This window comes from Bradyrhizobium sp. LB13.1 (assembly GCF_054056815.1).
In genome coordinates, this window is sequence record NZ_JBSRYQ010000001.1 from 5121107 (window position 1) to 5343755 (window position 222649).

Here is a 222649-nt window from a genome sequence, read left to right on the forward strand (position 1 = left end):
TTCTATTAGACGCCTTGAAGGTGGGGCAGCAAAGCGCTATGTTAGACAAAACTCATTTTTGTCTAACATACGGGCGAAATTCCATGGCAAAGGCATCAGCGAACAAGCCCACACTGCTCCGGGCGAAACGGAGGAGAGCTGCATCCAAGGGCAGCTCGGTACTGATAAAGACCTTTAAGCGTGAGCTTGCGACCAGCGGGCTTGTCGTGAGCAAGGCACGATTTGAAGCGGTCATGCTGGCGGCGGAACAATCTGGCCTTCTGAGCGAAAAAGGCAGCCGTATCGGTGGCCGGGTGAGTCCGGCCTTGGTCAGGCAGGCCAAGCGCCAGACGGGCATCGAGACGGATACGGACTTGATCGAGTTTGCGTTGGCGACGGTTGCACTTGAGGACAATTTCGCAGGCGCGTTCAAGGAGTCTCGATGCACGGTCGATCCAACGTTGAAGCTCGGTTTCTAAGGTGGCGGAATTCGACTTTGACGCGGCGCGACGTTGGGCGCGGTTCGATCCAGAAAACACGCTGGCACGGCGCAGCGACGATGAACTTCCATTCGTCAGCGCCAGCCTGATCGCCGGACAGGGACTACTGCTCGATACCTGCGTCTATATCGATCAAATGCAAGATCGTTCGCCTCAAGTCCTGGACGACCTGATCGCGCAGCGACAAGTCAACCATTCGACTGTCGCGATCCAGGAGTTGATGCACACGGTCGGCGTGCTAAATCCGTCCGACGTGCGAACCGCATCTGTCGTCGATGTGATCGGGAAGCAGATCAAAGCGATGCCGCCACACCGGATCTTTGCGCCGGACATAGAGGTGCTGGGACGAGCCGCGCTGCTATCAGGGATCCTCTGCCGCCTCCAGGGATATGAAAAGGACAGCAAGTTGCGCGCGCTTCAGGACTGCGTGCTCTTCCTGCAGGCACAAAAGCTCGGCGTCGTTGTCCTGACTGCAAATGTCGGCGACTATGATATTCTATGCCAGCTCATACCAACCGGACGCGTGCTATTCTATCGTTCAAAATGAACCCCATTAATGCTTAAAAAAATTTGACGACATTTCTCTTGCCGACCTCCAAGCCCTGGTTGAGGCCAGAATCCCAAAGGCCGTCGCTTAGAGTTCAAGTCAGGCTTTGGTGAATGAAAGTACGAACCCGCCTATCTCTACGATGGGCTACGCTACTGTCCTTTCGTAAGCAGATGGTGGTTTTCCTTCGCAAGATTTTGGCTCAAACAGAGCTGACCCCACAAAAGCGAACGCCGGAAGCACGTCGGAGAGACGCTGATGGAAAAGTTCAAAGAATAGATTCATTGCGAGTAACAACGCGGGAGTAGAAATCGCGAAAATAGTTTTTATATCAATGACTTATGATTTTGGTGCGCTCGGAGGGACTCGAACCCCCACGATTTTACTCACTGCCACCTCAAGGCAGCGCGTCTACCAATTCCGCCACGAGCGCTTTTGGGGATGCCGGCTTGAGGCTTGAAGGCCAACCGGATCAACGGCGCCGATCTAACAAATCCATCAGAGGGGTACAAGCCTCCAAAGGCCCTGAATTCCACAAGCTTTGCAGGAAAGTTCCGGTCGCTTGACCCCGGGAGAGCCCTTTACCGCGTGCCCGGCCCGCGACAGTGTGCCCGGGCCGCTACGGCGTGCCCCGGCCGCTACCGCGTGCCCGGCGTACGCGGCAGCATCTGCTTGACCTCGACCGCGATCCGATTGCGATCGACCAGCACGACGCCGGAGGCGACCGGCAAATTATTGGCCAAAACCTTGACCTCGTCGGCCTCGGTTGCGTCCAGCTCGATGATGGCACCGCGGGAAAGACGTAATACTTGATGGATCGGCATGGTGGTCGTCCCGAGGACGACCATAAGATCCACGGTGACTTTGTCGAGAGTAGGCACTTCAGCACCACCGCAACTTGGGACTTGGACTAAGGACTCGGCATTTGCGCCTGGGATCATCACCCGGTTATGGTTAGCCAATGGTTAATTCACCCAAAAACCCCCGCCAAGATCAACGCCAAGACCTCGATTTGGCGTCGTTTTCCGCCGTAGACGGTGAACCCGTGGAGTGGCGGATTTCGGACGCGCCCGTGCCCTATCCGGAGGCCGTGGCCGAAATGGAGGCGCGCGTCGCGGCGATCGCGGCCGGTGACGCCCCGGAGCTGGTCTGGCTACTCGAACATCCCCCGCTCTACACCTCCGGCACCTCGGGCAAGGCCACCGACCTGCTCGATCCGCGATTCCCGACCTTTGCCACCGGGCGCGGCGGGCAGCTCACCTATCACGGGCCCGGCCAGCGGGTGGCGTATGTCATGCTCGACCTCAAGCGCCGCCGGCCGGACGTGCGGGCCTATGTCGCGAGCCTGGAGGAGCTGATTCTGCGGACGCTCGGCGCCTTCAACGTCCGCGGCGAGCGGCGCGAGGACCGGGTCGGCGTCTGGGTGAAGCGGCCCGACAAGGGACCCGAGCACGAGGACAAGATCGCGGCGATCGGCGTCCGGCTGAAGCGCTGGTGTCTCGTTCCACGGCATCGCCATCAATGTCGAGCCGGAGCTGGAGCATTTCGCCGGCATCGTGCCCTGCGGCGTCGCCGATCCCCGCTACGGCGTTACCTCGCTGGTCGATCTCGGCCAGCTCGTGACGATGGCCGATATCGACGTCGCACTCCGGCAGGCCTTTGAGGAGCTGTTCGGGCCGACCCGGGCGCTGCTGCCGGAAGTCGTCTGACGTTTTCTGGAGAGCGCCCCGCCTCTCTCGTTCTCCGCCGACACGGAATCGGCTACGCTTGACCCCGGTGTCGCCCACGCCTCCCCCCTCCGCCGGGAAAGTAGAAACCATGCCGGGCGAATTGATCATCGGACCGACTGTTCGAGCGCCAGGCATAAGGAGGGGTTGCGATCATGCTCGTAATGTGAGGTTCTCACGATGGAGCTGTCTGCACCGATCTATCATCTGAAGCGGCAAGCGAAGCGCATGTCGCGCGAGGAAGGCATTCCGTTGCACGATGCGCTCGACCGCATGGCCGCGACGGAAGGATTTTCCGCATGGAGCATGCTCGCGGCGAAAGCTGCCGCGGCGACGCCGGCCAACAAGCTTTTCCCGCAATTTCAACCGGGCGATCTGGTGCTGGTCGGGGCGCGCCCCGGCCAGGGCAAGACCCTGATGAGCCTCGAACTTGCCGTGGAAGCGATGCGCTCGGGCCACCGCGCCGCGTTCTTCTCGCTCGAATACACCGAGAAAGACGTTCAGGATCGCTTTCGGGTGATCGGCGTGGACCCGGCGGAATTCGAAAAACTCTTCGAGGTCGATTGCTCCGATGCCATCAGCGCCGATTACATCGTCAAGCAGATGGCTGCAGCACCGCGCGGCACAGTCGTGGTGATCGACTATCTGCAACTGCTCGACCAGCGGCGGGAAAACCCCGACCTCACCGTTCAGGTGCGCGCGTTGAAATCATTCGCGCGCGACAAGGGATTGATCGTCGTCTTCGTCTCGCAGATCGATCGTTCCTATGATCCCTCGGTCAAGCCCTGCCCTGACCTTAGCGATGTCAGGCTGCCGAACCCGCTGGACCTCAAGCTGTTCGACAAGACCTGTTTCCTAAACAATTCCGAAGTCCAGTTTCGAATAGCGAGCTGACGATCCCTCGCAACCGGTTCAGGCCGCGGGTGAGATTGCGCACCCGCGACTTGCCGCCTCACGCCGCCTTCAGCGAAACCTCGAGCTTGCCGGCGATGTAGCGCCGCTCCTGGGTCAGGCCGCCAAAGCCGTAGGCGTCGGCCTTGACCTCGTCGACGTGCAGGTACGTCTCGGGATGCAGCGGCCCCAAAATCCCGGCCATGCGCTTGAACATCGCGGCGAGATAGGCGGCCTTCTCGTCCTTGGTATTGGTGCCTTCGCTGACGTGGATGTCAATCCAGTAGCTCGCAAGCTTTTGCTCCGCGAGCGACTTGCCGCCCGCAAACCAGTCGCTCGCATCGACCGATTTCACGATGATGGCAGTGACTTCAGGATCCTTGTGCAGGATTGTTGCGGTGAGTTCGGACACGGCGCTTGCGATGTCGGCCTTCAGCGAGGGCGACTGGCGCGAGGTGGTGTAGGACACGGTGATCAGCGGCATGGTTGTTCTCCTCAAGATGTCGCGCGGTTCGCGCGGCGTCGATGAAAGAAATAGACCTCCCGCCGCCATTTTGGTATGTTATCGCCATTGATAGCAGTGATAACCAATCATAATGACAGCAACACTTGACATCGCCACGGTCCGGGCCTTCCTGCTGGTCGCCGACCTCCAGAGCTTTACCCGCACCGCCGAGGCGCTCGGCACGACACAGGCGGCGGTCAGCCTGAAGCTGCAACGGCTGGAAACATTGCTCGGAAAGCGCCTCGTCGAGCGCTCGCCGCGCGCGGTCCGGCTCACGGCAGACGGCGCGACGTTCCTCGATCGCGCCCGCGCGCTGATCGCGGCGCATGACAGCGCGCTGTCGGGCGAGGCCCCAGTGGCGCAGTCGCTCTCGGCTCGGCATCTCCGATCATGCTGCAGGCCCGGAGCTGGTGCCGCTGCTCGAGCGGCTGCATGCGATGTCCTCAAACCTTACGCTCGCCGTCACCATTGGCTTCTCGCGCGAGATGCAGGACGCCTATGACGCGGGCGAGCTCGATGCGGTGATCGTCCGCCAGGAAGGCAGCCGCCGCGGCGGCGAAAAGCTGGCCGAGGACGAATTCGGTTGGTTCGCGTCAAGGCGCTTCACCTTGCCCAAGGGCGAAGCGCTGCCGCTCGCAACGCTCGCCCCGCCCTGCGGCGTCCGCGCCATCGCGGTGCGCGCGCTCGACAAGGCCGGGCTCGCCTGGCGTGAGCGTTTTGTCGGCGGCGGCGTCACGGCGGTGGTTGCAGCTGCCCTTGCCGGGCTTGCAATCGCACCACTGGCGCGGCGGATCGCGCCTCCCGGATTGGTCGATGTCGGATCCGGCTACAAGCTGCCGAAACTCGGCAGTTCGAAGGTAATGCTGCATTCGAAGGTCAGCGATCCAGCGAAACTGGCGGCGCTGCGTGCGGTGGCAGCGACGTTCCGGAGTGCGGCAGCGGTCTGACGCCGCACGGCTTTACGCCTCGAGTGCGCCGCGAGCGCCTGCCAGCTTGCGTCCTGCATACCGGCCCGCGATATTGCTTAAAAATGTTCCAAGCTCGGGGAACCATCCGCCATCTGTGGCGTTTGCTCCCGTCGAGTCGGGGTCCGGAATGATCGAAAAGTTAAATCAGCAGAGAGACTTGTTCGAGAGCGAACGCAGTTTCCGCCTGTTGGTTGAGGGAGTTGCGGACTACGCCCTCTACATGCTGGATCCCACCGGGATCATCACCAGCTGGAACATCGGCGGCGAGCGCATCAAGGGCTATTCTCCCGGGGAGATCCTCGGCCAGCACTTCTCCCGTTTCTACACCGAGAGCGACCGCGCCAACGGCAAGCCCGCCCGTGCCCTCGGCACTGCACGGGAAAAGGGCCGCTACGAGGAGGAAGGCTGGCGCGTCCGCAAGGACGGGACCTTCTTCTGGGCGAGCATCGTGATCGATCCGATCTACGAGGACGGCGACCTGGTCGGCTTCGCCAAGATCACGCGCGACATCACCGAGCGGCGCAATACCCAGATCAAGCTCGAGGCCATGCAGAAGCAGCTCGCCGAGTCCCAGAAGTTCGATGCGCTCGGCCAGCTCACCGGCGGGGTCGCTCACGACTTCAACAACCTCCTGATGATCATCAGCGGCAGCCTCCACATGCTGAAGCGAGGGGCCGACGACGAGGCCAAGATTCAGCGCGCGATCTCGGCCATCGAGACTGCCACCAAGCGCGGCGCGGCGCTGACCAACCAGCTCCTCACCTTCGCACGGCGGCAGAGCGTCAATCCGCAGGCGATCGACTTCGTCGACCGCATCACGGCGATCCGCGAGGTGCTCGATGCCGGCGTCGGCAGCTCCGTGCGCCTGGCCTTCGACGTCAGCGGCGACGTCTGGCCGATCAAGACCGACGTCTCCGAGCTCGAGACCGCGCTGCTCAACCTCGTCATCAATGCCCGCGACGCGATGCCCGACGGGGGCACGGTGACGATCGCTGCGCGCAATGCGGTTCTCGACGAGGCGCCCCTCGCCGGCGAATTCGTCGCGATCGACGTCACCGATACCGGGCTCGGCATTCCCTCCGACGTTCTCGACAAGATCTTCGAGCCGTTCTTCACGACCAAGCCGATCGGCAAGGGCACCGGCCTCGGCCTCTCCCAGGTGCACGGCTTTGCCCATCAGGCCGGCGGCACGGTGCGCGTCGCGAGCACGCTCTGCAAGGGCACGACCTTCACCATCCTCTTGCCGCGCGGAGAAGAAGCGCCATCGCGCGAGGCGGCGGGAGAACCTGCGTTCTACGGCAGCGGCACGGTGCTGCTGGTCGAGGACAATCCGGACGTCGCCACCGTCAGCATCGGACTTCTGGAGCAGCTCGGCTATCAGGTGCACCGGGTTGCGGACGCCGAATCCGCCGCACTTCGCGAGATCGAGAAGAACGGCGTCGATTTCGTGTTCTCGGACATCGTCATGCCCGGCAAGATGGACGGGCTCAGCCTCGCCCATCACCTTCGCCAGATCCGTCCCGGCCTGCCGATCCTGCTTGCCACCGGCTACAGCGACGTCGCCGCCGGGGTGCGCGGCGATTTCCCGATCCTGCGCAAGCCCTACGAGATCCACGAATTGAGCGAAGCGATCGCCAAGCTGCCGCGGTGAGGTTGCTTCTTCGTCTTCCCGCGTGCGGGAAGAGGGAGTACCGGCCTACACCGTCGGCAACACCGAAAACGCCTCGCCTGCCCGGCGCAGGTTCAGCTCGTCGACATCGGCCGTCTCGCTGGTGACGCTGTCCACGCGCGAGGACGGCGGGCCGTGGCGGCACAGCGCGACCATGTCGGCGACGTGCTTTGGCGATCCCACGAACAGCGCCTCGACGCTGCCGTCGCGGCGATTGCGGACCCAGCCTTCGAGACCGCACGCCGTCGCCTGGTACTCGACCCAGGCCCGATAACCGACGCCCTGCACGCGGCCGCGGATCATGACCTGGAGGATTGCCCGGCTCACTTTTTCGGTCCGAGAAAGTCTGCGCTGCGCGCTTTCGCATCGGCTTCGCGCATGACGCGGCTGGTCAAGTCCGACGCTGGCAGGCCTTTGAGATTCTTCGGCGCGGTGCCGTCGCGCAGCGCCTTCTGCGTCTCGTACACCGCCTGGGTCGCCGCTGCGATCGGCGCGTGGCCCTGAAGCGCGATGCGCACGCGCTGGCTCTTGAGATAATCGATCGCGTTCAGTTCGTCCGGCGCACCGCCGAGGACGATCGGCAAGTGCGTGGCGGACGCGACCGCCTCGAGCTCGGCGCGCGACTTGATGCCGGTGAAAAACAGCGCATCGACGCCGGCGGCTTCATAGGCCCTGGCGCGGCGGATCGCATCCTCGATCGAGCTGACCGAGGCAGCCCCCGTGCGACCCATGATGACGAGTGAAGGATCGCTGCGGGCGTCAAGCGCGGCCTTCATCTTACCGACGCCCTCCTCCAGCGAGATCAGCTGGGTCTTTGCCTCGCGGAAGCCGGCCGGCAGCAGCGTGTCCTCGATGGTGAGGCCGGCGGCGCCCGCCGTCTCCAGCTCCTGCACCGTCCGGCGCACGTTGAGCGCATTGCCATAGCCGTGATCGGCATCGACCAGTACCGGAAGAGTTGCCGCGCGCGACATCCGCCGCATCTGTTCGGCAAGCTCGGTGAGCGTGATCAGCGTAATGTCGGGGTCGCCGAGCACAGCGAGCGAAGCCACCGAGCCGCCGAACATGCCGAGCAGGAAACCGAGATCCTCGGCGATGCGGATCGAGATGGCGTCGTAGACCGAGCCGGGATGGACGCAAGTCCCGCCCGACAGGATCGATCGCAGTTTTTCGCGCCGGGAACGAAAGGCCATGATGCCCTCTCAACTGTGCTGCGCTCGCAATGACGACGCTTGGGGCGCCGCCCAGTAATCTTCCAACGCCTACGCAAATTCCAAAATCAGCGCGTCCACCGCGAGCGTCGCGCCGGCGCTGGCGTGGATCTTCTTCACGGTGCCGTCCTGCTCGGCGCGGAGCACGTTCTGCATCTTCATGGCTTCGACCACCGCGAGCGTCTCGCCGGCCTTGATCTCCTGCCCTTCGGTCACCGCGATCGAGACCACGAGGCCAGGCATCGGACAGAGCAGCTTCTTGCCGGTGTCGGCAGCCGTGGTCACCGGCATCAGCCGCGCCGAGGCTGCTTCCGCTTCGGTCCAGACATAGACCGGCACCTCGACGCCCTGATGCGCGAGGCGGATGCCGTTCGCGATCGGGCGCACCTGCACCGCGACGAAGTGCCCGTCGATGGTGCCCTGCCAGACCGGATCGCCCGGCTTCCACGGCGACTGCAACAGATGCGCATTGCCGGCCTTGCCGTCGGCATCGACGAGACGCACCGCGATCGCCTCGCTCGCGCGCGCGACCTCCAGCTGAATCTCCTGACGGTCGAGCCAGACCGCACGGCGACGCTCGCGCTGCACGATGCGGCCGCCCATCTGACCCGAGATCTGGCGCTTGCGCTCGCCGAGCACGTGATCGATGGCGGCGCCGACCGCGGCAATGCGACGCGCGACCTCGCCTTCCGGCATGCGCACAGCAAAGCCCTTGGGGAACTCCTCGGCGATGAAGCCGGTCGAGAGCCGGCCCTCGCGCCAGCGCGGATGATGCATCAGAGCCGACAGGAACGGGATGTTGTGACGGATACCGTCGACATAGAACGAATCCAGCGCGGTAGCCTGCGCCTCGATCGCGGCCGCGCGCGACGGCGCGTGGGTGACGAGCTTGGCGATCATCGGATCGTAGTGAATCGAGATCTCGCCGCCCTCCTGCACGCCGGTGTCGTTGCGCACGGTGATGCCGTCCTGGCTCACTTCTGCCGGCGGACGGTATTTCACCAGGCGCCCTATCGAGGGCAAGAAGTTGCGGAACGGGTCTTCGGCGTAAAGACGTGACTCCACGGCCCAACCGGTGAGCGTGACGTCCTTCTGCGTGATGGCGAGCTTCTCGCCGGCGGCGACGCGGAGCATCTGCTCGACGAGATCGACGCCGGTGACGAGCTCGGTGACGGGATGCTCGACCTGGAGGCGTGTGTTCATCTCAAGGAAGTAGAAGCTCTTGTCCTGGCCCGCGACGAATTCGACGGTGCCGGCAGAGTCGTAGTTCACGGCCTTGGCGAGTGCGACCGCCTGCTCGCCCATCTTGCGGCGGGTGGCTTCGTCGAGCAGCGGCGACGGCGCTTCCTCGATGACTTTCTGGTTGCGGCGCTGGATCGAGCATTCGCGCTCGCCGAGATAAATCACGTTGCCGTGCTTGTCACCCAGCAGCTGGATCTCGATGTGGCGGGGGTCGACGATGAACTTCTCGATGAAGACGCGGTCGTCGCCGAACGAGGCCTTGGCCTCGGCCTTGGCGAGGTTGTAACCCTCTGCGACCTCGGACGTCGAATGCGCGATGCGCATGCCCTTGCCGCCGCCGCCGGCGGAGGCCTTGATCATCACGGGATAACCGATCTCGTCGGCGATCTTGACCGCGTGCTTGTCGTCCTTGATGATGCCGAGATAGCCGGGCACGGTCGAGACATTTGCCTTCGCGGCCGCCTTCTTGGATTCGATCTTGTCGCCCATCGCCGCGATCGCGCCCGGGTTGGGGCCGATGAAGACGATGCCGGCCGCCTCCAGCGCGCGCGGAAACGCCTCGCGCTCGGACAGAAAGCCGTAACCGGGATGCACGGCCTCGGCGCCCGTCTTGCGGCAGGCCTCCACGATCTTCTCGATCACCAGATAGCTCTCGGCGGCTGCGGGCGGGCCGATCAGCACGGCCTCGTCGGCCATCTCGACATGGAGGGCGTCGCGGTCGGCCTCGGAATAGACCGCGACCGTCTGAATTCCCATGCGGCGAGCGGTCTTGATGACCCGGCAGGCGATTTCGCCGCGATTGGCGATCAGAATGCGTTTGAACATGCTTTTCTTGAATCTCGACCTTGGGCGGGACCCTTCCCTGGCCGTTGGGGCCTATGGGAGGGGCCGTGTGGCTCCCGTGGTACATCAAAATCGGCCGGAGGCAACGGTCTAAATCCGGCCCCTCTGGCGTACCAGCGCAAGACCGAAACAGACCTGGCAAGCCCCGGACGGCCTACGGCTTTCCGGCCTTGGCTTTGTCCTTGGCCACGTTCCGGACCAGGCTGTGGATGAAGCCGAGTTTGGCGACCACCGCAGGCGAGAGGATGAAGGGATAGAGGTCGCGCACGCCCATGGCGCGGTTGACGCTGTTCATGGCGAAGGTGAAGGGCAGCCATGCGTTGACGATCGCCTCGACGTCCCTCGCCTCATAGGGGTTGAAACGGATGCGCGTCGTCAACTCCCCGTCGCGATCGACCTTGGGACGCACCTCCATACCGAACTCGCCAGCCATCTCCAGGCTGTCGACGATGTGCAGATAGTGCGCCCAGGTCTCGGCGAAATCCTCCCAGGGATGCGTGGTCGCATAGGCCGAGACGTAGGTCTGCTGCCAGTCCGATGGGGCGCCCTCGGCATAGTGGCGCTGCAAGGCCTGGCCGTAATCGACGGAATCGTCGCCGAACACGGCGCGGCATTCGTCGAGCTTGCCGCCGTCGCGCACCAGCACGTCCCAGAAATAGTGCCCGACCTCGTGGCGGAAATGCCCAAGCAGCGTCCGGTAGGGCTCGCCCATCTCGAGCCTGCGCCGCTCGCGCTCGATGTCGTCAGTCTCGGTCAGCGCGATCGTGATCAGGCCGTTGTCATGGCCGGTCAGGATCTTCTCCCCGCTGTTTGGATCGTCGGCGAGGAAGTTGAAGATCAGGCCGTGCTCGGGATTGTCCTGCCGGGTCTGGAGCGGCAGCTTCCAGCGGATCAGGGAATAGAACAGCCGGTGTTTCGCCACCTCCAGCTCGCGCCAGCCTGCGAGTTGCACCTGATCCGACAGGTCCGGCACGATACCGTTGTGGCGGCAGGCGCGGCAATAGCCGGTGGTATCACCTGAATCCGTCAGCCAGTTACAGGAATCGTACTCGGCATTGCTGCACAGCATGCGGCTTTCGCCCTTGTTGGCCAGCGAACTCCAAGTCCCACCTTGAGAAGTCCCACCTTGAGAAGTCCCACCTTGAGAAGTCCCACCTTGAGCCTCCCCGTCGGGTTCGATCGCCGACATCGTCTCCTTCTCCGGCAGGAACGCGACGCGATGGCCGCAGCGTTCGCAGGCGCGGTTCTCGAAATAGAGGACGTTGTCGCAGGCCTGGCAGACAAAGAGCTTCAAGCTTTAGCCTCTTCGGAAAGGGAGTTTTGGGAATGACAGTTGTAGCGCCTCGCAGATACGCGCCCGCAGGCTCATCGTTCCAATGTTCGGAACAAATAGCCAGACGTGGCGTTCATTCATACCCGCTGCACTGCATTCGGTGGCGCCTTTCCTTTCATATTCCCTTTTGAGCAATGGCCATCACGCTTCGTCTGTGTGAATATCGGTCCGGCACGTGCGCTCACGCATCACAACGGCCAACGCCTTGAACGATCCTTTGCCCGAGACCATTGCCGCCGAAAGGCTGCGCCAGCACCTGGAAGATGTCGCGCGCGAGCGCGACAATGCCTATCGCGCGCTCCAGGAGCGCGAGGCGGAGCTCGCGCGCATCCAGCGCATCGGCAAGGTCGGCGGTCTCGAGGTCGACTTCCGCGAAGGCTTCAAGAACCGCCGTTCGCCGGAATATCTGCTGCTCCACGGCCTGCCGGCGGAAGCCGCCGACGAGTCACACGAGGAATGGGTCAATCGTATTCATCCCGACGACCGGGACGCCGCGGTGAAGCACTTTCTCGATACGCTGGCCGGCACCAGCGAGGACTACACCGCCGAATACCGCATCATCCGTCCCAGCGACCGCGCGACCCGTTGGATCCGCGTCGTCGCCAAGTTCGAGCGCGACCGGGACGGTCGCGCGATCCGCCTCGTAGGCGCCCATATCGACGTCACCGCCCAGGCGCTCGCGCGTGAGACGCTGCGCGAGAGCGAGGAGCGTTTCCGGCTGATCGCCGACAGCGCGCCGGTGCCGATCTGGGTCACTAAGCTCGACCGCACACGATCGTTCGCCAACCAGGCCTATGTCGATTTCGTCGGCCTGCCCTACGACCAGGCGATTGCCTTCGACTGGCGCAAGGTGCTGCATCCCGACGACCTGCCGCACGTGCTGCAGCAATCGGTCCAGGGCGAAACCTCGCTAAAACCATTCGTGCTGGAAGCGCGCTACAAGGATTCATCGGGTGAATGGCGCTGGCTGCGCTCGGAGTCGCAACCGCGCTGGGACCCGACCGGCAAGCATATCGGCTTCATCGGCGTTGCCCACGACATCACCGCCGCCAAGCGAGCCGAGATCGAGCTGCGGCAGCTCAACGAGACGCTGGAAGAGCGCATCGCCGAGCGGACCGCCGAGCTCGAATCCAACGAGGCGCGGCTGCGCGCGATCCTGGAGACCAGCAACCAGTATCAGGGGCTGGTCAATCTCAAAGGCGAATTGCTCTATGCCAACAACACCGTCCTCGATGGCATCAAGGCGCGCTCCGCGGACGTGATCGGCAAGCCGTTGTGGGAGACGCCCTGGTTTACCGGCACCCACGGCATGAGCGCGATTGTGCGCGAGGCCTTCGATACCGTGCTCAAAGGCGAAGCTGTGCGGCTGGAGATGCGCCTGCGCCTTCCCATCGGCGAGCGCGATTTCGAATTCGGCATGCGCCCGGTGCTCGACCGCCACGGCAACATCACGGGCGCGGTGCCCGAGGCTGTCGACATCACCGAGCGCCGCCGCGGCGAGGAAGCGCTGCGGCAATCGCAGAAGATGGAGGCGATCGGCCAGCTCACCGGCGGCGTCGCCCACGACTTCAACAATCTGCTCACGATCATCCGCTCGGCCACCGATTTCCTGCGCCGCCGCGAACTGCCGGAGGAGCGCCGCCGCCGCTATGTCGACGCCATCTCCGACACCGTCGAGCGTGCCTCCAAGCTGACCGCACAGCTGCTGGCGTTTGCGCGCCGGCAACCGCTCAAACCGCAGATCTTCAACGTCGGAAGCCAGGTCGAGGGCGTCGCGCAACTGGTCCGGCCGCTGGTCGGTGGCCGCATCGAGATCGTGGTGGAGGTTCATGATGCCGACTGCTTCACAGTCGCCGACATCGCGCAATTCGAGACCGTGCTGATCAACCTCGCCATCAACGCCCGCGACGCCATGGACGGCGAGGGCCGCCTCACCATTGCCGTGCGCAAGGTTCGGGGCATCCCTCAGCTGCGCGCCCAATCAGCGCGCGGCGGCGACTATGTCGCGATCTCGGTCGCAGACACTGGCAGCGGCATCGCGCCGGAAAATATCGAGGCCATCTTCGAGCCGTTCTTCACCACCAAGGAAGTCGGCAAGGGCACCGGCCTCGGCCTGAGCCAGGCCTTCGGCTTCGCAAAGCAGTCCGAGGGCGACATCGCCGTCGCGAGCACGCATGGCAAGGGCACGACCTTCACCATCTATCTGCCGCAGGCGCAAAGCCCCGCGACAGACAAGGAAGCCGCGGCGCTGACCAATGAGACCGCGGCCACCGGGCGCGGTTATCGCGTGCTTGTGGTGGAAGACGATGACGAGGTCGGCCGCTTCTCCACCGAGCTACTGGAAGACCTCGGCTATGCCGTCCGCCGCGCCGCCAACGCCAATGCGGCGCTCGCCATCCTCGGCGAGAACGAGTTCGCCGTCGACCTCGTCTTCTCCGACGTCATCATGCCCGGCATGAACGGCGTCGAGCTCGCCGGCATGATCCGCGAGCGTTATCCGGGCCTGCCCGTCGTGCTCACCTCTGGCTACAGCAACGTGCTCGCCGAGAACGCCCATCGCGGTTTCGAGCTGATCCGGAAACCGTATTCGGTGGAATCGCTATCGCGCATTCTGCGCAAGGCGATCTCGGAGAAGCTGTCGGTGACGCGGTGAATAGCTTTGCACCGGCAGCGATGCTGGCGGCGAAGTTTTGAGGCTGGCGGATCTGTCCGAGGCGCGGTAGTCAGGGACGGATTTTGGAGATCGACTTGCCAACCGTGCCGACTGACGCCATCTGGGCCTGGAGCATCATCGCAGCCGCGACCGCAGGCGTCATCATCCGACCCTTTCGCCTGCCCGAGGCGATCTGGGCAGCGATCGGCGCTGGCACCCTGGTGCTGCTCGGCCTCCTGCCGTGGCGGGATGCGCTCACAGGAATCGAGAAAGGCATCGACGTCTACCTCTTCCTGATCGGCATGATGCTGATCGCCGAGCTCGCCCGGCTCGAAGGACTGTTCGACTATCTGGCCGCTTTCGCGGTTGAACATGCACGCGGCTCGCCGCAGCGGCTGTTCTTGCTGATCTATCTCGTCGGCACATTCGTGACGGTGCTCCTGTCGAACGACGCCACCGCGATTGTGCTGACGCCGGCCGTCTACGCCGCGACGCGTGCGGCCGGCGCAAAGCCGCTGCCTTATCTCTTCGTCTGCGCCTTCATCGCCAACGCCGCGAGCTTTGTCCTGCCGATCTCCAACCCCGCCAATCTCGTGGTGTTCGGCGCGCGCATGCCGCATCTGACCGAGTGGCTGCGCCTGTTCGCCCTGCCCTCGGCGGCTTCGATCCTGCTGACCTATGTCGTGTTGCGTCTCACCCAGCACCGCGCACTGAAGGAAGAGACCATAGCGCGCAACGTGCCGCATCCAACGCTCGGCCGCGGCGGCAAATTGACCGCCGTCGGCATCGTCGCGATCGGCGTCGTGCTGGTCACGGCATCGGCGCTGGACAAGCAACTGGGCCTGCCGACCTTCGTCTGCGGCGTGGTGACAGCCGCGATCGTGCTGCTGGTCAGCCGGCAATCGCCGCTGCCCGTGCTGCGCGGCGTCTCCTGGAGCGTGCTGCCGCTGGTCGGCGGGCTCTTCGTGATGGTGGAAACGCTGATCAAGACCGGCGTGATCGGGCAGCTCAGCGCACTGCTGCATGAAGCTGTCGGGCAATCCGTGACGAAGGCCGCATGGAGCGTCGGCATTGCCACCGCGATCGCCGACAACATCGCCAACAACCTTCCCGTCGGCCTCGTTGCAGGCTCGGTCGCCGCCAGCGATCATTTGCCCGCGCCGGTCGTCAGCGCCATCCTGATCGGCGTCGATCTGGGACCTAATTTATCGGTGACCGGTTCGCTCGCCACGATCCTTTGGCTGGTCGCACTTAGGCGTGAGAAGATCGAGGTCGGCGCCTGGCCGTTCCTCAAGCTCGGCATGCTGGTGACGCCGCCGGCCCTGATCGCGGCCTTGGCCGCCGCGATCAGGTAACGAGCATGATCTGGAAAAGTGGGCAGCGGTTTTCCGACAAGATCATGCTTAAAGCAAAAGGCTGAAGCGCGATGAAATCATCGCGCTTTGCCGTCAGTCGTTCTCGTAGCCGTAGACTTCCGGCAGGATGAAAATTGCGGCGAGCAACCCGATCAGCGGGAAGATCGCGACGAACAGCGTGGCGCCGGCCTGCCCAATCGCCGCGAACAACGACGGGAACAGGAAGATCGCGAGGAACGACGGCAGCTTCACGAACATGTAGGCGAAGCCGCTGGCGGTGCCTCGATATTTCGGTTTCGCGACCATGGTCGGGATCGTCATGCAGTTCGACGCGTCCCAATAATGGCCCCACAACATGGCGGCGGCCGCGAACGGCAGCAGGATCGTGTTGTTGGTGTAGAGCGCGAAAGCGGCGACCAGCAGCGAGGCCAGTACGATCGAGAAGCCCGCGATCGCGATGCCGCGATGGCCGATCCTCGGCGTCAGTAGCGGCCCGACCCAGCCCGACACCGCGGCAAAGCAGAACAGCCCCATCGTCACGAGGTTGTTGCCGAGCACGCTCGACACGCCCACCATCACGAACAGCACCGGCAAATAGAAAGCGAAGGTCGAGAACTCGCTACCCTGGGCGAAACAGGCGATCCAGCCGTAGATCGTCGCGCGCCAGCGGATCGGATCCTTCTTGAGGTCCGCGATGAAGGCGCTGGTGCTGACCTTCGGCATCACCACGTCCTGGTCCGGCAGCATGGCAAGATCGTCATTGAACATCTCGCGCGCCACCTTCTTGGCCTCGCGGAAGCGCCCCTTCTGCACCAGCCACACCGCGGTCTCCGGCACGTCATGGCGCATGATCAGGATGATCAGAGCCGGCACCGCTCCGAGGCCCAGCGTCACGCGCCACAGCATCTCGTGCTGGATGTCGAGCAGCAGGAAGATCACGATGACGCCGATGGTGAGGACTTCGCCGACGGCGAACATGAACTGCCAGCGATTGCCCATCACCTCGCGCTCACCCTTGGCCATGGATTCCATGATGTAGGTGTAGCCGGTCGAGATGTCGGAGCCGAGCGGAACGCCGAGCAGGAAGCGGATCACCACGAGCCAGCCGACGCTGGGCACGACGGCCTGCGCCAGCGCCAGCACGATGAACATCACCATCGTGATCAGGAACATCACGCGGCGTCCGATCTTGTCGGACAGCCAGCCGCCGAGCAGCGCACCGAGCAGGGCGCCGCCCTGCGTGCCGGCCGCAGCCAAGCCCAGCATCAGCGGATCGGGATTGTACTGCTCCTTGATGAAGATCAGCACGAAGGCGATCGAATAGAGATCCCACGCCTCGACCAGGATCGAGGCCATCATCAGCCAACCGACCTTGTTGCCCTTGGGACTGTAGTTCGTGATGAGGTAACGGACCGCGGCTTCGCTCGCCATCGGTTGTGGCATCGCCATCGTCGACATGCTTGGTCCTCCTGAACTTTTACGTGCCGAGCAGCGGCTCGATGCTGCAATCGAGCAGCCGCGGGTCGATCCCTGCTTCCATGCCCGTGAACATCTCGCCCATGTAGTCGATCAGCGCATCGCTCGCCTTCACGGCGTCCTCGACACGACGATTGGCAACCGCATTGAGAATAGCCAGATGATGATCGATTGTTCCTGACAGCTCCGCCTGCCCCGGCATGAAGCGGTGGTGGATGTAGCCGATGCGCCGATACAGCGTGTGCAACGGCCGCAGCGTATGCACCAGAAACGGCTCGCCGGCCGCGTCCAGGACCAGCGCGTCGATGCGGCGGTCGATGCTGTTGAACTCGTCAAGGGTCAGGCTGGCGCGGCGCTCGCGCAGCAGCCTATCGATGTGCAGCGCCTGATTGCGGTGCGAGAGGCTGGCGCGATCGGCCGCAAGCCGGATCACGAAACGCTCCATGTCGCGGCGCAAGGCCAGCAGCATGCGCTCGCGCGCCAGATCGATCGGCGCAATGTGCAGACCGTGGCGCGGGCGGATGATGATCAACGTATCGGCGGAGAGACGATTGACGGCGTGATGCACCGGTGTGCGGCCGAAGCCGGTGATGTGCTGCAATTCCAGCATCGTCATGAACTGGCCGGGCTTGAGCTCGCAATGGACGAGGAGCTCCTCGATCTTCTGATAGGCCAGCTCGAAGAAATTGAGGCGGTTGCGGCGGGAGGGCTTGCCCTCGCCGTCGTCGTTCCTCACCACCTTGAGCGTGCGCTTGCGCGTTGCCATGTCGTCCCTCCCCTCGGCCCGCGCAGTCGTTGAAGAGCGGCGCCTTGCTTGTGATATCCTTAAAACATGTTGTGATATATTACAAGCAGACGTAAGATTCCGTCCGTGCCCGCACCATGCTGCGGTGCAGAATGGCAACAAGACGGCGCTGCGCGCGCCCCGCAATGGGAGGAGTATTGCCGTGCAGATCACGTCGATCGAGACGCTGCGCACCGAGGAATTCTCCAACGTCATCTGGGTGCGCGTCCACACCGATACGGGCATGATCGGTCTCGGCGAAACCTTCTACGGCGCCGGCGCGGTCGAAGCGCAGATTCACGACACCTTTGCCGGCCGCCTGCTCGGCCGCAATCCGCTGCACATCGAGGCGATCCATCGCGACATGCTGAACCTGCCGATGGCACAGTCCTCGACCGGCGTCGAATATCGCGCGGCCTCGGCGATCGACATCGCGCTGTGGGATCTGTTCGGCAAAGTCTGCAATCAGCCGGTGCACCAGATGCTCGGCGGCCTCTGCCGCGACAAGCAGCGCATCTACAACACCTGCGCCGGCACCCAATACGTCCGCTCGACCAATATCAGCCCAGTCGCCAACTGGAATCTCGGTGCCTCCAAGAGTCCTTACGAGGATCTCGACGGCTTCATGCACCGCGCCGATGCGCTCGCGGAAAACCTGCTGGAGAGCGGCATCTCCGCCATGAAGATCTGGCCGTTCGATCCGGCGGCGCAAGAGAACAAGGGTCTCTACATCACCGCCGCGCAGATGAAGCAGGCGATCGAGCCGTTCGAGAAGATCCGAAAAGCGGTCGGCGACAAGATGGAGATCATGGTCGAGCTCCATTCGCTCTGGAACCTGCCCACCGCCAAACAGATCGCGCGCGCTCTCGAGCCCTACAAGCCGACCTGGTACGAAGACCCGATCCGGATGAACTCGCCGCAGGCGCTGGCCGAATATGCCCGCTGCACCGACGTCTGGGTCTGCGCCAGCGAAACGCTGGGCTCGCGCTTCCCTTACAAGGACATGCTCGACCGCGACGCCATGCATGTGGTGATGGCGGATCTGTGCTGGACCGGCGGCCTCACCGAGGGCCGCAAGATCGCGGCGATGGCCGAAACCTATCACCGGCCCTTCGCACCGCACGACTGCATCGGCCCGATCGGCTTCATCGCCGCCATCCACATGTCGTTCAGCCAGCCCAACACGCTGATCCAGGAATCGGTGCGCGCCTTCTACAAGGGCTGGTACAATGAGCTCGTCACCACCATGCCCACGATCAAGGACGGTTTTGTCTATCCGATGGAAGGGCCCGGCCTCGGCGTCGACCTTCTGCCCGCCGTATTCGACCGCTCCGATCTGACCGTAGCGCCGTTCCAACGCCTAGGGATATTTGAGATGAGTACCGCCCTCTTCGACCTTTCCGGCCGCACCGCGCTCGTGACCGGCTCCTCCCGCGGCCTCGGCCGCGCCATCGCAGAGGGCATGGCCAAGGCCGGTGCCAGGATCATCGTCAACGGCGTCGATCCCAAGCGCGTGGAGCAGGCCGTCGCCGAATTTCGCGCCGCCGGCCACCAGGCCGAAGGCGCCGCTTTCAATGTCACCGACGAGCCCGCAATCGTCGCAGCCTTCGACGGCTTCGACAGACAAGGCATTGCGGTCGACATCGTCGTCAACAATGCCGGGATCCAGCACCGCAAGCCGCTCGTGGAGTTCACCACCGACGAGTGGCGCAAGGTGATCGAGACCAACCTCACCAGCGCCTTCGTGATCGGCCGCGAGGCGGCCAAGCGCATGATCCCGCGCAAGCACGGCAAGATCATCAATATCGGCTCGCTCGGCAGCGAGCTCGCGCGTCCGACGATCGCGCCCTACACCGCCGCCAAGGGCGGCATCAAGAATCTGACCCGATCGATGGCGGTGGAATGGGCCCAGCACGGCATCCAGGCCAATGCGATCGGCCCCGGCTACATGCTCACCGACATGAACGAGGCGCTGGTCAACAACACCGGCTTCAATAGCTGGCTGATGGGCCGCGTCCCCTCGAAGCGCTGGGGCAGACCGGACGAGCTGGTGGGCGCCGCGATCTTCCTGGCGTCCGACGCCTCCACCTATGTCAACGGCCAGATCATCTATGTCGATGGCGGCATGATCGCCGCGATGTGATCGCGAAGAACCAAGGAACGAACCCATGCGCGCCGTCGTCATTCACGCACCGAAAGATTTGCGGATCGACCTCTATCCAGATGCAGCGCCTGGTCCGGGTGAAGTCCGCGTCAAGATCGCGAACGGCGGCATCTGCGGGTCCGATCTGCACTACTATCATCACGGCGGCTTCGGCGTCGTGCGCATCCAGCAACCGATGGCACTGGGGCACGAGATCGCCGGCGTGGTCGCCGATGTCGGTGACGGCGTCACCAACGTGAAGTCGGGCACCCGTGTCGCGGTCAATCCGAGCAAGCCGTGCGGGCGGTGCCTGCGTTGCCAGGAAGGCATGCGCAACCAGTGCCTCGACATGCGCTTCCTCGGCAGCGCGATGCGCTTTCCCCATGTGCAAGGCGGCTTTCGCCAGTTCGTCACGGTCGATGCGACGCAGGCCGTGCCCATCGCGGACAAGCTGTCGCTGGCGGAAGCCGCGGTCGCCGAGCCGCTCGCGGTGTGCCTGCATGCCGGCAAGCAGGCCGGCCCCCTGCTCGGCAAGCGCGTGCTGATCACGGGCTGCGGCCCGATCGGCGCGCTGATGATCCTGGTCTCGCGCTTCGGTGGCGCGGCCGAGATCGTGGTCACCGATGTCGCGGAGGCGCCGCTTGCGGTCGCCAGAAAGCTCGGTGCCAGTCACGCCATCAATGTCGCGGCTGATGCCACGGCGCTTGATCCCTGGCGCACCGGCAAGGGTGTGTTCGACACGCTGTTCGAAGCCTCGGGCAACCAGGCCGCGCTGCGCACCGCGCTCGACGTGCTCAGGCCCGGCGCCACATTGGTGCAGCTCGGCCTCGGCGGCGAGATGACGCTGCCGATCAACTCCATCGTCGCCAAGGAATTGCAGTTGCGCGGCACCTTCCGCTTCGATCCCGAGTTCGAGCTTGCGGTGCGGCTGATGGGCGAAGGCCTGATCGACGTGAAACCGCTGATCACGGCGACGATGCCGTTCGAGAACGCGGTCGCGGCATTCGAGCTCGCCAGCGACCGCTCGCAGTCGATGAAGGTGCAGCTGACCTTCTGAAGTCGCCTGAAGCCTATTGCCGCGGCTGGTTCTCGATCATGCGATCGCTGACCAGCCGCACGGCGCCCCTTTTCCACGAATAGTCCGCGCCCAAGCGCAGGCCGCTGTCGCCGCGTGCGAGCACGGCGCCCGTCTTTGCATCGCGCACCTGGAATCCGAGCGTGTATTCGGTGCGGCTGACCCGCCGCACCACCCCGATCAGCGACTGATCCGCGCCGAGCCTTTGCGCAATCGCCGCCTCGCAGCCGCCGCAGTCGCGTAGCGCGCGCGCCTTCACCGCCTCCTCGTTTGCACTGCCGACATCGACGAGACGGTAGCGGCCGGATTGGCCGAGGGCGTCGCGGACGCTGCCGGTCACTTCGGCCAGATAGGATGCATCTGCGGCCGCGAGGCCGGCGGCCGGTGCCGCGGTGTTGTCGTCGAGCTCGAATTCGAACACCCCCAGTGCGATCGGCGCCGGCGTGCCTAGCGCGGCCATCACCTCGCGGGACACGAAGGTCTCGGCGCGCTCCCATGATTCATCATTGTCGCCGCGGAAGGTGTAGAGCTTGTCCATCACGACCTTCCTGGCGCCAACGTCGATGACCGCGACTTTGGCCCATTGCACCAACGTGCTCGTCTTCTGGATGCCGCCGATGACCTTGAACGCCGCGCCGTCCTGGGCCGACGGCACGAGCCGGTAGCGCCGGTCTCCGCCGATGTCTCGCCGCAGCGCGGCCATGAAGGCCGACAGCCGTCGCTCGTGGGCGGCGGTCTGGTTGGCCGGTTCAGCCGACGTATCGGTATAGCTGAAGTCGTCCATGGCGACGCCGAGGGCGGTCTCGGCGCCGGCCAGCGCATAAGACGCCGGGAGGACGACAAGGAAACAAGCAGAGAGGATCAACCGGCGCAGGTGCATGAAAGGGCCTCGTGGGACCGAGCGGCGCGCCAATCTGGACGGCGGAATCAGGCCATGCAGCAGCGCCGGTCCCGGCGATCGCCGGGAAAATTTCACGACGGTGCACCGTAGTCACGCCTGGCGGCTTTCCGCCGGTTGCGTTCTGCCGTTTAATGCGGGCGCGACAAACCCGTTCGCACCAGGTGCCCGCCGATGTGGAACCGCCCGAGGTTCGATCTCAAAGTCCGTCTGACGTTGCGCGTGGCCGCGATATCGGCCGCCTGCTTCGCCGCGATCTCCGCCTATTTCCTGATTACGGCCGACCGCGCCGCGCATGCGCGCCTCGACGATATCGCCGCCATTGTGGCGAAGACGCTGGAGCTGCAACAGGGCAAGATCCAGTGGGTCGCCAGTCCGCGCTCGGACTTTCCCAACCTCGACCCCGTTTCGGCCTATGTGATGACGCCCGGCCTGTGCCTGGCGTTCCGCGGCACGAGCGGCGACATCCTCCAGCGCTTCTGCAGCGGCGCGCCGGTCCCGGCGAGCCCGCCGCCGCAAGTTTTCGCGGCCTTCTATCGCGGCCTGTTCGACCCCGGCCGCGAAGCGGCACGGCCTGTGATCGTGCGCGGAGCGAAGCTCGGCGAGGCCGTGGTCTCGGTCGAGCCGGCCGTACAGACGGCGGAGGCCTGGCACGAGGCCGGCCGCTTGATGCTGGCGCTGGCGATCGCGCTGCCGCTGCTCTGCGCGCTGGTCTACGCCGCGCTGGCACGCGCGCTGCGCCCCACCCGCATGATCCGCACCGGCCTCGAGCGGATTGCCGCCAACGACCTCACCACGCGGCTGCCGCCGTTCGACCTTGCCGAGCTCTCCGCGATCGGCGTCGGATTCAACCATCTTGCCGAAAGCCTCGACAATGCGCTTGCCGAACGCAGCGAGCTGACGCGGAAGCTGATCGCGCTCCAGGACGAGGAGCGCCGCCACCTCGCGCGCGAGCTGCATGACGAGTTCGGCCAGTCGCTCGCCGCGATCCGCGCGCTCGCCTCCTCCGCCCGCCAGACCGCCGCGCAGGACTGCCCTTCCCTGCTTGGCGAATGCGACGGCATCGCGCGGACCGCAACCGGCATGATGGAGACGCTGCGTGGCACGCTGTTCCGGCTGCGGCCACCCGATGTCGAGGAGCTCGGGCTGGTCGCCAGCCTCGAAGGCCTGGTCGCGGGCTGGAACGGACGCAGCCGCGGCGAGACGCGCTTCTCGATCCGGTTCGACGGGGCGTTCGAGACGCTGCCGGCCACGATCAGCGCCAGCCTTTACCGCATCGTGCAGGAGGCGCTCACCAACGCCGCCAAGCATGCCGTCGCCACGCGGGTCAGCCTGGAATTGACGATGGGAGCCAGCGAGATCGCGCTTGCGATCGACGATGACGGACGCGCGACCGATCCCGTCGCGAAATCCGGAATGGGCCTGCTGGGCATGCGTGAGCGCGTCGCAGCCTTGCGCGGCCAATTGAGCTTCGAGGCCGCGCCGAACGGAGGCTCCGCACTGCGCGTGGTCATTCCGCTCGCAGCCGCTGATCGGCAGCCGCTGGAGCACGCCGCATGAGCGCGGCCGACGCGACCATTTTGCTGGTCGACGACCATTCGGTCGTCCGCGAGGGCTATCGCTCCGTGCTCGAGAAGCAGCCGGGATTGCGCGTCATCGCCGAAGCCGCCGACGGCGCGGAGGCCTATCGTCTGTTCAAATCCGAGGCGCCCGATCTCGTCATCATGGATCTGAGCATGCCGGGCATCGGCGGTATCGAGGCAGTCAGGCGCATCAGGCAGTGGGACAAGAGCGCGAGGATTCTCGTCTTCACCATGCATGAGAATGCCGGCTTTGCCGTGCAAGCGATCCGCGCCGGCGCCAGGGGGTACGTCACCAAGACCAGTCCGCCGGAGACGCTGGTGCGCGCGGTGATGGACGTGCTGGCCGGCAAGATCGCCATCAGCCCCGACATCGACCATGAACTCGCACTGAGCCGGCTCGCCGGGGAAAGCTCGGCCGCCGACGTCCTCACACCGCGCGAGTTCGAGGTGCTGCGGCTGCTGCTCGCCGAGAACACGACGGACGAGATCGCCGAGACGCTCCATGTCAGCCCAAAGACGGTGGCGAACCTGCATTCCCTGATCAAGGACAAGCTCGGCGTCGGCTCCGACATCGAGCTGGTCCGGCTGGCGCTACGCCAGGGAATATTGACGGAAGTCGATCTCGGCGAGGCCTGATCGCTCCCTGCGCTATGGCGCCAGCTTCGCTCCGTCAGGTGCAAACGCCTCGACCGTGTCGCCGATCCTGAACGACATCATGTCTCGCCCGACGAGGAGCGGTCCCTTGTATTCCGTCCGCGTGCGCAGGATCAGCGGCTCCTCCGGAATGTCGGGCGCCGGCTTTACCGTGCCGAACACGATGTGGGAGTACACGGCGAGTTTGGGCCTGGCGGAAGCAAAAATGCGGCCGGCTTCCTCGGGCGAGGTGTGGTGTGCCTGAATGTCCTTGTAGACGGGATTCCTGACCAACAGCTCCGGCTCGATCACCGCGACCTCATGTATCAGCAAATCGGCGCCTTCAGCCGCCGTCGCGATGCGCTCATCGGACCTGGTGTCGCCCGAGAGCACGACCTTGTGACCGCCATACGCGACGACGTAGCCGAAAGACGGCTTGATCTTGTCGCCGTGATCGACCTCGATGGCGGTGACCTTGACGCCGTTGTTCTCATAGACCAGCCCAGGCCCGATGTCCTTTGCCGTGAAAGTGGCCGCAACCGGATCGGGATGCTCGTCGTCGATACGAATGCGGATGTCATCCGTGAACGCCTTGGTCAGGTTCTCCGTCATGGCGACGGTGCCCTTCGGGCCATAAAGCTTCATCGGCCCCTTGCGCGATGCCCAGGGCGTGGCGAGCCAGCCGGTCAGCCACATATCGGGAAGGCCGACGATATGGTCTGAATGCAGATGGGTGATGAAGTTGGCGGTGATCGCGCCAAGAGGAATCTTCAACTTGTAGAGCTGCATCGTCGAACCGCGGCCGAGATCGAACAGCAGTTTTTCGCTGCCCGCCTCCACCAGCGTCGAGGCACTGAAGCTGGTCGGCCGCGGCGTCGGCACGCCGGTGCCCAGCAGTGTGACCTTGATCGGGTCGGCCGAGGCAGCTGAGGCGAATGCGAGCAGCACGAAGCATGCCCTCGAGAGGGTCCCAAACATATTGTCCTTTCTTGGATGTCACATCATTGCCGCGAGGCTGCGGATCATTCGCGCGCGACCACTGAATCCAGCCACGCGCAGTTCAGCGGCGGCACGCGGGGGTCGGCCACACGAACGCCACGCGACGCTGCATCCAGTCTCATGTCGCGCAGGCGCTTGCGCTGCTCCTCGGGCATGTAGAGCCGCTCGTGGCCCCACAGCGACGGACCGTCAAAGGTCTCGTGCGGCTGCCAGGTCGCAGGCTCGATCACGCGCCCGCCCCAGCCATATTCGATGAAGAAGCCAGACGGCGTGTTCACGTAGAATGACGTCATGTGGTCGTTGGTGTGCCGTCCGAGCGTGTAGGCGACGCGGCCGTCGTCCAGTTGCGCGAGGTCGTAGCCCTGCCCGACATCATCGAGGCTGCCGAGCTCGACCATGAAATGGTGCAGCGCCTTCCGCCCCGAGCCAACCATTGCGAAGGAGTGGTGGCGGCCGTTGACGTGGAAGAAATAAAGTCCGTAGGGCTTGAGGCCGAAATCGGAGACATGGAAGCCGAGCACGTCACGATAGAACGGCACCAGCGGCTCGACGTCCTCGACATTGAGCACGACGTGCCCCATGCCGAGCACACCGGTGCGGAAACCCGAGATCGGCCGTCCCGGCTTGAACGGCTCGGTCGCAAGCTCCGGTTTGGAGAAGGCCTCGAGCCGGTTTCCGGCGGGATCGCCGAACACAATCAGCTCGGCGACATGCCGCTCGTCGGCCAGCGCGCGCGATCCCCGCGTCACCCTGACCCCATGGCTTTCCAGCCGGCCGGCCAAATGGTTCAATTCGGCGGTCGACACAACCTCCCATCCCATCACCGCAAGGCCGGCATCGCCGCTGCCATCGACGATCAGCCGCTGCTTGCGATCGTCCATGCGGAAGGCGCGCATGTTGCCGCCGCGATCGACCTGCTGCATGCCGAGCAGCCCGGTCGCCATCCGGTCCCACTGGTCGAGCTGCGACGAGTTGATCCCGATATAGCCGAGCGCGGTGATTTCCATCGAATTCCTCCCGAGGGCATCGCGTCCGCCGCACTGCGGCGAACTTGATACCGGCCTCGCGCGCTCCTACGGTGGCGCCCCGTAATCGCTTCGTGTTCGCGAAAACGATAATCGCAAGGCTGCGGGCCACAAGAGAGGAAATACCAAGTGTCCAAGGAGCGGACGCGGAACGGTCAGCCGCGGCAGTCTGAGGGCGTCCGCGCCTTCGAGCGCGGGCTGGACGTGCTGCATGAAGTCAACCGCTCCGGCGGCATCCGCGCTGGCGACGTGGCGCGCGCGCTCGACCTGCCTCGCCCGACCGTCTACCGCCTGCTCGCGACACTAGAGGAACTGGGCTATGTCGCCCGCAGCGCCAGCGACGACCGTTTTCGCGTAACCCGGCGGGCGCTCAGCCTTGGTGACGGCTACGATCCCGGCGTGGTGATCTGCCAGGCGGCGGCACCTTTCCTCGCCGAGTTGAGCAAGACTCTGGTCTGGCCGGCCGATCTCTCGACTTACGAGAACGCCGCGATGGTGGTGCAGGAGACCACGCATTCGCGCAGCCCGCTCTCGATCGACCGCGGCATGATCGGCAAGCGCCTGCCGATGCTGCGAACCTCGGCGGGCCGCGCCTATCTCGCCGCATGCCCCGCGCGCGAGTGCGAGCTAATCGTCAATCATTTGCGCCGGATCGACGAGGCCGAAGATCGCCCCTTCCTCGACGAAGTCCGCCTCGACCGAATGATCGCCGAGACGCAAGCGCGGGGCTACGCGATCCGCAGCGAGGGCGAATACAATCCCAAGACCGCCTCGATCGCCGTCCCTATCGTGCGCAATGGCGCCGTGTTCGGCTGCATCTCGATCATCTGGATCCGCTCGGCGCTGGGGATTGAGGAGGCGGTCGCACAGTTTGCGGCGCAACTTCGGGAGGCGGCGTCCACCATTCCGCTCGAGATCTAGGCAAGGCCGTCCGCTGGGCGGACACTTGGCACGGCGACGTTGATGCGGCGGCATCGCTGGGGGAAGAGATACCCCCATGCAAGATAAATCCGCCCCCGAAGAGTTTGACGTGGTGATCGTCGGCCGCGGCCCGGTCGGAGCCACGCTCGCCAACTTGCTTGGCTTGTGCGGCGTACGGACGCTGGTGCTGGAGCGCGAGGCGCGGACCTATCATCTGCCGCGCGCAGTACATTTCGACGACGAATGCATGCGGGTGTTCCAGACCATCGGCCTCGCCGAGGCGATCCTTCCGCATGTCATCCTCAGCCCCGGCATGCTCTTTCTCGACGCCGACGGCCGGATGCTGCTGGACTGGTCGCGGCCACAGACATTGACGCCGATGGGATGGAATCTCAGCTATCGCTTCCACCAGCCCGACCTGGAAGACGAGCTGATCGCTGGTCTCGCGCGCTGGCCGCACGTCGCCTTGCGCAGCCGCTGCGAGGTGTTGGCGCTGGATCAGGACGAGACCGGCGTGCGCGTCCGTTACGAGGACCTTTCCAACGGGAAGCTAAGCGAAGTCCGCGCCGGCTACGTCATCGGTTGCGACGGTGCCCGATCTCTGGTGCGCCGCTTCATCGGCTCAGCCATGGACGATCTCGGCTTCCACGAGCGCTGGCTCGTGATCGACGTGCTGCTCAAGCACGACCGCGACGATCTCGGCGACTACAGTATCCAGCATTGCGATCCGCGCCGGCCGGCGACCTATGTTCGCGGCACAGGCACGCGGCGGCGCTGGGAGATCACGGTTCTCCCGGACGAGGACTCCCACGAGGTGGCGCAGCCGGCACATGTATGGGAGCTGCTGTCGCGCTGGATCACGCCCGAGGATGCCGAACTCGAGCGCGCCGCGGTCTACACCTTTCATTCCGTCATCGCGCAGCAATGGCGGAGCGGTCGTCTGCTGCTCGCCGGCGACTCCGCACATCAGACCCCGCCCTTCCTCGGTCAGGGCATGTGCGCAGGCATTCGAGATGCCGCTAACCTTGCCTGGAAGCTCGCCGCGGTCCTGCACGGACGGGCGGAGGCAAATCTGCTCAACACTTATCAGCGCGAGCGCCAGCCGCACGTGCGCGAGTTCATCGAGCTCGCTATCCGGCTCGGCGGCGTCATCAACACCAAGGCGATCGAAGCGGGCCTTGCTGCCGGCGAAGCCCGCGAGAATGCACCGGTCAAGCTGCACGTCAAAAAGCCCCTGCTCGGCCCCGGCCTTGCGCTCGGCGATCTGGCTCTTGCCGGACATCTGGCGCCGCAGTTCGAGCTGAAAGACGGCCGCCGCGGCGACGACCGGATCGGCTACAGCCACGTGCTGCTCGTCGAGAGCGCGGCCACGCTCTCGTCACGTCTGGCTCTGTCGCAGGCAGGAATCGACATCCTGATCAGCGACGACGCCGAAGGCGTCGGGCCATGGCTGCGCGAGCACGGCATCATTGCCGCACTCGTTCGCCCCGACCGCTACGTCCGTGGCACCGCCCGGAACGACACCGAGCTCGACCGGCTCATTGCCGCCATCACGCCAACCCACGTGCCGTCCGCGGCCTGACCGACTTCTCTCAAGGATATCTCATGAAGCTGCTCTCATTCATCGCCAACGGACATCCCTCCTTCGGAGCCGTCAGGGATAATTGCGTCGTCAATCTCGGCGCACGCATGGCAGGCTGCACCAATCTGCGGCAGTTGCTCGAAACCAATCGCGTTGCCGAGGCGGCAAAGCTCGCCGTGTCCGCGCCGCCCGATCATCCACTGGACAAGATCACCTTCGCCCCCGTCATTCCCGATCCCGGAAAGATCATCTGTGTCGGCCTCAACTATCGCGACCACGTTGTCGAAACGGGGCGCACCGTTACCGAGAAGCCAGCGCTGTTCGTGCGTTTTCCCTGCAGCCAGGTCGGACACCTCCAGCCCATCGTGAAGCCGAAAGTCAGCGACGATTTCGACTACGAAGGCGAACTCGCCCTCGTCATCGGCAAGGAAGGCCGTCACATCCCCGCGAGCCGCGCGCTCGACCACATCGCCGGCTATTCCTGCTACAACGAAGGCAGCGTCCGCGACTGGCAGCGGCACACGAGCCAGTTCCTCTCCGGCAAGACCTTTGCGGAGAGCGGCAGTTTCGGCCCCTGGCTGGTGACGACGGACGAGATCCCCGATCCGTCGAAGCTGAACTTGCAGACGCGCCTGAACGGCGCCGTTGTGCAGGACACCACCACGGATCTCCTGATCACCGCGATACCCGAGCTGATCGCCTACATCTCGGCGATCTGCCCGCTCGTCCCCGGCGACGTCATTGTCACGGGCACCCCCGGCGGCGTCGGCGCCAAGCGCACGCCGCCACTGTGGATGCGTCCCGGCGACACCGTCGAGGTCGAGATCTCCGGCATCGGAAGTTTGCGCAACAAGGTCATCGCCGAACCGGCCTGACCGCAGGCACCAATCAATCAAAACGACAACAGGATCGGGAAACGCCATGAGCACGCTTCGTACGACATCGACTGCTATCCTGCTGATCGCGCTGGCGCTCGCAGGCGCCACCGCGCACGCGGAAATCAAAGGCGATGTCGTCCGCATCGGCGTCCTCACCGACATGAACGGGATATTCGCGACCGCGATGGGCCCGGGCTCGGCCGAGGCGGCGCGGATGGCGGCGGAGGAATTCGGCTTCAAGATCAACGGCAAACCGATCGAGATCTTGCAGGCCGACCATCAGAACAAGCCGGACCTCGCGGCATCGCTCGCCCGCAAATGGTTCAGCGACGGCGTGCAGGCGATCGCGGATGGCGGCAGCTCCGGTGCCGCGCTCGCGGTGCAGGAACTGGTGCGCGGCAACGGGAAAATCTTCCTCGTCTCCGGCGCCGGCGCCAACCAGCTCACCGATGAAGCCTGTGCACCGAGCAGCGTGCAATGGACCCAGGACGCCTATTCGACCGCGACCGCCGTGGTCTCCGGCGTCATGCAGACCAGTAAGGAGCCGTGGTTCTTCATCACCGGCGACTATGCCTTCGGCCACTCGATCGAGGCAACCGCCCGCGAGCGCATCATTGCGCTTGGCGGCAAGGTCGCCGGCAGCGTGAAGGCGCAGCTCGGCACGCCCGACTATAGTTCATTCCTGCTCCAGGCGCAGTCCTCGGGCGCAAAAATCCTGGCAATCAACGTCGCCGGCGACAACGCCACCGCGATCAAGCAGGCCGAAGAATTCGGCCTTGCCGACCAGGGCATGAAAATCGTGCCGATGTCGTTCCAAAACGTCGATATCCAGGCCGTCGGGTTGAAGGCGACGCGCGGCGATCTCATCGTCACCTCGTTCTTCGAGGACGTCTCGCCGGCAGCCCGAATATTCTCCGATGCCTTCTTCGCCCGCCGCAAGGCAATGCCGTCGCAAATCCAGGCCGGCGTCTATTCCGCCGTGCGCCACTATCTCCAGGCCGTGAAGGATGCCGATTCGGACGACAGCGCGACGGTGATGGCTAAGATGAAGGCGACGCCCGTTTCGGACGCTTACACGCCCAATGGGCGCATCCGCGAGGACCAGCGCATGATACACGATCTCTACTTGGTGCAGGTCAAGACGCCGGAGGAATCAAAAGGGCCGTGGGACTTCGTCAAGCTGGTCGCGACCATCCCGCCCGACCAGGCCTTCCGCCCGCTTGAACGCAGCAAGTGCGGCCTGGTCGGCAAATAAGCCGTCAAGCGAGATAGCGCGTGAGATAGCCTTCCATCGCGTAGAGCGCACAGAGCGCGAGGCTCGACCACACGGCGGCGGTGAAATACAGGAACATCCAGGTCAGCTCGCCCTTCCAGTGCGCGATGTCGTGGGTCACGACCCACCGCGTCGAGACGTCATGCAGGCCTTCGAGGAAGCCGAGCAATCGGTTGCCCTCTTCATGCCCGGCCCGCCAGCGGCTGAGATACATCGGCACGTCGATGGTGACGAGGAAGGCCAGGAAGCAGGCGATGCCGACGATGCCGGCAATTAGCGCCCAACGCACCGGCCCCTGGAATTCCGGCATCAGTCGGCACAGCGCGATGCCCGCGAGGAAGAATGTCACCGCCCACAATGAATTCTCGATCGCATTGAAGAGAAAGTTGGTCGTCACCACCGCGTACCAGGAGAAGCACTCCGCGATGATGATGATGGGCACGATCACCCACGCGATGTTCACGACCGTCTCGGCGCCCGTCATGATCCCGAGCTGATGCAGGATGATCGCCCATTGCGCGACGAAGCACAGTTCGGCCACGGTCGCGACCGTGCGGCCGACGAAGATGCTGGAGAGCCAGGTGTCGAACAGACAGATGCGCTGCACGTCGGCGCGCGGCAGGAACGAGCGGAAGGCGCAGCCGAAGACATAACCCGCGCAGAGCAGGAACATCAGCCCGATGTCGGAGCCGCCACTGATGCTGCCGGCAGGCGTCGGGTAGAACTCGCGGTACAGCATGAACCAGACGAGAATGTTGGCAGCACTGACCAGCGTCAGGGACCCCCACCACCACGCGAGGGGATTTGACCTTGCCTGCCACTGCAACATGAAGCGCTCCGCCGTAATCGATATGACGTCTGATCGTAATAATCCTGTCACGACAAGCCACGGAATCACGACAAAAATCTGTGTTGCTGCAGTGATCGTCGCGTCCTTTTTGTCCCGGCCGGAGCAATAGCCGATCGTCCGTATAGTGGACACAAGTAGGCATTCTATGAATCTATTGGACAACAGCCATAACCAGGTTCATTAAACCTGCATGGCTCGAACCGCGTCCAAACCGATCCGCGCTTCCTCGTCCGCCGCCGCCGTGCTGGCTTCGAGCGCCGATGACGCCGCGTTTGCGACGACGCTGGCAAAAGGCCTCGTGGTGCTCGAAGCGTTCAAGGCGGGGGCGACGCAGCTCGGCAACATGGAGCTGTCGACGCTGACCGGGATTCCGCGGCCGACGGTGGCGCGGCTGACACATACGCTCGCCGAGCTCGGCTATCTCCGCTACGATTCCGAACGCGCCAAATATCGCGTCGGCGCGCGAGCGCTTCGCATGGCGCATCCGCTGCTCGCCGACATGCAGTTCCGTCAGGTCGCGCGCCCCATGATGCAGGAGCTGGCGCAGAGCGTGCGCGGCACGGTCTCGATCGGCCTGCTCGATGCGACCTCCATGATCTATGTCGAGACCGCGCGGTCCGGCGACGTCGGCCCGCACGTCCCCGACATCGGCATGCCCATTTCCGTGGTGATGACGGCGATGGGCCGTGCCGCGGCGGCGACCTTGCCGCAGGCCGATGCCGCGCTGCTCGAAGAGCGCATCGCGAGCGAAGACACCGAGCTGTGGTCAGCCTTCCGCGGGACATACCGCGCTGGCCTCGCACAATGCGCCAGCCGCGGCTTCTGCACTTGCTTCGGCGAGTACATGGCCTCGATTCATGCCGTCGCCGCGCCGCTGTTTCATGCGAGCGAGGCGAGGCAGGCCTTTTCGATCAATTGCGGCATTCCCGCGTTCCGGCTCCAGCTCGGCCAGCTGGAGAGCGAGATCGGCCCGCGCATTGCCGCCCTTGCCGACAGCATCCGCGCCATCGTGGGCGCCGCGGGACCGATCGAGACACAAAAGCAAAACAAGAGCGCCAGGCGATGAACACGACAATTGGCGCTCCACCGGGAGGCCATCATGACCGTCACACGGCGAACATTCCTGGGCACCCTCGCCCTTTCGCTATCCGCACTTCCATTCTCCACGCACGCTGAGGACGCCTGGCCGTCGCGCATGGTGCGGCTGATCTCGCCTTACGGGCCCGGCGGCTCCAACGACATTTCGCTGCGGCTGCTGGCCGAAGAGTTCGGCCGCAACCTGCACCAGCAATTCATCGTCGAAAACAAGCCGGGCGCCGGCACGCGCATCGCCAACGATACGGTCGCGCATGCGCCGGGCGACGGCTACACCCTTCTCTACGTCGCGGCGCCCTACGCCACCGCCGAAGCGCTGTTCGGCAAGCTGACCTACGACCGCAAGGATCTGCAGCCGGTCGCGATGGCGGTGATCGCGCCGCTGTTCCTGATCATCAGCGCGGACGCGCCGTTCAAGACGCTTCCCGAATTGATCGCCTACGGCAAATCGAAACCGGACGGACTGACCTTCGCCTCACCCGGCGCCGGCTCGCAGCCGCATCTTGCCGGCGAACTCCTGTTCAGGGATGCCGGCGTCAAGGGTCTCAACATTCCCTTCCGTGGCGATGCGGCGTCCTACACCGAGTTGCTCGCCGGCCGCGTCGACGCCACGCTGACGGCGCTGCCGACCGCCCTGCCCTACATCCAGAGCGGCAAGTTCACCGTGCTCGGCGTCGCCTCGGCCGAACGCAGCGCGCTCTATCCGCAAGCGCCGACCCTGCGTGAGCAGGGTTTTCCCAACGTGGCTGCGGCCGGCTGGTACGGCTTCATGGCGCCATCGACGACGCCGCGCGCCATCGTCGACAAACTGCAGGCCGAAGTTTTGCGCGCGCTCGCCGAGCCGGCGATCAAGAACAAGCTGACCGCACAGGGCCTCGAAGTGCGCGCCGGCACCGCGGCCGAGTTCGGCCAGTTCATCGACAACGAGACGCAGAAATGGACCGGGCTGATCCGCGAGGCGGGCCTCAAGGGCGAGTGACGGTCACGAACAGGGAATGGAAATGAAAAACGCACTTATCAAACGCGCCGCGGCATCCGCGCTCGTTCTCGCGCTGTCGATCCCGACCGCACAGGCGCAAAAGAAATACGATTCCGGCGCCTCCGACACGGAGATCAAGGTCGGCCAGACCGTCCCGCTCAGCGGTCCGGCCTCGGCCTATGCCGTGATCGGCAAGACCCAGGCCGCCTACATGAAAATGATCAACGATCTGGGCGGCGTGAACGGCCGCAAGGTGAACTTGATTCAGTATGACGACGCCTATTCGCCTCCGAAGACGGTTGAGCAGACCCGCAAGCTGGTCGAAAGCGACGAGGTGCTGCTGACCTTCCAGATCATCGGCACGGCGCCGAATGTCGCAGTGCAAAAATATCTCAACGCCAAGAAGGTCCCGCAGCTGTTCGCGGCAACGGGCGCGGCGCGTTTCACCGATCCGAAGAACTTCCCCTGGACCATGGGCTTCAACCCTTCCTACCTCGTCGAGGGCCGCATCTACGCGCAATATCTTCTGAAGAACTATCCGAACGCCAGGATCGGTGTGCTCTATCAGAACGACGATCTCGGCAAGGATTACCTCGCCGGCTTCAAAGCAGGTCTCGGTGACAAGGCGAAGATGATCGTGGCCGAGACGTCCTACGAGATCACCGAGCCCACCATCGACTCGCAGATCCTGCGGTTGAAGGATGCAGGTGCCGACGTGCTGTTCAGCGCGACGACGCCCAAACAGGCCGCGCAGGCGATCAAGAAGGTCGCCGAAATCGGCTGGAAGCCGCTGCACATCATCGACATCAACGCCTCCTCGGTCAGCGCGGTGCTGAAACCCGCCGGACTCGACAACGCCAAGGACGTCGTCAGCGTCGGCTACGTCAAGGATTCCGCCGATCCCGAGTGGAAAGGACGATCCCGGCATGAAGCGCTATCTCGCCTTCATGGCCAAGTACTATCCGGACGGCGACAAGGAATCGAACCTGAACGTCTACGGCTACATCACGTCCCAGCTCCTGGTGCAGGTGCTGCAGCAATGCCGCGACGATCTCACCCGCGAGAACGTGATGCGTCAGGCCGCCAATCTCCGGAACATCGAGCTCGACCTGACCCTGCCAGGGATTTCCGTGACGACAAGCCCGACCGACTATCGCGTCAACAAGCAGTTCCAGATGGTGCAATTCGACGGCCAGCGCTGGCAGAAGCTCGGCGGCATCGTGACGGATGAGGCGAAGGAGTAACGCTGTTCGGTAAGGGGTGGCCCAATTCTGTCATCTCCCTCATGGCCGGGTTTAGCCCCGGCCATGAGGAGTGAGCGCGCGGCAGGCGGCCGCGCGATCTCCTTCAGCTCTTCAGTCCACCGACATACGCGGCGAGCTTGTCCAGCGTCTGGTAGCCGTATTCGACCGCACCGAAGTTGATCATGCCGTCGCGCTGCGCCGTGCTCGATGCCAGCTGCCGCATCATCAGAACCGTCTTGCCGTTGCTCTGCTCGGCAAAGGTGACGGTGAAACGGAACAGGCCGGGATCCTCGTCCTGGTCGGTGCCGTGGTCCATCTCCATCAAAGACGGCCGCTCGATGCGGCGAAAGCGCATGCGGTTCGGATAGACGGTGCCGTCGGGGCCGATCATGTTGAAGCGCCAGACGCCGCCGACGCGCACGTCGATCTCGAAGGTCTCGAGCTTGAAACCCTTCGGCCCGAACCATTGCGGCAGATGCTTCGGGTCGGACCACGCCTCGAACACCAGATCGCGCGGCGCGTCGATCACACGCGACATCACGATCTCGCGGTCGAGCGACCACTGCGACAGGGCGGGATTGGCAGAATTCGTCATCGCTCGGAACCTTTCCGTTTGGTTGTCTTGCCGGTTGTCCTGTTGGTTTTGTTGGACGGCCGTTTGGCGCCCGCCCTCTCCTTGTCTTTCTTCAGCTTCATCACGTAGGCCTCGAAGCGGTCGAGCCGCGCCTCCCAGATCGCGCGCTGCTGCTGGAACCAGTCCTCCGCTCCGACGAGCGTGTCCGGGCTGAGACGGCAGGTGCGCACGCGGCCGGACTTCTCCGACAGAACGAGCCCGCTCGTCTCCAGCACGTGGATGTGTTTCATGAAGCTCGGCAGCGCCATCTCGAAGGGATCGGCGAGTTCACCGACCGACGCTTCGCCGGCGCAGAGCCGCATCACGATCGCCCGCCGGGTGGGATCGGCGAGTGCGGAAAAGACCTGGTCGAGCCGGGACAATTGGTTAGCCATGGAGCTAATTATAGGGCTGCCACCATCCGGCGTCAACAATTGTTAGCTCATAAGCTAAGTAATCTTTTCGGAGGCTCCACAGGCGGAACCCACCACGCGCAATCGTGAATAGGGAGGCACGGCCCTTCCCGTTAAAAGAGACTCGGGGGCCATCGCATCCTGCGTCAGGGCCGTGCCGTCTGTTGTCACCTCATCGCACCTCACCCGGCGGGCGTTCGCCCGGGCGGCGCTTGTTCCGGTCGCGCTGGCGTGGCCGCACCGCGCCGCGGCAGATTCCGACATGATCGCGCAGATGCGCGACATCGTCGCGAACGAGCTGGCGCCGACCGCGACGCCGGACCAGCCGGGCGGCCTTGCCGCCGCGCTTTATGCCGGCAGCCATGTCGAGTTCTTCAATTACGGCTTTGCGGACGACGCCACGCAAAGGCCGGTCACGCCGGACACGCTGTTCAATCTCGGCTCCCTGCGCAAGCCGTTCGAGGCGACGCTGGTCGCGCTCGGCACCCTCCGCGGCGAGCTGCGGCTCGGCGATCATCTGCCGAAACATCTCCCTGAACTCACCGGCGAGTATATCCGCCGCGTCACGGTCGGCGAACTCGTCACGCACACCTCAGGCATGCTGCTGCCGACCGACCATCCGCCCTGGCCGGACGGGACTTTTACGCGCGCGCAGTTCATCGACATGTTCAACAATTGGAGACCGCAGGCCGGCGAGATGCCCGGCAAGCAGCGCGTCTACAGCCACGCCGGCTACGTGCTGCTTCAGCTCGTGCTCGAGCGCTGTTACGGCACGCCGATCGCGGCCCTGTTCGAACAGCGCATCCTCAAGCCGATCGGCATGAACGCGACCTCCGTGCCCGAACGCGGGGAAGATAGCCGTGCCGTCATGGACGAGGTCTGGATGCACCGCGCGGTCCAGGGCTATTCGGATCAAGGCATGGCGATCGGCCCGATCGGCGACCAGCAAAGCTATTTCGATTTTCCCGGCACGGGCCAGATGTTTTCTTCGCCGCGGGATCTCGCGACGTTCGTTGCGACCTGCGTCGACGGGCGGTCGATCGACCCTCACTTGCGCGAGGCATTGCGGATGACACAGCACGAGATCTTCCGCGTCGACGAGAAGTTTGGCCAGGGAATGGCCTGGGAGACGGTGCGTCTTCCAGGCGTCACCGTCGTCGACAAGCCGGGCGGCCTCAACAACGCCTCTGGCTATATCGGCCTCGTGCCGGCGCGGCGGATCGGCATCGTCCTGCTCGCCAACAGGGGCGAATATCCGCACGAGATCGCGCGCTACAAGATCCTGCCCGCGCTGGCGCGCCTCGTGGCTTCGCACGCAGGCTGAGCCCCAAAACAGAAAGCCCCGGCCAGGCCGGGGCTTTCTGCGCCAGGATCGGAACGGGAAGCTCAGTACCTGGCTACGACCGGTCCGCCGAACTTGTAGTTCACGCCGACGCGCACGATGTTCGATTTGAGATCGACCGAGTGGGTGAAGACGTTGGTCGGAAATGCGCCGCCAAGCAGATTGGTGCTGGTCACGGTGCTGCGTCCGAGATCGACATAGAGATATTCCGCCTTGAGCGACCAGCCGCCGCCGACGGCATATTCGGTGCCCACACCTGCGGTCCAACCGAGGCGTGTGTCGCGGAACGCGGCCGACTCCGTCGCCGCAGCGAACGTGTCGGTGAAGTTGAAATTACCCTTCACCTCGGCGATCGCCGCGCCGCCGGTGGCGTAGAGCAGCCAGGTCGGCGCCGCGAGGAAGCCGATACGGCCGCGGATCGTGGCGAGCCAGTCGGCCGAGACCTGCGAGGACACGGTGAAGCCGGTTGGGGCGCAGCAGGGATAGACCGCGGAACCCGTCGCACTGCCCTTGACGCCGAAATAGTTGATGTCGCCTTCGAGGCCGAGCACGGCGTGGTTGACCTGCCAGTTGTAGCCTGCGGTGAGGCCACCGGTCACGCTGGAGCTGTTGACGCCCTGGGCGCCGACCGCGTTGATGGCAGGGACGCTGCTGGCCGCGAAATAGCCGGGCGGATCGAAAACGGTCGAGGTGGTCGGATCGGCGCTGCCCCACTGCCCGCCGACATTGCCGCCGACGTAAAAGCCCGTCCAGTTGTAGGCCGGCGCCATCATGGGCGCCTTGGTGTATTGCGCCGCGAGATCGGCCGCCTGCACGGATGCGGGGCCCAAGATAACCGAGCCGACCGAAGCAACCGCCAGCAAAAACTTTTTCATTCCAGTCTCCTTGCCTCACGCGATTGATCTCGCGTTTCGAATGCGCGCGGGCGGAAGGCGTCCGGCGCAGATCGGACATACGCCGCCGGTCCCGTGCCGTCTTGGGCTGCGGCGAAGTTCATAGGGACTGTGACGTAATGTGAGCCGTGCGGCGCGCGAACGCGCGACGGGTGTGACCCAAGGGCCACGCGTGATCCCTGATCCGCGGCGCACGACGCACGCCCGTGTCGCATTACGACAAGAGCGCGAAACGCGATTCGATTCTCCGCGTCTCAGACCGAACGCGTCAGTCCGCCGTCGACGCGGATGTTCTGGCCGGTGATGTAGGCCGCGCCATCGGACGCCAGGAACGAGATCGTCGCGGCGATCTCCTCGACCTTGCCGTAGCGCTGCATCGGCACGCTGTCGCGGCGTGCATCGGTCTGCGGCAGGCTGTCGATCCAGCCCGGCAGCACATTGTTCATGCGGATGTTGTCGGCGGCATGGGTGTCGGTGAAGATCTTCGTGAAGGCGGCAAGGCCGGCGCGGAACACGGCGGACGTCGGAAACATCGCGCTGGGCTCGAACGCCCAGGCAGTCGAGATGTTGATGATGGCGCCGGCCTTCTGCGCCTGCATGATTGGCGTCACCAGCCGCGTCGGACGGATCACGTTGAGCAGATAAGTGTCGAGGCCGGTATGCCACTGCTCGTCGGTGATCTCCGTGATCGGCGCACGGGGCCCATGGCCCGCGCTATTGACGAGCACGTCGATGCGTCCCCATTGCGCAAGCGCCCCGTCGACAAGCCGCTTCAGATCGTCGTTCGCCTTGTTGGAACCGGTAACCCCTAACCCGCCGAGCTCGGCTGCAAGCGCCTCGCCCTTGCCGGAGGAGGACAGGATGGCGACGCGAAAGCCGTCGGCTGCGAGCCGACGCGCAGCCCCTGCCCCCATGCCGCTGCCGCCGGCGGTAACGAGTGCGACCTTCTCTGCTGCCATGACCGATCATCCTCTGTGATATCGTTGAGGCGAGCCGCAGGCCCGGCCTTTCATGAGGCCTTCTACCGCCGGACCTGCCGGCAGGTCCACCGTCGCGAGCAATTTGAAAGATGAGCGATTTGCAGATCCGCAATTTGCGCCCGGAGGAGATATCCATCGCCGCCGACTGGGCCGCGGCCGAAGGCTGGAATCCGGGCCTCTCCGATGCCGCCTGTTTCGCGATCCCGGACGCGAAAGGCTTTTTCGTCGGCGAGATCGACGGCGAGCCGGTCGCGACCGTCTCCTGCGTCAACTACGATGATCGCTTCGCCTTCCTCGGCTTCTACATCGTGCGATCGGGCTTTCGCGACAGAGACCACGGGCTGCGCATCTGGAACGCCGCGATCGCGCATGCGGGCACGCGCGTGATCGGGCTCGACGGCGTCGTGGCGCAGCAGGATAATTACAAAAAATCCGGTTTCCAGCTCGCCTACGCCAATATCCGCTATGGCGGCATCGTCGCCGCGCCACCGAGCCCGCCCGCTGATGTCATTGCGCTCGACACGATACCGTTCGCGCGTGTTGAAGCCGACGATGCAACGGTCTTCCCGGCCCCGCGCGCTGGCTTCCTGCGTGCCTGGATCGACACGTCGGGACATATCGGTCGCGCGCTTCTGCGCGACGGCAAGCTCGCGGCATGGGGTGTGATCCGGCCGTGCCGGACGGGCCGCAAGATCGGCCCGCTCGTTGCCGACGACCGCGCGGCGGCGGAAGCGATCGCGCAGGCCTTGCTGGCAAGTGCGGGTGACAGCGAAGTCTTCCTCGACGTTCCCGCCGTCAATCGCGAGGCGATTGCGCTCGCGGAATCGCTCGGCCTCACGCCGGTGTTCGAGACGGCGCGGATGTACACAGGACCGATCCCGCCGCTGAGGATCGACCGCGTCTTCGGCGTGACGAGTTTTGAGCTGGGCTAGCTGAGGGAAATGCGCCGCTCAGTAGCAGCGCATGATGTTGACGGTATGCTCGCCGCCGCCGCGACCCGGCACAGTCACCTGCTCGGTCGGACAGCTCGGCACATAGGGCCGGTCGGACGGCACCACGTTCGGCGGGAAGCGATGCGTCCAGTCCCAGGGAACGTCGTACGTATAGGTGTAGCGCACGTCGCTGGAGACGGGTTGGCCGGAATCGGCGAAAGGCTGGCCGTATCCTGCGTTGTCATAGAAGAACCCGCCACCGCCCGGCCAATAGACCCAGGGTGTGTTACGGCCGCGGAAACGGGCGCCTGGCGCAATCGGCGGACGCGCCACCGGGCCGGACGGCGCGGCGGCGTGCGCGACGGCGCCGCCGGGTCTGGCAAAACTGTCGCTGGGGGCAAGGAGCAGCGCGGCTGCGCTGAGCGAGGCAAGCAAGGCCCCGTGTTGTGATCTGGACATCATGATACGCACCAACTCGTTTGGCTTCGCGAAAACGGCTCCCCACCGCACGCTAGGCCGGGCTGTCGCCCACCCGCAAACGTATAATTAATTGTTGGTTAAGGCACGGGATTAACGGGGAACAAGCTGCGGCAAGACGCGCGGGATTCCCGGCTGATGTCGCACTTGTTCCGCGGAAGGCGGACTTCATAACCAGTTGATCGGAGTTGATCGCTTCCGCCGATTACGTCCGGAACGCTCCCGCACTGCGGCCGTTGTCTCGCGACACAAGCAAGGAGCATCTCGAATGCGGAACAACTCAAAACTCCTCTGCCTGATCACGGCTTCGCTCGTCGCGGGCACGACGGCCGCCTCGGCCCAGGGCTATGATTGGAACGGACCGCGCGTGGGATGGGACCGCACCGCCCCCGGCTACCAACCGGTTCAGCCACGCGCGTACTATCCGGCCGGACCGTACGGCGCGCTCAACGGCACCAACCATCCGGCGCCGAGCTCGACGCAGGGCGATGTCGGCCCGGAGGGCAACAACAACGGGCACCCTGACCGGTGTCTATCGCAACTGGTAACGCCCGCTCACGATGTGGCCCATCGCCCATGACGGACGATGGGCCATCGTGCGTCAATGGTCCTGCTGCTTGTGCAGCCAGTCCGGATTTCCAGTGCCCTGTGTCACGATGGCACTGTTTCCACCGCGGCGGCGATAAACCGTCGGATTGATTGCCGGCCACAATCCCTTGCGTCGCGTCGGGCGAAACATCCCAAGCGCGGAGTCAACGGAACGACGACAAAATATTTCGCTTTATTAGAATTCGGAATTATCGTATCTTCCGCTCACTCCGGCCCAAGGAAGAGGGGCGTATCGCGATCGTCACGAACGCGGGCGGGCGGCGGTGGACGTCGATAACATCGGCGCGAATGGCTTCGCAGGGCGGACAACCGTGAGCGAAGGCGTCGCGCGCACGACCGGTGTGATCGGCGTACGGCCAAATCGTGTCGTCCTGGCGCCCGGGGTCTGTGCGCCAAGTCTTGCGGTGATGTGTGCAGCCCAACCGGGCACACGCATCAGCCATCCGCAGGGCGACGGGGGCAATAGTGCATCGCTCCCCGGGGAGAACACGACATAAGCCGTTCCAACCATTGCGCAGGGAAGGCCGGGATGCTCCGGTTGCCCTGTTTCCCGCTGTGCAATGTAGCGCAATCTGCTCCTGGCATAGCGGATCAATAGGAGCCAGCCGGCTCCCGGTCTTCCCTGCGCTCTCTTTCAATCGAGGGTGAGGCGACGAAGCAAAGCTCGGGCGAAACACGCCGCGAGGATGCGAGCCCATGTCAGGCATTCAACAACGATCTCGTGCCCCGGACGCAGCGCAGCGCCTCTTGGCGGTGCGCTGCAGAGCCGGGGCCCATGCAACAGCGAACGGCGTGGCTTCCTGGATCCCGGCTCTGCGCAGCAACGCGAAGAGGCGTTGCAGCGCGTCCGGGACACGCGGACGGTCCCTGCCCTTCTTTGCATGCCGCTCCGCTCTTGTAACAAGACCGTCATACAGCGAAACTAAACGAAGCCGAGGCCGCGGTTGGCGGCCAAGCTGCCTCGCAGGGAGAGATTTTATGCGCCGTTCACTGGTGTTGCTGTCAGCCGGACTGACACTGCTGTCCACCGGGCTTTCGACGGGGCGTGCCTCCGCCGAGAACAACACCCCTCGTAATTTGATCCTGTTCATTCCGGACGGTCTGCGGGCACTGAAGGTCACACCGGAGACCGCCCCCGCCATGGCCGAAATCCGCGACAAGGGCGTCAACTTCAAGAACTCGCATTCGCTGTTCCCGACCTTCACCATGGCCAATGGCTCGGCGATGTCGACCGGGCACTATCTCGGCGATACCGGTGTGTTCTCCAACACGATCTGGACCAACTACACGTCGGTCCCCGCCGGCGACACCGTCGTCCCCTTCATCGAGAACGACGCCGTGCTCGGCGACATCGACGAGCATTTCAAGGGCGACTATCTCAATGAAGACACGATCCTGAAGCTGGCCCGCGACAAGGGCTACAGCACGGCGGCCCTTGGCAAGCATGGCCCGACCTATCAGTTCGATCACACTGACAAACCCGAAAAGGCCGGCCTGCATTCGATCGTATTCGACGATGCCACCGGTGCCAAGAACGGCGTGGCGCTGTCCGACGAGGTCAAGGCCGCGCTGACCAAGGCCGGCCTCCCCATCGCCACGCCGCCACGCGGCGACAACAGCAAGGCCGGCGACGCCAAGACGCCGGGCACCACGGTCGCCAATGTCGCCCAGCAGGCCTATTTCGCCGACGTCGCTGCCAAGGTCGTGCTGCCGATGTTCAAGGCGCGCAACAAGCCATTCGTGCTGGTGTTCTGGTCGCGCGACCCCGACGGCAGTCAGCACGACACCGGCGACAGCCTCAACCAGATCATGCCCGGCATCAACGGGCCGACCTCGATGGCCGGCATCAAGAATGCCGACAACAACCTCGCCCAGCTCCGCAAGGCGCTGGACGAGCTCGGCCTTGCCGCCAACACCAACATCATGGTCCAGGCCGACCACGGCTTCTCGACCATCTCGAAGGAAAGCAAGACCAGCCCCTCGACCAAGGTCAGCTATGACGACACGCCGAAGGACTTCCTTCCGATGGGCTTTTTGGCGCTCGACCTCGCCAAGGCGCTCGACCTGCCGCTGTTCGACCCCAACAACAAGAATGCCAAGGTCGAGGGCAACAAGCATCCCAAGGCCGGCAACGGCGTGCTCGGCAAGGATCCGGAAAAGCCCGATCTCGTCGTCGCCACCAATGGCGGCTCCGACCTGATCTATTTGCCGAACAAGGACAAGAAGCTGGCGGCTAAAACCGTCAAGGTGCTGCTCGAGCAGGACTACGTCTCCGGCCTGTTCGTCGACGACTCCCTCGGCCGCTTCCCCGGCACGCTGCCACTGTCGAGCGTCAGTCTGCGCGGCAAGGCGGCAACGCCGACGCCGGCAATCGTCGTCAACTTCCGCTCCTACGCCAGCGATTGCGGCGAGGCGCCGACCAACTGCTCGGTGCACGTCGCCGACACCGTGCTGCGCCAGGGCCAGGGCATGCATGGCAGCTTCAGCCGCGGCGACACCATGAACTTCATGGCCGCCATCGGACCGGACTTCAAGGCCGGCTACGTCAGCAAGATTCCGGTCAGCAATGCCGACGTCGGCATGACGGCCGCCCGACTGATGGGCCTGCGCGGCACGCAGAACGGCGGCTTGGTCGGCCGGGTGATGTCGGAGGCCCTGCTCAACGGCATCATTCCGAAGGCATACAAGGCGGTTGAGAAGTCGAAGAAGTCAGAGAACGGCCTGCAGACCGTGCTCAACTTCCAGCGCGTCGGCAGCCAGCGCTATTTCGACACTGCCGGTTTCCCGGGCCGCACGCTCGGCCTCGAGCCGGACACCGGCAAACAAAAAACGGCGGGGAAATAACCCCACCGTTGCCTCTCGCGCCTCGCAAGGGGCGCGACAATCTCATCTCACTCTTGCATGCCCGGATCTTACATGCCCGGACTTTACATGCCGATGTCGAACACGTTCGGCAATTGGCCCGCCAGAGGCAGCGCGGTGGCGCCCAGGAACGTCGCCACCATCGCCATCAGGCGACGGTTGTTCTGGCGCTTGCCACGCATCTGGCCGGCAATCCACTCCAGCATTTCGCTGTTAACCTTGGAGGCATAGGACGGCGCCCAGCCTTCGATATCGGACTCGGCAGACAGCGCGACGCTGCGCGGCGGCACCTTCAGGCCCGAGGCGCTCGCGGCATAATGGGCAACCGCCTTGGCGAGCAGGTCGTCGAACCGGCCGCCATCGGTGCGTTCGGTTGCGGCTTCGTTGATCTCGAACAGCGCTTCGGCTTCCGCGCGGCTGATCGGTTGGTCGTTGACGGCTGTGGCGGTCAGGATGCGGGCGCACCAGGCGGTGTCATCGGCATCGAGCGCGCGGGAGAAGTGCACCCTCCCCTTGGTGGTCGGGCCTTCGCCGGTGATCACGCCGTCGCGCACGATGGTCAGTGCGTGGGCCGAAGTATCGCGGCAGGACGGTTCGAGGGACGGCGACTCAACAGACGTATGCGCAGCGGCAGACATAGTTCACTTCCAGATTTCTTCTGATCGGCCAGCATTTTCACGCCGGCGTAAAGGGGTGGTTAATGATTCGATACGGGGATCACGACTTTTCTAGATGGTTGCCAATTGGTCGCTGTCAGGACCGTTGAGGTTCTAGGAAGCGCCGGGCGAGCGTGATGGAAGTCATAAAAGGCTTTATCGGGGCAATCGGGCCCCGTGTGGCCCCGGTGGGGATGTTTCGCCGCAGGCGCCGCTGTAACAAAAAGGTGCTAGGACATCAGGCCTTCAAAGAAGGAATTCACATTTTACTTGAAGCGGTTCAGTTGGCGTTCACTTGAGGTCGCGAAGACCCTATACTGATGGTGACGGCCAAAGATGAATTCTCAAGTAAATTCAATTCGATGAGGTAGAACCATGACACTTCCGATCGGCGCCACCGCACCCGACTTCGAAGCCGAAACCACCGAAGGGAAGATCAAGTTCCACGACTGGATCGGCAATAGCTGGGCGCTGCTGTTCTCGCATCCGAAGGACTTCACGCCGGTTTGTACGACCGAGCTCGGCGCGCTCGCCAAGCTGAAGCCGGAATTCGACAAGCGCGGCGTCAAGCTGATGGGCCTCTCGGTCGATCCGGTCGACCGTCACTCCAAATGGTCCGAGGACATCAAGGAGACGCAAGGCACGGCTCCGAACTACCCGATGATCGGCGACACCGATTACAACGTCTCCAAGCTGTACGGCATGCTGCCGGCCGCGATCTCGGGCGATCCCCTCATCCGTACGGCCGCCGACAACCAGACCGTCCGCAACGTCTTCGTCATCGGCCCGGACAAAAAGATCAAGCTGGTGCTGGTCTATCCGATGACGACGGGCAGGAACTTCCAGGAAATCCTGCGCGTCATCGACTCGCTCCAGCTCACCGCCAAGCATCGCGTCGCAACCCCGGCCGACTGGTCGCAGGGTGACGACGTCATCATCGCGGGCTCAGTCTCCAACGACGAGGCCAAGACGATCTACCCGCAGGGCTGGAAGGAACCGAAGCCCTACATCCGGATCGTGCCGCAGCCGAAATAACCCAAGCGTCGTTCCGGGCGATGCGTCAGCATCGACCCGGAATGACGACGTTAGAGCCCTTACGCCGCGTGGACGCGGTCGAGGAAGCCGTCGACCTCGGCCTTCAGATGCAGGCTCTCGCCCGACAGCGCCTGGGCGGAAGCAAACATCCGGCTGGACGTCTCGCCCGTTTCGTTCGCCCCCTCGGCGGCGTGACGGACGTTGACGGCGACATCGGCCGTGCCTGATACGGCCGCGCGAACGCTGGACACGATGTTGTGGGTCGCGCTTTTCTGCTGCTCGACCGCAGCCGGGATCGAGCCGGCGATACCGCTGCTGCGCTTGATGGTCTGGCTGATCGCCTTGATGGCGACAACCGATTCCTCAGTCGCAAGCTGCATGCTGGCGATCTGGTTCGATATCTCGTCGGTCGCCTTGGCGGTCTGGCCGGCGAGCGTCTTGACCTCCTGGGCCACCGCCAGGAGGTTGGTCTGACCGAGCTTGGCTGGCGCGAGTTCTGCCGGCACCTGCTCCACGACCATCCCAATCTCGCCACCGAAAACCTCCAAGCGAATTTCGATGGCGGTTGAGCGTTGCTTTGACACAACTATGAAACTCGCTATCGTCCCCGCTCCATGCAAACCGTGGGGGACGATATGGACGACGACAAGCCGATCACCGAACAGGCGATGGACACGATCACCGCCGCCGTGGAAGCGACCAAGGACGCCGCTGTCACTGCGGTGAAGAAGGTCAGGAAAGTCGCCAAGAAGGTCACGAAGAAAGTAGCGCCGAAGAAGGCTTCCAAGAAGAAAGCCAAGAAGGCTGCGAAGAAAACTTCGAAGAAGGCCGCGAAGAAGGCTGCAAAGAAGTCGTCGAAGAAGGCGGCCAAGAAAACTGCAAAGAAGGCGACGAAGAAAGCCGCCAAGTCGAAAAAGAAGGCCAGGAAGGCCAAGCGCTGATCGTAACGCTCACGTCTCCGGGTGCGGACGCGCCCGGAGACAGCTCCAGCGATATCCTACCCTCGCCTCTTGGCTGCGCGCCGGCCGGGGTGATGCTCGCCTTGCGGATCGCGAAATTCGCTGCGATGGCCGCGCCGGTCCTCCTTGGCGAAGCTCCGCCGTTTCTCAGGCGAGCCGAACGCCTTGATCACCTTCCGGCCGTTGACCCGCTTGATGACGTAGCCGCCCTCGGTCATCGAGAACGGCTCGGTCAGCGTCCCCTTGTGGTCGAACTTGGTGCCTCGGGGATGCTTGAACGGTTCGAACCAGGACGGATAGACGAAGTTCGACATCTCAAAGCCGGCGACGAAGAAGGAATCCTCCTCCACCGCGTCACAGACCTCATAGGCATATTGGGTGTTCGGATTTTTGTCGGCCCAGAGATTGGCCATGGGATCGAGCACCATCTCGAACAGCTCGTGCGAGGCCGCCACGCTGACCGGCTCGCTGCCCAGCGCCTTGACGAAGATCTTTGAGATCGGCTGGCGGCGATACGTCAGCTCATGGCGGCCGAGCATGTTCTTGTGGGAGGCCTCGTCAAAGTAGACCAGCTGCCAATCGCTTGGCCTCGGCCTTTCGGTGACATAAAGGTCGACCGGATAGCCCCACACCGGCAGGAAATGCTTGTCGTAGCATTTCTGGAGCGCCGCAGTGAGCTTGGCCATTTTGCGGCCGCTGATCGTCGGCTCCGCGTAGTTGATGCAGGCAATCCGGACCGGCTTCAGGGACCTGCCGAGCAGTGCGCGTCTCGCCTTCTTCATGGAAAACCACCTGTGAAAGGGACACTGAAATACGCCGACCCTAGCACGAACATGCCGCGCACGTCAGGGATGTATTCCAGACGGACCGGCCTGCCGGCGCTAGAAGCGTCGGTTGACCACGAACACCGCTGCCGCGCACATCGTCATGCCGGCGATCGCCAGCGCATCGAGCTTTTCTCCGAACAGGAGATAGGCCATCAGCGCAGTGACGGCGGGCACCAGGTAGAACAGGCTCGCAACCGACGTGGCGGCGGCGTTGCGGATCAGCCAGTACAGCAGCCTGATCGACCCGATCGAGAGCGCCACGGCGAGCCAGGCCAGCGCGAGCATGAACTCCCGCGTCCAATGCACCACGCGGTCCTCGAACAGGAAGGCACCGGCCGCGAAGAAGATCGTCACGGCTACATATTGCACGAGATTGCCGGCGCGCCAGTCGATGTGGTTGCAGTAGCGGCGCTGATAGAGCGTGCCGAGCGTGATGCTGATCAGCGAGACCACCGAGGCGAGCCAGCCGAGCCCGGCTTCGCCGGTCATGGGACGGCCGTGCAGGATCAGCACCACGCCGCCGAGGCCAAGCATCAGGCCTGCCCATTGCACCGGCGTCACCTTCTCGCCGAGCCAGCGGTTAGCGATGGTCGAGGTCAGGATCGGCTGAAGGCCCGGAATCAGCGCAGAGAGCCCGGCCGGAATTGAGTGCGCGATCGCGATCGCAGTGCCGCCGAGATAGAAGCCATGGACGAGAATGCCGGCAACCGCGCTGTGCGCGATGCCGATACGGTCCGGCCATTTCGGTCGCGCGATTGCGGCGATGATCGCCATCAGGCCGACCACGATCGCCATGCGGATGGCGAGGTAGGTCAAGGGATCGGCGTTGTTGATGACGTATTTGGTGCCGATGAAGCCGGTGCTCCAGAGCAGGACGAACAGGATCGGCGCGGCGCGGGCGGTCAGGGCTTCTTGATTATTATTCATTGCCGCCCTCATTGCCCCACCGGCGGCCCATGCGGCAATGCGAATTTAGGCCAATTTCGTACGGACGATGCTGCGCTGCGACGGACAGTGACGGCTCAGCCGCTCACCATTCTTCGGGACAGGGATCGATGATCTTCCAGAGCTCGACACCGTTCTTGATCTTTTTCATGTCGGTTGTGAGCCCGCCATTGCGGCGAATCCAGTCCTTCACCGTGTCGGGATAATAGGCCATCAGATCGGACGTCCCCTCCGCGCTGGTGACCTTGATCCCGAAGGTGAAGGCCTTGTCGTAATAGGCCTGGTGGAAGCCGAGGCTGGCGCGGGGCGTCACGCAGATCTTGTTCATCGGCACGATACCGAGCACCAGGGTGCAGGCCGAGTTGCAGATGCCGTCGATGATGACGCGCTCGCCCTTCTCGCGGACGCGCTTGTACTTGGCCTTGTACTCCTCGACATAGCCGCCGTGGTCGCGGGTGATGTGCAGCTCGGCGCGCGCCGGCGTGGCGGCGACAACCGAGAGCAACAGCAGGCTCAGAAGCGTGATGCGCATGGCGAGGTGACGGCGAAAACCTTCAGGAATGGGACCGGCCTCGTGGGATCCCAAAGATGATGATCCTTCGAGCCGGCGGCAAGATTCTTAACCGAATTCTCTTTGGTCATACTTGTGTGGGAAATTCGTTAAGCATCTCGAAAAGGCCAAAAATGGGCAGGCTTCGACCCCATGTCCGGCAATTGTGTCACACCCACCCGGGAATTTGTGGGGTTGGCCTTGATTTCCGGGTGCCTGACGGGTGTTCCGGCGGCCCGAAATGGCTATAAACGGCTGACCTATTCGTGCGGGTTCCGGAGATTCGAGATGAGCAAGTTGAAGCTTGTAGCCGCGGTTGCTGCCCTGTCGGCCGCAATCCTTGCCCCTGGCCTCGCAGAGGCGCGGGGACATCACCGGTACCACCGCTACCACGCGAACCCGCTGCCCTACTCGATCAGCTACCTGCACAATTACGGGCCCGGCATCACCCCCGGTACCTTCGCCTTTTACGACGGCCCGTCGACCAACCATTGCTACCGCAGCGCGGCCGCCTATGTCGGCCAGGATCGCCGCCGGCATCCCTGCTTCTGAGGGGCCCCAGCAGGTGCTCTGCGGGTGCCGCTATTTGGCGGCGCTCGACAGCAGCAATTGCTTCTCGATTTCGTAGACCGGCAGCTTGACGAGGTCGCGGCGGCGCCGATGCAAGCCCAACATTTAGGGGGCTCGAGGCTCGTATAGCCTTGGCGGAGCTAACGGTCTGGCCTGCGGTGGACTGGCTGAAGACTTGTTCATCAGCATTGCATTTTGGTTCCGCCACAATTTGATCAGAAACAAACTTCGATATCCTGTACTGCGTAAGCGGAGGAAGACACATCATGAATCTTAGAATTGGCCTCGTCGCCGCGTCCTTGTTGGGTGCCTTGGCAGCATCACCGGCGGCGTCTGCCATGCCCATCGCGCCTGCTCCGGCGACGCCGCAGGTCTCGGACGTCGAGCAGGTCCGCATGGTCTGCGACGCCTGGGGACGCTGTTTCTGGCGCCCGAACTACTATGGGTACTACGGCGCGCCGGCCCCCTATTACGGTCGCCGATATGCGCCACGCTATTATGGTGGGCCGCGCTATTACGGACCACGCTATCGCCGCTGGTAAGTTTAAAGGGGCCCTCCGGGCCCCTTCGCTTTTGCGAGATCATGGATGTCGCGGTCGCGGTTGGTCCGGACCTTGTCCCGCCTGCACGCGGCTCCATTTCATCGACCTCGCCTCCGGCCGGCCGATGAGCCGAGACCGTTGACGACGAGATCGATCTGCCGGGCTTCATGCCATGATGTCCGCAATACTACGGCCCGGAATCCGGTTTACTGAAGCGCGATGTTTCGCCATTGATGGCGATGTACTGACGTTCATTTGATTGTCACATTGCAGCATCCGGCCAGACACATGTTGTTCGACGGCCTCGCCCCATCTTCAGCGCTTCAACTGATCGGCTTTGCCGACGTCGATGCATTTTGGCCGATCGAAACGATGGAGGATGCGAGAAGCATTCCGCTCGACGTCCCGAACTTCGCCGCGGCCCGTGCCGTCGTCTCCCTGCCGGCGTGCCGCATCGTCCTGATGCGCTCGTTCGCGCGCATCCTCGACACCGCCTATCGGATGCCCGGCGGGATGGTGATCCTGTCCATGACGGACGACCTTCAGGTCAATTCCAAGGGAATGGATCTCGACGCGCGCTTCTTCGTTGCGCTCCGCGGCAACGATGAATGCCATTTCGTCGAGCCCCAGACCAATCATCATGCGATGATCATCCTCTCACCCGGCCTGAGAGACCGGGGTTGGTTCGATCGGGCCGACGATTTGCGGGCCTATGTCGCGAACCGGCCCGCTTTGCTCCACATACGGCAACTCCTGCTCGACATTCTGCGAACCGCGTCGATGCAGCCGTTGCTGTTCGAAACCACCGAGGTCGCCGGCCATCTCCAGGAAGGCCTGCTGCTCGCGCTCGACGATCTGTTTCGAATCGATCCGCTCCCCGACCGGAGTGCCTCGGTCCAGGGCGAGCGATCGATCAAACTCGTGCAGCGGATCGACGATTACGTCGCGGCACATCCGACTGCTCCGATCTACACAGCCGATCTTGCCGGTGAATTTGGCGTCTCGATCCGGACGCTTGGCGGCGCCGTCAGCAAGGTACGCGGCATGAGCCTGCACCACTACATCCGCCTGAAAAGGTTGTGGGCCACCCGCGCCCAGCTCCTCAAAGGCGGCGGCGCCACCGTCGCCTCATGCGCGCGCGCCCAGGGCTTCCATCACCTCGGCGAGTTTGCCGCAGCTTACCGCGCGACATTTCGCGAGTCGCCCTCGGACACGCTGGCAAGGGGCCGGCACACGGGTTCGCCGGCAGACTGACCAGACACGGCTCCGGCCTTGCACATGCGGCGCCAGCCGCACGGGGAACCAGTTCCTTCGAGCCGCATTATCCCAGTCAACGCAGTGCGCCGCCAGCCCCGAGGCGTATCGATGCACCCCGCGCCCCCATGCGCGGGGTTTTTCTCGCGGTCAACCAAGTGGTTCAGGGAAAAGAATGTCCATCAGCCGCAATCTATTGTTTCTGATCATCGGTGCTCTGGTCGTCACGGCGGCCGTGCTCGGCTACAATCTTTACCAGACGAAGAAGCAGCCCGACGGCCTGCAAATCAATGTCGGTCCCAACGGGCTGAAGATCCAGGGCAAGTAGCGGCGGCTCCCGGCCGCGGCCAGATCCGAAAAACTCTGGCCTGAGAATTCGCGCGCTCGGAGAGATTCGAACTCCCGGCCCTCGGAATCGAACTCCGCCCAGCCGACCAGCAAAATCAACGCACGTTCTGAACTTTCCCGATCCGTTCACGCATTGACAGCATTGGAGAATTTCGCACGTTCAGAACGTTGCACCGGAGAAATCGATGGCTGACATAAGATTGGACGCCGTCCGGATCGAGCGGATCATATCGCAATTGCTGCGAGACGACGCCAAGTTGCCCCCCGCAGAGCTAACGAATTAGCTTCCAATATCTGCACTCGCCTCAATGCGTCGATGGCTACACCGACGCAGCCCCCGCCTCAGCGGCTATCGGATAATACCGTCGCACCCGTCCTTTTGGGGCGACTTCGATGAAGCCGCTAAGAAGCTGGCCCAAGCTGACCACATGGTTGCACGCACGCTTTGGGGGGCCACCGTCTTCGTCTATGTGAACACCGCCATGCAAGTTGGCGAGGTCGAGCACATCAAAATCTTCTCGACCGAGGACGCCGCCAAGGCTTGGCTCGATGAGAACGATCCGAGGGCGTGGCGTTCGAGTACGTGGTCATAGGCCCGCCAGCCTGAACTTGCACTCGCAAAACAGGCCGCCAACCATGCCAGAATAGGAACGACGCAACAGCCGCAGATTGATCGTAGCCGGCATGCCGCCGAAGATGCGGCCTTACTCCGGAGGCCGCAAACGGACGAGGAAACCCAATCACTGAGGCGCGCGCCCGTTTCCGCGAACCGCGCCTTCCTGAGAAGGCGCTCGCGCTCCGCGCCAGCGGGCAATTGATTGGCTTGGTCTTTCAGCTCGGCGGCCAGTTCGGCCATTCGTTCTTCCAGGGAGCGGGTTTACTTCACTCTGCGGCGGTGCTCAGTCATGTCGCACTCCGTGAGCCGTATTGACGACTCCAAAACGGAAGAACGTAAGTTCAGTTCCCGCTCTGGAACAAAAAAGCCACCGGGTTACGCTTGGACCAATGGGGAAAGGCCGCAGGGTGGTTCCAGCCCCCCACTGCGGCCATCCCGGACAACTGAAAATTGATGAGTACTTAAATCTCGCCGGTGTTCACACAGTAGAACACCCCGTTCCAAAAATGGAGTCGGTACAACTACCGGAGTCCGCCTTTCTACCAATTGTCGTTAAGAGGCGAACATGGAACGGCTCGCTTTCCAGCCCCAATGCTCCCGGCTGCCGATTCAATTGCGGATCAGAGCGCCGGGAGTGCTAGGACCGCCAAGTGAAGCGGGTCACCATATTTTCGGGTTGTCGCTTCAGGCCAAAGGCGATCCGCATCCGTCTTCGTCACGCCCACCGGGCTATTCAGGCTGTAATCGCCGTGAACCCGCGGCCTGTACCGCTGATCTTTCAAAAATTCACTGACGCGCGTTCTCGCGTCGCTCAGTCGCTTAAGTGGTGCGCTCGGAGAGATTCGAACTCCCGGCCCTCGGAATCGAAATCCGATGCTCTATCCAGCTGAGCTACGAGCGCCCTGGCCCAGGCAATGGGCCGCAACCGAGACGCCAAAGGACCGCTGCTTGCGAGCCAGCAGGCCGGACGACGTTCGGATGGGTTCGAATTAGCAGAGAGGCCGGCCAATAAAAAGCCCTTCCGGTGCCGATTCGAGACGGGTCAGACGAGCTCTTACCAGGTGCTGTTGAAGAAACCGAAATGCGGCTGCTGCGCCATCACCATCATCGGCCGACCCTGCTGCGGCGCCGGATGCGCTCTGGCGACCTTGCGCCTGGGATGAGCTGGAGCCTGCAGCTTGGGATCGGTCTTCCCGGCTCCGCGGGTATCGGCCTTTCCGGCCGGCGTAAATTGGGCGAACGTCTCGCGGACCCGCGTCTTGGCCGACATCTCGGCCAAAGCCGGCGACACGCCCTCCACAAGCGGCTTGGGAGCCACGACAGCGGCGATCTCCACCGCAGGCGCGGCGATCGTCGGCTGACTGGTATCGAGCACGACGCGCTCTGGCAGGTGGCGATCGGACCGGATCCGGATCAACGGCTGTTCGTTGCTCGCGGTTGCGACAGCCTGCGTCACAGGCGAAGCGGGCAGAACGTAGTTCGCCGCGAACAGCAGTGCGAGCAGAGCTCCACCGACAAACATGAAATACCGAAAGATGGGCATTGGCCGCGCTCCGCCCGTCGCATCCCGCGAGGGCTCTCCGTCTTAACAGGCGATCATTCAATTGGTTCCTGGCCCAGCCGTTCGGTTCAAATGGCGACGCCAAGTTTCTGGTCCAAGGCCTAAGGACAGTAACTTTTCCGCTATCGGAAAATGCCGCCCTCACGCACGACGCGCGGCCACAAGCGAACACTTCGCCTGATCGGCATTCACGTTAACGAATCCGACGGGAATGCGCGCAAAAGTCTTGCGGCTCTTCATGCTGACCGGGTCCGCCAGAACGCGGCTGCGGTCGGTGAGATGACTGCCGTCGCGCCGGGCAAAAGCGCAGACGATCTCGACATCCTTTACGGCATAGTCATTGTCGTTTCGCAACGTGAAGGTCACCAGCGCCTTCGAGCCAAGGCCGCCGCGGCGCCAGGTCTGCGATGAAATCCTCATCCGACCGAGTTCTGCCATTGCCGGAATCTGAGCTTCGGAAGCCGGCGACACGGCTTCTGCCGCTTTGCCCGAAGGCGCCGTCTCGACCGCTGCCACGTCGGACGTCACCGGCTCGGCACTATTGCCTCTGGAGAGTGGAAGCATCATCCAGACGCCGCAACCGACGATCATGGCCGCCAACGTCCACAGCAGGACCCGCCCAAATGAGACGCTCGCGATCGTCACGGCCCGTGCCAGTCGCTCGCCGGTTCCGGCGAAACGCCTCAACCCGATGCGGTCAAACCCAGCATTCATGATTGCATCACCGATAGCGGCGGAAGCACGTTCGACGACGGACTCGGCCACTGTTTACCTTAATCTGGAAGACCAACTAAGGTTCCCGCGCAGCTATCGAATCGGCAAGGGCGGTGGCGGTCACCGGCCGGGGCCGCTAACATGCGCCGCAACATCGAAGACACGTCGGGAGAACATGACATGCCAGTCGTCACTTGGGATCACGTCCATCTGCGCAGCCCCGATCCGGAGGCTACGGCGGCCTGGTTGCGGGACATCCTCGGTGGCGAGATCGTGCACGCACCGGGACGGATCGACGTGAATCTCGGTGGCGCAAAAATCTTCATTGCACCGCTCGAGGGCGACAATGCGGTCAACCCCCCGCCGCCGCACCCGCACCAGGGCCTCGACCATTTAGGTCTCACGGTGAAGGACATCGACGCCGTCGCGGCCGAGATCAAGGCCAAGGGCGTCACCTTCACGCGCGAGCCGACCACGATCCGCCCCGGCGTGCGCATCTGCTTCATCCGCGGCCCCGAAGGCATCTCCATCGAGCTGCTCGAGCGCGACAAGAAATATACCTGAACGGCGCGTCGGTGTCCGAGAGCGCCGAGCCGTCGGCATCGGAACAGCAAGGCCCCTCGCCGCTGCGCAGTCCGTCGAACCAGGCCTTCAATTCGGCACTGGTGTTGACGAACTGGTCGCGGTCTCGCGCGTGCGCGGAGGGGGCTGCGAGCGCAATCAGGGCCAAGGCGCAAGCGGAGGCTCGCCACGTTTCGCCAGCGTGCCGCGCCGCCAACCCGCCGTTGTCGTGTTTCGCAAATCGTGGGACGCGCACTGTGCAGACGCGGCTCATTCGCCGCCGGAATCGATCCAGTTGCTCACGTTTGCCTTGCTCCAGCACCCCGCGGCCAGTGCAACGATAGTTATGCATTTCGCGGGCCAACCTGATTAGCAACGACAGGCCTCGCTTCATGATCAGACCGTCATGACGGTGTCATAGACAATCCGGGACAACTACGGCTCACGGGCAGGCCCGCACGGCCGGCGGCCAAACTCCCGCGTTGCGTGAGCGGATGCGCTTTGGCATAAATGCCCTACCGGTTACGCCATTGGGCGATGGCGGCCGGCCTCGGGACGTTATGAAGAACGGCCTCTATTCAATTCACGTGAACCTGCTCGATGGTCGAGTCGGCAAGGGCAGTGGCGTGATTCTTTTTCGCGACGGCAAGATTCTTGGCGGCGATGCCTACCTCTATTACACCGGCCGCTACACGGTGAAGGACAACACCTTCAAGGGCGAGGTGCTGGTCCAGCGTCACACCTCGCCGCGGGGCGACGACAATCCGCTGTTCGGTGGCCCTGCCGCGGTCGGCATCGGCGTCAGCGGCACTTTCACGGAGACGCGCGGGGACATGACCGGCACCGCGCTGGTCGGCAAGGCCAGCCAGATTTTCGGCGCGACGCTGCACAAGCTCGCAGAGGCCGACTAGGGGATTATCGGTTCTGATTGAATCAGAACCGAAGCTCCAGATTTTGTTTTGAAGCGTTTTCTTCGCGAACCGATATCCACTTCGCCCGAAAACGCTCCAGCTATTCCGCGGCCTGCTCGAGCGGCGCCACGCGCGGCAGGATGATCTGGATGCGTGTGCCGCTGCCCGGCTCGGAATCGAGATCCAGCCGTCCGCCGAGCCGGTTCGTGACAATGCTGTAGACGATGTGCAGCCCGAGACCGGTGCCGCCCTGGTCGCGCCGCGTCGTGAAGAACGGATCAAATGCACGTCGGCGAACGTCGAGCGACATGCCGCAACCATTGTCGGAGAAGGTGATCTCGACATTGTCCTTGCCGGACTCGCGCACCTGGATGTCGATGGTCCCCGGCCGTCCGTCCGGGAAAGCGTGCGCCACCGCGTTGAGAAACAGATTGGTCAGCACCTGGCCGTACGGTCCGGGATAGCTGTTCATGGTCAGATCAGGCTGGCATTCGACATTGAGCGTCAAATTGTGCTTGCGCAGGCCGGGCCGCAGACTCATCACTACCTGCTCGGTGAGGTCACCGAGATCGAAGCTGCGCTGATCCGAATAGTTGCGGTCGGCGGCGACCTGCTTGAACGACTGGATCAGCTCGGCGGCGCGGTTGAGATTGGAGACGAGCTGCGAGGACGCGTCGCGGCTGGTGTGAAGGAAGTCGTTGAGCGTAGAGCGGCGCAGCTCGCCGCGCTCGACCTCGGCGGTGAACATCGCGGTCTTGCGCTCCAGCGCGGAGGCAACCGTGAGGCTGATGCCGACGGGATTGTTGACCTCGTGGGCGACGCCGGCGACGAGGCGCCCGAGCGCCGCCAGCTTTTCCGCCTCTATCAGCGAGGCCTGAGTCTCGCGCAGATTGCGCAGCGCGGTCTCGGCGGATTCCTTGGCTTTGCGCATCTCCTGCTCGCCGCGCTTGCGCTCGCCGATGTCGAGCGCCACGGTGACGATCCGCTCGATCTCGCCCTCGATATCGAGCAGCGGCAGCTTATTGACCAGCCATTGCCGCATGTGGCCGGAAGAATCCTTGTACTCCTCTTCGTAGAAGCCGAGACCTTTTCGAAGCCTGAGCACGCGCTTGTCGTTCTCGTCGGTCTTGGCTGCACCGTAGCGCGACATCAGATCCGCCGTGGTGCGGCCGAGCGCATCGCCGGGCTCGATGCCGAAGATCCCGGCCATGTAGCGGTTCATCAGCACGTAGCGCAGGTCGCGGTCCTTGACGTTGATCACTGCCGGCACGGTGTCGATGACCTGCTGGAGCAGGCGCCGTCCTTCGGCGATGGCGTCTTCCGCCCGCTTCTGGTCGGTGATGTCGCGCAGCGTGCCTTCGTAGCGGACGATGTTGCCCGCCTCGTCGGGGACGCCGGTGGCGCTGTCGGACAGCCACAGGATGTTGCCGCTGCGCTGGCGTACCTGGTATTCGAACTCGCGCACGATGCCGTCGCGGGCCATCAGCCGCTGATATTCGACGCGCGCCTCGGGATTGACGTAGATGGTGTGGGCGATGTCGTCGATGCTGTCGATGAGCTGCTTGGGGCTGTCATAGCCCATCATCCGCGCCAGCGCCGGATTGGCGTTGAGGAGATCACCGGCCGGTGTCGTCACGTAAATGCCGTCGACCGAGCCCTCGAACAGTTTTCGGTAGCTCTCTTCGGCGAGGCGCTGCTCGGTCAGCGCGCGCACCGCTGCCTCGCGCGCCGTGTCGGCCTCCTCCAGCGCGCGGCGGAACACTTCGGCCGCGCGGGCGATGTCGCCGATCTCGTTGTCGACGTCGGCGGACGGGATCGAGGTATTCTTCTCGCCTGCTGCGAGCGCGCGGATCGACCGTGCGATCTGGGCGAGCGGACGGACCGTCCGCCGCACCACGAAGCCGGCCGCGAGAATGCCGATCAGCACGCCGATGGTGCCGAGCACGATACTCTGCCAGCGCGCCTCCGTCAGCGTCCGGGCGAAGTCGCGCGACAGCACGTGGCCGCGCCGGGCACTGACCTCGCGCAGCAATTCGGTGACGCGCCCGATCAGCCGGCCCTCGGTTCCCAGCACCTCGCGATCGATATCGGCGATCTGCCGTTCCCGGACCGCGACCGCAATGATGGCCCCGGCATAATTATTGACGGACGATTTCAGCCCGGCATCGCCGATGTCCATCGCCCGCATGCTCTGCGCCGCCTGCTCGGCCGCGGACGGATTGCGCGCGAGCAGTCCGAGCGCGATCCGGCTCTGCGCCTCCGACAGGCGGGAGGCCAGCTCGCGGTCGGCGGTGCCCGCGACCGCCACATCGAATTGGTCGCGCAGCGGCGGCAGGCCGGCGAGCAGCTGGGCGCGGCGATCAATCAGCGTCGAGATCCGCTCCAGGCCGCTGCGATAGGTCGCAAGCCTTTCGGTAACCCCGTCGATCATGTCCTGCTGCTCGGGCGCAAGCTCGATGCGGGTCTTCTTCAGGATGTCGCTGAGCGTCGAGGCCGCCTCGCCCACCTGCTTGAATTGGGTGCCGGCGCCGGGGTCGGTGACGAAATCGCGCGCGGCGAGCCGCAACTCGTTCATGCGGCGGTCGATGTCCTCGGCGAGGTCGCCGACGCTCTGGAGCCGCTGCAATTCGGCAAAGGTCGTGTCGATGTGCCGGATCGCAATCACGCTCGCGGTCGAGGTCACGATGATCACCGCCAGCACCAGAAGGAAGCTGCCGAACGTGAGCTGGCCGATGGAGAGCGAGAATATTCGCTTTTTCTCAGGGGTCGGCGTCAATTCGGCGGACATTCGTGATTTGAGGACCGGGGCTGCTGGAGGCGCAATATACGACGTATTGCGGCCCCGGGGGAACACGCGTCAGCCGCCGAATATCCTTAATATTGCAGCCCCGCCGCCTTTCTTGGCCCCGGCTTTATGACGTTTTGACGCTGGCCGGCCGCCGGGCCGGGATAGTCATGGCGGCGACGCCAAGGACGACGCAGGCAAGGCCGATCCAGGCGGTCCGGCTCAGGCTCTCGCCGAGGAAGGCGACGCTGATGGCAACCCCGATCGGCACGCGGAGATAGGCCTGCGCGGTGGTGCCGACCGAGCCCAGGGTCTGGATCAGGCGGAAATAGATCACGAAGGCCGCGGCGGTCGAGAAGGTCGCAAGCGCGAGCAGCGCCAGCACCGAGCTCTGGGAGGGAGACAGCGTCCAGGGCTGTTCGACGATCAGCGAGGCCGGGATCAGCGCCGCCGCCCCCGCCAGCAGCGAGCCGGCCGCCGGCGCCATGGGATCGAGGCCCTTGAAGCTGCGGCCGAAGATCGCGGCGCAGGCATAACAGATGGTGGCGGCGACGATCGCGGCCTCCGCGACGAGACCGCTGCCGATATCATGGAACGCATCGACGCCGACGATCAACAGGATGCCGGCCATGCCGGAGACCACGCCGACCAGCTTTCGCGGGGTCGTCGCCTCGTGACGGGTCACAACGGCCGTGAGCAGGAAGGTGAAGATCGGGCCGGCCGAGTTGAGGATGGTCGCGAGCGACGCGTCGACATGGCGCTCGCCCCAGGCGATCAGCGTCCAGGGAATGACGCTGTTGAGCACGGCCTGGAAGGCAAAGCGCTGCCAGGTCGCGCCGTCTGTCGGCATCCTGATGCCCCTCGCCCACATGATCGCGAGCAGCAGCAGGCCCGCAATCGTGGTGCGCGCTGCGATCAGCGTGATCGGCGGAATGGTGGCAACGCCGAGCTTGATGAAGGTGTAGGAGCCGCCCCAGAGCGTTGCGAGCGCGAGCAGCAGCGCCAGCTCGACGGCGACGTTGTTGTCCTGCCGGTTGTCCATGTCGCGCGCTCCGTTCCGTTGTCAGAGACGGAAACTAGCGCGCCTGCCCTCGCCAATACTTCGTTGTGTGTCGAAGTGTCCTAGCCGACCGCCCCAACCTCGAACACCTCGCCGTCATAGCCGGCCTCGCGGGGGATGCGGAGCTGGCGGCCGGTTTCGGTCTTGGTCATGACAGGCATCACCGTCACGACGGACATGCCGCGGGCGTACTCCAGCGCCGCGCTCACGCTTGACTGCTTGGCTAGCCGGATCAAATTACGTGTGGTCGGGAACGGCAGCTTGAAGCGGCCGCTCTCGCCGCCCTCAACTGCCTCGCGCGGGGAGACCCAGATCGAGTCGGTCGATTCCCGGCCGTCATGCGCGCCGAGCTGGTCGGGCGGGGCTGCGGCGAGGAAGAACCAGGTATCGAAACGTTTTGGCATGCCCTCGGGCGTGATCCAGTGCGCGTAAGGCAAGAGCGTATCGAGCGCGAGCTGGAGACCGTTGTCGGCCAGAATGCTCAGGAAGCTGACCTTTTGCTCGTTGAGCGCGACGCGATGCGCATCGGCGATCTCGCCGGCGCGCCTGGCGTCAACAGGCGTGCCCGAATCCTTCGACCGTGCCAGCAAAATGCCGCTCTCCTCAAAGGTCTCGCGGATCGCGGCGATACGAAATCCGCGGTCCGATTCACTCAGGCCCTCGCCGCCCGAATACAGGTCGGAGCGCTTGACGATCTCCTGATCGCCGGCATCGACGCTGCCGCCGGGAAACACCAGCGCGCCCGAATTGAACTCGATCTGATGATGGCGGACCATCATGAAGACTTCGATTTCCTTCGCTGCTGCGCCGTCGCGCAGCAGGAGGATCGTCGATGCGGGACGTGATGCTGAGGCCTCGGCCATTCAACTAACCTGCGGCGCTGGATTGCGGCCCAAGGTTGGCGCGCTTGTCGATTCGAGCGGCGCGCGACAGCAGGTACTCGACCTCTGCCTTTGCCGTCGGCGTGATGGTCGCGGCGGGCTTGCGCTGGGCGCTGGAGGCGATGATGCCGCGCCTCTGCAGCACGTATTTGCGCACCGCAAGGCCTGCACCCGGCTGCTGCTCGTAGCGGATCAGCGGCAGATGCGCGTCAAACAGATCATGCGCGGCGTCGCGCTTGCCGGCCTTCGAGAGGTTCACGACGTCGATCAGAAGCTCCGGGAAGGCGTAGCCGGTCATGGCACCGTCGGCGCCGCGCTCCATCTCGAAATCAAGGAACGTGCCGCCATTGCCGCAGAGGATCGAGAGCGGTCGCAGCGAGCCGTCCTTCTGGAAGCTGCGCAGCGTCGATATCTTTTCCAGGCCCGGCCAGTCCTCGTGCTTGAGCATCACGCAGTTTGGATTGTCCGTGACGATCTTGCGGATCACGGCGGGGGTGAACACCACAGTCAAGGTCAGCGGATAGTCCTGGAGTACCCAGGGCACGTCGGGACCGATCGCCTCGGCCGCCTGCTTGTAATAGCCGACGATCTGGTCGTCGGTGCGGAGCGACGGCGGCGGCGCGATCATCACACCGGCCGCACCGGCGTCCATCGATGCTTTGGCAAGTGAGCGCATGGTGGCAAAGCCCGGCGCGGAGACGCCGACGATCACCTGCATCTTCTTGGCACGCTTGACGAAGCGCACCGCCACCTGCTCGGCCTCGGCGGCATCGAGCTTCGGCGCCTCACCAAGGATGCCCAGCACTGTGACGCCGTCGCAGCCGACCTCCTCGTAAAAATCGGTCAAGCGGTCGATCGAGCGCTCGTCGATCCGGCCGTCGTCGTGGAACGGCGTCGGCGCGATTGCGAAGGTGCCCTTGGCGTCGGCAGTGAGTTTCATCAGTCCCTGTATCCTTTGTTCGTGATCCCCGGGCTCGCGCGTTGCGGGGTCCGGGAGACCATGGCCTAAAACCGTCGCGCGCCCATCTTGATCTGCTCCTCGGAGAAGAAGATCTCCTTGGCATGCTCAGCGATGTCCCGGGCGTTCCAGCCCGTGTGCGGCGGTTTCCAGCCGTCCATTTCCATCATCCGCATTTCGCGCACGCCGCGGGGCCCGGATACGCCCAGCACCTTGCCGGTCTGATCGCCCGACAAATCGCTGACCATGTATAGCACGGCCGGCGCGATGCCGTCCGGCCCCAGCGCCGCACCGGGGTTCTCCTTATAGCGGGGCAGGTCTGCGGTCATGCGGGTCAGCGCGCCCGGCGCGAGCGTCCAGATCCGGATGTTGTATTTCCGGCCCTCGATCGCCAGCACGTTGGACAGGCCCCAAATGCCGCCCTTGGCCGCGCCGTAATTGGTCTGGCCGAAATTGCCGATCAGGCCCGAGGTCGAGGAGGTGTTGACGATGACGCCGCCGCCGTTTTCCCGCATCCAGCGAAACACCGGCATGGTGCAACAAAAGGTCCCCTTCAGATGCACTTTGATGACCTTGTCCCAGTCGGACTCGCTGGCCTTGGAGAAGGTCTGATCGCGTAAAATGCCCGCATTGTTGACCAGGATGTCGGCGCGGCCAAAATGCTTGATGGCGTCGTCGAATAGCGACTGGCCGCCCTCCATGCTGGAGATGTCGGCGCCGTTGGCGACCGCCTTGCCGCCATCGGCCCTGATCGCGTCGACCACTGTCTGCGCCATCGACTTGTCGGCGCCGGAGCCGTCACGGGGGCCACCGAGATCGTTGACGACGACGGACGCCCCTTCCCGCGCAAACAGCTTTGCGTAGGCCTCACCGAGCCCCCCGCCCGCGCCGGTGATCAGCGCGACCTTGCCGTCAAGTAGTCCCATGGTGGCGTCTCCCTGTTTTTGTTTTTTCGTGTCCCGGACGCGATGCAGCGCGCAACGCTGCGTCGCAGAGCCGGGACCCAGCTCTTTCTTTGCTTGGGCTCGCTAGACCCCGGCTCTGCAGCGCACCGCTGAAGAAGCGCTACGCTGCGTCCGGGGCACGAGACTGCCCTAACCCAGCACCGTCTTGCCGTTCTTGATCACGGTGACGCCGCGCGACTTCACCTTGGCTTCGAACGAGATCGTGTTGCCGTCCTTCCAGAGGTCCATTGTCACGGTCTCGCCGGGATAGACCGGCGAGGAGAACCGCGCGACGTGCTGGCGGAAGGCGGAGGCGTCGTAATCGGCATAGGTCTGGAGCACGCCGCGGCAGGTGATGCCGTAGGCTGCACATGCCGTGCAGGATCGGGCGCGGGAAGCCGGCCTTCTTCGCAAATTCGGGATCGGAATGCAGCGGGTTACGGTCGCCGCAGAGGCGATAGACCAGCGCCTGGTCGGGGCGCGTGATGATGTCGATGGTCTTGTCGGGTGAGCGCGACGGGATCTTGTGCGGATCGGGCTGGGTCAGGTTCGGCCCGCCAAAGCCGCCATCGCCGCGGGCGAAGCGCGAGGCGACCAGCGTTGCCAGCTTCTCGCCCTTCTCGTTCTTGAGCACGGTCTGGTGACTGATCACTACGCCCTTGTCTTTGCCCTTGTCGTAGACTTCGACGACGGAAGAATCGGCGGTGATGTGCGCGGCGACCGGCAGCGGCTGGTGGAAGGTGATGTCGCGCTCGCCATCGACCACCATCACGCGATTGAGGCTCATTTCGCCGGGCCCTGCGCCCCACGCCGCAACGGAGGCGAACGTCGGCACCACCTTGAGCGGCCGCGGCGTCAACGTGCCCTCGTTGACGAAGGCAAGCTCGTTCTCGTCCATCGGATCGGCGCCGAGGCCGATGCCGTAGGCGTAGAGCATGACTTCGCGATCGCTGTAGGCGTATTTCTGGCCGATGTTTTTCAGGCCTTTGAGCTCTTCGTATCTGGCGGACATTTTGTTTGTTTCCTTCCGGATGGTTCTCATCCCCATGGTGAGGAGGCGCTCTTGCGCCGTCTCGAACCATGAGGATGCCCGAAACGCTTTCTTTGTCGTGGCCATCCTTCGAGACGCTTGCTTCGCAAGCCCTCAGGATGAGGACCGTCCTACGCCGGCGTAAAGAACGGCAATGGCGCGCCATCGGTCGGCTTGAACACCACCTTCACCTTCTGGCCGATCTTCAGCTTCTCGAGATCGCAATCGACGAAGTTGGTCTGGAGCGAAGGCCCCTCCTTCAGCGTGACGTAACCGATTGCGTAAGGACCGGTCGGCGACTTCCGCATCAAGCTGTAAGTGTAGATCGTGGCTTCGCCCGAACTCTCCTCCCACACCGTCTTGTCCGAATAACAGAACGGGCAGATCGCGCGCGGGAAGTAGTGCGCTTCGCCGCAGGCGGTGCAGCGCTTGATCATGAACCTGCCCTCTTTGGCCGCGTCCCAGAACGCGGCGGTCTCGGGGTTCGTCGCCGGGGCCGGATATTTCTTTGTCTCGCTCATCACACGCGCTCCAGAATAGCAGTCGAGGCAGCGTGGCGCACGCCCAGCAATCCGCCGGTGCCGTGGGCGATCGCGAGATCGCAGTTTTGAACCTGCACCTTCGGATGCGCCTCACCGCGCAACTGGCGGACCGCCTCAAGGATCTTGGTCATGCCGCCGCGGTTGACGGGATGATTGCTGCAGAGGCCGCCACCGTCGGTGTTGAACGGCAGCTTGCCGACGCCCGAGATCAGATTGCCGTCGGCGACGAACTTGCCGCCCTCGCCTTTCTTGCAGAAGCCAAGGTCTTCGAGTTGCATCAGCACGGTGATGGTGAAGCTGTCGTAGATCGAGGCGTACTTGATGTCGTTCGGCGTGATGCCGGCTTCCTCGAACGCACGCGGGCCGGACCAGATCCCGGCGGAGTAAGTGAGGTCGAGATCCTTGCCGCCGCGCGGGCCCTTCATGGCCTCGCCATGTCCGATCAGTCTGACCAGCGGTTTCTTCAGGCTCTTGGCGATCTCGGGCGTGGTCACGATCAGCGCACCGCCGCCATCTGAGACGACGCAGCAATCCATGCGATGCAAGGGATCGGAGATCATCGGCGAGTTCAGCACGTCCTCGACGGTGACGACATCCTTGAGCATCGCATGCGGATTGTATTGCGCGTGATGCGAAGCCGCGACCTTGATCCAGGCGAGCTGCTCGCTCGTGGTGCCATAGTCGTGCATGTGGCGCATGGCACACATGCCATAGGCATTGTGCGTGGTCGCGCCGTAAGCCATCTCGAAATCGGCCTCGGCGCCGGCCGCACGCGGCGGCATCGCCCCGGTGCGCGGTTTCCCTGCCAGCGTGATCAGCGCGATCGAGCACTTGCCCGCGGCGATCGCCTCGGCGGCGTGGCCGAGATGGATGATGTAGGAACAGCCGCCGGTTTCGGTGGAATCGACGTGGCGGAGCTTTTTGGTATTCAGGCCGAGATAATCGACCATCGGCCAGGCGCCGCCGGGCGCGTCGCCCGCGCAGAAATAGCCGTCAACATCGTCCTTGCTGAGCCCGGCATCCTCGATCGCGCCCTTGGCGACCTCGGCATGAAGCTGAGCGGTGGATTTGTCCGGCGCATGCCGGGTCGGGTGTTCAAAAATCCCGGCAATGTAGGCCTTGCCCTTGATGGTCAAAACTTCAGGTCTCCGCTGGCGTTTCTTCTTGCTCCGTTTTTCTGAACCGCGGTGGCCTGATTGGCAAGCGCGGAAATATTCCGTCGGGCGAGAGGGTGGCGGCTTGGCGCAAATGATGCGCCCGTGTCCCGGACGCGCTGCAACGCCTCAACGTTGCCGCGCAGAGCCGGGACCCAGGTGGCCACGCAAATCGTTGCGACATGGGCCCCGGCTCTGCAGCGCACCGCTAAAGAAGCGCTGCGCTGCGTCCGGGGCACGAGAGCTTCGTTCGGTCCAAGTCGTAAAGGTGTTTTGCCCGACTGCACAAGCGGTTTCGTTTTATCGAAAACCCGTTTTTATCGAAAACAACCCCATGCACAGTAGAACGGTGGTTGATTTCACACAGGATTTCGCAGGGTGGGTTAAGCGAACCCACCCTGCAAAGTTCTACTCCGCCGCGATCTGCCTCGGCACGGGCGGCGGGTTGGCAAGATCCGCGGCGAGCTGGGCGTAGCGGGCCTTGGCGTCCGCGACGGCCTTCTCCTTGACCGGGCCGTAGCCGCGGATGCGGTCGGGCAACGAGAGCAGCTCCACCGCGGTGTCGATCGTGAGCGGCGACAACAGGCCGAGCACGGTGGCGACGTCCTTCTCGTAGCCGGTGATCAGGTCGCGTTCGAGCTTGCGGTCGGCGCTGCGGCCGAAGATGTCGAGCGGCGTACCGCGCAGCACCTTGAATTTCGCAAGCACGCGGAACATCGGAAGCATCCACGGGCCGAACGCGCGCTTCTTCGGGCGGCCGAGCGCATCGACGCCACGGCTAAGGATCGGCGGTGCCAGATTGAAGCTGAACTTGAAGTCGCCCTCGAACTGGTCGCGGAGCTGCTTTTCGAACGCGCCGTCGGTGTAAAGGCGCGCGACTTCGTATTCGTCCTTGTAGGCCAGCAGCTTGGCGTAGTTGACCGCGACGGCGCGGGTCAGCGCCTCGTCATAGCCGCCCTGCCTGGCGGCTTCGCTGACCTGGTCCACCAGCTTGCGGTAACGCTTGGCCAGCCGGCCGTTCTGATAGGCGGTGAGATGCTTGGCACGGTGATCGACGATCTCATCGAGCGTCATTGCGTCCAGTGTCTTGGGCGCGATGACCTCGTCCGTTCCCTTCAACATACCGGCGAGACGCTGGGGGGTCCGCGACCGCGAGACGGCCGAGGCGGAAAGCTTCCTTGTTCATCTTGATCGAGACGCCGTTGACCTCGATCGCCTGCTCGATCGACTCCGCTGACAACGGCAAGAGCCCCTTCTGATAGGCGTAGCCCATCATCATCATGTTGGTAGCGATGCTGTCGCCGAGCAGCTGCTCTGCCAGCTTGGTGAAGTCGAAGAACACGGAGTCCTTGTGCAGCGCCGTTTCCAGCAACCCATTCAACTTGCGGGTCTGGAAATTGAAGTCGCGGTTGAGGATGAAGTCGGCGGTGGGAATGACGTGGCTGTTGATGATGCCGCGGGTGCGGCTGGTGTCGCAGAGCGAGATGGTGTCCTTGGCGACCGCGACCACCTCATCGGCGGCGAGCACGACATCGGCCGTGCCTGTGACGATGCGCGAGCAAGTCACCTCGGCCGGATGGTCGGACAGGCGCACATGGCTGAGCACCGCCCCGCCCTTCTGCGCCAGACCGGACATGTCGAGTGGATCATCGAGGCCTTGCCCTCGATATGAGCGGCCATGCCGAGCAGCGCGCCGATGGTCAGCACGCCGGTGCCGCCGACGCCCCCGACCGCGATGTTGTAGGGCTTGTCCAAATTGGGGCGCGACGCCGGCTCAGGCAGATCGCCGATATCGCCGACGCCCGCGGGCGCGCGCTTGCGCATCTTGCCACCATCGACGGTGACGAAGGACGGGCAAAAGCCCTTTACGCAGGAATAATCCTTATTGCAGGTCGACTGGTTGATGGCGCGCTTGCGGCCGAACTCGGTCTCCAGCGGCTCGACCGAAATGCAGTTCGATTGCACCGAGCAATCGCCGCAGCCTTCGCACACCGCGGGATTGATGAGCACACGGCGTGCCGGATCCTCCAGTGTGCCGCGCTTGCGGCGGCGGCGCTTCTCGGCGGCGCAGGTCTGCACGAAGACGATCGCGGAGGCGCCCTTGACCTTGCGGAGCGTTTTCTGGACCGCGTCGAGCTCGTCACGATGCGCGGTCTTGACGCCGGGCGCGATCTCGCTCGCCGGATAGGCGTCGGGATTTTCCGAGACCAGATAGATCTCGCGGATGCCTTCGCTGTGGAGCTGGAAGGTGATCTGCTGGGGCGACAATTCGCCGTCGACATGCTGGCCGCCGGTCATCGCGGTCGCGTCGTTATAGAGGATCTTGTAGGTGATGTTGGCGCCGGAGGCGACCGCCTGGCGGATCGCGAGGCTGCCGGAGTGGAAATACGTGCCGTCGCCGAGATTGGCGAACACGTGCTCTTCCTTGGTAAAGGGGGCAACGCCGACCCACGGCACGCCCTCGCCGCCCATATGGGTGAAGGTCTCGGTGGAGCGATCCATCCACAACGCCATGAAGTGGCAGCCGATGCCGGCAAAGGCGCGACTGCCTTCGGGCACCTTGGTCGAGGTGTTGTGCGGACAGCCGGAGCAGAAATACGGGGTGCGGGCGACAGGCGCGGTCGCCTGCATTTGCGAAGCCTGGCGGCCGTTGAACCAATCGGCCTTGGCACGCAGCATCGTTGCAATTTCGGGATTGAGATCAAGTCGAAGCAGACGCTCGGTCAGCGAACTGGCCAAAGAGGCGACGCTGAGTTCTTCGGCAAAGGGAAGGAAGCGCTTGTCGTGATCGTCCATCTTGCCGATGATGCGGGGACGGACATCGTCGCGCCAGTTGAACAGCTCCTGCTTCACTTGATTTTCGACGATCTCGCGGCGCTCTTCGATGATGAAGATTTCCTCGAGGCCTACAGCGAATTGCCTGACGCCTTCCGGCTCCAGAGGCCAGGGCATGCCGATCTTGTACAATCGAAGTCCGATCTTGGCCGCGACCTCGGGTGTGATGCCGAGCTCACGCAGCGCCTGCCGGATATCCTCGTAGCTCTTGCCGGACGCCATGATGCCATAGCGGGCGTTCGGCGAATCCATGGTGATGCGGTTGACCTTGTTGGCACGCGCAAAGGCGATCGCGGCAAAGCCCTTGTAGTCCTGCAGCCGGCGGTCCTGGGCAAAGCGGTCGTCGGGCCAGCGCAGATTGAGGCCACCCTCAGGCATCTCGAAATCGGTCGGGATCACGAACGGCGTCATCTCGTCCGTGAGGTCGATCTCGGCGGTGGTCTCCACCGTCTCCGTGATCACCTTCATGCCGACCCAACAGCCCGAGTAGCGCGACATCGCGATACCGAGCAGGCCCATCTCGATCATCTCGTGGACGCTCGAGGGGTAGAGATAGGGCATCAGCGCCGACATGAAGGCGTGGTCGGACTGATGCGGGACGGTGGAGGATTTTGCACCGTGGTCGTCGCCGGCGAGACACAAGACGCCGCCGTTCTTGGCGGAGCCGGCGGCATTGCCGTGACGGAACACGTCGCCGCAGCGATCGACGCCGGGGCCCTTGCCGTACCAGATGCCGACCACGCCGTCATACTTGGCGCCGGGCGAGAGGTTGAGCTGCTGCGAGCCCCAGACCGCAGTCGCGGCCAGATCCTCGTTCACGCCGGGCTGGAACTTGATGTTGTACTGCTCGAGATGTTTGCGCGCGGCGAAGAGCTGCTGGTCATAGCCGCCGAGCGGCGAGCCGCGATAGCCGGAGATGAAGCCCGCGGTGTTCAGCCCCGCGGCACGGTCGCGCCGGATCTGGGCCATCGGCAGGCGGACCAGCGCCTGAATGCCGGTTGTGAAAATATGTCCCGTGTCCTGGGTGTATTTCTGATCGAGACTGATCGGACCCTGGTTGATGCCCATTATGTCCTCTTCCGCCCTTTTGAGCGCTTGGCTGCTTAAGCCGTTGCCTGCCCGTTGTTTTTAGCTAGGGCGCGCCGACCATCTTTGCCACTCTATGTCGGATATTTCACGCTCCGCATCACAAATCTGGCCCAGAGACGGCGCCGGGTGATAATCGCAATTTCGTGGCTGCAATGGCATCGGCGATTGTCAATTTGTGTCACGATACCCCCGCCGTCGCGAAACGAATTGACGCCCCGGTCACGCGGGACGGCGTCGATGGGTCGCAGGAGAGGCTTTCGATGCGGACGATTCTGGCTGGCTTGGCTCTCGTGGGTCTGGCGTTGTGCAGTGCGGTTACGAGCGCGGCCCTCGCTTCAGAGCCGTCGCCGGAGCTGATCGCCTACGGCAAGGTACTGGTTGAGGCCGGCGATTGTGCGGGCTGCCACACCGCCGATCCCGCAAAACCGTTCGCGGGCGGAAAGCGCATCGACACGCCCTTTGGCGCAATCTACGCGCCGAACCTGACCCCGGACCGCGACACCGGCATCGGCGCCTGGACGGATGCCGATTTTACCCGCGCTGTGCGCACCGGCGTCGCACCCGACGGCTCGAACTATTATCCGGCGTTCCCCTATCCCTATTTCACGCGGATGACGAAAGACGACACGCTGGCGATCCGGGCCTATCTCGGAACGCTCGCGGCCGTCACGAGCCGGAACAAGCCGCCGGAGCTACGCTGGCCGTTCGGCTATCGCGGCCTGATGCGGATCTGGAACATGGTGTATTTCAAGCCCGGCTTGTTCGAGCCGGACCAGAGCCAGAGCGCGGCGTGGAATCGGGGCGGCTATCTCGTCACCGGGCTCGGCCATTGCGGCGCCTGCCATACGCCGAAGAACTATTTTGGCGCGGACAAGCAGGCGCAAGCACTCTCGGGCAACAAGGTCGGCGGCTGGTACGCACCAAGACTCGATGGCGCTCCCCGCGCCGGGTTGAAGTCGTGGAGCGTCGAGGACATCACCGAATATCTTCAGAGCGGGCGCAACGCCAGGAGCCATGCCGGCGGGCTGATGGCGGAGGTGGTCGTCAACTCGACCTCGAAAATGAGCGATGCCGATGTGCGTGCGATCGCGGTTTACCTGAAGGGCCTGCCGCCGGCACGGCGCGAGACGATCGTGACGCCGCCTGACGATGCCGAGATGAAGGCCGGCCAGGTGGTCTACGCCAAACTCTGCATTGCCTGCCACGAGGCCGACGGCTCCGGCGCGCCGCGCATCTATCCGCCGCTGCCTGGCAACGCGCTGCTGCAATCGGTCAATCCGTCCTCGACCTTGCGCATCATCCTCGACGGCGCCCACACCGTGACAACGCGGCGCGCGCCCAACACCGGCGAGATGCCGGCCTATGGCAAGCAATTGTCCGACGAAGAGATCGCGGCGGTGACGAACTACATCCGCAATTCCTGGGGCAATGCCGCGCCGCTGGTGACGGCGTCACAGGTCGCCAAGGCGCGAAAGCAGGAGCCGTAGTCAGGGCTTTCGCTCCTCGTCTTCCGTGAAGACGAATTTCGGCATCTCCCATTTGTAGCGCACCGCCAGCAGGCGGAAGCTGATGCCGAGGATAAAGGTCAAAATGGTCCAGAGCTCGGTGTTGAGCTTGAGGCCAAAGGCGGTCGCATAGAACAAGCCGGTAACGACCGAGACGCTGGCGTAGAGCTCGGAGCGGAACAGCAGCGGCACGTCATTGCAGAGCACGTCGCGCAACACGCCGCCGGCGCAGCCGGTCACCATGCCGGAGACAATGACGATCGGCAGCGTGGCATCCATCTGCCAGGCGATATCGCAGCCCGTCATGGTGAAGACGACGAGGCCGATGGCATCGAGCACGATGAAGGCCACCTTCAGCCGGTGCACGAGGCGCGCCATCAGGATGGTGAGGAAAGCGGCGCCGCCGGCCAGCGCGAGGTAGATTGGGTTTTGCACCCAGGCCAGCGGATAGTGACCCAGGAAGAGATCGCGCAAGGTGCCGCCGCCGAGCGCCGTGATGCAGCCGAGGAAGCAGACGCCGAGCCAGTCCATGCTGCGGCGGCCGGCTGCGAGCGCGGCGCTCATGCCTTGCGCTGCGACCGCGACCAGCGACAGCAGGTGCAGCACGCTATCGCTCGGCGGCAAGCTCCACATCGTTCAGTTCCTCCCTATGCCACGGAACTTACGCTTCGGGTTCCCAGGCGAACAGGTTCCCGATTCCCGGCATGGGGCAACATGCGACGAAAGCATAATGGGGAATGGAACAGAATCTCGCACCTGAGGGTTGTCCGAGCGCAATAATCGAGGAGACCAAATCGATGGCTGACGACCGTTTTACCAACGATCCGTATCGCCCGAATCTCGCCGATGATGAATATCGCAACGCGGCGCGACGGGATGCCCAGCTTCAGGCCGATCCCGAGCTTGGTGAAGGCCCTGCCTCCAGCGGCAAGGTTGCGATGTTTGCAGTAGCAATTGCGCTGGTGCTGGGTGCCGTATTCTACGGCCTGAACAACACACACACCGGCAACGAGGCGAGCAACGCGCCGGCGACGCAGACTGCGCAGCAGGCGCCGTCGGCCAATCCGGCGGCACCTCCCGGCATGCGCGACGTGACGCCGCCGCGCACCAACACCGGGCCTGGCGTGACCACAGGCGCCGCGCCGAGTAAGCCGGCCCCGGATACCCAGAAGCCGTCTGACGGCGCGAAGTAACGATTTGCAACAACATGCAACAGCGGCGGGACTCACGTCCCGCCGTTTTCGTTTGCCTCTACCGTCTGAGCATGATCTTTTCGGAGAACCGCTGCACACTTCTCCGGATCATGCTCTAGGGTCTGTTGGGATTCATCTGGAGTTTATCGCGGCCGCGGCCAGATAGATCATTGAAGTGAAGCTCTGGTCGGTCTTGTCGGCGCGCATTGCGATGCGCTTGAATTCCTTGAGCTTGCCGAAGAAGTTCTCGATGAGATGCCGCCATTTGTACATCTCCTTGTCGATGGCGAGAGGCTGTGCACGGCGCGGATGCTGGGAGATGACGACTTTGGCGCCACGCGCTTCGAGTTCGGCGATGATGGCGTTGCTATCGAAGGCCTTATCAGCGATCAGCGCGTTGAAGGCCAATCCCTCGATGAGCGGCGGCACGCCCACCGTATCGAAACGCTGTCCCGGCAGGAGCACGAAGCGCACGAGATTGCCGAGCGCATCGGTGAGCGCCAGAATTTTGGTGGTCATGCCGCCTTTCGAGCGGCCGATCGCCTGGCTTTGCGTCCCCCTTTTGCGCCCTGACCGTGGCGGTGGACCTTGACGATGGTGGCGTCGACCATGGCGTATTCCATGTCGGGATCGTCGGAGATGGCCTCGAACAGCCGCTTCCAGACATCCGCCTTCACCCAGTCGCGAAAGCGCGTGAATGTGCTATTCCAGTGGCCGAACATCGCCGGCAGATCCCGCCAGGGACTGCCGGTTCGGGCGATCCACAGAACGGCCTCGACAAACAGTCGGTTGTCCTTGCCGCTGCGGCCCGGATCTCCCGGCTTGCCAAGACAATGCGGCTCCATCTTCGCCCATTGGGCGTCAGTCAAAACGAATCGGTCCATCCCAAGCTTGAATCACAACCAAGCCCCGATGAGAATCCTGAATCCCAACAGACCCTAGCTGAACATCTTGTTGAGCTCGCCGCCGGGATAGCCGCTCCCGAGTTCCGCGAAGGTGCCCTTCTCCGCCATTTCCTTTGCGGCCCGCATGAAGCCGCCCCAGGCGGCGCGTGCGAGTGAACCGCCGACGCTGATCCGGCGCACACCGAGATCGGCAGCTTCCTGCAACGACAGCCCGGAGCCGCCGATCAGCAGGTTGAACGGTTTTGGATGCACCGCCTTCACCACTGTGGCGATGTCGTCACGGCTCTTCAGGCCCGGCGCGTAAAGGCAATCGGCGCCGGCATCGGCGTAAGCGGCGAGCCGGTCGATAACGAGCTTGAGGTCCGTCACGCCCCACAGATATGCCTCGCAGCGGCCCACCAGCAGCGTGTTGCTGTCACCGATCGCCTTCCGCGAAGCCCTGATACGCTCGACCGCGAGCGCGCGCTCGTAGATCGGCTTGTCCTTGTCGCCGGTGGAGTCCTCGATCGAGAGACCGGCAACGCCGGTGCGCACGCAGCGCTCGACATTGTCCGCGACCTTGTCGGGTTCGACCGCGAAGCCGCCCTCGAAATCGGCGTTGACGGGGATGTCGACGGAGGAGCTCAATGCTGCCAGATGCTGACAGACGTGCTCGACCGAGACGCGGTTGTCGGCCTTGCCGATGGTCCATGCAAAGCCCGCGCTCGACGACGCAAGCGCCTTGAAACCGAGATGCTGCAACGCTTTGGCGCTGCCGACGTCGACCGGATTGGGCAGGATGAAACAGCCGCTCTCGTGCAGCTTCCTGAAGATCGCGCGCTTATCAGCAATTGTCACCGGCATGTTTCTCTCCCTTGTTGGTCGCGCAGAGATGGGGACGTGCCGCCGCGAGTGCTAGTGCGCGTCGTGCACCGCGCGGCTGTCCTTCGGCGCCTGCTCGCGATCATTCATGCTGTAGTCACGGATGACGCTGGCGATACGCAAATGATAATCGGCGAAGATTTTTGCGCGGCCCTTCGCTTGCGTGCGCCGGTGCTCCATCGTGTTGCGCCATGCCTGAACCGCCGCCTCATCCCGCCAGAACGATACCGACAGGATCTTGCCCTTGTCGGTCAGGCTCTCGAAACGCTCGACCGAGATGAAGCCGTCGATGGTTTGCAGGATGGGCTTGAGGTCGGCCGCGAGGTCGAAATAATCCTGACGGTGTTCCGGCCTCGGCCAAACCTCGAAGATCACGGCAATCATGGGCATCTCTCCTGTCATTGATGGCCTACAATACCACCTACAAGATCACTTGGCGCAAAAACGTGCGCTCTTCGGCGAGGATGAATTTGTGCTCCTCGGCGAAGTGGAAATTTGCCATGCCTTCGATATCCTGACTCAGCCGGGCGCGATAGGCCTCGTACGCGGCCAGACTCTCGAAGGTGATCAGCCCAAACGCGATGTTGTTGGTGCCCTCGTGCGGCATGAAATAGCCGATCAGGTCACCGCCGCATTTCGGGATGATGGTGAGCCAACGCTTCGAATACTCCTGAAACTGCGCGCGCTTGAACGGATCGAGCTGGTAGCGGATGAAGACGGTGACGGACATGATGAGCTCCTGTTTTCTTCGTCATTGCGAGCGAAGCGAAGCAATCCAGAGTGCCTCAGAGGGACATGCTGGATTGCTTCGTCGCTTCGCTTCTCGCAATGACGACGTGGTGAAAGAATACGCGCTTGCCCGACCGCGATGCTTCGGCTATCATCGAAGTATGAAGTCCGGCCCAGACATTGCCATGATCGCCTCGCTGGTCGGCGATCCCGCCCGCGCCAACATGCTCACGGCGCTGATGAACGGCCGCGCGCTCACCGCGAGCGAGCTGGCGCAGGAGGCCGGCATCACGCCGCAGACCGCAAGCTCGCATCTTTCCAAGCTTGAGGCCGGTGGCCTCATCGAGCCGGAGAAACAGGGCCGCCACCGCTACTATCGCCTCACCGACGACGACGTCGCTGGCGTGCTCGAAGGCCTTGCGAGCCTCGCCGCGCGGACCGGCCATATGCGGGTGCGCACCGGGCCGAAGGATCCGGCGCTGCGGCGTGCGCGGATCTGCTACGACCATCTCGCCGGCGATCTCGGCGTGCAGATGCTCGACACCCTGCGCGCGCAAAACCTAGTCAGGCAGAAGAAGCAGGACATCGAGCTGACGGCGGAGGGCGAGCGCTTCCTGGCCAAGCATTTGCAGATCTCGCCCGACATGCTCACCCATCCGCGCCGGCCGGTCTGCAAGGCCTGCCTCGACTGGAGCGAGCGGCGCCACCATCTCGCCGGTACGCTTGGTGCCGCCATGATGCAACGTTTCGCCGAGCTGAAATGGGCCGCCCGCGACGCCACGCCCGGCAGCCGCGTGGTGAATTTTACGCGCACCGGCGAGAAGCAGTTTGCGGCGTTGTTCGGTGATGGGCGGGAATAAACACAAGTCCGTGTGAACGACGTCTCTCGTCGTGGCCGGGCTTGACCCGGCCATCCACGTGTTTATGCGAACGATCGTTCCCTGACCTTCAGAGACTCCCATGAACCGCTTCGCTTTGGCCGCGCTCGCCGCCGCCCTCATCGCCTCTCCGCTCACCTCCACTCGCGCCGCCGACACCGCCTCGCGCGAGCCCTACGGCGTCGCGCTCGAAGGCTTTGCCTATCCCTACCCCGTGCAATTGCTGCCTGTGACCAATGACGGCGAGCAGCTCAGCATGGCCTATATGGATGTTGCGGCTGCGCGGCCGAACGGCCGCACCGTGGTGCTGCTGCATGGGCGCAATTTCCCGTCGAGCTATTGGGCGCCTGTCATCAAGATGCTGAGCGAGGCCGGTTTCCGCGTCGTGGTGCCGGACCAGATCGGCTTCGGCAAATCCTCCAAGCCGACGGGTGAGCTGCATTTCGACACACTGGCACGCAATACGATGGCGCTACTCGATCATCTCAAGATCGAAAAAGCGGAGATCGTCGCCCATTCGCTCGGGGGCATGCTGGGCGTGCGCATCGCCCGCGCCTATCCCGACCGCGTCGCTCACCTTGTTCTGACGGCCCCAATTGGGCTGGAAGACTACCGCCTCTACGTGCCGCCGACACCGACCGAGAAGATTTTCCAGACCGAAGACAAGCTCACGGCCGAAGGCTATCGCAAGCAGCTCCAGACCAATTACGCGATCAAGCTGCCGCCGGACGCGATCACGCCATTCATCGACGCCCGCTTCAACATCAAGGGCAGTCCTGATTATCCACGCTGGCTGCGCGCCTTTGTCAGCTCCGGCCAGATGATCTATCGCGAGCCGGTGGCGCACGAGGTCGCGCTGATCACCGAGCCGACGCTGTTCATCATGGGTGCCGACGACCACAACGCACCGGGCCGACCGAACGCACCGGAGGCGCTGCGCGCGAAAATGGGGCAGAACGCCGAACTGGCTAAGGCACTGGCTGCGAAGATGCCGAACGCGCGGGCCGAGGTGATCCCGGACACCGGCCATCTCGTCTTCCTGGAATCACCGGAGAAGTACAAGGAGCTGGTCCTGGGCTTTCTCGGCCGCTAACGCCATTGCCGTCGCCTGAGGCCGCCTGCGGGGAATGTTCATGCCGCATTCAGGTCATGATTGGCAGATCTGCGTCGCGTCGTGTCGGCATGTTGCGAGCTTTAACGTGTCGAATCGTGTCTTTTGATTCATTGTGCGCCGAAAGGGCCAAGCCCTCCTAGAACCTGCCCCAATCCTGCCCGCCAAAGCCTGCCCCCCAAAGCCTGCCCTCCAAAGCCTGCCCCAAAGACGAGAAGGAAGATCAAATGAAATACCTGTTTGCCGCCGTGATGCTCGCCAGCGCGGTCGTTGGTTTCAGCGAGGCGGCCAGCGCCGCCGGCGGTTGCGGCCCCGGCTGGCATCGCGGCGCCTATGGCGGTTGCCGGCCGATGCGCGGTCCGGTCGTTGTCCGCCCCCGTCCGATCGTGGTTGCGCCGGCCCCTGTCGTGGTCGTGCCGCGCGCGCGCGTGTGCCCCTACGGCTTCCGCTGGTACGCCGGCCGCTGCCGCCCGCTCTGATCTCGTTTTTTTCGCATAGCGAAATGGCCGCGCGGCGAAAGCCCGCGGCCATTTTCTTTTTGAGACGTCTCCAAACAGTTGGTCCGCGTTCCTGCAAGCGGCTCCGAATCAAACGGGGGTCGCAACCGCGATCCCCGTCCCGATGTCGATCGACGAGCGGTTACCAATGGCGGCGATGCCAGCGCCGGCGGCGCCAGCCCCAGTGACGGCGATGCCAGTGGCCGTGGCCGCGCCAATGCACCTGTTCCGGTTTCAATTGCGCCGCTTCATCGCTGCTGGTGACTGCGGGATGAGCGTCCGGATTGCGCTGCGGCATGCCGGGATCACCGAGCGGGTGCGGCGCCAGCGGCGCGGCCTGTGCGGCGGTGGTGAACGCGGCGGCTCCGGCAGCGACACCGATTGCAAATTTCAAAAAGTTCCGGCGCTCCATGGCATGTCCTCTGGGCTATCGAGCAAGTGATGCAGAGGCAGTGTCGTGGTCACGACATGAACCAAAGCTGAATCCCGCATTCAGGTTAGTTGCGAAGTGAGAGGTTTCGTAGCCCCGACGCCGGGCTACAACGCCGGTGCGCTATTTCCCAAACTCCTGCGCCACCACCAGCGTTTCGCGCGTGCGCTTCACGTCGGGCCAATCGCGGTTGAAATCGGCGACCAGCTGCTTCAAGGCATCGCCCTTCAGCATCGCCGCGAGCCTGGCCTCGTCGTCGAACTGATACATCGCCTGATGCAGCGACGGATCGTCCAGGCTCCAGAACCGCCACGCCTTGCTCACACCGAACGCCTTCACCGCGTCGGGCAGATGTTCCGTCTCGTACCATCTGTCGAAGGCGGCGCGCTTGCCGGCATCGGTGACGGTGGCACGAACGACGAAGAAGGCTGACGGCATCAGGGTTCCTCCTGTTTGTGGGGTGAGATTAACCGGTTTACGGCGCCGACGACAAAAGAGTTGGCGACGCTGTCGGAACATACTCGCTTCATCCGTCCTATGCCCAGACAGCACGGAGACACCGCATGGCCGACCTCACCCTGACCACCTTCGATTGGGTTCCCGAGATGCCTCGCGGCTTCGTGCGGGACCTTCGCGTGCGCTGGGCCCTTGAAGAAGCTGCCTTGCCGTATCGCGTTGCGAGCGTGCCGTTCGGTGACCGCGACGCTGCGCATTTCGCGCACCAGCCCTTTGGGCAGGTGCCGTGGCTCACCGACGGCGACATCTCGATCTTCGAGAGCGGCGCTATCCTGCTCCATCTCGGCGAACGCAGCGCAAAGCTGATCCCGACTGATCCGCGCGGCCGCAGCGAAGCGATCGCGTGGGTGTTCGCCGCACTCAATTCGGTGGAGATGCCAAGCCTGCCGTGGTCGATGCTGAAGTTCATGGGCGATGCGGGCGATACGCCGGCGTGGAAATTCGTGGACGGCTTCCTCAAGCTCCGCCTCAAGCATCTTGAGCCCGTGCTGGCCGGCCGCGAATGGCTGGCGGCCTCCTTCTCCATCGCCGACATCCTGATGTCGGACGTGCTGCGCCCCGTCGATCGCTTCGACGGTTTGGCGGAACATCCGGCCTGCCGCGCCTACGTCACCCGCGCTACGGCGCGCCCCGCCTTCGTCAAGGCCCGCGCCGACCAGATGGCGCATTTCGCCGCGGCGGACGCCGTACGATCTGCGTGACGTGCCTCACATAACTAGCCCGGCATTGGCCATACGATCGCGACCATCGGAACGAAGCAAACGGCTTCAATTATCAGGGCGGAAGGTGACACATGGCCCGCATCGAATATCTCAAAGACCAGCTTGCCCGCGCCGAGCGCCTGGCAAAGGCGATCCTCGACCAACAAACCGCGCAACGCCTTCAGGCGCTCGCAGCCGAATGCCGCACGGAGTTGCAGGTGCTGACGCACAAGGCCGCGGCATAAGGCAGCTCGTTACACGAGCTTCATCGGCGTATCGGCGACCACGCGAAGGTCGAAGCTGCTGATCAAAGCTGAACGGCGCGCCTCCGCAGCACCGATGGCCTCGTCAGTCTGTCGCAGCGTACTGACGTTCGAGCCGAGCGAGACGATCCCACCGAGCACGAGAGCTACTGATCCCAGCGCGGCGGTCTGACCTGTCCCGAACAGACCGAGGATCGTGATCAGCAACAGTGCAGCCCCGCCGCCGATCGCGACCTTGGACGCCAGAATATACTTCCGGCATCGCTCGGCAATCTCGGCCAGCGCCGCGATCCGGTCTTCAAGGTCTGAAATCTCGTCGGTCGGATCGGTTTCGGTCATCGGATTTCAAAATTTGGGAAGCTCGATTGCGAATAAAGCCTAGCGGCGAAGTCCTTCGCTTAGCTAGGTAGCTTGCCCCCAACCGATTTATAGAATTCCGCAAGTTGGTTCGCTAACAGTGAGGCCAACAAATCTTCCATCTTCGAAACATCGATCCGGCCTCCGCCGCGAAAGACCAAATCTGCTTCATCCAACGCGTCAAAATAGGGCTTTCGGTTGTCGATGATTTGATCTGGTATCGTTGGCGTGCCTGGCAGAACCGCACCAGCGCGAACCGAAAGCACAACATATGAGACAATTCGGGAGGTACGACCGTTCCCATCCGCGAACGGATGAATCCAGTTTAGCCGCCACATGACGTAACGGCGAGATGGATCGGCGTGCTAGCTTCCCAGTGATCATTGACGTAGTCGCACATGTCCTCAACGAGTTCGGGGACCAGATGTGCACCGACGGGCTCATGCTTACTTCCCTCGATGGCAACGCCACCGGGGCGATAGTTTCCAGCATAGGAGCTGATGCCTGCTAAGGCTTCTCGCTGCAAACCGAGGATGAGTGAGGGGCGGAGCTTGAATGAGCCCCGCTCAAGGGCCGTATGGATCGCACCAATGGCTGCGTCGTATTGGCGGAACCCGTTCCGAGCTTCCGCAGCGGCCTTCTGCTGAGGATCTGTAATTAACTCAGGTTCGAGCGCACGGCTATCGCGCCGTTCACGCTCTTCGCTTGTCATTTCTTTTCCTTGGCCAATTTTTCGGCCTCACGGTCCACCATTTCGCGCGTAATAAGCGAATTCTCGAAATGGGTGTTGCCATATACGAAGCTGCGCCGCTGCTCCTCCCGGTGTTCGGGGGACGGATTGGCGGTCTTCGCAGCTTCGATTAGTTTCTTGAGAGCGTCAGTCATCGCACCAATATAGTCGAGTCCGTTCAGGGGCACCACGCGATTTTGTACAGAATAGCCGCTGTAAGTTCCTCACAACGGCAAATTGTCGTGCTTCTTCGCAGGCGTTTCCACCTTCTTGTCCTTCAGCATCGACAACGCCCTTGCAATCCGTTTTCGCGTCGAGTGCGGCATGATGACGTCGTCGATGTAGCCGCGCTCGGCGGCGATGAACGGCGACAGGAAGCGGTCTTCGTACTCCTTGGTGCGGGCCGCGATCTTGTCGGGGTCGCCGATGTCGGCGCGGAAGATGATCTCGACCGCGCCCTTGGCGCCCATCACCGCGATCTGGGCGGTCGGCCATGCATAGTTCATGTCGGCACCGATTTCCTTCGAGGCCATGACGTCGAAGGCGCCGCCATAGGCCTTGCGGGTGATGATGGTGACCAGCGGCACCGTGCACTGCGAATAGGCAAACAGCAATTTCGCGCCGTGCTTGATCAGGCCGCCATATTCCTGCGCGGTGCCGGGCAGGAAGCCCGGCACGTCGACGAAGGTGACGATCGGAATGTTGAAGGCGTCGCAAAAGCGGACGAAGCGCGCCGCTTTCCGCGAAGCGTCGCTGTCGAGCACGCCGGCCAGCACCATCGGCTGGTTCGCGACGAAGCCGACGGTGCGGCCCGCGATGCGGCCGAAGCCGGTGACGATGTTCTTGGCGAAGGCGTCCGCGATCTCGAAGAAGTCGCCCTCGTCCACGACCTTCAGGATCAGCTCCTTCATGTCGTAGGGCTTGTTCGGATTGTCAGGGATCAGCGTGTCCAGGGACATGTCGACGCGGCCGATGTCGTCGAAGCTCGGCCATTCCGGCACGCCGTCGGTGTTGTTCGACGGCAGGAAGTCGATCAGGCGTCGCATCTGCAGCAGCGTCTCGACGTCGTTCTCGAAGGCGCCGTCCGCGATCGAGGAGCGCGTGGCGTGCACCGAAGCGCCGCCGAGCTCTTCCGCGGTGACGACCTCGTTGGTGACGGTCTTCACCACGTCCGGGCCGGTGACGAACATGTAGCTGGTGTTCTTCACCATGAAGATGAAATCGGTCATGGCCGGCGAATAGACGTCGCCGCCGGCACACGGGCCCATGATGACTGAGATCTGCGGGATCACGCCGGAGGCGAGCACGTTGCGGCGGAACACGTAGGAATAACCGGCCAAGGCAGCTACGCCCTCCTGGATGCGGGCGCCGCCCGCGTCATAGAGGCCGATGATCGGCGCCCGCGCCTTCATCGCCATGTCCTGGAGTTTTGTGATCTTCAGCGCGTGCGTTTCCGACAGCGAGCCGCCGAACACCGTAAAATCCTTGGCGAACACGAACGTCTTGCGGCCGTTGACAGTGCCCCAGCCGGTGACAACGCCGTCGCCGGGCACCTTGTTCTTCTCCATGCCGAACTCGGTGGAGCGGTGCTCGACGAACATGTCGAATTCCTCGAACGATCCCTTGTCGAGCAAGAGCTCGATGCGCTCGCGCGCGGTCAGCTTGCCGCGGGCGTGCTGCGCCTCGATGCGCTTCTCCCCGCCGCCGAGCTTTGCGCCGGCGCGACGGTCTTCAAGGGCGTCCAGGATATTCTTCATTTGCTCCCGCCAGTTCTTAGCCTAAATGCGATTGTCGGGGTTCTAACACGGCATTTTGCGGGCCGGGAAGCCGCTTTCGGCGCCGCAGAGCTGCCTTGCCGCAGCGCGAAAGCGCAAGGAATTACAAAGTTTTGCCTGGGAGGCGAGCATGACCGAAGGAACGGCTGAGACGGGCGCGGCGACGGGCGGCGTCAACATCCTGCTGCGGCTGGAGGGCCTGACCTTGTTTGTGGGGATGGTGATGCTCTACTGGACCTGGGACGGCTCCTGGGCAGTCTTTGCCCCCTGCTCTTCCTGGTCCCCGATCTGAGTCTTCTCGCCTATCTTGCCGACGCCAAATTCGGCGCGCTGGTCTACAACGCCGCCCACAGCTACATGGCGCCGGTCGCGCTGATGACGCTTGGCTTCGGCCTCGCGTCGCCGCTTACCCTGTCCATCGCCTTGATCTGGCTCGCCCATATCGGCCTCGACCGGGCGCTCGGCTATGGCCTGAAATATGCGGCCGGGTTCGGCTTCACCCATCTCGGCCGGATCGGCCGGCAGAAGGACGCCTGACCCACTCCTCGCGCAATGACGAGCCTACGGCTCACCCGCCTTGAACGGCTCCTGCTTGTCCGGCGGCACCGTCTCTTCCGCCATCGCCAGCAGCATGGCGACCATCACATAGTTGCCTGCGAGCGCGGTGAGGTCGACGATCTGCTGATCGTTGAAGACCTTCCTGGCGCGCGCATAGGTTTCGTCGCCGACCTTCTTGGTCGTGGTGAGTTCGGTGACGAAGTCGTAGACGACGGTCTCGTCCTCGGCCATCTTCGACGGCCGCTTGTTGGCCTTCAGCTCCGCGATGATGTCGACCGACAGGCCAGCCTTGGCCGCGAGCGGCGCATGGGCGTACCACTCGACCTGCGAGCGCCACTGCCGCCCGATGATCAAAATCGCAAACTCGTTGAGCTTGCTCGGGACCGAGGTTTCCCAGCGCAGATAATAGAACAGATCGAACAGGCGCTGGCCGAGCACGGGACTGCGGATCATCGGATTGTACGGACCGCCGATGCCGACGCTCGACACCTTCATGATCTGCTCGCCGAGCGGCTTCTGCTTGGCGTCGAGCTGGTCCATCGTGAGCTGCGGAAAGCGTGGCTCCTTGCTGGTGGCAGGCGCTGCAAACATCGTGGCGGCGAGCCAGCCGCCAGCTGCGGCAAGCGTGAGCGACGGCAGCCAGAGTGGCGCTGAGTTCATTTTGTCCTCCCCGTTTTTTTGTTGACCCGCGGGATGCTAGTCGAGCCGCTTCAGCGCGGTAGCGCTAGATCGCGCCAATCTCGGCAAGGCAGGCTTGCGTCAGCGGCATGCGCTCACCAACCAGACGCGGCTCTTTGCAATCCATGTTGAGCGCGAACACGGTGTGCGCTGCACCCTTCTCGGCCCAGCCCACCATCCAGCCAAGCGACGGCTCGCCGCGCTCGGCGCCGAGAAGTCCGGACTTTGCGCGGATGACGCTATCGCCGACCTTGGTCACCGGCAGGATGTCCGCGACGAGATCCTGGCTGCGCCTGGAAATCGGCAGCGCGCGGCGGCGCAGCCGGTCGACGAAATCGACCTGCTCGACCGGATCGATGCGCAAGGCGCCGGTGAGCCAGAACTGGTCGATGCCGCCGCCGATGTCGCGGTTGCCGTAGTCGAACAGATCGACATACTTTTGCATGCGCTCTTGCCCGATGCGGCGCGCGATCTCCTGATAGACCGGTACCGCGCTCACCGCGATCGCGCTGCGTAGCGTGTGATCCTTATTCCAGGCCTCGATCGGACGCTTCACGCCATCCCAGGGAAATACGTCCTTGTCGGGATCGGCGACGACGCCAGTTTCGAGCGCGACCAGCGAGTTCGGAATCTTGAAGGTCGAAGCCGGCAGCTTCGCTTCGCCCGAACGCTCCTTGTCGCTCGCAACGATCAGATAGTCCTCGACCTTGTAACCGACGAACGTCCCGTCCGTGCCGAGGTCGGTGAAGCGCTTTGCGAGGCTGTCACGGATCTCGTTGCGTGGCGGCGCGACATGGGCGAATGCACGCGATGGCAAAGCGGCAGCGGCGAGAAGGCCGAGGGTGGAACGGCGGGTGAGCACTGGCGGTGTCCGTTACGCGATGAAGATGGCCGCGACCATGCGGTCGCTATCGTGGTGAAACGATGACAGGTTATTTCTTGAGCATGATCTCTTCGGAAAACCGCTGCACACTTTGCGCTAACGCGGCCCTTCGGGTCCGGATCATGCTCTACCGCCTGCCCGACAGCCGCAGCACGAATACCAGCACTTCGGCGACGGCCTTGTAGAGATCGGGCGGGATCTCCTCGCCGAGTTCGACCTTGGACAGCGCGCCAGCCAAGATCTCGTTCTCCTCGATCGGTATGTCGTTGGCCTTGGCGATCTCGACGATCTTTTCGCCGATCGTGCCCTTGCCCTTGGCGACGACGACCGGCGCGTTGCTGCCCTTCTCGTAATGTAGCGCAATCGCAAGCTTCGACGGGTCGCTCATGTGGCGCGATCCAGGAAGTGGCCGGCGCGGGCCGGTGCGGGCTGTGGCGGGGTACCATCGCGGACCAGGATGTCGCCGGGCTTGAGCTCGGCCCTGGTCATGGCCTGGTTGAGCTCGCCGATTCCTGCGCGGAGCTGCTGCGCCGTCGTCGGCCGCTCCGCCCACATCCGCACGAAAGTCTTGTCGCCGTTGAGCGTAATCAGAGCATGCACGGGACCGGCCGGCTCGACATTGAGCGTGAAGCGCGCGCGCCATGCGCGCTTGGCGGGATCGGCGGATTCATTGCCGCCGTCGCGCGAGATTTCGAACTGCGCCATTGCGGTGCCCTGCGGCGTTGCGAAGGGAATCTCGAAATTCCACTGCGGCACGCTCGGATCGATCCTGTGACCGCTGGCGTCAATGCGATCAGGGAGCGAAGCAACCTGGAGCAAGGTCTGGCGCGCGATCGCAGCATCGGTGTCGTCGAGCAGCCGATGCACGGTCGCAGCGAGCGGCGTATCCGGTGCGAGTGATGGCGAGGCAATGGATTGCGGCGACGGCAACGCGCCGCGAACCGGCGGCGGCGTCGCGCGCGAGGCGGCTTCGAAAACATGTCCGTCAGGCACGACCTTGTTTGAGCCCGGCACGTTGCCGGTCATGCGCGGCAGGCTCTGCGTGATCTCCTGCAGGAGGCTCGCGGCAAGGCCTGCGGTCATGGTTCGTGGCATCGCGGTCTGCGGAGAGTTGCCGGCGATGTCGGCCAGTATGGTAGCCGCAAGATTGGCGCTGCGCGGCGGTTGGGCGATGTCGGGTTCGGTTGACGGCAATGCGGTCGGCGCGGCCTCACCTGCTGCCGGAGCCGGAGCGACAGCGGCCTCCGGTGTCCCCGGGGTGCCAGCAAGAGTCGCGGCACCCTGTGGGGTCGCGGTATCGAGCGTCGTCAGCGTCTGTCGCAGCACCAGCAATGCCGCCTTCAGGTCGGGCATCGTGCCAGAGGACGGCGTCGCGCCGGAGGCCAGCGAGGCCTCGAGGAACAGGCCGGACTTCTGGAAGGCGGATTCGATGTCGCCGCCATCGAGCCCGGTGTCGAGCGGCGTCTGCTGCGCCAGCACGCCCAGCACCGCCTGCTTCAGCCCTCCCGGCAGATCGCTGCCCGTGACGACCGCTGCCAGATTGGCGAACAGCGGCGCCTGACTGCCCTGCTTGGTAACGGCCTCGGCCGAGGCCGTTGTGACGGCGACCTGTTCGGACGAGCTCAGGGTATTGCGGGCCGCGCCCGCCGACGGCACCAGCGACGGGCTGTCCACCAGCGAGGCCGCAGCCGGCGTCAGCGTGACCTGATCGGCCGCCGCCTCGCCTGCCCCGCCCATAATGGCGAGCCGGATGGTGCCGTCGTTCTGCGACACCGCGAGCTGGAGATTTTGTCCGGGCGATAGCGCCACCTCGGACATTACATCCATCGAGAGGTTGGCGATCGCGATCCGCACCAGATTGGCGGCGAGCACGCTGACGACTTTTGCGTCCACTACGCTGCCGGCCTGCAGCACAAGATCAGGCGTCGCCGCATCAGCAACAGGGCTGGCAGCACTGACGGGAACAATCGAGCTTATCGGAGTCGGCATCGCGAGGGGCCCGGGGGAACGCTCGCCCCACCCTAAGGCCGCCCTCGTAAACCTCTCGTTAAGGACCTTCGGCCGCGGACGGGTTCACCGCGGCCAAAACCGCCACGGCAGCCTCGAAATCCCGCAGGCGGGCGACCCGGCGGCCCGCCGCCTCCTCGTCCGCGCCCCATTTCTCGGCGTTCCAGTCCTCGTCGACATGAGCGGCCGCCCAGACCTGGCCGGTATCGCGCATGCCGTGGGCCAGCGCCAGCGCCAGCAGCGCCGAGCCGGTCAGGGTCGTCACCACATGGAGCGCCGCGACCGACCAGGCATCCCGCGGCAGCGCAGCGCGCGCGGCCTGGACCGCCTCGTCCGGCTGCTTCACATGCATGATGCCCTCGGACAGGATGAAATGCGCGCCCAACGCCTCCGCGGCCCAGAACAGCACGGGGTCCCAATGCGCGGCCTCGCGGGCAACCAGCCCCTCCGGATCGCCGGCGCGATAGAACAGCAGGTCAGTCTGAAGGTATTTCGCGAGATCATCGCTGACGAGATCGACGCGATCCACGACGCCCTCGACCACGCTGTTGGCGATCCGGGTCAGCGGCATGGTCATGGGACTGATCGTCTCGCCCTGAGCCGCCCATTCTGCGGCGACCGCATCGGCCAGCGCGCGCGCGACGGGATCACGACCTGGCGGCCGGACGGCGTACGGATCGGCTTGCCGTCAAGCGTGATGGCGAAGCCGCCTTCGGCATCAGCAACGCCCGCGTCCTTGTAGAAGCGCTTGCGCTGCGGCGCGCGCGCGGCCTGGCGGACCGATTCCTGCGGATCAAGCGGGGGTCGCCCCGCAGCTTCATCGAACAATTCGCGCATCTCGTTTTCGGTCCCGATCACTCAGTGCTAGGCTTGTAAGGTAAGACCGGCCGCCGATAAAGCGAGCGGGAGGTATGAGGGAACTTGCGGGCATTGTGTCTCTGCTCGCCGGGTTTTGGCAGGCCACGGCGGAGGCCGGCTTTCGGACTCCGGAATCGGTGGTCCGCAACGTCTACGCTCATTACGGCCAGGCGCGACGGAGCGTTCGAAAGGCCTGCCACGGGATGCCGCCACCGCCCCGCAATTCTTCGACCTCCTTATGCAACGTGTGGTCCATGCCGCGGGTCGAGCCCTACGATTTCCTGGTGCAGAGCCCGAGCTGGAAGCTCGGCCCCGTCGCGATCGCGATCATTCGCAGCGGGTGCGTCTGCATATCCCGGCATGGTTACACACAAGAAGAGATTGCCTCCGCCGAAGGTCCCGGCCAAGCGTCGCCCGTTCTATCTGCGGGAATGGCGAAAGTTCATGGGGACCAAGGCCGTTGATCCGGCCGAGGCAATAGACGTTGAGCGCGAGAGCCACTATGGGCTGAAAAGAACTGGTGGACAATCAATGCCGGTGAGCTTCACTTGATAGCGGCCACAATCGGTGTCAAACCAAGCCAGTTTTGGTTTCCTGCACCATCTAATGGGCAAGAACGAGTCAGCTTGGATGATTTGCTAGAGGATGCACCAGAAGACATCCAGCGAGTGGCTATTGCAGCCGTTAGAGGAATGGTCGGGAAATAAGCAGCCCGTTACGTCCGTTCTGCTGGGCATTTTGGTGTGCTCCGGCACCATCATGATCCTCTTGCACGGGATCGGTTTCGGATCGTGGTCAAGCGCCGCCGTACTCATTTGCCCGATCGCTGGTCTTGTCGCCATGGGGCGCTTCCGAAACACGATCTGGGATTCAGTTTTCGTCCTGTTTTTGCTGTGCATCGGCATCTCTACCGCGGTCAACGGTCCGGGCCCCCTGAAAGAGGAAGCCCTACTTTTCCTCAGCTTGGTGTCTTATCCCGCGGCTCGCTTATCTGGCACGACCGGGCGGGCATTTTTCGTGGTGCTTGGTCTGGTCGGGCTCCTCGGCCTGGCGTGCGTCGTAGCAGCGCTGCAAGATCAATGGAGCGACCTCCATGGGAAGCCACTGGTTTTCGGCAGCTTTGACGCTGCTCCAGCGCAGATTTCCGTTTGCTTCTCGCTTCTGCTGGCTGGTCTCGTCGCCTCCCACGTCAAGCGCTTATGGCTGATTATCGGATACATACTTGCCGGCGTGGCATTTGCGATCTTGGCGGCGTCACTCCTGCGCTTTTCGTTTGTGGCGCTGCTGTGCACATTAGTCTGCGAAGCTGCTGTTTCTCGCCGCACCCGGGCTAAGGCGCTCATCGCCGTCTTGGTGGTTTCAACCTCTTGGGCCGCCTGGTTACTATACTCGCGTCGCGACCGCTGAGCGCCTGGCCGTCGCCATATCGGCATCCCCTCCTGTTGAGGCCGGCCCTCCGGGTGAGGCTAGCCCTCCTGCGGAGGCCCGCGCCTCTGCGCCGTGCAGCGATCTAAATCAATATAATTCTGTCCTGCTACGAAAGAAGCTTATCAGCGACGTGGCTGGCGCCCTACCTCGCGCGGGGATCTTCGGTCACGGCCTTTCGAGCTTCACCCAGATGACGTGCTCGGGTCTGGAAGCCCATCTCAGCCTGGCGCAGCTTGTCATCGAGTTTGGCTGGCCGGCCGGCGTGCTGCTTCTGTGTGTAGTGCTTGGAACGCTTGCCAAGGCCGCCCGTCTGAAACGAGCCGAGGCCCGATTTGCCTTTATGGGCTTCCTTTTCGTGGCGACGCTAAGCTTTGCTCATGGCGATTTGGCGCGAGACGGACTGGTTTTCCTGTTCTTGGGCTACCTAGTGCGAATCTCGGAGCCGCAACCGTAGCGTCTTTTCATTCGCCCTACCGAAAATATGACTGTAACGGTCACTTTGTCGGTGACGAGTGTATCAGTAGCGGTTGTGCTGCCTCTTGGCGGGATGGTGGTCTCCAAGAGGAATTCTCAGGACCCCATTCTTTGTAGTCGGCAACGTTGTCGCGATGTTTCGTCGTCGGGATCCCGCAGTGGCGTCTGACCAGCTTCGTAAGATGATAAGAATGAACCTAGCCCGCCAACTTGCGAGCCGATAGGAAACTCAACTACTCTTCAGGCGCGTTCTCGATCGGATCAAATCTGGTTGCATCGAGCCCGAGCAAATTCCACGACTGCTGCATGTGCTGCGGCAATGGCGCGGTGGCGTCGATCACGCCGCCGCGCGGATGCGGAATGACGATACGGCGCGCCAGCAGATGCAGCCGGTTTTGCAGGCCGCCCGGCAGTTGCCAGTTCTCGATGTTGAAATATTTGGGATCGCCGACGATGGGGTGGCCGATATGTTCCATGTGGGCGCGCAGCTGGTGGGTGCGCCCCGTCACCGGCTTCAGCGACACCCAGGTCAGCTTGTTGCCGGCAGTCTCGACCACCGCATAGTATGTCACCGCGTGGCTTGCGCCCTCGTCGCCATGCTGGGCGATGCGCATGATGGTGTCGTCCTCGCTTTCTTCCTTCGCAAGGAAGGTAGAGATGCGGCCCTGCTTCGGCTTCGGCAGGCCCGGCACCAGCGCCCAATAGGTCTTTCGCGCCGACCGCGAACGAAATGCGCCGGTCAGATGCGAGGCGGCAAAGCGCGTCTTCGCGACCAGGAGGCAGCCCGACGTCTCCCTGTCGATGCGGTGCACGAGGCGCGGCTTCTGGCCCTTGGAATCGCGCATCACCTCGAGCATCTGGTCGATGTGCCGCGTCATGCCCGAGCCGCCCTGCACGGCGAGGCCGGCCGGCTTGTTCAGGACGAGAACGTCGTCGTCCTCGTAGATCGTCATTTCCTTCAACGCAGCAAGCGTCTTTTGCGCTGCCTCCGACTGCGGATTGGGCGCCTTCGGCGTGTCGAGCTTCAGCGGCGGAATGCGGACGCTCTGGCCCTCCTCCAGCCGGTCCTTGCTGTCGACACGCTTGCCGTCGACCCGCAGCTCACCTTTGCGGACGACGCGTTGGATGTGGGAGAACGACAGGCCGGGAAAGCGCGCTTCGAGGAAACGATCGACGCGCATGTTGTTCTCGTCGGCCGCAACCTTGACGGTCTCCACCTTGGTCGGCAGCAGCGCCTCGACGGGCTTTGCTGGCGCGGACGTTTCCAGCGCAGGTTCCGACACACGCCGCTCAGTGCGCTCGGCCGCAAAGCGCGGTGGCTTCGCGCCGGGCTTGCCGCCCGGCCGCGGCCCAGCTGTCTTCGCGCTGCGCGCCTTGAACGGGCGTGTTTCCTTGCGCTCATCGCGCGAACGGGGCTTTGGATCGGTTCTTTTGATGCGGCGGCTCATGGTGCCTGCCTAGCCCAAAAGTGCCCTTTCGTCACGACGAAATGGCGCTTCTGGCCTCAGCCACCCCGCTCCTTCCGCAACTTGGCCCAATAATCCAGCCGCTTGCGGATCTCGCGTTCAAAACCGCGCTCGGGCGGGTCGTAGAAGGTCTGGCGGCCCAGGGCTTCCGGAAAGTAGTCCTGGCCGGAGAACGCGTCCGGGGTGTCGTGGTCGTATTCGTAAGATGCGCCGTAGCCTTCCGACTTCATCAGCTTGGTCGGGGAATTCAGGATATGTTTCGGCGGCAGCAGCGAGCCGGCCTGCTTTGCGACCTGCATCGCCGTGCCGAAGGCGGTGTAGACGGCGTTCGATTTCGGCGCGGTGGCGAGATAGACCACGGCCTGCGCGATGGCGAGCTCGCCCTCGGGATGGCCGAGGAAGTCGAAGGCATCCTTTGGCGGCATTAGCAATGACGAGCGCCTGCGGATCGGCAAGGCCGATGTCCTCGACCGCCATGCGCACGACGCGACGGGCCAGGAACAGCGGGTCCTCGCCGGCATCGAGCATGCGTGCGAGATAATACAGCGCGGCATCGGGATCGGAGCCCCGTACCGACTTATGCAGCGCCGAGATCAAATTGTAATGGCCATCGGCCGACTTGTCGTAGATGGGCGCGCGACGCTGCAAAATCTCCTGCAACTGCGTGGCGTCGAAAACCTCGTCCTTGCGCGCAGCGCGCCAGACTTCCTCGACGAGCGTCAGCGACGCACGGCCGTCGCCATCGGCCATGCGAACCAGCACGGCGCGCGCTTCCTCGTCGAGCGGCAGCTTGCGGCCCTCGACCTCCTCGGCATGCGCGAACAGCTTTTCGATCGCGGCCGCATCGAGCGAGCGAAACACCAGCACGCGCGCCCGGGACAGAAGCGCCGCGTTGAGCTCGAAGGACGGGTTTTCGGTAGTGGCGCCGACCATCACCACCGTGCCGTCTTCCATGACGGGCAGAAACGAATCCTGCTGGGCGCGGTTGAAACGATGCACCTCGTCGACGAACAGCAACGTGCCCTTGCCCATCTCGCGGCGGGCACGCGCGGCCTCAAAGGCTTTCTTCAAATCGGCGACGCCGGAGAACACCGCGGAGATCTGCTCGAAATGCAAATCGGTGGCGTCCGCGAGCAGCCGCGCTACCGTGGTCTTGCCGGTGCCGGGCGGGCCCCAGAATACCAGCGACCCCAGCGTGCGCGTCTCCAGCATGCGCGTCAGCGCGCCGTCGGGACCCAGGATGTGATCCTGGCCGACGACCTCCGAGAGCGCGCGCGGCCGCAGCCGATCCGGCAGCGGATGCGGAGCCTCGTGATCGAGCCCCGCCGCGGCAAAGAGAGTTGGCGTCTCCTGTGGTCGCTTCGGACTCATCCGCCCAGCGTGACGTTGATTTGCTGCCCGCCCCGCACCAGCGTGATGCGCCAGATGCGCTGGCGCTCGGCCGCGGCCTTTTCGAGGTCGCTGGTCTTGCTGATCTTCTGGTTGTTGACCGCCAGGATCACGTCGCCCTTCTGGAAGCCGACATTCGCGGCCGCGCTGTCGCCGCCGAGATCGGTGACCACGACGCCTTCGGTGTCGGCGTCCAGATGCAGCTCGTCGGCGAGCGCCGGGGTGATGGTCGAGACCTTCGCGCCCTGGAGAGGCGAGCGCGCGGTGATGACGAGCTCGTTGCGGCCGGTATCGGGCGCGGCGTCCAGCGCGACCGTCAGCCTGACCGGCTTGCCGCCGCGCTGCACGTCGATCTGCGCCGTGCCGCCGAGCGGCCGTGTGGCGAAGCGATAGTCGAAGGCGTTGGGATCATCCACGGTCTGGCCGTCGATGGAGACGATCAGGTCGGAGGATTTTAGCCCGGCCTTGGCCGCCGGTCCGTTCGGAACGACGCTTGCGACCAGCGCGCCGGTGGGCGAACGCAGGCCGAGGCTTTCGGCGATCTCGGGCGTCACCGCCTGCAATTTCGCGCCAAGCCACGGCCGCTTCACCGCCTTGCCGCCGCCCTTGGCGGAGGCGACGACGACGCGCACCATGTTGGCGGGGATTGCGAAGCCGATGCCCTGCGAGCCGCCGGAGCGCGAATAGATCGCGGTGTTGATGCCCGCGAGCCTGCCGTTCATGTCGACCAACGCGCCGCCGGAATTGCCGGGATTGATCGCCGCGTCGGTCTGGATGAAGAACTGGTAGTCGGTGATACCGACCTGCGTACGCGCCAGCGCCGAGATGATGCCGTGAGTCACGGTCTGGCCGACGCCAAAGGGATTGCCGATGGCCATCACGACGTCGCCCACCATCAGCTCGTCCGAATTGGTGAATTCGAGAGCCGGAAACTTCTCTTTGGTGTCCTTCAGACGCAACACCGCGAGATCGCTGCGAGAGTCCTTCAGCACGATCTCGGCCTCGAACTCACGCTTGTCCGACAGCGACACCTTGACCTGGTCGGCGCCTTCGATGACATGGACGTTGGTGACGACGAGCCCGGACGCATCGACGATCACGCCCGAACCAAGTGAGCGCTGCACCTGCTCCTGCTGCTGGCCGGGCGCGCCGAAGAAGCGGCGGAAAATCGGATCGTCGAGCAGCGGGTTGCGGTTCTGCACTACCTTGGCGGCATAGACGTTGACGACCGCCGGCTGCACCCGCTGCACGATCGGCGCATAGGACAGCCGCAGTTCGGCGGGCGAGGACGGGACACGGCGGTCCTGCGCGGCGGCCGGATTGAAGTTGGCCGAAAAGGCTATGCACAGTGCCGTGACGACGGCGGCCCAGGTCGATCGAAACATTCCTACCTCTCGGAAAAGACGCCGGAATATAGGCGCGTTCGCCCGCTAATAGAAGGGTGCCCGGCGGCATATTCAGCCCCCTTTTGGTGTGTCCGGCCTGCAAGCCCTGCGTGCGAAATAGCAATTTGCCGGGGCTGTGGATTGGCATGATGCACGTCATCTTGCATGGTGGTGCAAGGCGGATTCGGTTGCGGCGAATTTACATCAGTGGGAACCGCGCAACCGGGCGCAGAGTCGCGGGGCAGTCATCGATCATACCTAGGCTCTCCGTTGCGACTTGAGGAAGTTCGTCAACCGATGGAGTCATGACGTGAGCAGGATCAGAATTGCAGCCACGGCGATCGGTCTCGCCGGCGCGCTGGCGGCCTCGCAGGCCCAGGCCCAATCGGCGAGCAGCAGCGATCAGGAGATCGCGCTCCTGAAGCAGCAGTTGAAGATGCTGGAGCAGAAGCTCGACAAGCTCCAGAGCCAGACCGCCGCGAACACCGCGGCTGCGGCCAAGGCCAGGACCGAAGCGAAGGCGGAGGCGAAAGCCGAAGCGCGTTCCGAAGCGAAGGCCGTCGTTGCCAATGCCAACGCGGCGATCCCGCTCAAGGGACCGGCGCCAGCGTCCGGCGTCGTGGTGACGATGCCGAATAACCGGGCCGACCATCTGCACCGCCGATGGGGCGAACTGTGTGGGGATCACCGGCCGCGTGCATTGGGATGTCGGAGGCTATGACTATCGGCCCAACACGGCGGCGACCGTGCCGCAAAAGCTCGACAGCGGCGAGAACGTCCGTCGCGCGCGCATCGGTCTCGCCGGCAAATTCTTCAACGACTGGAATTTCGCGCTGGTCTACGACTTCGGCGGTTCCTCCGACGGATTTGGCGGCTCTGCGCCCGGCTCGCTACCCGGCGGCGGCGTCTCAGGCGTCGAGAACGCCTATCTCAGTTACACCGGCTTGAAACCGTTCGGCGGCAAGATGGCCATCGAAGGCGGCATCATGGACCTGCCCTACACCCTCGATGAGGCCACGAGCTCCAACGACATCATGTTCATGGAGCGCGCCTCAGCGGGCATCGTCGCGACCAGCATCGCTGCGGGCGACTTCCGCTCCGCCGTCGGCACACGCTGGTACAACGACCAGCTCTGGATCGGCGGCTATGTCACGGGACCCTCGACCGGTGCGATCCATTCCGCGTCCAGCGTGGCACCGAACGGTGCCTCCGAGCAGTATGGCGCCGTCGCCCGCGTTGCCGGCCAGGTCGTCAGCGGCAAGGATTACTCGCTCCATCTCGGCGGAAACGCCGAATGGCTGATCCAGCCGCCGCGCAACATGGTGACGGGTGCGCAGACGGTCACGCTCAGCGACCGCCCGGAACTGCGCATCGATCCGACGGCACTGGCTACCACCGGCGCGATCGCCAATGCCTCCGGCGCGCAGGTCTACAGCGTCGAAGCGGCCGCCACCTACGGACCGCTGATCCTGCAGGGCGAGTATTTCTGGTACAACATCGACCGCAGCGCCAATACCGGCCTGCCGCCGCTGGGTGCGCCGAGCCTCAAATTCCAGGGCGGCTATGCACAGGCCGGCTACGTGCTGACGGGCGAGGGCCGCAGCTACAACGCGGCGAACGCGGCCTATGGCGGCGTCAAGCCGGCGCACCCGTTCTCGCTCGATGGCGGCGGCTGGGGCGCATGGGAAATCGCGGGGCGCTTCTCGACGATCGACCTCAACGACCAGTTCGGAACGGCCACCGGCATCGCAGGCGGCCGGCAGACCGTCTACACGGCGGCCCTGAACTGGTACGTCAACGGCAACGTTCGCTTCATGCTCGACTATCTGCATGGCACGGTATCGAAACAGGCCTCACCGGTCTCGGCCGCCGATGTCGGCTCGAAGTTCGACGCTGTCGCGATGCGAACCCAGTTCGCGTTCTGAGATGATCTCTGCCGGGAGCGGCACCGTCCGCTCCCGGAAATCTACGCGGCGCGCTTCGGTTTCTTCACGACGACCGGCGCCGGCGCGCAGGACAGCCGCTGCTGATGGCTCTCGCCCCAGGCCTTCAGGATGTCGATCACGGGCTTGAGGCTCTCGCCGAGATCGGAGAGAGAATATTCCACGCGCGGCGGCACCTCTGCGTAGACCTTGCGAATGACGAGCTTGTCCTCCTCCAGCGCACGAAGCTGCTTGGTCAGCATGCGCTGGGTGATGCCGGGCACCCGGCGGCGTAATTCGCCGAAACGCTGGGTGCCGTCTTGGAGGTGGTAGAGGATCACGCCCTTCCACTTGCCGTCGATGAGATCGAGCGTCGCCTCGACCGAGCATCCGGGACGACGGGCGAAGTCGCGCCGCTTCATGTGTGTTTTCCCAATAGTATCCAAACAGGGACTATATCCCCGAATTTACAGTACTTGCCAAATTAGAGCCAGAGCGACAGTTAGGACGGCAGGCGAGCACGCCATCTGATGGAGACAAGCCATGAAGGCCGTCGGCTACAAAAAGTCGCTTCCGATCGAGGATCGGGACGCGCTGATCGATTTCGAGATCGCCAAGCCCGAGCCCAGAGGACGCGACATCCGCGTGGCCGTGAAGGCGATCTCGGCCAATCCGGTCGATTACAAGGTGCGCAAGCGCGCCGCCCCGCCCGAGGGCGAGACGAAGATTCTGGGCTATGACGCGGCCGGCGTGGTCGACGCCGTCGGTCCCGACGTCACGCTGTTCAAGCCGGGCGACGAGGTGTTTTACGCCGGCTCGATCCTGCGCCAGGGCACCAACTCCGAATTCCATCTGGTCGACGAGCGTATCGTCGGCAACAAGCCGAAAAGCCTGTCGTTCGCGCAAGCCGCCGCCCTTCCCCTCACCTCCATCACCGCCTGGGAGCTGTTGTTCGATCGGCTCGGTGCGGTGCCCGGCAAGAGTGTCGATCCGCGCACGCTGCTGATCACGGGCGGCGCCGGCGGCGTCGGCTCGATCCTGATCCAGCTCGCCCGCCGCCTCACCGGGCTGACGGTGGTCGCGACCGCGACGCGGCCCGAATCGCAAAAATGGTGCCTCGATCTCGGCGCGCATGCGGTGATCGACCACGGCCAGCCAATGAAGGAGCAGATCGAGAAGCTGAAGCTGCCGCCGGTCGCGCTGGTCGCGAGCCTCACCTTCACCGACCAGCACTACAAGGCGATCGCGGACGTGATGGCACCACAGGGCAAGTTCGGCCTGATCGACGATCCCCCGGAATTCAGCGTGAGCGCGTTCAAGGGCAAGGCGATCTCGGTGCACTGGGAATCGATGTTCACGCGCTCCTCGTTCCAGACCGCCGACATGATCGCGCAGCATCATCTGCTGGGCGATGTCGCCGACCTCATCTACAAGGGCGTGCTGCGCACCACGCTCGACCAGACCTTTGGCACGATCAACGCCGCCAACCTCAAGCGCGCGCATGCGCTGCTCGAGAGCGGCAAGTCGCGCGGCAAGATCGTGCTGGAGGGGTGGTAGATAATGCTGCGTAGGGTGGTTAGCCTTGCGACTGCGCGAAGCACAGTTCGCACGGCGCAACCCACCCTGCGATTCCGCGCTTGACGCTGCACTGCAGCCTTTACGCAATCGTGTTGACGATGCCGCCCTCGGCACGCAACGCCGCGCCGTTGGTCGCGGAGGCTTTCCTTCGAAGCCGCATAAACCACCATGTTGGCGATTTCGTCGACGCTGGCGAAGCGCTGGAGCAGCGAGCTTGGGCGATGCTGTTTGACGAAATTGGCCGCGGCCTCGTCGAGTGACTGGCCGTTCTGCTTGGCAAGATCCTTTACAAACGTCTCGACGCCTTCAGACATGGTCGGGCCCGGCAGCACGGAATTGACGGTGACGCCGGTGCCGCGGGTTAGCTGCGCCAAGCCCCGCGCGACCGAAAGCTGGGCCGTCTTGCTCATTCCATAGTGGATCATCTCGACGGGAATGTTGAGCCCGGACTCCGAGGAGATGAAGACGACGCGGCCCCAGTTACGCCCAAGCATGCCCTTCAAATACGCGCGCGAGAGACGCACGCCGCTCATGACGTTGACCTCGAAGAAGCGGCTCCAGTCCTCGTCCGGAATGTCGAAAAAGTCTTTCGGCTCGAAGATGCCGGCGTTGTTGATGAGGATATCGACCTCAGGCAGCGCCGCCACGAGTGCCTTGCAGCCCGCAGCGGTCGAGACATCGGCGGCGATGCCGCGGACCTTCCCGCCCACAGCTTCCAGCTTGCGCACGGCCGCATCGACCTTGTCCTGGCCGCGTCCGTTAATCACGACGCTCGCACCCGAACCGGCAAGGCCCTTGGCGATGGCGTGGCCGATGCCGGCGGTCGAGCCGGTCACGAGGGCGGTCTTTCCGGAAAGGTCGATCTTCATGCGATGTCTCCATTGATGCTGACGGGGATATCGTGCGCTGCAAGGGCGGCCGCAATCGCCCCTCACCGACGCGTGAGGATTCAGTTGCGAGGCGGAAGCGTCCTGAGAAACGCGACCATGGCGTCGAAACGATGCGCAGCATGAGACGTCGCCGCGTCATAAAAAAAGCGGCGCCCAAGGGCGCCGCTTTCTGAAAACTCGCTGCCGGTCGGCTTACGCCGCCTCGGCTTCCTTTTCCTGCACCGGACCGGAGTCCTGGCCCTTGGCATCGACGTCGCGATCAACGAACTCGATCACGGCCATCGGGGCGTTGTCGCCGTAGCGGAAGCCGGCCTTGATGATACGGGTGTAGCCACCCTGGCGATCCTTGTAGCGGGGCGCGAGCGTGTCGAACAGCTTCCTGACCTGATCCTTGTCGCGCATCTCAGAGATGGCCTGGCGGCGCATGGCCAGCCCGCCCTTCTTGCCGAGAGTGATCAGCTTCTCGACGATCGGGCGCAATTCCTTCGCCTTCGGCAGCGTCGTGACGATCTGCTCGTGCTTGATCAGCGCGGCGCACATGTTGGCGAACATCGCGCGGCGATGCTCCGCGGTGCGGTTGAGCTTGCGATGAACCTTGCCGTGACGCATTTTTCTATTCCTTGAATTTCATTCGTCGCGACGGTTCGTCGGACTTGTTGCTCAGGTGGGCTGCCTGCGTTCGCCCGCAAAGGCGCAATGAATTCGCGCCTTTGCCTGTTGTAGTTCAGATCAGTAGTGATCCTCGAAGCGCTTGGCGAGCTCGTCGATGTTCTCCGGCGGCCAGCCCGGCACTTCCATGCCGAGATGCAGACCCATCTGGGCCAGCACTTCCTTGATCTCGTTCAGCGACTTGCGGCCGAAGTTCGGAGTGCGGAGCATTTCCGCTTCGCTCTTCTGCACGAGGTCGCCGATGTAGACGATGTTGTCGTTCTTCAAGCAGTTGGCCGAACGCACCGACAGCTCGAGCTCGTCCACCTTCTTGAGGAAGGCCGGATTGAAGGCGAGGTCCGGGATGATCTCCTGGGCGACTTCCTTGCGCGGCTCTTCGAAGTTGACGAACACGTTGAGCTGATCCTGCAGGATGCGCGCGGCGTAGGCCACGGAGTCATCCGGCGTCAGCGCGCCGTTGGTCTCGATCGTCATGGTCAGCTTGTCGTAGTCGAGGATCTGGCCCTCGCGGGTGTTCTCGACCTTGTAGGAGACCTTGCGGACCGGCGAGTACAGGCTGTCGACCGGGATCAGGCCGATCGGCGCATCCTCGGGACGGTTGCGCTCGGCGGGCACGTAGCCCTTGCCGGTGGCGACAGTGAACTCCATGCGGATCTCGGCGCCCTCGTCGAGGGTGCAGATCTGCAGGTCCGGGTTGAGCACGACCACGTCGCCGACGGTCTGGATGTCGCCGGCGGTGACAGCGCCCGGGCCGGACTTCTTGACGACCATGCGCTTGGGGCCTTCGCCCTGCATCCTGATCGCGATGTCCTTGATGTTGAGCACGATGTCGGTGACGTCCTCACGGACGCCCGCGATCGAGGAGAACTCGTGCAGCACGCCGTCGATGTGCACCGACTGCACCGCCGCGCCCTGGAGCGAGGACAGCAGGATGCGGCGCAGCGCGTTGCCGAGCGTCTGGCCGAATCCGCGCTCGAGCGGCTCGGCGACGATGGTCGCGAAACGGGTCGGATCGCTGCCGGGCTGCACCTGGAGCTTGTTCGGCCGAATCAATTCTTGCCAATTTTTCTGGATTGTCACTGTTTCACCCATACAGGCCAGTCAAACTGCTGCTGCAGACACTGGCGTTGGAGAAAGGCCGCAGATCATTCCCACGGCTTTGCAAAAAGTCATTACGGGCGTCAGAGCGCCCGCAATTTGGTATCAAACGCGCCGACGCTTGCGGGGACGGCAACCGTTGTGCGGGATCGTGGTCACGTCACGGATCGAGGTGACGGTGAAGCCTGCGGCCTGGAGCGCGCGGAGCGCCGATTCACGGCCCGAACCGGGACCGGCGACTTCGACTTCCAGCGTGCGCATGCCGTGCTCCTGCGCCTTTTTCGACACGTCCTCGGCGGCAACCTGCGCGGCATACGGGGTCGACTTGCGCGAACCCTTGAAGCCCATCGTGCCGGCGGAAGACCAGGCAATCGTGTTGCCCTGCGCGTCGGTGATGGTGATGGTCGTGTTGTTGAACGACGAGTTCACGTGCGCGACGCCGGAGGCGATGTTCTTGCGCTCACGACGACGAACGCGGGTGGCTTCCTTGCCCATAGAGTACCTTTCCTGGAGATCTCAAACGCCGCCGTAATGCCAGCGGCTACACCTGATGGAACGAAAGGCGTGTGGCGAACGGGTCATTCCCGTTCGCCACACGCCGCGATCTGGATTCGAAAACTTACTTCTTCTTGCCGGCGATGGCCTTGGCCGGGCCCTTGCGCGTGCGCGCATTGGTGTGGGTACGCTGGCCGCGCACCGGCAGGCCGCGACGATGGCGCAGGCCGCGATAGCAGCCGAGGTCCATCAGACGCTTGATGTTGATGCCGACCTCACGACGCAGGTCGCCCTCGACGAGATAGTCGCGGTCGATCACTTCGCGAATCTGGAGCACTTCGGCGTCGCTGAGCTGATTGACGCGACGATCCTCGGGGATCTTCACCTTCTCGATGATCTCACCGGCAATCTTCTGGCCGATGCCATGGATGTACTGGAGCGCGATCAGAACGCGCTTGTTGGTCGGAATGTTCACGCCGGCAATACGGGCCACGGCCTTCTCTCCTGTCGCCGATCCCTCGTCAGGAATCTGGCCTTAAGTGCTTGGTTTCTCGGGCAGGTGTTCACAAACGCGAACACGACGCCCACCCCTGGTCTTCCTGGGGCCCGGCATCGTTTTAAACTATCCGACTTGGATGCGGGGCTTATTAGGGGATTCAGGGGGCTTTCGTCAACCGCCGCTAGCGCTTGGCTCGCTTTTTCGTGACCTTTTTTGCAGTCTTTTTGGCACCCTTTTTGACAGCCTTCTTGGCAGTCTTTTTGGTCGTCTTTTTGTTGGTCGCCTTCTTGCCGGCTTTCCTGACCGCCTTCTTGGCACCCGTCACGGCCTTCTTGCCGGCCTTTTTGGCGGATTTCGCAGCCTTTTTGGCTGTTCTGCTCGGCTTTTTGGCCGATTTCTTCGCCGCTCTCGCCTTTTTGGCCAGGGCCGCCTTGGCCGCGCTCCGGGCGCGGGTCCTGCCATGCGTCTTGGGCTCGACCGCCCCGAGCGCCAGGAGCTGGCGATGAATGGCGCGGGTGACCTCGTCGATGGCCATCATGCCGTCGATGGTCGAAAGCTTCCGCCGCTCGGAATAGTAGTGAATCAGCGGTTCCGTCTGGTTGCGGTAGCTGGCGAGTCGCTTGGTCAGAACCTCCGGAGTGTCGTCGAGTCGGACCTCCTCCCCGCGCTCCCGCATCTGGGCGACGCGAGTTTCGACACGACTCAGGAGCGCGCTCTCGTTGACGCGGAGCTCGATCACGGCGTCGAGCTTGAGGTGCTTGTGCTTGAGCAGCTCATCCAGCGCCTCGGCCTGCGGCACGGTACGCGGGAAACCGTCGAGGATGAAACCGTTTCTGGCGTCCGGCTGATCGATCCGGTCGGAGATGATTCCGACCACGACATCGTCGGGCACGAGGCCGCCGCTGGCCATGATCTCCTTGGCCTTGAGTCCGACCGGCGTTCCGGCCGCAACGGCCGCGCGCAACATCTCGCCGGTCGAGAGCTGGACGATGCCATAGCGCTGCACCAGCAGTTGCGCCTGGGTCCCCTTGCCCGATCCCGGCGGTCCCAGAAGTATGATTCTCATCGGCGTACGCCCCCCGCATTGGTGAGCGATACGTCGCGCACCCGTGTTTTGAAGTCCAACTACAGTGCAAATCATAATCGGCGCCGCACCGCTACCCATATCATAGGGGAGCAAATGGCCGGACGCCAAGAAGGCCTTTGAGATCAGTGTTTGCGCTACAGGGAGAGCCGCTCTGCCGGTGCGACCGAATGGCTCGCTGGCCGTCCCTGCAGGCGCCGTGCGTTGCTCGCGCGGCGAATCGGGGGCGCAGTCGCGCCGCCCGAGAGGACGCCGCGCTTAACGGCGGCGGCCGCGCAGCTTCGACTTCCGGATCAGGCCTTCGTACTGATGCGCCAGCAGATAGCCCTGCACCTGCGCCACCGTGTCCATGGTGACGCTGACGACGATCAGCAGCGAGGTGCCGCCGAAATAGAACGGCACCGAGGCGTAGGAGATCAGGATTTCCGGGATCAAGCAGACGATCGCCAGATAGACTGCGCCAAGCACGGTGACGCGCGACAGCACGTAATCGATATATTCCGCGGTGCGCTCGCCGGGACGAATGCCCGGAATGAAGCCGCCGTGCTTTTTCAGATTGTCCGCGGTCTCGGTCGGATTGAACACGATCGCTGTGTAGAAGAAGGCGAAGAACACGATCAGCGCCAGATACATGATCAGGAACAGCGGACGGCCGTGGCCGAGCTGGGTGGTGATCCACTGGAACCATTCCGGCCCGCTGCCCGCGTTGAAGTTCGCAACCGTGGTCGGCAGCAACAGCAGCGAGGAGGCGAAGATCGGGGGAATCACGCCCGAGGTGTTGAGCTTGAGCGGCAGATGCGAGGACTGGCCCTCGAACATCTTGTTGCCGACCTGGCGCTTCGGATACTGGATCAAGAGCCGGCGCTGGGCGCGCTCCATGAACACGATGAAGGCGATCACGGCGACCGCCATGATGATGACAACCAGGATCAGGCCGGTCGACATCGCACCCTGACGGCCGAGCTCGAGCATGTTGGCGAGCGCCGCGGGCAGCTCGGCGACGATGCCGGCGAGAATGATCAGCGAGATGCCGTTGCCGATACCGCGCGAGGTGATCTGCTCGCCCAGCCACATCAGGAACATGGTGCCGCCGGTCAGTGTGATCGCCGTGGACAGGCGGAAGAACATGCCGGGGTCGCTGACGACGTTGCCGGCGCCTTCGAGGCCCACCGCGATGCCGTAAGACTGGAACGCCGCGAGGATCACCGTGAGATAACGGGTGTACTGGTTCAGCAGCTTGCGGCCGGACTCGCCTTCCTTCTTCAGCGCCTCGAGCTGGGGCGAGACGGTGGTCAGGAGCTGGATGATGATCGAGGCCGAGATGTACGGCATGATGTTCAACGCAAAGATCGCCATGCGGTGAATGCCGCCGCCGGCGAACATGTTGAACATGCCGAGGATGCCGCCCGCCTGGGAGCGGAACACCTGCTCCCAGATGTTGGGGTCGATGCCGGGCAGCGGGATATAGGTCCCGAGCCGATAAACCAGCAGCGCACCCAGGGTGAACCAGATGCGCTTCTTCAGTTCGTCGGCCTTGGCAAACGCACCGAAATTGAGATTGGCTGCCAGTTGTTCCGCTGCAGAGGCCATCTTGGACTTTCTCCCGCCGCCTATTGCGCCGTTATGCCCGCGGCCGGGCTACATTATACCGGACACCGGACATTATCTGGGGCTACGGCTTCGATAAGTCCATCGTCCCGCATGCGCAAAGGCCCGCGAACCGCGGGCCAATGACGCAGTTGTTACGCCGCCTCGCCTTCTTCCTTGGCAGGCGCGAGGATCTTCACCGAGCCGCCGGCCTTCTCGACCGCTTCAATCGCGGTCTTCGTGGCACCATGGACTTCGATGTTGAGCTTGGCCTTGAGCTCGCCGCGGCCGAGCAGCCGCAGGCCGCCCTTGGGGCGGCGGAGCACGCCAGCCTTGACCAGCGATTCGACGTTCACGACGCTGCCGGAGTCGATCTTCTTGGCATCGACCGCGTCCTGGAGCCGGTCGAGATTGATCTCGACGAACTCGACCCGGAAGATATTCGTGAAGCCGCGCTTCGGCAGACGGCGATGCAACGGCATCTGGCCGCCTTCGAAACCCTTGATGCGCACGCCCGAACGCGCGGTCTGGCCCTTGCCACCGCGGCCAGCCTGCTTGCCCTTGCCCGAACCAATGCCGCGGCCGACGCGCATACGCTTCTTGCGCGAGCCGGCATTGTCGGCGATATCGCTGAGCTTCATCGCCCTGCTCCTTGTTTCTTGCGCATGACCTTCACCGAAAACGGGTCCCCGCTTTTCGGGATCGTGCGCCTTTGCTTACTTCTCGTCGACGATGCGAACGAGATGGTGAACTTTCAAGATCATGCCGCGGACCGCCGGAGTGTCCGGCAGTTCGCTGGTGCGGCCGATCTTGTTGAGCTTGAGCCCGATCAGCGTCGAACGCTGCGAGTGATGGCGGCGGATTGCGCTGCCAGTCTGCTCGAGCTTGATCGTCTTTGCGGTCGTAACGGCACTCTTGGCCATGGGCGTCTACTCCGAAAGCTTCCGTTATTCGGCAACCGCCTCGGCGTCGCCACCGATACGGCGGGACTGGAGGGTGGACACCTTGATGTTGCGGCGGGCAGCGACCGAGCGCGGCGAATCCTGATGCTTCAGCGCGTCGAAGGTTGCGCGAACCATGTTGTACGGGTTCGAGGAGCCGATCGACTTCGCGACCACGTCCTGAACGCCGAGCGTCTCGAACACGGCGCGCATCGGACCGCCGGCGATGATGCCGGTACCGGCCGGAGCTGCGCGCAGGTAAACACGGCCAGCGCCATGGCGGCCGGCGATGTCGTGATGCAGCGTACGGCCCTCGCGCAGCGAGACGCGGGTCAGGTTGCGCTTGGCGGATTCGGTGGCCTTGCGGATCGCCTCAGGCACTTCGCGCGCCTTGCCGTGACCGAAGCCGGCGCGGCCCTTCTGATCGCCGATCACGACCAGCGCTGCGAAACCGAAGCGCTTGCCGCCCTTGACGACCTTGGCGACGCGGTTGATGTGGACGAGCTTGTCGACGAACTCGCTGTCGCGCTCTTCCCTGCGTTCACGTCCGCCGCCGCGTTGATCGCGTCCACCACGTTGTTCGCGTTCTGCCATGGTTTTTCCAGTCCTTCAGAGGCTTACGCCTCAATCCTCAAATTCTGTTAGAAGCTCAACCCGCTCTCACGCGCCGCGTCGGCAAGAGCCTTGACGCGCCCGTGATAGAGGTAGCTGCCGCGATCGAACACGACTTCCTTGACACCCTTCTCGGCGGCGCGCTCGGCCAGCAGCTTGCCGACCGCCTTCGCCGCATCGATATCGGCGCCGGTCTTGCCGCCATCGCGCATCGACTTCTCGAGCGAGGAGGCAGAGGCCAGCGTCTCGCCCTTCAGGTCGTCAATGACCTGGGCGTAGATGTGCTTGGACGAGCGGAACACCGACAGGCGCGGACGGCCGCCACCGGAGCGGCGAAGCTTCAGCCGTACACTGCGCTTGCGCCGGGCATTCGTAACCTTGGCTTTCGACATGACCGGCTCCGTTACTTCTTCTTGCCTTCCTTGCGGAAGATGAATTCGCCAACATACTTCACGCCCTTGCCCTTGTAGGGCTCCGGCGGACGATAGGAGCGAATCTCGGCGGCGACCTGGCCGACGCGCTGGATATCGCTGCCCGTCACCGTGATCTCGGTCGGCTTCGGCACGGTGATCGTGATCCCTTCCGGGATCGCGTAGACCACGTCGTGGCTGTAGCCGAGCGCGAGCTGCAGGTTCTTGCCCTGCAGCGCGGCGCGGTAACCGACGCCGGTGATTTCGAGCTTCTTCTCGAAGCCCTTGGTAACGCCTTCGACCAGATTCGCGACCTGAGCGCGAGCGGTCCCGTACAGGGCCCGTGCGCGGTTGGTCTCGACCCGCGGGTTCACCTTGACCTGGCCGTCCTCGAGCTTCACCTCGACGTCGCTATGGACGACGAATTGAAGCTGGCCCTTCGGCCCCTTCATCTTGACGGTCTGCCCGTCGACGGCCGCGGTCACACCCGACGGCACCGCTACCGGCCTTTTGCCAACTCGTGACATGGATCAAAAATCCTTCTCAGAACACCGTGAAGAGAACTTCGCCGCCCACATTCGCTTCGCGCGCACTGTGGTCAGCCATGATCCCCTTCGGCGTCGACAACACCGAAATGCCGAGCCCGTTGTTGACCCGCGGCAGAGCCTTCACCGAAGCGTAGACACGACGCCCGGGCTTGGAGACTCGTTCGATCTCGCGGATGACGGGCTCGCCGTCGAAATACTTCAGCTCGATCTCGATCTCGCTGCGGCCCGAGGAGTGCTCGAGCGTGGCGTAACCGCGGATGTAGCCCTCGGTCTTGAGAACCTCGAGCACGTTCTCGCGCATCTTCGAACCAGGCGTGGAGACCTTGCTCTTGGAACGCATCTGAGCGTTGCGGATACGAGTGATCAGATCGCTGATTGGATCGTGCGTAGACATCTAAACGACCCTCCTTACCAGCTGGACTTCACGAGGCCCGGGACCATGCCCCTGGAGCCAAGGTCCCGCATTGCGATGCGGGACAGTTTGGTCAAGCGATAATTCGAGCGCGAACGGCCCGACAGCTCGCAACGCAGACGGATGCGGGTGGCCGACGAATTACGCGGCATTTCCGCAAGCTTCAGGGTCGCGGCGAACCGCTCCTCCATCGGCAGCGTCTTGTCGGCGATGATCGCCTTCAACCGCGCGCGCTTCGGGGCGGCGTTCTTCGTCATCCGCTTGCGCCGGTTGTTCTTCTCGACTGAACTCTTCTTTGCCATGCTTGGCTCCTGGGTATCCGCGTTTGAGAGGCTTTACGTCAGCGTCTCACTGCCGGAACGGGAAATTGAAAGCGGTCAACAAGGCCCTCGCCTCGTCGTCGGTCTTGGCCGTGGTGCAGACGGTGATGTCCATACCGCGCGATTCCGTGACCTTGTCGAAGTCGATCTCGGGGAAAATGATGTGTTCCTTGAGGCCGAGCGAATAGTTGCCGCGACCGTCGAAGCTCTTCGGATTCAGGCCACGGAAATCTCGGACGCGCGGCAGCGCGACCGTCACCAGGCGATCGATGAACTCGTACATGCGGGCCTTGCGCAGCGTGACCTTGCAGCCAATCGGCTGGTTCTCACGCAACTTGAAGGTCGCGATCGCGACGCGCGAATAGGTCACGATCGCCTTCTGGCCGGCGATCTGGGTCAATTCGGCAGCGGCGTTCTCGGCCTTCTTCCGGTCGTTGACGGAATCGCCAACGCCCATGTTCAGCACGACCTTGTCGAGACGCGGAACCTGCATGACGTTATCATAACCGAACTTCTCGGTCATTTCCGTCCGGATCTTCGCGTCGAATTCCGCGCGCAGGCGCGGCGTGTAAGCGGCCTCAGCCATCGATCTCAGCTCCCGAGCTCTTGGCGATGCGGACCTTCTTGCCGTCCGCCAGAATCTTGAATCCGACGCGGGTCGGCTTTCCGTCCTTGCCGACATACGCGATGTTGGACAGTTGGATCGGCGACTCTTTCGAGATGATGCCGCCCTCCTGGGCCTGCGTCTGCTTCTGGTGACGCTTGACCATGTTGACGCCACGCACGAGCGCGGTGCCGGCATCGGGGCGCACTTCGAACACCTCGCCGGTGCGACCCTTATCGCGGCCGGTCAGCACGATGACCTTGTCGCCTTTGCGGATTTTCGCGGCCATCACAGCACCTCCGGCGCGAGCGAGATGATCTTCATGTGGTTCTTGGCGCGCAGCTCGCGCGGCACGGGCCCGAAGATACGGGTGCCGACCGGCTCGGACTGATTGTTGATCAGAACGGCAGCGTTCCGGTCGAAGCGGATGACCGAACCGTCAGCGCGGCGGATGTCCTTGCGGACGCGCACCACGACGGCCTTCATCACGTCGCCCTTCTTCACCTTGCCACGCGGAATTGCTTCCTTGATCGAGACGACGATGATGTCGCCGATCGTGGCGTAGCGGCGCTTGGAGCCTCCGAGCACCTTGATACACATGACACGGCGTGCGCCAGAATTGTCGGCCACGTCGAGGTTGGTCTGCATCTGAATCATTGATGCACCTCGTCCTCTTCTCTTTGCGCCAGCCCAGCCGGCGCTCAACATTTCCCTGAAGTCAGTCGGCTAAAGCCAACAGATCAGGCGCTTTTCTTGTGTTCGCCCCGGATCACGACCCAGCGCTTCAACTTCGAAACCGGCTTCGATTCCTCGATCCACACCATGTCGCCCGGCTTGAACTCGTTGCTCTCGTCGTGCGCGTGGTAGTTCTTCGAACGGCGGATCGTCTTCTTGTAGATCGGGTGTGTGAAGCGGCGATCGACGCGCACCACGATGGTCTTGGCTTGCTTGTCGCTGACGACCACGCCCTGCAAAGTACGTTTCGGCATCTTCGTTAGCCTCTTACTTCTTCTTCGCGCGCGTCTGCGCGGCGACGGTCTTGATCCGGGCGATGTCACGGCGGGCCTCGCGCAGGCGCGAGGTGTTCTCGAGCTGCCCGGTGGCGCGCTGGAAGCGCAGGTTGAAACGCTCCTTCTTCAGGTTCAGGATGGCGTCATCCTGCTGATCGGGGCTCAACGCGCGGATGTCTTCGATCTTCATCTGGGCCATGGCCATTACTCCGCAATGCGCTCGACGAAGCGCGTCTTGATCGGCAGCTTGGCTGCCGCCAGGGTCAGCGCTTCACGCGCGGTCTGGGTGTTGACGCCGTCGATCTCGAACAGCACCCGGCCCGGCTTGACGCGCGCGACCCACAGTTCCGGCGCGCCCTTGCCGGAGCCCATGCGGACTTCGGCGGGCTTCTTCGACACGGGAACGTCGGGGAACACGCGGATCCAGACGCGGCCGGCGCGCTTCATGTGGCGGGTCAGCGCGCGGCGAGCGGCTTCGATCTGGCGCGCGGTGACGCGCTCAGGCTCGGTCGCCTTCAGGCCGAACTGGCCGAAGGCCAACGTCGCGCCCGAAGACGCAACGCCGTGGATACGGCCTTTATGCGCCTTCCGGAACTTCGTCTTCTTAGGTTGCATCATGGCTTCAAGCCCTCAAAATCTCTGTGCTGGCCTCAGGCCGCGTTGTCTCGGCGCTGCCGGCCGCCGCGATCGCCGCCGCCACCAGTCTCGCCTTCGGCCATTCTCTTGTCCTGGGCCATCGGATCGTGCTCGAGGATCTCGCCCTTGAAGATCCAGACCTTGACGCCACAGGTGCCGAAGGTCGTGAACGCGGTCGCAACGCCGTAGTCGATATCGGCGCGCAGCGTGTGCAGCGGCACGCGACCTTCGCGATACCACTCCATGCGCGCGATTTCCGCGCCGCCGAGACGCCCCGAGCAGTTGATGCGGATGCCTTCCGCGCCGAGACGCATCGCCGACTGAACGGCGCGCTTCATGGCGCGGCGGAACGCCACGCGGCGCTCCAGCTGCTGCGCGATCGATTCCGCCACCAGCGTCGCATCGAGTTCCGGCTTGCGGATTTCGACGATGTTGATGACGACGTCGGACGAAGTGATGTCCGCGACCTTCTTGCGCAGCTTGTCGATGTCGGCGCCCTTCTTGCCGATCACCACGCCCGGACGAGCCGAGTGGATGGTGACGCGGCACTTCTTGTGCGGACGTTCGATCACGATGCGGGCGACAGCCGCCTGCTTGAGCTCCTTGTGCAGTATCTCGCGGATCTTGACGTCCTCGTGCAACAGCTTGCCGTATTCCTGCTTGCCGGCGAACCAGCGGGAATCCCAGGTCCGGTTGATGCCGAGACGCAGACCGATCGGATTGATCTTTTGACCCATCGTGTGCTCCTGCGTCCCTTAAGCCGCTGCTTCGGCTTCGACCTGACGAACGATGATCGTCAGCTGCGAAAATGGTTTGTAGACACGGCCCGAGCGGCCACGGCCGCGGGCGGCAAAGCGCTTCATCACCAGGCCGTTGCCGACGAAGGCCTGCGCCACGACGAGATCGTCGACGTCGAGGTCGTGGTTGTTCTCGGCATTCGCGATAGCCGATTCCAGGCACTTCTTCACGTCAACCGCGATCCGCTTGCGCGAAAACTGCAGGTCGGCAAGAGCAGAAGCCGCCTTCCGGCCGCGAATGAGCTGGGCCACCAGGTTGAGCTTCTGCGGGCTCACCCGAAGCATCCGGGCGACCGCCTTGGCCTCGTTCTCGGCGAGGCTCCGTTCGCGCTTAGGTTTGCTCATCGTTTAATCCTCAAGCCCTCTTGGCTTTCTTGTCGCCGGAGTGGCCATGGAAGGTCCGGGTCGGCGAGAACTCGCCGAACTTGTGACCGACCATTTCCTCGTTGACGGCCACCGGCACATGCTTCTGACCGTTGTAAACGCCGAAGGTCAGGCCCACGAATTGCGGCAGGATCGTCGAGCGACGGCTCCAGATCTTGATGACGTCGTGACGGCCGGACGCGCGCGCGGCATCTGCCTTCTTGAGCAGAGAACCCTCGACGAACGGGCCTTTCCAGACTGAACGAACCATGTCCGGCGATCCTTACTTCTTCCGCTTGTGGCGGCTTAGGAGAATGAATTTGTTGGTCGACTTGTTGGAGCGGGTCTTCTTGCCCTTGGTCGGCTTGCCCCACGGAGTGACCGGGTGGCGACCGCCCGAGGTCCGACCTTCACCACCGCCGTGCGGATGGTCGATCGGGTTCATCGAAACGCCGCGGTTGTGCGGCTTGCGGCCCAGCCAGCGGTTGCGGCCGGCCTTGCCGATCGAGGTGTTCATGTGATCCGGGTTCGACACCGCGCCGATCGTGCCGCGGCAACGGCCGTGCACCAGGCGCTGCTCGCCCGAATTCAGGCGGATGATCACGTAGTCCTGGTCGCGACCGACGAGCTGGGCATAGGTACCCGCGGAACGGGCGAGCTGGCCGCCCTTCCCGATCTTGAGCTCGATGTTGTGGATGATCGTGCCGACCGGCATGTTGCCGAGCGGCATGACGTTGCCCGGCTTCACGTCGACGTAGTTGCCGGCGACGATGGTGTCGCCCACGGCCAGGCGCTGCGGCGCCAGGATGTAGGCCTGCTCGCCATCCTGATACTTGATCAGCGCGATGAAGCCGCTGCGGTTCGGATCGTATTCCAGCCGCTCGACGGTCGCGGGAACGTCGATCTTCTCACGCTTGAAATCGACGGTGCGCAGCGTCCGCTTGTGACCACCGCCACGGAAGCGCACGGTGATGCGACCGGTGTTGTTGCGGCCGCCAGAGGAATGCTTGCCTTCGGTGAGCGCCTTGACCGGCTTGCCCTTGTAGAGAGCCGAACGATCGACCATGACCAGCTGGCGCTGGCCCGGCGTCGTGGGATTGAATGTCTTCAGTGCCATCGTCGTGCGACCTTACAGACCGGTGGTCACGTCGATCCGGTGACCCTCTTCGAGAGTCACGATCGCGCGCTTGGAGTTCGACTGCGAGCCGAGATTGCCGCGGAAGATCTTCGTCTTGCCCTTGCGGACCAGCGTGTTGACGCTCTTGACCTTGACGTCGAACAGCTTCTCGATCGCTTCCTTGATCTGCGGCTTGGTCGCCTTCGCGGCCACCTTGAACAGCACCTTGTTGTGCTCCGAGGCGATCGTCGCTTTTTCGGTCACGACCGGCGACAGGATCACGTCGTAATGGCGAGGCTCGATGTTCTTCGTCATTTGAAGCGCGCCTCCAGCGCATCGATGGCGGCCTTGGTCAGAACAAGCTTCCGACGGCGCAGGATGTCATAGACGTTGATGCCCTGGATCGGCAGCACGTCCATGTTTGGGATGTTGCGGGCAGCAGCGGCAAAGCCGTTGTTGAGCTCGGCACCATCGATGATCAGCGCGTTGGTCAAGCCCAGGCCGGAGAAGTGGCCGAGCAGCGCCTTGGTCTTGGCAGCTTCAAGCGCGGCCTTGTCGATCACGACGAGATCGCCGTCCTTGGCCTTGGCCGAGAGCGCATGCTTGAGAGCAAGCGCACGGACCTTCTTCGGCAGGTCGGTAGCGTGCGAACGCACCACCGGACCGAAGGCACGACCGCCGCCGCGGAACTGCGGCACACGGGCCGAACCGTGACGAGCACCGCCGGTGCCCTTCTGCTTGTACATCTTCTTGCCGGTGCGCCAGATCTCGGCGCGGCCCTTGGTCTTGTGCGTACCGGCCTGGCGCTTGTTGAGCTGCCACTGCACGCAACGTGCAATGATATCCTGGCGCGGCTCGAGGCCGAAAATGGTGTCGGAAAGCTGGACCGAGCCGGCTTCCTTACCTTCGAGGGTCGTGACCTTCAATTCCATCTCACGCCTCCTGCGCAGCCGGGGCAGCGTCCGCTTCGCCAGCAACCTTGAACTTGCCGGGCTTCGGAGCTTCCTTCGGCAGCGGCTTCTTGACAGCGTCGCGCACGCGGATCCAACCGCCCTTGGAGCCGGGAACGGCGCCTTCGACGAGGATCAGACCGCGCTCGACATCGAGTTGGACAACTCGAAGGTTGAGCGTGGTGATGCGGTCGACACCCATGTGGCCGGCCATCTTCTTGTTCTTCCAGGTCTTGCCGGGGTCCTGACGGCCACCGGTCGAACCGATCGAACGGTGCGAGACCGACACGCCGTGGGTGGCGCGCAGACCGCCGAAGTTCCAGCGCTTCATACCGCCGGCAAAACCCTTACCGACCGAAGTACCGGTGACGTCGACGAACTGACCGACGACAAAGTGGTCGGCCAGGATCTCGGCACCGACGGGGATCATCTGATCCGCGGAGACGCGGAATTCCTCGACCTGCCGCTTCGGCTCGACCTTGGCGACCGCGAACTGGCCGCGCTCCGCCTTGGGCATGTAAACGGTCTTGCGGCTGCCAGAACCAAGCTGGAGAGCGACATAACCGTTCTTCTCTTCAGTGCGGTGGCCTAAGACCTGGCAATTGCCGAGCTTCAGCACGGTCACGGGGATATGTTCGCCGGCCTCTGTAAAGACCCGCGTCATCCCGACCTTTTGTGCGATCACTCCGGAGCGCATCGGCGTGCTTCCTGTTCTTTCTGTCCGCTAGGTGCGAACGTGATCCAAAAATCTTAGAGCTTGATCTCGACGTCGACACCGGCGGCCAGGTCGAGCTTCATCAAAGCATCGACGGTCTGCGGGGTCGGATCGACGATGTCGAGCAGGCGCTTGTGGGTGCGCATCTCGAACTGCTCGCGGCTCTTCTTGTCGACGTGCGGCGAACGGTTGACGGTGAACTTCTCGATGCGGGTAGGCAGCGGAATGGGTCCGCGGACCTGCGCGCCGGTGCGCTTCGCCGTGTTCACGATCTCGCGGGTCGACGTATCGAGGATACGATGGTCGAACGCCTTGAGACGGATACGAATATTTTGGCCGTTCATTGCCGTGGTCTCTCTTCAGTGGGGTGGCGAATAGCGAATAGCGAAGGTCACATTCGCTATTCGCCGATCCCTATTCTCGTAATTACTCGATGATCGAGGCGACGACGCCGGCGCCGACGGTGCGGCCGCCTTCGCGGATCGCGAAGCGAAGCTTCTCTTCCATCGCGATCGGCACGATCAGGTGCACTTCCATCGCGATGTTGTCGCCCGGCATCACCATCTCGGTACCTTCCGGCAGATGCACGACACCGGTCACGTCGGTGGTGCGGAAGTAGAACTGCGGACGGTAGTTGGTGAAGAACGGAGTGTGGCGACCGCCCTCTTCCTTGGTGAGGATGTAGGCCTCAGCCTTGAACTTGGTGTGCGGCTTGACCGAACCCGGCTTGCACAGCACCTGGCCGCGCTCGACGTCCTCGCGCTTGGTACCGCGAAGCAGCGCGCCGATGTTGTCGCCGGCCTGGCCCTGATCGAGCAGCTTGCGGAACATTTCGACGCCGGTGACGGTCGTCTTCTGCGTGGCGCGCAGACCGACGATCTCGATTTCCTCGCCGACCTTGACGATACCACGCTCGACACGGCCGGTCACGACGGTGCCGCGGCCCGAGATCGAGAACACGTCTTCAACCGGCATCAGGAATGGCAGGTCGACCGGACGCTCCGGCTGCGGGATGTACTCGTCGACGGCCTTCATCAGCTCGAGGATGGCCTCGTGGCCGAGCTTCTTGTCGGAATCTTCGAGAGCGGCGAGCGCCGAGCCCTTGATGATCGGAATCTTGTCGCCCGGGAAGTCGTACTTCGAGAGCAACTCGCGGACTTCGAGCTCGACGAGCTCGAGCAGCTCCGGATCGTCGACCATGTCGCACTTGTTGAGGAACACGACGAGCGCGGGCACGCCGACCTGGCGGGCGAGCAGGATGTGCTCGCGGGTCTGCGGCATCGGGCCGTCAGCAGCCGACACAACCAGGATTCCGCCATCCATCTGGGCGGCGCCGGTGATCATGTTCTTCACGTAGTCGGCGTGGCCGGGGCAGTCGACGTGCGCGTAATGGCGGTTCTTGGTCTCGTACTCGACGTGCGCCGTCGAGATCGTGATGCCGCGCGCCTTCTCTTCCGGCGCCTTGTCGATCTGGTCGTACGCCGTGAACGTCGCACCGCCCGCTTCGGCGAGGACCTTGGTGATCGCCGCGGTCAGCGACGTCTTGCCATGGTCGACGTGACCGATGGTGCCGATATTACAGTGCGGCTTGTTACGTTCAAACTTTGCTTTGGCCATTTGACTCTCCGTTCAATCGTCAGTTCGAGACCGACGACAATCAGGCAAACTTCTTCTGGACTTCTGCCGACACGTTGGCCGGCGCTTCTGCGTAGTGGTCGAACTGCATGGTGAAGGTCGCGCGACCCTGGCTCATCGAGCGCAGGTTATTCACGTAACCGAACATGTTCATGAGCGGCACCATCGCGTTGATGACGTTGGCGTTGCCGCGCATGTCCTGACCCTGGATCTGACCGCGCCGGGAATTCAGGTCGCCGATGACCGAGCCGGTGTAGTCTTCCGGGGTCACCACTTCGACCTTCATGATCGGCTCGAGCAGGACGGACTTGCCCTTCTGCAAGGCCTCGCGAAATGCAGCACGCGAAGCGATTTCGAAGGCGAGCGCCGACGAGTCGACGTCGTGATACTTGCCGTCGACCAGCGTCACCTTGACGTCCACGACCGGGAAGCCGGCGACCACGCCCGAACCCATCACGCTGTTGAGGCCCTTTTCGACGCCGGGGATGTATTCCTTCGGCACCGAACCGCCAACGACCTTGGATTCGAACTCGTAGCCCTTGCCGGGCTCGTTCGGCTCGACCACGATCGACACTTCAGCGAACTGGCCGGTACCGCCGGTCTGCTTCTTGTGGGTGTACTTGACTTCGGCCTTCTTGGTGACGCGCTCACGGAACGCCACCTGCGGCGCACCGATGTTCGCGTCGACCTTGTAGGTACGACGGAGGATGTCGACCTTGATGTCGAGATGCAGTTCGCCCATGCCCTTGAGGATGGTTTGGCCGGACTCCTGGTCGGTCGACACGCGGAAGGACGGATCCTCCGCGGCGAGCTTCGCCAGCGCCACGCCCAGCTTTTCCTGGTCGGCCTTCGACTTCGGCTCGATCGCGATCTCGATGACCGGCTCGGGGAATTCCATCTTTTCGAGGATCACCGACTTGTCGGGATCGCACAGCGTGTCACCGGTGCGCGCTTCCTTCAGGCCAGCCAGCGCGACGATGTCGCCGGCATAGGCTTCCTTGATGTCTTCGCGGTTGTTCGCATGCATCAGCAACATGCGGCCGATGCGCTCCTTGCGGTCGCGCGTCGAGTTGATGACGCCGGTACCCGACAGCAGCGTGCCGGAATAGATGCGGCAGAAGGTGATGGTGCCGACGAACGGGTCGTCCATGATCTTGAACGCCAACAGAGCCAGCGGCTCCTTGTCGTCCGGCAGACGAACGATCTCGTTGCCGTCTTCATCGACGCCCTTGATGGCGGGCACGTCGACCGGCGACGGCAGGTAATCCACGACCGCGTCGAGCAAGGGCTGCACGCCCTTGTTCTTGAAGGCCGAGCCGCACAATACCGGGAAGAACGCGCCAGTCAGCACGGCCTTGCGGATCAAGCGCTTCAACGTCGCCTCTTCGGGCTCCTTGCCATCGAGGTAAGCGGCAAGAACTTCGTCGTCGAGTTCGACGGCGGCTTCCAACAGCTTCTCGCGATATTCCTTGGCCTTCTCGACCATGTCCTCGGGAATATCGATGTCGACGAACTTGGCGTCGAGCTTCTCTTCTTCCCAGACCACGCCCTTCATACGAACGAGATCGATCAGGCCCTTGAAGTTGTTCTCGGAGCCGATCGGAAGCTGGATCGCGATCGGCTTTGCGCCGAGACGATCGATAATGTCCTGCATGCACTTGTAGAAGTCGGCGCCGGTCTTATCCATCTTGTTGGCGAAGACGATGCGCGGAACCTTGTACTTGTCGCCCTGACGCCAGACGGTCTCGGGTCTGGGGCTCGACGCCCTGGTTGGAGTCGAGCACGCACACGGCGCCGTCGAGCACGCGCAAGCTGCGCTCGACTTCAATGGTGAAGTCGACGTGGCCGGGCGTGTCGATGATGTTGAGACGCTTGCCTTCCCAGAACGCGGTGGTCGCGGCCGACGTAATCGTGATGCCGCGCTCCTGCTCCTGCTCCATCCAGTCCATCGTCGCGGCACCTTCGTGCACTTCGCCGATCTTGTGGCTCTTGCCGGTGTAATAGAGGATGCGCTCGGTGGTCGTGGTCTTGCCGGCATCGATATGCGCCATGATACCGAAGTTGCGGTAATTCTCTATGGCATGAACGCGGGGCATGGAGTGTTCCTTAGATTCCGTGTGTCGCCGTTACCAGCGATAGTGCGAGAAGGCGCGGTTGGCTTCCGCCATCCGGTGCACGTCTTCGCGCTTCTTGACGGCGTTACCCCGGTTGTTCGACGCGTCCAGGAGCTCCGCAGAGAGCCGCTCGGTCATCGTCTTCTCGTTGCGATCGCGCGCAGCCGAGATCAGCCAACGAATGCCCAGCGCCTGACGGCGCACCGTGCGAACTTCGACCGGAACCTGGTAGGTCGCGCCACCGACGCGGCGGGAGCGCACTTCGATCGTCGGCATGACGTTCTCGAGTGCCTGCTCGAACACGCCGAGCGGGCTCAGCTTGGTCTTGCTTTCGATGAGGCCGAACGCACCGTACACGATGCCCTCAGCGACCGACTTCTTGCCGGCGTACATCACCGAGTTCATGAACTTCGTGACGATGATGTTCCCGAACTTCGGATCGGGAAGGACTTCACGCTTTTCAGCAGAATGGCGACGAGACATGGACCTGGTTCCCGCTTACTTCGGACGCTTGGCGCCGTACTTCGAACGACGCTGCTTACGGTTCTTGACGCCCTGGGTATCCAGAACGCCGCGGAGGATGTGGTAGCGCACGCCGGGCAAGTCCTTGACGCGACCGCCGCGGATCATGACCACCGAATGCTCCTGGAGGTTATGGCCTTCACCGGGGATGTAGCCGATCACCTCGAAGCCGTTGGTCAGACGCACCTTGGCGACCTTACGAAGCGCCGAGTTCGGCTTCTTCGGGGTCGTGGTGTAGACGCGCGTGCAAACGCCGCGCTTCTGCGGAGACTGCTGCAGCGCCGGCACCTTCTTACGCGACTTCTGCACTTCCCGCGGTTGAGCGATCAGCTGGTTGATCGTCGGCATCCTGGCCTTACCCTTTTGTGTTCGCCGCGGCCCCTTTCGGGTCCGCTGTCTTGCCGCAGCCCGTCACCGGGTCCGCAAATTCTCCGGACTACCCGCCCGAGGGGCCGCCTTCCGCGGACAAACCGCACAAAGCGAAATCGCGCCAACCACTCATCACTGAGCGGAAAGCGCTTCGACGCCACAGAGGACCGCGATATTTGGACCGGTCAGCTTAAAGCTGCGGCCCGCGCATCGAGGTCATGCATCCGAATTCGATCTCGAGAGAACATGCTCAAGAGACCTAAAATCGCACTGGCATTGCCTAGCTATGATCGACAGCGTTTGAGCGGCATTCGTCGAGGTTGGTGCCCGTCTTGGTGACCCCAGAGGGATCAAACGGGTGGCCCGTTCCGACGCTGGCGATGCTCACCGCCTGTCGTTAAGTGGCCGCTTTCTATAAGTGGGTGTCGGTCAAGTCAAGACGAAACGACAGTCAGAAGCGCTTCCCGCGCCTGTCGAAATCGCTTTCTGGCCGCCTCGCTGCGTCCTCCCGATATGGGAACGAAGAGCATGTTCCGCTACTGGAACCTATTTACATCCGGGTCAAATATACTTTTATAACCCTCGCTAAGGCTTTTTTTCCTGTTGGAGCGTCAATGTGCCGCCTTCGGCAGAGATTTGCGCCATGCGGTACACGGACATTGCCATTATCGGCGGGGGATTTGTCCGGCTCGACCGCAGCCGCGATGCTCGGCCGTAGCGGCATGTCGACCGTCTTGATTGATCCGCATGAGAGCTATTCGGCGGACTTTCGAGTCGAAAAAATCAGCGGTCACACGCAACTCGAGTGATTCTTGCGGACTGGAATCGCCGAATCGGCGCTGCGCCGCGCGACCTTCGTGGGCGAGAACTGGATCGCGCGATTCGCGCCGCCTCCTCGACAAGGCGCCAAGCCGGCAGTTCAACATGCTCTACGATTCGCTCGTCAACGCCGTCCGCGACGAAATTCCTGCCGGCGTCGAGCGCGTCTGCGCCAAGACCGTTTTGGTCGAGACGAGCGCGGAGCGGCAGAAGATCACTCTCTCCAACGACAAGGTGATCTCCGCCCGGCTGGTCGTGCTCGCCAACGGCCTCAACGTCGGCCTGCGCCATCAGCTGGGAATCGCGCGGAAAATCGTCAGTGCCTGCCATTCGATTTCGATCGGGTTCGACGTGGTGCCCGCGGGACGGGATTCGTTCGACTTCCCGGCGGTGACCTATTTCTCGGAACGGCCGAGCGACCGCATCCCCTACCTCTCGCTGTTTCCGATCGGCACGCGGATGCGCGCCAATCTGTTCGTCTATCGTGGCTTCGACGATCCCTGGCTGCGTGAGCTGCGCCGCGCGCCAGCCGAGACGCTGAACGTCGCGCTGCCACGGCTCAAGCGCATCACCGGCCCATTCGACATTCCCGGTGAGCTGAAAATCCGCCCGGTCGATCTCTATGTGAACGATGCAAGCGGTCAGCCCGGCCTGGTGCTGGTGGGCGATGCTTTCTCGACCTCCTGCCCCGCCGCCGGCACCGGCTGCGACAAGGTCTTCACCGACGTCGAGCGGCTCTGCAACGTCTACATCCCGCAGTGGCTGGCCTCCGAGGGGATGGACACAAGCAAGATCGCCGCCTTCTACGCAGATCCGGTCAAGCGGGAGTGCGACGAATGGTCGGCGGCGAAGGCGTTCGACTTCCGCTCGGTCTCGATTGCGACAAGCCCCTACTGGACGGCGCAGCGCTGGGCACGCTTCATTGCCTGGTCGGTTCAGGGGCTATTGCGGCCGCTTGGAGGCGCAGTTCATCTGGAGCCGAACTTCCTCGGTCACTCCTCCTCGTCGTCCTCATCATCCTCGTCGAGGTCGTCTCCATCCTCGTCGCTGTCCTCGTCGACGTGAGCCGCCGCGCCATGCGGCTGGTGGGTCTGGTCGTTCCACAGCTTGCGATAGGTGCCGTTCGTGGCCAGCAGTTCGGCATGCGAGCCGCGCTCGATCGCCCTGCCCCCTGAAATCACGATGATCTCGTCCATCTCGACCACCGAGGACAGGCGGTGGGTCGACCAGATCATGGTGCGGCCCTTGGCAACCTTCAGCAGCGTGCGGTTGATCGCGGCTTCCGTGGTCTGGTCGAGTGCGGAGGTGGCTTCGTCCAGCAGCAGCACGGAGGGATTACGGATGACCGCGCGCGCGATCGCGATACGCTGGCGCTGGCCGCCCGACAAGGTATCGCCGCGCTCGCCCACCGGCGTGTCGTATCGCTGCGGCAGGCTCATGATGTAGCGGTGGATCTCGGCCTTCCTGGCCGCCTCCTCCACCTCCTCGTCGGTCGCGCCCTCCTTGCCGAGCCGGATGTTCTCGCGGATCGACATGTTGAACAGCATGTTCTCCTGGAACACCACCGCCATGCTCCGGCGCAGCGAATCCAGCGTCACCTTGCGGACGTCGACGCCGTCGATGGTGACGCGGCCCTCGTCCGGCACGTAGAGCCGCAGGATCAGGTTCAGCAGCGTGCTCTTGCCGGAGCCCGAGGGGCCGACGATGGCGATGCGCTTTCCGACATTGAGCTTGAGGCTGAGATTGTCCAGCACCGGCGTCTGGCTGCCTTGGTACTGGAACGACACGTGGTCGAAGGTGATGTCGTTGGTGATGCGCGGCAGGTCGGGCGCGCCGGCACGATCGGCGCTGCGCGTGGGTTCGTCGAGCAGCTCCTGCATGTGACGGATCGCGGCTGCCGAGGAGATCGACACGGGAATGAAATGCATCACATGGGCGATGTTGTAGGACACCTCCCAGAACGCGCTCTCGAAGGTGACGAAGGTGCCGATGGTGATCTGGCCCTTGGTCGCCAGATACGCACCGATCGCGAGCACGACGATATGCAAGAGCAGCACCGAGATGGTGACCGTCCGCTCCACCATGGTCGACAGGAACGCCGCCGAGGCCATCCTGTTTCGTGTCTCGTCGTTGCGGAACTTGAAGAAGCCGAACATCCGGCGCTGCAGGCTGAAAGCCTTGATCACGGCCTGCGCCGCCACGTTCTCCTGCACCATGCCGAGCAGCGCGGACTCGTTCAGCTTCTGCTCGTAGTTCGCCTGAACAGCCTTCGGCGTGAGCATGCGCGGACCGATCAGCGTGATCGGAAACACCAGCAGCGCAACCACCGCGAGCTGCCAGTTCAGGAACACCATCAGGATGATTCCCGCGATCAACTCCAGGAACGGCAGTGCCGCGCTGTTGGCAAAGGTCTTGACCGAGCCCTCGAAGGCCGCGAGGTCAACGGAGAAGCGCGACAGGATTTCGCCGCGCTTGGTGCGGCCGAAATAGGCCGCCGGCAGGTCCTGGACATGCTCGAACAGCCGTTTGCGGACGTCGGAGATGATGCAGGCCGCGAGCCGCGCATCCCAGCGCTCGTACCAGATCGCGACGATCGAGGTGAAGATGCCGGCGACCGCGAGCACGCCGAGGATCTTGTACAGCGCCTGGAAATCCTCCTCGCCGAGCGCATCGTCGATCAGGAACTTCAGGCTGAGCGGCATGATGACGTTGAACAGCGTCTCGACGAAGACGCCGAACGCCACGAATGACAGCATCCGCTTGTAGTTCGTCAGATAAGGTTTGACGAAACCCAGGATGGTCGCGAGCGCGCCGGCGGCTTCGCGCGCGGTAAAGACGACGAGATCCTCGTCCTCATCGTCGTCATCGAGCTCCAGCTCGTCATCCTCCTCTTCTTCATCGTCCTCGTCTCCTTCGAGATCCGGCTTGGCAGTGGAGGCGAGCTTGTCGTCGAGCTCGGCCGCGTCTTCCGCGGCAAGCTTCTGGTTGTCGGGCGAGAGAGGCTTGGATGCCATGAAACCAACCGATGCTGACGGCCGGCATGACCGCAGAGAAAGCAGAAAATAGCGGCAACCGCCATTGCACCGATTCTATGCGATCAAGATGAATTCGGCAAAACAATTGGCGAAGGCGCCCGCTCGAAGCGGCTAGTCGTCTTCCTCGTCCTCGACCTTGTCGAAAAAGGAATAGCGCAAGGAGTCGGCGTCGGCATACCACTGACCCGGGCCCTTGTTGGCGGCGAGCGTCGCCTCCCAGAGCGCGTCGCTGCAGTCCTTGCGGTGCATCGACAGGTCGAAGCCGTTGCCGAAGAACAGCTCGGACCATTCCCACCAGGTGCCGAGCTTCTTGACACCGCGCAACAGGTCATAGCGGTCGATCACCACTGAAGCCATGTCCGAGGTGATCGAGCCGAACACGAGGCCGGTCTTGACCACGCGGTTCAGCTCCCGGATCGCGCGGACCACCTGCTTCGGGGAAACGTGGCAGAGGCTGGTCTCGAACACGAAATCGAACGCGCCGTCCTTGAACGGCATGTCGGTGATCGAGCCGAGCTTGTTGTATTTCTTCAGCGCCTTCGGCGTTTTGGCGTGGATGGCGCGGTTGTTCTCGATGCCGAAGGCGTCGATGCCGCGATCGCGCAGCGCACCGACCAGCTCACCGCTGGCCGAGCCCGCGACCAATAGCTTGGCGCCCTCGGTCTTGCCCCAGACGATGCCGATCAGCTTGGCCAGGTAATCGGGATCGGTGAAGTGACGCCACGCCTCGCCGTAGGGGCCGAGGCCGCGATAGTTCTCGAAATACTCGCGATCGACCTTGTCGGAGAGCGGCTTGTCGTCCTGCGCGCGCTCGCGGCGCAGGCGCATCATCTCGGTCAGGATGATGTCGGTCGCCGCGTCGGAGGAATCGAGCAGGCCATTCAGCGTCGAGTCGAACAGATAGTCGCCGACCACCACGATGCCGGGGTGCTCCTTCGGCTCGGGCCGGTGATTGGTCATGACGTCGCGCACGGGCAGACCGCCCGGAATCGCGTTCACCGACGACAGCCAGCGGTGGATCTTGCCTTCCATGCAATGCGCGCGCGCGTCGCCGAGCGAGGCCGGCAGCGATTTCAGCGCGGCATCGATCAGCTCCTGGTCCGACAAATTGGCGAAGGCCAGCGCATCGGAGCCGGGAATCAGCCAGTTCAAGACGCCGTGCTTGCCGACGTCGTGGCGCGCGCCCTCGTTGTAGACGCAGCAGCCGCCGAAGGCCTCCGACATGAACCACGCGCCGACGATCTTGTCGCCCCAGAACGGCGTGTCGAACAGGATCGAGACGCGGAGGTAGTGCGCGGGACGGTCGAAGTAGGAGACGTGCTTGACCATCGACTTGCGGAGCTGCTCGCCTTCCCAGCCGACGGTGGAAAGCCAGGAATGCGGCAGGCACATCAGCACGAGATCGAAGTCCCGCGTCTCCGGTCCCTTGCCGTTCATCATCTTGAGCTGGTAGCGGCCGGTCGGCGCCTTGCCGACGGTGAGCACGCGGTGATTGAGCTGGATATTGGCGTTGACCTCCGACTGCAGGCATTCGATCAGCTGCTCGTTGCCGTTCTGGATGGAATAGAGGCCGATATAGCCGTCGACATCCATCAGATAGTTCTTGAGCGCGTTGAGGCCGTTGGTGTTGTGACTCTCGGTAGCGAGGTCCGAGCGCGCCATCACCTTGAAGAAGCGCTTTGCTGTTTCGTCCTCGACCTCCTCGTCGAGCACCTGCTCGGCGGTCTTGTAGGCCCAGGGGTTCTCGTTGTCGTGCGCGCCGACGCCATCGTAATATTCGATCGGCGTCATCGTCTCGGCGCAGCGCTTGCGGAACGATTCGATCGCGTCCGCGGTCTTGGCGCCGTATTTGCGGCGCATGCCCGGCACGTCGTCGAGGAGTTCGCCGCCGAACTGCACCTGCTCGGCATCCATGGGAATGGTCTGTAGTCCGAAATGTTGGATCAACTCGCGCAGCGGATCCGGCCCGGTCATCGAGTAGTCGTAGATCTCGGCGACGCCGGCCTCGTACATCGCGGGCGCGGAATCGAATTTGCGCGTGACGATCTTGCCGCCGAGCCGGTCGGACGCCTCGTAGATGGTGACGCGACAGAGGTCCCCGAGCTTGCGTTTCAGGTACCAGGCGCTCATCAGCCCACCGGGGCCGCCGCCTACGATTGCGAGATCAAGCATGTCAGATCCGTGGTCTCCGGCCCCGCCCCCGTCACGGGACCCCACCGGTCTAAACTCCCCTAGCAGAAGCGCTTTTGCGGCTGAAGGAAAGATGAACAAATGTTGATCCTGCACCGCAGCAGGCAAACAAAGCAGCAAAAAGGCCGGCTTGCGCCGGCCTTTTCATTGTTCTCGGTAGTCCTACGGATGAACGATCATTCCGCGGGCGGCAGCGCCAATCGGCTCGACTTCCGGCGCGGGCGACACGACGGCCGCCTGCTTCTCGCGCTCGTCGAGGATCATCTTGTCGCGCTTCACGGCGACTTCGCGGATCTTGGCCATGGAGGCGCCGGTGCCTGCCGGGATCAGCCGGCCGACGATGACGTTCTCCTTGAGGCCTTCGAGCGGATCGACCTTGCCGTTGACCGCCGCTTCCGTGAGGACGCGGGTGGTCTCCTGGAACGAGGCCGCCGAGAAGAAGGAGCGGGTCTGAAGGCTCGCCTTGGTGATGCCGAGCAGAACCGGCGTCGCCGTGGCGATCTTCTTGCCCTCTTCCTTGGCCTTCGCGTTGATCTGGTCGAACTCGATCTTGTCGATCTGCTCGCCCGAGATCATGTCCGTGTCGCCCTGGTCGGTGACTTCCACCTTCTGGAGCATCTGACGGACGATCACCTCGATGTGCTTGTCGTTGATGAGCACGCCCTGGAGCCGGTAGACTTCCTGGATCTCGTTGACCAGATAGGCCGCGAGTTCCTCGATGCCCTTGACCGCCAGAATGTCGTGCGGCGCCGGATTGCCTTCCACGATGAAGTCGCCCTTTTCGACGACGTCGCCGTCCTGAAGGTGGATGTGCTTGCCCTTCGGGATCAGGTACTCGCGTGCCTCTTCGGTCTTGTCCATCGGCTCGATCGAGATGCGACGCTTGTTCTTGTAGTCGCGCCCAAACCGGATGGTGCCCGCGATTTCGGCGATGATCGCCGCATCCTTCGGACGCCGTGCCTCGAACAATTCCGCCACCCGCGGCAGACCGCCGGTGATGTCACGCGTCTTGGCGCTTTCGGTCGAGACACGGGCGAGGATGTCGCCCGCCTGGACCTTGGCTCCGATGTCGACCGACAGAATGGCGTCGACCGACAGCATGTAGCGAGCATCGCCGCCACGGGCGAGCTTGAGCACCTTGCCGTCCTTGCCCTTGATCACGATGGCCGGACGCAGGTCCGCGCCGCCGCGCATCGAGCGCCAGTCGATGACCACGCGCTTGGCGATACCGGTGGCCTCGTCGAGCGTTTCCGAGATCGACTGTCCCTCGACCAGATCCTCGAAGCCGATGGTGCCTTCGACCTCGGTGAGGAGCGGACGGGTGTAGGGATCCCACTCGACGATACGCTGGCCGCGCTTGACCATGTCGCCCTCGTCGATGTGCAGGCGCGAACCGTACTGAATACGGTGCGTCGCACGCTCGGTGCCGTCGGCATCGACGATCGCGATCACCATGTTGCGGACCATTGCGACCAGGTGGCCGTCGCTGTTGCGGGCGATGGCCTTGTTCCTGATCACGATCTTGCCGTCGAAGTTGGATTCGACGAACGACTGCTCGTTGAGCTGCGCCGCACCACCGATGTGGAAGGTGCGCATGGTCAGCTGGGTGCCGGGCTCGCCGATCGACTGCGCCGCGATGACGCCGACGGCTTCGCCGTGATTGACCGGCGTACCGCGGGCGAGGTCGCGTCCGTAGCACATACCGCAGATGCCATTGACGAGCTCGCAGGTCAGAGCCGAACGGATCTTCACCTCCTGCACGCCACCCTGGTGGATGGCATCCAGATGGCTCTCTTCCATCAGCGTACCGCGCTTGAAGATCACCTTGCCCGAGCTGTCACGCACGTCTTCGCAGGCCGTGCGGCCCAGGATGCGCGAGCCGAGCGAGGCGACCACGGTGCCGGCATCGACGATGGCGCGCATCTTGATGCCGAGCTTGGTGCCGCAGTCGTTCTGCGTGATGATGCAGTCCTGCGCGACGTCGACCAGACGACGGGTCAGATAGCCGGAGTTCGCGGTCTTCAACGCGGTGTCCGCGAGACCCTTACGGGCGCCGTGGGTCGAGTTGAAGTACTCGAGCACCGAGAGGCCTTCCTTGAAGTTCGAGATGATCGGCGTCTCGATGATCTCACCCGACGGCTTGGCCATCAGGCCGCGCATGCCGGCGAGCTGGCGCATCTGGGCCGGCGAACCGCGGGCAACCGGAGTGAGCCATCATGTAGATCGAGTTGATGTCGGCATCCGCCCCGCTCGCCGTCTTCTTGGTCGAGGAGATCTCCTTCATCATCGCCTTGGCGATTTCTTCCGTGGCCTTCGACCAGGCGTCGACGACCTTGTTGTACTTCTCGCCATGGGTGATCAGGCCGTCGTTGTACTGCTGCTCGAAATCCTTCGCCAGCGTACGGGTGGTGTCGACGATCTTCCACTTGGAGTGCGGCACGACCATGTCGTCCTTGCCGAACGAGATGCCGGCCTTGAACGCGTTATAGAAGCCGAGCGCCATGATGCGGTCGCAGAAGATCACCGTCTCCTTCTGGCCGCAGTGGCGGTAGACCTGGTCGATGACGCCGGAGATTTCGCGCTTGGTCATCAGCTTGTTGATGATCTCGAACGGAACCCGCGGATTCCGCGGCAGCAGGTTGCCCAGCATGACTCGGCCAGCGGTGGTTTCGATCCAGCGCTTGGAAATCTTGCCGGTCTCGTCAATGCCTTCCCACCGGTACCTGATCTTGGTGTGGAGGTGGATGACCTTCGCGTGCAGCGCGTGCTCGAGCTCAGCCATCTCGCCGAAGATCTTGCCCTCGCCGGGCAGGCCTTCGCGCATGATGGAGACGTAGTAGAGACCGAGCACGATGTCCTGCGACGGCACGATGATCGGCTGGCCGTTCGCCGGATGCAGGATGTTGTTGGTCGACATCATCAGGACGCGCGCTTCGAGCTGCGCCTCAAGCGACAGCGGAACGTGCACGGCCATCTGGTCGCCGTCGAAGTCGGCGTTGAACGCGGCGCAGACCAGCGGATGGAGCTGGATCGCCTTGCCCTCGATCAGCACGGGCTCGAACGCCTGGATGCCGAGGCGATGCAGCGTCGGCGCGCGGTTCAGCAGCACCGGGTGCTCGCGGATGACCTCGTCCAGGATGTCCCAGACCTCGGGCCGTTCCTTCTCGACCAGCTTCTTCGCCTGCTTCACCGTGGTGGACAGGCCCTTGGCATCAAGCCGCGAGTAGATGAACGGCTTGAACAGCTCGAGCGCCATCTTCTTCGGCAGGCCGCACTGATGCAGGCGCAGCTCGGGACCGACCACGATCACCGAACGGCCCGAATAGTCGACGCGCTTGCCGAGCAGGTTCTGACGGAAGCGGCCCTGCTTGCCCTTGAGCATGTCGGCGAGCGACTTCAGCGGACGCTTGTTGGCACCGGTGATGACGCGGCCGCGGCGGCCGTTGTCGAACAGCGCGTCGACGGCCTCCTGAAGCATGCGCTTCTCGTTGCGGATGATGATGTCAGGCGCGCGCAGCTCCATCAGCCGCTTCAAGCGGTTGTTGCGGTTGATGACGCGGCGGTAGAGGTCGTTGAGGTCCGAGGTCGCGAAGCGGCCGCCGTCGAGCGGCACCAGCGGACGCAGGTCCGGCGGGATCACCGGGACCACGGTCATGATCATCCATTCCGGCTTGTTGCCGGAGTGGCGGAACGCTTCCACGATCTTCAGGCGCTTGGCGAGCTTCTTGTGCTTGATGTCGGAGTCGGTCTCCTGCATCTCCGCGCGCAAGGTCAGTTCGAGCTTCTCGAGATCCATGCCCTTGAGCAACTCGCGGATCGCTTCCGCGCCGATCATGGCGGTGAAGGAATCCTGGCCGTACTCGTCCTGCGCCTTCAGATACTCGTCTTCCGACAGCAGCTGACGGTCCTTCAGCGCGGTGAGGCCCGGCTCGAGCACGACGTAATATTCGAAGTAGAGAATCCGCTCGAGATCCTTGAGCGTCATGTCGAGCAGGAGGCCGATGCGCGAGGGCAGCGACTTCAGGAACCAGATGTGGGCAACGGGGGCTGCGAGCTCGATATGGCCCATGCGCTCGCGCCGGACGCGCGACAGCGTGACCTCGACCGAGCACTTCTCGCAGATGATGCCCTTGTACTTCATGCGCTTGTACTTGCCGCACAAGCACTCGTAGTCCTTGATCGGCCCGAAGATGCGGGCGCAGAACAGGCCGTCGCGCTCGGGCTTGAAGGTACGGTAGTTGATGGTTTCCGGCTTCTTGATCTCGCCGTACGACCAGGACAGAATCTTCTCAGGGCTCGCGATCGAGATCCGGATCTGGTCGAAGACCTGAGCCGGCGTCGTCGGATTAAAGAGATTCATAATTTCTTGGTTCATCGTCTTCTCCTCGCGTGCCGGTCGCCTCCGGCAGCAAATTCGAAAATCACTATGCGGGGCGCCCCGCCCTCGCGACTCGGGGACTGGGTGCCGATGCCCGGCCGTTCAGGCCGGGCATGAGGGTCGTCTTACTCGGCCGCTTCCGCCGTCCCCGGTCCGACCTTGGAATTGTGCAAGTCGACGTTGAGGCCGAGCGAGCGCATTTCCTTGACCAGCACGTTGAACGATTCCGGAATACCGGCCTCGAAGGTGTCGTCGCCACGCACGATCGCCTCGTACACCTTGGTACGGCCGGCGACGTCGTCCGACTTCACGGTCAGCATCTCCTGAAGCGTGTACGCCGCGCCGTAAGCCTCGAGCGCCCACACTTCCATTTCGCCGAAGCGCTGGCCGCCGAACTGCGCCTTGCCGCCCAGCGGCTGCTGGGTGACGAGCGAGTACGGACCGATCGAACGCGCGTGGATCTTGTCGTCGACGAGATGGTGCAGCTTGAGCATGTAGATGTAGCCCACCGTCACCTTGCGATCGAAGGCATCGCCGGTGCGGCCGTCATAGACGGTCGACTGACCCGAAGCGTCGAGACCGGCAAGCTTCAGCATCTCCTCGATGTCCGCTTCCTTGGCGCCGTCGAACACCGGCGTCGCGATCGGCACGCCGCGGCTCAGATTGTGGCCGAGCTCGATCAACTCGTTGTCGTTGAGCGACTTGATCGTCTCGTCCTCGCCGTAGACCTTCTTCAAGGTTTCCTTCAGCGGCTTGATGTCCTGCCTCGACAGGTAGGCATCGACAGTCTGGCCGATACGCTTGCCGAGGCCGGCACAGGCCCAGCCGAGATGGGTCTCGAGGATCTGTCCAACGTTCATGCGCGAGGGCACGCCGAGCGGATTGAGCACGATGTCGGCATGCGTACCGTCTTCGAGGAACGGCATGTCCTCGATCGGCACGATCTTCGACACCACGCCCTTGTTGCCGTGGCGGCCGGCCATCTTGTCGCCGGGCTGGATCTTGCGCTTCACCGCGACGAAGACCTTGACCATCTTCATCACGCCGGGCGGCAATTCGTCACCGCGCTGAAGCTTTTCGACCTTGTCGAGGAAGCGCTGTTCCAGCCCCTTCTTCGACTCGTCGTACTGCTTCCGCATGGCCTCGATCTCGGCCATCAGCTTGTCGTTCGGCGAAGCGAACAGCCACCACTGCGACTTCGGGTACTCCTCGAGCACCGCACGGGTGATCTTGGTGTCCTTCTTGAAGCCCTTCGGACCGGCGATGCCCTGCCGTCCCTCGAGCAGCTCGGCAAGACGGTTGTAGACGTTGCGGTCCAGAATCGCCTGCTCGTCGTCGCGGTCCTTCGCCAGACGTTCGATCTCTTCCCGTTCGATCGCCAGCGCACGCTCGTCCTTGTCGACGCCGTGACGGTTGAACACGCGCACTTCGACGATGGTGCCCTGCACGCCCGGAGGAACGCGCAGCGAGGTGTCGCGAACGTCGGAAGCCTTTTCACCGAAGATGGCGCGCAGGAGCTTTTCTTCCGGCGTCATCGGGCTTTCGCCCTTCGGAGTGATCTTGCCGACCAGGATGTCGCCGGCGCGCACTTCCGCGCCGATGTACACGATACCGGCTTCGTCGAGGTTCTTCAGCGCTTCTTCCGACACGTTCGGAATGTCGCGGGTGATTTCCTCGGGCCCGAGCTTGGTGTCGCGGGCCATCACCTCGAACTCCTCGATGTGAATCGAGGTGAAGACGTCTTCCTTCACGATCCGCTCGGAGAGCAGGATCGAGTCTTCGAAGTTGTAGCCGTTCCACGGCATGAACGCGACCAGCACGTTGCGGCCGAGCGCGAGCTCGCCGAGATCGGTCGACGGGCCGTCGGCGATGATGTCGCCCTTCTTGACGATGTCGCCGACCTTCACCAGCGGACGCTGGTTGATGCAGGTCGATTGGTTCGAGCGCTGGTACTTCATCAGCCGGTAGATATCGACGCCCGACTTGGTCGGATCGAGATCTTCCGTGGCGCGGATGACGACGCGGGTTGCGTCGATCTGGTCGATCACGCCCGAACGGCGCGCCGCGATCGCAGCACCCGAGTCACGCGCAACCACGCCTTCCATGCCGGTGCCGACGAACGGCGCCTCGGCGCGAACCAGCGGCACCGCCTGGCGCTGCATGTTCGAGCCCATCAGCGCGCGGTTGGCGTCGTCGTTCTCGAGGAACGGGATCAGCGCGGCTGCGACCGAAACGAGCTGCTTCGGCGACACGTCCATGTAGTCGACCTTGTCCGGGGTCACCGGCAAGACTTCGCCGGCGTGACGGCAGACCACGAGATCTTCGGTGAAGCGGCCCTTCGGATCGAGCGGCACGTTGGCCTGCGCGACCGTGTAGCGGCCCTCTTCCATCGCCGAGAGGTACACGACCTCGTCGGTGACGCGCCCGTCCTTGACCTTGCGGTAAGGCGTCTCGACGAAGCCGTACTTGTTCACGCGCGCGAAAGTCGCGAGCGAGTTGATCAGGCCGATGTTCGGACCTTCCGGCGTCTCGATCGGGCAGATGCGGCCGTAATGCGTCGGATGCACGTCGCGCACCTCGAAGCCGGCGCGCTCGCGGGTCAGACCGCCCGGTCCAAGCGCCGAGAGACGGCGCTTGTGGGTGATCTCCGACAGCGGGTTGGTCTGGTCCATGAACTGCGAGAGCTGCGAGGAGCCGAAGAACTCGCGCACTGCGGCGGCCGCCGGCTTCGCGTTGATCAGGTCCTGCGGCATGACCGTGTCGATGTCGACCGAGGACATGCGCTCCTTGATCGCGCGCTCCATGCGGAGCAAGCCGATGCGGTACTGGTTCTCCATGAGCTCGCCGACCGAACGCACACGGCGGTTGCCGAGATGGTCGATGTCGTCGATCTCGCCCTTGCCGTCGCGCAAATCCACCAGCGTCTTGATGACGGAGAGGATGTCTTCCTTACGCAGCGTGCGCTGGGTGTCGGGCGCATCGAGGTCGAGGCGCATGTTCATCTTGACGCGGCCGACCGCTGAGAGGTCGTAACGCTCGGCGTCGAAGAACAGCGACTGGAACATCGCCTGCGCCGAATCCAGCGTCGGCGGCTCGCCCGGACGCATCACGCGGTAGATGTCGAACAGCGCGTCCTCGCGCGTCATGTTCTTGTCGGCCGAGAGTGTGTTGCGGATGTAGGCGCCGACATTGACGTGGTCGATGTCGAGCAGCGGCAGTTCCTTGTAGCCGTGCTCGTTGAGAGCCTTCATCGACTTGTCGGTGATCTCTTCACCGGCTTCCGCGTGGATCTCGCCGGTCTTCGGATTGACGAGGTCCTCGGCGATGTAGTTGCCGACGAGCTCCGCATCCGACAGGCGCAGCGCCTTGAGGCCCTTCTCCTGCATCTGGCGCGCACCGCGCACGGTGAGCTTCTTGCCGGCTTCAAGCACGACCTTGCCGGTATCGGCGTCGATCAGGTCGTTGATGGTCGAGTAGCCGCGGAAACGATTGGCGTCGAACGGAACACGCCAGCCTTCCTTGATCCGCTTGTACTGGATCTTCTTGTAGAAGGTGCTGAGGATCGCCTCGCCATCGAGGCCGAGCGCGAACATCAGCGACGTCACCGGAAGCTTGCGGCGACGGTCGATACGCGCATAGACGATGTCCTTGGCATCGAACTCGATGTCGAGCCAGGAGCCGCGATACGGGATCACGCGCGCGGCGAACAGCAGCTTGCCCGAGGAATGGGTCTTGCCCTTGTCGTGGTCGAAGAACACGCCGGGCGAACGGTGCATCTGCGAGACGATGACGCGCTCGGTGCCGTTGACGATGAAGGTGCCGTTCATCGTCATGAGCGGGATGTCGCCCATGTAGACGTCCTGCTCCTTGATGTCCTTGACCGACTTCGCGCCGGTTTCCTCGTCGATATCGAACACGATGAGGCGCAGCGTCACCTTGAGGGGCGCGGCGAAGGTCATGCCGCGCTGGCGGCACTCGTCGACGTCGTATTTCGGCGGCTCGAACTCGTAGCGGACGAATTCCAGCATCGAGGTGCCCGAGAAGTCAGAGATCGGGAACACCGAGCGGAACACTGCCTGCAAGCCCTCATCGGACCGCCCGCCCTGGGGCTCGTCGACCATCAGGAACTGGTCATAGGATGCCTTCTGAACCTCGATGAGGTTCGGCATCTCGGCAACTTCCTTGATGTGTCCGAAGAACTTGCGAACGCGTTTGCGACCGGTGAATGTCTGCTGCGCCATCGTGGCCTCTCATTTTCGGCGCCCGATCTGGGCGCGCCGTCCGGAACGCGGCTACCGCCGCTCCCCGGGTTGAATTTTTCGAACCCGCTTTGGAGGACCGGAGACTCAGTTTCAGGCAGGAATGTCCTGAATCTGTTCTTCAGACCTTCAAAACGCAAAACGACGCGCGGGGCGCAGTAGCGCGCCCGCCCGTCACAACCATTCTCTTCACGGACTGCAAAAGCCCGAAATAGCTTGCTCTCCCAACGGCTTACAGGGAAACCCGGCATCCCTGCCCACCGCGCTTTCGTGCTGTCGACCCGATATGGGACGACAGTAGTGCAGATTCGAGAGGTAAAGCCTCAAATCCCCACACTTTTTCGTGTTCGACCTGCGTCGGGCCGTTCCGTCGCACGCCTTTTGCATCTGGCCCACCCTTTCGGGGAGTGGACCGAGATCCCGGTTTCGCTGATGCTCACCGGGATCTCGTATCAGTAAGCGTTGCTTACTTGAGCTCGACCTTCGCGCCAGCCTTCTCGAGCTGGGCCTTGAGCTTCTCGGCTTCGTCCTTGTTCACGCCTTCCTTGACAGGCTTCGGCGCGCCCTCGACGAGGTCCTTTGCTTCCTTCAGGCCCAGGCCGGTGATGGCGCGGACTTCCTTGATGACCTCGATCTTCTTGTCGCCGGCGGCGGCAAGAACGACCGTGAACTCGGTCTTCTCTTCGGCCGGAGCGGCGGCAGCGCCACCACCAGCCGGGCCGGCCACGGCGACAGCCGCGGCAGCCGAAACGCCCCACTTCTCTTCGAGGAGCTTCGCGAGTTCGGCAGCTTCGAGCACGGTGAGGCTCGAGAGGTCGTCAACGATCTTCTGCAAGTCAGCCATTGTTCAGTTTCCTTGAATGTAATCTGGTTCGGGTTTGAGTTTTGCGAAGGGCGTCAGGCCGCTTCGCCCTTTGAGGCATAAGCCTGGATGACGCGCGCGAGCTTGCCCGCGGGCGCATTGGCGAGCTGAGCGATCTTGGTCGCCGGGGCCACAAGAAGGCCGACGATCTTGGCGCGCAGTTCGTCAAGCGACGGCAGCGAGGCAAGTGCCTTCACGCCGTCGACATTCAGGACGGTCGTTCCCATCGAGCCGCCAATGATGACGAACTTTTCGTTCGCCTTGGCGAATTCGACGGCGACCTTTGGCGCCGCTACCGGATCGTCCGAAGTGGCGATCACGGTCGGTCCCTTCAACATGGAACCGATGGCAACGACGTCAGTGCCTTCAAGAGCAATTTTGGCGAGACGGTTCTTCGAGACCTTCACCGAGGCGCCAGCCTGCTTCATCTGCATGCGCAGCTTCTGCATCTGGACAACGGTCAGGCCGGAATATTGGGCAACGACCGCGACGCTCGTGGCCTTGAAGATGCCATTGAGCTGTTCGACCGCTTCCTTTTTTGCCGCTCGTTCCACAGCAAGCTCTTTCCGGTTGGCGGTCATCGCGAGAAACGGGACCACCGGGTTGCACCCATCGTCCCACCCAAAACCTGAACCTCCGGGCCAAAACCCTTCGGACACGCGCCGGGCGAGACGACAATTCAAAGCCTGCCCTCCGGGAGCCCATTGGAGCCCACGGCGTGTCGAGGTCCGAACCAAACCCATTCCGCAGCCAACCCTAAGGTGGACACGAAGTGAAATCCGGTCTTCACCCGTCTATGCAGGCCATGCGATTAAGCCGTTGAGAAATCGAGATTCCCCGCAGGCGCCTGCAGTCTTGGACAGGACAAGGTCAGCCGGCGAACCGCCCGACCCCTGCCCGCATTCCACCATCCGACGGGTTTTCCTTCCTTTTCCGGCAAATCCTTGCGGACGTCCTGAAAAGGAATGATCTCCTGTCGTATCGGGTTTTTCGGAATGCGTGCACGAACGCGCCAGCCAAGGCCGGTACGTCCGGAAGCGGTTCTTTAACCGCTCAGGGCCGGCTTGCCAAGAGCAAAATTCACACCAGTTCCAATCCGTTGCCGCTGGCGCTTGACCCGGGCCGACAAGGGTCGATTCGGGCTCATTTGACCCCATAAGGCAGCGGCTCGCCCTCGAAAAACGCGGTCAGGTTCGCCAGCACGCAGCTCTGCATGGCAACATGCGATTCGAGGGTATGGCCGCCGATATGGGGGGCGAACACCACATTGGGCAGCGCCGTCAGCGCGTCGGGCGCGTGCGGTTCCTTGTCGTAGACGTCGAGACCCGCGCCGGCGATGGTCTTCTCGGTGAGAGCCGTCACCAGGGCAGTCTCGTCGATCACCGAGCCGCGGGAGATGTTGACGACGTAGCCGTCCGCCCCGAGGCGCCTGAGGATATCGGCGCTGACGGCGTGCTGGGTCTCGGCCCCTGCCCGGACCGCGATAATCAGCACGCTGCTCCAGTCGGCGAGCGCCTCCAGCGTCGGGAAATATTGATAGGGCAGATCGTGTTTGCTGCGGCTGAAATAGCCGATTTCGCTCTCGAAGGCGGCGCAGCGCGCCGCGATCTTGCGGCCGATCTCGCCCATGCCGTAGACGCCGATGCGGCGGCCGGGCATGCCGGCCTGCGGGCGCATCATCGGCGACTGCTTTGAGGCAGCCCAATCGCCGCTGCGGACATATTGGTCGGCAACCAGGATCCGTCGCGTCGTCGCCAGCATCAAGGTCATCGCGATATCGGCGACCGAGGCCGCATTGGCGCCGGGGCTGTGGCCGACCGCAATGTTGCGCGCGGCGGCGGCCTTCAGATCGACGCCGTCATAGCCGGTGCCGTAGCAGACGATGGTGCCGAGCTTTGGAAACAGGTCCATCGCCTCCGCGCCGAGCGGCGTGCCGCCCGCGGTGAGCACCGCGCGGATGCCACCGAGCTCGTCGGCCGAAAACACCTCGCGCGCGGGCTTGCCGCCGGTGTCGAGCAGATCGAACCGCTCGGCGAAGCGCGCCATCATCGTTTTGGGAAAGCGCGAGTAGATCAGGACCTTGTCAGTCATTGTTCTTGTTTCCAGTGAACACCGTCACAAACGACGAGGGGCGGAATCGGTTGCCCGATTCCGCCCCTCGCCTCATGCATTTACAAACCCTAGCCGAGAATGGTGCCCGGCTCGACCTTCACGCCGGGGCCCATCGACGAGGACACCGCAACGCGCTGGATGTAGGTGCCCTTGGAACCAGCCGGCTTGGCCTTAGAGACAGCGTCAGCCAGGGCCTTGATGTTCTCGACCAGTTTCTCCTCGGAGAACGAGGCCTTGCCGACGCCGGCCTGCAGGATGCCGGCCTTCTCGACACGGAACTCGACCGAGCCGCCCTTGGCACCCTTCACCGCGCCAGTGACGTCCATGGTCACGGTGCCGATCTTCGGGTTCGGCATCAGGCCGCGCGGGCCCAGCACCTTACCGAGACGGCCGACCAGCGGCATCATGTCGGGGGTCGCGATACAACGATCGAAATCGATCGTGCCGTTCTGCACCTTTTCGACCAGGTCTTCGGCGCCGACGACGTCGGCACCCGCAGCCTTGGCTTCGTCGGCCTTGGCGCCACGGGCGAACACGCCGACGCGGAGCGTACGGCCGGTGCCGTTCGGCAGGGTCACGACGCCGCGGACCATCTGGTCGGCGTGACGCGGATCGACGCCGAGATTGATCGCGACCTCGATGGTCTCGTCGAACTTCGCTTTCGCGCGTTCCTTGACCATCTTGATGGCGTCCGCGAGCGGGTAAAGCTTTTCGCGATCAACACCTTCGCGGGCTTTGTTCAAACGCTTTCCGATTGCCATGACCGCTTACCCTGCCACTTCCAGACCCATCGAGCGGGCAGAGCCCTCGACCATCTTCATGGCCGATTCGATGGTATCGCAGTTGAGATCCTTCATCTTCTTCTCGGCGATCTCGCGCACTTGCGCCTTGGTCACCGCGCCGGCCTTGTCGCGGCCCGGCGCCTTCGAGCCGGACTGGATCTTGGCAGCCTGCTTGAGGAAGAAAGACATCGGCGGCGTCTTCATCTCGAAGGTGAAGGAACGGTCCGCATAGATGGTGATGACCACCGGGATAGGGGTGTTCTTCTCTTCCTTCTGGGTCTGGGCGTTGAACGCCTTGCAGAACTCCATAATGTTGAGACCGCGCTGACCAAGCGCGGGACCGATCGGGGGCGAAGGATTCGCCGCACCGGCCGGGACCTGAAGCTTCAGGTATCCGGTCACTTTCTTTGCCATGTATCACTCCTGTTGTGCCGGCCTGGACCGGCGGTTTCAGGTTCGTGGTCTGGGTCGGATGCGGCTGGCAACCGCCCTCTCCCTCCCACGGCCTCTTGTTGCGTGAGACCGAAGTCTCACGCCTACCCGATCAGACCTTCTCGACCTGACCGAATTCCAGTTCGACCGGCGTGGCGCGGCCGAAGATCGACACCGCGACCTTCACGCGCGAGCGCGCCTCGTCGATTTCCTCGACGACACCCGAGAACGAGGCGAACGGGCCGTCGGCCACGCGCACGTTCTCGCCGATCTCGAACGACACCGACGCCTTCGGCCGTTCCACGCCCTCCTGCACCTGGTGCAGGATGCGCATGGCCTCGGCTTCCGAGATCGGCATCGGCTTGTTTTCCGCGCCGAGGAAGCCGGTCACCTTCGGCGTGTTCTTGATTAGATGAAACGCCTCGTCGGTCAGCTTCATCTTCACCAGCACGTAGCCCGGAAAGAACTTGCGCTCGGCGTCGATCTTGCGGCCGCGGCGCACTTCCGTGACCTTCTCGGTCGGAACCAGCACCAGCTCGAACAGCTCCTCGAGCCCACGCTGCTTGGCCTGCTCGCGGATCGATTCGGCGACCTTCTTCTCGAAGTTCGAATAGGCGTGGACGATGTACCAGCGCTTGTCAGACAATTGAGCCGTTGCTGTTGCCATCAGTGGATGCCCAGAAGGAAGGTGATGAGGTAACGGATGACCTGGTCGGCGGCGAAGAAGAAGATCGAGGCCACGGCGACCATGACGAACACCATGATGGTGGTGATGGTCGTCTCACGGCGGGTCGGCCAGGTGACCTTGGCGGTCTCCGAGCGCACTTCCTGCAAGAACTTGAACGGGCTGACTGCCATCGTTTGATGTCCAACGTCCGTCGACAGACGCGAATGAATTTCAGGGATCCGAACAGCCGCCGTTGGCCCAGCCCTCTGTCTCGAAGGATGAGCCGGAATCCGGGCTCGATTGTTCGGGGATTTCAAAGCCGCGCCGGAGATCCGCGTCTAACGGGCCGGCTGCGAGTGGGCGGTATCTACTGCGGATGGGAGCAAAGGTCAAGATCGAGAGGGTGCCAGCGGGTAAACCGGCCTCCGCGGGCGACCGAGCAGAGACCATGCCGATCAAGGGCTTATCGGCCGCCTGCAAAGCGCGGTCCCATGCCCTCCGCCGGTTCTTTGCAGAACGACACCCTGGGTCCCCCTCTCCTGGGACCCCTTCTAGCGACTTGGTAGCGACCTGGGGCGGTCAATCGGCCCGATCGATCGTCGAGATGCCCGGCAACGGCACAACGAACTTTCCGCCATCGGCGAAATAGCGGGCATGCTTGGCCCGGATCGGGTCCACGTAGCGCCAGGCGAAAACGACGACGAATGCCGGCTTGCGCTCGTAAAAGGCGGCGGGCGACAGGATCGGGATGTCGTAGCCCGGGCCGGCCATCACGTTCCCCTTCTTGGGGTCGTCATCCACCAGGAAGTCGATCTTGGTCTCCAGGCCGAACTGCGGCAGCAGGGTCGTGGTACCGACAGACACGCCGTAGCCGGCCACGAGTTGACCGCGCGCATGGGCGGCATCGGCCATCGCGACCAACTCGTCGCGGATGGCGGCGATCCTCTGCGCATAGGGCACATAGTAGGCGGGCTGGTCGACGCCGAGCCGGTCTTCCTCGCCGATGAAGCGCGCGACCTCCGCGGAAGGCTTCTTCGGGCCGCCGGCACGCTGCACCGTCACGCGGATGGAGCCGCCCTTGGTCTCGATGTGCTGGACGTCGATCACTTCCATGCCGAGCCGCGCGAAGAAGCGCGTCAGCGGCTTGATGTTAAAATACGACAGATGCTCGTGATAGACGGTGTCGAGAAGGTTCTTTTCGGTGACGTCGACGCCGTACTGCGTTTCGAAAACGAACAGCCCGTCCGGCGCCAGCACGTCGCGGACCCCGATCACCAGCGGATCAAGATTGTCGACATTGGCGATCATGTTGTTGGCGATCACGACGCTCGCCACACCGTGGCTTTGTAGAATGCGATGACCGATGGCATCGGTGAAGAAATCGCCGATGGTCTCGATCCCCGCTTCCGTCGCCCGCCGCGCGATGTCGACGGCGGGATCGACACCCAGCACCCGCATGCCGCGCTCCCTAAAGAAGCCGAGCAGCGATCCGTCATTGCTGCCGAGCTCGACGACCAGCGAGCCCGGCGCGATGGCGAAACGGCTGACGACATCATTGGCATAGCCTGCGAAATGCTCCCGCAGGCCGAGCGAGAGCGAGGTGGTGTAAACGTAGTTGCGGTACTGGATCTCCGGATTGCCGACGTGGAGAATCTGGAGATGGCCGCAGTCTGCGCACAGGTGCAGCGCCATCGGCACGGCGGCGCGAAAGACGGGATCGTCGACGCGGGCGTTCGGCACCTGGAAGTTCGGCGTGCCGATTGGCATGCCTGCCATCGGGACGACCAGCTCCTGCTTGTCCGAATGACAGAGGCGGCAGGTATGCCGGACGTAGAACAGGTTTTTCATGGTGGGACCGGAAAACGGAGACATGCGAGCGGATGAGGCAATCTCACCCCGTGAAGATCAGATCGACGGCATTGGTCAAGAGAGTCAAGGGTGGCGCGCCCAATGTACACCGGCACGGTGATCGACAGCAGCAGCTTCACCGAAAATAGGCCGCCTGCTTCAATCGCGACTGCATCGAATTCCCGCCTCAGGATGCCGGATATTCGGCACGACCGATGACGAGGTCGATCGCGGCCATCATCCAGAACTGGTGCGTGGTCTCGACGATGTTGTAGCTGCGGCTATCGACGTAAAAATCGACGTCGCCGAGATTGCGCAGCGGATTGTCCGCATTCATGCCCGACAGCGTGATCACGTCGAGCTTCATCGTCCGCGCCTGCGCGACCGCATTGAGGATGTTCTTCGAGCGCCCCGACGAGCTGATCGCGACGAGGCAATCGCCGGCGCGAGCGCTCAGCCGCACCGCATGCGCGAGCCAATCCTCGAAACCGTAATCATTGGCAAGGCACGACATCATGCTGGCATCGCTGAAGCAGAGTGCGGGCACTGATGCGTTCTTCGCCAGATCGATAGCGAGATGCGAAGCGATGCCGGCGGAGCCGCCATTGCCGATGAAGATGATGCGACCGCCCTGCTCTCGCGCACGCAACCAGGTCGCGCGGGTGGCGGAGATCCTGGCGAAAACCCCGTCGTCAACCTCCGTCGCGCGATGGAGGCGCGCCACATAATCGTCGAGGAAAGCCTTGTGATCGGGATCGACGGACTCGGCAGGCATGGGCTCGCGGCTCGACGGCGACATGACGCCCTGATACCGGCTATCACCAGCGATTGCAAAGGTATAATACCTGCAGAGTGTACTAGCAGCCGATTCGGTTTCCGACTCCACTCAACATTGGCGAGCCTGTTTCGCTGGGCATTCGCATCACGGATGTTCCCATGAAATGCATCGTTACCGGTGGCGCGGGCTTCATCGGCAGTCACCTCGTCGATCGTCTCCTCGACGACGGGCACGAGGTCATCGCGCTCGATAATTTCGTGATCGGACGCGCCGAAAATCTCGCCTCGCGCGCCGATTCGAGTCGACTGAAGATCGTGCGGGCCGACGTCACCGAACTCGAATCGATCAAGCCGCATTTCGACGGCATCGACTGGGTCTTCCATCTCGCCGCGCTGGCCGACATCGTTCCCTCGATCGAGTCCCCGATCCCGTATCATCGCGCCAATGTCGACGGCACGGTCAACGTTCTCGAGGCTGCACGGCAGGCGGGCGTCAGCCGCTTCGTTTATGCCGCGTCGTCGTCCTGCTACGGAATTCCCGACGCATATCCGACGCCGGAGAGCGCCGAGATCCGGCCGATGTATCCCTATGCGCTCACCAAGAATCTCGGCGAGCAGTGCGTCATGCACTGGTGCCAGGTCTACAAATTGCCCGCGGTCGCGCTGCGCCTGTTCAACGTCTACGGGCCGCGCCATCGCACCACGGGCACCTACGGCGCCGTGTTCGGCGTGTTCATGGCGCAGAAACTCGCCGGCAAGCCCTTCACGGTGGTCGGCGATGGCGAGCAGACCCGCGACTTCACCTTCGTCAGCGATGTCGCCGACGCCTTCGTGACCGCCGCGCGCTCCGAGGTCTCGAACGAAGTTTTCAACGTCGGCTCCGACAACACCTACAGCGTCAACCGGCTGGTCGAACTTCTCGGCGGCGACAAGGTCCACATTCCCAAGCGTCCCGGCGAGCCCGAGTGCACCCATGCCGACATCACCAAGATCAAGCGGATCCTGAAATGGACGCCGAAGGTGAAATTCGAGGACGGCGTCGCGACGATGCTGAAGTCGATGGATCAGTACAAGGACGCGCCACTGTGGACGGTGGACAAGATCGCGGACGCGACCAAGGACTGGTTCAAGTATCTTGGTGACGACAGCGACGCCGCGTCCGGCACGCCGCAGAAGGCAAGCCAGTGAACAGGTTCGCCGGATATCGTTGCCGCGAATCGATCAATTCCGGGCCGGCCGACTGAGGTCGGCCGGCGCTTTGGGTTATCACATGGGCAATCTTCCGACCGACAATCCCGCGTCAACCGCCCAACTGGCGGCGCACGAAAAGATCAAGACAATCGAGGAACTCGGCGAGATCGCGCGATCTGCGCAAGCGCAGGGCCGGAAGGTCGCACTCTGCCACGGCGTCTTCGACCTCGTGCATCTCGGCCACATCAGGCATATCCAGGCCGCGCACAACGAAGGCGACGTCGTCATGGTGACGATCACCGCCGACCGTCACGTCAACAAGGGGCCGGGGCGGCCGATCTTCCCCGAAAACATGCGGGCCGAGATGCTGGCCTCGCTCGCGAACGTCGATTGGGTCGGCATCAATCACACCTCCAGCGCCGAGCCGATTCTCGACACGGTGCGGCCGGACATCTATGTGAAGGGGTCCGACTACGAGAACCCCGAAGACGACGTGACCGGCAAGATCCGGACCGAGCGCGACGCCGTCGAGCGTCACGGCGGACGCATCGTGTTCACGCGCGACGTGACCTTCAGCTCCTCGTCGCTGGTGAACCGGTATTTCGACATCTACGATCCTCCACTCCGCGACTACCTGCAAAAGGTCCGTGAAGGCGGCGGCGCCGACCGTCTGCTGAAGCTGATCGACAAGGTGCAGGACATGCACGTCGTGCTGGTCGGCGACACCATCATCGACGAATACCAGTACGTCACGGCGCTCGGAAAGGCCTCGAAGGAAAACATCGTCGCCACGCTGTTCAAGAACGGCGAGCAATTTGCCGGCGGCGTCATTGCCGCGGCGAACCATGTCGCGAGCTTTTGCAAATCGGTGGAGATCGTCACGACGCTGGGCGGCAACGACTACCCTGAAGAGTTCATCCGCGCGCATGTCCGCCCGAACGTCACGCTGACGCCCATTCGCATTCAGGGCCGTCCGACGACCCGCAAATCGCGGTTCGTCGAGCTGGGATATCTGCACAAGCTGTTCGAAGTTTACACCATGGACGACACGCCGCTCGACGAGGCCGATCGGAAGGAGATCGACCGTATCACGACGGAGCGCGTGCGCGGCGCCGACGTGGTGATCGTCACCGATTTCGGTCACGGCATGATCGCCTCGAGCACGATCGACGCCCTGATTGCGAACTCCAAGTTCCTGGCGGTCAATGCCCAGAGCAACAGCGGCAATCACGGCTACAACCTGATCACGAGATATCCGCGTGCTGATTACATCTGCATCGACGCGCCGGAGGCGCGTCTGGCGGCAACCGACAAGTTCAGCGACATCGCATCCGTGATCGAGGCCGGCCTGCACGGCAAGATCGACTGCGACAACATGATTATCACGCACGGCTCCTTCGGTTGCTACCCGTTCTCTTCGAAAACCGGCGTCGCGCGCGTTCCTGCCTTCACCAAGACCGTCGTCGACACCGTCGGCGCGGGGGACGCCTTCCTGACGATCACCGCGCCGCTGGTCGCCGCGGGCGGCAATATCGAGGACGTCGCCTTCATCGGCAACGCGGCCGGCGCGATCAAGGTCGGGATCGTCGGCCACCGCAGCTCGGTCGAAAAGGTGCCGCTGGTCAAGTTCGTCACTGCGTTGTTGAAGTAGCGCGAACGGCAAATACTGGAGAACGACAGTGATTGGTCAAAAATGGAATGTGATGGTCACCGGTGGCGCCGGCTATGTCGGCAGCGTGCTGGTTCCCCACTTGCTCGCCGCGGGCCACAAGGTCACCGTGCTCGACCTGTTCATGTATGGCGACGATGTCTTCGATGCCGTCCGCAACAATCCAAATCTGCGCTTGATCAAGGGCGACATCCGCGATGAAGCCGCGATCAACGAGGCCCTGCGCGGCAACAACGCCGTGATCCACCTCGCCTGCATCTCCAACGATCCGTCGTTCGAGCTGGATCCGGGGCTCGGAAAATCCATCAATTACGACTGCTTCCGGCCGATGGTGCGCGCCGCCAAGAAGGCGGGCATCAAGCGCTTCATCTACGCCTCCTCGTCCAGCGTCTACGGCATCAAGGACGAGGTCGAGGTGACCGAGGACCTGTCCTGCGAGCCGCTCACGGACTATTCGAAGTTCAAGGCGATGTGCGAGACCGACCTCGCCGACGAGGCCGCGTCCGGGTTCGTCGCCTGCACGGTTCGTCCCGCCACCGTCTGCGGCTACGCACCGCGGCAGCGGCTCGACGTCGTCGTCAACATCCTGACCAATCTCGCGGTCAACACCGGCCGCATCCGCGTGTTCGGGGGAACGCAGCGCCGGCCCAATCTGCACATCGAGGACATGTCCGCGGCCTATCTGTTCCTGCTCCAGCAGGACGACGCGAAGATCGACGGCAAGACCTACAATATCGGCTACGAGAACCACTCGCTGATGAAGATCGCCGACATCGTCAAGTCGGTGGTCGGTAGCAATGTCGACGTCGCCGTTGAGCCGACCGACGATCTCCGCTCCTACCACGTCTCTTCGGAGAAGATCCGCCGCGAGCTCGGCTTTGCGCCGACCCACACGATCGAGCAGGCCGTGTCCGGCCTCGTCAACGCCTTCAAGGGCGGCCGCCTGCCGAACTCACTCAACGACCCCCGGTACTTCAACATCAAGATGATGCAGAACATCAGCCTGAAGTGAGCGGCGTGCGGATCGGCATCGATTTCGACAACACGATCATCTGCTATGACAAGGTCTTTGCCGTCGTCGCACGTCAGCGTGGGTTGGTGCCTGAGGGGTGGGAGGGGCTGAAGACCGACGTGCGGGATCATCTCCGCTCCCGCGCGGGCGGCGAACTCGCCTGGCAAGGACTGCAAGGCTTCGTCTACGGCAAGGGAATCGGCGGCGCCGAAATCTATTCGGGGGTGCGGGAATTCCTGGCGGCGTGCAGGCAGGCCGGCTCGAAGGTCTCCATCGTCAGCCATAAGACTCGATTAGGTCATCAGGACCCCGACCGCACCGACCTGCGTGACGCCGCGCGCAGCTGGCTGCGGGGAGCCGGCCTGATCGACGCTGCGGATGCGGCCCTGGCCGTCGGCGACGTCTATTTCGAGGACACACTGGCCGCCAAGGTCGAGAGAGTTGCGAGCCTGGAGCTCGACGTCTTCATCGACGATCTCGTCGACGTCTTCGAGCAACCGCATTTTCCCAAGGCCACGCGATCGATTCTGTTCACGCGGTCGCAGCCTCCCCACCCCGAACACTGCAAGCCGATCGCGACATGGGCCGATATCCGCCGCGAGGTGTTTGCGGCATGAGCGAGACCGACATCACCGCGCCGGATGCGATCGCGATCGGCAGCCGCCTGGCCGGTGCGCGGGTCGCGACCGCCCAGCCGGCACGGTCCGGCGGCAACAACAGGGTGTTTCGGCTGGAGATGGCGGAGGGACCGCCCCTTGCCCTTAAGCATTATCCGTCCGACGGACGCGATCGCCTGGGACAGGAATATGCCGCGCTCTCGTTTCTGTCGCGCCACGGCATCATGTCGACACCGCGGCCGGTCGCAAAGGACGCGGATGCGTTCTGCGCGCTGTACCAATGGTTCGACGGCGAGGCCGCGGTGCTGCGCCCGCAGGGCGACGACGCCGACCAACTCGCCGATTTCCTGATCGCGTTGCAGAAACTGCGCGCCGCCGAAGGCGCGCAGAATTTGCGCAACGCCTCAGCCAGCATCTTTTCGCCCGAGGCAGCCATCGGCCAGTACGAGCAGCGCCTGGACGGACTGCGGCGGGTCTCGGATGATCATCCCGACCTGCGCGCGTTCATCGAAGGCAGCCTGGTTCCCAGCACTGACGCCGCGATTCGGCAGCTCCGCCGGCGCTACGCCGAATTGGGCCGGGATCCCGCAGCGGACCTTGCGCCCAACCATCGCGCGCTAAGTCCGTCCGATTTCGGACTGCACAACGCGTTGCGCGCCGAAGACGGGTGCTTGCGATTCATCGACTTCGAATATTTCGGCTGGGACGATCCGGTCAAGCTCGTGTCCGACACCGCCGTTCATCCCGGCAGCGCCCTGCCGGAGGCGAGCGCGAATCGCTTGGTCGAACGGCTGTCGCGCGCCTTCGAGGCGGGCGATGACGCGTTTGCGATCCGCCGTGACGTACTGTATCCTGTGTTCAAGGGAATCTGGTGCCTGATTGTCCTGAACGCCTATTTGCCGGACAGCCGCTCCCGGCGCGCAATGGCTGCACAAGGTGGCGATGTTACGATCCGCCTCGCCGGTCAGCTCGACAAAGCCCGCCGGCTTCACCAGACGATTAGCCCAACAGATTTACCGAAGTGACACAGATCTCGCCCCACGCTGAAGCCGCCCTCACCTGCACGCTGGACGAGCGTAGCCTTTATCTGCGCCGGCTGGTGCTCGGTTCTGTCCGCTCCGCGGGACGCGGACATGTCGGTCCGGCATTGTCGCTGATCGAGATGGTCCGCGTACTCTACGACGACGTGCTGCGGATCGATCCGAAGAACCCGCGCGACCCGGGCCGCGACCGCGCGATCCTCAGCAAGGGGCACGGGTGTCTGGCGCTCTATGCGCTGCTGGCCGATCGCGGCTTCTTTCCCCTGTCGGAGCTCGACGGCTTCTGCGGCCCCGACAGCATTTTGGGCGGACATCCCGAATACGGAATGGTGCCGGGCGTCGAGGCGTCGACCGGCGCACTTGGACACGGCCTGTCGATCGGTGTCGGCCTTGCGCTTGCCGCGCGCATGCGCGAGCGCAGCTACCGCACCTTCGTTCTGCTCGGCGACGGCGAGATCAACGAGGGCTCGGTGTGGGAGGCTGCCATGGGCGCGGCCAAGCACGGGCTCGACAATCTGGTCGCGCTGATCGACTACAACAAGCTGCAGAGCTACGGCCCCACCGACTATGTCCTGCCGCTGGAGCCACTCGCGGACAAATGGCGCAGCTTCGGCTTTGCGGTGCAGGAGCTCAACGGCCACGACGTCGGTGCCCTGCGCGCCGTCCTGAAGCAGGTCCCGGCCGTTCCGGGAAAACCCACCGCGGTCATCTGTCATACCGTCAAGGGCAAGGGTCTGCCGGCCGCGGAATCCAACGCCGATTGGCATCACAAGAACAAGCTGACCGACAGCGAGCTCGGCGCCATCCGCGTCGCTGTCGGCGATTTTTGATCGGCTTCCCATGCGCAATACCGCGATGAACATGGTCCACAAGCTCGCCACGCGCGACGAGCGTGTGCTTTACATCGGCTCCGATCCCGGCGCGGGCACCTTGCGCGCGATGAGCAAGGAGTTTCCCAAGCGCCACCTGATCGAAGGCATTTCGGAAGCGCACATCATCGGCATGTCGGCCGGTCTCGCGATGGAAGGCTTCGTGCCCTACGTCAACACCATCGCGACATTCCTCACCCGCCGCTGCTACGAGCAGGTCGCCGTCGATCTCTGCCTGCACAATCTACCGGTGCGGCTGATCGCCAATGGCGGCGGGCTCGTCTATGCGCCGCTCGGCCCCACCCACCAGGCGATCGAGGACATCGCCATCATGCGGGCGCTGCCGAACATGACGGTGGTCTGCCCGTGCGATGCCGACGAGGCGGCGCGGCTGATGGAGCAATCGCTCGACTGGACCGGACCGATCTACATCCGGCTCGGCAAGGGTGGCGACGCAATCGTTTCGAAGGCCGAGCACGGCTTTGAGATCGGCAAGGCCATCCTGATGCGGCCGCCCGGTGACATCGTCATGGTCACGACAGGCATCATGCTCCAGCGCGCACTCGCTGCGGCCGACCTGCTGGCTGTGCAGGGCATTCGCGCCGGCATCCTGCATATGCACACGGTCAAGCCGCTCGACACCGAGACGCTGCTGCAATCAATCCGGGGCACCAAGCTGGTGGCGACACTGGAGGAGCACGTGCCCTCCGGCGGCCTCGGCAGCGCGATCGCGGAGGCGCTGATCGACAAGCTCGGCTTCGGCCTGCCCCCGATGCTTCGGCTGTCGCTGCCGGACCGGTTCATGCACAATTACGGATCGCAGGACTCGCTGCTGAAGAAGCATGGACTTTCCGCCGGCGCCATTGCGACCTCGATCGAGCGCGCGCTCGCCGCTTCGCACACATCCTCTCCTCAACTTCATTCCACCTGACGGGCCCCATGCACGACGTTCGATATTCCTATCTGCTCGAGCAATTCTCCGACCCGGCACCGATCCTGGCCGAGATCGGCCGACTGGTGGCGACCGGTGATTTCACCCTGGGCAAGCCAGTCGCCGAATTCGAGCGGCGCTTTGCCGAGCTGATCGGCGTACGTCACGCCATCGGCGTCGGATCGGGCACCGATGCGCTCAAGCTGCCGCTCAAGGCGCTCGGCATCGGTCATGGCGACGAGGTCATTACCGCCGCGAACACCTTCATCGCCACCGTCGGCGCCATCGCGGAGACCGGCGCGACGCCCGTGCTGGTCGACTGCGACGATTCCTTTTGCATGAACGTCGACTACGTCGAAGCCGCGATCACGGAGAAGACCAAGGCGATCATGCCGGTTCAGTTGACCGGCGAGGTCACCGACATGGGCAAGCTGATGGCGATCGCCCAACGTCACAACATTCCCGTCGTCGAGGATTCCTGCCAGGGCATTCTGTCGGAGTTCGCGGGAAAGCGCTCCGGCACCCACGGTATCGCAGCCGGCTTCTCCCTGCATCCGCTCAAGAACCTCAACGTCTGGGGCGATGCCGGCGTCGTCGTCACCAATGATGACGGGATGAACGAGCGGCTTCGCCTGATCCGCAACCACGGCATGAAGAATCGCGACGAGATCGCGATCCTCGGCTGCAATTCGCGGCTCGATTCCCTTCAGGCGGTGGTCGGCAACTGGCTGATCGGCCAGACCAGCGAGATCACACGCCGTCGGATCGAGAACGCGGCCTATTATGACGCGGGCCTCGCCGGCCTGCCCGGCCTGCGCATTCCGCCGCGCCGGCCCAACGTGAAGCACGTCTACCATCTCTACATGGTGTTCGCCGAGCGCCGCGACGAGCTCTACAAATACTGCCTGGACAACGGCATCGAAGCGAAGATCCACTACCCCATCCCGCTGTATCAGCAGGAAGGCCTCAGGCATCTCGGCTATGCGCCGGGCGCCTTCCCGGTCACCGACCGCCACGCCCAGGAAGTCATCAGCTTCCCCGTCGACCAGCACCTGACGCACGCCCAGCAGGACCGCGTCATCGAGATCGTCCGGAAATTCTGCTATGGACGCTGACACCGGCCGCCGGCGCATCGGGTACGTCAATCTTCCCGCGCAATTCGAGGAAGAGCGCGGCGAGATCATGCAGGCGGTCGAGGGCGTATTCCAGCGCGGCGATTTCATCGGCGGCGCGGCTGTTGCGAAGCTCGAAGAAGAGCTCACCACTTATCTCGGCTCGCCGCATGTGGTGACGCTCAATTCCGGCACCGATGCGCTGATCCTGTCCTTGAGGGCGCTCGACATCGGCCCCGGTGACGAGGTGATCACCCCGCCGAATTCGTTCGTGGCATCGACCGCCGCCATCGTCGCCGTCGGCGCCACGCCGGTGTTTGCGGACGTACTGCCGGATCAGAACATCGATCCGGCCGCAGTCGAGGCCGCCGTCACTCCGCGGACCAGGGCGATCATGCCGGTGCACCTGACCGGACGCATGGCCGACATGAGCCCGCTGATGGCGATCGCGGCCAAGCACGCTCTCGCCGTGATCGAGGACAGCGCGCAGGCCATCGGCTCGACCTATGACGGGCGGATGAGCGGGACCATCGGAACGTTCGGCTGCTTCTCCGCCCACCCGCTGAAGAATCTCAATGCCGCGGGCGACGCCGGCTTCGTCGTCACCGCCGACGCCGAGCTGGCCGCGAGAATTCGACGCCTGCGCAATCACGGCCTGATCAATCGCAGTGACGTCCAGGAGTGGGGCATCGTGTCACGCCTCGACACGGTCCAGGCCGAGGTGCTTCGCATTCGCCTACGTCACCTGCCCTCTGTGATCGAACGCCGGCGCCGCAACGCCGCGCAATACCGCACTGAGCTCGCCGGCCTTCCCCTGTTCATCCCGGTTTGCCGCAACGTCGAGTACAACACCTTCCACACCTTCGTCGTGCAGACGGACCGTCGCGACGACTTCCAGAAATATCTTGCCGACAAGGGTATCGAGACCGCGATCCACTATCCGGTACCGATCTACCTCCAGGAGGCGGCGGCGCATCTGGGTCACGGTCGCGGCGCGTTCCCAGTGACTGAGCGGCAGGCGGATCAGATCCTCACGCTTCCCATCAACCAGTTCCTCTCGGCCTCGGACATCAGCTATGTTTGCGCGACCGCCCGGGAGTATTTTGCATGACGGACACGGCTTTCCTCGAGGCCGATGAGCAGGCGCTGGCGCAACGCTTCATTGACGACGGCTTCGTCACCACGCCGGCCGACGATCGCGCCGGGCTCGACCGGATCCAGCGGCGCGCCGCCGAGCTCGCGGCGGACTATCTGAAGCTGCCGCACGGCGACGACCCCTACGCGATGCTCGACACCATCCACACGCGGGTGAACGTGGATGATCTCAACGGCCTGCGGCTGCGCGTCTTCAACGGCCTCAACGCCGAGCCCTGGTTCCGACCGACCTATTTCCGCCTGGCGCGCTCGACGATCGAGACCATCGTCGGCAACGAGCTCTGCATGCAGCGCCGCGTCAATCTCAGCATCCAGCTGCCGGGCGACGATTCCTCGCTGCTCGCCACCCATTCCGACGTCTGGTCGGGCGACTCGCCGTTCGAAGTCGTGGTGTGGGTGCCGCTGGTCGACGTCCACCGCTCCAAATCGATGTATCTGCTGCCGCCGTCCCTGAACGGCGACATGCAGGACCGAATGGCCAGCCTGCGCAGCGCCGAGGAGCTGTACAAGACCATCAAGCCGCACGCGACCTTCATCGATATCCCCTACGGCCACGTGATGCTGTTCAACCAGACCCTGATGCACGGCAATCGCATCAACGAGGAGCCCGGCACGCGCTGGAGCATGAACTGCCGCTTCAAGAGCATCATGTCGCCCTATGCGGACAAGCGCTTCGGCGAGTTCTTCGAACCGATCCTGCTGCGCCCGGCGACACGCGTCGGCATGCAGTACAAGCTGCCGGGAGGCTTCCATGGCTGAGCGAGCCGGCCATCGCGGCTATATCGGCGCCCGGCCGCTGAACGGCAGCCGCACTCCGCAGCACGTCCAGAACATCGTGATCCGCGACTACGCGCGGCGGAAGAACCTGCATTATCTGCTCAGCGCCGCCGAGCACACCATGCAAGGCAGCTACATGGTGATGGAGGACATCCTGGACGAGCTGCCGCGGCTGCGTGGCCTGATTCTCTACAGCATCTTCATGCTGGCCGCCCGAAGAGGCGCGGCGGCGGGAGATCTACGACCGCGTGCTGAGCGAAGGCTGCGACTTGCACGCCGCCGTCGAGGAGATCACGCTGTCCTCGCGCGACGGCATCCAGGCCGTCGAGGACATTCTGCTCGTCAACAAATTCGCGACCATCCTGTGACGATGCCGCGGACCGGTTGAGGACAATGACCGAGATCAACTTACTCCAGCCGATGCACGCGTCGACCAAGCGGAACTACGTTCAGCGGGTCGTCGAGCACGACAAGGCGAAATCCGCCACCGTGGCCCGGCAATGGGGACACGACTATTGGGACGGCGACCGCCGCTATGGCTATGGCGGTTATCGTTACGACGGACGGTGGCGCCCGCTCGCCCAGACCCTGATCGACCGCTATGGCATCAAGCCCGGGATGAGCGTGCTCGATGTCGGCTGCGGCAAGGGCTATTTGCTCCATGAGTTCAGCCAACTCGTGACCGGCCTCACGATCGCCGGCATCGACATCTCCGACTATGGCATCGCCAACGCCAAGGAGGAGGTGCGGCCGCAATTGAAGATCGGCAGCGCCGTCGAGCTCCCCTATCCCGACCACAGCTTCGATCTCGTGGTGTCGCTCGGCGTGCTTCACAATCTTCCGCTCGAGGACGTCTTCCGCGCCGTGTCCGAGATCGAGCGCGTTGGGCGCGGCGCCTCGAAATATCTGATGGTGGAATCGTTCCGCGACGAGCGCGAAAAGGCGAACCTGCTTTACTGGCAGCTCACTTGCCTGAGTTTCCACGGTCCGGAAACGTGGGCGTGGATCTACGACAAATGCGGATACCGGGGCGACCATGGGTTCATCTTCTTCGAATGAAGCAACGGGCCTGCGCCGGCCGACGCTGCGTGCGCAAAATCCCGAAGTATATTATTCGGACGACGCCATCGTCACGGCGGACGACGCCACGATCGCCGAGCTGAAGCGCATCGCCGCCGGCAATCCGCGTCTGCGCAGCAGACTGTGCACGCATCCCGATCCCTCGTCCGGCCTGCACGAGATGCTCATCGTGCATCATCGCGAGGCCTATGTGCGGCCTCACAAGCATTTTGGCAAAGCCGAGTCGTTCCACGTCATCGAAGGCACCGCGCAGGTCGTGATCTTCGAGGATGACGGGCGGATACGCGACGTGCTCGAGATGGCGCCTTACGGCCAGGGCAAGCGCTGCTATTACCGGATGCCCGAGCAGGTGTTTCACTCGATCCTGATCACTTCGGAGTGGCTGGTGTTTCACGAAACCACCGCCGGTCCGTTCGATCCCTCCCGCACGGCATTTCCCGACTGGGCTCCCGACGGCAGCGATGCCGCTGAAGTCCAGGACTACGTCACGAAGGTTGGTGCGCTCGCCACGGCACGGCAACTTAAGAATTGTGGCAAGACTTCTGGCGCGATATAGGCTTCAACTGCGTCGCGTATCGCCTGGAGCACCGATGTTTCCTCGCTTTTCCTGCACAGAGCCAAATCCGTGACCGATCATTGCCGCCTCTGCCATTCGACCAATTTGCGCCCGGTCATCGACCTCGGACAGATGCCGATTGCGCATCGGCTTCGGCACAGCCGCGACGAACAGGACGAACGGTATCCATTCGAGGTGCTGGCGTGTGGCGAGTGCGGCCTGCCCCAGATCGTCAAGCCGATTGATCCCGACATTCTGTACCGGCAGTTCAACTACAATTTCAGCAGCTGGAAGCCGGAGCCGCACCAGGTCGACGAGCTCGATACCATCGCGAAATTCTCGAGCCATCAATCCGTGTTCGAGATCGGATGCAACGACGGCCTGTTCATGGACAGGCTGCGCGAACGCGGCGCGAAGGTTTTGGTGGGCGTGGAGCCGAACCCGGTGTCAGGCAAGATCGCCCGCGAGCGCGGCATCAAGGTCTATGCTGACATGATCAGCCCGGCGCTGTGTCACGACGCGGTCGCAGAGGCCGGCAAGTTCGACCTCGTCGTCTCGCGCCAGGTGCTGGAGCATATCGTCGATTTCGAGAACTTTTTCGACTGCGTGAAGATCGCGCTCAGCGACGACGGGCTGCTGTTCATCGACGTGCCTGATTTCGCACCCGGCTCGACGGCGGGCGACCTCTCGGTCCTGTGGGAGGAGCACGTCAGCTACTTCACCGAACCGACACTGCTCGCGCTGCTGGCGCGCCACGGCTTCGAGGCGGTGTCGGTGAAGAAATACAATTTCAGCGGCGGCAGCCTCGCGATCGCAGCGCGCCGCGCCGCGCACGACATGACGCCACCGCCCGCCCCTGCCGGCGTCGGCGAGAGGTTCGGCCAGCGCGCAAGGGAGTACGGCGCGCGGCTCCGCCCGATCCTCGCCAAGGCTCGCGCCAACGGCGCCGAGATCGCCATCTACGGCGCCGGTTGCCGCGCCTGCACTTTCACCAATGCCCACGAACTCGCGGATCTCGTCGACCTCTCGGTCGACGACCAGAAGGAGCGCCAGGGCTTGTTCCTGCCCGGCACCGGCATTCCGATCCGTTCGCCGGAGGGCCTCGCAGGCAAGTCGAATCCGCTCGTCTGCCTTCTGGCCGTGAACCAGGAGAACGAAGACAGGGTCAGCAGCCGGCTGCGCGAAACCGTGAAGCGCCCGCTCCACATCGTTTCGATCTTCGCACCCTCGGACATCTGGAGCGAGCTCGATCGCCTCGAGGCGGCCGCAGAGTCGCGGCATGGCTGAGGACAAGCTCTTCAACTACTACGAACGTCAGGAGGTCCTGCCGACGTTCGGGAATTTCAAATCCGCCGCCGAACTCGGAGCCTATGCCGGCCTGCGGCGCGAGTTGTTTTCGGACAAGCTGGTGCTGCCGCCGCGGTTGTTCCGCGACGCCGACGTGCTCGAATTCGGCCCCGATTCCGGCGAGAACGCGCTGGTGTTTGCAGGCTGGGGCGCAAACATGACGCTCGCCGAGCCGAACCGGCATGCGCACGCGAAAATCCAGGATTACTTCGCGCATTTCAGCCAAGCGGAACGTCTGCGTGAACTCGTATCGTCCGATGTCGAAGGATTTCGCAGCGATCGTCGCTTCGACATCATCGATGCCGAAGGATTCATCTACACGGTGCAGCCGACTGAGAATTGGCTCGGCATCTTTCACCGGCTGCTCAATCCGGACGGTTACGCGGTCGTTTCCTACTACGAGCGCTACGGCGGATTCTTCGAGCTCGCGCTCAAGGCGATTCATGCGGCCGGCAAGGTACTGACGGGCCGTCCCGTGCTCGAAACGGCGAAGATGCTGTTCGACGCGAAATGGAACAGCATTCCGCACACACGCAGCTTCGAATCGTGGCTGATGGACGTGCTCGAAAATCCATTCGTCCGGCACCGCTACTTCCTCGACGCGGAAGCCTTGTGTAGGGCGGCGCACGAGCAGGGATTCGACATCCATTCGGCGTGGCCCGCCTATCGCGACAGCCTGGACGTCTACTGGCACAAGAAGGTTCTGTCCGACGACGAGAAGCTGCAGCGCGCGACGCGCCATCTCGGCCGCAGCCGTCTGAGCTTTCTCGGCGGACGGAAACTCTATCTGGCCGGTAGCACCGAAGCGGTCGACGCGATCTCGGCTTCGATCGAGACACTGGTTCTCGATGTCGATGGGATGATCGATGATCCCTTCGGCGCCACCCTGCCCCGCGTGATCGCGAGCCTCGCCTCGCTGCGCGAGACGATAAGGACGACAGAAATTCTCGCCGACGATGCTTCCGACATCGGCGCCATCGTCGCGACGCTCGACAGTTTCCATCGTATCCTTGGCGCGATCGAGCGACGGGATGTGTCCGCGGTCACCGCTCTCATCCAGTCAGACCCGGCCTTCATCAACACCTGGGGACAACCGGCGCATTTCCTCGTCATCCGGAAGCGCTTCGAGGGATCCTAGCAAGTGGCGCCAGGCATTGGCATCATCGGAACGGGCATGGTCGGCCAGATGTGCCACCTCGCCAATTTCGCCGCCAACCCCCTCTGCCGCGTTGTCGCGATCGCCGATCTCCGGCCTGATCTCGCTGCCGCAGCGGCGCAAAAATTCGACATCGCCCGGGTCTACGGCACGCACCGGGAGCTGCTGGCGGACAGCGACGTGTCCGCGGTCGTCGTCGTGACGAAGCGACGCGCCACCGGCCCGATCGTGCTGGATGCGTTGAACAGCGGCCGGCATGTGCTGTCGGAAAAGCCGATGGCCTACACCACGGCTCAGGCCGTTGCACTGGCCGAGGCCGCGCGGCGACAAAACCTCGTCTACAGCATCGGCTACATGAAGCGTCACGACGCCGGCGTGGCACGCGCGCTGGCCGAGTTGACGCGCATTCGAGCGGACCAGTCGCTTGGACGCGTTATCGGGGCGCGAGGCTGGTGCTTCGGCGGCAACACTGGCCGGTCGCAGGACAACTTCGTCATGACCGGCGAAGCGCGGCCGGACGGGCTCGAGCTCTGGCAGGATGGCCCGGACTGGATGCCCGGCGCGATGCGACCCGGCTACGACCATTTTCTGAACGTGTTCAGCCATATCATCAATCTCGTGCGCTACGTGCTCGGATCGTCGCCGGCAGTCGCGCAAAGCACCGTCGAGACCTCGGGCGCGGCGACCGTGACGCTCGACTTCGACGGCGTCGCCTGCGCGCTGCAACTCGTAAATGGATCTGAGGGCGGCTGGCGTGAGGGTCTGAGCATCGCGTTCGAGCGGGGCGCAGTGACCATTGAGTTGCCCCCGCCCTTTGCCGAGCAGGAGGCGGAGATCATCCTCGATCAGCAAGGACAACGCACGCAATTGTCGCGCGAAAAGAGTTGGGCGTTTCGGCGTCAGGCCGATGCATTCGTCACCGATATCGTCGAGCAGAGGACGCCGCTGGCTTCCGGCGAAGATTCCGTGGTCGACATCGCCCTCGCGGAGGCGATCTGGAAACGGCAGGTTCCCGTCCCGCCAGCATCTGATCTAAGTGTTTGATTTTGCTGGCAGGAGTGGCAGGGCTCGAACCTGCGACCCCCGGTTTTGGAGACCGGTGCTCTACCAATTGAGCTACACTCCTACGGACCCTGCGTTGCCGCCCGGATCAGGCCGCTTTGAAGCACAGGGGGCGGCCGGATTGCAAGGCCGGATTGCAAGGGTGAAGCGCGCTGGCTTCGCTTGTTTGTGCCGCGCCTTCTGGGCCACAGTCGGCCCCGAATAATAATAAGCAACCGGGAGTGCCCATGACTGCGACAGCCTCTGCGACAGCCGCCCCTCGCCCCTCGACCGCGCCGAACACCCCGCCTCTGCCGGAGGCCCGCCCCGAGACGCTCGGGCTGTCACGTCCCCGCCTTCAGGCCATGTCGGACGCTTTCAAGCGCGAGATCGACAAGGGAACCATTCCCGGCGTCACCGTGCTGGTGGCACGGCACGGCCAGGTCGGCTGGTTCGAGGCGCTCGGCAAGCAGAGCCCGACGGGCGCGGCGCCGATGGCGCATGATTCGATCTTCCGAATCTTCTCGATGACCAAGCCGATCGTGTCGGTCGGCATTATGGCGCTGGTCGAGGACGGCCATCTGCTGCTTGCCGATCCCGCCGCGAAATTCATCCCTGAGTTCGCCGACCAAAAGGTCGGCGTGGTCAGCGGCGGCAAGCTGGAACTGGTTCCGCCGAAACGGCCGATGACGGTGCAGGACCTGCTCCGCCACACCTCCGGCCTGACCTACGAGCACCAGGGCGACGGCCCCGTGCACAAGCTCTACCAGGACTCGCGGGTGCGCAGCCGCAAGATCACCAATGCCGAGCACGCCGCCTTGGTGGCGAGCTTGCCGCTGGTCTGCCATCCCGGCGACGAGTTCAACTACAGCCGCTCCACCGACATCCTCGGCCGCATCATCGAAATCGTCAGCGGCAAGTCGCTCGGCACATACCTCGCCGAGCGCATTCTCGCGCCCTTGCAAATGGCCGAGACCGGCTTTGCAACCAGCGAAGCCAATGCCGGCCGGCTGGCCGAGCCGTTCGCGGCCGATCCCTGGACCGGCGACAAGGTCGCGCTGTTCAACATGATCGAGCAGCCGATCATGGAGTCCGGCGGCGGCGGCCTCGTCTCCACCACCATGGATTATGCCCGCTTCGCGCTGATGCTGCGCAACGGCGGCACCCTCGACGGCAACAGGATCATCGGCCGCAAAACGCTGGAGCTGATGGCGTCCGATCATCTCGGACCTCACGTCGTGACCAACGGCACTCTCCTGTCGCCCGGCCACGGCTTCGGCCTCGGCTTCGCCGTGCGCCGCGAGGCCGGCATCGCGCCCTTCCCCGGCAGCGTCGGCCAGTATTTCTGGAGCGGCATTGCGGGGACGTTCTTCTGGATCGATCCGAAGGAGGATCTGTTCGTCGTGTTCATGAGCCAGGGCCCGGGACAGCGCGATTTTACGCGGACGCTGGTGCGGGATCTGGTGTACGCGGCGGTGGATTGAGGCTGCATCGCTTACGCGCGACGCTGCATCCTTCCTCACTGTCATGCCCCGCGCAGGCGGGGCATCCAGTACGCCGCGGCGGCCATTCCTTCACGCCACTACAGCCGCGGAGTACTGGATCGTCCGCCTTCGCGGACGATGACACCTACTGGGGCCTCAACTGATCGTCGCGCCGCCGTCGATCACCATGGTCTGGCCGGTCATGAAGTCGCCGGCCTGCGATCCCAGGAACACTGCGGCGCCCGCGATCTCGTCGGGGATGCCGATACGGAGCAGCGGCGAACGCGCGGTCGAAGCCTTCAAATTTTCTGGATTGTCCCACAATGCCTTGGCGAAATCGGTCTTGATCAGGCCGGGCGCGATGCAGTTCACGCGGATGTTGTGCGGGCCGTATTCGCAGGCCAGGTTGCGCGCGAGCTGCATGTCGGCGGCCTTGGAGATCGCGTAGGCGCCGAGGATGGTCGAGCCTTTCAACCCGCCGATCGAGGAGACGACGATGATCGAGCCGTCCTTGCGCTCGATCATCTGCGGCACCACCATCGAGATCAGCCAGTTGTTGGCGACGATGTTGTTGTCCAGAATCTTCCTGAACTGATCGTCGGAGATGCCGGCGAGCGGACCGTAATACGGATTCGATGCGGCGTTGCAGACCAGCACGTCGATCTTGCCGAAGGCACGGTTGCTCTCGTCGATGAGATTTTGCAGGTTTTCCTTCGAGGAGATGTTGGCGGCGATCGCGACTGCTGTGCCCTTGCCGAATCTGTCGTTGATGGACTTCGCGACCTGGTCGCAAACGTCGGCCTTGCGCGAGGAGATCACCACCTTGGCGCCGTGCTCAGCCATGCGCTCGGCGATCGCAAGCCCGATACCGCGCGTCGAGCCGGTGATGACGGCGACTTTTCCCTTCATGTCGAACAAGGTCATGTTTCTCTCCCAGAGTTATGATTTGAATTGGCCTGAAGCTTACGCCGTGGTCCCGCGGCCGGACAATTGCTCAGGCGAGTTTCTTGACTTCCGGTCCTGCCGGCTGATGCATCTCCGCATGCGCGTCGTCCGCGATCCACGGCTGCTGGTTCACCATCGGCAGCCGCCACACCGTGCGCTCGGGGTTCGCAAAATGGTCGAGCCGCGTGATCGAGCAATTGTCGATGTCGAACGACAGCGCCTTCTCCAGCTGGCCATCGAGCGCCAGCCCAAGTGCCGCTTTGATGGTGCCACCATGTGCCACTGCGATCACATCACGCCCCGCAGCCTCGGCATTGATCCGATCGATGGTGCGGCGGGCGCGATTGTAGAGGTCCATAAAACTCTCGCCGCCGGGTGCGGGCTCGTTGATATCGGCAAACCAGCTCGAGCCGACAGGGCGGCTGGCGATGAACTGGGCGCGGTTCATGCCCTGCCATCGCCCGAGGTTTTGCTCGGCGAGGTCCGCTTCCCGTGTCATCGACGCGGGTCTCGGAAAACCGGCCGCCCAGATCGCTTCGGCCGTTTGATGCGTGCGCATCAGATTGCTCGAATACCAGACCGCATTGCGTGGCAGCACCTTGGCAACAGCATTGAAGACGTAGGTATCGCTGGTGTCGCAGGCGAGATCGGAATGACCGTAGATGTTGCCGCCGTCATTGCGCACCGGCGCGTGACGGACCCACCACCAGCGCGTCGTGACCACATTGGGCTTGTCTGCACCTGCCATCGAAACCCTTCCATCCCGTTTGATGTCGCTGTACGTCAGTAGCGAACGTGTCTCAAGACACTTTACCGGTTGAAATCTTGTTTGAAATTCCGTCGCGCGGCAAGCGTCGCGTGCGAACCAGAGGGAGAAAACGCATGGGCCGTCTGCAAGGCAAATCCGTCATTATCACCGGTGCCGGCAGCGGCATCGGCCGCGCGGCCGCGCTGCTGTTCACCAGGGAAGGCGCCAAGCTGATCGCGGTCGATCGCACCGAGGCGGTGAAGGAGACGGTCGACGAGGTGAAGAAGGCCGGCGGTGTCGCCAAAGCGATGGTGGCGGACGCCGGCTCCGAAAAGGACGTCATGGCCGTGATCGACAAGGCGGTGAAGACGCACGGCCGGCTCGACGTGATCTGGGCCAATGCCGGCGTCTCCGGCGGACTCGTCCCGCTCGGCGAGCAGACCGTCGAGCAATGGCAGGAGGTGTTGCGGATCAATCTGATCGGGCCGTTCCTCGCGGTGAAGCATGCGATGCCGCACATGGTGAAGCAACAATCCGGCGCGATCGTGCTGACGGCGTCCGTGGCCGGTCTCAAGGCCGGCGCCAGCGGTCATCCCTATGCAGCGAGCAAAGCCGGCGTGATCTCCCTGGTGCAGACCACCGCGTATTCGCTCACCGGCACCGGCGTGCGCATCAACGCGGTGTGCCCCGGCCTGATCGAGACCGGCATGACCAAGCCAATCTTCGACCGCGCCAAGGAGCGCGGCACCGCCGACAAGATCGGCCAGCTCAACCCCCTCAAGCGCCCCGGCCAGCCGCACGAGCTCGCCGCGATGGGATTGTTTCTGGCCAGCGACGAGGCGTCGTACGTCAACGGCCAGGCATTCCCGGTGGACGGCGGGCTGACAGCGTCGATGCCGTATGCGGGGAAACCGGTTTAGCTCGCACGCACTCTCGTGTCCCGGACGCAGCGCAACGCCTCTTCGCGTTGCTGCGCAGAGCCGGGACCCAGAAAGCCGCGCACTCGCTGCTGCATGTGCCCCGGCTCTGCAGCGCACCGCCAAGAGGCGCTGCGCTGCGTCCGGGGCACGAGAGCGTTGTTGAATGCCTGACATGGGATCGCATCCTCGCGGCGTGTTTCGCCCGAGCTTTGCTTCGTCGTCTCACCCTCAAATGAAAGAGAGCGCAGGGAAGACCGGGTGCCGGCTGGCACCCGCGGTCCACTGTGCGAAGTTGTCGTAACAAAATTGCACAGCGGCATACAGGTGAAGCCCAACATCCGGCCTTCCCTGCGCAATGGTTGGAACGGCTTATGTCGTGCTCTCCCCGGGGAGCGATGCACTATTGCCCCCGTCGCCCTGCGGATGGCTGATGCGCGCGGTCCGGTCGGACAGCACACATCACCGCAAGACTTGGCGCACAGACTCCGGGCGCCAGGACGACACGATTTGGCCGTACGCCGATCACACCGGTCGTGCGCGCGACGCCTTCGCTCACGGCTCTCCGCCCTGCGAAACCATTCGCGCCGATGTGATCGGCGTCCACCGCCGCCCGGCCCGCGTTCGTGACGATCGCGATACGCCCCTCTTCCTTGGGCCGGGTTGCGGCGATACATACGCCGTTTCCGAATTTCGGTAAAGCGGAATATCTTTGGCGATGCGGGTTGACCGAGCATTTGGGTGTTTTGCCCGACGGGCCACACAACATCTCGTCGCCCGGACGGATTTGTGCTGGTTTGCCCTAACACCCGCAACATTGGTATGGTTCATGCAAGCTGCGTCAGCTTCCCACCTCCTGATAAGAACGTGAAAATGCCAAGCTCAAGACCCGACCGTATCCGAAAACTGCTCGCCGACCTCGTCGGCTTCGACACGATCAGCGATCGCTCCAACCTGCCCCTGATCGCGCATATCGAGAGCTATCTCGCCGCGCTCGGCGTCAAGGGTGAGCGCATCGTCGACGAGACCGGACAGAAGGCCTCGCTGTGGGTCACCATTGGACCCGAGGACCGCCCCGGCCTGGTGCTGTCAGGACATACCGACGTGGTGCCTGTGGTCGGCCAGGACTGGAGCCACGATCCGTTCAAGCTGATCGAGCGCGACGGCAGGCTCTACGGCCGCGGCACCACCGACATGAAGGGTTTCGTCGCGGTGTGCCTCGCCATGGTGCCTGAAATGCTGGAGGTGAAGCTGGCAACGCCGATCCATCTGGCGATCTCCTATGACGAGGAGATCGGCTGCGTCGGCGTGCGGCCGATGCTCGGCGAGATCGCGAAGAAGAAGGTCAGGCCGCTCGGCTGCTTCGTCGGCGAGCCCACCGAGATGAAGGTCATCATCGGACACAAGGGCAAGCACGGCGTGCGCGCGACGTTTCGGGGGCTGGCCCGCCACTCCTCGATCGCGCCCGACGGGGTGAATGCGATCGAATTTGCGGCCGAGCTGATCGTCGAAATCCGCCGCCGCACGGTCACGCTCGCCGCCGTGCGGTCAACGGACAGCCTCTACGATGTTCCGCACTCGACGCTGCTCACCAGCATCGTCCATGGCGGCGCCGCGCTGAACATCGTGCCGGATAGTTGCACGGTGGATTTCGAATGCCGCGGCATCGGCATCACCGAGTCGCGCGAGGTCACGGATGCGATCGTCGCCTGGGCCAAGGCCGAGCTCGAGCCCGCGATGAAGTCGATGCATCCGGAATGCGGCATCGATTTCGAGGAGATCCTCGACTACCCCGCGCTCGACACGGCCGCCGACGCCGCCATCGTGACGCTGGCCAAGAGCCTCGCCGGCCGCAACGACCACGCCAAGGTCGCCTTCGGCACCGAGGCGAGCCTGTTCGCCAGCATGGCCGATATCCCATCCGTGGTGATCGGCCCCGGCGGAATCGCGCAGGCGCACACGCCGGACGAATTCGTGGAAATGGCGCAGCTGGAGAAATGCGCGGCGTTCGTGGAGAAGCTGATCGCGCATTGTGTTGCGTCATAATTGGTGTCTGCAGCTATCTGGGTCCCGGCTCTGCGGAGCAGCACTTCGTGCTGCACCGCGTCCGGGACAAGAAAGCATGGCTATTCATCGGCCTCCGGAGGCGAAATCGCTCGCCCGGAATCCGCTCACATGTCCCGGACGCGGTGCGGCACGCAGTGACGCGCCGCAGAGCCGGGACCCAGGCGCCCTTGGCGACGGTGCCTCAACATGCAATCTTAAGTCGCGCCACCATCGGACACAGGTTGCATGCAGATGCCCTTTTTCGTGTACATCCTCGCGAGCAAGCGAAACGGGACTCTTTATGTCGGGGTCACCAACAATCTCGGTCGACGAATGACCGAGCACAAGTCCAAACTCCTACCCGGCTTCACGCGGCAATACGATGTAAACTCTGCTCGTCTACTTCGAAACCTTCGAGTCCGTGCTCGAGGCACGCTCACGCGAGCATTCGTTGAAGCGTTGGCGACGGGCGTGGAAGCTCAAGCTGATCGAAGAGCTCAATCGGGATTGGCGCGATCTTACGAATGAGTTGAATACCTTGGTGACGTGACTGGGTCCCGGCTCTGCGGAGCAGCACTTCGTGCTGCACCGCGTCCGGGACACGAGAGCGGCGGATACCGCTCAGCGCTCCTGCAACGCCAGCCGCACGCCAATCGCGCAGTAGATGGTCCCGACCACCTTGCCCTGCCATTTCACGACGGCCGGATGGCGGCGTAGCAAATTGCCAAGACGGCCGGCGCCGACGGCGAACACCACCGTGCTGACGAGGCCGAGCAACACGAAGACAGCGCCGAACAGCGCGAGCTGCAGCGTCGTCGAACCATGCTCGGGACGGACGAACTGCGGCAGGAACGCGAGGAAGAACAGCGCGGTCTTCGGATTAAGCACCTCGGTCAGCACGGCCTGCCGGAATGCCCACGTTGCGCTGATCGCGGGCGCGCCGCCATTCACCTCGAGCGGCGCCTTGTCGAGAATGGCGCGAATGCCGAGATAGATCAGGAAGCCTGCGCCCGCGTATTTGACGACGCTGAACAGGAGGGCCGAAGTTGCGATGATCGCAGAGAGGCCGACGATCGCCATGGTGGTGTGGACCACGTCACCGGCCGCAATTCCCGCGCCCGTCGCGATGCCGACCCTGGTTCCCGAGCTCGCGGCGCGCGCCATGGTGAGGAGTGTCGCCGGACCGGGAATGAAGACGAAGCCGAGGACGATGAGGATGTAGGTGATGAGCGCGGTGTGGTCGATCATGCGGGCATCTCTCTCGTCATTCTGTCCCGAACGGCTCAATGCGACGTAACTGGGCCCCGGCTCTGCGGAGCAGCACTTCGTGCTGCGCCGCGTCCGGGACACGAGAACGGCGATCGAGGAAAAAAGGCGCGGCCGTCAGCCGCGCCTTCGGATTCCTTAAACCGCGCCCGCCTTCTGCGCGTATTCCCAAGAGGCTTTCGACAGCGGTACGGTGCGCTTGGCTGATTCCAGCGCCTTGGCATTCGCCGCGGTGCCGTCGCGGACGCGGCCGGCGATGCCCTGGGTGATGCCGGCGAGGCGGAATAGATTGTAGGCGAAGTACCAGTTGAGGTCAGGCACCGTCATCTTGGTGACGTTGCAATAGATCTGCGCGGCCTCTTCCACGCTCGGAATGTTGAGCGCCTTGAGGTCGGCGCCCTCAAGGCCCGGCATGACCCACTGCATCAGGAGATAGGTGAAGTCGGCCATGGGATCGCCGAGCGTGGACAATTCCCAGTCGAGCACGGCCTGCACGCGCGGTTCCGTCGCGTGGAAAATCATGTTGTCGAGGCGATAGTCGCCGTGGACGATCGAGATGCGCGCCTGCTCCGGCACGGTTTTCGGCAACCATTCCGCGACCTTCTCGAACTCCGGAATGGTCTGGGTCTCGGACGCCCGATACTGCTTGGTCCAGCGGTCGATCTGGCGCGCGAAATAATTGCCGGGCTTGCCGAACTCGCCAAGACCGATCGCGACGGGATCGTACATGTGCAGCTTCGCCAGCGTCTCGATCTTGCTGGTGAAGATTTTTCGGCGGTCCTCCGGCGTCTGGCTCGGCAACGCCGGATCCCAGAACACCCGGCCGTCTTCCATCGACATGATGTAGAAGGCCGAACCGATGATGCTGTCGTCCTGGCACAGCGCATAGGCCTTCGCGACCGGAAAGCCCTGCTTTCCAAGCGCTGCGATCACCCGATATTCGCGATCGACCGCATGCGCCGACGGCAACAATTTGCCGAACGGCTTTCGGCGCATCACATAGGAGCGGTTCGGCGTGTCGAGCCGGTAGGTCGGATTGGACTGGCCGCCCTTGAACTGGAGCACGACCAGCGGTCCCTCATAACTCTCGACGTTGTCGCGCAACCAAGCCTCGAGCCGCATCTCGTCGATACGATGCCGTTCCTCGACAGGCTTGGTGCCCGAGAACTCTTCGTCTTTCCTGACGCCGTCAGCCACGATGACGCTCCCTCTTCAGTCCAAGCATGATCCTAATCGGTAACCGCTCTTGCACTTGCGTCAAGCGGTTATCCAATAAGGATCATGCCCTGTCGTTTCTTCAAGTCGGGAGCGCGCTTCCGCCCTCCCTCTTAATGACTGGAAGAGTTTGCATACTTCCGAACTTCAAGCCTGGCAATGGCGCGATTGTGCACCTCGTCCGGGCCGTCGGCGAGACGGAGCGTGCGGATGTGGGCGTAGTCCTTGGCAAGGCCCGCTTCGTCGGACACGCCTGCGCCGCCAAACGCCTGGATGGCTTCGTCGATGATCTTCAGCGCCATGTTGGGCGCTGCGACCTTGATCATGGCGATCTCGGCCTGCGCGGTCTTGTTGCCGACCTTGTCCATCATGTCGGCGGCCTTGAGGCACAGAAGGCGCGTCATCTCGATGTTGGTGCGGGCATCGCCGATGCGCTGCTCCCACACCGAATGCTCGACGATCCGCTTGCCGAAGGCGGTGCGCGAGGTGAGCCGCTTTACCATTTTCTCCAGCGCCTCCTCGGCCTTGCCGATGGTGCGCATGCAGTGATGGATACGGCCGGGACCGAGGCGGCCCTGCGCGATCTCGAAGCCGCGGCCTTCGCCGAGCAGGATGTTTTCCTTCGGCACCCGCACGTTCTCGAGCAGCACCTGGGCGTGGCCATGCGGCGCGTCGTCGAAGCCGAACACGGGCAGCATCTTCTCGACCTTGATGCCGGGCGTGTCGAGCGGCACCAGGATCTGAGATTGCTGCTGGTGCTTGGCCGCCTTGAAATCGGTCTTGCCCATCAGGATCGCGATCTTGCAGCGGGGATCGCCGACGCCGGACGACCACCATTTACGGCCGTTGATGACGTAGTGGTCGCCGTCGCGCACGATGCTGGTCTCGATGTTGGTGGCATCGGACGAGGCCACGGCCGGCTCCGTCATCAGGAAGGCGGAGCGGATTTCACCGTCCATCAGCGGGCGCAGCCATTTACGCTTCTGCTCCTTGGAGCCGTAGCGCATGAACACTTCCATGTTGCCGGTGTCCGGCGCGGAACAATTGAAGACTTCCGAAGCCCAGGTGATGCGGCCCATCTCTTCCGACAGCAGCGCGTATTCGAGATTGGTCAGTCCCGCGCCGCGGAATTCGTCGTCCTCATGCTCGTTCGGCGGCATGAACATGTTCCAGAGGCCTTCGGCCTTCGCCTTCTTCTTGAGGTCTTCGAGCACCGGGATGACCTTCCAACGCTCGCCGCTGTGATCCTGCTCGTTGTAGACAGGCACCGCCGGGCGCACGTGCTTGGCCATGAAGGACCGCACGCGGTCGAGCCATTCCTTCTGCTTCGGCGACAGATCGAAATCCATGGGGACGCTCCTCGTTGTCTCTTTGCGAACTTGATTTGCGCCGGACTGTCCTCCCGCACCGTGCGACCTGCAAGCGCCAATGCGCGGCTTGCGGATGCTTCGGAACCGGTTCGCGCGTTTGCGAACGAGTCCCGATTGCGGATTGACTTTTCCGGCCTTCAAACGATAGTTTCATACAAGTGTTTGAATTGCAACTCCCTCCCCGAGGGGCACCCATGGCCAGTGATCATACCCGGACTGCCATTCTCGCCGCCGCCGAACGGCTCTATGCCGATCGCGGGTTCGGCGACGTGACGCTGCGCGACATCGTCGCGGAGGCCAGTGTCAATCTCGCGGCGGTGAACTATCATTTCGGTTCGAAGGACGAGTTGATCGCGGAGCTGTTCGTGACACGCTCGATCGCCACCAACCGCGAGCGCTTGCGCGAATTGAAGGCGGCGGAAGAACAAGGCGGCGGCCGCGCGTCGATCGAGGTGATCCTGCATGCCTTGGTCGGCCCGACGCTGCGCGGCTGCCTCGGCCCGGAGAACCAGCGCTCCACCGCGGCGCGCTTCATGATCCGCGCCTCGATCGAATCCGTGCCGCCGATCCGCCGCATCAAGAACCGCGAGATCGACCATTTGCGGAAATTCGCCGGCGCGATGCGCCGCGCCCTGCCCGACCGCAGCGACGTCGATATCTATTGGGGCTTGAATTTCGCGCTCGCCATGGCGCACCACACCATCCGCGAGAGCGAGCGGTTGACCAAGCTCTCGGAAGGCAAATGCGACCTGGACGACGTCGAGGACGTCGTCGCGCGCGTCGTCAGCGTGGCGACGATGGCGCTGACGGCGGGACGGACGGAGGCGAAGGCGCCGTCCAAGGTGGCGGCACGCTGAAACCTCACATCATCGCGATGCAGTCGATCTCGACGTCGAAGGGGCCAAACCATTCCGGCGTGCAGACAAAGATCCGCGCCGGCGGATCTTGCGGGAAATAGCGCGCATAGACGGCGTTGAACGCCGCGAAGTGTTTTGTCGAGGTGCAGTAGACGTTGCACTTCATGACGTTGTCCAGGCTCGCGCCCGCCGTCCGAAGGCACAGCTTCATCTGCTCCATGACGAGCTCGCTCTGCCGTTCGATCGGCACTTCCGCGATCTCGCCCGTCTCGGGCTCGAACGGCGGCAGGCCGGCGACGAAGATCATGTTGCCGGCGCGCGTGACCGGCGAGGTCGGCGCCTTCCAGCGATCGAGAAAGGCCGAGATCGGTTCGACGCAGAGCGCTTCGCGTTTCATGGGCGGCCACCTTCCGTTCAAGCGAGATGACGGCTTGCTACATCATCCTGCAGCCGCCATGCTTCGCTTCCGATCGAAGTTTGCTCGCCGAACCGCCTAGGCGTGCTGCGGCATCTCCTCGGCCTCTTCCTTGGCGAGCAGCAGCAGCATCTCGATGCCCATTTCGCCTTCCTGCGGCGAGCGAATGAACTTTATTTCGTCGGCGCTTTGCCGCAGCGCGGCAACGATCGCGACGGCCTGGTTTGCCGTGGCCGCCTCGGTCGCCAGAATGGCCTTCTGGTCCTTGGCCTGAAACCCGATCGTGTAGGACATCGTTCCCTCCCGGACTGAGTGGAAGGATCGAATCTGAGTCGCGCGCGGAACGGAAGCCTGTGTGAGTACGGACCGGGATTATCTGGGGATTGCCCGCAAGCCTCAGGCAAGCCGAGCATCGCGCGCGCCTCGTTTGGCGGTCGCGACGCTCGCCCCCAGGCTCTTCAGGATGCCGGCGGCATGCGCGACGTTCCGCGAGCGCCGGCCCTCTTCCCTTCTCCCAAAAGCTCAGATGATACCCTGCTGCTTCAGCGTCTCGATCTTGTCCGCATCATAGCCGAGCTTGCCGCCGAGCACCTCCTGGGTGTGCTCCCCTAATAGCGGCGGGGCGCGGTAGGTCTCGATCGGGGTTTCCGAGAGCGTCAGCGCGTTGCGGATCAGCGAGAGATCGGGCTCGAAGGGATGGTCGACCTTCACCCGCATGCCGCGCGACTGGACGTGGGGATCGGAAAACACCTGCTCGAAATTGTTGATCGGACCTGACGGCACGCCGGCCTCCTCCAGCTTGTCCAGCCAGTAGGCCACCGGGTGCTTCAGGAACAGGCCGGCGAAGATCGCCATGATTTCCTTGCCGTGCACGACGCGGTCGTTGTTCTTGACAAAGCGCTTGTCGCTCGCGAGCTCGGGCTCACCGAGCACGGCGCAGGTGCGCTGGAACTGGCCGTCATTGCCGACCACCAGCATCAGTTCCCCGTCGGTGCAGCGGAACACGCCGGCCGGCATGCCGCCATTGCCCCAGGTGCCGCGGCGCGGCGGGGTCTTGCCGTTGACGAGGTAGATCTGCAGCCAGTGCGACAACGATGCAATGACGGTGTCGAACAGGCAGACGTCGATATGCTGTCCTACGCCATCATTGGCGTCGCGATGGTACAGCGCCGAGAGAATCCCGATCGAGGTGTTCATGCCGGTCATGTAGTCGACGATCGACGGGCCGACCTTCATCGGGCCCTCGCCGGGCTCGCCGTCGATATGGCCGGTGACGCTCATCAGGCCGCCCATCGCCTGCAGGATGGCGTCATAGCCGGCGCGCGGCGCGTAAGGCCCCGTCTGGCCGAAGCCGGTCACCGAGCAATAGATGATGCCTGGGTTGATCGCTTTGATCGTCTCGTAGTCGAGTCCGTAGCGCTTGAGATCGCCGACCTTGTAGTTCTCCATGAAGACGTCGACGTCCTTGGCGAGCTCGCGGATGATCGCCTGCCCCTCGGGCTTGGCGATGTTGACCGTGACCGACTTCTTGTTGCGGTTGGCGCAGAGATAGAAGGAATTGTTGTTGTTGGCCTTGCCCTCGGGATCGGTCAGGTAAGGCGGCCCGAAGGCGCGCGCGTCGTCGCCGGTGCCCGGCCGCTCGATCTTGATCACCTCCGCGCCGAGATCGCCCAGCATCTGGGCCGACAAGGGTCCGGCAAGCACGCGGGTGAGGTCAAGGATCTTGATGCCTGAAAGCGGCAGGGCCGACATGTCGAAGTCCTCCGGGAACTGAATATTGGCGCGGCGGCGAGGTCGCGGGCCGCGCTTCCTGCGGATACACTATTTTGGCGGTCTGAGCACTGCACTGTGGGCATACGGCCATCCCCCCGCTCGCCCGGCGCAGGTCACCCTCGCAGCGAATTTCCGCAGTGCGAATATTCTCAGGTCACCGCCGCCGCAACCACCTCCGGCCGCCGTCGGCCGAGCAGGACCAAGATCAGCACTGTTGCGCAGGAGAACACGAAGGTAAGCCCCAGCGCGCCGCGGCTGCCGAACTGGGTGAGTAGGCCGACCAGGAGCGGCGGAGAAAGGGCGGAGGCGAGATTGAGCGGCAGCGCGATCATCGACATCGCCTTGGCGAACTCGGCCTGATCGTAGAACACCAGCGGGATCGTCGCCCGCGCCACCGCCATCGCGCCGCTGCCGGCACCATAGAGCAGGATGAAGACCGCCACCGCCCAGGTCGCGCCCTCGCTCGACATCAGCAGCAGCATGGCGACCGGGAGCGCAGTGCCGGCGACGAGCCCGGTCGTGATTCCGTCCCACCGCCCGCCGCCGAGAAAATCGAGCCCGCGGGCGCTGACCTGGATCACGCCCAGCATCGAGCCGAACAAAAGCGCCTGCGCCGGCGCCAGCCCCTCCGCCCGCAACAACTCGATCATGATGGCACCGATGCCGAAATTGACGAAGGCATTGAGCGTGATCGCGGCGACGACGAGGCTGAAGGTGCTCCTGGGGATCGCAGGCGGCGGCGAAGACTTCAGCGGTCCACCGCCAGCATCTCCGGCAACTTTCCGGCGCGGCGCGAGAAACGCAAAGAGCGGAAGATTGATGACGAGCATCATCGCCGCGTAGACGAGGCACATCGCGCGCCAGCCGAGCTGATCGCTGAGAAACGAGGTGGTCGGCCAGAAGATGCTGCTCGACAGACCCGTCACCAGCATCAGCGCGCCGATCGCGTTCTTGGCCTGCCGCCCGGCGACCTCGTTCAGCATGATATTTAGGCGCCGGTCGAAAGCGTGGCGCTGCCGGCGATGCCGAGAACGATCCAGGCGGCGAAATAGAGCATCGGCTCGCGCGCGAGGGACAGCAGTATGAAGCCCGGCACGGTGAGGACCGTGCCCGCCACCATCACGTTTCGCGCGCCATGCCGCGCAAACGACTTGGCCAGCCAGGGCGCGCACAGCCCCATCGACACATACAGAACGGATGTCCCGGCGAACACCGCCGGCAGGCTCATGCCGAGATCGGCCGCGAGAGCGCGCCCGACGATGGCGGGAAGACCTATTGTACCCCACCCAACAAGTTGGGTAACCGCGAGCACCAGCAGGACGCCGATGAGCCTGCTGTCAGATTTCAGAAACCGCATTCCAACCGTCGCCTGCCCGCCAGGCGCAGATCACACCTGTGACGCCAGTCTTACCCTCGGATGCGACGACCGGGAATGGCGGTTCCGAATGGCACGGCCGCGCCAGCCGCGGGGCAGCCGTCAGGCGGGATGGCCGGGATCGACCTGCTTCGGCGTCTTCTTGTCGCGTTGCGGTGTCATCTTGGCGGGATCCGGTGCATCCGGCACGCCGCGCGGCCCGAGCTGATCGCGCTGAATGTCGTCTTCGGAGCGAGAGGGCTCAATGCCGTTCGGCTCACGGGGCTTGGTCATCGCGGCCTCCTGAAATATCTGCTCGGAGTGATCCGTCAAATGCCGAGCGCGTTCTCGCCGGCATCGCGGCCAGGCACGCTGACATGGACCTCGTGTCCCTCGCGAAGCGCTAGGGATGCCGCGGCGACCGCCGATTCGAACGCGGCTTCCTTGGTGGCGTATCTACTCTTGACGTCGCCGTCGTGCAGCACACCCCATTCGTCCTGCACTGGCACGATGGCGTATTGAGCAAGGCCCATGGTCCAACTCCTCCCGTTCTCAGGTCTATCTTTGCGTGACCTGGGGATGCGCAGCGGTCACACGCCACACAATGTTGCCGCTGTCGTCGGCGACCAGCAGCGCGCCGGTCTTGTCGATGGCGACGCCGACGGGCCGCCCGCGCGCGTGATTGTCGTTGTTGAGGAAGCCGGTGACGACGTCCTGAGGCGGGCCGCTCGGCTTGCCATCCGTGAACGGCACGAACACCACCTTGTAGCCGTTCAAGACCTGCCTGTTCCAACTGCCATGCTCGCCGACGAAGGCGCCGCCGCGGTAGGCGGCCGGCAGACTCGCGCTTGTGTTGAAGGCCATTCCGAGCGGCGCAACATGCGAGCTCAACGCGTAGTCAGGCACGATCGCCTTGGCGACGAGGTCGGGCCGCTGCGGCTTGACACGAGGATCGACGTGCTGGCCGTAATAGCTGTAGGGCCAGCCGTAGAAGCCGCCGTCCTTCACCGATGTCATGTAGTCGGGGACGAGATCGGGACCGAGTTCGTCGCGCTCGTTCACCACCGTCCACAGCGCCCCGGTCTGCGGCTCGAAGCTGAGACCGTTGGGATTGCGCAGCCCGCTCGCGAAGATGCGCCAGCGGCCGCTGGCACGATCGACCTCGAGGATGTTGGCACGATTGTGCTCGGCCTCCATGCCGTTCTCGGTGATGTTGCTGTTGGAGCCGACGCCGGCATAGAGCTTTGAACCGTCGGGGCTCGCGACCAGACTCTTGGTCCAGTGATGGTCGATCGGTCCGCCCGGCAGCGGCGTCAGCACCGTGCCCGGGGCGGTGATCTTCGTATCACCCTCCGTGTAGGGATATCTGACGATCGCATCGGTGTTGGCGACGTAGAGGTCGTTACCAACCAGCGCGACGCCGAACGGCGAATTGAGATGGTCGAGGAAGACGCTTTGCGTGTCCGGCACGCCGTCGCCGTTGCTGTCGCGCAGCAGCGTGATGCGGTTGCTCTCGCCGGTGTCGCCGCCTGATGTCGCCCAGGACTCGATGTATCCCATCACGATTTCCTTCGGCCGCTTGATCGGGGCCGCCTTTGGCGCCTTGGATTCCACCACCAGCACGTCGCCGTTGGGAAGCACGTAAAGGAATCGCGGATGCTGCAGGCCCGTCGCAAAGGCCTTGGCCTGCAAACCTTGCGCGACGGCCGGGGTCTCGTCCTTCTTCCAGCCGACGATGCGGGCAATGTGCATCGGCGGCAGCAGATATTGCTGGATGTCGGGGAGCGTCGGGTTGGCGCCGGTTTGCGCCTTCGGATCGCCACTGCCGTCATTGCAGGCGGCGAGGCATAGCAGCGAGGAGCACAACAGGGCGCGAGCGATTGAGGATTTCATCGCGCAACTCCCACGCCGTGGCGATAGACCATGGCCCAGCCAAGCCAGCCGGTGACGGGCAGGATCAGCACGGTAATCGCCGAAAGCAAGAGCCCCGTCGGCCACACCGATGTCCAAGCATCACGCGTGTGGATCAGGGCGTTGACGGTGGCCAGGATCAGCGCCACCGCGTTGCCGATCAGGTGCGGCCAGGCCGGCGGCTGCGCCCGCACCAGGCGGTTGCCGAGGAAATCGGTCAGACCGGCGATTGCCGCCAGCACGCCGAAGATGACGCCGACGACCAGAAGCCAGGCCGAAAAATCCGCCCACATGATCTCGGCACTGACGACGTAGGCGATGTCGGTCAGCAGCGCCCCGATGAAGCAAGCGATCGGTATCGGCACCAGCATCGGATGAATCGGATGGCCCGCGATTTGCGCTGTGGTGCGCACGCGCACGTTGTCTTGCACGGTTGGCCTCGCTTGCACGGTTGGCCTCGTATGACTTTCGCCCTGCCCGACGGCCAACTCGTCCTTGGGGTGAAGGTTCCTACGCTTGCTTCTAGCCTTGCGCCGTCACCGGTGCGCTGGCCTGATACGCCGCGCGCCGAGGGCACTCGGGCGGACTGTATTCCTTCGACTTTGGCTCGCAACACGGAGCCAACGTATCAAAGTTTAATGCGTTCTACCCTTCTCTTCGACCAGATTAGGAAACGGGTTTTGGGGTTATCGGACCACCAATGCAGGCAGGATTTGCGTTCTCCAAGCTCGCCGACCGGCTGGCGAGCCTCGCTCCAGTAACTGCCGACGATCTCCACCTGCTCGCGGACATGGCAAGCACAATTGCCCATCTAGGTTCGCGTCAGACCGTTCTGCGGCATGGCGACGATGCCACCCAGTGCTGTCTGCTGCTCCAGGGATATCTGTCCTGGCAGGACGCAGAGAGCGCGGACGGGCAGATCACGTCAATCCATGTTCCCGGTGACATCGCCAATCTACACACGCTTCATCGCCCTCGCGTTGACGGCAACCTGATCGCGCTCGGCCCGGCCATCGTCGCTCTCGTGCCACATCGCTTCTTTCACGATCTGTCCGCGCGTTCGCCCGCTATGTCCCGCGCATTGCTGCTGATGCTGCTCACCGATCACGCCATTCAGCGCAACTGGACAGTGAACCTGGGTAGCCGCGATGCATTGACGCGCGTGGCGCATCTGCTGTGCGAGATCACCGCGCGCCTGCAAAGCGTCGGCCTTGCCAGAGATTTCAGACTGCCATCACCCTTCACCCAATCGGACCTTGCCGCAGCGTGCAGCATCTCCCCTGTCCACGCCAATCGCACCATTCAGGAACTGCGACGATGCAACCTTCTGCAATGGCAGGGTAAGACGGTCATGATCACGGACTGGCCGGCACTCGTGCGGCTCGCAAGTTTCGATCCGACTTATCTGGGGATTCGACCCAGCCATGAGGATGCGTCGTCGCATCTCAGGCCGCTTACGGCGGAGGTTGCGCTCGTTTGAGCTTTTTCAGACGACGCGTTGTCAAACGACGCCTTGAACACCTCGGACGCCTTGAACACCTCGGGAGCGCGCAACCAATGCCTTGCGTGCCTCTGCAAGGACCAAATCCCAATCGCCCGGGGTCCTCTGATGAAACAATCGCAGGCTGGGATACCAGAAGGAGTGAGATCCAGCTGACGGCCAGCGCCAGTCGCAGTCCGCATGCAACATCACCCACGCGTCACGTCCGAGCGCCCCCGCGAGGTTGGGCTACCATGGTGTCGACGCAAATGAGGAGATCGAGCCGCCGGAGGTGATGACCGAGAACCGTAACGTCAGGCGTACTGACGTCCCTCGCGCCGATCTCTGCCAGTTCGCACGTCCGGGCTCCGCGCTGCAGCGAGCAGAGCGTTACGCCGGGAACGGCAAGATGCCCCAACAGCGCGAGCGGAACGGTCCTTCGCTTGTCCCAATTGCCGACTTCCCAAACCAGGCCGACGGCAAGACCTCGCTCATGCGGAAGCGTTGGCTCGACCGCCGGTGGCAGTGATACGTAAGGTGCGCGCATTTCGACGTGCTCACGCCTCGCCTTTATGGCATGCGGAACCTCCATAATCTCGATATCGACCTCGAAGTCGACGTCCGGCGCACCGTCGTGGAGCGCAAAGGCACGATCGACGCCAGCCGCTCGCTGGACCAGCGGCAGAAGCTCGCTCTGGCACCAGACCGTGACGCTGCGCGCGATATCGCGAAGCGGTCGCATGAAGCGCAGGAACTGAATGGTGTCGCCAAGCCCATGGTAGCAGCGGACGAGCACATGCTTGCCCGTCAGGTCCTCGCCGCGCCAGATCCGCTGGAGGTGACGCGGCCCGGTGTGCTTTGGTGGATACGCAAGCATCGCCAGATCGCGGTCGTTGATCGCCCAGGCGCGTTCGAAGTCGCCTGCCCGCATCGCCTCCGTCCAACCGCCCGACACTCGCGGTGATCCGATCAACGTCGCACGAATTTGTGAAAGCGGCTCGGTTTACCGTCCTTGGTCTGGTCCTGGTGGAGGAAGGCAATGCCGGCCTCGTCGAATTTGGTGAAGAATTCGTCCCAGCCGATCCGGTCGAGCCCTTCGTCGGGCGGATCGAAATCGATGCGCAGGATGCCGGCGTGTCCGTCCTCCTCCGTAGCCTTGACCGTCGCGGGCTTTCCACCGCGCTCCTCCGCCCATTTCCGGATGACGTCGTGGCTGGTGGTCTGCTGGGCTTCGCTGGTTTGTGTTTGGATGACATTTGGATGACATGTGACACCTCGATTGCTGACAAGGAGCGAGCGATGGATCGGCCCTCGCGTCAGACTGTTTCGCCGTGAACGCCGGGCGCGAGGATTTGTTCTTTCGTATGTCGGACTCTCTCGAGAGCATCATCTTCTTCATCTTCATCCTGGAAGCTCTTCGTTCCCTCCAAACTGCCCGCGATTTTATCCCAGGTTAAGCGCGCGAATTTTTTCCGGCCGAAATCTGACGTGAGGCGGACATAGTGCCGTGAGTTCAGGAACGAACATACGTTCCTCACGTTCGCCGACGTACTTACGTCAACACTGCATGTCTTCCGGAGGGCTTCGATCCATGCATTCTCGTCTTCAGGACAGGCGGCGCGTGCGCGTCGGCATCGTCGGTGTCGGCAATTGTGCGAGCTCCTTCGTTCAGGGGCTCTCCTACTACCGGGAGGCCAAGTCGAACGAGCCGGTGCCCGGCCTGATGAACGCCGATCTCGGCGGCTATCATATCAGCGACATCCAGGTGGCGTCGGCCTTCGACGTCCATGCCGGCAAGGTCGGACGAGACGTCGCCGAGGCGATCTTCGCAGCACCGAACAACACGCATCGCTTTTCCGACGTTGCGCAGACCGGCGTCGTCGTCCAGCGCGGCCCAATCATGGACGGCATCGGTCGCTATTTGAAGGAGGACATTCCGATTGCGGATGTTCCGGAAGCCGACATCTCCGATGTGCTCGCGACGTCGCGCACGGACGTGCTGGTGTCCTATCTTCCCGTCGGCTCGCAGCACGCAAGCGAATTTTATGCCGCGCGCGCGATCGAGGCCGGCTGCGGCTACGTCAATTGCATCCCGGTCTTCATTGCCTCGAATCCCGACTGGCGGCGGCGTTTCGAGGATGCAGGCCTGCCGATCGTCGGCGACGACATCAAGAGCCAGGTCGGCGCCACGATTCTGCACCGCGTGCTCGCCAATCTCTTCCGCGACCGCGGCGTGCGGCTCGATCGCACCTACCAGCTCAATGTCGGCGGCAACACCGATTTCAAGAACATGCTCGAGCGCGAGCGGCTGACCTCGAAGAAAATCTCCAAGACCCAGGCCGTGACCAGCCAGTTCGACGTGCCCATGGATGCCGATAATATTCATGTCGGTCCGAGCGACCATGTGCCGTGGCTGACCGACCGCAAGCTGGCCTTTATCCGCCTGGAGGGCACGACGTTCGGCGGTGTGCCCTTGAGCGCGGAAGTCAAGCTCGAGGTCTGGGACTCCCCGAATTCGGCAGGTGTCGTGATCGACGCGGTCCGCTGCGCCAAGCTCGCCATGGACCGCGGGCAGGCCGGCGCGCTGACGGGCCCATCGAGCTATTTCATGAAGTCGCCGCCGCAGCAGTTCACGGACGATGAAGCCGGACGGCGAACGCGCGCGTTCATCGACGACAAGGCGTATATCTGATGGCGAAGATCATTCATCTGATCCGCCACGGGCATCACGCCCTCCTCGGCCTGACGCTATGTGGCCGGATGAAGGGCGTAGAGCTCGATGATCCCGGTTGCGAAGAAATGGCGCGATGTGCCGAAAGCATCTCACCGCGACCAACATTGATACAGTCGAGCCCGCAACGGCGCTGCATGCAGTCGGCCTGTATCCTTGCCGCGCATTTCGGCTTGCCGGTCGAGATCGTGCCCGCGCTCAACGAGCTCGACTATGGCGAATGGACTGGACGATCCTTCGAGGCGCTCGCCCCGGATCCCCGATGGTCGCTCTGGAACGAACAACGCGGAACGATCCGTCCGCCGGGCGGCGAAAGCATGCGGGCGCTCCAGAAGCGCGTTGTCGCCCATCTGGAGCTGGTGAGCAGCGACCGCGATCCCGGCACCGTCGTCGCCGTCAGCCATGCCGAGCCGATCCGCGCGGCGCTGCTGTATTATTCCCGGAAAGAGCTCGACGACTTCCTCTCGATCGAGATCGACCCCGGCAGCGTCAGCACCCTCAGCGTGGACAATCGCGGAATCAAGATCACCGGGATCAATCAGCGGGTGCCAGCGTGAAGATCGTCATCTTCGGCCTGACAATTTCCTCTTCCTGGGGCAACGGTCACGCGACCTTGTGGCGTGGGCTTTGCAAGCATCTCGCGCGATCCGGGCACAGCGTCGTCTTTTTCGAGCGCGACGTGCCCTATTACGCCAGCGCGCGGGATTTGCACGAACTGGCGGGCGGCCAGCTGCGACTGTTCTCGAATTGGGACGACGTGCTTCCTTTGGCGCGCAGCGACCTTCGCGATGCCGATGTCGCGATCGTGACCTCCTATTGTCCCGACGCGATCGCCGCGACCGAGCTTACCCTGTCTGAGGGTCGCGCGCTGCCCGTGTTCTATGATCTCGACACACCGGTTACGCTGGCGAAGCTCATGGCCGGCGGCGCCGTTCCCTATATCGGGCCGCGCGGCCTGCGAGATTTCGCCTTGGTCCTGAGCTTCACCGGCGGTCCCCGCATCTGCAACGAATTTCGCGACCGGCTCGGCGCCTGCAACGTCCGTCCGCTCTACGGCCATGTCGACACTGACATCCATCGACCGGTCCCGTCTCAGTCGCACTACCGTGCGCATCTGTCCTATCTCGGCACATATTCGCAGGATCGTCAGCGCGCGCTCGAGGCTCTCTTCGTCGAACCCGCACGGGCACGGCAGGATCTGCGCTTCCTGATCGGGGGTGCGCAATACCCGGAAGATTTTCCCTGGTCGCCAAACATCTATTTCGTGCAGCACTTGCCGCCGTCAGAGCACGCGTCGTTCTTTGCGTCGTCCCGGCTGACGCTCAACGTCACGCGCCGGGCCATGGCGGAGATGGGTTGGTGCCCGTCCGGGCGTCTGTTCGAGGCTGCTGCCTGCAAGGCCCCACTACTCAGCGACGATTGGCCGGGGATCGACGAATTCTTTGCGCCCGGGCACGAGATCCTGATCGCGCGCGATGAAAAGGACACGCTTGCTGCGTTGACGACGGCCGACGCCGAGCTTCAGCACATTGCCGCGCGCGCATATGAACGGACCATGGATCAGCACACCTCCGACAAGCGCGCAGGCGAACTGATCTCGCTGCTCGAGCAGGCGGCATCCCTCGGCGCGCGCCGGCAACAACCTGAGGAGGCCTGATCATGTGGGGCATCGTTCCGGCCGCGGGCCGCGGCAGCCGCATCCAGCCGCTCGCCTTCTCCAAGGAACTGCTTCCGGTCGGAAGCCGACGGGACGACGGCATGGACCGTCCGTGCGCCGTCTCGGAATATTTGCTGGAGCGGCTGATCCTTGGGGGTGCTGACAAGATCTGCTTCGTGATCTCCCCCGGCAAATCCGACATCCTCGAATATTTCGGCGATCACTATGGCGGCGCCCAGCTCGCCTACGTCGTGCAGCCCGACGCGTCGGGGCTGTGCGATGCCGTGTTCAGGGCGGGCACGGTCGTCGGCCATGACGAAGACGTCATCGTCGGACTTCCGGATACCGTCTGGTTCCCCAAGGCGGCCTTGCAGGCATTGCCGGCCTCCGACCTGTCGTTTCTGCTGTTTCCGGTCGAACATCCCGAGTTCTTCGATGCGGTCGTGCTCGACGGCGATCGTGTGACGGAGATCCAGGTCAAGCAGCCGGACGCGGCGTCGAAATGGATATGGGGCGCCTTCAAGATGTCTGCCAACGGATTTCGCGAACTCCAATCGCTGTGGACAAAGCGCGACCACCGGGATGAATATTTCGGGACACTCGTCAACGCCTACATCGCGGCCGGCGGCCAGGGGCTCGGCGTCAAAGCTGGCGAATCCTATGTCGATGTAGGCACCATCGATGGCTACCGGACGGCAATGGCGTTGCTCGCGGAAAGCTCCACCGGGAACGGACGCTCTCGATTGCTGGCCGGCGGTTCGCCCGAGCCAACCCGCTCAGCCCCGGCAATGAACAATGGAGTGACCGCATGAGCAGAGGCGCCCTCTCCCGCGAGGAAATCCGCCAGCGTGTCGATGCGCTCGGGCCCATGGTTTCACAATCTGGACCTGAAGGGCGTACCGACAGCGCCTTCACACTTTCTCGGCGACTATCCCAACGTGAAATGGCGACGCTTCTCCGGGATCATCCCGGACCGTCTCGATGGCAAGACCGTACTCGATATCGGCTGCAATGCCGGCTTCTACGCCATGGAGATGAAGCGGCGCGGCGCCGAGCGCGTCCTCGGCCTGGACACCGACGACGAATATCTCGAGCAAGCCCGCTTCGCGGCCGAGGTGAACGGGCTCAGGATCGAATTCCGCAAGATGTCAGCCTATGACGTCGGACAGCTGCGCGAAAAGTTCGACCTCGTGATCTTCATGGGGGTGCTCTACCATCTGCGGCACCCTCTGCTGGCGCTCGACCTGATCCATGAGCACGTGGCCGGCGATCTCCTGCTGTTCCAATCGATGCAGCGCGGCGACAGCCGCGTGGATCCGGTCGACAAGAACTACGACTTCTGGACCACCGATCAGTTCGATTCGCCGGGCTATCCAAAGCTGCACTTCATCGAGAACAAATATGCCGACGACCCCACCAATTGGTGGGTGCCGAACCGTGCCTGCGCCGAAGCCATGCTGCGCAGCGCCGGCTTTGCGATCGCAGCGCATCCGGAAGACGAAGTCTATCTTTGCAAGCGGGTAGCAAGGCCGCAGGCGGAAGGTCCTGTCTATCCGTCGCGGGAGGCCGGCCAATGATCGAAGCCGCCAAGATCTGGAATGAGCCCAACAACAAGTCGCACTGGGACATCCTGATTGATCCGGACTGGACCATGTTCGCCAACCTGGGGCTAGCGGTCGGAAAGGCGATCCGCAGCGCCCATCCCACACTCCCGCGTGTGCTCGGCGGCATATCGCCGATCGATCCGTCGTTCATCCGCAATATGCAGGCGCGTGGCGTACTCGATCATATCGATGCGGTAGCCGTGCACGGCTTTCCGCTCGACTGGAACCTGTGGCAGATTGCGGAATGGCCGGCCAAGCTCGAGGAGATCAAGGCGGTCACTTCGCTGCCGGTCTGGGTGACGGAGGTGGGAGTCTCGTCTTTCGGCGCCGAAGAGGTGCAGGCTTGGGGACTGACCCGAACCGCGGAGCTCTTGATCGGCCGCGCTCCGCGCATCCACTGGTACAGCCTCTACGATCTGCCTTCGAGCTGGGAGGCCACGACCCGGCATAAGGAGGCTGAAGGCTCCTCCTACTACCGGCATTTCCACATGGGCCTGCTGCGCGAGGACGGAACACCGAAAGCCTCGGCGGAGCTGTTCCGCAACTTTGCACCTGCGATGGGCCTGTGCCAGTGGTTTCATTTCGAGGACCACCGCCTCGATGACGCCGTGGGCTGGATGCGCCGGCTGGGCGTGCAGCATCTCAGGACCGGCCTGTCCTGGGCCGACAGCTTTCGTCCCAACGCGCTCGACTGGTTCGACCGCCAGATGGACGCGCTGGCCGAGTTTCAGGTTACGGTGACCTTCTGCTTCACGCCGGAGCACCGGGGTATCCAGCCTCATCACACCAGCCCGCCGCTCGACGTGAACGAGTTCGCGGATTTCTGCGCGCAGATGGTCGAGCGCTATTGCGCGAAAACAGGGGTCGCGCCTTCCGCGGCGTCTTCGCGTCCGACCATCCGGGAGCCGACATGCGTGCCCTGATCCTGGTGATGGATTCCGTTGGGATCGGCGCCGCGCCCGATGCCGTCAATTACGGCGACGAGGGTGCCGATACCATCGGTCACATCGCTGAGATGTGCAGGGTCGGCAATGCCGATGGTCCGCGGCGGGAAGGACCGCTTCAGCTTCCCAATCTGGTTGCGCTGGGCCTTGGCCAGGCCTGCCGTCTCGCAACCGGGCGCGTGCCGCCCGGGCTGGACGGATGTCCGGAGCATTCGCGCTTTGGCTGCGCAAGCGAGATATCGAAGGGCAAGGACACGCCATCCGGTCATTGGGAGATTGCCGGTGTGCCGGTGCCGTTCGACTGGGGCTATTTTCCAAGGGACCAAACCGTGCTTCCCGCGCGACCTGATGGAGCGCCTGTGCGAACAGGCGCGATTGCCCGGCATCCTCGGAAACTGTCACGCCTCCGGCACCGAGATCATCGACGAATTCGGCGAGCGTCACATCAGAACCGGCGAGCCGATCGGTTATACGTCGGCCGACAGCGTGTTTCAGATTGCTGCACATGAGGAGACATTCGGGCTCGAACGCCTCTATGAGGTCTGCCGCGTTGCCCGCCGACTGGTCGATCCCCTGAACATCGGGCGCGTCATCGCCCGGCCATTCGTCGGCACGTCAGCAGGTCACTTCAAGCGAACTGTGCACCGGAAGGATTATTCCGTCCCGCCGCCCGAGCGAACGATCCTCGATCTCGCCGAAAGCGCAGGCCGTGACATCGTGACGATCGGCAAGATCGACGACATCTTCGCCCATCGCGGGACCGGGAGGAACATGCGGGGCGATGGCAACGAAGCGTTGTTCGATGCCACGCTTGATGGGCTGGCCTCTCTTGCAGAGGGTGGGATGTTGTTCGCCAACTTCATCGATTTCGACACGTTGTACGGCCATCGCCGAGACGTCGCGGGATATGCAGCGGCGCTCGAAGCCTTCGATGCCCGCGTTCCCGAACTGCTTAGCCGCGTGCGCGACGATGATCTCCTCATCGTCACGGCCGATCACGGTTGCGACCCAACTTGGAGCGGCACCGATCACACCCGCGAACAAGTGCCAATTCTGGCGGTGCGCGGGCGGTCATCTTCTCCGATCGGCAGACGCACCGGCTTTGCCGATATAGGGGCAACGGTCGCAAGACATCTCGAGCTGCAAGCGCCGATTCGTGGCGTGCATTTTTAGCCGCAGCGCCGGCCGATTCACCTGGGTTATTGATCCAGGTTAGAGAAATGTTTGTTTGTAGGTTTCGCAGGAACGAACATTCCTTGCATCGCTTCTACTTCCAAATGTGACTGGCGCGCCGGTCGCCCCGACCAGAACAGCAGCGCGCGCTTTCATTCTCATCACGGATTGATCCCGCAGGATCGGTCTCACGGCGGCACGGAGCGGTGAATGACGCGGGTATTGATCACTGGAGGCGCCGGATTCATCGGATCGCATGCGGCCGACGTGCTGCTGGCGGCCGGCTATGAAGTCCGCCTGCTCGACAATCTCTCGCCGCAGGTCCACGGAGGCAACCGGCAGCGTCCCGCCTATCTTGCCGAAGAGGCGGAGCTCGTCGTCGGCGACGTCACCGACGCTCCCGCGGTCGAGCACGCGTTACGCGGCACCGACATGGTCCTGCATCTCGCATCCGCGGTAGGCGTCGGCCAGAGCATGTACGACATCGAACCCTATGTCAGGACCAACGAGCTCGGCACCGCCGTGCTGTTGCAGGCACTGTCCAAGCGCCCGGTCGAGCGGCTGGTGGTGGCCTCGTCCATGAGCATTTACGGCGAAGGCCTTTACCGGAGCGCCGATCAGAGCGTCATCGCCTGCGACGAACGGCCGATCGAGCAGCTTCGCCGGGGCGATTGGGAGCTGCGCGATATCACGGGGCGCCCGCTTGATCCCGTTGCCACCCCGGAGACAAAGCAGCCCTCGCTGAGTTCGATCTACGCACTCAACAAATATGCCCAGGAACGCATGTGCCTGATCACCGGCAAGGCCTATGGCATTCCGACGGTGGCGCTACGCTTCTTCAATGCGTTCGGTCCGCGCCAGGCGCTGTCCAATCCCTATACCGGCGTGCTCGCCATCTTTGCCGCGCGGCTGCTTAACGGCCGACCCCCCCTCGTCTTCGAGGATGGTCTGCAGCGGCGCGACTTCGTCCATGTACATGACGTCGCCCGTGCCTGCCGCATGGCACTCGAAGCCGATCGCACCCAGGAGGTCTTCAACGTCGGCTCGGGGCAGTGCCGCACCATTCTCTCCGTCGCGCAGGATCTCGCCGAAGTCATGGGACGCGGCAACATCGAGCCCGAGTTAACGCGGAAATATCGTGCCGGCGATATCCGGCACTGCTTCGCCGACATCGGAAAATCGCGCGACCTGCTCGGCTTCGAGCCGCACGTCGCCTTCAAGGACGGTCTCCGGGAGCTGGCGGAGTATCTCGCCGACCAGATCGCTGACGATCAGGCGGAGCGAGCCACCAAGGAGCTGCAGCAACGAGGATTGGTCGCGTGATGAGTGAACGAGACAACAGACCCGTGCTGATCACCGGCGGCTGCGGATTTATCGGCTGCAACCTCGCCGACCGGCTCGCGGAACGCGGCGATCCCGTGCTGATACTGGACAATCTCGCCCGCGCCGGCGTGCGTGAGAACGCGCAATGGCTGAAGTCCCGGCATGGCGACCGAGTCACAATTACCGTGGCCGACATCCGCGAACCGATCCCGGTGATCGACGCCGTACGTGAAGCCCGCGCCGTGCTGCACTTGGCTGCCCAAGTCGCGGTCACCGACAGCGTGAGCGATCCGGCTTCCGATTTCGAGATCAACGCGCGGGGCACATTGAATGTGCTCGAAGCCGTGCGGCTCCACAACAGCGCCGCGCCGATCGTGTTCGCCTCGACCAACAAGGTCTACGGACGCCTGATCGACGACGGCGACATCGCGCTCACCGGCCGCCGCTACACGCCGACAAGCGGTCTGCTGGCCGGCGGCATCTCGGAAAATGCACCGCTCGACTTCTACAGCCCCTATGGATGCTCCAAGGGAACGGCGGATCAATACGTTCACGACTATGCGCGGGTCTACGGCCTCCAGACCGTCGTGCTGCGCATGAGCTGCATCTATGGGCCCCGGCAATTCGGCACCGAGGATCAGGGCTGGATCGCGCATTTCCTGCTGAGCGCCATCCGCAGCAAAGAGCTGACGATCTATGGCGACGGCCATCAGGTCCGCGATGCGCTTCATGTGTCGGACGCGGCCTCGGCCTGGCTCGCCGTGCTCGATCGCATCGCGCTCGCCCGTGGACGCGTGTTCAATCTCGGCGGCGGCCCGGCCAACGCGATCAGTCTGCTGGAATTGATCGACCGCATCACCGATCTGACCGGCCGCAAGGTGGTATATCGCTTTGCCGATTGGAGGCCCGGCGATCAGCCCTGGTACGTGACCGACACGCGCGCCCTCTCCAGCGCGCTCGGCTGGGCGCCTCAGACATCTCTCGCAGACGGCCTCCGATCCCTTCAGACCTGGCTGGACGGCCGCTTCGGATCGGCACAGAGCAACCGCGAGGCGCTGGCATGACGCGTGTTGCCCTCATCAACCCAAACTGGGATTTTGGCGGCAGCATCTATTTCGGCTGCCGATCTCCTCACCTTCCGCTCGAACTCGGGATCTCCGAGCACTACCTGAAGGCGGCCGGGCACAAGACGCTGCTGCTCGATGCCCACATGTTCGACCTCTCGCTCGCCGATATCGAAGCCGAGCTGCGCGCGTTCGGCCCCGACCAGATCGTCATCACGACGGCACCGACTTATCTGTTCTGGCGCTGCGCCCCTCCCGAGCTCCGCGTCCCGCAGGAGCTTGCAATTGCGATGCGCGACCTGGCTCCGATCCTCGTGGCAGTGGGCCCCCATGGCTCGACCGTGCCAAAAGCGGCGCTTCGAAAGCTCGGCACCGACATCGTCGTAATGGGCGAGTGCGAGGCATCCTTGCTGCGTCTTGCCAATGGCGAGCGGGACTTTCCCGGCTTGTGCTTCGCCGATGGCGCATCGCTCCGCGTCAATGGCGGCCCGCAGGCCGTCGCGTTCAGGGATCAGCCGCCGCTCGAGTGGCCGGAGGAGATGATCCGGCGGCATCATCATCATCATCACCGCTTCGAAGCCGAACCGCAGGCGCCAGGCGCCGAGGTCGAGTCTTCCAGGGGTTGTCCGTACAACTGCACGTTCTGCGCCAAGGAGAATTTCCGCAACGCTTACCGCAAGCGGCCCCCCTCCGTCGTTCTCGAAGAGATCGACGGCCTGCGCCATCAGGGCATCGAATATGTCTACTTCATCGACGAGATATTTCTTCCGAACGCGGAACTGCTGGATGGGCTGGCCACACGCAGGCTGAAGTTCGGTGTGCAGACCCGCATCGATCTCTGGAAGCCGGACATGCTGGCTCTGCTCGGTGGGGCCGGCTGCGTCTCGATAGAGGCGGGGATCGAGAGCCTGACCGTCGAGGGCCGTGCTGCGCTTGCCAAGAACTGCAAGATGACGACAGACCAGCTTGCCGAACGTCTGGTCGAAGCGCGCCGTCACGTTCCTTTCGTGCAGGCCAACCTGATCGAAGTCCCCGAGGACGATGATCCCATCGTGCAGCGCTGGCGCCGCACGATGCAGGATGCCGGCATCTGGGCCAACGATCCGGTCCCGCTCTATCCCTATCCGGGCTCGCCGGATTATCAAAAGCTGTGGGGCGAGCCCGACGATTTCGCCTGGGAGCGCGCGCACCGGCACTATCTCGCGATGTTCGACCAGTTCAGCGACGTGCAGAACGATCGCCCGGTTCCGCTCGAGGCTCTCGAACTGCAGGTGGCATCATGAGCCGTAGCTCGGACATCAGGATCCTGATGACGACCGACACGGTCGGGGGTGTCTGGACCTATTCCTGCGCTCTCGCATCGCAGCTTGCGGCGTCGGGGGCCGATGTCGGCCTCGTGACCATGGGTCGGCGCGCACGAGCCGAGCAGCGCGAGATGTTGCGCGGTTCCCGAGTGCACCTGATCGAAACGGACCTCGCGCTGGAATGGCAGGATCCGGAAGGGCAGGACCTCGCCCGAGCGCGGCGCACCCTCACGAAGCTCGAAGCACAATTCAGGCCGGACGTTATTCACCTCAACAGCTTTCGCGAAGCAACCTTCGACTGGCACGCGCCGGTGGTACTCGTCGCGCATTCCTGCGTCGGCTCCTGGGCGCTGGCCTGCCGTGATACGGCTTGGCTGGGCGAGCCGAGATGGCGCAGCTACGCCGAACGCGTCGCGGCAGCCCTCGACAAGGCGCAGGCCTGGGTATGCCCAACCCAGTCCTTTCACGACGTGATCGCGCAGATTTACCATCCTCAATCGCCGGGCGCCGTTATCTGGAATGGGATCACACCCCGAGGCGCCCTCGGACGTAAGCAGGAGCTGATCCTTGCAGCCGGGCGGCTGTGGGACCGCGCCAAGAACATCGAGGTTCTTGCCGCCGCGGCGCCGGGGCTGGATTGGCCGGTCCAGGTGGCGGGTGCGGCGACCGTCAGCCCATCGCATTGTATCACCTGGCTTGGGCAATTGCCGTACGACGCCATGCGCGCGCGGATGGAGCACGCGGCGATCTTCGCAAGTCCCGCCTTCTATGAACCGTTTGGGCTCGCGGTCCTGGAAGCCGCGGCGGCGGGATGCGCGCTCGTCCTGTCCGACATCCCAACGTTCCGGGAATTGTGGACCGGAGCCGCGCTGTTCGTCGATCCCACCGACGGCAAGGCGCTGCATCGAACGCTCGCAGGTCTGTGCGCCGACGATCGCGAGCGGATGCGGCTGCAACGGGCAGCCTTTGAGCATTCCCTCAGCTATTCCCTGACCCGGACGACGAGTGCCTATCTCAGGCTTTACGATGACCTGCTCGCTTCCCATCGCGAGACCGCGCCGGTCAGCCAGATCGAGGTGCGTGCATGAAATGCGTCCTGTTCTACCACGCCTTCACCTCCTGCTGGAACAACGGCAACGCCCACTTCCTGCGCGGCTATGCCCGCGAACTTCATGCGCTCGGTCATGAGGTCGTCGTGTTCGAGCCGGTCGACGGCTGGAGCCGATTGAACGCGATCCGCGAGGGTGGCAGTCAGACCATGGAGGACATTCCGGTGCTGTTTCCCGGCATCGGCATCCGCCGCTATGACGCCTGCCTTGATCTGGATTTGGCGCTCCACGGCGCCGATCTCGTCGTCGTCCACGAATGGAATTCGCCGGATCTGATCGCAGACATCGGCCACAGGCGGGCCCATGGCGCTCCCTTCACGCTGCTGTTCCACGACACCCATCACCGCGCCGTCAGCGCACCTGACGAGCTTGCGCAATTCGACCTCGACGGGTTCGACGGTGTGCTCGCCTTCGGCGAGGTGCTTCGTCAGATCTATCTGAAGCTCGGCTGGGCCGACCGGGCCTTCACCTGGCACGAGGCCGCGGACATCGCCCTGTATCATCCGCTGCCGCATGTCGAGCGCACCGACGATGTCGTCTGGATCGGCAATTGGGGCGACGGCGAACGCAGCGCCGAGCTCAACGAATTTCTGGTTGAACCGGTGGCCGAACTGAAGCTGCGCGCGGAGGTCTATGGCGTCCGCTATTCGGACGCGGCCCTCGACACCATTCAGGCGGCAGGTATCCGGCATGGCGGGTGGCTGCCCGCGCACTGGGCTCCCATCGCTTTCGCCGGCGCACGCGCCACTGTCCATGTGCCGCGCGGCCCCTACGTCCGCTTGCTTCCGGGCATTCCGACCATTCGCGTCTTCGAGGCGATGGCGTGCGGCATTCCACTGGTCTCGGCCCCCTGGTCAGACGCGGAAGGCCTGTTCCCGGAAGGCGCCTATCTCAGCGCCGCCGACGGCACCGAAATGAAGCGCGCGCTTCGTGCGCTCCTCGACGACCACGAGTTATGGACCGCCACAGTGGAGGCCGGCCTGCGGACGATCAAGGAGCGTCACACCTGCCGTCACCGCGCGGAGCAGCTTGTCAGCATCGTGCAGGATCTCCGGGCCTCAGGCCGCTCGTCACAGCCGTCACGATACATCGGAGCCTCCGCATGAAGATCTGCTTCTTCGGATCCAGCCTTGTCTCATCCTACTGGAACGGTGCCGCCACCTATTATCGCGGCATGCTGAAGGAGATTGCGGCGCTCGGCCACGACATCACGTTCTTCGAGCCCGACGCTTTCGAGCGCCAGGCCCACCGCGACATCGACGATCCCAACTGGGCGAGGGTGGTCGTCTACGCCGCGACGCCGGACGGCTGGCGAAGCTCGATCGAGGGAGCTGCCCGCTCGGCTGACATGCTGATCAAGGCCAGCGGGGTCGGCGTTTTCGATCAGGAGCTGGAGAACGCCCTCGCCGACATTCCGTCGAATGCGACGCGCATCTATTGGGACGTCGACGCTCCGGCCACGCTGGAGACGATGGCGGACGATCCGGAACATCATCTGCGCCGCGCGATCCGGTCCTACGACATAGTTTTGACTTATGGCGGCGGCGATGCAGTCGTGTCCGCTTATCGCTCCATAGGCGCGCGGGGCTGCGTGCCGATCTACAATGCGCTCGACCCGGCCACGCACTTTCCGGCACCTCCAAATCCACGTTTCACCTGCGATCTCAGCCTTTTGGCAAACCGCCTTCCCGATCGCGAGCAGCGCGTCGAGAGGTTCTTCCTCGACGTTGCGGGCCAACTGCCCAACAAGAGATTTGTCCTCGGCGGCTCCGGCTGGGAGACTAAGGAAACGCCGGCCAATCTACAGCAGGTCGGACATGTCGGGACCGGCGACCACAACGCGTTCTTCGGCTCCGGTCTGGCTACGCTGAACGTCAATCGCGACAGCATGGCACGTTACGGCTTCTCGCCGCCGACACGCGTGTTCGAAGCCATCGGCGCCGGAGCCTGCCTCATCACCGACCAGTGGGACGGCATCGATCATTTTCTCGAGCCGGATCGCGAGGTGCTGGTGGCCGCAAGCGGAGCGGAGGTCGCAGAGCATCTTGCCGCACTGCGCCCCGATCGGGCTCAGGCGATCGCAGGACGCGCTCGTGCGCGCATTCTGAGCCACCACACCTACCGGCGGCGCGCGCGCCAGTTCAACGATCTCTTTGCCGCAAGCAATTCGCGAATCGAGGCAGCAGAATGAACCTCACCATCGTCGTCATTGGTCTTTCGGTCACTTCGTCCTGGGGCAACGGCCATGCCACGACCTACCGCGCCCTGATCGAAGCCCTGGCACGACGAGGTCACCACGTCACGTTTTTGGAACGCGACGTCCCCTGGTATCGTGAGCACCGCGATCTTACCAAGCCTTCTGCGTGGACCGTCGAGCTTTATCAATCCTTGAAGGACATCCCGCTGCGTTTCGGCAAGATGATCCGAGACGCTGATCTGGTGGTCATCGGCTCCTATGTGCCCGATGGGATCGCGATCTCCGAATGGGTCACGACCCATACCGGAGGGCTTACCGCCTTCTACGACATCGACACGCCGGTCACGCTTGCGAAGCTCGATCAGGGCCTGGACTATCTTTCCGCGGCGATGATCCCGCGTTTCGACCTTTATCTGTCCTTTGCCGGCGGCCCAGTACCCGACATGATCGAAGAGAGCTATGGCAGTCCGCTCGCTCGGGTTCTGTATTGCAGTGCGGACACCGATATCTACGCGCCGCAACGCGCGGAGAAGAAATGGGCACTGGGCTATCTCGGAACCTACAGCGAGGACCGGCAACCGGTTCTGAAGCAGTTGCTGCTCTCCCCCGCTCGCACTCTGTCATCCGAGCAGTTCGTGGTGGCCGGCGCGCAATATCCCGAGGATGTGGTGTGGCCAGCCAATGTGGCCCGCATCGAGCATCTCACACCCAAGCATCATCCGACATTCTACGCGGAGCAGCGTTTCACGCTAAACGCCACCCGCGCCGACATGCGCGCACTCGGCTTTTCGCCGAGCGTCAGGCTGTTCGAAGCCGCGGCGTGCGGCACGCCCGTCATCTCGGACCGGTGGCCTGGAATCGAAACTGTCTTTGAACCCTCGCGGGAAATCCTGCTCGCGTCGAATCCACGCGACGTTGTTGAAATCCTGCGCGACATGCCGGAGGACCACCGGCGCTCGATCGCAGACAACGCGCGGCGGCGGGTCATCGCCGATCACACCTCCGACCACCGCGCCCGGCAGCTCGAGACGTACTACACCGAGGCGTCCGATCGGCGGTGCCGCAGAACAGCGCGGCGTCCCGTATCGCGTCCCTTGCAGGTCGCAGAACTCTGAAAGGCAGCGCCATGACACTTCAGACCCGCATCCAGGCGTCCCGCCGCTCCCCGACGGTGCTGATCGCCGGCGGCGCCGGCTTCATCGGATCCCACCTCTGCGACGCGCTATTGCAACGCGGCCACACGGTAATCTGCCTCGACAATTTGTTTACGGGAACGATCAGCAATATCCGGCCGCTGCTCAATCATCCGAGTTTTCGCTTCATCGAACATGACGTACGCGATCCCGTCGAGATCGAGGGCGATATCGACGGGATCTACAGCCTCGCCTGCCCGGCGTCGCCCCGTCATTACCAGAAAGATCCGGTCGGCACGATGAAGACCTGCGTGCTTGGCACCATCAACATGCTGGAGCTCGCGCGTCGGAAGGGCGCCCGAGTGCTGCAGGCATCGACAAGCGAGGTCTACGGCGATCCCGAGGTGCATCCCCAGCCGGAATCCTATCTCGGCAACGTCAACGCGATCGGACCCCGAGCCTGCTACGACGAAGGCAAGCGGGCCGCGGAAACGCTGATGTTCGATTACCATCGCATGTACGGGGTCGAGATCAAGATCGCGCGCATCTTCAACACCTACGGTCCGCGAATGCTGGAGAACGACGGGCGCGTCGTCTCCAACTTCATCGTGCAGGCACTGCGGGGAGAGCCGATCACGATCTATGGCGGTGGTACGCAGACCAGAAGCTTCTGCTTCATCGACGATCTCGTGCGCGGCCTCCAGCTGCTCATGGAGAGTCCATTATCAGTCACCGGGCCCTGCAATTTGGGTAATCCGCACGAGGTTACGATCGAGGCGATTGCCCGCGACGTGCTGGCGTATACAGAATCAGGCTCCCCGCTTCGGTTCGAGGAGCTGCCTAAAGACGATCCGAAGCGGCGCAAGCCTGTCATTGACACAGCCGTGAAGGTGTTGGGGTGGCGCCCGCGCGTGGCGCTCAAGGATGGTCTCCGGGCGACCATCGCGTATTTCGCCATGCGCATGGCCGGCGAAGCGCCGACGCTTGTTCCGGCCGCTGCACCTCGCAGGAGCGGACGTATTACTGCACGCGGCCGGTTGACGATTGCCGATCAGGGGTGATCCAGCCACCGGACGAGAACCCGCAAATGCGACGGCGACCGGAGCGTGAGCTGGTTGGTCTGGCCACGCTGGCGCCTGACTCTGTCACGAGCGCGAATTGGCCGCGCGACGGATGGGCTTGTCGAGGTCCTCAACGTAGTGCTCGTATTCGGAGATGGCGCGATTGGCCATCGAATCCGGTTGGTGTGGCCTTCCTCGACCATCATGGTGATACACTGCGCCAGGAATACACACGTCTCGAATTCATCGCTGATAGCCCCGCCACGGGCGAGAAAGTCCCACGCGATCGCGTAAGCCTGCTCGGCGGCGGGATTGCGATAGTCGCTGAAGATAATTTTCGTCATCACAGCCCAGCTAAAATGGCGTGTATCGTTCCTGCAGGTCTCTGCACAAACAGCCGAGTTCAGCAACCGCCAAGCCGCCGGTCTCGCGGCAAGCGGGACCGGCGGCTTGCCTGTAGCGGCGACCGGATGGCGTCACGTCGCCTGACGCTGATGCGCCAGATATTCCATCGTCACCTTCTCGACGTTTGAGTCGATCCAGGCGGCCATGCGCTGCTCTTCCTGCAAGGACGTCTCGAGCAGATCCTTTGCTTCAGCCACCCCGGCGGCGCCGCAGAGGGCGAGCAGAGACTTGTAGGCAGCGATCTCGAAGTTCTCGAACGCGTTGTTGGCGAAGGTGTTCTTGAGAATCTCGTCGCCGGCGACAGAGTGCGCCATAGCCTGCATGTTCGCCATCACGGATTGGGTCGTATCCTTGAGGCTGGAGGAGTTTTCGCCGCAAGCTTCCAGACATCTCTCGAGCCGCTTGAGCTGTTCGTTGGTCTCCTGAAGGTGAGCGACGACTTTCGCCTTCACCTCAGGATATTCATCCAGCCGTTCCGACTGACGTTCCATCAGCTCCCTTGCCTGCACTTCCATCGCGTGCGCATTGCTTAGTCCGACCACGAATGTATCGCGTGCTACGTTAGCCATTTCCTGTTCTCCTTCTCATTGGCCTTGCTGCGGCCCAACCGCAATTTTCGCGGATCGTTCCTACCGGATATCTGGGTAACCGTGCAGGCTCTGGTCTCCCGCCTAAGGCTAACCTGCGATAACAGAACACAAATACAATTCGTCGCCGCAGGAACGCCGCCGACGAGCTGCGGTTTCCCAGAGCGTGTGGTCGCATCCCAACTAGCCACAGCGCTCAGGACAGCCGGACAACGCCTCCGATCCCTATTTCATGAGCATCCGCGACGATCTTGCCGACAAGGGTTTCTTCGGCAACAGCGGAGGAGTTCGGGCTTGCCTGCTGCGCGGTCGAGATGATGCAGATGTCAATGCCGCGCTATGACGCGGAACGTTTCGGATTCGCGCCGCGAGCATCGCCACGCCAATCCGACGTGATCATCGTGGCCGGCACCCTGACCAACAAGATGGCCACCCCGGATTGGGAAAGTGCGAAGACGTCGCTGCGTGCTCTTGCGCCACTTGCTGCGCAGATCGTCATCACCGGACACGGCGCGGCCATGCAAGGTCCGGAGATGCGCGCCGCTCTCTACGCGCTTGCTGGACGGTTCGATGAAGTTGCCGTGCCTTCGCAATACCGGCATTGAGACAGCGTGTGCCGTCGATGACGACGGCAACGCCGAATGAATTTGCGTGGGTAGGAACGGTCGATGCCGCTCATGATTGGTTCGACATTGAAAGCTCAAGGAGAAACAGCATGCGTAAGACAATCTTGATGATCTTCACGGCCGCGATGCTCGCAGGCACTTCAGTCGGCGCAGCGTTCGCGCAAGGTGCCGGTGGCGCGGGCGGTGGTGGCGCCGGTGCTGGCGGCGCGGGCGCCGGTGCTGGCGGCGCGGGCGCCGGTGCTGGTGGCGCGGGCGCCGGTGCTGGTGGCGCGGGCGCCGGTGCTGGAGCCGGCGGATCCGCCTCCGGCGGCGGCGGTGGCGGCATTACGCATGTCGAGCGGGGTGGCCAAGGTGCCTCGAGTCCTCCCGGCATGCGCAACGAGACGACTCCGCCGTCCAATGGCACCATGCCGCGTCGTTAGCGTTCGCGGTTCGGGGTCTCGAAGCCGCACCTTTCCGACCAAAGAGGAAACGTTGAAAAGGGCCGACGAAGCCGGGCTGGTGGAAGATTGCGAAGGCCAGCCCGCTCTTGAGGACGAGCTCAAGATCAAGGCGTGCTCGCCGGATCCGAACGTCAAAACGACGAAGACCTTGATTGGACGCCGGCGAAGCCGGCGTCCTGATCCAGGTCAGCATCCTTTGCAGATGCTTTTGATCTTTCGATCTACGGTGGAGCCCTGGGAATTTTCAGACTGGATTTCCGCGTCGCCTTGCATCAACGGACCTGGTGTCGCCGTTCCATCGATCCGTCCGCTGCTGGTTCCGCCCGCGAGGTTGCCGGGTCGGCCGACGGTGGTCGATCCTTGCGGGCCCCCGCTCGATTGAGCCGTTCCTGCTGCATTTGTCCCGCTGGCCGCTGTGCCCCGGGACGCGTCGCCGGCGTTCCCTCTGTCAGACGGCAAACTGCCGGTTTGGCTGGTTGTCGCCGAAGTCCCCCCGCCCAAAGCGCCCCCGGCGCCGACGCCACTGGTGCTGCTCGCGCTTCCGCCCCCGCCCGAACTGCCGCCGCCGCCTCCTCCGCCACCCTGCCCCCAAGCGGCGCCTGTCGAGCCGCAGGCCAACAGGGCGACCAGCATCATGGCAGAACTGATCTTGCGCATCGTTTTTCTCCATCGTCTTCCGGAACGGGTCGCACGTTCCTGTGGGCCAATGTCTCAGCTCCTGTGACGATCGTCGTGCGTGTGATGCTCATCGCGCTCACCACCGCCTCCTGAGACGTGCGACTTCCGGTCACTTGTGGGAGCCCCCGGCGTCGGGGCTTCATGTTCGCGCCCTCCCTTTTCAGGATGCTTGCGATCCTGCTGGGAGGACCCGGGTCCACCGAACCGTTCTGTGTCAGAGTTCTTGTGGGGCATCATCGATCCTGCTGGTAGCCTTGGTTTGTGGTGTTCTGCTTGATGTTGCCTTGACGTCCCTGGGTGTCGAAGTTCTCGCGGCTGGGGATTTTTTCGCTGGTCTCGGTCTTTGGATCTGAACCGGGTCCCTTGTCGCTGCGCTGCTCTGCCGGTACGGGGGGCATTTTTGACATTGCGTGCTCCTTTTTGGGTCTTCACAACCATCATGCAGACCAATGAGATGCGGCTACGGTCGTTCCTCGCGCTTGTACTGACGTCTGTCCTTAGCAACGAACGATTCCGGCCCGGGTTGTCCAAGGTGATGATGACGGGAGCTGGTAGGTCGCACCTCCACGTTTTCACCTGCCGAGCTCGTGAACGATGGGCCGCAGTTCGCCGCTCTCATCCAGATCGAGCGTTGCCAGCGTAATCGGCAGCTTGAAGCGCCTCGGTCCGGCACTCCCCGGATTTAGAAATAGTATTCCGCCGATTGTGTCGATTTTCACCCGATGCGAGTGGCCGGAAACTACAATGTCGATTCCTCGTTGGGCGGGGTTTGCCTTCAGCTCCTTGAGATCGTGCAAGATGTAGAAGAAGCGCCCCGCAAGGCGCACTGTTTCGGTCTCGGGGTAGCATTTTGCCCACTCGCCCTTGTCGACATTGCCTTTGATGGCTGTAACAGGCGCAATCCGGCGAAGGTGTTCCACAACATCGGGAGCGCCGATATCGCCCGCATGGATAATGTGCGACACGCCCGTGAGGCAGCGCTCCACCTCCGGCCTCAGTAGTCCATGCGTGTCGGAGATCACTCCAAGCTTGAACGTCATGTCATGTCGCAACTTCAGTGCAGGACATCCAGTGGTACCCGGCCGATCTCGTCGCCGTCCCGATTGGTGACGAGGATCGAGAAGTGACGGCCCTCAAGCTCGGGACGCTCCTTCAGGAGCCGCTTGGCGATCTCCTCGGCGACATCGAGAGCCTGGATGTCATCCGGCAAGTCGGCGCCCTCTTCGTCAGCTACGGTTTTCGAATCCACCAGGTCAAAATGATAGTGCGGCACGTCGCCCCCTCGCATCTGTCGCAGAAACGCGCGATCCCAAACCTTCGTTCCGGCGCGGGCGCGTGGACTTCTGGCACGTTCAGGAACCTGCGGGTCACCGGGACATTGCTGCTGAGGACGTTCGGAACTGGATAGACCCATGCTCGACGAACTGCGCGTGTTAGTCCAGCCCGGAGCGGTCATCGCCGTCCTCGCCGTCTTGCTGCTCATGGCCGCGGGTGATGCGGTTATCTTCATCGCCGCCAGGGGATGGCCATTCTAAATTCGCGGTCTGACGAGCAACGTTGGACATATCTTCTTTCTTCTAAGCTCTCTTGCAAAGGCTGCGCGCGGCTCGCTCCAACAGCAGATAGGAACCTTTGTAGGATCGGCCAGTTCCCGCCTGTGAAGGGGAACCGCGAGCGTCTATGCCAGTCTGGGTGCGAATTGTCCTGGTGCTATGCACGACTTGGCCGCTTGTTGCGTGCGCCGGCCGGCAGTCGACGCTCGACCCGCAAGGGCTGCAATCCGAGCAGATCCTGCATACACTATTCATCTTTCTCGGGGTTGCTGCGATCGTCTGGATCGCAGTCGTAATCGTGCTCGCCCTCGGAATGTTGCGCCGGAAGCGCTTGGCCGATCAGCCGCTCGATCTCCATCAAGCCTTCGAAGAACGCACGGGCCGAGTCATCATTGGGCTGGGCGTTGCAACCACGGTGATCGTGCTCGGCCTCTCCTTCGTCAGCTATGCCGGGCAGCGCATCGTCTTCGCCAAGGGCGAGAACGCCCTCACGCTCAAGATCATCGGACACCAATGGTGGTGGGAGGTTCGCTATGAGGATGACAGTCCGCATCGGAGTTTCGTAACCGCGAACGAGATCCGGATCCCGACCGGCCAGCCGGTGAAGGTCGAGCTGGAATCTGCAGATGTGGTCCACAGCTTCTGGGTGCCGAGCCTGACCGGGAAGATGGACCTCATCACCGGGCAAAAGAACGAGTTGCAATTCACCGCGAAAAACGCCGGCGTCTATCGCGGACAATGCGCCGAGTTCTGCGGACTTCAGCACGCGCACATGGCCTTCGCGGTGATCGCGCTACCGCCGGACGAGTTCGGCCGGTGGCGCGATCGTGAGAATCAGAGCGCGAACAGCCCCGCGGATCAGCTCGGCAAGCAGGGCGAGGCTCTCTTCCGGGCCCGCGGCTGTGCCTTGTGTCACAACATCAGCGGCACACTGGCCGGCGGGCAGCTCGGCCCGGATCTCACGCATATCGGCAGCCGCACGACCATCACGGCGGGAACGCTGCCGAATACCCCGGCGACGCTCGGCGCCTGGATCGCCGATCCTCAGCACATCAAGCCCGGCAACCTCATGCCGAAGATGCCGCTGCAATCGGGCGAGCTCATCGCGATCCTTCATTATCTGGAGCAGCTCAAGTGAGCATGGCCGCTGAACCGAATGAGTTGCGGGACGACGTCCTGAATGGCCTTCAGCTTTCCACGCAACTGCAGAAAGTGTGGCGCACGCCGTCCGGACTGGTCGGCGCGCTTATGTCGGTCGACCACAAGGTCGTGGGACGTCGCTACATCGTGACTGCATTCGCATTCCTGCTTCTCGGCGGCATTCTTGCGATCCTGATGCGCGTTCAGCTTGCCGGGCCGGAGAAGACTTTTCTCTCGGCGGACAAGTACAATCAGATCTTCACGATGCACGGCTCGACGATGATGTTCCTGTTCGCCGTGCCGGTGATGGAGGCGTTCGCCGTCTATCTGGTGCCGCTGATGGTCGGTACGCGGAACATCGCCTTTCCGCGACTGAACGCCTTCAGCTATTGGATGTTTCTGTTCGGCGGTTGCTTTCTGTGGATCTCCTTCCTGTTCAACGCCGGCCCCGATGTCGGCTGGTTTTCGTACGTTCCTCTCTCCAGCCTGCAGTTCACACCGACCAAGCGGGCCGATGTCTGGGCGCAGATGATCACCTTTACCGAGGTCGCGGCGCTCGCGGTCGCCGTCGAGATCGTCGTGACTGTGTTCAAGCTCCGCGCGCCGGGCATGACCCTGGACCGCATTCCCCTGTTCGTCTGGGCCATGCTGGTCACAAGCTTTCTGGTGATGTTCGCGATGCCGTCGATCATGGTCGCGTCCACGTCATTGATCCTGGATCGCCTGGTCAACACCCGCTTCTATGATTCCTCCTCGGGTGGCCACCCCCTGCTCTGGCAGCACCTGTTCTGGTTTTTCGGCCACCCCGAAGTCTACATCATATTCATTCCGGGAACGGGGATGGTCTCGGCGATCCTCGCTACGTTCGTGCGCCGGCCGGTGATCGGCTATCCCATCGTCATTCTCTCCTTGATCGCGACCGGCTTCCTGTCGTTTGGCCTGTGGGTCCACCACATGTTCGTCACGGGCCTGCCCCAACTCGGCGCTGGCCTGTTCACGGCGTCCAGCATGCTGATCGCGGTGCCGAGCGGGCTGCAGATCTTCTGCTGGCTGGCGACGCTCTGGGATGGACGCCCGGTTTACCGGACGCCGCTATTGTTCGTGATCGGATTCATGGTGATCTTCGTGCTCGGCGGGCTATCCGGCGTAATGGTCGCTTCGGTCCCGATCGACACCCAGGTGCACGACACCTATTTCATCGTAGCCCACTTCCACTATGTTCTGATCGGTGGCGCTGTGTTCCCGCTGGTCGGCGCGGTCTACTACTGGTTTCCCAAGATCGCCGGCCGCATGCTGAGCGAAAGACTCGGGCGCTGGAATTTCTGGCTGGCCTTCATCGGCTTCAACGTCGCGTTCTTTCCGATGCACATCCTCGGGCTGATCGGAATGCCGCGCCGGGTCTACACCTACACGGCCGACATGGACTGGGCGCATTTGAACCTCTTGTCCAGCGGCGGTGCCGTCATTTTCGCGATCAGCTTCGCGCTGCTTCTGGTCAATGTGATCTACAGCCTGCGCAAGGGTGAGCTCGCGGGCGACAACCCCTGGAATGCCTCGACGCTGGAATGGGCCACCTCCTCGCCGCCTCCGCCGCAGAATTTCGACCGCATTCCGGTGGTCAAGCACCGCGATCCGCTGTGGGCCGACAGCGAGAGCCTGCCCGTGGTCGCGGGTCTGAGTGCCGGGCGGCGCGAAATCCTGTTGACCTCGCTCGCAGAAGCGGAGCCGCAGATCCGCGAGGCTTCGCCCGAGCCGAGCATCTGGCCGCTGCTCGCCGCCATCGCGACGACGGTGTTCTTCATCGGCTCGATCTTTACACCCTGGGCGATGCTCTGGGGCACGCCGCCGATGGCCGTCACCTTGATCGGCTGGTTCTGGCCGGCCGGCAGCAAGGAGGACGAGGAGTGAGACAAACCATCGTCCGCAATGTCGCTGAACTGCCGACTTACGGTTACGGCCCACGCAGCGGACCGTGGTGGGGCGCCATGGGCTTTATGGCGCTCGAAGGCATGGGCTTTGCCATTGCCATCGGCGCCTATCTCTACCTCTACGCCGTCAACCCAACTTGGCCGATCGGCGCCTCGCCGCCCGATCTCTGGCCGGGCACGGCCGAGACCGTGATCTATCTGCTCAGCATCATACCCAACGAATATACCAGCCGTGTGGCGCATCGGCAGGATCTCGCAAAGGTCCGCATTTGCCTGATCGTGATGGCCGCGATCGGCATCGCGCTTCTGGTGCTGCGCGGCTTCGAATTCGCACATCTCAACACCCGTTGGGATAATTCCGCCTACGGCTCGATCGTGTGGCTCATTCTGGGACTGCACACGACCCACCTTGCCACCGATGTCGGCGACACGGTCGTACTGGCCGTACTGATGTTCACGCGCCATGCGAAACCGCGCCGCTTCAGCGACGTGACCGACAACGTGTTCTATTGGAACTTCGTCGTGCTCGCCTGGCTGCCGCTTTACGTCGTGCTCGATTGGATACCGCGCCTATGACCGAAGCTGACGGACATTCCAGGTTTCTTTACTGGGCCGGCGTTGCGCTCGGGCCCATCGCGTGGGCCATCAATTTGCAAGGCGTCTACGTCCTCGAGCATTTCTCCTGCGAAAAGACCAGGACGAGCGGCGCGATTGTGAGCGCGGTTCTCGCTATCGTCTCGCTTGCAGGCGCGCTGATTTCGGCCCGTGCGGTTCGGCGCAGCGCGGAGGCTGGATGGACGGATGCGCGGGGTGGCGGGCCCAGAACGTTCATGGCCTGGCTCGGCGTCGGCTCCGGCGTGCTGTTCGCGCTGGTGATTGCGAACCAGCTCGCCGCGTCGCTCATGATCAGCCCATGCCTGCGCTGAGCTTTGCAGCACTGCTGCTTGCGCTGCTCGCGGGTCGGGCCGATGCGCACGGACTATCGGATGTCGATCCCGGCTCGCTGTGGAGCTACGACCCTTGGCTGATGGCCCCGCTCTACGCGGTGGGGATCGGCGTCTATGTTGGAACGCAGCGGCTCTGGCACCATGCGGGAGGTGGCCGCGGCGTCAGCTTCCGCCAGGTCGCGGCGTTCTGGACCGGATGGCTGGTCGCAGCTCTTGCCGTGACCTCCCCGCTGCACTGGCTCGGCGAGCGCCTGTTCACTGCGCATATGGTCGAGCACGAACTGCTCATGGTCGTCGCGGCACCGCTGATGGCGTTCGCCCGGATCAATGGCCCGCTGCTGTGGAGCCTGCCAGCCCGGCTTCGCCCGGCGGCGGGTCGCATGCTCAATCTGCCGGTGCTGGCGTGGCCGTGGCGTTTTGTGAGCCACCCCATGAGCGCGACCATTCTCCACGGCGCAGCGCTGTGGATCTGGCATGCACCACCCCTCTACGCCTGGGCACTGGAGAATTCCGCGGTCCATCGCCTCCAGCACATCAGCTTTTTTGCGACCGCGCTCTTGTTCTGGTGGGTGCTGCTGCACGGTCGGGGCCAGGGCCGCAGCATCCGAATTCGCGACGGCATCGCGGTCGCCTGCCTGTTCATCACCATCCTGCATTCCGGCGTGCTCGGGGCCTTGCTGACTGTGTCGACGCGGCTCTGGATCCCGGGCCAGGGCGCCCTCGCGGGCGAATTCGGCCTCTCGCCGCTGGAAGACCAACAGCTCGCCGGCATCCTCATGTGGGTGCCGATGGGCATACTCTACACAGGAGCGGCGTTGTTCTTTGCTCACCGGTGGCTGACTGCGAACGATGGCCACTCCCACCTGCCGCTCGTTCAACATCCGGGCTGAGCGACGCTGCATAGGAACCGCCACTTCTCCTCGAACGTTCGCCTGCCGATTGCGACACTCCACGGAGGCCACATGGAAAAACGATCCGTCATGGCGGCAACGGCTATCTTGACCGCGGCATTCTTGTTGCCTGCAGTTTTGAACGCGCAGGACCAGCCCCAGCCAGGCATGTCGTGCCCGGTCGACCATGACAAGCTCGCAGATATCCTCAAGAAGAGCGTCAAGCCGGGCGGCGGCCCGAGCAACGGAGGCCTCGACAACAACGAATGGGCTGCTGTCGTCAATCGACAGGGTGTTGTCTGCGCAGTCGCCTACAGCGGCCGCAAGGCCGATGATCAGTGGCTTGGCAGCCGTGCGATCGCAGCCGAAAAGGCCAATACTGCCAATGCGTTCAGCCTGAAGGACAAGGCGATGGCCACGGCCAATCTCTACGCGGGCGCGCAACCTGGAGGATTCCTGTTCGGCGCGGCTCTCAGCAACCCTCCATCCCCGGAGGTTCTGTACGCCGGCACTCCGGACGAATTCGGGACGCCCCACGATCCGATGGTCGGCAGGCCTGTCGGCGGCGTGATCGTCTTCGGAGGCGGGCTGGCACTCTACGACGGCAACGGCGTCGCCGGTGCGCTAGGCGTCAGCGGTGACAGCTCCTGCGCCGATCACAACGTCGCCTGGCGCGTGCGTCACTTGCTCGGACTCGACCGCGTGCCGGCCGGCGTCAGCCCGAACATGAAAGACGCGATCATCTATGACATCGGGGCTGACGGCAAAAGTCCGTCGGGATTTGGTCACCCCAAGTGCAACGGCAAGGAGGATCAGATCGCGGTAGATCTCGGCGCGGGCGTTTCGGGCAATGTCGTGAGATAGCGCTCCGTCAACGTCGGACTTTGGAACCAAGCGGAGGCGCAACGTTTGTACGTTCGCAAGCCGACCTGCAACGCGGCACGGTCCCATCACCGCCGTGGAGATCTTGACAAATGTTAGTGCGTGGCCTTACGCGGTCGCTGAGTGTGGTTTGCGCGTCCTGCGCATTGCTGTCGTCCGCCTCGGCACAAACCGATCTCGCCAGCCGCATGAAGGACCCGGGCCAATGGCCCATGGCGGCGCGCGACTACGCCAACACTCGCTACAGCGAACTCGATCAGATCAACGCCACCAATGCTTCGCGCCTCCAGCTTGCGTGGACGTTCTCGGTCGGCGCCGATCGAGGCCAGGAGGCGGCGCCGCTCGTGGTGGACGGCACCATGTATGTGGTCGGCCCCTATGCGGGCCCCTATCCCAACCGTGTGTTCGCACTCGATGCCACGACCGGTGAATTGAAATGGTCCTACGCACCGAAGCCGGAGCCCGCTGCCGCGGGCGTTGCCTGTTGCGATGTCGTCAATCGCGGACTCGCCTTCGACAATGGCAAGGTCTTCCTCAACACGCTCGACAACCACACCGTCGCCATAGATGCCAAGTCCGGCAAAGAGCTTTGGCACACGAAGCTCGGCGAGATCAACAAGGGCGAAACGATCACGATGGCTCCCGTCGTGGTGAAAGGAAAGATTCTCGTCGGCAACAGCGGCGGCGAACTGGGCGTGCGCGGCTGGGTGACCGCGCTCGACGAGAACACCGGCGCTATCGCTTGGCGCGCTTATTCAACAGGCCCGGACAAGGACGTGCTGATCGGCGACGACTTCAAGCCGTTCTACGATAACCTCAAGGGCCAGGATCTCGGCGTGAAGACCTGGCCCGCCGACCGCTGGCAGGTCGGCGGCGGCGGCACGGTCTGGGGCTGGATCTCCTACGATCCCGATCTGAACCTGATCTACTACGGTACTGCCAATCCAAGTCCCTGGAACGCGAACCAGCGCAGCGGCGACAATCTCTGGAGCACCACAATCTTTGCCCGAGACGCCGACACCGGTCGCGCCAAATGGGCCTACCAGGTCAACCCGCACGATCTGTTCGACCACGACGAGATCAACGAGAACGTGCTCGTCGACCTTGAACTGAATGGCCAGCCGCGCAAGGTGCTGATCCATCCCGGCCGCAACGGCTACATGTACGTCATGGACCGCGCCACCGGCGAAGTGATCTCGGCGGACGCGTATGACTTCGTCAACACCTACAAGGGCGTCGATCTGAAGACCGGCAAGATCATCCCGAACGAGGAGAAGACGCCGCTTATCGGCAAGACGGTCGAGAACATCTGCCCGAGCGCGCCCGGCGCCAAGGATTGGCAGCCGACGGCGTGGTCACCGCGCACAAAACTTCTCTACGTGCCGCACCAGCACCTCTGTATGAGCTTCAAGGCTTCTCAAGTCGGCTACATCGCCGGCACGCCCTATGTCGGCGCCGACGTCGATATGTATGCTGGCCCCGGCGGGTATCGCGGCGAGTTCATGGCGTGGGATCCCGTCGCGCGCAAGAAGGTCTGGGAGATCCACGAGAAGCTCCCGGTCTGGAGCGGCGCGCTGGTGACAGCCGGGGATGTCGCGTTCTACGGCACCATGGATCGCTTGTTCAAAGTGGTGGATGCCAAAGACGGCCACGTGCTCTGGCAATTCCGTGCCGGCTCCGGGTTCATCGGCCAACCGATCTCCTATCGCGGGTCCGACGGACAGCAATACATCGCGATCCTTTCGGGCGTCGGCGGCTGGCCGGGGGTGGTGGCGAACGCCGAGGTCGATCCGCGGGTGCGCAACAGCGCCCTTGGCTTTACCGGTGCGACGCAGGATTTGCCGTTCTATACCGCCGGCGGGAGCGAGCTGCTGGTGTTCAAGCTCGGCGGCGCGAATGGTGAGGGCACCAGCCATGCGCCTGCGAAATAGTTATTCCGTCATCCCCCTCGTCATCCTGCTCGGGCTCTCAACCGCTGCGGCCGCAACGGCGGATGGTGAATTTCGCGTCTGTGCCGATCCGAACAATCTGCCATTCTCGAACAGCGCCGAGGCTGGATTTGAAAATAAGCTTGCAGCGATGGTGGCCGAAGACCTCGGCAAGCAGGTGCAATACACCTGGTGGGCGCAGCGCCGCGGCTTCATCCGCAACACACTGAAAGCCGGCAAATGCGACGTCGTCATGGGTGTGCCGTCCGGCTATGATCTCGCCGAGACGACCAAGCCCTATTATCGATCGAGTTACGTGTTCGTCACGCGGCAGGACCAGCACCTCGATCTTTCGTCGCTGCTCGACCCGCGCTTGCATCGCCTCGTGATCGGCGTGCATCTGATCGGCGACGACGGCAACAATCCACCGCCCGCGCAGGCGCTCGGCGAACAGGGCATTGTCGACAATGTCCGCGGCTACTCGATTTACGGCGACTATCGCCAGGCCGATCCGCCGGCGCGCCTGATCGAAGCGGTCGAAAGCGGCGGGATCGATGTCGCCGCCGTCTGGGGGCCGCTGGCCGGCTATTTCGCGCAGCGCTCAGCCGTGCCGCTGACTGTCACGCCGATCCAGGACTACGAGCGCTTTGCGCCCCAGCAGTTCCAGTTCGCCATCTCCATGGGCGTGCGCAAAGGCGACGACGCCCTGCGCGACCGGCTGAATGCGTTCATCGACGGCCATCGACCCGAGATCACCTCGCTGCTGCGAAGTTACGGGGTGCCGCTGGTTGACAGGCCGGTCACGGCGTCCGGAGGACATGAGTGATGTCTGCTCCAGCCCTGCGCGCGAGCGCCCTATCGTTGCTGCTGGCCGCCGTGCCGAACAGCGCCGGACTTGCCCAACAGACACTGCCGCAGTCGCAGGAGGCGCAGATGCCGACGCTGGCTTCACGCCCGAATTTCGGTGGCAGTGTCGGCAATGGCAGGCCAGGCGTATTCATGCAAGTCCCGGTCACCACCCTCTTCCCGGGCGCGCAACCCGATCCGCCGCAAATCAAGAACCCCGTGCAAGGCGATCCCAATGCGGAGCAGCGCGGCATGACCTACTACGTCAACTTCAACTGCGTCGGCTGCCACGCGCCCAATGGCGGCGGCGGCATGGGGCCGGCGCTGAGCAACAACACCTTTACCTACGGCTCGCAGCCCGAAAACATCTATCTCTCGATCTATCAGGGACGGCCGAACGGAATGCCGGCCTGGGGCAGCGTGCTGCCTGACAGCGTGATCTGGGACCTCGTCACCTATATCGGCAAGATCAGCAACGAGCCGAGCCATCAATGGGGCCGGACTTTCTCGGCGAACCCACTGTCGCCTGAAATGGAGCAAGTCCCGACCGAGCAGGTCTCGACGACAGATCCCTGGTCCGCCACCAAGACTTTCAATTTCGGCCAAAAGCCCTGACCGGTAAAGCGGAGCAGCCGATGGTGAGTTCGGGCACACGATTGTTAGCCGCCTCGCTGCTGGCCATGGCAACCGCCGCCTGCGAAGGCAAGGCTGCGGGCCCGGACAATTTCACAGGCGATGCGCGCCGTGGCACTGACCTCGTCAAGCAATACAAATGCGGCGCCTGTCACGATATTCCCGGCATTGCCGGTGCGGACGGTAACGTCGGCCCGCCCTTGCATCGGATCGGCACGCGGACCTACATCGCCGGCTACATCCAGAACTCGCCGGACAACATGGCTGACTGGATCGAGGATCCACAGAGGGCATTGCCGGGCAATGCCATGCCGAGGATGGGTATCCCGCAGAAGGACGCGCGGGACATCGCGGCCTTTCTCTATACGCTGAAGTGACCATCATGACTCCGACACATCGTTCGACGAACTGGTTCCGTGACGCGCCATTGCTGGCCATCACCAGTGTGGTCGTGGCTATCATGGGACTGGGCCTCCTCGCCGGCGGTGCCTGGCTGGCGGCCCTCGGTGGCTCCGTCTACTATCTGATCGCGGGCATCATGCTTCTGCTCACGAGCTGGCTGCTCGCGCGCCGCCGTGCCGAGGCGCTCTGGATTTATGCCGCGCTGCTGGCCGGAACGATGGCGTGGGCGATCTGGGAAGTCGGCCTCGATTTCTGGTCGTTGGCGCCGCGCGGCGACGTGCTCGCGCCGCTGGGCCTATGGCTGATGCTGCCCTTCATCGCGTCCCGTCTGGCGCCTCGCTTGCGCGGCGCGCGATGGGCGCTTGGCCTTGCGTTGGTCGCTGCGGCCGTCGTTGTCGGCATTTCCCTGACGAGCGATCGCCACGATCTTGCAGGCACCATACCAGAGAGCGACACAACGGGCGCCATTGCCTCGTCCGCGCCGGCACCGGCCGCTGCCGGCCAGAACTGGACTGCTTATGGCGGCAGCGCCTTCGGCACGCGCTTCTCGTCGCTGAGCCAGATCACCAAAGACAACGTCAACGACCTCAAGCTCGCCTGGGAATTCCGCACCGGCGACCACAAGGGCCCGGACGATCCCGACGAGATCACCAACCAGTCGACCCCGCTCAAGATCGGTGATCTCATCTACACCTGTTCGCCGCACCAGATCGTGTTCGCGCTCGAAGCCGCGACCGGAAAACTGCGCTGGAAGTTCGACCCGCAGGTTCAGCACAACAAGGCTTTCCAGCACATGACCTGCCGCGGCGTGTCCTATCACGCCACCAAGCCCGGCGCGCTGACCGCCGACGGCACGCCGGCGCCGAGCAATTGTGCGGAGCGCATTTTCATACCGACGAACGACGGACGGATGTTCGCGCTGGATGCGCAGAGCGGCGTGCCTTGCGAGAGCTTCGGCAACAAAGGACAGATCGACCTCAAGCAAGGCAGCGAGATCCAGACGCTCGGCTTCTACGAGGGCACCTCGCCGCCCGTCGTCACGGACAAGGTGCTGATCGTCGGCGGAGCGGTGATCGACAACTATTCCGATCGCGTGCCGTCGGGCGTGATCCGTGGCTTCGACATCTACTCAGGGCGGTTGATCTGGGCGTTCGATGCCGGCAATCCCGACCCGAACGAGATGCCATCGGCCTCGCATCATTTTACAGCCGGCTCACCAAATTCGTGGAGCATTTCCGCGGTCGACGAAAATCTCGGACTCGTCTACGTGCCGCTCGGCTCGAGCTCTCCGGATATCTGGGGCGGCGGCCGTTCGCCCGAAAACGAGCGTTACGATTCGGCCTTGATTGCGCTCGATGTCATGACCGGCAAACTGCGTTGGTCGTTCCAGAACGTGCACCACGATCTCTGGGACATGGATATGCCCTCGCAGCCGAGTCTGGTCGATTTGCGCTCTAACGGCGGCGTGACGCCTGCGATCTACATCCCGGCGAAGACCGGCGACATCTTCGTGCTCGACCGCCGCGACGGGCGTCAGTTGGTGCCCGCGCCGGAAAAGCCGGTGCCGCAGGGCGCCGCGAATGGAGACCGGCTGTCGCCAACCCAGCCTTTTTCGGAGCTGAGCTTCCGCCCCTCCGGCATGCTGACCGACGCGCAGATGTGGGGCAGCACGATGTTCGACCAGCTCGCCTGCCGCATCAAGTTCAAGCGCCTGCGCTATGAGGGGCCGTTCACCCCGCCGTCGGAACAAGGGACGCTGGTGTTTCCCGGAGACTTCGGCATGTTCGAATGGGGCGGCATTGCCGTCGATCCGCAGCGCCAGATCGCCATCGCGAACCCTCAATCCATTCCCTTCATCTCGCGCCTGGTGCCGCGCGGAAAGGACAACCCGGCCGCGCCGAACGCTGCGCATCCGCCGGGCACCGAGCTCGGCGTGCAGCCGATGTACGGTGCCCCCTATGGCGTCGATCTCGGCATTTTCCTGTCGCCGCTCGGCATCCCCTGCCTTGCCCCGCCATGGGGCAAGATCGCAGCGATCGATCTCAAGGCGCACAAGGTGGTCTGGCAGCACCGCATCGGCACGATCCGCGATCAGGCCCCGCTGCCGCTGCCGTTCAAGCTTGGCGTACCCATGCTGGGTGGTCCGCTCGTGACCGCGGGCGGCATCGTCTTCATCACGGGAACGATGGATGACTACATCCGCGCGTTTGACGTTCGCGATGGCAGACAGCTTTGGCAGGACCGCCTTCCCGCCGGCGGCCAGTCGACGCCAATGACCTATGACGCCGGTGGCAAGCAATACGTCGTCACGGTCGATGGCGGCCACGGCTCGTTCGGCACGAAGCTCGGCGATTACGTGCGGGCCTATGCGCTGCCGGAACGATCGCAATAGGGGAAGGCAGCAGCGCGGCGCTCATCACGCTCGGCCGCGCCTCGTTCTCGCGTGTGGTCTGGGCGCACGAGCAACCCTCGAGGCGGCGAAGGCCAGGCAAGCAGCGATCCCAAACACCGCGAGCCCCTTGCTGATCACCCCGGCGGGTGGAAGTTGCTTCCGTGATAGCCAACCGCCATCGATCGATGTGCCCTGCGGGCCGGCTTCGATCATGGTGCCCTCGCTGCTCTTTGCGGGGTGCGCGCGCGACAGCAGGAAGCGGAAGGCAGCTCCCAGGATATTCTCGGTGATCTGCGGAGCCATCGCGTAGGCAAATTGGCCTGCGCGAGCTGGCCAGCCCACGGCGACCTCGTCACGGGGTGCGCGGACAAGGCTCACAAACGTTTCCGCAACGTCCTCCGACTGATACAGCAGCGGACCGGGATCAAGCGTTCGGCCGGACATATTGGCGCCGTGGACGAAGCCCGGGGTATCGACCATGGCCGGGAACACGCCGCAGACATGAATCTTGCGGTGAGTGCTGAGCTCCTGACGCAGGCTCGCGGTGAAGCCGCGCAGGCCGAACTTGCTCGCTGTATAGGCCGCAGCAAAAGGCGTCGGCGCCCAGCCGCCCAGCGAGATGTTATTGATCAGGATGCCGCGGTTCTGGCGGAGGAAGATCGGGAGCACCGCGAAGGCGCCATGCATCGCGCCGAGGAGATTGACCTCGATCGTTCGGCGATGAAGCGCGATATCCGCATCCTGATAGGCCCCGAAAACGCCCGTGCCGGCGTTGTTGATCCAGACGTCGATGCCACCGAACGCGTCTTCGGCCTCTCTGGCCAATCGCTGCACCGCCCCGGCATCAGTGACATCGGTCGGGATCGCCAATGCGCGGCCTCCGAGCGCCTCGCATTCCGCCGCGAGGCTCGTCAGGACTTCGCCGCGGCGTGCCGCCAGGACCACGCTTGCGCCCCTACCGGCGAAGGCCAGCGCCGTGGCACGCCCGATGCCGCTCGAGGCGCCGGTTATGACGACGCGCGTGCCGATCATTTGCTGCGGCTCAGATCCAGAGACGCTCGCGGGAAGCAGCCAGCGCAGGGATCGCCGGAGGCGCTCGGTCCCTTCCGTTTCGAACCAGTCGCCATGCGCGAAGATCACCCGATCCGGAGACAGTCGTATAAGCCGCTCGGCCGCGCCTCGCGCGGAACGGCCGCCGAGACGCAGCAGCAGCCGTAGATAGACCGGCGCCATGCCATTCGGTTTGGAGACGCCGAGGAGGTTTGCCGCAGCCTCGTTTGGCGCGCTGAGATCATTGGAATCGAGGTTTTGCACGAGATCAGTCAGGATCAATGTACGGCTGCGCTTGTCGAACAGCTCGATCTCGGAAAACATCGGCGCATTTATAGAGACGGCTTCGATGTCGGCCTTCCATTCCTGAGGCGTCGTATCTCCGAGCTCGCGATCGATGCGGATGCGTGCTGCTCGAACTTGCCTGCGCGCCGAAAGGCCGCGCGCCGCGAACGTCGTCACCTGCGGCAGCTCCTTCTGCCAGTCGGACAGGAACATCCAGTGCGCGATATTCGGCGCCAGCAGGTACCTTATCGCGCCTAGACGCTCCAACTCACCGCGGAGAGCCGGCGAATATCTCACCGGCGAATGCAGCACGAGATCGCCGTTCGACAGGCGAATGACCGTCATCCGAACGGGGAGTTTCAGACCGGCGGCGCTGATCGGCGCGTCGTCCACGACCCAGATATCGTCCGTCGCGCGTGAAAGACAGGCGGTCGACAAGGCGGCGTCGGAACTTTGCATGAGTGTTTTCCATCACGAGGCGTTTGCTCAAGCTACAGGAGCGACGCTCGTTCCTCGCTAGGACGCTTGCGGGCGTTGCGCCGGCGACGGCGCGCAGCAAGCCGGCCTCTATCCCTCTCCGCCGGAAAGTGCCGCGGGACCACCGGGGCGAGCTCCGGCTCTGACTGGAGTTCTTGGGCGGCGATCGGCGCTTGGTCCGGACGAGCCTCCAGGAGATCGAGCACGGCGCGGCCCTTGGCCGTGATGCGCCACCCGCCGTTTGTCCGGTCGATCAGCCCTTGCGAAAAGATGTCCAGCCCCGGCATCCGCCCGCCGAGCCGTCTGGTGCGCTCTGTCCAGTCGCGACCGCTGGTCGCCAGGATGGCCATATCCCGCTTGAGATCCTCCATGTCAGCGAACCCATCCGGGTAGCTCACCAGGATCTTGAGGACCGTAACGTGGAAATTCACCCCCGCCCCCACATGGCCATCGTCACATCGTCGGAACTTCAGAGAGGGCATTGCGGGCAGCCTGTTTGAGGCAATCCGCAGAGATGTCGCCCCTGCTTGCAGTCTCCAGAAGCTTCGACGCCACGTGGGTACGGGCGCCGATCTCATAGCGGGAAACACTTTCACACACCTCGTCAAGAACGGTGCGCAACAACGCTTTGGTCGCGGTATCGATCATGGAAAGCCCCTGCGGAAAGGTTCACGCTAGGGCAATCGCTTCGCCCTGTGATTCAACATTGTTAATGATCTGAAGAATTTGCACGTTGCCTACGGCGTCCGTCCGGTCCCGGAGCGACGCCGATCACACCGAAGCGAGCGTCCCAAGCAAGCTGCGACGACGTCGCCTGCAGGCGGAACAAACGGGAGCCGGCGCGTCGAGCCTGAACACCCCTTCGGACAACAATGGCGGCGGATCAAGCGCCGCGGCGAAATCTGCCCCTGTCCCGCCCGACGGCACTGACACCAACACCCCGGGGAGCACGGCGCAAAAGACTAACTGTCCGCAGCGATGGTCATAGCGGCGCTTGCCCGAAACCATCGAGCGAACGCGGTCGCACCAGATGATCGCAGATTAGTGCAGAAACTCGGGCCATGGAGCGGGTGAAGGTATCGAACCCTCGTCTTCAGCTTGGAAGTCTCCGAATACAGAATTTCTCTTTGCCGGAATGGCCTTGCGAGTCACGAGCAGAGACAGGACGGGTCCCCAAGGCTTCTCATTGCTGGCGACGTCATTCGAGAAGGTGGTTGACATAGACAGACCTGTCTGTCTATGTCAACTAATGGTCACCTCATCGCCTCGTCAACGCATCTTAGAAACGGCGTCGGAAATGTTTTACGCCCAGGGCGTTCGGGCCGTCGGTGTCGACGCAATCATCGCGCGCGCCGCGGTCGCAAAGGCGAGCTTTTACAAACATTTCCAGTCAAAGGATGATCTCATCGTCGCCTATCTGATGCGACGCGACGAACTCTGGCGACGGTGGCTCGAGGAATCGGTCGGGAGACTGGCAAAGTCCGCGGACAAGCGTCCTCTGGCCGTGTTCGACGCACTCGCGGAGCGTTTTGCTACTAACGATTTTCGCGGGTGTGCGTTTATCAATTCGATGGCCGAACTCGCAGATCGCAGCCACGCAGCGCACGTCGCCGCTGCTCATCACAAGCAGCAACTGACCGCATTTCTTCGCAAGCTGCTTGCGGAAGCGGGAGTAGCGGCTAACCCGCTTGCTGAGCAGTTCATGATCCTGATCGACGGATCGATCGTCACCGCTTTGCGTAAGGGCGATTCGGCTCCCGCGAAAACAGCTAAGCAGATCGCCGCAATGCTTTTGCACGAAGCACGCGAACGAAAGTTCGAATCGTGACATCGCTCATGTCAGATAATGGAGTCATCTATGTCAAGAATGCCCCTGGTTGTCGCTGCGGAAGCGAAAAGTGAGGCCAAAGAACTCCTGGAGCGCACTCAAGCCCAGTTGGGCCGGGTTCCTAACCTCTATCGCGCGATGGCCAATTCGCCGGCAGCGCTTGACGGATACCTGTCGTTCCGAGCCGCGTTGGTCCGTGGCCGTCTAGATAGTCGCCTTCGCGAACAGCTTGCGCTGTTGATCGCCCAAGCCAACGGCTGCGAATATTGCGTGTCTGCTCACAGCCTGCGTGGCAGCAAAATTGGAATTGCGGAAGCTGAGTTAGCGGCCAACCGGCAGGCTCAATCGGACGATCCAAGGGTGGCCACCGCACTTGCGTTTGCGAAGACGCTTATCGAAACGCGCGGCCGAGTCGATGACCGCGCGCTTGCGGCAGTCCGGGAAGCACATTGGAGCGATGAGGAAATCACTGAAGTCGTTGCGCATGTCGCGCTAAATTTGTTCTCGAATTACTTCAATCACGTCGCGCAACCTGCTCTCGATTTTCCCCGCGTGGAGGTCTAATTTCGTGCATAAGACCGTCGTCGATTATGGGCCTGCTTCGGGGCTCTCTGGGGACCATGGCGTTACGGCTTCATTATACCCATTCGAAGAAACGATCAGCCGACTGAAGCGCGCGATCACCGATGCAGACCTCTGGCTCATTCACGAAATAGATCCACAAATGCTGTTGCGTAGAGGCGGATACGAGATTCGCGCTACGCGTCAGCTGCTGTTCTTTCATCCTCGTTTTATGCTGCGGCTTCTCCATGGCGATCCCAGCGCGTTGATCGAGGCGCCGCTGAAACTGGTCGTCATGGAAATGCCGACGGGGGCGGTCATCGTGCGTAGTTCTGATCCGACGGATGCCTTCGCGCGCTATGTCGGTCTTGGAGAACTTGGTCGCGAGCTTTCCGAGCTTTGCGACACGCTCACTGCCGCTGTGACTCAGACCGGCCCCGGCAAGGAAAGTTAGGCGCCTGAAAACGCCATCCTGCGCTTTTTCGTGCAGTTCAATGTGCGGAGAGGAGACCGCGATTCATTCCAGCGTCTTTACCGAACCGGACATTCCGACGCGATCTTGCCAAGACGGCAGCGCAGTCGCCATGAGGACGACCAACGGCAGAGGCAACGACCACAGGGCCATTGCGGGCCATCCAACTTTTTGCAGCAGCCAGCCAGAGCCGACGGAGGAGAGAGCGGTTGCGAGGAATACGAATTGGTCGTGGGTGGCCTGGGCCTTGGCGCGTTCGGACGGCGCATAGGTTTCGGTAAGCAATGTCGACCCGCCGACATAGAGAAAATTCCATCCGACGCCGAGCAGCACCAGTGAAATCCAAAAGGCGGCGACACTCAGTCCGCCGTAGGTAGCGATCGCAATACAAAGAAGGATCAAGCCTGCACCGATCTGCAGAATCGGAATATTACCGAATCGCTTGACCAAAGAGCCTGTCACGAACGAGGGCGCGAACATCGCCAATGCGTGCCATTCGATAACGAATGCGGCGTCCGAATAGGCGTGATGATGCTGGACCATCGCGATCGGAGCCGCCGTCATGAGGAAGTTCATGCTGGCGTAACCGAACATGCTGCTCATGACAGCCAGGATGAAGTTGCCTTGTCGTGCAATGACGGCAAGCGGCCGCGCCTCTCTCTTATGCTCGTCCTCCGCAACGGTCGGGATGACAACGAATGCCTGTAAGATCAGGGCTACCGTTGCAAGACCTACCAGGAAAAGGTAAGTGCCGGTGAACGGGGCCGATAGCAGATCCTTGGTCAACTTGCTTGTCTCGGGACCCGCAACGGCCCCGAAGACTCCCCCCGCGAGCACCAATGAGATTGCCCGGCTTCTGAATGCGGCTCCAGCGATCTCAGCCGCGGCAAATCGATAATATTGTCCAAAGGCGTTATAACCGCCCATCAGTAGCGTACCGACGCACAGAAGCCAGAAGCTGCCCGAGAAGACAGCAAACGCGCCGACCAACGCGCCGATCACACCAATCATGGCCCCCGTAATAAAACCGGCACGCCGTCCTACCCTCTTCATCCATAATGAAGCCGGCACGGTTATGCACGCCGTGCCGAGGACATAGGCCGTGACCGGAAGCGTCGCCAAGGACTTGTCCGTCCCCAGCAATGAATAACCGACCAACCCGTTCAGCCCGACGAGGATGATGTTGTTGGTCAGCAATGCCGCTTGGCACGCTGCCAGGAGCGCCACAACTCGTGTTGGTTTTTCCATGGGCATCATGCGCCCCTCCTGGCAATCGCCTTGACATCCGGCAATCCATTAGATAGTGAGTACATGCTTTCTAATCAAGAGAGGACATCGCGCATGGCCAGTGCCGCAGCCAAACAAGAGCCCCGAGAGCGTTTTTTGGCGGAGGATCGCAAGAGTCAGATCGTGCAGACGGTCTTGCACCTTGTGAACGAACGAGGGGTCGATGCAGTGAGCACTCAACTCGTCGCCGACACCATCGGGCGTTCCCAAGGGGTCGTTTTCCGCCACTTCCCAACAAAAGAAGCGTTGTGGACCTCGGTGATCGAATGGCTTCGGGAGCGGCTGGAAACAGTCTGGGCGGAGGCTCGTGAGTTTCATGACAGCGACAAGTCGTTGAAAACACTTGAGCGCATGTTTTTGGGTCACATCAAACTAATCGATAAATATCCGGGCCTCGCCAAACTCGTGATGTCCGATCACCTTCGTCATCAGTATCCGAGCATCAACGAGAGCTTCCGCGATCTTCATCGCCGCTACGAGAGTCAGGTTATCGCATTACTTGAGGAGGCCGTTCGCTGCGGGATCATCTCGTCGACCATCAACATCCCCGACGCCGCAACCCTGTATTTTTGCACGATCCAGGGCTTGGGGTTCCAATTCGCCATCGCACGTCTGCGTCGAACCCAACTCAATGCAGATGCTGCCCGGCTATTCGAACTGTTGATGCAGGCGTTCCTCGCGAGCGGAGTCGCCGGAACTCGTCCAACATCGGGCAGGCCGCAACGCGCTTCCAAAGCGCAGCACAGACATTGAGCCGGCATTACCCTTAAATCCACCACCGAAGCGCAGGACCAACATGTTTGAAGTACTTCCAAACTGGCATCCGATATTCGTACATTTCTCAATAGCTCTCTTTGTGATCGCCGCGATGTTGTATGTCGTCCATTTCGTTCTCCCGCAAAGCAGATGGGCCGCACCGATCTTGACGGCAGCTCGGATCAATCTGTGGCTGGGTGCCGTTCTTTCGATCGCCACCGTCGCGGCTGGCATGCAGGCCTTTCTTACGGTTCAACATGGGGCGGAACAGCAGCCGGTGATTAACGACCACCGCAACTGGGCGCTCGCAACGGCTGTATTGTGGTGGTCGATTGCGTTGTGGGAGGGATGGAGAAGTCGGCATTCAAAGCCGATGAGCTATTTCTTCCTCGCTGCCGTTCTCTGCGCATTGGCACCGCTGGCGGCCACCGGCTGGAAGGGAGCCGAACTTGTTTACCGTCACGGCATTGGCGTGAACAGGCTAGCCTTGGTCGAGCGCATTAGCCATCTGTTGCCTAACGATGCGACACATAAGCGACTGCTCGATCGAATCGACACCAAGTAACGGCGATGAGATCCGGCCGTCATATTCTCGTCGTGGGAAACGGTTCGATCGCTGGATATCTCTTGGGGGCGTTGTCCAGCAAGTCTACGCGAGAGAATCTTCGTGTCACGGCTCTTGCGACAGAACGTTCGGCGCCCGAGTTACGACTGCACGGTCTCAGGATCGAAGCAAAGGACTTCTCTCTGCGGTGCAGGCCAAACATTTTGGTTAATCCGAACGATGTTTCCGATGTTGACATGATCATCATTGCTGCGAGGGCCGAGTGCACCCGCTCTGCATTGTCTGGTTTGAAAGCTGTTATGCAGCAGGGCGCGACTGTTGTTCTCGCCACCAGCGGCTTTCCATGGTGGCTGCCAGCCGCAAACAGCCTTTTGAAAAGTATTCCGATTGAGGCGGTCGATCCAGATGGAATGCTTCTATCCTCGACTCCAATTGGCAATATTGTCAGCGGAATTTTCGACCTGGCGTGCGATCGGCCGGCGCCAGGCTTTGTTCGCCATTATCGCGGGCGCACATTGACAATTGGGTCGGCAATGCCTGGTTCGCTCGTGGCCGCCGAAGTTCAGCAATTGCTATCGAATCCGTGGCTTGATTGCATAGTTGACAGGGACATTCGATCGAAACTCTGGTCAAAATTGATTAATACGGGATCGATCAACCCGATTCGCATTTTGACAGGCGTGTCGCCCAACGATATCGCATCTTCAGGTCTGGGTCAGTCGCTCTCAATCTCCGCGATGAGAGAAATTGAGAAAGTCGGAATGGCTCTCGGATTTGGACCATTTGCCGATCCAGAGCGACGCCTGAGATACCAGAGAGACGCTGGATGCGAAAAAACTTCGTTGATGCACGAGATTGAATATGGTCTCGATCTCGAACTCGATGCCACGATTGCAGCGATTATCGAGATTGGTCTCCGCATCGGAATTCCGACCCCGACATTGTCTAATCTTCGCGAAATTGCGCGCCATAAGGCCATGCCGTTCCAGCACGTCACACATTGAAGTGGCTGAACATTGCGCAAACAATTTGCCGGTTTATAGTTGAGGTACCTTGCGCTCTGCCGCGAGATTGTGAAAAAGGCGCGACGTGTTCCGGCAGATCTTCTTTGGATGACGTCTGCCGAGTCCTTCGGGTCCGGCTGAATGATTTCGCCGAGCGGGCTGCTCTTATGCGTGAGACGCTCGCAGCGCACCTGCACTGGGCTCGGCGTACACCCTTCTTCGTCGCGTTCCGCGAAATCTGTCCTCCGAACCCACGGTCAAAAGTTACGGTTTGCGCGTGCCGCTCGAACGTCGTTCTGCACTACGGAAACCCATGAAGTATTGGCGGTAACGCCTGTATTTAGCAAAACAGCGCTTCCGCCCAACACGCCGGCTCCCACGACGAGCAAGGACAAGACACGCTTGCGAAGTATCGCGTGCTCGCGACGTCGTTCGAATTTTGCATCCGTGCACCCGCTTTTTTCGTGCGCCGAAGACGTCATTGACTGAGTCGCCGGATAGCCAAGCGGCGAAATTTGTCCGGAAAATTAACTCACGATTCACCGACTCGGACACCCTGCCCGGTTGGTTTTGGTATCGGTTTGGACCTTTCAAAGCTGCGTCGAGTGACTTCCGAGATTAACCTCCAGCGACGCGATCAGCCCACCGACGGTCGTCATCTGTCATTCGGCCTGGAATATTGCCCCCTAAGCCGGGGGATCGGCGTCCAAAATTGACGAGGCGTCAAATTTGCAGGCCGATTGACAGCTGGGCGCCAGCTTTCGCATGGCAAGCACTTCCTTTTAGGGGACGAACTCTCGATAGCGGATTTCTATCTGCTGCCGAGTGCGTTCGCCTTCAGCCTGACCGCCGAGGGGCAATCGATGTATCCAAAGTTCCCGGCATTCTGCCGCTGGCGGGAACGCATAGATAATCAGCCCGCAACGCAAACAGTTCGCGCGGCCGTGCAGCGCCTGCCGATCGAACACGCACGCGAATGGGCCAATGCACACAGGCCGAAATATTGACGATTTCGCCGCCTAAAATATCTTCAGCCATCCTTCATTCACGGGAAACATGGCTGCCCCACAAACGGCTGCACCGTCCAAACCCTCGCAACCCTCGCATTTTACGAGACGCAGTCGCGGCGTAGGTGAAGACGTGCTCGTTTACGAACAATGCGCGTTCCGGCGAGTTGATGCACAGTTCTGATGAAGAAGGGAGTTACCATGAAAAGCTCTACATCGCTTGCTGCGTTATCCGCTTTCGCGCTGACCTTCGCATTCGGCGGAGCCGCCGCCCGAGCGCAGTCCACCTCTGTCCAGGAGGCACCGCCGCCCCAGCAGTCGGAGCAATCGCGCGCGCAGGATCGCAGCCGCGCAGAAGACGTCAAGATCGGACGCGACTGGAAGGCCCAAGGCGGCGACGATGAGCACGCCAATCAGGCAACACCCGACGACAACCATCAAACGGTCGGCCGAGACTGGCGCGCCCATCCAGAGAAATCGGATCGCCGGTAGCCTATCTCGGCGGCGTCGGCGACGACTGTCGCGCCGCGTGACCTTCGAAGAAGGAAAGCGGAAAGCCGAAGGTCAGGCCGGCGCGAATTTCGTTCACCGGGTGCCTGCCGGTGAGTGCATGACGGACTGCGACGTCGAAGCTCAGATCGTCCCGCACCCGGTAGATCAAGCCGACCAAACCGGAAAACGTCTCCTCCTTCCCAAACTCGTTCTCGTAGAAGACTTCTGCGACAGGGCGAACTGTCCACGTCGACGGCCCCTCGATAATAGCGCCAAGAAAGACATCGCCATGATGGTCGCGGGTAAGGGCCGTCTCAGCGTTCAGATGGATGGTGCCCCAATCCCAGCGCTGCGAGACAATGCCGGCCAAGCTTAAGCCGGCGCCTGAATTGCCGGTACTATCCGGGAGAAGAACGCCAAATTCCGTCGCAATGCTCGGGCCGGTCTTGTCCTGCAGGCTCCCGGGCACAATCACATGCTTGAGAAAGGCTCCGGCCGCGGTCAGGCTGGTTGGCCCGGATGGAGAGAGCGGTGTTTGTCCCTGGCCCTCGAAGACGGCTTCCCAATCATCCCTCAAACCATAGTTGATGACCCAGGCTGGCGCGATCAGGCTTGTGCCGCTCTCATCGCGCAAACGCCCCACCGGCTGCAGTTCGATCTCCATTTCGCCCTTCTTTGCGACGGCGGCGTCGGTGCCGTCGAATGGGCGATAGGCGGAAGCTGGAACAGACCAGGCGACCAGCGCCAAAGTGACCGCGACCCGTGGCACAAGGTATCTCGTGGAGCTGCGAAAGCCTCGGCTACGTCTGCACATGGGCCGCCTCCCTACGAAATCGATCTCACGGCATTGGTTTGAACACCCAGATCGCGGCCGGCCCAGCAGGCCCGACCCGGACGGCCACAAGCAGACGGTCCAACTCCGGCACAAAGAGGGACGTTCGCGCCCCAGTTGCTGTGGGCAGGCGCACGATCCTCCGATAGGCTGCCTCATCGATCTCAAAGACGTCGAGGTATCCTGCGCCGCAGCTCACATAGACACGATTGCGCTTCCCATCGACGAAGATATCATCGACGTCGTCGCAGGTTTCCGCACTCGTGATCGGTTTGCCATCTGTCGAGAGGACGGCAAGTTCGGCGGGACTGCGGTACGCCAGAAGGATTCGGCCACGGTCGCGATCGATCGCCATCGCGAAATTGCCGCCCTTGTCTAAGGGCCAGTTGGCAAGCTGTTTCCCGGAAGCGCCATCAACCACCGCGACCGCGCGTGCGTCCGGCAAGTTGACGAAGATGCGCCCACTGTCGGGCTCAAGCTGGAAGCTTTCCGGATGCGCCTTCAGCGGTGCGCTTCGAACCTTGGCGCGAGTGGACGGGTCGAGGACCGCCAGACCACCATCACCATAGCCGACGACAACGCGCTTGGCCGCAGCATCAATCCGGATATTGTCTGCATCGCGGCCGAGCTCGATCCGTCCGGTCGCCTTGTACTCATTGGCTTCGAAGAGCCGCACCGATCCATCGCGGGCATTGGCGACATAAAGGGTGTCGGTCGACGGCTCATAGCCGACGCCTTGGGGCTCGTTTAGCCCGGTAACGGTTCGAAGCAAGCTGTGAGCAGCCAGGTCGACGACGCCAACGCTGTCGTTGCCAAGCTCGGCCACAAACAATCGCTGCCGCTTCAGGTCGACGGCCAGATGATCGATCCGGCCCCGCACGTCGCCAAGCAAGATCTTTGCTTCGAGTTCAAGGGGGGCCTTGTGCTCTGCCGGTTGAGCTGCCGCCGTCAACGTCGGAATAAGCGCGTCGGCCGCGACAAAGCCGGCATCGAGGGTGACCAGGCCCCCGATGCCGGCAGCGAGTGCCGCGATGAGGCACGTCGCAGTCGAGCTCCTCGGACCGGTCTCCTTCACTTCTTGCAGGACTTGAGACACATCTGATACTCGGTCTTGCATGCCGGTCCGGCATAATTCTTCATACACGCGGCCCGCTGCTCGGAGCAGATCTTGCAGGTTTGCGCCCAAACGGGCTGTCCGCTCGAAAGGAGAGCAGCCCAAACAACTAGCCAAGCAGCCAAGTTTCTCATCGTTCGATTTCTCCTCGCTCGTCCTGTCATTAGGCAAACTCCTCGCTCTAACTTCGGCTCAACTCTTCGTGCTGGGCGTCTTGTCGAGCGCGGCGCGCAAGCCCTCGGCGAGCTTAACAGCGTCGTCGTTCGCCCAGAAATGCATGAAGAATAACCCCGGCTGTTCGTCCAGCATGTGGCTATGAAGCGCCGTCACCTCGATGCCGTGTGTCCGCAGCGCCAAAATGACCGGGTTGACTTCGTTGCCGGTCAGCACGAAGTCGCCCGTAGTAGCCGCCTTCCCGTTCCCGGTCGGCTGGAAATTGATGCCGATCGCGACGCCCATCGGACCGACTGGGGTCAACGGCATATCCTCTTGCGTGATCGGGTCGCGCCGTTTGACGTTGAACTGGTAGACGCCGCCATTGGCTTGCCCTTTGACGCCGATGATCTGGTCGAGCTTTGCCGTATCGAGATCGACGGCAGGCGGCGGGCTCGTCGGCGCCGCGGCGGTCAGCGGCGTCTTGCTCTCGGCCAGCGCATCGTGGATCGCCGAGGCCAGCTTGACGGGGTCGCCGTGGCCGGCGACGTGCATATAGAACGTCGCCGGGCTCGCGCGGAGCAGATGATTGTGCACAGCGGTGATTTCGAGGCCGCTCGCAATCATCTTCGCCATCGCGGGATTGATCTCGGTCTCGAGCAGCACAAGGTCACCCATGACCATGGCGCCGCCGTGCATTGGCTTGAACGCCACCCAGCCGCCCAGCGCCAGTGCCGGCTTGATCGTCACGCCGTCCAGGGTCACCGAAAGATCGCTGCGCGGGAAGCCGTAGCGGTGGACGTCGTCGGAGACGGCTGCCTTCCTACCGAGGGTATCGTCGACTTTTTGCCAATCGATCGCTTGCGCGCGTGCCACGTAGACGAATGGCAAGTAGGCGAGAGCGAGGCTGACGGCCGTCAGGGTCCAGACTGTGCGTTTCATCGTACATCTCCTCCACCTCAGTTTCGTTCTTTGATCTGCCCGCTGCTGTCGACGACGAGCGTGACCGGCTTGCCGTCCTTCACCGCCTTGGCCGTAGTGCCTTCGGCGGTCGATTTGACATCGGTCACCTGCGAGTAGCCGGCCGCCTGGATCTTGGCGACGAACTCATCCTGGGTCAGGGCGTGGACGGGCGGGTGTCCCGCCGCAAGCGCCACGAAGAGCGCTGCCCGATAGAACATCGATGTTCGCATTTCCGATCTCCTGGTTGTCTCTGCCCCAGAAGTAGTCTTGCCTCCGCCCTCACTTGTTGGTCGGCCAATTGCGCGTCTCCTTGGTCGCAACGCGGCACCATCGGTAGAACGCGCCATAGAGCAGGAAGCCCGCTTCAACTGATCGAGGTCGCGTCGAACATGCGCGACAAGCCGAGCGAGGCTGCGAGCAGGTCCGGCGCCTCCGGAGGCAGATCGAGGCGCCCCGCATCAGCGGCGTGGACCATCGTGGCCAGCCGCGCCAGGACGGGCGACGACAAACCGAGTTCCTTGACTGGTGAAATGGAGGTGTACGATGCTGACATGCTGCGCCCTTTGTGATCAGGACGCGATTCTTGGGCATGACGCCTCGCGGGGAGATCGCACATCCCCGTGGCCCGAATAAAAAGCCCAGATGGCTGGGCTGTCAACCCGCGTTCGCTTAGGTGCCAAACCAATCGCCGGAACGTCACGAAGATTTCACCGATCGAATGGAACGCAATCGATTCCGCCACCGGAGGGACCCCGGTAGGCCGAAAAACGGCGGCTTGAAGGATCCACGCGACCTCACGTAGACTGCCTGAGCGGGATCAAGCAGACTCCCGCCGAGACTTCGGTCCAAGCTCTGCGCAGCACGCAACACGTGGAGCTTGCGCATGGATACCCAAAGACAACCCTCTCCCCGACGTACCGTCGCCATCCTCTCGCGGGGAGATGCCGTCGCGCGTCGAGATGCGACCCCGAAAAACGGCCGCTTCGTTGACGTTTTCGAAGCGCTCGCCGCCGTCGGCGTCGAAGCGCGCCCCGCGATCTACGACGAAAGCTTCGCCGACGCCGTCCGCGAACAATTGCTCGCAATGGACGGCGTGCTCGTCTGGGTGAACCCAATTCAAGACGGTCGAAATCGCGCCGGCCTCGACGCCATGCTGCGCGAGGTCGCCGCGCAGGGCGTGTGGGTGAGCGCTCATCCGGACGTCATCCTCAAGATGGGCACCAAGGAGGTACTCTACCGCACCCGCTCAATGGCGTGGGGAAGCGACACAGCGCTGTATCAAACCGCCGAAGCGATGCGCGCCGAGTTGCCGACACGGCTTGCCGCCGGTCCGCGCGTGATCAAGCGCAACCGGGGTAATGGCGGTCAAGGCGTCTGGAAGGTCGAGAGGCTGCCGACTTCCCCCATGATCAGGGTGCTGGACGCGACCAAAGACACTCCCAAGGAACTGTCGCTGGATGATTTTCTCCGTCGCTGCGCGGAGTATTTCGAAGGCGGCAGCGTGATCGACCAACCGTTCCAGTCTCGCCTGAGCGAAGGCGTGGTGCGCTGCTACATGGCCGGCGATCGCTGCGCCGGCTTCGGCCATCACAAGGTCAAGGCCCTGGTCGACTCGCCGGCCGCACGCGCCGGGGCCGGGCCGCGGCTCTACACGTCCAACGCCGACCCGCGCTTCCAGCGGCTGCGCCGGTTGATGGAAGACGAGTGGACGCCGCAGCTAACCTCGCTGCTGGATATCGCGCGAGGTGACCTGCCAGCCATCTGGGATGCCGACTTCATGCTCAGCCCCGTCCAGGCCGACGGGAGCGACAGCTACGTGCTCGGCGAGATCAACGTCAGCTCGGTGCATCCCTACCCGGGCGAGGCGCCGGCGGAGATCGCCAGGCGCGTTGCCGATCGGCTGCAGCTTAAGCTTTGACGCATGCTGACGGTCAGCGGCCTCAAGCGCTTGCACATCTCCGTGTCCTTCGACTTGCAGGACGGCGAATGCGTCGCCCTGCAAGGGCCTTCTGGGGTCGGGAAGACTCTGCTGCTTCGCTCCATCGCGGACCTCGATCCCAACGAAGGAACGGTCAAGCTCGACGGAACGCTGAGAGAGGCGATGTCCGGTCCCGCCTGGCGAAAGCGAGTGACCTATCTCGCCGCCGAGCCCGGCTGGTGGTCCGACACTGTGCACGAGCACTTCACGACCTGGGATGATGCCCTGCCGCTGGTCACGCGCCTGGGGCTTCCGGACGGCTGCGGACCTTGGCCGATCCAAAGGCTTTCGACCGGTGAGAGACAACGTCTGGGGCTTGTGCGGGCGCTCATGCTGCGATCGCGGGTGCTTTCTGCTGGACGAGCCAACCTCGGCGCTCGACTCGGCATCCGCCGCGGCCGTGGAATCCCTGATCGCCGAACGCATTGCGAATGGAACGAGCGTCATCTGGAGCACGCACGACAACGCTCAAGCCCGCCGCGTCGGGTCAAGGACATTCGCGATGGGCCCCGATGGTTGCATCGAGGAAAACCGGCCGTGACCTACATCCAGCTTTCGTACGGTGATCTGGCCCTCCCCGCGCTCCTCGTCGTCATGGACGGCGTTCTCTCGCTTGCTCTCCGCCTCAAGCTTGAGAAGCAATTGGCCATCGCGACGGTGCGCATGGTGGTTCAGCTCGTCCTCGTTGGATACGTGCTGACGTTCCTGTTTGCCGCGGTGTCGCCCCTTTGGACCGCCCTTGCAGCCGTCATCATGGTTATCTTCGCATCTCGGGAAATCGTCGCGCGGCAGAAGCGGCGCCTTCCGGGCGTTTGGAAGTATGGCCTGGGCGCCGGATGCACGCTGCTCGCCGCCGGTACCGTCACGATGTTCGCCCTTCTGACGGAACTACGCCCCGATCCTTGGTATCATCCGCGCTACGCGCTGCCTTTGCTGGGCATGATCCTGGGCAACACCATGACTGGAATAAGTCTGGGCTTGGACGTGCTGACAAATAGCCTGGTGCGCGAACGAGCCGCCGTAGAAGCTTGCCTTGCACTCGGCGGCACCCGACACCAAGCCCTGCTGCCGATCATACGGGACGCGTTGAGAAGCGGCTTCATGCCGATCATGAACAGCATGGCGGCAATCGGCCTCGTTTCCTTGCCGGGGATGATGACTGGCCAGATTCTTGCGGGCGTCGAACCCATAGACGCGGTCAAATATCAGCTGTTGATCATGTTCTTGATCGCTGGCGGGACAGGCTTGGGCACTCTCGTTGCTGTCGTGGGAGGCGCTCGCCTGCTCACTGATCATCGACATCGATTGCGCCTCGATCGAATTACCTCAGATACATCCAGTTGAAAGCTTCGGTCGTCCGAAGATCAAGTCCCGCTTGTAGGGTCCAGCCGGAAGAATCCGCCCGGGGGTGAATAATGAAAGCACGCCTATTGCCGGTGCACCAATCACCTTCCCATGCAATTCAAGTACGCAAATAGCTGTCGATCCTCAGTGGAACAGCGACCATCTACCCGCCGATATCGGCCGGCGGTCTTGGCGAAGTGCGCGACAAAACCGAGCGCAGGCCACTAGTGACCGACTATCGATACGACGCGCGTAAGCGCAACCATCAGGTGGGCGCGATCGCACAGGATCGCAGGCCATCGCGCAAAATCGCGCCGTGGCGCAGAAAATCGTGGAGCGGGTGAAGGGAATCGAACCCTCGTATTCAGCTTGGAAGGCTGGGTGTTGTCTATTCCTATCAACCGCTTGACTGTAAAACTCGTATATTGGGGCTATAACACCGTCAATGGGTTAGTGGACGGCTGTAAAACCGGAATCCAGCTCCCATAGTTGCACGCGCGCTTTGTGATGAGGCACTATGAAAGACCTGGAAATCATGCAGCAGCGAAACGACTTATGACATCCCTTTGTGCGATACTACCGGACGCCGATCGGCTCTTGAGCATGACCCCGGAGACCCTCGGCGG

At 63.2% G+C, this 222649-nt stretch carries 212 protein-coding genes, 3 tRNA genes and 26 pseudogenes (1 of these 241 only partly in view); 109 read left to right on the forward strand and 132 right to left on the reverse strand.

Features of this window, described 5'->3' with window-relative positions:
- Positions 1-83: 83 nt before the first annotated feature.
- Both ACVWYI_RS24550 and ACVWYI_RS24555 read left to right on the forward strand, forming a co-directional pair.
- A complete protein-coding gene (locus tag ACVWYI_RS24550; RefSeq protein WP_247445876.1) occupies positions 84-458 on the forward strand; it encodes a hypothetical protein in 375 nt (124 codons plus the stop codon).
- Position 459: 1 nt separating this feature from the next.
- Entirely contained in the window at positions 460-1026 is a 567-nt protein-coding gene (locus ACVWYI_RS24555; RefSeq protein ID WP_354107111.1) for a type II toxin-antitoxin system VapC family toxin, read from the forward strand.
- 348 nt (positions 1027-1374) lie between these two features.
- Here ACVWYI_RS24555 and ACVWYI_RS24560 read toward each other — a convergent pair.
- Positions 1375-1459 (reverse strand) — tRNA-Leu (locus tag ACVWYI_RS24560).
- 205 nt (positions 1460-1664) lie between these two features.
- Complete coding sequence (locus ACVWYI_RS24565; RefSeq protein WP_011088012.1) at positions 1665-1907, reverse strand: FliM/FliN family flagellar motor switch protein; 243 nt, start codon at positions 1905-1907, stop codon at positions 1665-1667.
- An 80-nt stretch (positions 1908-1987) separates the two neighbouring features.
- On the opposite strand from ACVWYI_RS24565, the pseudogene lipB reads away from it, so the two are divergent.
- Together lipB and ACVWYI_RS24575 are read left to right on the forward strand one after the other, a co-directional pair.
- Positions 1988-2735 (forward strand): annotated as a pseudogene (gene lipB, locus ACVWYI_RS24570) (lipoyl(octanoyl) transferase LipB).
- A 198-nt stretch (positions 2736-2933) separates the two neighbouring features.
- Complete coding sequence (locus ACVWYI_RS24575) at positions 2934-3647, forward strand: DNA helicase (RefSeq protein ID WP_456663426.1); 714 nt, start codon at positions 2934-2936, stop codon at positions 3645-3647.
- A gap of 58 nt (positions 3648-3705) precedes the next feature.
- On the opposite strand, the gene ACVWYI_RS24580 is transcribed toward ACVWYI_RS24575, so the two are convergent.
- Positions 3706-4128, reverse strand: coding sequence for a tautomerase family protein (locus ACVWYI_RS24580; protein ID WP_456663427.1), 423 nt, complete (start codon positions 4126-4128; stop codon positions 3706-3708).
- Positions 4129-4240: 112 nt separating this feature from the next.
- Here ACVWYI_RS24580 and ACVWYI_RS24585 point away from each other — a divergent pair.
- Positions 4241-5096: pseudogene (locus ACVWYI_RS24585) on the forward strand (LysR family transcriptional regulator).
- Between the two features lie 148 nt (positions 5097-5244).
- A complete protein-coding gene (locus ACVWYI_RS24590) occupies positions 5245-6768 on the forward strand; it encodes an ATP-binding protein (protein ID WP_456663428.1) in 1524 nt (507 codons plus the stop codon).
- A 45-nt stretch (positions 6769-6813) separates the two neighbouring features.
- Here ACVWYI_RS24590 and ACVWYI_RS24595 read toward each other — a convergent pair whose 3' ends face one another.
- The 4 genes from ACVWYI_RS24595 to ACVWYI_RS24610 form a co-directional block, all read right to left on the reverse strand.
- Entirely contained in the window at positions 6814-7113 is a 300-nt protein-coding gene (locus ACVWYI_RS24595; RefSeq protein WP_247340762.1) for an acylphosphatase, read from the reverse strand.
- On the reverse strand, positions 7110-7976 hold the full coding sequence (locus tag ACVWYI_RS24600) for an isocitrate lyase/PEP mutase family protein (RefSeq protein ID WP_456663429.1): 867 nt from the start codon (positions 7974-7976) through the stop codon (positions 7110-7112). Before ACVWYI_RS24600 ends, ACVWYI_RS24595 begins: the two co-directional genes overlap by 4 nt.
- A 69-nt stretch (positions 7977-8045) precedes the next feature.
- Positions 8046-10061, reverse strand: coding sequence for an acetyl-CoA carboxylase biotin carboxylase subunit (locus tag ACVWYI_RS24605; RefSeq protein ID WP_456663430.1), 2016 nt, complete (start codon positions 10059-10061; stop codon positions 8046-8048).
- Between the two features lie 172 nt (positions 10062-10233).
- Entirely contained in the window at positions 10234-11373 is a 1140-nt protein-coding gene (locus ACVWYI_RS24610; RefSeq protein ID WP_456663431.1) for a zinc-binding metallopeptidase family protein, read from the reverse strand.
- Positions 11374-11587: 214 nt separating this feature from the next.
- On the opposite strand from ACVWYI_RS24610, the gene ACVWYI_RS24615 reads away from it, so the two are divergent.
- Both ACVWYI_RS24615 and ACVWYI_RS24620 read left to right on the forward strand, forming a co-directional pair.
- Positions 11588-14065, forward strand: a complete 2478-nt coding sequence (locus ACVWYI_RS24615; RefSeq protein WP_456663432.1) for a PAS domain S-box protein — start codon at positions 11588-11590, stop codon at positions 14063-14065.
- A 104-nt stretch (positions 14066-14169) separates the two neighbouring features.
- Positions 14170-15420 carry an arsenic transporter gene (locus tag ACVWYI_RS24620; protein WP_456664573.1) on the forward strand — a complete coding sequence of 417 codons (1251 nt, stop codon included), beginning with the start codon at positions 14170-14172 and terminating at the stop codon, positions 15418-15420.
- Between the two features lie 93 nt (positions 15421-15513).
- On the opposite strand, the gene ACVWYI_RS24625 is transcribed toward ACVWYI_RS24620, so the two are convergent.
- Positions 15514-16878: an MFS transporter gene (locus ACVWYI_RS24625; protein ID WP_247445888.1), complete on the reverse strand. Its 1365-nt coding sequence runs from the start codon at positions 16876-16878 to the stop codon at positions 15514-15516.
- A gap of 19 nt (positions 16879-16897) precedes the next feature.
- Positions 16898-17662: a GntR family transcriptional regulator gene (locus ACVWYI_RS24630; protein ID WP_247340773.1), complete on the reverse strand. Its 765-nt coding sequence runs from the start codon at positions 17660-17662 to the stop codon at positions 16898-16900.
- 181 nt (positions 17663-17843) lie between these two features.
- Here ACVWYI_RS24630 and ACVWYI_RS24635 point away from each other — a divergent pair.
- From ACVWYI_RS24635 to ACVWYI_RS24645, 3 genes and pseudogenes are all read left to right on the forward strand, one after another.
- Positions 17844-19044: pseudogene (locus ACVWYI_RS24635) on the forward strand (mandelate racemase/muconate lactonizing enzyme family protein).
- An 11-nt stretch (positions 19045-19055) separates the two neighbouring features.
- Entirely contained in the window at positions 19056-19823 is a 768-nt protein-coding gene (locus ACVWYI_RS24640; protein WP_456663433.1) for an SDR family oxidoreductase, read from the forward strand.
- 25 nt (positions 19824-19848) lie between these two features.
- On the forward strand, positions 19849-20880 hold the full coding sequence (locus ACVWYI_RS24645; RefSeq protein ID WP_456663434.1) for an L-idonate 5-dehydrogenase: 1032 nt from the start codon (positions 19849-19851) through the stop codon (positions 20878-20880).
- 13 nt (positions 20881-20893) lie between these two features.
- Here the strand turns inward: ACVWYI_RS24645 and ACVWYI_RS24650 are convergent, their stop codons facing one another.
- Positions 20894-21778: a DUF3280 domain-containing protein gene (locus ACVWYI_RS24650; protein WP_247445892.1), complete on the reverse strand. Its 885-nt coding sequence runs from the start codon at positions 21776-21778 to the stop codon at positions 20894-20896.
- Between the two features lie 192 nt (positions 21779-21970).
- Here ACVWYI_RS24650 and ACVWYI_RS24655 point away from each other — a divergent pair, with 192 nt between their 5' ends.
- Both ACVWYI_RS24655 and ACVWYI_RS24660 read left to right on the forward strand, forming a co-directional pair.
- On the forward strand, positions 21971-23356 hold the full coding sequence (locus ACVWYI_RS24655) for a HAMP domain-containing sensor histidine kinase (RefSeq protein ID WP_247445893.1): 1386 nt from the start codon (positions 21971-21973) through the stop codon (positions 23354-23356).
- A complete protein-coding gene (locus ACVWYI_RS24660; protein ID WP_456663435.1) occupies positions 23353-24015 on the forward strand; it encodes a response regulator in 663 nt (220 codons plus the stop codon). The genes ACVWYI_RS24655 and ACVWYI_RS24660 overlap by 4 nt, the downstream gene beginning before the upstream one ends.
- A gap of 12 nt (positions 24016-24027) precedes the next feature.
- Here the strand turns inward: ACVWYI_RS24660 and ACVWYI_RS24665 are convergent, their stop codons facing one another.
- Both ACVWYI_RS24665 and ACVWYI_RS24670 read right to left on the reverse strand, forming a co-directional pair.
- Complete coding sequence (locus ACVWYI_RS24665; RefSeq protein ID WP_456663436.1) at positions 24028-24990, reverse strand: MBL fold metallo-hydrolase; 963 nt, start codon at positions 24988-24990, stop codon at positions 24028-24030.
- Positions 24991-25034: 44 nt separating this feature from the next.
- The gene (locus ACVWYI_RS24670; protein WP_354052171.1) at positions 25035-26018 is read right to left on the reverse strand and encodes a VOC family protein; all 984 of its coding nucleotides are present in this window, start codon (positions 26016-26018) and stop codon (positions 25035-25037) included.
- 147 nt (positions 26019-26165) lie between these two features.
- On the opposite strand from ACVWYI_RS24670, the gene ACVWYI_RS24675 reads away from it, so the two are divergent.
- The 4 genes from ACVWYI_RS24675 to ACVWYI_RS24690 all read left to right on the forward strand — a co-directional run bounded on the left by ACVWYI_RS24675 (position 26166) and on the right by ACVWYI_RS24690 (position 30672).
- Positions 26166-26957 carry a DNA-binding transcriptional regulator gene (locus tag ACVWYI_RS24675; RefSeq protein ID WP_354052169.1) on the forward strand — a complete coding sequence of 264 codons (792 nt, stop codon included), beginning with the start codon at positions 26166-26168 and terminating at the stop codon, positions 26955-26957.
- Positions 26958-27033: 76 nt separating this feature from the next.
- Entirely contained in the window at positions 27034-28539 is a 1506-nt protein-coding gene (gene mhpA / locus ACVWYI_RS24680) for a bifunctional 3-(3-hydroxy-phenyl)propionate/3-hydroxycinnamic acid hydroxylase MhpA (RefSeq protein ID WP_456663437.1), read from the forward strand.
- A 23-nt stretch (positions 28540-28562) separates the two neighbouring features.
- On the forward strand, positions 28563-29414 hold the full coding sequence (locus tag ACVWYI_RS24685; protein WP_456663438.1) for a fumarylacetoacetate hydrolase family protein: 852 nt from the start codon (positions 28563-28565) through the stop codon (positions 29412-29414).
- A gap of 46 nt (positions 29415-29460) precedes the next feature.
- Positions 29461-30672: an ABC transporter substrate-binding protein gene (locus tag ACVWYI_RS24690; RefSeq protein ID WP_456663439.1), complete on the forward strand. Its 1212-nt coding sequence runs from the start codon at positions 29461-29463 to the stop codon at positions 30670-30672.
- Positions 30673-30676: 4 nt separating this feature from the next.
- Here the strand turns inward: ACVWYI_RS24690 and ACVWYI_RS24695 are convergent, their stop codons facing one another.
- Complete coding sequence (locus ACVWYI_RS24695) at positions 30677-31519, reverse strand: hypothetical protein (protein ID WP_456663440.1); 843 nt, start codon at positions 31517-31519, stop codon at positions 30677-30679.
- Between the two features lie 211 nt (positions 31520-31730).
- Between ACVWYI_RS24695 and ACVWYI_RS24700 the strand changes: the two genes are divergently transcribed.
- From ACVWYI_RS24700 to ACVWYI_RS24710, 3 genes and pseudogenes are all read left to right on the forward strand, one after another.
- Positions 31731-32606, forward strand: coding sequence for an IclR family transcriptional regulator (locus tag ACVWYI_RS24700; RefSeq protein WP_456663441.1), 876 nt, complete (start codon positions 31731-31733; stop codon positions 32604-32606).
- Between the two features lie 33 nt (positions 32607-32639).
- Positions 32640-33614: a Bug family tripartite tricarboxylate transporter substrate binding protein gene (locus ACVWYI_RS24705; protein WP_247340791.1), complete on the forward strand. Its 975-nt coding sequence runs from the start codon at positions 32640-32642 to the stop codon at positions 33612-33614.
- A 22-nt stretch (positions 33615-33636) separates the two neighbouring features.
- Positions 33637-34858 (forward strand): annotated as a pseudogene (locus ACVWYI_RS24710) (ABC transporter substrate-binding protein).
- A 103-nt stretch (positions 34859-34961) separates the two neighbouring features.
- Here the strand turns inward: ACVWYI_RS24710 and ACVWYI_RS24715 are convergent.
- The gene (locus ACVWYI_RS24715) at positions 34962-35453 is read right to left on the reverse strand and encodes an SRPBCC family protein (RefSeq protein ID WP_247340793.1); all 492 of its coding nucleotides are present in this window, start codon (positions 35451-35453) and stop codon (positions 34962-34964) included.
- Positions 35450-35866, reverse strand: a complete 417-nt coding sequence (locus tag ACVWYI_RS24720; RefSeq protein ID WP_456663442.1) for an ArsR/SmtB family transcription factor — start codon at positions 35864-35866, stop codon at positions 35450-35452. Before ACVWYI_RS24720 ends, ACVWYI_RS24715 begins: the two co-directional genes overlap by 4 nt.
- A gap of 172 nt (positions 35867-36038) precedes the next feature.
- On the opposite strand from ACVWYI_RS24720, the gene ACVWYI_RS24725 reads away from it, so the two are divergent.
- Positions 36039-37208: a serine hydrolase gene (locus ACVWYI_RS24725; RefSeq protein ID WP_456663443.1), complete on the forward strand. Its 1170-nt coding sequence runs from the start codon at positions 36039-36041 to the stop codon at positions 37206-37208.
- 62 nt (positions 37209-37270) lie between these two features.
- On the opposite strand, the gene ACVWYI_RS24730 is transcribed toward ACVWYI_RS24725, so the two are convergent.
- Positions 37271-38101 (reverse strand): outer membrane protein, encoded by an 831-nt coding sequence (locus ACVWYI_RS24730; RefSeq protein ID WP_456663444.1) that lies wholly within the window; start codon positions 38099-38101, stop codon positions 37271-37273.
- A 272-nt stretch (positions 38102-38373) separates the two neighbouring features.
- Positions 38374-39078 carry an SDR family oxidoreductase gene (locus ACVWYI_RS24735; RefSeq protein WP_456663445.1) on the reverse strand — a complete coding sequence of 235 codons (705 nt, stop codon included), beginning with the start codon at positions 39076-39078 and terminating at the stop codon, positions 38374-38376.
- Positions 39079-39188: 110 nt separating this feature from the next.
- Between ACVWYI_RS24735 and ACVWYI_RS24740 the strand changes: the two genes are divergently transcribed.
- Positions 39189-40031 carry a GNAT family N-acetyltransferase gene (locus ACVWYI_RS24740; RefSeq protein WP_456663446.1) on the forward strand — a complete coding sequence of 281 codons (843 nt, stop codon included), beginning with the start codon at positions 39189-39191 and terminating at the stop codon, positions 40029-40031.
- Between the two features lie 18 nt (positions 40032-40049).
- On the opposite strand, the gene ACVWYI_RS24745 is transcribed toward ACVWYI_RS24740, so the two are convergent.
- A complete protein-coding gene (locus ACVWYI_RS24745) occupies positions 40050-40493 on the reverse strand; it encodes a hypothetical protein (RefSeq protein ID WP_247340797.1) in 444 nt (147 codons plus the stop codon).
- 283 nt (positions 40494-40776) lie between these two features.
- On the opposite strand from ACVWYI_RS24745, the pseudogene ACVWYI_RS24750 reads away from it, so the two are divergent.
- A pseudogene (locus ACVWYI_RS24750) lies at positions 40777-41056 on the forward strand (hypothetical protein).
- Between the two features lie 1039 nt (positions 41057-42095).
- Positions 42096-43961, forward strand: a complete 1866-nt coding sequence (locus ACVWYI_RS24755) for an alkaline phosphatase family protein (RefSeq protein ID WP_456663447.1) — start codon at positions 42096-42098, stop codon at positions 43959-43961.
- An 83-nt stretch (positions 43962-44044) separates the two neighbouring features.
- Here the strand turns inward: ACVWYI_RS24755 and ACVWYI_RS24760 are convergent, their stop codons facing one another.
- A complete protein-coding gene (locus ACVWYI_RS24760; RefSeq protein ID WP_456649529.1) occupies positions 44045-44617 on the reverse strand; it encodes a hypothetical protein in 573 nt (190 codons plus the stop codon).
- 393 nt (positions 44618-45010) lie between these two features.
- On the opposite strand from ACVWYI_RS24760, the gene ACVWYI_RS24765 reads away from it, so the two are divergent.
- Positions 45011-45670, forward strand: coding sequence for a peroxiredoxin (locus tag ACVWYI_RS24765; RefSeq protein WP_456663448.1), 660 nt, complete (start codon positions 45011-45013; stop codon positions 45668-45670).
- A gap of 59 nt (positions 45671-45729) precedes the next feature.
- On the opposite strand, the pseudogene ACVWYI_RS24770 reads toward ACVWYI_RS24765, so the two are convergent.
- Positions 45730-46125 (reverse strand): annotated as a pseudogene (locus ACVWYI_RS24770) (methyl-accepting chemotaxis protein); the annotation flags it as partial.
- 180 nt (positions 46126-46305) lie between these two features.
- Between ACVWYI_RS24770 and ACVWYI_RS24775 the strand changes: the two are divergent.
- On the forward strand, positions 46306-46611 hold the full coding sequence (locus ACVWYI_RS24775; RefSeq protein ID WP_456663449.1) for a histone: 306 nt from the start codon (positions 46306-46308) through the stop codon (positions 46609-46611).
- 56 nt (positions 46612-46667) lie between these two features.
- Here ACVWYI_RS24775 and ACVWYI_RS24780 read toward each other — a convergent pair whose 3' ends face one another.
- From ACVWYI_RS24780 to ACVWYI_RS24790, 3 genes are all read right to left on the reverse strand, one after another.
- Positions 46668-47411 (reverse strand): hypothetical protein, encoded by a 744-nt coding sequence (locus ACVWYI_RS24780; protein WP_456663450.1) that lies wholly within the window; start codon positions 47409-47411, stop codon positions 46668-46670.
- 99 nt (positions 47412-47510) lie between these two features.
- Entirely contained in the window at positions 47511-48383 is an 873-nt protein-coding gene (locus tag ACVWYI_RS24785) for a DMT family transporter (RefSeq protein ID WP_456663451.1), read from the reverse strand.
- Positions 48384-48486: 103 nt separating this feature from the next.
- The gene (locus tag ACVWYI_RS24790; protein ID WP_247445919.1) at positions 48487-48933 is read right to left on the reverse strand and encodes a hypothetical protein; all 447 of its coding nucleotides are present in this window, start codon (positions 48931-48933) and stop codon (positions 48487-48489) included.
- Positions 48934-49239: 306 nt separating this feature from the next.
- On the opposite strand from ACVWYI_RS24790, the gene ACVWYI_RS24795 reads away from it, so the two are divergent.
- From ACVWYI_RS24795 to ACVWYI_RS24810, 4 genes are all read left to right on the forward strand, one after another.
- Positions 49240-49503: a hypothetical protein gene (locus ACVWYI_RS24795; RefSeq protein ID WP_456663452.1), complete on the forward strand. Its 264-nt coding sequence runs from the start codon at positions 49240-49242 to the stop codon at positions 49501-49503.
- Positions 49504-49787: 284 nt separating this feature from the next.
- Positions 49788-50063: a hypothetical protein gene (locus ACVWYI_RS24800; RefSeq protein ID WP_247445921.1), complete on the forward strand. Its 276-nt coding sequence runs from the start codon at positions 49788-49790 to the stop codon at positions 50061-50063.
- A gap of 288 nt (positions 50064-50351) precedes the next feature.
- Positions 50352-51317 (forward strand): helix-turn-helix domain-containing protein, encoded by a 966-nt coding sequence (locus ACVWYI_RS24805; RefSeq protein WP_456663453.1) that lies wholly within the window; start codon positions 50352-50354, stop codon positions 51315-51317.
- Positions 51318-51492: 175 nt separating this feature from the next.
- Complete coding sequence (locus ACVWYI_RS24810) at positions 51493-51645, forward strand: hypothetical protein (RefSeq protein WP_247348393.1); 153 nt, start codon at positions 51493-51495, stop codon at positions 51643-51645.
- Positions 51646-52131: 486 nt separating this feature from the next.
- Here ACVWYI_RS24810 and ACVWYI_RS24815 read toward each other — a convergent pair whose 3' ends face one another.
- The 4 genes from ACVWYI_RS24815 to ACVWYI_RS24830 all read right to left on the reverse strand — a co-directional run bounded on the left by ACVWYI_RS24815 (position 52132) and on the right by ACVWYI_RS24830 (position 54556).
- On the reverse strand, positions 52132-52521 hold the full coding sequence (locus ACVWYI_RS24815; RefSeq protein ID WP_354052135.1) for a hypothetical protein: 390 nt from the start codon (positions 52519-52521) through the stop codon (positions 52132-52134).
- Positions 52522-53105: 584 nt separating this feature from the next.
- A tRNA-Arg gene (locus tag ACVWYI_RS24820) sits at positions 53106-53182 on the reverse strand.
- 153 nt (positions 53183-53335) lie between these two features.
- Positions 53336-53824 carry a hypothetical protein gene (locus ACVWYI_RS24825; RefSeq protein WP_456663454.1) on the reverse strand — a complete coding sequence of 163 codons (489 nt, stop codon included), beginning with the start codon at positions 53822-53824 and terminating at the stop codon, positions 53336-53338.
- A gap of 159 nt (positions 53825-53983) precedes the next feature.
- Positions 53984-54556, reverse strand: a complete 573-nt coding sequence (locus tag ACVWYI_RS24830; RefSeq protein ID WP_456664574.1) for a hypothetical protein — start codon at positions 54554-54556, stop codon at positions 53984-53986.
- A gap of 180 nt (positions 54557-54736) precedes the next feature.
- Here ACVWYI_RS24830 and ACVWYI_RS24835 point away from each other — a divergent pair, with 180 nt between their 5' ends.
- A complete protein-coding gene (locus ACVWYI_RS24835) occupies positions 54737-55120 on the forward strand; it encodes a VOC family protein (RefSeq protein ID WP_247348395.1) in 384 nt (127 codons plus the stop codon).
- Positions 55121-55127: 7 nt separating this feature from the next.
- Here the strand turns inward: ACVWYI_RS24835 and ACVWYI_RS24840 are convergent.
- Positions 55128-55420: pseudogene (locus ACVWYI_RS24840) on the reverse strand (hypothetical protein); the annotation flags it as partial.
- Positions 55421-55677: 257 nt separating this feature from the next.
- On the opposite strand from ACVWYI_RS24840, the gene ACVWYI_RS24845 reads away from it, so the two are divergent.
- Complete coding sequence (locus ACVWYI_RS24845; protein ID WP_354052131.1) at positions 55678-56028, forward strand: GrlR family regulatory protein; 351 nt, start codon at positions 55678-55680, stop codon at positions 56026-56028.
- Between the two features lie 100 nt (positions 56029-56128).
- Here ACVWYI_RS24845 and ACVWYI_RS24850 read toward each other — a convergent pair whose 3' ends face one another.
- From ACVWYI_RS24850 to ACVWYI_RS24890, 9 genes and pseudogenes are all read right to left on the reverse strand, one after another.
- A complete protein-coding gene (locus tag ACVWYI_RS24850; RefSeq protein WP_456663455.1) occupies positions 56129-58816 on the reverse strand; it encodes a PAS domain S-box protein in 2688 nt (895 codons plus the stop codon).
- Positions 58817-58940: 124 nt separating this feature from the next.
- The gene (locus ACVWYI_RS24855) at positions 58941-59855 is read right to left on the reverse strand and encodes a DMT family transporter (protein WP_456663456.1); all 915 of its coding nucleotides are present in this window, start codon (positions 59853-59855) and stop codon (positions 58941-58943) included.
- Positions 59856-59935: 80 nt separating this feature from the next.
- Positions 59936-60736 (reverse strand): NUDIX hydrolase, encoded by an 801-nt coding sequence (locus ACVWYI_RS24860; protein WP_456663457.1) that lies wholly within the window; start codon positions 60734-60736, stop codon positions 59936-59938.
- Between the two features lie 4 nt (positions 60737-60740).
- On the reverse strand, positions 60741-61694 hold the full coding sequence (locus tag ACVWYI_RS24865; protein ID WP_456663458.1) for a dihydrodipicolinate synthase family protein: 954 nt from the start codon (positions 61692-61694) through the stop codon (positions 60741-60743).
- A gap of 65 nt (positions 61695-61759) precedes the next feature.
- Entirely contained in the window at positions 61760-62638 is an 879-nt protein-coding gene (locus ACVWYI_RS24870) for an SDR family oxidoreductase (protein WP_247445945.1), read from the reverse strand.
- 168 nt (positions 62639-62806) lie between these two features.
- Positions 62807-63668, reverse strand: a pseudogene (locus ACVWYI_RS24875) (MaoC/PaaZ C-terminal domain-containing protein).
- 149 nt (positions 63669-63817) lie between these two features.
- Positions 63818-64207 (reverse strand): Zn-ribbon domain-containing OB-fold protein, encoded by a 390-nt coding sequence (locus ACVWYI_RS24880; protein WP_247445946.1) that lies wholly within the window; start codon positions 64205-64207, stop codon positions 63818-63820.
- Entirely contained in the window at positions 64207-65364 is a 1158-nt protein-coding gene (locus ACVWYI_RS24885) for a thiolase domain-containing protein (protein ID WP_456663459.1), read from the reverse strand. The genes ACVWYI_RS24880 and ACVWYI_RS24885 overlap by 1 nt, the downstream gene beginning before the upstream one ends.
- A 426-nt stretch (positions 65365-65790) precedes the next feature.
- A pseudogene (locus ACVWYI_RS24890) lies at positions 65791-69285 on the reverse strand (indolepyruvate ferredoxin oxidoreductase family protein).
- 281 nt (positions 69286-69566) lie between these two features.
- Here ACVWYI_RS24890 and ACVWYI_RS24895 point away from each other — a divergent pair.
- Positions 69567-70793 (forward strand): c-type cytochrome, encoded by a 1227-nt coding sequence (locus ACVWYI_RS24895; protein WP_456663460.1) that lies wholly within the window; start codon positions 69567-69569, stop codon positions 70791-70793.
- Here ACVWYI_RS24895 and ACVWYI_RS24900 read toward each other — a convergent pair whose 3' ends face one another.
- Entirely contained in the window at positions 70794-71444 is a 651-nt protein-coding gene (locus tag ACVWYI_RS24900; protein WP_247341253.1) for a trimeric intracellular cation channel family protein, read from the reverse strand.
- A gap of 164 nt (positions 71445-71608) precedes the next feature.
- Here ACVWYI_RS24900 and ACVWYI_RS24905 point away from each other — a divergent pair, with 164 nt between their 5' ends.
- Positions 71609-72004, forward strand: coding sequence for a hypothetical protein (locus ACVWYI_RS24905; protein ID WP_247341251.1), 396 nt, complete (start codon positions 71609-71611; stop codon positions 72002-72004).
- Between the two features lie 132 nt (positions 72005-72136).
- Here ACVWYI_RS24905 and ACVWYI_RS24910 read toward each other — a convergent pair.
- The 4 genes and pseudogenes from ACVWYI_RS24910 to ACVWYI_RS24925 all read right to left on the reverse strand — a co-directional run bounded on the left by ACVWYI_RS24910 (position 72137) and on the right by ACVWYI_RS24925 (position 74500).
- A pseudogene (locus ACVWYI_RS24910) lies at positions 72137-72888 on the reverse strand (IS5 family transposase).
- Between the two features lie 54 nt (positions 72889-72942).
- Positions 72943-73752 carry an isocitrate lyase/PEP mutase family protein gene (locus tag ACVWYI_RS24915; RefSeq protein WP_456663461.1) on the reverse strand — a complete coding sequence of 270 codons (810 nt, stop codon included), beginning with the start codon at positions 73750-73752 and terminating at the stop codon, positions 72943-72945.
- Positions 73753-73803: 51 nt separating this feature from the next.
- Positions 73804-74154: an antibiotic biosynthesis monooxygenase family protein gene (locus tag ACVWYI_RS24920; RefSeq protein WP_456663462.1), complete on the reverse strand. Its 351-nt coding sequence runs from the start codon at positions 74152-74154 to the stop codon at positions 73804-73806.
- A gap of 37 nt (positions 74155-74191) precedes the next feature.
- A complete protein-coding gene (locus ACVWYI_RS24925; RefSeq protein WP_456663463.1) occupies positions 74192-74500 on the reverse strand; it encodes an NIPSNAP family protein in 309 nt (102 codons plus the stop codon).
- 160 nt (positions 74501-74660) lie between these two features.
- Here ACVWYI_RS24925 and ACVWYI_RS24930 point away from each other — a divergent pair, with 160 nt between their 5' ends.
- The 3 genes from ACVWYI_RS24930 to ACVWYI_RS24940 all read left to right on the forward strand — a co-directional run bounded on the left by ACVWYI_RS24930 (position 74661) and on the right by ACVWYI_RS24940 (position 76967).
- Complete coding sequence (locus ACVWYI_RS24930; RefSeq protein WP_456663464.1) at positions 74661-75359, forward strand: metalloregulator ArsR/SmtB family transcription factor; 699 nt, start codon at positions 74661-74663, stop codon at positions 75357-75359.
- Positions 75360-75459: 100 nt separating this feature from the next.
- Positions 75460-76470, forward strand: a complete 1011-nt coding sequence (locus ACVWYI_RS24935; RefSeq protein ID WP_456649512.1) for an alpha/beta fold hydrolase — start codon at positions 75460-75462, stop codon at positions 76468-76470.
- 245 nt (positions 76471-76715) lie between these two features.
- Positions 76716-76967 (forward strand): GCG_CRPN prefix-to-repeats domain-containing protein, encoded by a 252-nt coding sequence (locus ACVWYI_RS24940; RefSeq protein ID WP_247341239.1) that lies wholly within the window; start codon positions 76716-76718, stop codon positions 76965-76967.
- Positions 76968-77127: 160 nt separating this feature from the next.
- Here ACVWYI_RS24940 and ACVWYI_RS24945 read toward each other — a convergent pair whose 3' ends face one another.
- Together ACVWYI_RS24945 and ACVWYI_RS24950 are read right to left on the reverse strand one after the other, a co-directional pair.
- A complete protein-coding gene (locus ACVWYI_RS24945; protein WP_247445953.1) occupies positions 77128-77397 on the reverse strand; it encodes a twin-arginine translocation signal domain-containing protein in 270 nt (89 codons plus the stop codon).
- A gap of 141 nt (positions 77398-77538) precedes the next feature.
- A complete protein-coding gene (locus tag ACVWYI_RS24950; protein WP_456649511.1) occupies positions 77539-77853 on the reverse strand; it encodes a hypothetical protein in 315 nt (104 codons plus the stop codon).
- A gap of 125 nt (positions 77854-77978) precedes the next feature.
- Here ACVWYI_RS24950 and ACVWYI_RS24955 point away from each other — a divergent pair, with 125 nt between their 5' ends.
- Both ACVWYI_RS24955 and ACVWYI_RS24960 read left to right on the forward strand, forming a co-directional pair.
- Positions 77979-78632 (forward strand): glutathione S-transferase family protein, encoded by a 654-nt coding sequence (locus tag ACVWYI_RS24955; protein WP_456649510.1) that lies wholly within the window; start codon positions 77979-77981, stop codon positions 78630-78632.
- A 92-nt stretch (positions 78633-78724) separates the two neighbouring features.
- Entirely contained in the window at positions 78725-78877 is a 153-nt protein-coding gene (locus ACVWYI_RS24960) for a hypothetical protein (protein ID WP_247341228.1), read from the forward strand.
- A gap of 9 nt (positions 78878-78886) precedes the next feature.
- Here ACVWYI_RS24960 and ACVWYI_RS24965 read toward each other — a convergent pair whose 3' ends face one another.
- From ACVWYI_RS24965 to ACVWYI_RS24985, 5 genes are all read right to left on the reverse strand, one after another.
- Entirely contained in the window at positions 78887-79234 is a 348-nt protein-coding gene (locus ACVWYI_RS24965) for a hypothetical protein (protein WP_456649509.1), read from the reverse strand.
- A 59-nt stretch (positions 79235-79293) separates the two neighbouring features.
- Positions 79294-79590, reverse strand: a complete 297-nt coding sequence (locus ACVWYI_RS24970) for a Fic family protein (protein ID WP_456663465.1) — start codon at positions 79588-79590, stop codon at positions 79294-79296.
- Positions 79578-79964: a hypothetical protein gene (locus tag ACVWYI_RS24975; RefSeq protein WP_456663466.1), complete on the reverse strand. Its 387-nt coding sequence runs from the start codon at positions 79962-79964 to the stop codon at positions 79578-79580. Before ACVWYI_RS24975 ends, ACVWYI_RS24970 begins: the two co-directional genes overlap by 13 nt.
- Complete coding sequence (locus ACVWYI_RS24980) at positions 79961-80137, reverse strand: hypothetical protein (RefSeq protein WP_456663467.1); 177 nt, start codon at positions 80135-80137, stop codon at positions 79961-79963. The genes ACVWYI_RS24975 and ACVWYI_RS24980 overlap by 4 nt, the downstream gene beginning before the upstream one ends.
- A gap of 69 nt (positions 80138-80206) precedes the next feature.
- Entirely contained in the window at positions 80207-81739 is a 1533-nt protein-coding gene (locus ACVWYI_RS24985) for an acyl-CoA carboxylase subunit beta (protein ID WP_007603066.1), read from the reverse strand.
- A gap of 148 nt (positions 81740-81887) precedes the next feature.
- On the opposite strand from ACVWYI_RS24985, the pseudogene ACVWYI_RS24990 reads away from it, so the two are divergent.
- A pseudogene (locus ACVWYI_RS24990) lies at positions 81888-82294 on the forward strand (DUF4260 domain-containing protein).
- Between the two features lie 24 nt (positions 82295-82318).
- On the opposite strand, the gene ACVWYI_RS24995 reads toward ACVWYI_RS24990, so the two are convergent.
- From ACVWYI_RS24995 to ACVWYI_RS25015, 5 genes and pseudogenes are all read right to left on the reverse strand, one after another.
- A complete protein-coding gene (locus ACVWYI_RS24995) occupies positions 82319-82975 on the reverse strand; it encodes a carboxymuconolactone decarboxylase family protein (RefSeq protein ID WP_456663468.1) in 657 nt (218 codons plus the stop codon).
- Positions 82976-83039: 64 nt separating this feature from the next.
- Entirely contained in the window at positions 83040-83855 is an 816-nt protein-coding gene (locus ACVWYI_RS25000) for a penicillin-binding transpeptidase domain-containing protein (protein ID WP_456663469.1), read from the reverse strand.
- A 148-nt stretch (positions 83856-84003) separates the two neighbouring features.
- Positions 84004-84264: an EscU/YscU/HrcU family type III secretion system export apparatus switch protein gene (locus ACVWYI_RS25005; protein WP_007603059.1), complete on the reverse strand. Its 261-nt coding sequence runs from the start codon at positions 84262-84264 to the stop codon at positions 84004-84006.
- On the reverse strand, positions 84261-85865 hold the full coding sequence (gene fliK, locus ACVWYI_RS25010) for a flagellar hook-length control protein FliK (RefSeq protein ID WP_456663470.1): 1605 nt from the start codon (positions 85863-85865) through the stop codon (positions 84261-84263). The genes ACVWYI_RS25005 and fliK overlap by 4 nt, the downstream gene beginning before the upstream one ends.
- A 58-nt stretch (positions 85866-85923) precedes the next feature.
- Positions 85924-86720 (reverse strand): annotated as a pseudogene (locus ACVWYI_RS25015) (ATP12 family chaperone protein).
- Positions 86721-86794: 74 nt separating this feature from the next.
- Here ACVWYI_RS25015 and ACVWYI_RS25020 point away from each other — a divergent pair.
- From ACVWYI_RS25020 to ACVWYI_RS25030, 3 genes and pseudogenes are all read left to right on the forward strand, one after another.
- Positions 86795-87076 (forward strand): annotated as a pseudogene (locus ACVWYI_RS25020) (hypothetical protein); the annotation flags it as partial.
- A gap of 310 nt (positions 87077-87386) precedes the next feature.
- A complete protein-coding gene (locus ACVWYI_RS25025; protein WP_456663471.1) occupies positions 87387-88148 on the forward strand; it encodes a hypothetical protein in 762 nt (253 codons plus the stop codon).
- A gap of 151 nt (positions 88149-88299) precedes the next feature.
- A complete protein-coding gene (locus tag ACVWYI_RS25030) occupies positions 88300-88623 on the forward strand; it encodes a hypothetical protein (RefSeq protein ID WP_456663472.1) in 324 nt (107 codons plus the stop codon).
- A gap of 253 nt (positions 88624-88876) precedes the next feature.
- Here ACVWYI_RS25030 and ACVWYI_RS25035 read toward each other — a convergent pair whose 3' ends face one another.
- From ACVWYI_RS25035 to ACVWYI_RS25045, 3 genes and pseudogenes are all read right to left on the reverse strand, one after another.
- On the reverse strand, positions 88877-90091 hold the full coding sequence (locus ACVWYI_RS25035) for an RluA family pseudouridine synthase (protein ID WP_456663473.1): 1215 nt from the start codon (positions 90089-90091) through the stop codon (positions 88877-88879).
- Positions 90092-90147: 56 nt separating this feature from the next.
- Positions 90148-91480, reverse strand: a pseudogene (locus ACVWYI_RS25040) (replication-associated recombination protein A).
- Complete coding sequence (locus tag ACVWYI_RS25045) at positions 91477-92883, reverse strand: DegQ family serine endoprotease (RefSeq protein WP_247341200.1); 1407 nt, start codon at positions 92881-92883, stop codon at positions 91477-91479. The pseudogene ACVWYI_RS25040 and the gene ACVWYI_RS25045 overlap by 4 nt, the downstream one beginning before the upstream one ends.
- Positions 92884-93193: 310 nt before the next feature.
- Between ACVWYI_RS25045 and ACVWYI_RS25050 the strand changes: the two are divergent.
- Positions 93194-94808: pseudogene (locus ACVWYI_RS25050) on the forward strand (OprO/OprP family phosphate-selective porin).
- Between the two features lie 41 nt (positions 94809-94849).
- Here the strand turns inward: ACVWYI_RS25050 and ACVWYI_RS25055 are convergent.
- Complete coding sequence (locus ACVWYI_RS25055; protein ID WP_354104159.1) at positions 94850-95227, reverse strand: winged helix-turn-helix transcriptional regulator; 378 nt, start codon at positions 95225-95227, stop codon at positions 94850-94852.
- Positions 95228-95348: 121 nt separating this feature from the next.
- On the opposite strand from ACVWYI_RS25055, the gene ACVWYI_RS25060 reads away from it, so the two are divergent.
- Entirely contained in the window at positions 95349-96362 is a 1014-nt protein-coding gene (locus ACVWYI_RS25060; protein ID WP_456663474.1) for a zinc-binding alcohol dehydrogenase family protein, read from the forward strand.
- Positions 96363-96462: 100 nt separating this feature from the next.
- Here the strand turns inward: ACVWYI_RS25060 and ACVWYI_RS25065 are convergent.
- The 32 genes and pseudogenes from ACVWYI_RS25065 to rpsL form a co-directional block, all read right to left on the reverse strand.
- Positions 96463-97252: pseudogene (locus ACVWYI_RS25065) on the reverse strand (SDR family NAD(P)-dependent oxidoreductase).
- A gap of 213 nt (positions 97253-97465) precedes the next feature.
- Positions 97466-97882 (reverse strand): 50S ribosomal protein L17, encoded by a 417-nt coding sequence (rplQ, locus tag ACVWYI_RS25070; RefSeq protein ID WP_007603047.1) that lies wholly within the window; start codon positions 97880-97882, stop codon positions 97466-97468.
- A gap of 120 nt (positions 97883-98002) precedes the next feature.
- Positions 98003-99034, reverse strand: a complete 1032-nt coding sequence (locus ACVWYI_RS25075) for a DNA-directed RNA polymerase subunit alpha (protein ID WP_247341187.1) — start codon at positions 99032-99034, stop codon at positions 98003-98005.
- Between the two features lie 111 nt (positions 99035-99145).
- Positions 99146-99535 carry a 30S ribosomal protein S11 gene (rpsK, locus tag ACVWYI_RS25080; RefSeq protein WP_007603045.1) on the reverse strand — a complete coding sequence of 130 codons (390 nt, stop codon included), beginning with the start codon at positions 99533-99535 and terminating at the stop codon, positions 99146-99148.
- Positions 99536-99659: 124 nt separating this feature from the next.
- Positions 99660-100028: a 30S ribosomal protein S13 gene (rpsM, locus tag ACVWYI_RS25085; RefSeq protein ID WP_092034909.1), complete on the reverse strand. Its 369-nt coding sequence runs from the start codon at positions 100026-100028 to the stop codon at positions 99660-99662.
- Positions 100029-100215: 187 nt separating this feature from the next.
- Positions 100216-101100: an adenylate kinase gene (locus ACVWYI_RS25090; protein WP_456663475.1), complete on the reverse strand. Its 885-nt coding sequence runs from the start codon at positions 101098-101100 to the stop codon at positions 100216-100218.
- Positions 101101-101376: 276 nt separating this feature from the next.
- The gene (secY, locus tag ACVWYI_RS25095) at positions 101377-102708 is read right to left on the reverse strand and encodes a preprotein translocase subunit SecY (RefSeq protein WP_246916884.1); all 1332 of its coding nucleotides are present in this window, start codon (positions 102706-102708) and stop codon (positions 101377-101379) included.
- 152 nt (positions 102709-102860) lie between these two features.
- Positions 102861-103346 (reverse strand): 50S ribosomal protein L15, encoded by a 486-nt coding sequence (gene rplO, locus ACVWYI_RS25100; RefSeq protein WP_354050817.1) that lies wholly within the window; start codon positions 103344-103346, stop codon positions 102861-102863.
- Positions 103347-103421: 75 nt separating this feature from the next.
- Positions 103422-103628 carry a 50S ribosomal protein L30 gene (gene rpmD, locus ACVWYI_RS25105; RefSeq protein ID WP_211399432.1) on the reverse strand — a complete coding sequence of 69 codons (207 nt, stop codon included), beginning with the start codon at positions 103626-103628 and terminating at the stop codon, positions 103422-103424.
- A 24-nt stretch (positions 103629-103652) separates the two neighbouring features.
- Positions 103653-104240, reverse strand: coding sequence for a 30S ribosomal protein S5 (rpsE, locus tag ACVWYI_RS25110; RefSeq protein WP_007603037.1), 588 nt, complete (start codon positions 104238-104240; stop codon positions 103653-103655).
- 47 nt (positions 104241-104287) lie between these two features.
- Positions 104288-104650 (reverse strand): 50S ribosomal protein L18, encoded by a 363-nt coding sequence (rplR, locus tag ACVWYI_RS25115; protein ID WP_007603036.1) that lies wholly within the window; start codon positions 104648-104650, stop codon positions 104288-104290.
- An 11-nt stretch (positions 104651-104661) separates the two neighbouring features.
- On the reverse strand, positions 104662-105195 hold the full coding sequence (rplF, locus tag ACVWYI_RS25120) for a 50S ribosomal protein L6 (RefSeq protein WP_247341181.1): 534 nt from the start codon (positions 105193-105195) through the stop codon (positions 104662-104664).
- A 16-nt stretch (positions 105196-105211) separates the two neighbouring features.
- The gene (gene rpsH, locus ACVWYI_RS25125; RefSeq protein WP_008136338.1) at positions 105212-105610 is read right to left on the reverse strand and encodes a 30S ribosomal protein S8; all 399 of its coding nucleotides are present in this window, start codon (positions 105608-105610) and stop codon (positions 105212-105214) included.
- A gap of 14 nt (positions 105611-105624) precedes the next feature.
- Positions 105625-105930 (reverse strand): 30S ribosomal protein S14, encoded by a 306-nt coding sequence (gene rpsN / locus ACVWYI_RS25130; protein WP_247341178.1) that lies wholly within the window; start codon positions 105928-105930, stop codon positions 105625-105627.
- A 46-nt stretch (positions 105931-105976) separates the two neighbouring features.
- A complete protein-coding gene (gene rplE, locus ACVWYI_RS25135; RefSeq protein ID WP_247341176.1) occupies positions 105977-106534 on the reverse strand; it encodes a 50S ribosomal protein L5 in 558 nt (185 codons plus the stop codon).
- The gene (gene rplX / locus ACVWYI_RS25140; protein ID WP_247341174.1) at positions 106527-106841 is read right to left on the reverse strand and encodes a 50S ribosomal protein L24; all 315 of its coding nucleotides are present in this window, start codon (positions 106839-106841) and stop codon (positions 106527-106529) included. Before rplX ends, rplE begins: the two co-directional genes overlap by 8 nt.
- The gene (gene rplN / locus ACVWYI_RS25145) at positions 106841-107209 is read right to left on the reverse strand and encodes a 50S ribosomal protein L14 (RefSeq protein WP_007603030.1); all 369 of its coding nucleotides are present in this window, start codon (positions 107207-107209) and stop codon (positions 106841-106843) included. The genes rplX and rplN overlap by 1 nt, the downstream gene beginning before the upstream one ends.
- A gap of 83 nt (positions 107210-107292) precedes the next feature.
- Entirely contained in the window at positions 107293-107541 is a 249-nt protein-coding gene (rpsQ, locus tag ACVWYI_RS25150; RefSeq protein WP_247341172.1) for a 30S ribosomal protein S17, read from the reverse strand.
- A 13-nt stretch (positions 107542-107554) separates the two neighbouring features.
- Positions 107555-107761 carry a 50S ribosomal protein L29 gene (rpmC, locus tag ACVWYI_RS25155; protein ID WP_007603026.1) on the reverse strand — a complete coding sequence of 69 codons (207 nt, stop codon included), beginning with the start codon at positions 107759-107761 and terminating at the stop codon, positions 107555-107557.
- 5 nt (positions 107762-107766) lie between these two features.
- Positions 107767-108180: a 50S ribosomal protein L16 gene (gene rplP, locus ACVWYI_RS25160; protein WP_063982581.1), complete on the reverse strand. Its 414-nt coding sequence runs from the start codon at positions 108178-108180 to the stop codon at positions 107767-107769.
- A gap of 32 nt (positions 108181-108212) precedes the next feature.
- Positions 108213-108935 (reverse strand): 30S ribosomal protein S3, encoded by a 723-nt coding sequence (rpsC, locus tag ACVWYI_RS25165; RefSeq protein WP_247341170.1) that lies wholly within the window; start codon positions 108933-108935, stop codon positions 108213-108215.
- A gap of 18 nt (positions 108936-108953) precedes the next feature.
- Complete coding sequence (gene rplV, locus ACVWYI_RS25170; protein ID WP_092034894.1) at positions 108954-109340, reverse strand: 50S ribosomal protein L22; 387 nt, start codon at positions 109338-109340, stop codon at positions 108954-108956.
- 10 nt (positions 109341-109350) lie between these two features.
- Entirely contained in the window at positions 109351-109629 is a 279-nt protein-coding gene (gene rpsS / locus ACVWYI_RS25175) for a 30S ribosomal protein S19 (protein WP_074116739.1), read from the reverse strand.
- A 12-nt stretch (positions 109630-109641) separates the two neighbouring features.
- Positions 109642-110475: a 50S ribosomal protein L2 gene (rplB, locus tag ACVWYI_RS25180; RefSeq protein ID WP_247503497.1), complete on the reverse strand. Its 834-nt coding sequence runs from the start codon at positions 110473-110475 to the stop codon at positions 109642-109644.
- A 12-nt stretch (positions 110476-110487) separates the two neighbouring features.
- Complete coding sequence (locus ACVWYI_RS25185) at positions 110488-110790, reverse strand: 50S ribosomal protein L23 (RefSeq protein WP_007603019.1); 303 nt, start codon at positions 110788-110790, stop codon at positions 110488-110490.
- Positions 110787-111407 (reverse strand): 50S ribosomal protein L4, encoded by a 621-nt coding sequence (gene rplD, locus ACVWYI_RS25190; RefSeq protein WP_247341166.1) that lies wholly within the window; start codon positions 111405-111407, stop codon positions 110787-110789. Before rplD ends, ACVWYI_RS25185 begins: the two co-directional genes overlap by 4 nt.
- A 1-nt stretch (position 111408) precedes the next feature.
- Positions 111409-112122, reverse strand: a complete 714-nt coding sequence (gene rplC / locus ACVWYI_RS25195; protein WP_247341164.1) for a 50S ribosomal protein L3 — start codon at positions 112120-112122, stop codon at positions 111409-111411.
- 53 nt (positions 112123-112175) lie between these two features.
- Positions 112176-112484 (reverse strand): 30S ribosomal protein S10, encoded by a 309-nt coding sequence (rpsJ, locus tag ACVWYI_RS25200; RefSeq protein ID WP_002712302.1) that lies wholly within the window; start codon positions 112482-112484, stop codon positions 112176-112178.
- Positions 112485-112566: 82 nt separating this feature from the next.
- Positions 112567-113757 carry an elongation factor Tu gene (gene tuf, locus ACVWYI_RS25205; protein ID WP_247341162.1) on the reverse strand — a complete coding sequence of 397 codons (1191 nt, stop codon included), beginning with the start codon at positions 113755-113757 and terminating at the stop codon, positions 112567-112569.
- Between the two features lie 40 nt (positions 113758-113797).
- Positions 113798-115871, reverse strand: a pseudogene (fusA, locus tag ACVWYI_RS25210) (elongation factor G).
- Between the two features lie 30 nt (positions 115872-115901).
- A complete protein-coding gene (rpsG, locus tag ACVWYI_RS25215) occupies positions 115902-116372 on the reverse strand; it encodes a 30S ribosomal protein S7 (protein WP_247341158.1) in 471 nt (156 codons plus the stop codon).
- Between the two features lie 15 nt (positions 116373-116387).
- On the reverse strand, positions 116388-116759 hold the full coding sequence (rpsL, locus tag ACVWYI_RS25220; RefSeq protein WP_007603006.1) for a 30S ribosomal protein S12: 372 nt from the start codon (positions 116757-116759) through the stop codon (positions 116388-116390).
- Positions 116760-117423: 664 nt separating this feature from the next.
- Here rpsL and ACVWYI_RS25225 point away from each other — a divergent pair.
- Positions 117424-118664 (forward strand): annotated as a pseudogene (locus ACVWYI_RS25225) (FAD-dependent oxidoreductase).
- Here ACVWYI_RS25225 and ACVWYI_RS25230 read toward each other — a convergent pair.
- From ACVWYI_RS25230 to ACVWYI_RS25290, 13 genes and pseudogenes are all read right to left on the reverse strand, one after another.
- A complete protein-coding gene (locus ACVWYI_RS25230) occupies positions 118592-120613 on the reverse strand; it encodes an ABC transporter ATP-binding protein (protein WP_456663476.1) in 2022 nt (673 codons plus the stop codon). The pseudogene ACVWYI_RS25225 and the gene ACVWYI_RS25230 sit on opposite strands and share 73 nt — an antisense overlap.
- A 132-nt stretch (positions 120614-120745) precedes the next feature.
- Positions 120746-122806, reverse strand: coding sequence for an FAD-dependent oxidoreductase (locus tag ACVWYI_RS25235; RefSeq protein ID WP_456663477.1), 2061 nt, complete (start codon positions 122804-122806; stop codon positions 120746-120748).
- Positions 122807-123000: 194 nt separating this feature from the next.
- A pseudogene (rpoC, locus tag ACVWYI_RS25240) lies at positions 123001-127199 on the reverse strand (DNA-directed RNA polymerase subunit beta').
- A 128-nt stretch (positions 127200-127327) separates the two neighbouring features.
- Entirely contained in the window at positions 127328-131443 is a 4116-nt protein-coding gene (gene rpoB / locus ACVWYI_RS25245) for a DNA-directed RNA polymerase subunit beta (RefSeq protein ID WP_247341149.1), read from the reverse strand.
- 484 nt (positions 131444-131927) lie between these two features.
- The gene (gene rplL, locus ACVWYI_RS25250) at positions 131928-132305 is read right to left on the reverse strand and encodes a 50S ribosomal protein L7/L12 (protein ID WP_007602994.1); all 378 of its coding nucleotides are present in this window, start codon (positions 132303-132305) and stop codon (positions 131928-131930) included.
- A 53-nt stretch (positions 132306-132358) separates the two neighbouring features.
- On the reverse strand, positions 132359-132877 hold the full coding sequence (gene rplJ / locus ACVWYI_RS25255) for a 50S ribosomal protein L10 (RefSeq protein WP_354050965.1): 519 nt from the start codon (positions 132875-132877) through the stop codon (positions 132359-132361).
- Positions 132878-133466: 589 nt separating this feature from the next.
- The gene (locus ACVWYI_RS25260; RefSeq protein ID WP_456663478.1) at positions 133467-134414 is read right to left on the reverse strand and encodes a 2-hydroxyacid dehydrogenase; all 948 of its coding nucleotides are present in this window, start codon (positions 134412-134414) and stop codon (positions 133467-133469) included.
- Between the two features lie 89 nt (positions 134415-134503).
- A complete protein-coding gene (gene rplA, locus ACVWYI_RS25265) occupies positions 134504-135196 on the reverse strand; it encodes a 50S ribosomal protein L1 (RefSeq protein ID WP_092034881.1) in 693 nt (230 codons plus the stop codon).
- Positions 135197-135202: 6 nt separating this feature from the next.
- Positions 135203-135631 carry a 50S ribosomal protein L11 gene (gene rplK, locus ACVWYI_RS25270; RefSeq protein WP_045008228.1) on the reverse strand — a complete coding sequence of 143 codons (429 nt, stop codon included), beginning with the start codon at positions 135629-135631 and terminating at the stop codon, positions 135203-135205.
- A 130-nt stretch (positions 135632-135761) separates the two neighbouring features.
- Positions 135762-136316 carry a transcription termination/antitermination protein NusG gene (gene nusG, locus ACVWYI_RS25275; RefSeq protein ID WP_007602985.1) on the reverse strand — a complete coding sequence of 185 codons (555 nt, stop codon included), beginning with the start codon at positions 136314-136316 and terminating at the stop codon, positions 135762-135764.
- A complete protein-coding gene (gene secE, locus ACVWYI_RS25280; protein WP_045008229.1) occupies positions 136316-136507 on the reverse strand; it encodes a preprotein translocase subunit SecE in 192 nt (63 codons plus the stop codon). The genes nusG and secE overlap by 1 nt, the downstream gene beginning before the upstream one ends.
- Positions 136508-136895: 388 nt before the next feature.
- Positions 136896-138164: a methyltransferase domain-containing protein gene (locus ACVWYI_RS25285; protein WP_456663479.1), complete on the reverse strand. Its 1269-nt coding sequence runs from the start codon at positions 138162-138164 to the stop codon at positions 136896-136898.
- 187 nt (positions 138165-138351) lie between these two features.
- On the reverse strand, positions 138352-138963 hold the full coding sequence (locus ACVWYI_RS25290) for an SIS domain-containing protein (RefSeq protein WP_456663480.1): 612 nt from the start codon (positions 138961-138963) through the stop codon (positions 138352-138354).
- Between the two features lie 137 nt (positions 138964-139100).
- Here ACVWYI_RS25290 and ACVWYI_RS25295 point away from each other — a divergent pair, with 137 nt between their 5' ends.
- The 16 genes from ACVWYI_RS25295 to ACVWYI_RS25370 all read left to right on the forward strand — a co-directional run bounded on the left by ACVWYI_RS25295 (position 139101) and on the right by ACVWYI_RS25370 (position 154497).
- Positions 139101-140129: an SDR family oxidoreductase gene (locus ACVWYI_RS25295; protein ID WP_456663481.1), complete on the forward strand. Its 1029-nt coding sequence runs from the start codon at positions 139101-139103 to the stop codon at positions 140127-140129.
- Between the two features lie 82 nt (positions 140130-140211).
- Entirely contained in the window at positions 140212-141783 is a 1572-nt protein-coding gene (locus ACVWYI_RS25300) for a PfkB family carbohydrate kinase (protein ID WP_247445981.1), read from the forward strand.
- A 28-nt stretch (positions 141784-141811) separates the two neighbouring features.
- Positions 141812-142813, forward strand: coding sequence for an NAD-dependent epimerase/dehydratase family protein (locus tag ACVWYI_RS25305; protein WP_456663482.1), 1002 nt, complete (start codon positions 141812-141814; stop codon positions 142811-142813).
- A 5-nt stretch (positions 142814-142818) separates the two neighbouring features.
- Positions 142819-143430: a hypothetical protein gene (locus tag ACVWYI_RS25310; protein WP_456663483.1), complete on the forward strand. Its 612-nt coding sequence runs from the start codon at positions 142819-142821 to the stop codon at positions 143428-143430.
- Positions 143427-144455, forward strand: a complete 1029-nt coding sequence (locus tag ACVWYI_RS25315) for an aminoglycoside phosphotransferase family protein (protein ID WP_456663484.1) — start codon at positions 143427-143429, stop codon at positions 144453-144455. The genes ACVWYI_RS25310 and ACVWYI_RS25315 overlap by 4 nt, the downstream gene beginning before the upstream one ends.
- A complete protein-coding gene (locus ACVWYI_RS25320) occupies positions 144452-145300 on the forward strand; it encodes a transketolase (protein WP_456663485.1) in 849 nt (282 codons plus the stop codon). The genes ACVWYI_RS25315 and ACVWYI_RS25320 overlap by 4 nt, the downstream gene beginning before the upstream one ends.
- 10 nt (positions 145301-145310) lie before the next feature.
- Complete coding sequence (locus ACVWYI_RS25325) at positions 145311-146270, forward strand: transketolase family protein (RefSeq protein ID WP_456663486.1); 960 nt, start codon at positions 145311-145313, stop codon at positions 146268-146270.
- 8 nt (positions 146271-146278) lie between these two features.
- Positions 146279-147385: a DegT/DnrJ/EryC1/StrS family aminotransferase gene (locus ACVWYI_RS25330; protein WP_456663487.1), complete on the forward strand. Its 1107-nt coding sequence runs from the start codon at positions 146279-146281 to the stop codon at positions 147383-147385.
- Positions 147375-148493 carry a DegT/DnrJ/EryC1/StrS family aminotransferase gene (locus ACVWYI_RS25335; RefSeq protein WP_456663488.1) on the forward strand — a complete coding sequence of 373 codons (1119 nt, stop codon included), beginning with the start codon at positions 147375-147377 and terminating at the stop codon, positions 148491-148493. Before ACVWYI_RS25330 ends, ACVWYI_RS25335 begins: the two co-directional genes overlap by 11 nt.
- Positions 148490-149296: a sporadic carbohydrate cluster 2OG-Fe(II) oxygenase gene (locus tag ACVWYI_RS25340; RefSeq protein WP_456663489.1), complete on the forward strand. Its 807-nt coding sequence runs from the start codon at positions 148490-148492 to the stop codon at positions 149294-149296. Before ACVWYI_RS25335 ends, ACVWYI_RS25340 begins: the two co-directional genes overlap by 4 nt.
- Positions 149289-149702, forward strand: a complete 414-nt coding sequence (locus tag ACVWYI_RS25345; RefSeq protein ID WP_456663490.1) for an LIC12192 family sporadic carbohydrate cluster protein — start codon at positions 149289-149291, stop codon at positions 149700-149702. The genes ACVWYI_RS25340 and ACVWYI_RS25345 overlap by 8 nt, the downstream gene beginning before the upstream one ends.
- 5 nt (positions 149703-149707) lie before the next feature.
- A complete protein-coding gene (locus ACVWYI_RS25350; protein ID WP_456663491.1) occupies positions 149708-150373 on the forward strand; it encodes a class I SAM-dependent methyltransferase in 666 nt (221 codons plus the stop codon).
- On the forward strand, positions 150351-150950 hold the full coding sequence (locus ACVWYI_RS25355; protein WP_456663492.1) for a WbuC family cupin fold metalloprotein: 600 nt from the start codon (positions 150351-150353) through the stop codon (positions 150948-150950). The genes ACVWYI_RS25350 and ACVWYI_RS25355 overlap by 23 nt, the downstream gene beginning before the upstream one ends.
- Before the next feature lie 69 nt (positions 150951-151019).
- Positions 151020-152237, forward strand: coding sequence for a class I SAM-dependent methyltransferase (locus ACVWYI_RS25360; protein WP_456663493.1), 1218 nt, complete (start codon positions 151020-151022; stop codon positions 152235-152237).
- Complete coding sequence (locus ACVWYI_RS25365) at positions 152230-153435, forward strand: class I SAM-dependent methyltransferase (protein WP_456663494.1); 1206 nt, start codon at positions 152230-152232, stop codon at positions 153433-153435. The genes ACVWYI_RS25360 and ACVWYI_RS25365 overlap by 8 nt, the downstream gene beginning before the upstream one ends.
- Positions 153436-153438: 3 nt before the next feature.
- The gene (locus tag ACVWYI_RS25370) at positions 153439-154497 is read left to right on the forward strand and encodes a Gfo/Idh/MocA family protein (RefSeq protein WP_456663495.1); all 1059 of its coding nucleotides are present in this window, start codon (positions 153439-153441) and stop codon (positions 154495-154497) included.
- Positions 154498-154503: 6 nt separating this feature from the next.
- On the opposite strand, the gene ACVWYI_RS25375 is transcribed toward ACVWYI_RS25370, so the two are convergent.
- Positions 154504-154579: transfer RNA gene (locus ACVWYI_RS25375), tRNA-Trp, on the reverse strand.
- Positions 154580-154742: 163 nt separating this feature from the next.
- On the opposite strand from ACVWYI_RS25375, the gene ACVWYI_RS25380 reads away from it, so the two are divergent.
- The gene (locus ACVWYI_RS25380; RefSeq protein ID WP_247341100.1) at positions 154743-155978 is read left to right on the forward strand and encodes a serine hydrolase domain-containing protein; all 1236 of its coding nucleotides are present in this window, start codon (positions 154743-154745) and stop codon (positions 155976-155978) included.
- A 156-nt stretch (positions 155979-156134) separates the two neighbouring features.
- Here the strand turns inward: ACVWYI_RS25380 and ACVWYI_RS25385 are convergent, their stop codons facing one another.
- On the reverse strand, positions 156135-156902 hold the full coding sequence (locus tag ACVWYI_RS25385; protein ID WP_247341098.1) for an SDR family NAD(P)-dependent oxidoreductase: 768 nt from the start codon (positions 156900-156902) through the stop codon (positions 156135-156137).
- Positions 156903-156972: 70 nt separating this feature from the next.
- Positions 156973-157671 carry a histidine phosphatase family protein gene (locus ACVWYI_RS25390; RefSeq protein WP_456663496.1) on the reverse strand — a complete coding sequence of 233 codons (699 nt, stop codon included), beginning with the start codon at positions 157669-157671 and terminating at the stop codon, positions 156973-156975.
- Between the two features lie 134 nt (positions 157672-157805).
- Here ACVWYI_RS25390 and ACVWYI_RS25395 point away from each other — a divergent pair, with 134 nt between their 5' ends.
- The 3 genes and pseudogenes from ACVWYI_RS25395 to ACVWYI_RS25405 all read left to right on the forward strand — a co-directional run bounded on the left by ACVWYI_RS25395 (position 157806) and on the right by ACVWYI_RS25405 (position 161184).
- Positions 157806-158591 carry an SDR family NAD(P)-dependent oxidoreductase gene (locus ACVWYI_RS25395; RefSeq protein WP_456663497.1) on the forward strand — a complete coding sequence of 262 codons (786 nt, stop codon included), beginning with the start codon at positions 157806-157808 and terminating at the stop codon, positions 158589-158591.
- Positions 158592-159461: 870 nt separating this feature from the next.
- The gene (gene argE, locus ACVWYI_RS25400) at positions 159462-160634 is read left to right on the forward strand and encodes an acetylornithine deacetylase (protein ID WP_456663498.1); all 1173 of its coding nucleotides are present in this window, start codon (positions 159462-159464) and stop codon (positions 160632-160634) included.
- A gap of 252 nt (positions 160635-160886) precedes the next feature.
- Positions 160887-161184 (forward strand): annotated as a pseudogene (locus tag ACVWYI_RS25405) (GIY-YIG nuclease family protein).
- A 71-nt stretch (positions 161185-161255) separates the two neighbouring features.
- Here ACVWYI_RS25405 and ACVWYI_RS25410 read toward each other — a convergent pair.
- The 3 genes from ACVWYI_RS25410 to ACVWYI_RS25420 all read right to left on the reverse strand — a co-directional run bounded on the left by ACVWYI_RS25410 (position 161256) and on the right by ACVWYI_RS25420 (position 164464).
- Positions 161256-161882, reverse strand: a complete 627-nt coding sequence (locus ACVWYI_RS25410) for a LysE family translocator (RefSeq protein WP_456663499.1) — start codon at positions 161880-161882, stop codon at positions 161256-161258.
- A gap of 156 nt (positions 161883-162038) precedes the next feature.
- Positions 162039-163097 (reverse strand): phosphotransferase family protein, encoded by a 1059-nt coding sequence (locus ACVWYI_RS25415; protein ID WP_247445998.1) that lies wholly within the window; start codon positions 163095-163097, stop codon positions 162039-162041.
- Positions 163098-163228: 131 nt separating this feature from the next.
- The gene (locus tag ACVWYI_RS25420) at positions 163229-164464 is read right to left on the reverse strand and encodes an acyl-CoA dehydrogenase family protein (RefSeq protein ID WP_354050887.1); all 1236 of its coding nucleotides are present in this window, start codon (positions 164462-164464) and stop codon (positions 163229-163231) included.
- A gap of 215 nt (positions 164465-164679) precedes the next feature.
- On the opposite strand from ACVWYI_RS25420, the gene ACVWYI_RS25425 reads away from it, so the two are divergent.
- Positions 164680-165342 (forward strand): TetR/AcrR family transcriptional regulator, encoded by a 663-nt coding sequence (locus ACVWYI_RS25425; RefSeq protein WP_354104135.1) that lies wholly within the window; start codon positions 164680-164682, stop codon positions 165340-165342.
- A gap of 4 nt (positions 165343-165346) precedes the next feature.
- On the opposite strand, the gene ACVWYI_RS25430 is transcribed toward ACVWYI_RS25425, so the two are convergent.
- The 8 genes and pseudogenes from ACVWYI_RS25430 to ACVWYI_RS25465 form a co-directional block, all read right to left on the reverse strand.
- On the reverse strand, positions 165347-165739 hold the full coding sequence (locus tag ACVWYI_RS25430; RefSeq protein ID WP_456663500.1) for a RidA family protein: 393 nt from the start codon (positions 165737-165739) through the stop codon (positions 165347-165349).
- A 96-nt stretch (positions 165740-165835) separates the two neighbouring features.
- Positions 165836-166051: a hypothetical protein gene (locus ACVWYI_RS25435; protein ID WP_247350289.1), complete on the reverse strand. Its 216-nt coding sequence runs from the start codon at positions 166049-166051 to the stop codon at positions 165836-165838.
- Between the two features lie 228 nt (positions 166052-166279).
- The gene (locus ACVWYI_RS25440) at positions 166280-167509 is read right to left on the reverse strand and encodes a CaiB/BaiF CoA transferase family protein (RefSeq protein WP_456663501.1); all 1230 of its coding nucleotides are present in this window, start codon (positions 167507-167509) and stop codon (positions 166280-166282) included.
- Positions 167510-167679: 170 nt separating this feature from the next.
- A pseudogene (locus ACVWYI_RS25445) lies at positions 167680-168887 on the reverse strand (MFS transporter).
- A gap of 120 nt (positions 168888-169007) precedes the next feature.
- Positions 169008-169178: a hypothetical protein gene (locus tag ACVWYI_RS25450; protein ID WP_247350294.1), complete on the reverse strand. Its 171-nt coding sequence runs from the start codon at positions 169176-169178 to the stop codon at positions 169008-169010.
- 35 nt (positions 169179-169213) lie between these two features.
- Positions 169214-169417, reverse strand: a complete 204-nt coding sequence (locus ACVWYI_RS25455) for a hypothetical protein (protein WP_092220800.1) — start codon at positions 169415-169417, stop codon at positions 169214-169216.
- 25 nt (positions 169418-169442) lie between these two features.
- Positions 169443-170777, reverse strand: a complete 1335-nt coding sequence (locus tag ACVWYI_RS25460; RefSeq protein WP_456663502.1) for a PQQ-dependent sugar dehydrogenase — start codon at positions 170775-170777, stop codon at positions 169443-169445.
- Positions 170774-171226: a DUF2231 domain-containing protein gene (locus tag ACVWYI_RS25465; RefSeq protein ID WP_247446004.1), complete on the reverse strand. Its 453-nt coding sequence runs from the start codon at positions 171224-171226 to the stop codon at positions 170774-170776. The genes ACVWYI_RS25460 and ACVWYI_RS25465 overlap by 4 nt, the downstream gene beginning before the upstream one ends.
- Before the next feature lie 269 nt (positions 171227-171495).
- On the opposite strand from ACVWYI_RS25465, the gene ACVWYI_RS25470 reads away from it, so the two are divergent.
- The gene (locus ACVWYI_RS25470; RefSeq protein ID WP_354050897.1) at positions 171496-172275 is read left to right on the forward strand and encodes a Crp/Fnr family transcriptional regulator; all 780 of its coding nucleotides are present in this window, start codon (positions 171496-171498) and stop codon (positions 172273-172275) included.
- Between the two features lie 220 nt (positions 172276-172495).
- On the opposite strand, the gene ACVWYI_RS25475 is transcribed toward ACVWYI_RS25470, so the two are convergent.
- Both ACVWYI_RS25475 and ACVWYI_RS25480 read right to left on the reverse strand, forming a co-directional pair.
- A complete protein-coding gene (locus ACVWYI_RS25475) occupies positions 172496-173206 on the reverse strand; it encodes a hypothetical protein (RefSeq protein WP_456663503.1) in 711 nt (236 codons plus the stop codon).
- 38 nt (positions 173207-173244) lie between these two features.
- A complete protein-coding gene (locus ACVWYI_RS25480; RefSeq protein WP_456664575.1) occupies positions 173245-173526 on the reverse strand; it encodes a hypothetical protein in 282 nt (93 codons plus the stop codon).
- 340 nt (positions 173527-173866) lie between these two features.
- On the opposite strand from ACVWYI_RS25480, the gene ACVWYI_RS25485 reads away from it, so the two are divergent.
- The 15 genes and pseudogenes from ACVWYI_RS25485 to ACVWYI_RS25555 all read left to right on the forward strand — a co-directional run bounded on the left by ACVWYI_RS25485 (position 173867) and on the right by ACVWYI_RS25555 (position 189575).
- Positions 173867-174967, forward strand: a complete 1101-nt coding sequence (locus ACVWYI_RS25485) for an inositol-3-phosphate synthase (RefSeq protein WP_456663504.1) — start codon at positions 173867-173869, stop codon at positions 174965-174967.
- A complete protein-coding gene (locus ACVWYI_RS25490; protein ID WP_456663505.1) occupies positions 174967-175563 on the forward strand; it encodes a histidine phosphatase family protein in 597 nt (198 codons plus the stop codon). The genes ACVWYI_RS25485 and ACVWYI_RS25490 overlap by 1 nt, the downstream gene beginning before the upstream one ends.
- Complete coding sequence (locus ACVWYI_RS25495; protein WP_247350310.1) at positions 175560-176663, forward strand: CgeB family protein; 1104 nt, start codon at positions 175560-175562, stop codon at positions 176661-176663. Before ACVWYI_RS25490 ends, ACVWYI_RS25495 begins: the two co-directional genes overlap by 4 nt.
- A 2-nt stretch (positions 176664-176665) precedes the next feature.
- The gene (locus tag ACVWYI_RS25500; protein ID WP_456663506.1) at positions 176666-177475 is read left to right on the forward strand and encodes a nucleotidyltransferase family protein; all 810 of its coding nucleotides are present in this window, start codon (positions 176666-176668) and stop codon (positions 177473-177475) included.
- Positions 177472-178240 (forward strand): annotated as a pseudogene (locus ACVWYI_RS25505) (TIGR04290 family methyltransferase). Before ACVWYI_RS25500 ends, ACVWYI_RS25505 begins: the two are co-directional and overlap by 4 nt.
- Positions 178237-179190 (forward strand): beta-xylosidase, encoded by a 954-nt coding sequence (locus tag ACVWYI_RS25510; RefSeq protein ID WP_456663507.1) that lies wholly within the window; start codon positions 178237-178239, stop codon positions 179188-179190. The pseudogene ACVWYI_RS25505 and the gene ACVWYI_RS25510 overlap by 4 nt, the downstream one beginning before the upstream one ends.
- A pseudogene (locus tag ACVWYI_RS25515) lies at positions 179178-180384 on the forward strand (phosphopentomutase). Before ACVWYI_RS25510 ends, ACVWYI_RS25515 begins: the two are co-directional and overlap by 13 nt.
- 210 nt (positions 180385-180594) lie before the next feature.
- Positions 180595-181707, forward strand: coding sequence for an NAD-dependent epimerase/dehydratase family protein (locus ACVWYI_RS25520; protein WP_247350325.1), 1113 nt, complete (start codon positions 180595-180597; stop codon positions 181705-181707).
- Positions 181707-182771, forward strand: a complete 1065-nt coding sequence (locus tag ACVWYI_RS25525; protein ID WP_456663508.1) for a GDP-mannose 4,6-dehydratase — start codon at positions 181707-181709, stop codon at positions 182769-182771. Before ACVWYI_RS25520 ends, ACVWYI_RS25525 begins: the two co-directional genes overlap by 1 nt.
- Entirely contained in the window at positions 182768-184054 is a 1287-nt protein-coding gene (locus tag ACVWYI_RS25530) for a TIGR04295 family B12-binding domain-containing radical SAM protein (RefSeq protein ID WP_456663509.1), read from the forward strand. The genes ACVWYI_RS25525 and ACVWYI_RS25530 overlap by 4 nt, the downstream gene beginning before the upstream one ends.
- A complete protein-coding gene (locus ACVWYI_RS25535; RefSeq protein ID WP_456663510.1) occupies positions 184051-185163 on the forward strand; it encodes a glycosyltransferase family 4 protein in 1113 nt (370 codons plus the stop codon). The genes ACVWYI_RS25530 and ACVWYI_RS25535 overlap by 4 nt, the downstream gene beginning before the upstream one ends.
- Positions 185160-186290, forward strand: coding sequence for a CgeB family protein (locus tag ACVWYI_RS25540; RefSeq protein ID WP_456663511.1), 1131 nt, complete (start codon positions 185160-185162; stop codon positions 186288-186290). The genes ACVWYI_RS25535 and ACVWYI_RS25540 overlap by 4 nt, the downstream gene beginning before the upstream one ends.
- A complete protein-coding gene (locus tag ACVWYI_RS25545; RefSeq protein WP_456663512.1) occupies positions 186287-187375 on the forward strand; it encodes a CgeB family protein in 1089 nt (362 codons plus the stop codon). Before ACVWYI_RS25540 ends, ACVWYI_RS25545 begins: the two co-directional genes overlap by 4 nt.
- Positions 187372-188496, forward strand: a complete 1125-nt coding sequence (locus ACVWYI_RS25550) for a CgeB family protein (RefSeq protein WP_247446019.1) — start codon at positions 187372-187374, stop codon at positions 188494-188496. The genes ACVWYI_RS25545 and ACVWYI_RS25550 overlap by 4 nt, the downstream gene beginning before the upstream one ends.
- Before the next feature lie 11 nt (positions 188497-188507).
- Positions 188508-189575 carry a UDP-glucuronic acid decarboxylase family protein gene (locus ACVWYI_RS25555; protein WP_456663513.1) on the forward strand — a complete coding sequence of 356 codons (1068 nt, stop codon included), beginning with the start codon at positions 188508-188510 and terminating at the stop codon, positions 189573-189575.
- 476 nt (positions 189576-190051) lie between these two features.
- Here ACVWYI_RS25555 and ACVWYI_RS25560 read toward each other — a convergent pair whose 3' ends face one another.
- Positions 190052-190549, reverse strand: coding sequence for a ferritin-like domain-containing protein (locus ACVWYI_RS25560; RefSeq protein ID WP_247446022.1), 498 nt, complete (start codon positions 190547-190549; stop codon positions 190052-190054).
- A gap of 250 nt (positions 190550-190799) precedes the next feature.
- On the opposite strand from ACVWYI_RS25560, the pseudogene ACVWYI_RS25565 reads away from it, so the two are divergent.
- Positions 190800-191172, forward strand: a pseudogene (locus ACVWYI_RS25565) (NADH-quinone oxidoreductase subunit B family protein).
- Positions 191173-191282: 110 nt separating this feature from the next.
- On the forward strand, positions 191283-191615 hold the full coding sequence (locus ACVWYI_RS25570; RefSeq protein WP_456663514.1) for a hypothetical protein: 333 nt from the start codon (positions 191283-191285) through the stop codon (positions 191613-191615).
- Between the two features lie 932 nt (positions 191616-192547).
- Here the strand turns inward: ACVWYI_RS25570 and ACVWYI_RS25575 are convergent.
- From ACVWYI_RS25575 to ACVWYI_RS25585, 3 genes are all read right to left on the reverse strand, one after another.
- A complete protein-coding gene (locus ACVWYI_RS25575) occupies positions 192548-192721 on the reverse strand; it encodes a hypothetical protein (RefSeq protein WP_456663515.1) in 174 nt (57 codons plus the stop codon).
- Between the two features lie 165 nt (positions 192722-192886).
- Positions 192887-193354 carry a metallophosphoesterase family protein gene (locus ACVWYI_RS25580; protein ID WP_247443403.1) on the reverse strand — a complete coding sequence of 156 codons (468 nt, stop codon included), beginning with the start codon at positions 193352-193354 and terminating at the stop codon, positions 192887-192889.
- 14 nt (positions 193355-193368) lie between these two features.
- Complete coding sequence (locus ACVWYI_RS25585) at positions 193369-193587, reverse strand: DUF6894 family protein (protein WP_247443401.1); 219 nt, start codon at positions 193585-193587, stop codon at positions 193369-193371.
- Positions 193588-193726: 139 nt separating this feature from the next.
- Here ACVWYI_RS25585 and ACVWYI_RS25590 point away from each other — a divergent pair, with 139 nt between their 5' ends.
- From ACVWYI_RS25590 to ACVWYI_RS25645, 12 genes are all read left to right on the forward strand, one after another.
- Positions 193727-193849 (forward strand): DUF3556 domain-containing protein, encoded by a 123-nt coding sequence (locus ACVWYI_RS25590; RefSeq protein ID WP_247443400.1) that lies wholly within the window; start codon positions 193727-193729, stop codon positions 193847-193849.
- 145 nt (positions 193850-193994) lie between these two features.
- Complete coding sequence (gene coxB / locus ACVWYI_RS25595; RefSeq protein WP_456663516.1) at positions 193995-195005, forward strand: cytochrome c oxidase subunit II; 1011 nt, start codon at positions 193995-193997, stop codon at positions 195003-195005.
- A gap of 2 nt (positions 195006-195007) precedes the next feature.
- Positions 195008-196915: a cytochrome c oxidase subunit I gene (gene ctaD, locus ACVWYI_RS25600; protein ID WP_456664576.1), complete on the forward strand. Its 1908-nt coding sequence runs from the start codon at positions 195008-195010 to the stop codon at positions 196913-196915.
- A complete protein-coding gene (locus ACVWYI_RS25605) occupies positions 196912-197511 on the forward strand; it encodes a cytochrome c oxidase subunit 3 (protein ID WP_456663517.1) in 600 nt (199 codons plus the stop codon). Before ctaD ends, ACVWYI_RS25605 begins: the two co-directional genes overlap by 4 nt.
- Positions 197508-197861, forward strand: a complete 354-nt coding sequence (locus ACVWYI_RS25610; RefSeq protein WP_456663518.1) for a hypothetical protein — start codon at positions 197508-197510, stop codon at positions 197859-197861. The genes ACVWYI_RS25605 and ACVWYI_RS25610 overlap by 4 nt, the downstream gene beginning before the upstream one ends.
- Entirely contained in the window at positions 197849-198772 is a 924-nt protein-coding gene (locus ACVWYI_RS25615) for a cytochrome c oxidase assembly protein (protein ID WP_456663519.1), read from the forward strand. Before ACVWYI_RS25610 ends, ACVWYI_RS25615 begins: the two co-directional genes overlap by 13 nt.
- Before the next feature lie 72 nt (positions 198773-198844).
- Complete coding sequence (locus tag ACVWYI_RS25620) at positions 198845-199636, forward strand: heme-binding protein (protein ID WP_456663520.1); 792 nt, start codon at positions 198845-198847, stop codon at positions 199634-199636.
- 110 nt (positions 199637-199746) lie between these two features.
- Positions 199747-201585, forward strand: a complete 1839-nt coding sequence (locus ACVWYI_RS25625; protein WP_456663521.1) for a PQQ-dependent dehydrogenase, methanol/ethanol family — start codon at positions 199747-199749, stop codon at positions 201583-201585.
- On the forward strand, positions 201569-202408 hold the full coding sequence (locus ACVWYI_RS25630) for a substrate-binding domain-containing protein (protein WP_247353259.1): 840 nt from the start codon (positions 201569-201571) through the stop codon (positions 202406-202408). Before ACVWYI_RS25625 ends, ACVWYI_RS25630 begins: the two co-directional genes overlap by 17 nt.
- Positions 202408-203043, forward strand: a complete 636-nt coding sequence (locus ACVWYI_RS25635) for a c-type cytochrome (protein ID WP_456663522.1) — start codon at positions 202408-202410, stop codon at positions 203041-203043. Before ACVWYI_RS25630 ends, ACVWYI_RS25635 begins: the two co-directional genes overlap by 1 nt.
- A 20-nt stretch (positions 203044-203063) precedes the next feature.
- Positions 203064-203438, forward strand: a complete 375-nt coding sequence (locus ACVWYI_RS25640; protein WP_247353256.1) for a c-type cytochrome — start codon at positions 203064-203066, stop codon at positions 203436-203438.
- A gap of 5 nt (positions 203439-203443) precedes the next feature.
- Positions 203444-205855, forward strand: a complete 2412-nt coding sequence (locus ACVWYI_RS25645; RefSeq protein ID WP_456663523.1) for a glucose/quinate/shikimate family membrane-bound PQQ-dependent dehydrogenase — start codon at positions 203444-203446, stop codon at positions 205853-205855.
- Positions 205856-205879: 24 nt separating this feature from the next.
- On the opposite strand, the gene ACVWYI_RS25650 is transcribed toward ACVWYI_RS25645, so the two are convergent.
- The 3 genes from ACVWYI_RS25650 to ACVWYI_RS25660 are packed head-to-tail and all read right to left on the reverse strand — an operon-like array spanning position 205880 to position 208315.
- On the reverse strand, positions 205880-207649 hold the full coding sequence (locus ACVWYI_RS25650; protein WP_456663524.1) for an SDR family oxidoreductase: 1770 nt from the start codon (positions 207647-207649) through the stop codon (positions 205880-205882).
- A 32-nt stretch (positions 207650-207681) separates the two neighbouring features.
- A complete protein-coding gene (locus ACVWYI_RS25655; RefSeq protein ID WP_456663525.1) occupies positions 207682-208098 on the reverse strand; it encodes a hypothetical protein in 417 nt (138 codons plus the stop codon).
- Between the two features lie 22 nt (positions 208099-208120).
- A complete protein-coding gene (locus ACVWYI_RS25660; protein WP_456663526.1) occupies positions 208121-208315 on the reverse strand; it encodes a hypothetical protein in 195 nt (64 codons plus the stop codon).
- A gap of 601 nt (positions 208316-208916) precedes the next feature.
- On the opposite strand from ACVWYI_RS25660, the gene ACVWYI_RS25665 reads away from it, so the two are divergent.
- The 3 genes from ACVWYI_RS25665 to ACVWYI_RS25675 are packed head-to-tail and all read left to right on the forward strand — an operon-like array spanning position 208917 to position 210510.
- On the forward strand, positions 208917-209495 hold the full coding sequence (locus ACVWYI_RS25665) for a TetR/AcrR family transcriptional regulator (protein ID WP_456663527.1): 579 nt from the start codon (positions 208917-208919) through the stop codon (positions 209493-209495).
- A 39-nt stretch (positions 209496-209534) separates the two neighbouring features.
- Positions 209535-210059: a carboxymuconolactone decarboxylase family protein gene (locus ACVWYI_RS25670; protein WP_456663528.1), complete on the forward strand. Its 525-nt coding sequence runs from the start codon at positions 209535-209537 to the stop codon at positions 210057-210059.
- 4 nt (positions 210060-210063) lie between these two features.
- Complete coding sequence (locus ACVWYI_RS25675; protein WP_456663529.1) at positions 210064-210510, forward strand: DUF302 domain-containing protein; 447 nt, start codon at positions 210064-210066, stop codon at positions 210508-210510.
- Between the two features lie 63 nt (positions 210511-210573).
- Here ACVWYI_RS25675 and ACVWYI_RS25680 read toward each other — a convergent pair whose 3' ends face one another.
- Positions 210574-211785, reverse strand: coding sequence for an MFS transporter (locus ACVWYI_RS25680; protein ID WP_456663530.1), 1212 nt, complete (start codon positions 211783-211785; stop codon positions 210574-210576).
- 84 nt (positions 211786-211869) lie between these two features.
- Between ACVWYI_RS25680 and ACVWYI_RS25685 the strand changes: the two genes are divergently transcribed.
- The 5 genes from ACVWYI_RS25685 (at position 211870) to ACVWYI_RS25705 (ending at position 215639) form a co-directional block, all read left to right on the forward strand.
- Positions 211870-212568 carry a TetR/AcrR family transcriptional regulator gene (locus tag ACVWYI_RS25685; RefSeq protein WP_456663531.1) on the forward strand — a complete coding sequence of 233 codons (699 nt, stop codon included), beginning with the start codon at positions 211870-211872 and terminating at the stop codon, positions 212566-212568.
- 43 nt (positions 212569-212611) lie between these two features.
- A complete protein-coding gene (locus ACVWYI_RS25690; protein WP_456663532.1) occupies positions 212612-213136 on the forward strand; it encodes a DUF2231 domain-containing protein in 525 nt (174 codons plus the stop codon).
- 5 nt (positions 213137-213141) lie between these two features.
- Positions 213142-214140: a ketopantoate reductase family protein gene (locus tag ACVWYI_RS25695; protein WP_456663533.1), complete on the forward strand. Its 999-nt coding sequence runs from the start codon at positions 213142-213144 to the stop codon at positions 214138-214140.
- Positions 214141-214880: 740 nt separating this feature from the next.
- Complete coding sequence (locus tag ACVWYI_RS25700) at positions 214881-215147, forward strand: glutathione binding-like protein (protein WP_456663534.1); 267 nt, start codon at positions 214881-214883, stop codon at positions 215145-215147.
- 201 nt (positions 215148-215348) lie between these two features.
- Positions 215349-215639, forward strand: a complete 291-nt coding sequence (locus ACVWYI_RS25705) for a hypothetical protein (protein ID WP_354046546.1) — start codon at positions 215349-215351, stop codon at positions 215637-215639.
- 1 nt (position 215640) lies between these two features.
- Here ACVWYI_RS25705 and ACVWYI_RS25710 read toward each other — a convergent pair whose 3' ends face one another.
- From ACVWYI_RS25710 to ACVWYI_RS25730, 5 genes and pseudogenes are all read right to left on the reverse strand, one after another.
- Complete coding sequence (locus ACVWYI_RS25710) at positions 215641-216387, reverse strand: hypothetical protein (RefSeq protein ID WP_456663535.1); 747 nt, start codon at positions 216385-216387, stop codon at positions 215641-215643.
- A 91-nt stretch (positions 216388-216478) separates the two neighbouring features.
- A complete protein-coding gene (locus tag ACVWYI_RS25715) occupies positions 216479-217567 on the reverse strand; it encodes a YncE family protein (RefSeq protein ID WP_456663536.1) in 1089 nt (362 codons plus the stop codon).
- Between the two features lie 210 nt (positions 217568-217777).
- Positions 217778-218680 (reverse strand): DUF1259 domain-containing protein, encoded by a 903-nt coding sequence (locus ACVWYI_RS25720; protein ID WP_456663537.1) that lies wholly within the window; start codon positions 218678-218680, stop codon positions 217778-217780.
- Positions 218681-218697: 17 nt separating this feature from the next.
- On the reverse strand, positions 218698-218931 hold the full coding sequence (locus ACVWYI_RS25725) for a PepSY domain-containing protein (protein WP_354046539.1): 234 nt from the start codon (positions 218929-218931) through the stop codon (positions 218698-218700).
- Positions 218932-218980: 49 nt separating this feature from the next.
- Positions 218981-219224: pseudogene (locus tag ACVWYI_RS25730) on the reverse strand (chromate resistance protein ChrB domain-containing protein); the annotation flags it as partial.
- 360 nt (positions 219225-219584) lie between these two features.
- Between ACVWYI_RS25730 and ACVWYI_RS25735 the strand changes: the two are divergent.
- The 4 genes and pseudogenes from ACVWYI_RS25735 to ACVWYI_RS25750 all read left to right on the forward strand — a co-directional run.
- Positions 219585-220619, forward strand: coding sequence for a Cj0069 family protein (locus tag ACVWYI_RS25735; RefSeq protein ID WP_354046569.1), 1035 nt, complete (start codon positions 219585-219587; stop codon positions 220617-220619).
- Between the two features lie 3 nt (positions 220620-220622).
- Positions 220623-221220 (forward strand): annotated as a pseudogene (locus ACVWYI_RS25740) (ABC transporter ATP-binding protein).
- Positions 221217-222023, forward strand: coding sequence for an ABC transporter permease (locus tag ACVWYI_RS25745; protein ID WP_354046535.1), 807 nt, complete (start codon positions 221217-221219; stop codon positions 222021-222023). Before ACVWYI_RS25740 ends, ACVWYI_RS25745 begins: the two are co-directional and overlap by 4 nt.
- A gap of 603 nt (positions 222024-222626) precedes the next feature.
- Positions 222627-222649 carry the start of a TIGR02391 family protein gene (locus ACVWYI_RS25750; protein ID WP_456663538.1) on the forward strand. Its footprint extends 691 nt past the window's final position, so only the first 23 of its 714 coding nucleotides appear in the window; it begins with the start codon at positions 222627-222629; its stop codon lies beyond the right edge, outside the window.

What these genes read in the sequence shown, in the direction of transcription:
- nusG (WP_007602985.1), bottom strand. Translation starts at nt 136,316, where the DNA reads ATGGCAACAGCAACGGCTCAATTGTCTGACAAGCGCTGGTACATCGTC.
- ACVWYI_RS24920 (WP_456663462.1), bottom strand. Translation starts at nt 74,154, where the DNA reads ATGATTGCCGTGATCTTCGAGGTTTGGCCGAGGCCGGAACACCGTCAG.
- coxB (WP_456663516.1), top strand. Translation starts at nt 193,995, where the DNA reads ATGCCAGTCTGGGTGCGAATTGTCCTGGTGCTATGCACGACTTGGCCG.
- ACVWYI_RS24870 (WP_247445945.1), bottom strand. Translation starts at nt 62,638, where the DNA reads ATGGGACTACTTGACGGCAAGGTCGCGCTGATCACCGGCGCGGGCGGG.
- fliK (WP_456663470.1), bottom strand. Translation starts at nt 85,865, where the DNA reads ATGCCGACTCCGATAAGCTCGATTGTTCCCGTCAGTGCTGCCAGCCCT.
- rpsK (WP_007603045.1), bottom strand. Translation starts at nt 99,535, where the DNA reads ATGGGCAAGGAAGCCACCCGCGTTCGTCGTCGTGAGCGCAAGAACATC.
- ACVWYI_RS24975 (WP_456663466.1), bottom strand. Translation starts at nt 79,964, where the DNA reads ATGACAAGCGAAGAGCGTGAACGGCGCGATAGCCGTGCGCTCGAACCT.
- ACVWYI_RS25435 (WP_247350289.1), bottom strand. Translation starts at nt 166,051, where the DNA reads ATGTCCTACACGATCGGGTTTCAGGCCAAGGACCAGAAGGCCATTCTG.
- ACVWYI_RS25385 (WP_247341098.1), bottom strand. Translation starts at nt 156,902, where the DNA reads ATGACCTTGTTCGACATGAAGGGAAAAGTCGCCGTCATCACCGGCTCG.
- ACVWYI_RS25650 (WP_456663524.1), bottom strand. Translation starts at nt 207,649, where the DNA reads ATGCAAAGTTCCGACGCCGCCTTGTCGACCGCCTGTCTTTCACGCGCG.
- ACVWYI_RS24795 (WP_456663452.1), top strand. Translation starts at nt 49,240, where the DNA reads ATGAGCAAGTTGAAGCTTGTAGCCGCGGTTGCTGCCCTGTCGGCCGCA.
- ACVWYI_RS24960 (WP_247341228.1), top strand. Translation starts at nt 78,725, where the DNA reads ATGGCCCGCATCGAATATCTCAAAGACCAGCTTGCCCGCGCCGAGCGC.
- ACVWYI_RS24935 (WP_456649512.1), top strand. Translation starts at nt 75,460, where the DNA reads ATGAACCGCTTCGCTTTGGCCGCGCTCGCCGCCGCCCTCATCGCCTCT.
- rplD (WP_247341166.1), bottom strand. Translation starts at nt 111,407, where the DNA reads ATGGAATTGAAGGTCACGACCCTCGAAGGTAAGGAAGCCGGCTCGGTC.
- ACVWYI_RS25235 (WP_456663477.1), bottom strand. Translation starts at nt 122,806, where the DNA reads ATGCTTGATCTCGCAATCGTAGGCGGCGGCCCCGGTGGGCTGATGAGC.
- ACVWYI_RS25055 (WP_354104159.1), bottom strand. Translation starts at nt 95,227, where the DNA reads ATGAAGCGGCGCGACTTCGCCCGTCGTCCCGGATGCTCGGTCGAGGCG.
- ACVWYI_RS25365 (WP_456663494.1), top strand. Translation starts at nt 152,230, where the DNA reads ATGGCTGAGGACAAGCTCTTCAACTACTACGAACGTCAGGAGGTCCTG.
- rplR (WP_007603036.1), bottom strand. Translation starts at nt 104,650, where the DNA reads ATGTCGAAAGCCAAGGTTACGAATGCCCGGCGCAAGCGCAGTGTACGG.
- rplN (WP_007603030.1), bottom strand. Translation starts at nt 107,209, where the DNA reads ATGATTCAGATGCAGACCAACCTCGACGTGGCCGACAATTCTGGCGCA.
- ACVWYI_RS24600 (WP_456663429.1), bottom strand. Translation starts at nt 7,976, where the DNA reads ATGGCCTTTCGTTCCCGGCGCGAAAAACTGCGATCGATCCTGTCGGGC.
- ACVWYI_RS24735 (WP_456663445.1), bottom strand. Translation starts at nt 39,078, where the DNA reads ATGGCAGCAGAGAAGGTCGCACTCGTTACCGCCGGCGGCAGCGGCATG.
- ACVWYI_RS25185 (WP_007603019.1), bottom strand. Translation starts at nt 110,790, where the DNA reads ATGACGAAGAACATCGAGCCTCGCCATTACGACGTGATCCTGTCGCCG.
- ACVWYI_RS24660 (WP_456663435.1), top strand. Translation starts at nt 23,353, where the DNA reads ATGAGCGCGGCCGACGCGACCATTTTGCTGGTCGACGACCATTCGGTC.
- ACVWYI_RS24835 (WP_247348395.1), top strand. Translation starts at nt 54,737, where the DNA reads ATGCCAGTCGTCACTTGGGATCACGTCCATCTGCGCAGCCCCGATCCG.
- ACVWYI_RS25525 (WP_456663508.1), top strand. Translation starts at nt 181,707, where the DNA reads ATGAGTGAACGAGACAACAGACCCGTGCTGATCACCGGCGGCTGCGGA.
- ACVWYI_RS24995 (WP_456663468.1), bottom strand. Translation starts at nt 82,975, where the DNA reads ATGAACTCAGCGCCACTCTGGCTGCCGTCGCTCACGCTTGCCGCAGCT.
- ACVWYI_RS25330 (WP_456663487.1), top strand. Translation starts at nt 146,279, where the DNA reads ATGCACGACGTTCGATATTCCTATCTGCTCGAGCAATTCTCCGACCCG.
- ACVWYI_RS25425 (WP_354104135.1), top strand. Translation starts at nt 164,680, where the DNA reads ATGGCCAGTGATCATACCCGGACTGCCATTCTCGCCGCCGCCGAACGG.
- rplB (WP_247503497.1), bottom strand. Translation starts at nt 110,475, where the DNA reads ATGGCACTGAAGACATTCAATCCCACGACGCCGGGCCAGCGCCAGCTG.
- ACVWYI_RS25555 (WP_456663513.1), top strand. Translation starts at nt 188,508, where the DNA reads ATGACACTTCAGACCCGCATCCAGGCGTCCCGCCGCTCCCCGACGGTG.
- ACVWYI_RS25460 (WP_456663502.1), bottom strand. Translation starts at nt 170,777, where the DNA reads ATGAAATCCTCAATCGCTCGCGCCCTGTTGTGCTCCTCGCTGCTATGC.
- ACVWYI_RS25640 (WP_247353256.1), top strand. Translation starts at nt 203,064, where the DNA reads ATGGTGAGTTCGGGCACACGATTGTTAGCCGCCTCGCTGCTGGCCATG.
- rplK (WP_045008228.1), bottom strand. Translation starts at nt 135,631, where the DNA reads ATGGCAAAGAAAGTGACCGGATACCTGAAGCTTCAGGTCCCGGCCGGT.
- ACVWYI_RS25285 (WP_456663479.1), bottom strand. Translation starts at nt 138,164, where the DNA reads ATGAAAAACCTGTTCTACGTCCGGCATACCTGCCGCCTCTGTCATTCG.
- rplF (WP_247341181.1), bottom strand. Translation starts at nt 105,195, where the DNA reads ATGTCACGAGTTGGCAAAAGGCCGGTAGCGGTGCCGTCGGGTGTGACC.
- ACVWYI_RS25350 (WP_456663491.1), top strand. Translation starts at nt 149,708, where the DNA reads ATGACCGAGATCAACTTACTCCAGCCGATGCACGCGTCGACCAAGCGG.
- ACVWYI_RS24685 (WP_456663438.1), top strand. Translation starts at nt 28,563, where the DNA reads ATGAAGCTGCTCTCATTCATCGCCAACGGACATCCCTCCTTCGGAGCC.
- rpsQ (WP_247341172.1), bottom strand. Translation starts at nt 107,541, where the DNA reads ATGCCGAAACGTACTTTGCAGGGCGTGGTCGTCAGCGACAAGCAAGCC.
- ctaD (WP_456664576.1), top strand. Translation starts at nt 195,008, where the DNA reads ATGGCCGCTGAACCGAATGAGTTGCGGGACGACGTCCTGAATGGCCTT.
- rplL (WP_007602994.1), bottom strand. Translation starts at nt 132,305, where the DNA reads ATGGCTGACTTGCAGAAGATCGTTGACGACCTCTCGAGCCTCACCGTG.
- ACVWYI_RS24550 (WP_247445876.1), top strand. Translation starts at nt 84, where the DNA reads ATGGCAAAGGCATCAGCGAACAAGCCCACACTGCTCCGGGCGAAACGG.
- ACVWYI_RS24965 (WP_456649509.1), bottom strand. Translation starts at nt 79,234, where the DNA reads ATGACCGAAACCGATCCGACCGACGAGATTTCAGACCTTGAAGACCGG.
- ACVWYI_RS25685 (WP_456663531.1), top strand. Translation starts at nt 211,870, where the DNA reads ATGGCCAGTGCCGCAGCCAAACAAGAGCCCCGAGAGCGTTTTTTGGCG.
- ACVWYI_RS24810 (WP_247348393.1), top strand. Translation starts at nt 51,493, where the DNA reads ATGTCCATCAGCCGCAATCTATTGTTTCTGATCATCGGTGCTCTGGTC.
- ACVWYI_RS24575 (WP_456663426.1), top strand. Translation starts at nt 2,934, where the DNA reads ATGGAGCTGTCTGCACCGATCTATCATCTGAAGCGGCAAGCGAAGCGC.
- ACVWYI_RS24785 (WP_456663451.1), bottom strand. Translation starts at nt 48,383, where the DNA reads ATGAATAATAATCAAGAAGCCCTGACCGCCCGCGCCGCGCCGATCCTG.
- ACVWYI_RS24605 (WP_456663430.1), bottom strand. Translation starts at nt 10,061, where the DNA reads ATGTTCAAACGCATTCTGATCGCCAATCGCGGCGAAATCGCCTGCCGG.
- rplE (WP_247341176.1), bottom strand. Translation starts at nt 106,534, where the DNA reads ATGGCTGAGGCCGCTTACACGCCGCGCCTGCGCGCGGAATTCGACGCG.
- ACVWYI_RS25520 (WP_247350325.1), top strand. Translation starts at nt 180,595, where the DNA reads ATGACGCGGGTATTGATCACTGGAGGCGCCGGATTCATCGGATCGCAT.
- ACVWYI_RS24880 (WP_247445946.1), bottom strand. Translation starts at nt 64,207, where the DNA reads ATGAGCGAGACAAAGAAATATCCGGCCCCGGCGACGAACCCCGAGACC.
- ACVWYI_RS24695 (WP_456663440.1), bottom strand. Translation starts at nt 31,519, where the DNA reads ATGTTGCAGTGGCAGGCAAGGTCAAATCCCCTCGCGTGGTGGTGGGGG.
- ACVWYI_RS25545 (WP_456663512.1), top strand. Translation starts at nt 186,287, where the DNA reads ATGAAGATCTGCTTCTTCGGATCCAGCCTTGTCTCATCCTACTGGAAC.
- ACVWYI_RS25490 (WP_456663505.1), top strand. Translation starts at nt 174,967, where the DNA reads ATGGCGAAGATCATTCATCTGATCCGCCACGGGCATCACGCCCTCCTC.
- ACVWYI_RS25075 (WP_247341187.1), bottom strand. Translation starts at nt 99,034, where the DNA reads ATGGGTGAAACAGTGACAATCCAGAAAAATTGGCAAGAATTGATTCGG.
- ACVWYI_RS24625 (WP_247445888.1), bottom strand. Translation starts at nt 16,878, where the DNA reads ATGTCGACGATGGCGATGCCACAACCGATGGCGAGCGAAGCCGCGGTC.
- ACVWYI_RS25575 (WP_456663515.1), bottom strand. Translation starts at nt 192,721, where the DNA reads ATGTCAAAAATGCCCCCCGTACCGGCAGAGCAGCGCAGCGACAAGGGA.
- rpsJ (WP_002712302.1), bottom strand. Translation starts at nt 112,484, where the DNA reads ATGAACGGCCAAAATATTCGTATCCGTCTCAAGGCGTTCGACCATCGT.
- secE (WP_045008229.1), bottom strand. Translation starts at nt 136,507, where the DNA reads ATGGCAGTCAGCCCGTTCAAGTTCTTGCAGGAAGTGCGCTCGGAGACC.
- rplA (WP_092034881.1), bottom strand. Translation starts at nt 135,196, where the DNA reads ATGGCAATCGGAAAGCGTTTGAACAAAGCCCGCGAAGGTGTTGATCGC.
- ACVWYI_RS25560 (WP_247446022.1), bottom strand. Translation starts at nt 190,549, where the DNA reads ATGGCTAACGTAGCACGCGATACATTCGTGGTCGGACTAAGCAATGCG.
- ACVWYI_RS24855 (WP_456663456.1), bottom strand. Translation starts at nt 59,855, where the DNA reads ATGGACAACCGGCAGGACAACAACGTCGCCGTCGAGCTGGCGCTGCTG.
- rplQ (WP_007603047.1), bottom strand. Translation starts at nt 97,882, where the DNA reads ATGCGTCACGGCAAGGTTCATCGCAAGCTCAACCGCACCGCGGAGCAT.
- ACVWYI_RS25340 (WP_456663489.1), top strand. Translation starts at nt 148,490, where the DNA reads ATGACGGACACGGCTTTCCTCGAGGCCGATGAGCAGGCGCTGGCGCAA.
- ACVWYI_RS24580 (WP_456663427.1), bottom strand. Translation starts at nt 4,128, where the DNA reads ATGCCGCTGATCACCGTGTCCTACACCACCTCGCGCCAGTCGCCCTCG.
- ACVWYI_RS25390 (WP_456663496.1), bottom strand. Translation starts at nt 157,671, where the DNA reads ATGGCAGGTGCAGACAAGCCCAATGTGGTCACGACGCGCTGGTGGTGG.
- ACVWYI_RS24780 (WP_456663450.1), bottom strand. Translation starts at nt 47,411, where the DNA reads ATGAAGAAGGCGAGACGCGCACTGCTCGGCAGGTCCCTGAAGCCGGTC.
- ACVWYI_RS25410 (WP_456663499.1), bottom strand. Translation starts at nt 161,882, where the DNA reads ATGATCGACCACACCGCGCTCATCACCTACATCCTCATCGTCCTCGGC.
- ACVWYI_RS25530 (WP_456663509.1), top strand. Translation starts at nt 182,768, where the DNA reads ATGACGCGTGTTGCCCTCATCAACCCAAACTGGGATTTTGGCGGCAGC.
- ACVWYI_RS24720 (WP_456663442.1), bottom strand. Translation starts at nt 35,866, where the DNA reads ATGGCTAACCAATTGTCCCGGCTCGACCAGGTCTTTTCCGCACTCGCC.
- ACVWYI_RS24715 (WP_247340793.1), bottom strand. Translation starts at nt 35,453, where the DNA reads ATGACGAATTCTGCCAATCCCGCCCTGTCGCAGTGGTCGCTCGACCGC.
- ACVWYI_RS25345 (WP_456663490.1), top strand. Translation starts at nt 149,289, where the DNA reads ATGGCTGAGCGAGCCGGCCATCGCGGCTATATCGGCGCCCGGCCGCTG.
- ACVWYI_RS25025 (WP_456663471.1), top strand. Translation starts at nt 87,387, where the DNA reads ATGCACCAGAAGACATCCAGCGAGTGGCTATTGCAGCCGTTAGAGGAA.
- ACVWYI_RS24895 (WP_456663460.1), top strand. Translation starts at nt 69,567, where the DNA reads ATGCGGACGATTCTGGCTGGCTTGGCTCTCGTGGGTCTGGCGTTGTGC.
- rplC (WP_247341164.1), bottom strand. Translation starts at nt 112,122, where the DNA reads ATGCGCTCCGGAGTGATCGCACAAAAGGTCGGGATGACGCGGGTCTTT.
- ACVWYI_RS25470 (WP_354050897.1), top strand. Translation starts at nt 171,496, where the DNA reads ATGCAGGCAGGATTTGCGTTCTCCAAGCTCGCCGACCGGCTGGCGAGC.
- ACVWYI_RS25420 (WP_354050887.1), bottom strand. Translation starts at nt 164,464, where the DNA reads ATGGATTTCGATCTGTCGCCGAAGCAGAAGGAATGGCTCGACCGCGTG.
- ACVWYI_RS24925 (WP_456663463.1), bottom strand. Translation starts at nt 74,500, where the DNA reads ATGTCCGTCACCGTCTTCATCCGCTACCAGCTCGATCCGTTCAAGCGC.
- ACVWYI_RS24955 (WP_456649510.1), top strand. Translation starts at nt 77,979, where the DNA reads ATGGCCGACCTCACCCTGACCACCTTCGATTGGGTTCCCGAGATGCCT.
- ACVWYI_RS25680 (WP_456663530.1), bottom strand. Translation starts at nt 211,785, where the DNA reads ATGATGCCCATGGAAAAACCAACACGAGTTGTGGCGCTCCTGGCAGCG.
- ACVWYI_RS24970 (WP_456663465.1), bottom strand. Translation starts at nt 79,590, where the DNA reads ATGTGGCGGCTAAACTGGATTCATCCGTTCGCGGATGGGAACGGTCGT.
- ACVWYI_RS25660 (WP_456663526.1), bottom strand. Translation starts at nt 208,315, where the DNA reads ATGATCGATACCGCGACCAAAGCGTTGTTGCGCACCGTTCTTGACGAG.
- ACVWYI_RS25720 (WP_456663537.1), bottom strand. Translation starts at nt 218,680, where the DNA reads ATGAAACGCACAGTCTGGACCCTGACGGCCGTCAGCCTCGCTCTCGCC.
- ACVWYI_RS25725 (WP_354046539.1), bottom strand. Translation starts at nt 218,931, where the DNA reads ATGCGAACATCGATGTTCTATCGGGCAGCGCTCTTCGTGGCGCTTGCG.
- ACVWYI_RS25570 (WP_456663514.1), top strand. Translation starts at nt 191,283, where the DNA reads ATGCGTAAGACAATCTTGATGATCTTCACGGCCGCGATGCTCGCAGGC.
- mhpA (WP_456663437.1), top strand. Translation starts at nt 27,034, where the DNA reads ATGCAAGATAAATCCGCCCCCGAAGAGTTTGACGTGGTGATCGTCGGC.
- ACVWYI_RS24670 (WP_354052171.1), bottom strand. Translation starts at nt 26,018, where the DNA reads ATGGAAATCACCGCGCTCGGCTATATCGGGATCAACTCGTCGCAGCTC.
- rpsG (WP_247341158.1), bottom strand. Translation starts at nt 116,372, where the DNA reads ATGTCTCGTCGCCATTCTGCTGAAAAGCGTGAAGTCCTTCCCGATCCG.
- rplP (WP_063982581.1), bottom strand. Translation starts at nt 108,180, where the DNA reads ATGATGCAACCTAAGAAGACGAAGTTCCGGAAGGCGCATAAAGGCCGT.
- ACVWYI_RS24765 (WP_456663448.1), top strand. Translation starts at nt 45,011, where the DNA reads ATGACACTTCCGATCGGCGCCACCGCACCCGACTTCGAAGCCGAAACC.
- ACVWYI_RS25300 (WP_247445981.1), top strand. Translation starts at nt 140,212, where the DNA reads ATGGGCAATCTTCCGACCGACAATCCCGCGTCAACCGCCCAACTGGCG.
- ACVWYI_RS25005 (WP_007603059.1), bottom strand. Translation starts at nt 84,264, where the DNA reads ATGAGCGACCCGTCGAAGCTTGCGATTGCGCTACATTACGAGAAGGGC.
- ACVWYI_RS24930 (WP_456663464.1), top strand. Translation starts at nt 74,661, where the DNA reads ATGAAGTCCGGCCCAGACATTGCCATGATCGCCTCGCTGGTCGGCGAT.
- rpmD (WP_211399432.1), bottom strand. Translation starts at nt 103,628, where the DNA reads ATGGCCAAGAGTGCCGTTACGACCGCAAAGACGATCAAGCTCGAGCAG.
- rplO (WP_354050817.1), bottom strand. Translation starts at nt 103,346, where the DNA reads ATGAAGCTCAGCGATATCGCCGACAATGCCGGCTCGCGCAAGAAGCGT.
- ACVWYI_RS25335 (WP_456663488.1), top strand. Translation starts at nt 147,375, where the DNA reads ATGGACGCTGACACCGGCCGCCGGCGCATCGGGTACGTCAATCTTCCC.
- ACVWYI_RS25620 (WP_456663520.1), top strand. Translation starts at nt 198,845, where the DNA reads ATGGAAAAACGATCCGTCATGGCGGCAACGGCTATCTTGACCGCGGCA.
- ACVWYI_RS25045 (WP_247341200.1), bottom strand. Translation starts at nt 92,883, where the DNA reads ATGTTTCGATCGACCTGGGCCGCCGTCGTCACGGCACTGTGCATAGCC.
- ACVWYI_RS25395 (WP_456663497.1), top strand. Translation starts at nt 157,806, where the DNA reads ATGGGCCGTCTGCAAGGCAAATCCGTCATTATCACCGGTGCCGGCAGC.
- ACVWYI_RS24940 (WP_247341239.1), top strand. Translation starts at nt 76,716, where the DNA reads ATGAAATACCTGTTTGCCGCCGTGATGCTCGCCAGCGCGGTCGTTGGT.
- ACVWYI_RS25625 (WP_456663521.1), top strand. Translation starts at nt 199,747, where the DNA reads ATGTTAGTGCGTGGCCTTACGCGGTCGCTGAGTGTGGTTTGCGCGTCC.
- ACVWYI_RS24915 (WP_456663461.1), bottom strand. Translation starts at nt 73,752, where the DNA reads ATGCCGGTGACAATTGCTGATAAGCGCGCGATCTTCAGGAAGCTGCAC.
- ACVWYI_RS25315 (WP_456663484.1), top strand. Translation starts at nt 143,427, where the DNA reads ATGAGCGAGACCGACATCACCGCGCCGGATGCGATCGCGATCGGCAGC.
- ACVWYI_RS25580 (WP_247443403.1), bottom strand. Translation starts at nt 193,354, where the DNA reads ATGACGTTCAAGCTTGGAGTGATCTCCGACACGCATGGACTACTGAGG.
- ACVWYI_RS24980 (WP_456663467.1), bottom strand. Translation starts at nt 80,137, where the DNA reads ATGACTGACGCTCTCAAGAAACTAATCGAAGCTGCGAAGACCGCCAAT.
- ACVWYI_RS24830 (WP_456664574.1), bottom strand. Translation starts at nt 54,556, where the DNA reads ATGAATGCTGGGTTTGACCGCATCGGGTTGAGGCGTTTCGCCGGAACC.
- ACVWYI_RS24700 (WP_456663441.1), top strand. Translation starts at nt 31,731, where the DNA reads ATGGCTCGAACCGCGTCCAAACCGATCCGCGCTTCCTCGTCCGCCGCC.
- ACVWYI_RS24690 (WP_456663439.1), top strand. Translation starts at nt 29,461, where the DNA reads ATGAGCACGCTTCGTACGACATCGACTGCTATCCTGCTGATCGCGCTG.
- ACVWYI_RS25290 (WP_456663480.1), bottom strand. Translation starts at nt 138,963, where the DNA reads ATGTCGCCGTCGAGCCGCGAGCCCATGCCTGCCGAGTCCGTCGATCCC.
- ACVWYI_RS25230 (WP_456663476.1), bottom strand. Translation starts at nt 120,613, where the DNA reads ATGGCATCCAAGCCTCTCTCGCCCGACAACCAGAAGCTTGCCGCGGAA.
- ACVWYI_RS25665 (WP_456663527.1), top strand. Translation starts at nt 208,917, where the DNA reads ATGGTCACCTCATCGCCTCGTCAACGCATCTTAGAAACGGCGTCGGAA.
- ACVWYI_RS25485 (WP_456663504.1), top strand. Translation starts at nt 173,867, where the DNA reads ATGCATTCTCGTCTTCAGGACAGGCGGCGCGTGCGCGTCGGCATCGTC.
- ACVWYI_RS24825 (WP_456663454.1), bottom strand. Translation starts at nt 53,824, where the DNA reads ATGCCCATCTTTCGGTATTTCATGTTTGTCGGTGGAGCTCTGCTCGCA.
- ACVWYI_RS25590 (WP_247443400.1), top strand. Translation starts at nt 193,727, where the DNA reads ATGCTCGACGAACTGCGCGTGTTAGTCCAGCCCGGAGCGGTCATCGCC.
- ACVWYI_RS24850 (WP_456663455.1), bottom strand. Translation starts at nt 58,816, where the DNA reads ATGTCCGCCGAATTGACGCCGACCCCTGAGAAAAAGCGAATATTCTCG.
- ACVWYI_RS25645 (WP_456663523.1), top strand. Translation starts at nt 203,444, where the DNA reads ATGACTCCGACACATCGTTCGACGAACTGGTTCCGTGACGCGCCATTG.
- ACVWYI_RS25380 (WP_247341100.1), top strand. Translation starts at nt 154,743, where the DNA reads ATGACTGCGACAGCCTCTGCGACAGCCGCCCCTCGCCCCTCGACCGCG.
- rpsS (WP_074116739.1), bottom strand. Translation starts at nt 109,629, where the DNA reads ATGGTTCGTTCAGTCTGGAAAGGCCCGTTCGTCGAGGGTTCTCTGCTC.
- rpsH (WP_008136338.1), bottom strand. Translation starts at nt 105,610, where the DNA reads ATGTCTACGCACGATCCAATCAGCGATCTGATCACTCGTATCCGCAAC.
- rplX (WP_247341174.1), bottom strand. Translation starts at nt 106,841, where the DNA reads ATGGCCGCGAAAATCCGCAAAGGCGACAAGGTCATCGTGCTGACCGGC.
- ACVWYI_RS24730 (WP_456663444.1), bottom strand. Translation starts at nt 38,101, where the DNA reads ATGAAAAAGTTTTTGCTGGCGGTTGCTTCGGTCGGCTCGGTTATCTTG.
- ACVWYI_RS25610 (WP_456663518.1), top strand. Translation starts at nt 197,508, where the DNA reads ATGACCGAAGCTGACGGACATTCCAGGTTTCTTTACTGGGCCGGCGTT.
- ACVWYI_RS24945 (WP_247445953.1), bottom strand. Translation starts at nt 77,397, where the DNA reads ATGGAGCGCCGGAACTTTTTGAAATTTGCAATCGGTGTCGCTGCCGGA.
- ACVWYI_RS24860 (WP_456663457.1), bottom strand. Translation starts at nt 60,736, where the DNA reads ATGGCCGAGGCCTCAGCATCACGTCCCGCATCGACGATCCTCCTGCTG.
- ACVWYI_RS24790 (WP_247445919.1), bottom strand. Translation starts at nt 48,933, where the DNA reads ATGCGCATCACGCTTCTGAGCCTGCTGTTGCTCTCGGTTGTCGCCGCC.
- ACVWYI_RS25735 (WP_354046569.1), top strand. Translation starts at nt 219,585, where the DNA reads ATGGATACCCAAAGACAACCCTCTCCCCGACGTACCGTCGCCATCCTC.
- tuf (WP_247341162.1), bottom strand. Translation starts at nt 113,757, where the DNA reads ATGGCCAAAGCAAAGTTTGAACGTAACAAGCCGCACTGTAATATCGGC.
- ACVWYI_RS25060 (WP_456663474.1), top strand. Translation starts at nt 95,349, where the DNA reads ATGAAGGCCGTCGGCTACAAAAAGTCGCTTCCGATCGAGGATCGGGAC.
- rpmC (WP_007603026.1), bottom strand. Translation starts at nt 107,761, where the DNA reads ATGGCCCAGATGAAGATCGAAGACATCCGCGCGTTGAGCCCCGATCAG.
- ACVWYI_RS25550 (WP_247446019.1), top strand. Translation starts at nt 187,372, where the DNA reads ATGAACCTCACCATCGTCGTCATTGGTCTTTCGGTCACTTCGTCCTGG.
- ACVWYI_RS24665 (WP_456663436.1), bottom strand. Translation starts at nt 24,990, where the DNA reads ATGTTTGGGACCCTCTCGAGGGCATGCTTCGTGCTGCTCGCATTCGCC.
- ACVWYI_RS25510 (WP_456663507.1), top strand. Translation starts at nt 178,237, where the DNA reads ATGATCGAAGCCGCCAAGATCTGGAATGAGCCCAACAACAAGTCGCAC.
- ACVWYI_RS24745 (WP_247340797.1), bottom strand. Translation starts at nt 40,493, where the DNA reads ATGATGTCCAGATCACAACACGGGGCCTTGCTTGCCTCGCTCAGCGCA.
- ACVWYI_RS25535 (WP_456663510.1), top strand. Translation starts at nt 184,051, where the DNA reads ATGAGCCGTAGCTCGGACATCAGGATCCTGATGACGACCGACACGGTC.
- secY (WP_246916884.1), bottom strand. Translation starts at nt 102,708, where the DNA reads ATGGCCTCTGCAGCGGAACAACTGGCAGCCAATCTCAATTTCGGTGCG.
- ACVWYI_RS24755 (WP_456663447.1), top strand. Translation starts at nt 42,096, where the DNA reads ATGCGCCGTTCACTGGTGTTGCTGTCAGCCGGACTGACACTGCTGTCC.
- ACVWYI_RS25635 (WP_456663522.1), top strand. Translation starts at nt 202,408, where the DNA reads ATGTCTGCTCCAGCCCTGCGCGCGAGCGCCCTATCGTTGCTGCTGGCC.
- ACVWYI_RS24705 (WP_247340791.1), top strand. Translation starts at nt 32,640, where the DNA reads ATGACCGTCACACGGCGAACATTCCTGGGCACCCTCGCCCTTTCGCTA.
- ACVWYI_RS24800 (WP_247445921.1), top strand. Translation starts at nt 49,788, where the DNA reads ATGAATCTTAGAATTGGCCTCGTCGCCGCGTCCTTGTTGGGTGCCTTG.
- ACVWYI_RS24950 (WP_456649511.1), bottom strand. Translation starts at nt 77,853, where the DNA reads ATGCCGTCAGCCTTCTTCGTCGTTCGTGCCACCGTCACCGATGCCGGC.
- ACVWYI_RS25450 (WP_247350294.1), bottom strand. Translation starts at nt 169,178, where the DNA reads ATGACCAAGCCCCGTGAGCCGAACGGCATTGAGCCCTCTCGCTCCGAA.
- ACVWYI_RS25430 (WP_456663500.1), bottom strand. Translation starts at nt 165,739, where the DNA reads ATGAAACGCGAAGCGCTCTGCGTCGAACCGATCTCGGCCTTTCTCGAT.
- ACVWYI_RS25325 (WP_456663486.1), top strand. Translation starts at nt 145,311, where the DNA reads ATGCGCAATACCGCGATGAACATGGTCCACAAGCTCGCCACGCGCGAC.
- rpsL (WP_007603006.1), bottom strand. Translation starts at nt 116,759, where the DNA reads ATGCCGACGATCAACCAGCTGATCGCTCAACCGCGGGAAGTGCAGAAG.
- ACVWYI_RS25295 (WP_456663481.1), top strand. Translation starts at nt 139,101, where the DNA reads ATGAAATGCATCGTTACCGGTGGCGCGGGCTTCATCGGCAGTCACCTC.
- ACVWYI_RS24655 (WP_247445893.1), top strand. Translation starts at nt 21,971, where the DNA reads ATGTGGAACCGCCCGAGGTTCGATCTCAAAGTCCGTCTGACGTTGCGC.
- rpsN (WP_247341178.1), bottom strand. Translation starts at nt 105,930, where the DNA reads ATGGCAAAGAAGAGTTCAGTCGAGAAGAACAACCGGCGCAAGCGGATG.
- ACVWYI_RS24640 (WP_456663433.1), top strand. Translation starts at nt 19,056, where the DNA reads ATGAGTACCGCCCTCTTCGACCTTTCCGGCCGCACCGCGCTCGTGACC.
- ACVWYI_RS25500 (WP_456663506.1), top strand. Translation starts at nt 176,666, where the DNA reads ATGTGGGGCATCGTTCCGGCCGCGGGCCGCGGCAGCCGCATCCAGCCG.
- ACVWYI_RS25035 (WP_456663473.1), bottom strand. Translation starts at nt 90,091, where the DNA reads ATGAGCCGCCGCATCAAAAGAACCGATCCAAAGCCCCGTTCGCGCGAT.
- ACVWYI_RS24775 (WP_456663449.1), top strand. Translation starts at nt 46,306, where the DNA reads ATGGACGACGACAAGCCGATCACCGAACAGGCGATGGACACGATCACC.
- ACVWYI_RS25440 (WP_456663501.1), bottom strand. Translation starts at nt 167,509, where the DNA reads ATGTCGGCCCTGCCGCTTTCAGGCATCAAGATCCTTGACCTCACCCGC.
- ACVWYI_RS24630 (WP_247340773.1), bottom strand. Translation starts at nt 17,662, where the DNA reads ATGGCAACGCGCAAGCGCACGCTCAAGGTGGTGAGGAACGACGACGGC.
- ACVWYI_RS24590 (WP_456663428.1), top strand. Translation starts at nt 5,245, where the DNA reads ATGATCGAAAAGTTAAATCAGCAGAGAGACTTGTTCGAGAGCGAACGC.
- ACVWYI_RS24740 (WP_456663446.1), top strand. Translation starts at nt 39,189, where the DNA reads ATGAGCGATTTGCAGATCCGCAATTTGCGCCCGGAGGAGATATCCATC.
- ACVWYI_RS24805 (WP_456663453.1), top strand. Translation starts at nt 50,352, where the DNA reads ATGTTGTTCGACGGCCTCGCCCCATCTTCAGCGCTTCAACTGATCGGC.
- ACVWYI_RS25705 (WP_354046546.1), top strand. Translation starts at nt 215,349, where the DNA reads ATGAAAAGCTCTACATCGCTTGCTGCGTTATCCGCTTTCGCGCTGACC.
- ACVWYI_RS25670 (WP_456663528.1), top strand. Translation starts at nt 209,535, where the DNA reads ATGCCCCTGGTTGTCGCTGCGGAAGCGAAAAGTGAGGCCAAAGAACTC.
- ACVWYI_RS25695 (WP_456663533.1), top strand. Translation starts at nt 213,142, where the DNA reads ATGAGATCCGGCCGTCATATTCTCGTCGTGGGAAACGGTTCGATCGCT.
- ACVWYI_RS24900 (WP_247341253.1), bottom strand. Translation starts at nt 71,444, where the DNA reads ATGTGGAGCTTGCCGCCGAGCGATAGCGTGCTGCACCTGCTGTCGCTG.
- ACVWYI_RS25090 (WP_456663475.1), bottom strand. Translation starts at nt 101,100, where the DNA reads ATGAGAATCATACTTCTGGGACCGCCGGGATCGGGCAAGGGGACCCAG.
- rpsE (WP_007603037.1), bottom strand. Translation starts at nt 104,240, where the DNA reads ATGGCAGAACGCGAACAACGTGGTGGACGCGATCAACGCGGCGGCGGA.
- argE (WP_456663498.1), top strand. Translation starts at nt 159,462, where the DNA reads ATGCCAAGCTCAAGACCCGACCGTATCCGAAAACTGCTCGCCGACCTC.
- ACVWYI_RS24650 (WP_247445892.1), bottom strand. Translation starts at nt 21,778, where the DNA reads ATGCACCTGCGCCGGTTGATCCTCTCTGCTTGTTTCCTTGTCGTCCTC.
- ACVWYI_RS25540 (WP_456663511.1), top strand. Translation starts at nt 185,160, where the DNA reads ATGAAATGCGTCCTGTTCTACCACGCCTTCACCTCCTGCTGGAACAAC.
- ACVWYI_RS25455 (WP_092220800.1), bottom strand. Translation starts at nt 169,417, where the DNA reads ATGGGCCTTGCTCAATACGCCATCGTGCCAGTGCAGGACGAATGGGGT.
- ACVWYI_RS24985 (WP_007603066.1), bottom strand. Translation starts at nt 81,739, where the DNA reads ATGAAGAATATCCTGGACGCCCTTGAAGACCGTCGCGCCGGCGCAAAG.
- ACVWYI_RS24815 (WP_354052135.1), bottom strand. Translation starts at nt 52,521, where the DNA reads ATGGCCGAACTGGCCGCCGAGCTGAAAGACCAAGCCAATCAATTGCCC.
- ACVWYI_RS24760 (WP_456649529.1), bottom strand. Translation starts at nt 44,617, where the DNA reads ATGTCTGCCGCTGCGCATACGTCTGTTGAGTCGCCGTCCCTCGAACCG.
- ACVWYI_RS25630 (WP_247353259.1), top strand. Translation starts at nt 201,569, where the DNA reads ATGCGCCTGCGAAATAGTTATTCCGTCATCCCCCTCGTCATCCTGCTC.
- ACVWYI_RS25475 (WP_456663503.1), bottom strand. Translation starts at nt 173,206, where the DNA reads ATGCGGGCAGGCGACTTCGAACGCGCCTGGGCGATCAACGACCGCGAT.
- ACVWYI_RS25615 (WP_456663519.1), top strand. Translation starts at nt 197,849, where the DNA reads ATGCCTGCGCTGAGCTTTGCAGCACTGCTGCTTGCGCTGCTCGCGGGT.
- ACVWYI_RS25355 (WP_456663492.1), top strand. Translation starts at nt 150,351, where the DNA reads ATGGGTTCATCTTCTTCGAATGAAGCAACGGGCCTGCGCCGGCCGACG.
- ACVWYI_RS25260 (WP_456663478.1), bottom strand. Translation starts at nt 134,414, where the DNA reads ATGACTGACAAGGTCCTGATCTACTCGCGCTTTCCCAAAACGATGATG.
- ACVWYI_RS25690 (WP_456663532.1), top strand. Translation starts at nt 212,612, where the DNA reads ATGTTTGAAGTACTTCCAAACTGGCATCCGATATTCGTACATTTCTCA.
- rpoB (WP_247341149.1), bottom strand. Translation starts at nt 131,443, where the DNA reads ATGGCGCAGCAGACATTCACCGGTCGCAAACGCGTTCGCAAGTTCTTC.
- rplV (WP_092034894.1), bottom strand. Translation starts at nt 109,340, where the DNA reads ATGAGCAAACCTAAGCGCGAACGGAGCCTCGCCGAGAACGAGGCCAAG.
- ACVWYI_RS24865 (WP_456663458.1), bottom strand. Translation starts at nt 61,694, where the DNA reads ATGAAACTCACTGCCGACGCCAAGGGCACCTTCGCAATCGCGCCGACG.
- ACVWYI_RS24905 (WP_247341251.1), top strand. Translation starts at nt 71,609, where the DNA reads ATGGCTGACGACCGTTTTACCAACGATCCGTATCGCCCGAATCTCGCC.
- ACVWYI_RS24645 (WP_456663434.1), top strand. Translation starts at nt 19,849, where the DNA reads ATGCGCGCCGTCGTCATTCACGCACCGAAAGATTTGCGGATCGACCTC.
- rpsC (WP_247341170.1), bottom strand. Translation starts at nt 108,935, where the DNA reads ATGGGTCAAAAGATCAATCCGATCGGTCTGCGTCTCGGCATCAACCGG.
- ACVWYI_RS24845 (WP_354052131.1), top strand. Translation starts at nt 55,678, where the DNA reads ATGAAGAACGGCCTCTATTCAATTCACGTGAACCTGCTCGATGGTCGA.